The sequence below is a fragment of the Roseateles cavernae genome, from assembly GCF_040187885.1.
GTDB lineage: Bacteria > Pseudomonadota > Gammaproteobacteria > Burkholderiales > Burkholderiaceae_C > Roseateles_E > Roseateles_E cavernae.
Map to the genome: position 1 here is coordinate 110,159 of NZ_JBDPLH010000001.1, position 219,836 is coordinate 329,994.

The 219,836-nt window shown below is 69.3% G+C and carries 206 protein-coding genes, 2 pseudogenes and 1 riboswitch (2 of these 209 running past the window's edge); of the genes and pseudogenes, 93 read left to right on the forward strand and 115 right to left on the reverse strand.

The annotated features are described in order from the left end of the window. From ABGI63_RS00555 to ABGI63_RS00600, 10 genes are all read right to left on the reverse strand, one after another. Positions 1 to 243, reverse strand: the 5' portion of a protein-coding gene (locus ABGI63_RS00555; RefSeq protein ID WP_349740528.1) for a GFA family protein. It extends 180 nt beyond the left edge of the window; the window shows 243 of its 423 coding nt (coding positions 1-243); the start codon lies at positions 241 to 243; the stop codon falls past the left edge of the window. Positions 244 to 263: 20 nt separating this feature from the next. After that, the gene (locus ABGI63_RS00560; protein ID WP_349740529.1) at positions 264 to 611 is read right to left on the reverse strand and encodes a DUF2845 domain-containing protein; all 348 of its coding nucleotides are present in this window, start codon (positions 609 to 611) and stop codon (positions 264 to 266) included. A gap of 22 nt (positions 612 to 633) precedes the next feature. Next, complete coding sequence (locus tag ABGI63_RS00565; protein ID WP_349740530.1) at positions 634 to 981, reverse strand: DUF1801 domain-containing protein; 348 nt, start codon at positions 979 to 981, stop codon at positions 634 to 636. Positions 982 to 1,034: 53 nt separating this feature from the next. Next, positions 1,035 to 2,666, reverse strand: coding sequence for an alkaline phosphatase D family protein (locus ABGI63_RS00570; RefSeq protein WP_349740531.1), 1,632 nt, complete (start codon positions 2,664 to 2,666; stop codon positions 1,035 to 1,037). 1 nt (position 2,667) lies between these two features. Beyond that, a complete protein-coding gene (locus tag ABGI63_RS00575; protein WP_349740532.1) occupies positions 2,668 to 6,720 on the reverse strand; it encodes an alpha/beta fold hydrolase in 4,053 nt (1,350 codons plus the stop codon). Next, a complete protein-coding gene (locus ABGI63_RS00580) occupies positions 6,674 to 8,473 on the reverse strand; it encodes a hybrid sensor histidine kinase/response regulator (protein WP_349740533.1) in 1,800 nt (599 codons plus the stop codon). The genes ABGI63_RS00575 and ABGI63_RS00580 overlap by 47 nt, the downstream gene beginning before the upstream one ends. Beyond that, positions 8,463 to 9,098, reverse strand: a complete 636-nt coding sequence (locus ABGI63_RS00585) for a response regulator (protein WP_349740534.1) — start codon at positions 9,096 to 9,098, stop codon at positions 8,463 to 8,465. Before ABGI63_RS00585 ends, ABGI63_RS00580 begins: the two co-directional genes overlap by 11 nt. Before the next feature lie 100 nt (positions 9,099 to 9,198). Beyond that, positions 9,199 to 11,586 (reverse strand): two-component system response regulator, encoded by a 2,388-nt coding sequence (locus ABGI63_RS00590; protein WP_349740535.1) that lies wholly within the window; start codon positions 11,584 to 11,586, stop codon positions 9,199 to 9,201. Beyond that, positions 11,579 to 13,408: a PAS domain-containing protein gene (locus tag ABGI63_RS00595; RefSeq protein WP_349740536.1), complete on the reverse strand. Its 1,830-nt coding sequence runs from the start codon at positions 13,406 to 13,408 to the stop codon at positions 11,579 to 11,581. The genes ABGI63_RS00590 and ABGI63_RS00595 overlap by 8 nt, the downstream gene beginning before the upstream one ends. 250 nt (positions 13,409 to 13,658) lie before the next feature. After that, positions 13,659 to 14,234: an HD domain-containing protein gene (locus tag ABGI63_RS00600; protein WP_349740537.1), complete on the reverse strand. Its 576-nt coding sequence runs from the start codon at positions 14,232 to 14,234 to the stop codon at positions 13,659 to 13,661. A gap of 165 nt (positions 14,235 to 14,399) precedes the next feature. On the opposite strand from ABGI63_RS00600, the gene ABGI63_RS00605 reads away from it, so the two are divergent. From ABGI63_RS00605 to ABGI63_RS00630, 6 genes are all read left to right on the forward strand, one after another. Then, positions 14,400 to 14,957 carry a cytochrome b gene (locus ABGI63_RS00605; protein WP_349740538.1) on the forward strand — a complete coding sequence of 186 codons (558 nt, stop codon included), beginning with the start codon at positions 14,400 to 14,402 and terminating at the stop codon, positions 14,955 to 14,957. Positions 14,958 to 14,981: 24 nt separating this feature from the next. Further along, entirely contained in the window at positions 14,982 to 15,566 is a 585-nt protein-coding gene (locus ABGI63_RS00610) for a YceI family protein (protein WP_349740539.1), read from the forward strand. A gap of 37 nt (positions 15,567 to 15,603) precedes the next feature. Further along, on the forward strand, positions 15,604 to 16,173 hold the full coding sequence (locus tag ABGI63_RS00615; RefSeq protein WP_349740540.1) for a YceI family protein: 570 nt from the start codon (positions 15,604 to 15,606) through the stop codon (positions 16,171 to 16,173). 420 nt (positions 16,174 to 16,593) lie between these two features. Further along, positions 16,594 to 18,039, forward strand: a complete 1,446-nt coding sequence (locus tag ABGI63_RS00620) for a sensor histidine kinase (RefSeq protein ID WP_349740541.1) — start codon at positions 16,594 to 16,596, stop codon at positions 18,037 to 18,039. Continuing rightward, a complete protein-coding gene (locus ABGI63_RS00625) occupies positions 18,036 to 18,449 on the forward strand; it encodes a hypothetical protein (RefSeq protein WP_349740542.1) in 414 nt (137 codons plus the stop codon). Before ABGI63_RS00620 ends, ABGI63_RS00625 begins: the two co-directional genes overlap by 4 nt. Positions 18,450 to 18,459: 10 nt before the next feature. After that, positions 18,460 to 19,302 carry a LytR/AlgR family response regulator transcription factor gene (locus tag ABGI63_RS00630; protein ID WP_349740543.1) on the forward strand — a complete coding sequence of 281 codons (843 nt, stop codon included), beginning with the start codon at positions 18,460 to 18,462 and terminating at the stop codon, positions 19,300 to 19,302. On the opposite strand, the gene ABGI63_RS00635 is transcribed toward ABGI63_RS00630, so the two are convergent. From ABGI63_RS00635 to ABGI63_RS00655, 5 genes are all read right to left on the reverse strand, one after another. Then, positions 19,303 to 19,971 carry a lysoplasmalogenase gene (locus ABGI63_RS00635; RefSeq protein WP_349740544.1) on the reverse strand — a complete coding sequence of 223 codons (669 nt, stop codon included), beginning with the start codon at positions 19,969 to 19,971 and terminating at the stop codon, positions 19,303 to 19,305. 71 nt (positions 19,972 to 20,042) lie between these two features. Further along, positions 20,043 to 21,611, reverse strand: a complete 1,569-nt coding sequence (locus ABGI63_RS00640) for an ABC transporter substrate-binding protein (protein ID WP_349740545.1) — start codon at positions 21,609 to 21,611, stop codon at positions 20,043 to 20,045. Between the two features lie 94 nt (positions 21,612 to 21,705). Then, positions 21,706 to 22,917, reverse strand: coding sequence for an alanine transaminase (gene alaC, locus ABGI63_RS00645; protein WP_349740546.1), 1,212 nt, complete (start codon positions 22,915 to 22,917; stop codon positions 21,706 to 21,708). A 92-nt stretch (positions 22,918 to 23,009) separates the two neighbouring features. Beyond that, positions 23,010 to 25,070, reverse strand: a complete 2,061-nt coding sequence (locus ABGI63_RS00650; protein WP_349740547.1) for an ATP-dependent helicase — start codon at positions 25,068 to 25,070, stop codon at positions 23,010 to 23,012. A gap of 45 nt (positions 25,071 to 25,115) precedes the next feature. Further along, the gene (locus ABGI63_RS00655) at positions 25,116 to 27,596 is read right to left on the reverse strand and encodes a hypothetical protein (protein WP_349740548.1); all 2,481 of its coding nucleotides are present in this window, start codon (positions 27,594 to 27,596) and stop codon (positions 25,116 to 25,118) included. Between the two features lie 106 nt (positions 27,597 to 27,702). Between ABGI63_RS00655 and ABGI63_RS00660 the strand changes: the two genes are divergently transcribed. Together ABGI63_RS00660 and ABGI63_RS00665 are read left to right on the forward strand one after the other, a co-directional pair. After that, a complete protein-coding gene (locus ABGI63_RS00660) occupies positions 27,703 to 28,485 on the forward strand; it encodes a substrate-binding periplasmic protein (protein ID WP_349740549.1) in 783 nt (260 codons plus the stop codon). Between the two features lie 11 nt (positions 28,486 to 28,496). Further along, complete coding sequence (locus tag ABGI63_RS00665; protein WP_349740550.1) at positions 28,497 to 30,023, forward strand: alkaline phosphatase D family protein; 1,527 nt, start codon at positions 28,497 to 28,499, stop codon at positions 30,021 to 30,023. Here ABGI63_RS00665 and ABGI63_RS00670 read toward each other — a convergent pair. Beyond that, positions 29,981 to 31,111 carry a serine/threonine-protein kinase gene (locus ABGI63_RS00670; protein WP_349740551.1) on the reverse strand — a complete coding sequence of 377 codons (1,131 nt, stop codon included), beginning with the start codon at positions 31,109 to 31,111 and terminating at the stop codon, positions 29,981 to 29,983. The two genes, ABGI63_RS00665 and ABGI63_RS00670, sit on opposite strands and share 43 nt — an antisense overlap. Positions 31,112 to 31,268: 157 nt before the next feature. Here ABGI63_RS00670 and ABGI63_RS00675 point away from each other — a divergent pair, with 157 nt between their 5' ends. From ABGI63_RS00675 to ABGI63_RS00685, 3 genes are all read left to right on the forward strand, one after another. Next, complete coding sequence (locus tag ABGI63_RS00675; protein WP_349740552.1) at positions 31,269 to 32,237, forward strand: AEC family transporter; 969 nt, start codon at positions 31,269 to 31,271, stop codon at positions 32,235 to 32,237. A 33-nt stretch (positions 32,238 to 32,270) separates the two neighbouring features. After that, a complete protein-coding gene (locus tag ABGI63_RS00680) occupies positions 32,271 to 34,670 on the forward strand; it encodes an alpha/beta hydrolase family protein (RefSeq protein ID WP_349740553.1) in 2,400 nt (799 codons plus the stop codon). A 119-nt stretch (positions 34,671 to 34,789) separates the two neighbouring features. After that, complete coding sequence (locus tag ABGI63_RS00685) at positions 34,790 to 36,337, forward strand: methyl-accepting chemotaxis protein (protein WP_349740554.1); 1,548 nt, start codon at positions 34,790 to 34,792, stop codon at positions 36,335 to 36,337. Positions 36,338 to 36,361: 24 nt separating this feature from the next. Here ABGI63_RS00685 and ABGI63_RS00690 read toward each other — a convergent pair whose 3' ends face one another. Both ABGI63_RS00690 and hemE read right to left on the reverse strand, forming a co-directional pair. Next, positions 36,362 to 38,449, reverse strand: coding sequence for a primosomal protein N' (locus tag ABGI63_RS00690; protein WP_349740555.1), 2,088 nt, complete (start codon positions 38,447 to 38,449; stop codon positions 36,362 to 36,364). A gap of 299 nt (positions 38,450 to 38,748) precedes the next feature. Beyond that, entirely contained in the window at positions 38,749 to 39,834 is a 1,086-nt protein-coding gene (gene hemE, locus ABGI63_RS00695) for a uroporphyrinogen decarboxylase (protein WP_349740556.1), read from the reverse strand. A gap of 86 nt (positions 39,835 to 39,920) precedes the next feature. Here hemE and ABGI63_RS00700 point away from each other — a divergent pair, with 86 nt between their 5' ends. From ABGI63_RS00700 to ABGI63_RS00710, 3 genes are read left to right on the forward strand one after another with little or no spacing between them, the layout of a single operon-like run. Further along, the gene (locus tag ABGI63_RS00700; RefSeq protein ID WP_171018242.1) at positions 39,921 to 40,535 is read left to right on the forward strand and encodes a LemA family protein; all 615 of its coding nucleotides are present in this window, start codon (positions 39,921 to 39,923) and stop codon (positions 40,533 to 40,535) included. Positions 40,536 to 40,541: 6 nt separating this feature from the next. Continuing rightward, a complete protein-coding gene (locus ABGI63_RS00705; protein ID WP_349740557.1) occupies positions 40,542 to 41,447 on the forward strand; it encodes a TPM domain-containing protein in 906 nt (301 codons plus the stop codon). Then, positions 41,447 to 41,968 (forward strand): TPM domain-containing protein, encoded by a 522-nt coding sequence (locus ABGI63_RS00710; protein ID WP_349740558.1) that lies wholly within the window; start codon positions 41,447 to 41,449, stop codon positions 41,966 to 41,968. Before ABGI63_RS00705 ends, ABGI63_RS00710 begins: the two co-directional genes overlap by 1 nt. 7 nt (positions 41,969 to 41,975) lie before the next feature. Here the strand turns inward: ABGI63_RS00710 and ABGI63_RS00715 are convergent, their stop codons facing one another. From ABGI63_RS00715 to ABGI63_RS00775, 13 genes are all read right to left on the reverse strand, one after another. Continuing rightward, positions 41,976 to 42,845: a D-hexose-6-phosphate mutarotase gene (locus ABGI63_RS00715; RefSeq protein WP_349740559.1), complete on the reverse strand. Its 870-nt coding sequence runs from the start codon at positions 42,843 to 42,845 to the stop codon at positions 41,976 to 41,978. Positions 42,846 to 42,978: 133 nt separating this feature from the next. Further along, entirely contained in the window at positions 42,979 to 43,392 is a 414-nt protein-coding gene (locus ABGI63_RS00720) for a F0F1 ATP synthase subunit epsilon (RefSeq protein ID WP_262971724.1), read from the reverse strand. An 84-nt stretch (positions 43,393 to 43,476) separates the two neighbouring features. Continuing rightward, positions 43,477 to 44,889, reverse strand: a complete 1,413-nt coding sequence (atpD, locus tag ABGI63_RS00725; protein ID WP_266003478.1) for a F0F1 ATP synthase subunit beta — start codon at positions 44,887 to 44,889, stop codon at positions 43,477 to 43,479. Between the two features lie 44 nt (positions 44,890 to 44,933). Further along, a complete protein-coding gene (atpG, locus tag ABGI63_RS00730; RefSeq protein WP_266003477.1) occupies positions 44,934 to 45,806 on the reverse strand; it encodes a F0F1 ATP synthase subunit gamma in 873 nt (290 codons plus the stop codon). A gap of 54 nt (positions 45,807 to 45,860) precedes the next feature. Continuing rightward, positions 45,861 to 47,420: a F0F1 ATP synthase subunit alpha gene (atpA, locus tag ABGI63_RS00735; protein ID WP_349740560.1), complete on the reverse strand. Its 1,560-nt coding sequence runs from the start codon at positions 47,418 to 47,420 to the stop codon at positions 45,861 to 45,863. A 109-nt stretch (positions 47,421 to 47,529) separates the two neighbouring features. After that, positions 47,530 to 48,063 (reverse strand): F0F1 ATP synthase subunit delta, encoded by a 534-nt coding sequence (locus ABGI63_RS00740; RefSeq protein WP_349740561.1) that lies wholly within the window; start codon positions 48,061 to 48,063, stop codon positions 47,530 to 47,532. 2 nt (positions 48,064 to 48,065) lie between these two features. Beyond that, on the reverse strand, positions 48,066 to 48,536 hold the full coding sequence (locus ABGI63_RS00745) for a F0F1 ATP synthase subunit B (RefSeq protein WP_137942795.1): 471 nt from the start codon (positions 48,534 to 48,536) through the stop codon (positions 48,066 to 48,068). 38 nt (positions 48,537 to 48,574) lie between these two features. Next, positions 48,575 to 48,823: a F0F1 ATP synthase subunit C gene (gene atpE, locus ABGI63_RS00750; protein WP_137942794.1), complete on the reverse strand. Its 249-nt coding sequence runs from the start codon at positions 48,821 to 48,823 to the stop codon at positions 48,575 to 48,577. Positions 48,824 to 48,878: 55 nt separating this feature from the next. Next, on the reverse strand, positions 48,879 to 49,748 hold the full coding sequence (atpB, locus tag ABGI63_RS00755; RefSeq protein ID WP_137942793.1) for a F0F1 ATP synthase subunit A: 870 nt from the start codon (positions 49,746 to 49,748) through the stop codon (positions 48,879 to 48,881). Between the two features lies 1 nt (position 49,749). Further along, positions 49,750 to 50,289, reverse strand: a complete 540-nt coding sequence (locus tag ABGI63_RS00760; protein WP_349740562.1) for an ATP synthase subunit I — start codon at positions 50,287 to 50,289, stop codon at positions 49,750 to 49,752. Positions 50,290 to 50,428: 139 nt separating this feature from the next. Beyond that, complete coding sequence (locus ABGI63_RS00765) at positions 50,429 to 51,337, reverse strand: SMP-30/gluconolactonase/LRE family protein (RefSeq protein WP_349740563.1); 909 nt, start codon at positions 51,335 to 51,337, stop codon at positions 50,429 to 50,431. 32 nt (positions 51,338 to 51,369) lie between these two features. Further along, positions 51,370 to 51,861, reverse strand: coding sequence for a GNAT family N-acetyltransferase (locus ABGI63_RS00770; protein ID WP_349740564.1), 492 nt, complete (start codon positions 51,859 to 51,861; stop codon positions 51,370 to 51,372). 7 nt (positions 51,862 to 51,868) lie between these two features. Beyond that, positions 51,869 to 52,567, reverse strand: coding sequence for a cytochrome b/b6 domain-containing protein (locus ABGI63_RS00775; protein ID WP_349740565.1), 699 nt, complete (start codon positions 52,565 to 52,567; stop codon positions 51,869 to 51,871). A gap of 152 nt (positions 52,568 to 52,719) precedes the next feature. On the opposite strand from ABGI63_RS00775, the gene ABGI63_RS00780 reads away from it, so the two are divergent. Continuing rightward, the gene (locus ABGI63_RS00780) at positions 52,720 to 53,178 is read left to right on the forward strand and encodes a c-type cytochrome (protein WP_432767364.1); all 459 of its coding nucleotides are present in this window, start codon (positions 52,720 to 52,722) and stop codon (positions 53,176 to 53,178) included. 15 nt (positions 53,179 to 53,193) lie between these two features. On the opposite strand, the gene ABGI63_RS00785 is transcribed toward ABGI63_RS00780, so the two are convergent. Genes ABGI63_RS00785 through ABGI63_RS00815 form a run of 7 tightly spaced genes read right to left on the reverse strand, consistent with a single transcriptional unit; the run spans position 53,194 to position 58,791 of the window. Then, the gene (locus ABGI63_RS00785) at positions 53,194 to 53,799 is read right to left on the reverse strand and encodes a glutathione S-transferase family protein (protein ID WP_349740566.1); all 606 of its coding nucleotides are present in this window, start codon (positions 53,797 to 53,799) and stop codon (positions 53,194 to 53,196) included. After that, positions 53,796 to 54,518 (reverse strand): alanyl-tRNA editing protein, encoded by a 723-nt coding sequence (locus ABGI63_RS00790; protein ID WP_349740567.1) that lies wholly within the window; start codon positions 54,516 to 54,518, stop codon positions 53,796 to 53,798. Before ABGI63_RS00790 ends, ABGI63_RS00785 begins: the two co-directional genes overlap by 4 nt. Next, a complete protein-coding gene (locus tag ABGI63_RS00795) occupies positions 54,515 to 55,093 on the reverse strand; it encodes a VOC family protein (protein WP_349740568.1) in 579 nt (192 codons plus the stop codon). The genes ABGI63_RS00790 and ABGI63_RS00795 overlap by 4 nt, the downstream gene beginning before the upstream one ends. Before the next feature lie 5 nt (positions 55,094 to 55,098). Beyond that, a complete protein-coding gene (locus ABGI63_RS00800; RefSeq protein WP_349740569.1) occupies positions 55,099 to 55,941 on the reverse strand; it encodes a PhzF family phenazine biosynthesis protein in 843 nt (280 codons plus the stop codon). Beyond that, complete coding sequence (locus tag ABGI63_RS00805; RefSeq protein ID WP_349740570.1) at positions 55,938 to 57,146, reverse strand: aminotransferase-like domain-containing protein; 1,209 nt, start codon at positions 57,144 to 57,146, stop codon at positions 55,938 to 55,940. The genes ABGI63_RS00800 and ABGI63_RS00805 overlap by 4 nt, the downstream gene beginning before the upstream one ends. After that, positions 57,143 to 57,877: an aspartate/glutamate racemase family protein gene (locus ABGI63_RS00810; RefSeq protein WP_349740571.1), complete on the reverse strand. Its 735-nt coding sequence runs from the start codon at positions 57,875 to 57,877 to the stop codon at positions 57,143 to 57,145. The genes ABGI63_RS00805 and ABGI63_RS00810 overlap by 4 nt, the downstream gene beginning before the upstream one ends. Further along, entirely contained in the window at positions 57,874 to 58,791 is a 918-nt protein-coding gene (locus ABGI63_RS00815; RefSeq protein WP_349740572.1) for a DMT family transporter, read from the reverse strand. The genes ABGI63_RS00810 and ABGI63_RS00815 overlap by 4 nt, the downstream gene beginning before the upstream one ends. A 74-nt stretch (positions 58,792 to 58,865) precedes the next feature. On the opposite strand from ABGI63_RS00815, the gene ABGI63_RS00820 reads away from it, so the two are divergent. Further along, on the forward strand, positions 58,866 to 60,326 hold the full coding sequence (locus ABGI63_RS00820; RefSeq protein WP_349740573.1) for an aminotransferase-like domain-containing protein: 1,461 nt from the start codon (positions 58,866 to 58,868) through the stop codon (positions 60,324 to 60,326). Between the two features lie 33 nt (positions 60,327 to 60,359). Here ABGI63_RS00820 and ABGI63_RS00825 read toward each other — a convergent pair whose 3' ends face one another. Then, positions 60,360 to 60,827, reverse strand: coding sequence for an Lrp/AsnC family transcriptional regulator (locus tag ABGI63_RS00825; protein ID WP_349740574.1), 468 nt, complete (start codon positions 60,825 to 60,827; stop codon positions 60,360 to 60,362). 129 nt (positions 60,828 to 60,956) lie between these two features. On the opposite strand from ABGI63_RS00825, the gene ABGI63_RS00830 reads away from it, so the two are divergent. Further along, positions 60,957 to 61,328 carry a VOC family protein gene (locus tag ABGI63_RS00830; RefSeq protein ID WP_349740575.1) on the forward strand — a complete coding sequence of 124 codons (372 nt, stop codon included), beginning with the start codon at positions 60,957 to 60,959 and terminating at the stop codon, positions 61,326 to 61,328. A gap of 9 nt (positions 61,329 to 61,337) precedes the next feature. Here the strand turns inward: ABGI63_RS00830 and ABGI63_RS00835 are convergent, their stop codons facing one another. The 3 genes from ABGI63_RS00835 to ABGI63_RS00845 form a co-directional block, all read right to left on the reverse strand. Continuing rightward, the gene (locus ABGI63_RS00835; RefSeq protein ID WP_349740576.1) at positions 61,338 to 62,891 is read right to left on the reverse strand and encodes a GGDEF domain-containing protein; all 1,554 of its coding nucleotides are present in this window, start codon (positions 62,889 to 62,891) and stop codon (positions 61,338 to 61,340) included. Positions 62,892 to 62,893: 2 nt separating this feature from the next. Next, positions 62,894 to 64,570, reverse strand: coding sequence for an FAD-dependent oxidoreductase (locus ABGI63_RS00840; RefSeq protein ID WP_349740577.1), 1,677 nt, complete (start codon positions 64,568 to 64,570; stop codon positions 62,894 to 62,896). Between the two features lie 80 nt (positions 64,571 to 64,650). Beyond that, positions 64,651 to 66,552, reverse strand: a complete 1,902-nt coding sequence (locus ABGI63_RS00845; protein WP_349740578.1) for an ATP-binding cassette domain-containing protein — start codon at positions 66,550 to 66,552, stop codon at positions 64,651 to 64,653. A gap of 175 nt (positions 66,553 to 66,727) precedes the next feature. Here ABGI63_RS00845 and ABGI63_RS00850 point away from each other — a divergent pair, with 175 nt between their 5' ends. Further along, positions 66,728 to 67,723: an SGNH/GDSL hydrolase family protein gene (locus ABGI63_RS00850; RefSeq protein WP_349740579.1), complete on the forward strand. Its 996-nt coding sequence runs from the start codon at positions 66,728 to 66,730 to the stop codon at positions 67,721 to 67,723. On the opposite strand, the gene ABGI63_RS00855 is transcribed toward ABGI63_RS00850, so the two are convergent. Together ABGI63_RS00855 and ABGI63_RS00860 are read right to left on the reverse strand one after the other, a co-directional pair. Continuing rightward, a complete protein-coding gene (locus ABGI63_RS00855) occupies positions 67,692 to 68,663 on the reverse strand; it encodes a Bug family tripartite tricarboxylate transporter substrate binding protein (RefSeq protein WP_349740580.1) in 972 nt (323 codons plus the stop codon). The two genes, ABGI63_RS00850 and ABGI63_RS00855, sit on opposite strands and share 32 nt — an antisense overlap. Beyond that, the gene (locus ABGI63_RS00860; protein ID WP_349740581.1) at positions 68,660 to 69,208 is read right to left on the reverse strand and encodes a MarR family winged helix-turn-helix transcriptional regulator; all 549 of its coding nucleotides are present in this window, start codon (positions 69,206 to 69,208) and stop codon (positions 68,660 to 68,662) included. Before ABGI63_RS00860 ends, ABGI63_RS00855 begins: the two co-directional genes overlap by 4 nt. A gap of 81 nt (positions 69,209 to 69,289) precedes the next feature. Here ABGI63_RS00860 and ABGI63_RS00865 point away from each other — a divergent pair, with 81 nt between their 5' ends. Continuing rightward, on the forward strand, positions 69,290 to 70,543 hold the full coding sequence (locus ABGI63_RS00865; protein WP_349740582.1) for a flavin-dependent oxidoreductase: 1,254 nt from the start codon (positions 69,290 to 69,292) through the stop codon (positions 70,541 to 70,543). 10 nt (positions 70,544 to 70,553) lie between these two features. Here ABGI63_RS00865 and ABGI63_RS00870 read toward each other — a convergent pair whose 3' ends face one another. Then, the gene (locus ABGI63_RS00870; protein WP_349740583.1) at positions 70,554 to 71,306 is read right to left on the reverse strand and encodes a siderophore-interacting protein; all 753 of its coding nucleotides are present in this window, start codon (positions 71,304 to 71,306) and stop codon (positions 70,554 to 70,556) included. 38 nt (positions 71,307 to 71,344) lie between these two features. Between ABGI63_RS00870 and ABGI63_RS00875 the strand changes: the two genes are divergently transcribed. Continuing rightward, a complete protein-coding gene (locus ABGI63_RS00875; protein WP_349740584.1) occupies positions 71,345 to 71,842 on the forward strand; it encodes a MarR family winged helix-turn-helix transcriptional regulator in 498 nt (165 codons plus the stop codon). A 9-nt stretch (positions 71,843 to 71,851) separates the two neighbouring features. Here the strand turns inward: ABGI63_RS00875 and msrA are convergent, their stop codons facing one another. From msrA to ABGI63_RS00895, 4 genes are read right to left on the reverse strand one after another with little or no spacing between them, the layout of a single operon-like run. Then, on the reverse strand, positions 71,852 to 72,358 hold the full coding sequence (gene msrA / locus ABGI63_RS00880) for a peptide-methionine (S)-S-oxide reductase MsrA (protein ID WP_349740585.1): 507 nt from the start codon (positions 72,356 to 72,358) through the stop codon (positions 71,852 to 71,854). 17 nt (positions 72,359 to 72,375) lie between these two features. After that, on the reverse strand, positions 72,376 to 73,218 hold the full coding sequence (fghA, locus tag ABGI63_RS00885; RefSeq protein ID WP_349740586.1) for an S-formylglutathione hydrolase: 843 nt from the start codon (positions 73,216 to 73,218) through the stop codon (positions 72,376 to 72,378). After that, positions 73,218 to 74,324, reverse strand: coding sequence for an S-(hydroxymethyl)glutathione dehydrogenase/class III alcohol dehydrogenase (locus ABGI63_RS00890; protein ID WP_137942930.1), 1,107 nt, complete (start codon positions 74,322 to 74,324; stop codon positions 73,218 to 73,220). The genes fghA and ABGI63_RS00890 overlap by 1 nt, the downstream gene beginning before the upstream one ends. Before the next feature lie 34 nt (positions 74,325 to 74,358). Further along, positions 74,359 to 75,282: a LysR substrate-binding domain-containing protein gene (locus ABGI63_RS00895; protein ID WP_349740587.1), complete on the reverse strand. Its 924-nt coding sequence runs from the start codon at positions 75,280 to 75,282 to the stop codon at positions 74,359 to 74,361. A gap of 130 nt (positions 75,283 to 75,412) precedes the next feature. Here ABGI63_RS00895 and glyA point away from each other — a divergent pair, with 130 nt between their 5' ends. Then, complete coding sequence (gene glyA / locus ABGI63_RS00900; protein ID WP_349740588.1) at positions 75,413 to 76,759, forward strand: serine hydroxymethyltransferase; 1,347 nt, start codon at positions 75,413 to 75,415, stop codon at positions 76,757 to 76,759. Here glyA and ABGI63_RS00905 read toward each other — a convergent pair. From ABGI63_RS00905 to ABGI63_RS00915, 3 genes are read right to left on the reverse strand one after another with little or no spacing between them, the layout of a single operon-like run. Next, positions 76,704 to 78,860: an FUSC family protein gene (locus tag ABGI63_RS00905; protein WP_349740589.1), complete on the reverse strand. Its 2,157-nt coding sequence runs from the start codon at positions 78,858 to 78,860 to the stop codon at positions 76,704 to 76,706. The two genes, glyA and ABGI63_RS00905, sit on opposite strands and share 56 nt — an antisense overlap. A 2-nt stretch (positions 78,861 to 78,862) precedes the next feature. Next, on the reverse strand, positions 78,863 to 79,321 hold the full coding sequence (locus ABGI63_RS00910) for a GNAT family N-acetyltransferase (protein WP_349740590.1): 459 nt from the start codon (positions 79,319 to 79,321) through the stop codon (positions 78,863 to 78,865). A gap of 23 nt (positions 79,322 to 79,344) precedes the next feature. Continuing rightward, positions 79,345 to 80,199 (reverse strand): helix-turn-helix domain-containing protein, encoded by an 855-nt coding sequence (locus tag ABGI63_RS00915; protein WP_349740591.1) that lies wholly within the window; start codon positions 80,197 to 80,199, stop codon positions 79,345 to 79,347. 63 nt (positions 80,200 to 80,262) lie between these two features. Between ABGI63_RS00915 and ABGI63_RS00920 the strand changes: the two genes are divergently transcribed. Then, the gene (locus ABGI63_RS00920) at positions 80,263 to 81,627 is read left to right on the forward strand and encodes a cytochrome P450 (protein ID WP_349740592.1); all 1,365 of its coding nucleotides are present in this window, start codon (positions 80,263 to 80,265) and stop codon (positions 81,625 to 81,627) included. On the opposite strand, the gene ABGI63_RS00925 is transcribed toward ABGI63_RS00920, so the two are convergent. From ABGI63_RS00925 to ABGI63_RS00945, 5 genes are all read right to left on the reverse strand, one after another. Further along, positions 81,575 to 82,087, reverse strand: a complete 513-nt coding sequence (locus ABGI63_RS00925) for an OsmC family protein (protein ID WP_349740593.1) — start codon at positions 82,085 to 82,087, stop codon at positions 81,575 to 81,577. The two genes, ABGI63_RS00920 and ABGI63_RS00925, sit on opposite strands and share 53 nt — an antisense overlap. 30 nt (positions 82,088 to 82,117) lie before the next feature. After that, complete coding sequence (locus tag ABGI63_RS00930; protein WP_349740594.1) at positions 82,118 to 82,711, reverse strand: RNA polymerase sigma factor; 594 nt, start codon at positions 82,709 to 82,711, stop codon at positions 82,118 to 82,120. Positions 82,712 to 82,800: 89 nt separating this feature from the next. Continuing rightward, positions 82,801 to 83,751, reverse strand: a complete 951-nt coding sequence (gene gshB / locus ABGI63_RS00935; RefSeq protein ID WP_349740595.1) for a glutathione synthase — start codon at positions 83,749 to 83,751, stop codon at positions 82,801 to 82,803. An 84-nt stretch (positions 83,752 to 83,835) separates the two neighbouring features. Next, positions 83,836 to 84,156, reverse strand: a complete 321-nt coding sequence (locus ABGI63_RS00940) for a DUF6172 family protein (RefSeq protein WP_349740596.1) — start codon at positions 84,154 to 84,156, stop codon at positions 83,836 to 83,838. Positions 84,157 to 84,292: 136 nt separating this feature from the next. Continuing rightward, positions 84,293 to 85,468, reverse strand: coding sequence for a benzoate/H(+) symporter BenE family transporter (locus ABGI63_RS00945; protein WP_349740597.1), 1,176 nt, complete (start codon positions 85,466 to 85,468; stop codon positions 84,293 to 84,295). Between the two features lie 62 nt (positions 85,469 to 85,530). Here ABGI63_RS00945 and ABGI63_RS00950 point away from each other — a divergent pair, with 62 nt between their 5' ends. Beyond that, positions 85,531 to 86,520: a helix-turn-helix transcriptional regulator gene (locus ABGI63_RS00950; protein WP_349740598.1), complete on the forward strand. Its 990-nt coding sequence runs from the start codon at positions 85,531 to 85,533 to the stop codon at positions 86,518 to 86,520. A gap of 77 nt (positions 86,521 to 86,597) precedes the next feature. Then, the gene (locus ABGI63_RS00955) at positions 86,598 to 87,089 is read left to right on the forward strand and encodes a hypothetical protein (protein ID WP_349740599.1); all 492 of its coding nucleotides are present in this window, start codon (positions 86,598 to 86,600) and stop codon (positions 87,087 to 87,089) included. 19 nt (positions 87,090 to 87,108) lie between these two features. Here the strand turns inward: ABGI63_RS00955 and ABGI63_RS00960 are convergent, their stop codons facing one another. Both ABGI63_RS00960 and ABGI63_RS00965 read right to left on the reverse strand, forming a co-directional pair. Beyond that, complete coding sequence (locus tag ABGI63_RS00960) at positions 87,109 to 87,918, reverse strand: isocitrate lyase/PEP mutase family protein (protein WP_349740600.1); 810 nt, start codon at positions 87,916 to 87,918, stop codon at positions 87,109 to 87,111. 98 nt (positions 87,919 to 88,016) lie between these two features. Then, complete coding sequence (locus tag ABGI63_RS00965; RefSeq protein WP_349740601.1) at positions 88,017 to 88,883, reverse strand: AraC family transcriptional regulator; 867 nt, start codon at positions 88,881 to 88,883, stop codon at positions 88,017 to 88,019. Between the two features lie 126 nt (positions 88,884 to 89,009). On the opposite strand from ABGI63_RS00965, the gene ABGI63_RS00970 reads away from it, so the two are divergent. Next, entirely contained in the window at positions 89,010 to 89,561 is a 552-nt protein-coding gene (locus ABGI63_RS00970) for a carboxymuconolactone decarboxylase family protein (protein WP_349740602.1), read from the forward strand. A 13-nt stretch (positions 89,562 to 89,574) separates the two neighbouring features. Beyond that, complete coding sequence (locus ABGI63_RS00975; protein ID WP_349740603.1) at positions 89,575 to 90,150, forward strand: peroxiredoxin family protein; 576 nt, start codon at positions 89,575 to 89,577, stop codon at positions 90,148 to 90,150. 33 nt (positions 90,151 to 90,183) lie between these two features. On the opposite strand, the gene ABGI63_RS00980 is transcribed toward ABGI63_RS00975, so the two are convergent. From ABGI63_RS00980 to gshA, 7 genes are all read right to left on the reverse strand, one after another. After that, positions 90,184 to 91,086: a ChaN family lipoprotein gene (locus tag ABGI63_RS00980; RefSeq protein ID WP_349740604.1), complete on the reverse strand. Its 903-nt coding sequence runs from the start codon at positions 91,084 to 91,086 to the stop codon at positions 90,184 to 90,186. Further along, a complete protein-coding gene (locus ABGI63_RS00985; RefSeq protein ID WP_137942929.1) occupies positions 91,083 to 91,403 on the reverse strand; it encodes a DUF2149 domain-containing protein in 321 nt (106 codons plus the stop codon). Before ABGI63_RS00985 ends, ABGI63_RS00980 begins: the two co-directional genes overlap by 4 nt. Before the next feature lie 7 nt (positions 91,404 to 91,410). Continuing rightward, entirely contained in the window at positions 91,411 to 91,983 is a 573-nt protein-coding gene (locus ABGI63_RS00990; protein ID WP_349740605.1) for a MotA/TolQ/ExbB proton channel family protein, read from the reverse strand. A gap of 32 nt (positions 91,984 to 92,015) precedes the next feature. Beyond that, positions 92,016 to 96,041, reverse strand: a complete 4,026-nt coding sequence (gene cobN / locus ABGI63_RS00995) for a cobaltochelatase subunit CobN (RefSeq protein WP_349740606.1) — start codon at positions 96,039 to 96,041, stop codon at positions 92,016 to 92,018. A 15-nt stretch (positions 96,042 to 96,056) separates the two neighbouring features. Then, positions 96,057 to 98,333 (reverse strand): TonB-dependent hemoglobin/transferrin/lactoferrin family receptor, encoded by a 2,277-nt coding sequence (locus tag ABGI63_RS01000; protein WP_349740607.1) that lies wholly within the window; start codon positions 98,331 to 98,333, stop codon positions 96,057 to 96,059. Positions 98,334 to 98,654: 321 nt separating this feature from the next. Continuing rightward, the gene (locus ABGI63_RS01005; protein ID WP_349740608.1) at positions 98,655 to 100,538 is read right to left on the reverse strand and encodes a potassium transporter Kup; all 1,884 of its coding nucleotides are present in this window, start codon (positions 100,536 to 100,538) and stop codon (positions 98,655 to 98,657) included. Between the two features lie 117 nt (positions 100,539 to 100,655). Continuing rightward, positions 100,656 to 101,942: a glutamate--cysteine ligase gene (gshA, locus tag ABGI63_RS01010; RefSeq protein ID WP_137942746.1), complete on the reverse strand. Its 1,287-nt coding sequence runs from the start codon at positions 101,940 to 101,942 to the stop codon at positions 100,656 to 100,658. Positions 101,943 to 102,052: 110 nt separating this feature from the next. On the opposite strand from gshA, the gene ABGI63_RS01015 reads away from it, so the two are divergent. Both ABGI63_RS01015 and ABGI63_RS01020 read left to right on the forward strand, forming a co-directional pair. Beyond that, a complete protein-coding gene (locus ABGI63_RS01015; RefSeq protein WP_349740609.1) occupies positions 102,053 to 102,976 on the forward strand; it encodes a TraB/GumN family protein in 924 nt (307 codons plus the stop codon). Further along, on the forward strand, positions 102,973 to 103,344 hold the full coding sequence (locus tag ABGI63_RS01020) for a response regulator (protein ID WP_349740610.1): 372 nt from the start codon (positions 102,973 to 102,975) through the stop codon (positions 103,342 to 103,344). The genes ABGI63_RS01015 and ABGI63_RS01020 overlap by 4 nt, the downstream gene beginning before the upstream one ends. 79 nt (positions 103,345 to 103,423) lie before the next feature. On the opposite strand, the gene amt is transcribed toward ABGI63_RS01020, so the two are convergent. The 3 genes from amt to ABGI63_RS01035 are packed head-to-tail and all read right to left on the reverse strand — an operon-like array spanning position 103,424 to position 106,082. After that, complete coding sequence (gene amt / locus ABGI63_RS01025) at positions 103,424 to 104,956, reverse strand: ammonium transporter (RefSeq protein WP_349740611.1); 1,533 nt, start codon at positions 104,954 to 104,956, stop codon at positions 103,424 to 103,426. A gap of 47 nt (positions 104,957 to 105,003) precedes the next feature. Then, on the reverse strand, positions 105,004 to 105,342 hold the full coding sequence (locus ABGI63_RS01030; protein WP_137942742.1) for a P-II family nitrogen regulator: 339 nt from the start codon (positions 105,340 to 105,342) through the stop codon (positions 105,004 to 105,006). A gap of 20 nt (positions 105,343 to 105,362) precedes the next feature. Then, positions 105,363 to 106,082: a TorF family putative porin gene (locus tag ABGI63_RS01035; RefSeq protein WP_349740612.1), complete on the reverse strand. Its 720-nt coding sequence runs from the start codon at positions 106,080 to 106,082 to the stop codon at positions 105,363 to 105,365. A gap of 257 nt (positions 106,083 to 106,339) precedes the next feature. Between ABGI63_RS01035 and ABGI63_RS01040 the strand changes: the two genes are divergently transcribed. The 7 genes from ABGI63_RS01040 (at position 106,340) to ABGI63_RS01070 (ending at position 113,208) form a co-directional block, all read left to right on the forward strand. Continuing rightward, positions 106,340 to 107,860 (forward strand): YifB family Mg chelatase-like AAA ATPase, encoded by a 1,521-nt coding sequence (locus tag ABGI63_RS01040; RefSeq protein WP_349740613.1) that lies wholly within the window; start codon positions 106,340 to 106,342, stop codon positions 107,858 to 107,860. A 111-nt stretch (positions 107,861 to 107,971) separates the two neighbouring features. After that, positions 107,972 to 108,937 carry a TRAP transporter substrate-binding protein gene (locus ABGI63_RS01045; protein WP_272646212.1) on the forward strand — a complete coding sequence of 322 codons (966 nt, stop codon included), beginning with the start codon at positions 107,972 to 107,974 and terminating at the stop codon, positions 108,935 to 108,937. A gap of 9 nt (positions 108,938 to 108,946) precedes the next feature. After that, a complete protein-coding gene (locus ABGI63_RS01050) occupies positions 108,947 to 109,456 on the forward strand; it encodes a TRAP transporter small permease (protein WP_349740614.1) in 510 nt (169 codons plus the stop codon). A 15-nt stretch (positions 109,457 to 109,471) separates the two neighbouring features. After that, positions 109,472 to 110,770, forward strand: a complete 1,299-nt coding sequence (locus tag ABGI63_RS01055) for a TRAP transporter large permease (protein ID WP_349740615.1) — start codon at positions 109,472 to 109,474, stop codon at positions 110,768 to 110,770. A 7-nt stretch (positions 110,771 to 110,777) separates the two neighbouring features. After that, entirely contained in the window at positions 110,778 to 111,479 is a 702-nt protein-coding gene (gene pxpB / locus ABGI63_RS01060; protein WP_349740616.1) for a 5-oxoprolinase subunit PxpB, read from the forward strand. Next, positions 111,476 to 112,420, forward strand: a complete 945-nt coding sequence (locus tag ABGI63_RS01065; protein WP_349740617.1) for a 5-oxoprolinase subunit C family protein — start codon at positions 111,476 to 111,478, stop codon at positions 112,418 to 112,420. The genes pxpB and ABGI63_RS01065 overlap by 4 nt, the downstream gene beginning before the upstream one ends. Continuing rightward, positions 112,417 to 113,208 (forward strand): LamB/YcsF family protein, encoded by a 792-nt coding sequence (locus tag ABGI63_RS01070; RefSeq protein WP_432767365.1) that lies wholly within the window; start codon positions 112,417 to 112,419, stop codon positions 113,206 to 113,208. Before ABGI63_RS01065 ends, ABGI63_RS01070 begins: the two co-directional genes overlap by 4 nt. On the opposite strand, the gene ABGI63_RS01075 is transcribed toward ABGI63_RS01070, so the two are convergent. After that, positions 113,199 to 114,134, reverse strand: coding sequence for a LysR family transcriptional regulator (locus ABGI63_RS01075; RefSeq protein WP_349740618.1), 936 nt, complete (start codon positions 114,132 to 114,134; stop codon positions 113,199 to 113,201). The two genes, ABGI63_RS01070 and ABGI63_RS01075, sit on opposite strands and share 10 nt — an antisense overlap. Positions 114,135 to 114,225: 91 nt before the next feature. Between ABGI63_RS01075 and ABGI63_RS01080 the strand changes: the two genes are divergently transcribed. From ABGI63_RS01080 to ABGI63_RS01095, 4 genes are all read left to right on the forward strand, one after another. Beyond that, positions 114,226 to 115,098, forward strand: coding sequence for an EamA family transporter (locus ABGI63_RS01080; protein ID WP_349740619.1), 873 nt, complete (start codon positions 114,226 to 114,228; stop codon positions 115,096 to 115,098). A gap of 77 nt (positions 115,099 to 115,175) precedes the next feature. Beyond that, positions 115,176 to 115,631 carry a (2Fe-2S)-binding protein gene (locus tag ABGI63_RS01085; protein WP_349741690.1) on the forward strand — a complete coding sequence of 152 codons (456 nt, stop codon included), beginning with the start codon at positions 115,176 to 115,178 and terminating at the stop codon, positions 115,629 to 115,631. Next, positions 115,628 to 117,682: a xanthine dehydrogenase family protein molybdopterin-binding subunit gene (locus tag ABGI63_RS01090; protein WP_349740620.1), complete on the forward strand. Its 2,055-nt coding sequence runs from the start codon at positions 115,628 to 115,630 to the stop codon at positions 117,680 to 117,682. Before ABGI63_RS01085 ends, ABGI63_RS01090 begins: the two co-directional genes overlap by 4 nt. Further along, positions 117,679 to 118,602 (forward strand): helix-turn-helix transcriptional regulator, encoded by a 924-nt coding sequence (locus ABGI63_RS01095; protein ID WP_349740621.1) that lies wholly within the window; start codon positions 117,679 to 117,681, stop codon positions 118,600 to 118,602. The genes ABGI63_RS01090 and ABGI63_RS01095 overlap by 4 nt, the downstream gene beginning before the upstream one ends. 4 nt (positions 118,603 to 118,606) lie before the next feature. Here ABGI63_RS01095 and ABGI63_RS01100 read toward each other — a convergent pair whose 3' ends face one another. After that, complete coding sequence (locus ABGI63_RS01100) at positions 118,607 to 119,176, reverse strand: glycine zipper 2TM domain-containing protein (protein WP_349740622.1); 570 nt, start codon at positions 119,174 to 119,176, stop codon at positions 118,607 to 118,609. A gap of 78 nt (positions 119,177 to 119,254) precedes the next feature. Then, a pseudogene (gene metH, locus ABGI63_RS01105) lies at positions 119,255 to 122,002 on the reverse strand (methionine synthase); the annotation flags it as partial. 47 nt (positions 122,003 to 122,049) lie between these two features. Beyond that, positions 122,050 to 122,147: riboswitch (S-adenosyl-L-homocysteine riboswitch) on the reverse strand. Between the two features lie 86 nt (positions 122,148 to 122,233). Between metH and ABGI63_RS01110 the strand changes: the two are divergent. Continuing rightward, complete coding sequence (locus ABGI63_RS01110) at positions 122,234 to 123,433, forward strand: HD-GYP domain-containing protein (protein WP_349740623.1); 1,200 nt, start codon at positions 122,234 to 122,236, stop codon at positions 123,431 to 123,433. A 1-nt stretch (position 123,434) separates the two neighbouring features. On the opposite strand, the gene ABGI63_RS01115 is transcribed toward ABGI63_RS01110, so the two are convergent. After that, positions 123,435 to 124,496, reverse strand: a complete 1,062-nt coding sequence (locus ABGI63_RS01115; protein ID WP_349740624.1) for a homocysteine S-methyltransferase family protein — start codon at positions 124,494 to 124,496, stop codon at positions 123,435 to 123,437. 32 nt (positions 124,497 to 124,528) lie between these two features. Here ABGI63_RS01115 and ABGI63_RS01120 point away from each other — a divergent pair, with 32 nt between their 5' ends. Continuing rightward, positions 124,529 to 124,924, forward strand: coding sequence for a rhodanese-like domain-containing protein (locus ABGI63_RS01120; RefSeq protein WP_349740625.1), 396 nt, complete (start codon positions 124,529 to 124,531; stop codon positions 124,922 to 124,924). Positions 124,925 to 124,942: 18 nt separating this feature from the next. Here ABGI63_RS01120 and glk read toward each other — a convergent pair whose 3' ends face one another. The 14 genes from glk to ABGI63_RS01190 form a co-directional block, all read right to left on the reverse strand. Beyond that, the gene (gene glk, locus ABGI63_RS01125) at positions 124,943 to 125,908 is read right to left on the reverse strand and encodes a glucokinase (RefSeq protein WP_349740626.1); all 966 of its coding nucleotides are present in this window, start codon (positions 125,906 to 125,908) and stop codon (positions 124,943 to 124,945) included. Beyond that, the gene (locus tag ABGI63_RS01130) at positions 125,905 to 126,930 is read right to left on the reverse strand and encodes an ABC transporter ATP-binding protein (protein ID WP_349740627.1); all 1,026 of its coding nucleotides are present in this window, start codon (positions 126,928 to 126,930) and stop codon (positions 125,905 to 125,907) included. The genes glk and ABGI63_RS01130 overlap by 4 nt, the downstream gene beginning before the upstream one ends. Position 126,931: 1 nt before the next feature. Next, positions 126,932 to 128,293: a GH1 family beta-glucosidase gene (locus ABGI63_RS01135; protein WP_349740628.1), complete on the reverse strand. Its 1,362-nt coding sequence runs from the start codon at positions 128,291 to 128,293 to the stop codon at positions 126,932 to 126,934. A 39-nt stretch (positions 128,294 to 128,332) separates the two neighbouring features. Then, a complete protein-coding gene (locus tag ABGI63_RS01140) occupies positions 128,333 to 129,208 on the reverse strand; it encodes a carbohydrate ABC transporter permease (RefSeq protein WP_349740629.1) in 876 nt (291 codons plus the stop codon). Then, a complete protein-coding gene (locus ABGI63_RS01145; RefSeq protein ID WP_349740630.1) occupies positions 129,195 to 130,154 on the reverse strand; it encodes a carbohydrate ABC transporter permease in 960 nt (319 codons plus the stop codon). Before ABGI63_RS01145 ends, ABGI63_RS01140 begins: the two co-directional genes overlap by 14 nt. Then, positions 130,151 to 131,413: an ABC transporter substrate-binding protein gene (locus ABGI63_RS01150; RefSeq protein WP_349740631.1), complete on the reverse strand. Its 1,263-nt coding sequence runs from the start codon at positions 131,411 to 131,413 to the stop codon at positions 130,151 to 130,153. The genes ABGI63_RS01145 and ABGI63_RS01150 overlap by 4 nt, the downstream gene beginning before the upstream one ends. A 102-nt stretch (positions 131,414 to 131,515) precedes the next feature. Continuing rightward, the gene (locus tag ABGI63_RS01155; RefSeq protein ID WP_349740632.1) at positions 131,516 to 133,876 is read right to left on the reverse strand and encodes a TonB-dependent receptor; all 2,361 of its coding nucleotides are present in this window, start codon (positions 133,874 to 133,876) and stop codon (positions 131,516 to 131,518) included. A gap of 188 nt (positions 133,877 to 134,064) precedes the next feature. After that, complete coding sequence (locus ABGI63_RS01160; RefSeq protein WP_349740633.1) at positions 134,065 to 135,120, reverse strand: LacI family DNA-binding transcriptional regulator; 1,056 nt, start codon at positions 135,118 to 135,120, stop codon at positions 134,065 to 134,067. A 79-nt stretch (positions 135,121 to 135,199) separates the two neighbouring features. Then, on the reverse strand, positions 135,200 to 135,754 hold the full coding sequence (locus tag ABGI63_RS01165; RefSeq protein ID WP_349740634.1) for a DUF1697 domain-containing protein: 555 nt from the start codon (positions 135,752 to 135,754) through the stop codon (positions 135,200 to 135,202). Between the two features lie 66 nt (positions 135,755 to 135,820). Next, a complete protein-coding gene (locus tag ABGI63_RS01170; protein ID WP_349740635.1) occupies positions 135,821 to 136,219 on the reverse strand; it encodes a VOC family protein in 399 nt (132 codons plus the stop codon). 61 nt (positions 136,220 to 136,280) lie between these two features. After that, positions 136,281 to 136,916 carry a pyridoxamine 5'-phosphate oxidase family protein gene (locus ABGI63_RS01175; protein WP_349740636.1) on the reverse strand — a complete coding sequence of 212 codons (636 nt, stop codon included), beginning with the start codon at positions 136,914 to 136,916 and terminating at the stop codon, positions 136,281 to 136,283. After that, positions 136,916 to 137,587, reverse strand: coding sequence for a DUF4197 domain-containing protein (locus ABGI63_RS01180; RefSeq protein ID WP_432767380.1), 672 nt, complete (start codon positions 137,585 to 137,587; stop codon positions 136,916 to 136,918). The genes ABGI63_RS01175 and ABGI63_RS01180 overlap by 1 nt, the downstream gene beginning before the upstream one ends. 41 nt (positions 137,588 to 137,628) lie before the next feature. Next, positions 137,629 to 138,579, reverse strand: a complete 951-nt coding sequence (locus tag ABGI63_RS01185; RefSeq protein WP_349740637.1) for a nucleoside hydrolase — start codon at positions 138,577 to 138,579, stop codon at positions 137,629 to 137,631. Next, the gene (locus ABGI63_RS01190) at positions 138,576 to 139,442 is read right to left on the reverse strand and encodes a fumarylacetoacetate hydrolase family protein (RefSeq protein ID WP_349740638.1); all 867 of its coding nucleotides are present in this window, start codon (positions 139,440 to 139,442) and stop codon (positions 138,576 to 138,578) included. The genes ABGI63_RS01185 and ABGI63_RS01190 overlap by 4 nt, the downstream gene beginning before the upstream one ends. Positions 139,443 to 139,481: 39 nt before the next feature. Between ABGI63_RS01190 and ABGI63_RS01195 the strand changes: the two genes are divergently transcribed. The 12 genes from ABGI63_RS01195 (at position 139,482) to ABGI63_RS01250 (ending at position 151,962) form a co-directional block, all read left to right on the forward strand. Then, positions 139,482 to 140,414 (forward strand): DUF3108 domain-containing protein, encoded by a 933-nt coding sequence (locus ABGI63_RS01195; protein ID WP_349740639.1) that lies wholly within the window; start codon positions 139,482 to 139,484, stop codon positions 140,412 to 140,414. 35 nt (positions 140,415 to 140,449) lie between these two features. Continuing rightward, positions 140,450 to 141,364 (forward strand): LysR family transcriptional regulator, encoded by a 915-nt coding sequence (locus ABGI63_RS01200; protein WP_349740640.1) that lies wholly within the window; start codon positions 140,450 to 140,452, stop codon positions 141,362 to 141,364. 101 nt (positions 141,365 to 141,465) lie between these two features. Further along, positions 141,466 to 143,145, forward strand: a complete 1,680-nt coding sequence (gene mdcA, locus ABGI63_RS01205; RefSeq protein ID WP_349740641.1) for a malonate decarboxylase subunit alpha — start codon at positions 141,466 to 141,468, stop codon at positions 143,143 to 143,145. Positions 143,146 to 143,182: 37 nt separating this feature from the next. Further along, the gene (gene mdcC, locus ABGI63_RS01210; RefSeq protein ID WP_262971806.1) at positions 143,183 to 143,506 is read left to right on the forward strand and encodes a malonate decarboxylase acyl carrier protein; all 324 of its coding nucleotides are present in this window, start codon (positions 143,183 to 143,185) and stop codon (positions 143,504 to 143,506) included. Beyond that, positions 143,503 to 144,390, forward strand: coding sequence for a biotin-independent malonate decarboxylase subunit beta (locus ABGI63_RS01215; RefSeq protein ID WP_349740642.1), 888 nt, complete (start codon positions 143,503 to 143,505; stop codon positions 144,388 to 144,390). Before mdcC ends, ABGI63_RS01215 begins: the two co-directional genes overlap by 4 nt. A 9-nt stretch (positions 144,391 to 144,399) precedes the next feature. Then, positions 144,400 to 145,101, forward strand: a complete 702-nt coding sequence (locus tag ABGI63_RS01220; RefSeq protein ID WP_349740643.1) for a biotin-independent malonate decarboxylase subunit gamma — start codon at positions 144,400 to 144,402, stop codon at positions 145,099 to 145,101. A 13-nt stretch (positions 145,102 to 145,114) separates the two neighbouring features. Next, on the forward strand, positions 145,115 to 145,801 hold the full coding sequence (mdcG, locus tag ABGI63_RS01225) for a malonate decarboxylase holo-[acyl-carrier-protein] synthase (protein WP_349740644.1): 687 nt from the start codon (positions 145,115 to 145,117) through the stop codon (positions 145,799 to 145,801). Then, positions 145,798 to 146,667: a triphosphoribosyl-dephospho-CoA synthase gene (locus ABGI63_RS01230; protein ID WP_349740645.1), complete on the forward strand. Its 870-nt coding sequence runs from the start codon at positions 145,798 to 145,800 to the stop codon at positions 146,665 to 146,667. Before mdcG ends, ABGI63_RS01230 begins: the two co-directional genes overlap by 4 nt. After that, positions 146,668 to 147,576 (forward strand): ACP S-malonyltransferase, encoded by a 909-nt coding sequence (locus ABGI63_RS01235; protein WP_349740646.1) that lies wholly within the window; start codon positions 146,668 to 146,670, stop codon positions 147,574 to 147,576. It abuts the gene before it with no gap. 142 nt (positions 147,577 to 147,718) lie between these two features. Beyond that, a complete protein-coding gene (locus ABGI63_RS01240; protein WP_349740647.1) occupies positions 147,719 to 149,089 on the forward strand; it encodes an SLC13 family permease in 1,371 nt (456 codons plus the stop codon). 172 nt (positions 149,090 to 149,261) lie between these two features. Further along, on the forward strand, positions 149,262 to 149,552 hold the full coding sequence (locus tag ABGI63_RS01245) for a BTH_I0359 family protein (protein WP_349740648.1): 291 nt from the start codon (positions 149,262 to 149,264) through the stop codon (positions 149,550 to 149,552). A 112-nt stretch (positions 149,553 to 149,664) separates the two neighbouring features. Further along, complete coding sequence (locus ABGI63_RS01250; protein WP_349740649.1) at positions 149,665 to 151,962, forward strand: ATP-binding protein; 2,298 nt, start codon at positions 149,665 to 149,667, stop codon at positions 151,960 to 151,962. Here the strand turns inward: ABGI63_RS01250 and ABGI63_RS01255 are convergent. From ABGI63_RS01255 to ABGI63_RS01280, 6 genes are all read right to left on the reverse strand, one after another. After that, entirely contained in the window at positions 151,959 to 152,747 is a 789-nt protein-coding gene (locus ABGI63_RS01255; RefSeq protein ID WP_349740650.1) for a DUF899 domain-containing protein, read from the reverse strand. The two genes, ABGI63_RS01250 and ABGI63_RS01255, sit on opposite strands and share 4 nt — an antisense overlap. Positions 152,748 to 152,775: 28 nt before the next feature. Then, the gene (locus tag ABGI63_RS01260) at positions 152,776 to 153,441 is read right to left on the reverse strand and encodes an NHL repeat-containing protein (RefSeq protein WP_349740651.1); all 666 of its coding nucleotides are present in this window, start codon (positions 153,439 to 153,441) and stop codon (positions 152,776 to 152,778) included. Positions 153,442 to 153,487: 46 nt separating this feature from the next. Then, entirely contained in the window at positions 153,488 to 154,723 is a 1,236-nt protein-coding gene (locus ABGI63_RS01265; protein WP_349740652.1) for a helix-turn-helix domain-containing protein, read from the reverse strand. Positions 154,724 to 154,770: 47 nt separating this feature from the next. Next, positions 154,771 to 155,709: a M14 family metallopeptidase gene (locus ABGI63_RS01270; RefSeq protein ID WP_349740653.1), complete on the reverse strand. Its 939-nt coding sequence runs from the start codon at positions 155,707 to 155,709 to the stop codon at positions 154,771 to 154,773. Positions 155,710 to 155,922: 213 nt separating this feature from the next. Then, positions 155,923 to 157,299 carry a Gfo/Idh/MocA family protein gene (locus ABGI63_RS01275; protein ID WP_349740654.1) on the reverse strand — a complete coding sequence of 459 codons (1,377 nt, stop codon included), beginning with the start codon at positions 157,297 to 157,299 and terminating at the stop codon, positions 155,923 to 155,925. A gap of 79 nt (positions 157,300 to 157,378) precedes the next feature. Then, positions 157,379 to 157,792 (reverse strand): VOC family protein, encoded by a 414-nt coding sequence (locus ABGI63_RS01280; RefSeq protein WP_349740655.1) that lies wholly within the window; start codon positions 157,790 to 157,792, stop codon positions 157,379 to 157,381. 42 nt (positions 157,793 to 157,834) lie between these two features. Here ABGI63_RS01280 and ABGI63_RS01285 point away from each other — a divergent pair, with 42 nt between their 5' ends. From ABGI63_RS01285 to ABGI63_RS01335, 11 genes are all read left to right on the forward strand, one after another. Continuing rightward, complete coding sequence (locus ABGI63_RS01285) at positions 157,835 to 158,323, forward strand: retropepsin-like aspartic protease family protein (RefSeq protein WP_349740656.1); 489 nt, start codon at positions 157,835 to 157,837, stop codon at positions 158,321 to 158,323. 67 nt (positions 158,324 to 158,390) lie between these two features. Further along, a complete protein-coding gene (locus tag ABGI63_RS01290; RefSeq protein ID WP_349740657.1) occupies positions 158,391 to 159,017 on the forward strand; it encodes a PhaM family polyhydroxyalkanoate granule multifunctional regulatory protein in 627 nt (208 codons plus the stop codon). Between the two features lie 6 nt (positions 159,018 to 159,023). Then, entirely contained in the window at positions 159,024 to 160,190 is a 1,167-nt protein-coding gene (locus ABGI63_RS01295; RefSeq protein ID WP_349740658.1) for an FIST signal transduction protein, read from the forward strand. Beyond that, entirely contained in the window at positions 160,187 to 161,044 is an 858-nt protein-coding gene (locus tag ABGI63_RS01300) for a hypothetical protein (RefSeq protein ID WP_349740659.1), read from the forward strand. Before ABGI63_RS01295 ends, ABGI63_RS01300 begins: the two co-directional genes overlap by 4 nt. A 91-nt stretch (positions 161,045 to 161,135) precedes the next feature. Further along, a complete protein-coding gene (locus ABGI63_RS01305; protein ID WP_349740660.1) occupies positions 161,136 to 162,635 on the forward strand; it encodes an FAD-linked oxidase C-terminal domain-containing protein in 1,500 nt (499 codons plus the stop codon). A 3-nt stretch (positions 162,636 to 162,638) separates the two neighbouring features. Beyond that, complete coding sequence (gene glcE, locus ABGI63_RS01310; protein WP_349740661.1) at positions 162,639 to 163,730, forward strand: glycolate oxidase subunit GlcE; 1,092 nt, start codon at positions 162,639 to 162,641, stop codon at positions 163,728 to 163,730. A gap of 10 nt (positions 163,731 to 163,740) precedes the next feature. Then, positions 163,741 to 164,097 carry a CidA/LrgA family protein gene (locus tag ABGI63_RS01315; protein WP_349740662.1) on the forward strand — a complete coding sequence of 119 codons (357 nt, stop codon included), beginning with the start codon at positions 163,741 to 163,743 and terminating at the stop codon, positions 164,095 to 164,097. Beyond that, on the forward strand, positions 164,094 to 164,810 hold the full coding sequence (locus ABGI63_RS01320; protein WP_349740663.1) for an LrgB family protein: 717 nt from the start codon (positions 164,094 to 164,096) through the stop codon (positions 164,808 to 164,810). The genes ABGI63_RS01315 and ABGI63_RS01320 overlap by 4 nt, the downstream gene beginning before the upstream one ends. Before the next feature lie 18 nt (positions 164,811 to 164,828). Next, positions 164,829 to 166,073 (forward strand): glycolate oxidase subunit GlcF, encoded by a 1,245-nt coding sequence (gene glcF / locus ABGI63_RS01325; protein ID WP_349740664.1) that lies wholly within the window; start codon positions 164,829 to 164,831, stop codon positions 166,071 to 166,073. 394 nt (positions 166,074 to 166,467) lie between these two features. Further along, a complete protein-coding gene (locus ABGI63_RS01330) occupies positions 166,468 to 168,132 on the forward strand; it encodes an alkaline phosphatase family protein (protein ID WP_349740665.1) in 1,665 nt (554 codons plus the stop codon). 135 nt (positions 168,133 to 168,267) lie between these two features. Next, on the forward strand, positions 168,268 to 170,097 hold the full coding sequence (locus tag ABGI63_RS01335; RefSeq protein WP_349740666.1) for an ABC transporter ATP-binding protein: 1,830 nt from the start codon (positions 168,268 to 168,270) through the stop codon (positions 170,095 to 170,097). Between the two features lie 7 nt (positions 170,098 to 170,104). Here ABGI63_RS01335 and ABGI63_RS01340 read toward each other — a convergent pair whose 3' ends face one another. Further along, positions 170,105 to 171,202 (reverse strand): helix-turn-helix transcriptional regulator, encoded by a 1,098-nt coding sequence (locus tag ABGI63_RS01340; protein WP_349740667.1) that lies wholly within the window; start codon positions 171,200 to 171,202, stop codon positions 170,105 to 170,107. Positions 171,203 to 171,336: 134 nt separating this feature from the next. Here ABGI63_RS01340 and ABGI63_RS01345 point away from each other — a divergent pair, with 134 nt between their 5' ends. Further along, positions 171,337 to 173,361 carry a hypothetical protein gene (locus ABGI63_RS01345; protein WP_349740668.1) on the forward strand — a complete coding sequence of 675 codons (2,025 nt, stop codon included), beginning with the start codon at positions 171,337 to 171,339 and terminating at the stop codon, positions 173,359 to 173,361. 18 nt (positions 173,362 to 173,379) lie between these two features. On the opposite strand, the gene ABGI63_RS01350 is transcribed toward ABGI63_RS01345, so the two are convergent. Beyond that, on the reverse strand, positions 173,380 to 174,168 hold the full coding sequence (locus ABGI63_RS01350) for a substrate-binding periplasmic protein (RefSeq protein ID WP_349740669.1): 789 nt from the start codon (positions 174,166 to 174,168) through the stop codon (positions 173,380 to 173,382). A gap of 38 nt (positions 174,169 to 174,206) precedes the next feature. On the opposite strand from ABGI63_RS01350, the gene trhA reads away from it, so the two are divergent. Both trhA and ABGI63_RS01360 read left to right on the forward strand, forming a co-directional pair. Continuing rightward, positions 174,207 to 174,860 carry a PAQR family membrane homeostasis protein TrhA gene (gene trhA / locus ABGI63_RS01355; protein ID WP_349740670.1) on the forward strand — a complete coding sequence of 218 codons (654 nt, stop codon included), beginning with the start codon at positions 174,207 to 174,209 and terminating at the stop codon, positions 174,858 to 174,860. A 23-nt stretch (positions 174,861 to 174,883) separates the two neighbouring features. Then, positions 174,884 to 175,333: a hypothetical protein gene (locus tag ABGI63_RS01360; protein WP_349740672.1), complete on the forward strand. Its 450-nt coding sequence runs from the start codon at positions 174,884 to 174,886 to the stop codon at positions 175,331 to 175,333. Here ABGI63_RS01360 and ABGI63_RS01365 read toward each other — a convergent pair whose 3' ends face one another. Further along, positions 175,334 to 176,242 carry a GGDEF domain-containing protein gene (locus tag ABGI63_RS01365; protein WP_349740673.1) on the reverse strand — a complete coding sequence of 303 codons (909 nt, stop codon included), beginning with the start codon at positions 176,240 to 176,242 and terminating at the stop codon, positions 175,334 to 175,336. A 68-nt stretch (positions 176,243 to 176,310) separates the two neighbouring features. Between ABGI63_RS01365 and ypfJ the strand changes: the two genes are divergently transcribed. The 7 genes from ypfJ to pssA all read left to right on the forward strand — a co-directional run bounded on the left by ypfJ (position 176,311) and on the right by pssA (position 183,644). Next, positions 176,311 to 177,192 (forward strand): KPN_02809 family neutral zinc metallopeptidase, encoded by an 882-nt coding sequence (ypfJ, locus tag ABGI63_RS01370; RefSeq protein WP_349740674.1) that lies wholly within the window; start codon positions 176,311 to 176,313, stop codon positions 177,190 to 177,192. A gap of 65 nt (positions 177,193 to 177,257) precedes the next feature. Then, on the forward strand, positions 177,258 to 179,792 hold the full coding sequence (locus tag ABGI63_RS01375; RefSeq protein ID WP_349740675.1) for a bifunctional diguanylate cyclase/phosphodiesterase: 2,535 nt from the start codon (positions 177,258 to 177,260) through the stop codon (positions 179,790 to 179,792). A gap of 174 nt (positions 179,793 to 179,966) precedes the next feature. Beyond that, the gene (locus ABGI63_RS01380) at positions 179,967 to 180,698 is read left to right on the forward strand and encodes a hypothetical protein (protein ID WP_349740676.1); all 732 of its coding nucleotides are present in this window, start codon (positions 179,967 to 179,969) and stop codon (positions 180,696 to 180,698) included. 15 nt (positions 180,699 to 180,713) lie between these two features. After that, positions 180,714 to 181,001, forward strand: a complete 288-nt coding sequence (locus ABGI63_RS01385; protein WP_349740677.1) for an HPr-rel-A system PqqD family peptide chaperone — start codon at positions 180,714 to 180,716, stop codon at positions 180,999 to 181,001. Continuing rightward, the gene (locus tag ABGI63_RS01390; RefSeq protein WP_349740678.1) at positions 180,998 to 181,906 is read left to right on the forward strand and encodes an HprK-related kinase A; all 909 of its coding nucleotides are present in this window, start codon (positions 180,998 to 181,000) and stop codon (positions 181,904 to 181,906) included. The genes ABGI63_RS01385 and ABGI63_RS01390 overlap by 4 nt, the downstream gene beginning before the upstream one ends. 4 nt (positions 181,907 to 181,910) lie before the next feature. Continuing rightward, entirely contained in the window at positions 181,911 to 183,011 is a 1,101-nt protein-coding gene (locus tag ABGI63_RS01395) for a nucleotidyltransferase domain-containing protein (protein WP_349740679.1), read from the forward strand. 15 nt (positions 183,012 to 183,026) lie between these two features. After that, positions 183,027 to 183,644, forward strand: a complete 618-nt coding sequence (gene pssA / locus ABGI63_RS01400; RefSeq protein ID WP_349740680.1) for a CDP-diacylglycerol--serine O-phosphatidyltransferase — start codon at positions 183,027 to 183,029, stop codon at positions 183,642 to 183,644. Here pssA and ABGI63_RS01405 read toward each other — a convergent pair. After that, the gene (locus ABGI63_RS01405) at positions 183,530 to 183,871 is read right to left on the reverse strand and encodes a DUF2917 domain-containing protein (RefSeq protein ID WP_349740681.1); all 342 of its coding nucleotides are present in this window, start codon (positions 183,869 to 183,871) and stop codon (positions 183,530 to 183,532) included. The genes pssA and ABGI63_RS01405 overlap by 115 nt on opposite strands. Positions 183,872 to 184,022: 151 nt before the next feature. Between ABGI63_RS01405 and ABGI63_RS01410 the strand changes: the two genes are divergently transcribed. Then, on the forward strand, positions 184,023 to 185,456 hold the full coding sequence (locus tag ABGI63_RS01410) for an aminotransferase-like domain-containing protein (RefSeq protein WP_269839938.1): 1,434 nt from the start codon (positions 184,023 to 184,025) through the stop codon (positions 185,454 to 185,456). Positions 185,457 to 185,465: 9 nt separating this feature from the next. Here ABGI63_RS01410 and ABGI63_RS01415 read toward each other — a convergent pair whose 3' ends face one another. Both ABGI63_RS01415 and ABGI63_RS01420 read right to left on the reverse strand, forming a co-directional pair. Continuing rightward, on the reverse strand, positions 185,466 to 187,064 hold the full coding sequence (locus ABGI63_RS01415; RefSeq protein ID WP_349740682.1) for a S41 family peptidase: 1,599 nt from the start codon (positions 187,062 to 187,064) through the stop codon (positions 185,466 to 185,468). Positions 187,065 to 187,182: 118 nt separating this feature from the next. Beyond that, positions 187,183 to 188,145 (reverse strand): DMT family transporter, encoded by a 963-nt coding sequence (locus ABGI63_RS01420; protein ID WP_349740683.1) that lies wholly within the window; start codon positions 188,143 to 188,145, stop codon positions 187,183 to 187,185. 115 nt (positions 188,146 to 188,260) lie between these two features. Here ABGI63_RS01420 and ABGI63_RS01425 point away from each other — a divergent pair, with 115 nt between their 5' ends. Then, on the forward strand, positions 188,261 to 188,404 hold the full coding sequence (locus tag ABGI63_RS01425; RefSeq protein ID WP_349740684.1) for a hypothetical protein: 144 nt from the start codon (positions 188,261 to 188,263) through the stop codon (positions 188,402 to 188,404). 14 nt (positions 188,405 to 188,418) lie between these two features. On the opposite strand, the gene ABGI63_RS01430 is transcribed toward ABGI63_RS01425, so the two are convergent. Beyond that, the gene (locus ABGI63_RS01430) at positions 188,419 to 188,979 is read right to left on the reverse strand and encodes a GGDEF domain-containing protein (RefSeq protein WP_349740685.1); all 561 of its coding nucleotides are present in this window, start codon (positions 188,977 to 188,979) and stop codon (positions 188,419 to 188,421) included. 192 nt (positions 188,980 to 189,171) lie between these two features. Here ABGI63_RS01430 and ABGI63_RS01435 point away from each other — a divergent pair, with 192 nt between their 5' ends. From ABGI63_RS01435 to ABGI63_RS01450, 4 genes are all read left to right on the forward strand, one after another. After that, complete coding sequence (locus ABGI63_RS01435; protein ID WP_349740686.1) at positions 189,172 to 189,729, forward strand: ECF-type sigma factor; 558 nt, start codon at positions 189,172 to 189,174, stop codon at positions 189,727 to 189,729. A gap of 76 nt (positions 189,730 to 189,805) precedes the next feature. After that, positions 189,806 to 192,535 (forward strand): serine/threonine-protein kinase, encoded by a 2,730-nt coding sequence (locus tag ABGI63_RS01440; protein ID WP_349740687.1) that lies wholly within the window; start codon positions 189,806 to 189,808, stop codon positions 192,533 to 192,535. A 60-nt stretch (positions 192,536 to 192,595) separates the two neighbouring features. Continuing rightward, positions 192,596 to 192,943, forward strand: a complete 348-nt coding sequence (locus tag ABGI63_RS01445; RefSeq protein WP_349740688.1) for a hypothetical protein — start codon at positions 192,596 to 192,598, stop codon at positions 192,941 to 192,943. Between the two features lie 462 nt (positions 192,944 to 193,405). Next, a complete protein-coding gene (locus tag ABGI63_RS01450) occupies positions 193,406 to 193,675 on the forward strand; it encodes a type II toxin-antitoxin system ParD family antitoxin (RefSeq protein WP_349740689.1) in 270 nt (89 codons plus the stop codon). Between the two features lie 57 nt (positions 193,676 to 193,732). On the opposite strand, the gene ABGI63_RS01455 is transcribed toward ABGI63_RS01450, so the two are convergent. Beyond that, on the reverse strand, positions 193,733 to 194,263 hold the full coding sequence (locus ABGI63_RS01455; protein WP_137943915.1) for a hypothetical protein: 531 nt from the start codon (positions 194,261 to 194,263) through the stop codon (positions 193,733 to 193,735). Positions 194,264 to 194,443: 180 nt separating this feature from the next. Between ABGI63_RS01455 and ABGI63_RS01460 the strand changes: the two genes are divergently transcribed. After that, positions 194,444 to 195,427, forward strand: coding sequence for a Bug family tripartite tricarboxylate transporter substrate binding protein (locus ABGI63_RS01460; RefSeq protein WP_349740690.1), 984 nt, complete (start codon positions 194,444 to 194,446; stop codon positions 195,425 to 195,427). Between the two features lie 4 nt (positions 195,428 to 195,431). Here the strand turns inward: ABGI63_RS01460 and ABGI63_RS01465 are convergent, their stop codons facing one another. From ABGI63_RS01465 to ABGI63_RS01480, 4 genes are all read right to left on the reverse strand, one after another. Further along, positions 195,432 to 196,265: an AraC family transcriptional regulator gene (locus ABGI63_RS01465; RefSeq protein WP_349740691.1), complete on the reverse strand. Its 834-nt coding sequence runs from the start codon at positions 196,263 to 196,265 to the stop codon at positions 195,432 to 195,434. A gap of 34 nt (positions 196,266 to 196,299) precedes the next feature. Then, a complete protein-coding gene (gene feoB / locus ABGI63_RS01470; protein WP_349740692.1) occupies positions 196,300 to 198,171 on the reverse strand; it encodes a ferrous iron transporter B in 1,872 nt (623 codons plus the stop codon). Next, complete coding sequence (locus ABGI63_RS01475; protein WP_349740693.1) at positions 198,164 to 198,427, reverse strand: FeoA family protein; 264 nt, start codon at positions 198,425 to 198,427, stop codon at positions 198,164 to 198,166. The genes feoB and ABGI63_RS01475 overlap by 8 nt, the downstream gene beginning before the upstream one ends. A 154-nt stretch (positions 198,428 to 198,581) precedes the next feature. Further along, positions 198,582 to 198,959, reverse strand: coding sequence for a hypothetical protein (locus tag ABGI63_RS01480; RefSeq protein WP_349740695.1), 378 nt, complete (start codon positions 198,957 to 198,959; stop codon positions 198,582 to 198,584). Positions 198,960 to 199,055: 96 nt separating this feature from the next. On the opposite strand from ABGI63_RS01480, the gene ABGI63_RS01485 reads away from it, so the two are divergent. The 3 genes from ABGI63_RS01485 to ABGI63_RS01495 all read left to right on the forward strand — a co-directional run bounded on the left by ABGI63_RS01485 (position 199,056) and on the right by ABGI63_RS01495 (position 202,535). Beyond that, a complete protein-coding gene (locus ABGI63_RS01485) occupies positions 199,056 to 200,096 on the forward strand; it encodes a patatin-like phospholipase family protein (RefSeq protein WP_349740696.1) in 1,041 nt (346 codons plus the stop codon). A gap of 128 nt (positions 200,097 to 200,224) precedes the next feature. Further along, on the forward strand, positions 200,225 to 201,898 hold the full coding sequence (locus ABGI63_RS01490) for an alkaline phosphatase D family protein (protein ID WP_349740697.1): 1,674 nt from the start codon (positions 200,225 to 200,227) through the stop codon (positions 201,896 to 201,898). A gap of 55 nt (positions 201,899 to 201,953) precedes the next feature. Then, the gene (locus ABGI63_RS01495; protein WP_349740698.1) at positions 201,954 to 202,535 is read left to right on the forward strand and encodes a DVUA0089 family protein; all 582 of its coding nucleotides are present in this window, start codon (positions 201,954 to 201,956) and stop codon (positions 202,533 to 202,535) included. Between the two features lie 21 nt (positions 202,536 to 202,556). Here the strand turns inward: ABGI63_RS01495 and ABGI63_RS01500 are convergent, their stop codons facing one another. Then, positions 202,557 to 203,852, reverse strand: coding sequence for an acetyl-CoA hydrolase/transferase family protein (locus tag ABGI63_RS01500; protein WP_349740699.1), 1,296 nt, complete (start codon positions 203,850 to 203,852; stop codon positions 202,557 to 202,559). Positions 203,853 to 204,033: 181 nt separating this feature from the next. Here ABGI63_RS01500 and ABGI63_RS01505 point away from each other — a divergent pair, with 181 nt between their 5' ends. Next, positions 204,034 to 205,908, forward strand: a complete 1,875-nt coding sequence (locus ABGI63_RS01505) for a sensor histidine kinase (RefSeq protein WP_349740700.1) — start codon at positions 204,034 to 204,036, stop codon at positions 205,906 to 205,908. Here ABGI63_RS01505 and ABGI63_RS01510 read toward each other — a convergent pair. After that, positions 205,905 to 207,551 (reverse strand): PhoX family protein, encoded by a 1,647-nt coding sequence (locus tag ABGI63_RS01510; RefSeq protein WP_349740701.1) that lies wholly within the window; start codon positions 207,549 to 207,551, stop codon positions 205,905 to 205,907. The genes ABGI63_RS01505 and ABGI63_RS01510 overlap by 4 nt on opposite strands. A 97-nt stretch (positions 207,552 to 207,648) precedes the next feature. After that, positions 207,649 to 208,107, reverse strand: coding sequence for a DUF4149 domain-containing protein (locus ABGI63_RS01515; RefSeq protein WP_349740702.1), 459 nt, complete (start codon positions 208,105 to 208,107; stop codon positions 207,649 to 207,651). 39 nt (positions 208,108 to 208,146) lie between these two features. On the opposite strand from ABGI63_RS01515, the gene ABGI63_RS01520 reads away from it, so the two are divergent. Beyond that, positions 208,147 to 208,656, forward strand: coding sequence for an outer membrane protein assembly factor BamE (locus ABGI63_RS01520; RefSeq protein WP_349740703.1), 510 nt, complete (start codon positions 208,147 to 208,149; stop codon positions 208,654 to 208,656). 75 nt (positions 208,657 to 208,731) lie between these two features. Continuing rightward, on the forward strand, positions 208,732 to 209,481 hold the full coding sequence (locus ABGI63_RS01525) for an alpha/beta fold hydrolase (protein WP_349740704.1): 750 nt from the start codon (positions 208,732 to 208,734) through the stop codon (positions 209,479 to 209,481). Positions 209,482 to 209,492: 11 nt separating this feature from the next. Here ABGI63_RS01525 and ABGI63_RS01530 read toward each other — a convergent pair whose 3' ends face one another. Together ABGI63_RS01530 and ABGI63_RS01535 are read right to left on the reverse strand one after the other, a co-directional pair. After that, positions 209,493 to 210,473 carry a type 1 periplasmic-binding domain-containing protein gene (locus tag ABGI63_RS01530; protein ID WP_349740705.1) on the reverse strand — a complete coding sequence of 327 codons (981 nt, stop codon included), beginning with the start codon at positions 210,471 to 210,473 and terminating at the stop codon, positions 209,493 to 209,495. 157 nt (positions 210,474 to 210,630) lie between these two features. Then, the gene (locus ABGI63_RS01535; RefSeq protein ID WP_266003304.1) at positions 210,631 to 211,332 is read right to left on the reverse strand and encodes a VC0807 family protein; all 702 of its coding nucleotides are present in this window, start codon (positions 211,330 to 211,332) and stop codon (positions 210,631 to 210,633) included. 160 nt (positions 211,333 to 211,492) lie between these two features. On the opposite strand from ABGI63_RS01535, the gene ABGI63_RS01540 reads away from it, so the two are divergent. Then, entirely contained in the window at positions 211,493 to 213,562 is a 2,070-nt protein-coding gene (locus ABGI63_RS01540; protein ID WP_349740706.1) for an RDD family protein, read from the forward strand. A gap of 1 nt (position 213,563) precedes the next feature. On the opposite strand, the gene ABGI63_RS01545 is transcribed toward ABGI63_RS01540, so the two are convergent. Then, entirely contained in the window at positions 213,564 to 214,532 is a 969-nt protein-coding gene (locus ABGI63_RS01545) for a carbon-nitrogen hydrolase family protein (protein ID WP_349740707.1), read from the reverse strand. 37 nt (positions 214,533 to 214,569) lie between these two features. Then, positions 214,570 to 215,037: a tellurite resistance TerB family protein gene (locus ABGI63_RS01550; protein ID WP_349740708.1), complete on the reverse strand. Its 468-nt coding sequence runs from the start codon at positions 215,035 to 215,037 to the stop codon at positions 214,570 to 214,572. Positions 215,038 to 215,195: 158 nt separating this feature from the next. Here ABGI63_RS01550 and ABGI63_RS01555 point away from each other — a divergent pair, with 158 nt between their 5' ends. Beyond that, complete coding sequence (locus tag ABGI63_RS01555; protein ID WP_269839915.1) at positions 215,196 to 215,441, forward strand: type II toxin-antitoxin system ParD family antitoxin; 246 nt, start codon at positions 215,196 to 215,198, stop codon at positions 215,439 to 215,441. A gap of 13 nt (positions 215,442 to 215,454) precedes the next feature. Further along, positions 215,455 to 215,793 (forward strand): type II toxin-antitoxin system RelE/ParE family toxin, encoded by a 339-nt coding sequence (locus tag ABGI63_RS01560; RefSeq protein WP_349740709.1) that lies wholly within the window; start codon positions 215,455 to 215,457, stop codon positions 215,791 to 215,793. A gap of 7 nt (positions 215,794 to 215,800) precedes the next feature. Here ABGI63_RS01560 and ABGI63_RS01565 read toward each other — a convergent pair whose 3' ends face one another. After that, a complete protein-coding gene (locus tag ABGI63_RS01565; protein ID WP_349740710.1) occupies positions 215,801 to 216,280 on the reverse strand; it encodes a DUF4124 domain-containing protein in 480 nt (159 codons plus the stop codon). 130 nt (positions 216,281 to 216,410) lie between these two features. Here ABGI63_RS01565 and ABGI63_RS01570 point away from each other — a divergent pair, with 130 nt between their 5' ends. The 3 genes and pseudogenes from ABGI63_RS01570 to ABGI63_RS01580 all read left to right on the forward strand — a co-directional run bounded on the left by ABGI63_RS01570 (position 216,411) and on the right by ABGI63_RS01580 (position 218,414). After that, on the forward strand, positions 216,411 to 216,968 hold the full coding sequence (locus ABGI63_RS01570; protein WP_349740711.1) for an NUDIX hydrolase: 558 nt from the start codon (positions 216,411 to 216,413) through the stop codon (positions 216,966 to 216,968). Between the two features lie 9 nt (positions 216,969 to 216,977). Then, positions 216,978 to 218,041, forward strand: a pseudogene (locus tag ABGI63_RS01575) (2-hydroxyacid dehydrogenase). After that, complete coding sequence (locus tag ABGI63_RS01580; RefSeq protein ID WP_349740712.1) at positions 218,022 to 218,414, forward strand: DUF1801 domain-containing protein; 393 nt, start codon at positions 218,022 to 218,024, stop codon at positions 218,412 to 218,414. The pseudogene ABGI63_RS01575 and the gene ABGI63_RS01580 overlap by 20 nt, the downstream one beginning before the upstream one ends. A gap of 12 nt (positions 218,415 to 218,426) precedes the next feature. On the opposite strand, the gene ABGI63_RS01585 is transcribed toward ABGI63_RS01580, so the two are convergent. Then, complete coding sequence (locus ABGI63_RS01585) at positions 218,427 to 219,452, reverse strand: GGDEF domain-containing protein (RefSeq protein ID WP_349740713.1); 1,026 nt, start codon at positions 219,450 to 219,452, stop codon at positions 218,427 to 218,429. A 187-nt stretch (positions 219,453 to 219,639) separates the two neighbouring features. Beyond that, a protein-coding gene (locus tag ABGI63_RS01590; RefSeq protein ID WP_349740714.1) for a dienelactone hydrolase family protein crosses the window boundary here: on the reverse strand, positions 219,640 to 219,836 show its 3' end. 382 nt of this gene lie beyond the right edge of the window; the window shows 197 of its 579 coding nt (coding positions 383-579); the start codon falls outside the window, past its right edge; the stop codon is at positions 219,640 to 219,642.

A 219,836-nucleotide genomic window follows, 5' to 3' on the forward strand; every position in this document is an offset into this window, starting at 1 on the left:
GAGCGGCGTGCCGCACTCCGGACAGAAGACCTGGGCGCGACGATTACCGCTCTGCGCCAGCTTGACATAGGTCCTGGGCTGGCCGTGCAGCACAAAGCTGGCGATGGGCGCGGCCACCACGGCACGCAGCGGCGCGCCGGACAGGACCTGGCAGTCCGCGCAGTGGCAGATCATCACCCGCGAGGGGTCGATCTCGGCGCTGAAGGAGATCGCGCCGCAGTGGCAGGCACCGTTGATATGCATCGGTGATGACCTTTCTTTTGCTACTTCGGCTGCCGCCCGTAGCGTATCGACTGGACGACGCCGGCCCGGAAACGGACCGTGGCCATCAGATTGCCCGGCCCCCGGTCGTACAACCACTCCTCGATCGGCTGGCATGGCACCAGTGCCCCGGCGATCGGCGCCGGCACCGGATTGGCCGTGCCGGCGTAGTACACCGGTTCGCAATAGGCATCGGAGAGCAGGGGCCGGCCGCATTTGTGCAACACCGAGAGCTTGGAGTCGCCCTCCGCCGCGCTGGCGCCCTCGCAGCGCAGGGACTCGGCCTGTGCGTCCGGCACAGGGCCGGTTAGCGACAGCAACAGGATCAGGACGATGCGAAAAATACCCATGCTGCTGCTCCCGGACAGGTTCTCAGGCCCCGCGCTTGGCCGCCTCCAGCGCCAGCGGCAGGTAGTCGGCCAGCCGCTTGCTCTCGATATCGGACAGGGTGCGCAGCTTGATGTGCCGACGCCCCTTGCCCGCGCCTTCCAGATGACCGAAGGCATCAGCGATGCCCGCGCCCATGCCGAACTCGACCGAGACATGCGCTTGGTAGGCAAAGACGCCACAGAACTGAATACCCGATGAGAACAGGATGCCACCGTACTTGAGCTCTTCCGCAAAAGGCCGGCACTGCGCCCTCACCAGGCCACGAACCGCTTCAACGATCTGGTAGCGCTCTTCGCTGACAAGCCGGATGTCTTCCAGCAGGGTTTGCACAGATTTTTGGTTTGCCATCTCGAGATCCCTGAAAAAGTTGAGCGATAGGGCCGCTAGGCCAGGCCCGCCAGTTCGAACAGCGCGTCGGCGGCCGGCAACTCGGTGGCCTCGTGCAAGGGCCGGCCTGCCCGGTCGAACCACAGCTCCAGCCGCCCCCCGCGCTGGCGCAGCAGCGCAAAGCCGTCGCCCGGGAAATCGGCCCAGGCACTGACCGTGCAGCGCAAGACCTGGCCCCCGGGGCCGGGGAAGGTGAAACTCTCGGGCGCGGCGAAATCCTCGGGATTGGTCACCGCGAAGGGCCAGGGCGTGTAGAGCCCGGAGCTGTGGATGGAATGCAGCCGCACCGGCGCCGGCTCGTCGGCCACCGCCTCGATGCGGGCGGAGACATGGCCCGAGCGATGCTCGTCGCCGGACAGGAAGACCACATCCTGGGCCTGCTGCGCCCACAGCTCGCCGAGCAGCCAGTGCAGCGTGGCCGGATAGCCGTCCCAGGCATCGGAGCGCAGCGCGCTGGCCGGATGCTCGGCACTGCTGCGCCGGCGCGGCAGCAGCAGCGAACCGCTGAGCACAAAGCGCGGCCGGCCTTGCGTGGCCGCCAGCCAGGCGCGCAAGGCCTCGCGTTGCGGCCGCTCCAGCAGCTGGGCCTCGGCCAGCAGGTCGACCCGGCGCGGCCCGCGCTCGGTGCGCGAGTCGGCCATGAAGAAGGCCGCGCCGCGCCAGTCGAAGCTGTGCCAGAACAGGCCGTGCGGCGCACGCCGGCTTGGCGCGGCGTCCCAGCGATGGGTCCAGGCGGCCTGGGTGGCGCGCTTGAAGAAGGGGCCCGCATCGCGGCCGCCCGGCGCGGCGGGATTGGCGACCGGCTCCCAGTTGTCCTGGATCTCGTGATCGTCGGGCATGTGGACGATGCGCTCCAGGCTGGGCGGCAGATGCCGCATCAGTCCGGCCTTGAAATGCTGATAGGGCTTGCCGTGCCGCTCCACGCTGTTGACCGGGTCGAAGAAGCCGCCGCTGGCATCGGCATAGACCTGGTCGCCGGCCAGCAGCAGCAGCGAGACCTCGGCGCCGGCCGCCGGGCCGCGCGTGAAGGCGAGCAGGCGCGCCAGCGAGGCCTCGGCGGGGCTGGCCAGGCTCGGGTCTTGCTCGGCGCCGGGGCTGCGGTCCAGCAGGCCCGGCGGGTACTGGCAGGCGGCCAGCACCAGGCTCAGGCCCTCACCCGCCTGATCGCCAGCCGGCCGGCGCAGCAGGGCATGGCGCAGCTCAAGCGCCGGCACCGCCAGCGCCTCGGCCATGCTGCGCGTGATCGCCGCGTCGGCATCGACATCGTCGGGCTCCAGATGCCCCTCGTGGCTTTGCGCACGCAGATCGGCATAGACCAGCAGGCACAGCAGGCCGGCGTCGGGCGCCTCGGGCAGCCAGGCCAGCGGCAGCTCGCTGCGCAGCGGCGTGCCGGGGTCACCGGACTCGGGCCGAACAAAGGGCAGGCGATGCGCCGGCCCGAGCGCCTGGGCGCCGTGCACCTCGCTCCAGCGCACCGGCAGCCAGGCCCAGCAGCGCGGCCAGCCGAGCTCGGGGCGCAGTTGGGTCAGCACATGCAGATGGATGCCGTCATCGGCGGCCGCGCGCTCCAGGCGCGTCAGCGGCGGAAAGGCGCAGAAGGTCTTGGACTCGAAGCGGCGCAGATCCACGTCAGTCCTCCTTCAGGAACGCAATGATGTGCGGAAACACCCGGGTGCCGGCATGGCGGCCGATCAGGCAGTCCTGGTGGCCATGGTCGGCAATCATCCGGTAGCGGTACCGGCCGGGGGCCAGGTGTTGATAGAGATCGGCGGTCAGCTCGCCGCTCTCGCTCTGGCACAGGCCGTTGTCCTGGCCATGCACCGACAGCACCGGGAAGGCCTGCAGCAGGGCCAGGCTCTTGGCCATATCGTCCAGATAAAGGCTGGCGCCGGCCCAGTCGGTGATCTCGTTGCTGCGCGCGAAGTTGATGGCCTGGGCCACCGTGTCCATGTTCAGCGGGCCGAAATGGTCGTCGATGTAGTCGAACACCGGCTGGTCGACATTGGCAATCGCGAAGTCGCGTCCGTACAGCAGGTCCATGCGGTGGCGGGTCGCGGTCCAGGGCGTCTTGCGCAGGCTCGGGAACGGCGGGTTCTCGATATCGAACTCCTCGTCGGGATAGGGCAGGCTGGCCAGCAGCCGGTCGATCAGCTGGTCCATCAGGCCCTGCGGCCCCTCCGGCCTGAACGCGAAGTCCTGCAGCGGCAGATAGGGCCGCAGATACTGCATCATGAAAGCCCGCAAGGTATTGGTCGGCGAGAAGATCATCTTCGGCGTGACCTGGGAGATCACCAGCCGGCGGATGCTCTGGCGCAGGCGGCTGCGCAGCGCATAGAAGTGCTCGAAGGGCTGCTCGCGCTCCTCCAGCAGAGCCATGTGCAGCATCACCGAGCCCATGCAATGGGCCAGCACATCGAGCTGCAGCTGGCCGGTGGCGCGCAGCACATGGTCGACCGCCAGCGGGATGTCGTTGAACGCCGCCTCCTCGAAGGTCCAGGGCAGGGTCGCCGTGGGCATGCCGGCGCTGGTGCGCATGTCCAGCAGCCAGACGTCGTAACCCTGGTCCCACAGCAGCTTGGCCGGGCCGGGCTGCACCGAGTGGTGGGCGAAGGTCGTGCCGCTGGCGCTATAGCCATGCAGCATCAGCACCGGCCGCGCGCCCGGCCGGGCGGCACGGTAGCGGGTCAGGCGCAGCATGACTGGCGTCTGGTCCTGCACGGCGACCTCGCTCGTGAGGGGCTGGCGGCTCAGCCCCGCCTCGCCGCGCCGGCCGGCGGCCAGCTCCTGGATCTCGGGCAGCGGCAGGCCCGGCACCGCGCCGGGCAGGCGCTCGATCACGCGCGGCGGTGGCGCATCGGGCTTGCGGAAGCTCCAGACATGGATGCCAATCATCAGCCGCGCGACAAAGGCCAGCAACGAGCCGACATCGCGGATCGCGCTGGGCGAGTCCTGCGCCTGGGTCAGGCGCAGCAGCGGCACGCGCTGGCGCGCCAGGTAGAACAGATCCAGTTCGAGCTCGGCTTGCGGCGCGTGGCCGACCGGCAGGAACGGCCCGCTCTCCAGCCGCATCCGGCTCAGCTGCTTCCAGGGATTGCCGCGCCGCGTGTAGCTGATGCGCTTGGCGCCATGCAAGGCGAGCCCGGCCAGGCCGGCGGCCCAGGGCGGCGTGCTACCGGCCTCGCCGAGCTGCAGGCGGTACTCCATCAGCCGCACCTCGCCGCCATGGCTGGCCAGCGCGCGGGCATTGCGCCACTGCTCGCGCGCCCATTGCCACAGCGGGCGCCGCACGCGCTCGGGCGCGCGGTTCTGGCTGAGCCGCTCCAGCAGGGCCTGGCCGGCATCGCGCCAGCCGCGGTTGAGGAACCAGGCGCGCAAGGCATTGCAGCGCCGGGTGCGCGCGGCCAGCGGCAGGCGGTGGAAGATGAGCAGCTCGGCGCTGGCCAGCGGCGCCACCCACAGCGCGTCGGCATCGGCCCGCTCGGCATGCATCCACAGCTTGCCCTGGCCCGTCTGTCCATTGGCCGGGCTGCCGGCCTGGACCACCATCCAGCGGCCCGGCGAATCGGGATCGGGCTGGGCCTCGAACAGGCGCAGCCGGCTCTCGCCGCCCGGTCGGGTCCTGAGCCGCCGCCCGGGGCCGGCGCGCAGCAGCTGCTGCACGGCCACCGGCTCGAACACCAGGGTCAGCTCCATGCAGACCACGCCCGAACCCGGCGCGCCGGGCAGGCGCACAAAGCCGCTCATGCGCTCGCGGAACTCGGCCATCGTCGGCAGCTGGGGCCGGACCTTGTCGGCCGGCACCTGCCGGTAGACCGGGCGCGGCCCCGGCTTGGGCAGGGCCAGGTCTTGCCCCTGCAGCCCCCATTGCCGCATCAGCGCCTCCAGCGCACGCAGCGCCAGCGCGGTGATGGTCAGCGCCGGATTGATGCCCAGCGCGCTGGGCACGATGGCGCCGTCCAGCACCACCAGATCCTCATAGACCACGGCACCGGCCCGGCCGCGATAGACCTGACCCCATTCGTTGACCACGCCCAGCGCCGCATGGTCGGCCATCGCACAGCCGCCCAGCGGGTGCACGGTCAGCATGGGCCCGCGCGCGCCGCCCAGCAGATGCTCCAGATCGGGTGGCAGCAGCCGCCACAGCGGATTGGCCAGCAAGCGCGCGCCCTGGGTCCGCAGCCGCGCGTCCAGCCAGGCATGGCGTGCGGCCATCCGCGCATCGTCCTTCAGCTCGGGCCAGTGCACCGAGGCCAGGCCCTCGCCAAATGCGCCGGCCTCTAGCAGGCGCAGCTGGCCCTGGGCGCTGTCCAGGCCCATGATGGCCAGCGGCAGCATGCGCGCCGTGGCCTCGGGGCGGACCGTGTAGGGGTCGTCGAACTCGACATCGGCGCCATGGCGGCTGTCGTCCGGGCGGGCCAGGCCGTCCAGGCAGTCGGCCAGCGCGAAGCTCTCCTCCCAGGCCCAGCGCAGCGCGCCGGGGATGGCCAGGTCTTGCACAACGAAGTCTTGCTCCTCACGCACATCGAGCATCGCGGTGATGGTCGGGCCGACGCCGCGCGCGTTCGGCGCCTGGGTTTCATCGGCCACCGCATCCAGCACCTGCGGGGCCTGCACGGCAGCGGCCAGCACATCGCCGTTGCCGGAGAACTGATGGCCCAGCCGGTCCGACAGGGCCAGGCCAGCGGCGCGCGAGCGCAGCAGGATCTCGGTCGAGCCCAGGCTGCCGGCTGCCAGCACGACACGGCGGGCACGCAGCGCGAAGGGTTCGAGCTGGCGTCGGCGCAGGAATTCATCGGTGTGATTGACCCGCACCATCCAGCCGCCCGCCCCCTGATCCTGCGGCGCCAGCCGCTCCAGCCGCAGCACGCTGGCGCCGCTGATCAGGCGCACGCCGCGCTGCCGGGCCTGCAGCAGCAGATTGGTGTCCAGCGACGCTTTGGCGCCATGGTTGCAGCCGGTCGCGCAGTCGCCGCAGGCGATGCAGCGATTCAGGTCCAGGCCGGCCGGGCTTTGCGGCTGCGCGTCCAGCGCCACCGTGATGGCCGGCCGGCGCGTGGCCGCGCTGCCGAGCTGCTGCAGCCACAGCGCGCGCTTCGGGCGATAGCTGGCCAGCCGGTCTATCGTGTTGGGCCGCCCCGCGACGTCCAGGCTGCCCAGCAGGCGCCCGGCACGCTCGTACCAGGCCCTCATCTGCTCAGGGTCCTGGCGCAGCGCCTGCGGCCAGGGCGATTGGCTGAACACCTCGGGCCGCGCCGGCTCCATCACGCCGGCATTGATCAGCGAACCGCCTCCCAGGCCGTTGGCCAGCACGACGTTGACGTCGGGGCCCAGGCGCAGATCGAACAGCCCTTCCCAGCGTCCGGACGGCGTCGCGGCGGCCGGCGTCGCAAAGCGCACATGGCCGGGCAGATCGGCCATGCGCTCGGGGAACTGACCGGCCAGATACTCGCGGCCGCGCTCCAGCACCACGATGCGCTGGCCCGGGCAGCGCGACAGCTCGGCGGCGGCGGCCGCGCCACCATAGCCGCTGCCGACGATCAGCACATCGACGTCGAAGCCATCCTCGGCGCGCGGCTGCTGCTGCAACTCATGCAGCAGGATCTCAAGCCCTTCGGACAGCCAGCGGCGTGCGGCCTCAGGTGGCGGGGCTGGCGGCGCCCCGGGCTTGTGCTGCTGCTGCATCTCTGGCTCTCCCTCGTTCCGCCATGGCCGCCTCGATGGCGGTCACCAGTTGTTCTGCCGATACCGGCTTGTGCAATAAGGTCAGGCCCGCCTCGTGGGCCTCGCGCAGGCGCTCCGGCGCGGTGTCGCCGCTGATCAGGATGGCCGGCAGCCCCGGCACGGCCGAGCGCAGCGAGCGCGCGGCGGCAATGCCGTCGTCGCCGCCGCGCAGGCGCAGATCGGCCAGCAGCAGATCGGGCGGGTTGCTGAGGCTCTTGACCATGGCCTCGCGGGTGCTGCCGGCCAGCACCACCTCGCAGCCATAGCCGGCCAGCAGGGTCTGCATCGCCAGGCGCACCGGCTCCTCGTCGTCGATCACCAGCACGCGCAGGTTCAAGAGGCTCTGCGCCGCCGCGGTCTGCGCCGTGGCCGGCATGGCCTGCGACTCGACCGCGGCGATGCTGAGGCTGAAGCAAGACCCGACCCCCAGCTTGGAGTCGACGGCCAGATGCAGGTCCAGCAGATCGACCAGGCGGCTGACGATGGACAGGCCCAGGCCCAGGCCCTTGGCGCGGTCGCGCTCGGGATTGCCGACCTGGTAGAACTCCTCGAAGATATGCGCCATCTCGGCCTCGGCGATGCCGGCGCCGCTGTCGTGCACCGCGACGCGCCACAGCTCGCCCTGGCGCTCGGCCGTGATGCGCACGCCACCAGCCTGGGTGTACTTGATCGCGTTGTCGATCAGATTGCGCACCACCCGCTCCAAGAGCATCGGGTCGCTCTCGACATAGGCGCCGCCCGGGCAGTCCAGGCTCAGGCTCAGGCCCTTGCGGGTGGCGGCCGGTGCGAACTCCTGCTGCAGCCGCGCCAGCCAGCTCGACAGCGAGAACACCTCGTTCGTGACCTGCACCACCTGGGCATCGAGCTTGGAGATGTCCAGCAGTGCGTCCATCTGCGAGGCCAGCGAGCGCAGCGCGGTGTTCATGTGCTTGGCGATGTCGGCGCTGGCGGCGTCCAGCGGCCGCATCGTCAGCGCCGCGCCGAACAGCGACAGCGTGTGCATGGGCTGGCGCAGGTCATGGCTGGCGGAGGCGAAGAAGCGGGTCTTGGCGCGGATCGCCGACTCGGCCTGTTGCAGCGCCAGGCGCAGCTGCTGATTGCTCTTGAGCTGCTGGGCGCGGATGGTGACCGACTCGACAAAGACCCGGTAGGCGTCGCGGGCCAGGCTCACCAGAATCCAGCCAAAGCCCAGGATCAGCGCCCCCAGCACCAGCTCGATCCAGGTCACCGCATGGACGCCACCGCCGCCGCTGACCCAGGCCAGCGCATTGGCCAGCGTGACCGGGCCGATGAAGACCAGCAGCACCGGCAGGTAGCCGGCGGTGGTCGCCACCGAGCCGGCGCACAGGCCCAGCAGCACAATGGTCTGCACCATGCGCTGGTAGTCCGACAGATAGGGCGCGAAGGCCAGCGAGGCGCTGAACACCACGCCGTTGAGCGCGCTCAAGCCCACTGCCCATTGCAGGCGCCGGCGTGCCGGCACCTCGCTGAGCTGCGGCAGCCGCCCCAGCGCCCACCAGCGCAGCGCCAGCACCGCGAACACCAGGGCCACCCACAGGCCGGAGAACCAGGGCGAGACCTTGTCGCCGGCCATCAGCGCGATCACCACCGCCGACAGGCCGACCGGATAAGGCACGCGCCGGCCCTGCTGGGCCAGCAGCTGCAGCAGCGCGTCATCGACGCCGACCTGCTCGGGCGCCCGCTCAATCGCCATGGGCGAGCTCCTCGTGCCAGCGCGGCAGGCCGGGCCAGCCCTGGGCGGCCAGCAGATACAGGGCCTGGACCCGGTCGCTGACCCCCAGCCGCGCCCACAGCGCCGCAATATCGGTGCGCAGGCCGGCCAGGCTGCGGCCCAGCCGCGCCATCTGCACCGACTCGGGCAGGTCTTGCAGCAGCAGCTGCAGCAGGCGGCGCTCGGCCGGCGCCAGCTCGGGCGCGGTGGCCGGCTTGGCGCTCAGCAGCATCGGCGGCAGATAGACCCCCAGCTCCAGCACCTGCTGCAGCGCCTGCATGCTGCTGCTCGGGTCTATCGTGCCGGGCAGGTAGCCGGCGGCGCCGGCGGCCAGCGCCTCGCGCATCAGTGCCGCATCGGGCACGTCAGACAGCGCCACCAGCACCGCAGCGGCATAGCGCTGGCGCAGCAGCGGCAGCGCCGCGCAGCGCGCGGGACCGCTGCAACCCAGCTTGACCAGGATCAGGTCGGGCTCATGCTCGGAGGCGGCCGGCAACTGCTCGACGCCGGCCAGTTCCTCCAGCCGGGCGCTCGGGCGAAGCACCTGCAGCAAGACCCGCAAGCCCTGTCGGAACAGGGCTTGGTCAGCGATGATGAGGATGCGCATTCGGTTCGGTCCCTGTAAGCGATTCGGCGTGCCGCCTTGTTCTGTTTTTTTCGCACGCCGCGCACCATACCACCGGCCCGTGGCCGAGCACAGCGGGCGACTACCGGGCCGGACCGCGCAGCAGGGCTTCGAACTGATCGGCCGGCATCGCCCGATGGAACAGCCAGCCCTGCGCGTCGCCGGCGCCCAGGCCCAGCAGGATCTGGCGCTGCACCTCGTTCTCGACGCCCTCGGCCGTCAGCGCCAGCTTCAGGCTGTGGGCCAGCGTGACGATGGTCTGCACGATGGCATGGCTGTCGCTGTCGGAGGTCAGGTCGGCGACGAAGCAGCGGTCGATCTTGAGCCGGTCCAGCGGCAGGGTCTTCAGCTGCCCCAGCGAGGAGTAGCCGGTGCCGAAATCGTCCAGCGCGATATGCACGCCCAGCGCCCGCAGCTCGACCAACATATGGCGCAGCGCCAGCGTGTTGCCGAACAGGCTCTCGGTGACCTCGATCTCCAGGCAGCCGGGATCCAGCCGGTGGCGCTGCAAGGCCTCGCGCACCAGCGCCGGCACATCGTCCTGCTCGAACTGCCGCACCGACACATTGACCGCCACCCGCAGCCCCGGCCGTGCCCAGGCCGCCGCCTGTGCGCAGGCCTGGTCCAGCACCCAGGCACCGATGGGCACGATCAGGCCGGTGGTCTCGGCCACCGGGATGAAGCGGTTGGGCGCCACCGCGCCGAGCTGCGGATGCTGCCAGCGCAGCAAGGCCTCGGCGCCGAGGATGCGGCCGCTGCGCATCTCGACCACCGGCTGCCAGTGCAGCAGGAGCTCGCCGCGCTCCAGGGCCTGGCGCAGGCCCTGCTCGATGCGCAGCTGCTCGTTGGCCTCCTCGGCCTGCGAATGTTCATAGAGCGCGGCACGGTTGCGGCCGCGCGACTTGGCCTCGTACATCGCCGCATCGGCCGCCTTCAGCAAAGCCTGCGGGCTGGCGACATGCTCGGGCCACAGCGCCACACCGGCGCTGGCGGTGACGCAGACCACCTGGGACTGCAGCGACACCGGCTTGGCGATGGCCGCCAGCAGCTTGGCCGCCAGCGCCAGCGCATCGGCCGCACGGGACACATGGCTCATCAGCACGACGAACTCGTCCCCGCCCAGCCGGATCGCGACATCCTCGCGGCGCAGCAGGCTTTGCAGGCGTGCGGCCAGCGCCTTCAGCAGCTCGTCGCCGCAGTCGTGGCCCAGCGTGTCGTTGATGGTCTTGAAGCCGTCCAGGTCGATGAAGATCAGGCCCAGCGGCGCGCCGCCCGACACGATATGGGCCTGCAAGGCTTCCTGCAGGTGCAGGCGGTTGCCCAGGCCGGTCAGCGGGTCGTGCAGGGCCAGATGCTGCAGCTTGAACTGGGTGTCGCGGATCTCGCTGATGTCGGAGAAGCTCAGCACATGGTGGCTGGCCTGGCCCTGGGCGTCGAGCACCGCGCACAGATGCTCGAGCGCCGGGAAGGTGCTGCCATCGCGTCGCATGCAGGTCACCTCGCCCTGGCGCTGGCTGCGCGCCGGCCAGTCCAGGTGGTCGCCATGGCGGCGCGCATACAGAAAGCTCTCCGGGCCGCGCCCCTGCACCTCGGCCTCGGTCCAGCCCGTCATCGCGCTGAAGGCCGGGTTGCAGCTGAGCACGCGGCACTCGGCATCGAGAAAGAGAATCGCCTCGTCGGTGGCATCGAACACCACCAGGGCCTGGCGCAGCCGCGTCTCGCCCTCGATGCGCTCGGTGACATCGCGCAGCATGCCCATCACCAGCTGATCGGTCTCGAAACGGCGCGCATGGATCTCCATCCAGCGCGGCGCGCCCGGCCCGGCCTGCCAGCGACACACCATGTCCATCGGCCGGCCCTGCTGCAGCAACTCGTCCAGCGCCTGCCCCGCCGATGGGTCCAGGCGCTCGCGCAGCTCGGCGAGGCTCAGGGCCTGGCCCAGCGGCGCCAGCTCGCTGCCCAGGCCATGGCCGCTCCAGCGCAGCGCGCCGCCGCCGGCGCTCTCCAGCTCCAGCACCGACAGGCGGGCCGACTCCAGCGCCAGCAGCAGCCGGCGCTCGGCCTTCTCGGTCTTGATCTCCTCGCGGCGCCGCGCCATCGCCATGCAGACGGTGGCATTGAGCTCGCGCAGCTCGAAAGGCTTGAGCAGATAGCCATAGGGCGCGGCCAGCGCCGCGCGCTTGAGCGTCTCGGGCTCACCGTAGGCGGTCAGAAAGATCACCGGCACGGCCAGCAGCTCGCGGATCTGGCGCGCCGCGTTGATGCCGTCGCTGCCCCGGTCCAGGTGGATGTCCATCAGCACCAGGTCCGGCACGGTCGAGGTCGCCAACCTGACCGCCTCGGGCTCGTTGGCGGCAATACCCACCACCTCGAAACCCAGCTGCTCCAGGCCGCTGCGCAGGTCCAGCGCGACGATGCGCTCGTCCTCGACGATCTGCACCCGCAAGGGCCGCTCGATGGCATCAAACATCATGGACTCCCTTGACCGTGTCCTGTTCCAGATGCAGGCTGACGCAGGTGCCGGCCTCGCGCCGCACGGCCAGCCGCGCCCGCGCCTGCTCGGCCAGCAAGGGCAGCAGCTGCAGCCCCAGACCGCGCCCCTGGCCCGGCTCCAGCCCCTCGGGCAGGCCGATGCCATCGTCCAGCACCTCCAGCACCGCAAGCCCATCGTCCGGCGCCGTGCCGGCCCGCAGCCGGATGCAGACCTGGCCGGCGCGACCGTCCGGGAAGGCATGCTTGATCGCATTCGTGACCAGCTCATTGACCAGCAGCCCGCAGGGGATGGCCTGCTGCAACTCCATGCTGAAACCGCGGTCCGGCGCGTCGACCTCCAGGCGCAGCTTGCTGCCGCCACCCAGATAGGTGTCGCGCAGCAGGCTGCCGAGCCGGCGCAGATAGGGGCCCAGCTCCAGCGCGCTGAAGTCGCGCCGCTCGAACAGCAGCTGGTGCATCAAGGCCATCGAGCGCACGCGGCTCTGGCTGTCGCGCAGCGCCGCCTGCACGCCGGGCTCGGCATTGCGGGACTGCAGGTTCAGCAGGCTGGAGATGACCTGCAGATTGTTCTTGACGCGGTGGTGCACCTCATTGAGCAGCACGGTCTTCTCGGCCAGCGCGCGCTCGATCTCGGTCTGGGCGGCGCGCCGGTCGGTGACATCGCTGATGGTGGCCAGCACCTGCTGGCCCTCGCTGCCGGGCAGCGGGTTCAGGCCGATCTCGACCGCGAACTCGCTGCCGTCCTTCTTGCGCGCATACAACTCCTGGCGCTTGGCCATATAGCGCAGTGCCGGTGCGCGCATGAAACCCGCCACATGGCCGACATGGACCTCGCGCTGGCGCTCCGGCACCAGCTGATGCACGGCCAGGCCGGCCAGCTCGTAGCGGCTGTAGCCGAACATGCCGGCCATGCTCTCGTTGGCCAGCAGCACCCGGCCGCCCGAGTCGATCAGGGCCATGCCGACGGTGGCGCCCTCGAAGACGCGCCGGAAGCGGTCCTCGCTGGCCTGCAGCGCCTGCTCGCTGGCGCGCCGCGCGCTGATGTCCATGCCGGACGGCACCAGATGGGTAACGCGGCCCTGGTCGTCGAACAGCGGCGCCAGCATGAAGTCCACCGCCATGCGGCTGTCGCCGGCCATGCGGGCGATCACATCGCGGCGCACGGTTTCGCCGGCGGCGGCGCGCTTCACCGCCTCGCGCATCCAGGCCTGCAGCTCGGCATCGTGGGTCCACCAGGGCGTGTCCCAGAACGGCAGGCCGCGCACCTGCTCCAGCGCGATGCCGCCGGCCTCCAGCGGTGCGCGATTGGCCTCCAGCAAAGCGCCCTCGGGGCTGAGCACGCCGACGAAGACAAACAGGCCATCGAGCACGCGGCGCAGATGCTGCTCGCCGGCGGTCTTGACACGACGCTCCAGCGTCAGGTTCAGCGCCTGCACCAGCACGCCATGCACCGCGCCATCGCGACCGGTGATCGGCAGGTAGCTGGCCTCCCACTCGGACAGCTCACCCGGCAGGCTGGGCACCTCGGCCAGGATGCGCAAGCCCCGCTTGGCCTGCCCGGTCTCCAGCACCTCGCGCAGCAACGGCAGCAGCGTGGCGGCGGCGTCGGGCAGCACCTCGGCGACACTGCGCCCCAGATGCTGGGCCACGCTGGGGCCGTTGGCCTCGGCGAGCACGCGGTTGATGCGGTGATAGCGCAGCCCGCTGTCCAGCACCGCCAGCCCGATCGGCACCTCGCTGTCCAGCAGAACGTCCAGGGCTGACGCGCCAAGCGCGGCCGCCGACTGCTCGTCAACCATGGTGCCTCCCTAAGGCATGCTTTGCAGCCTTATAACAAGGCTGGCCGCAAATTGCACGCACAGGCACCGGGGCGCACAAATAACTATGCCGGCAAGCCAAAACCCTTGCGGGTCTTGCCATGCCGGCATAGCACTCCTCCCCTCGATCAGCACGCTGAGGTCCAGGCAGCGAGTGATCGAGACGCAGTATCTGATTCCGCCCCCGGTGCGACTATCCCCCTCAAGAGGGAGATCAGCTCACAGCCCGCACTCAGGCGATCACCAGGCGCGCCGGCCGGCGCGCCTGGCGCAGCAGATCTTCCAGCAGGCACAGGTAGTAGCCCAGCGGCGGCGTGCGTTTGCCCGGGTGCTTGGCCAGATCGTCCCAGCGCCGCAGCTGCAGCGCCGCGCTGGCATGCGGCTGGGCCAGGAAGATCAGACGCTCCTCGGGCCGCATGCGGCCGCCCTGCAGGGCCAGGCTGTGGCGCGAGGCCGGCGACAGGCCCTGCTCGTAGCGCTCGTCGGTGCTGACCAGAAAACGCTTGGCCTGCACATGCAGGCGGATCGGCTCCAGCACCTCGGGGCCGAAGCCGGTGGCCAGCAGGCCCAGCGCGCGGATCTCGTGCTGGTCATCGCACAAATCGTCGCTCGGCCCGCCGTCCAGCAACTGACCCAGATCGTGCAGCAGGGCCGCCGCGACCAGGGACTGGTCGGCATGCGCCCACTCGGCGAGCTGCGCACATTGCAAGGCATGCTCCAGCGCGCTGACACTCTCGCGTCGCTCACCGTCATAGGCACAAGCGCCCCGGCGGATGAACAAGGCTTCGATCTTGGCGATCAGGTCCATGGCGGACTCCCTGCGAAAACTACAGCAGCCACCATCTTGCGCAGCGGGCGTGACCGGCGCATGACGCAACCATTCAAAATCACTGAACCCTAGCCTCAAGAGGCATGAACCGCCCTCCCGGTCTGGGCATGCAAACTCCATCCCAAGCTCCCAGACTGAACCGCCATGCCAACAAGCTCACGCCATGCCACCCCACCGGCCCGTTACAACGGGCTGGCGATCGCCTTCCACTGGCTGCTGGCCCTGGCCATCGTCGGCGCTTTCGGGGTCGGTCTCTATATGGTCGATCAACCTTTTTCAATGAGCCGGCTCAAGCTCTACAACTGGCATAAATGGGCCGGCGTGACGATCCTGAGCCTGTCGGCGCTGCGTCTGCTGTGGCGCCTGCTGCGCCCGGCCCCGGCCGATCTGCCGGCCCCGGCCTGGCAGCGCCGCGCCTCGCACTGGGTTCACGGCCTGCTCTATGCCTTGTTCTTCGCGGTGCCATTGGCCGGCTGGGCCTACAGCTCGGCGGCCGGCTTCCCCATCGTCTGGTTCGGCCTGCTGCCGCTGCCCGACTTCGTCGCCCCCGACAAGGCCCTGGCCGAGACCCTGAAACAAACACACAAGCTGCTGGCCTATGGCCTGGCGGCCCTGGTCGTGGCCCATGTGGCGGCCGCGCTGAAGCACCAGCTCCTCGACAAGGATGGCCTGCTGCTGCGCATGCTGCCCGCTCGTTCCTGAACCCCACCAAGAATTCCCAGTCCTATGCGAACCCTCACCACCGCCCTGATTTCCGTCGCCGCCGGCCTGCTCCTGCTGCAGGCACCACTGGCCCATGCCCAGGCCAAGCCCGCCCAGCTGCAGGCCGCTCAAAGCGAGCTCAGCTTCACCAGCCGCCAGATGGGCGTGCCGGTCGAGGGGCGTTTCAAGCGTTTCGAGGCCCAGCTGAATTTCGATCCGAAGAAGCCCGAGACCGGCAAGGTCGGCTTCACGATCGATCTGGCCAGCGTCTCGCTGGGCGCGCCCGAGCTGGAGAGCGAGCTCGCCAAGGCACCCTGGTTCGACAGCAAGAAGATGCCGCAGGCCAGCTTCCAGAGCACGGCCGTCAAGGCCACCGGCGCGGGCAAGTTCGAGGTGGCCGGCAAGCTGACGCTGAAGGGCCAGACGCGCGACATCGTCGTGCCGATCACGCTGGCCCAGGCCGGCGCGCTGTCCACCGCGACCGGCGGCTTCATCCTGAAGCGCCTGGAGTTCAAGGTCGGCGACGGCGAGTGGAGCGACACCTCCATCGTCGCCAATGATGTGCAGATCAAGTTCAAGCTGGTTTTCAACGGCGTCGCGCCGCTCTGAGATCCTCAATTCCTCCACCCTTGCAACCGGAAAACCCATGAAAAAAGCCCTGTTCGCCGCCGCCGTGCTGGCCCTGTCCTCGCTGTCCCAGGCCGAGCCCGTCAAGTACGCGATCGACCCGACGCACACCTTCGCCACCTTCGAGATCGGCCATTTCGGCGTCTCGACCAACCGCGGCCGCTTCGACAAGAAGGAAGGCTCGGTCACGCTGGACCGCGCCGCCAAGACCGGCAAGGTCGAACTGACCCTGGACATCGGCTCGATCAACACCGGCACCGCGCCGTTCAACAAGCATCTGCTGAGCGACGACATCTTCGCGGCCGAGAAGTTCCCGACCGCCACCTTCGTCGGTGACAAGTTCACGTTCAACGGCGACAAGGTCAGCGAAGTCGCCGGCCAGCTGACGCTCAAGGGCAAGACCGCCCCGGTGACGCTGAAGGCCAGCAACTTCGGCTGCTACGACAGCCCGATGCTCAAGCGCGAGGTCTGCGGCGGCGATTTCGAGACCACCATCGACCGCACCCAGTGGGGCGTCGACTACGGCCTGGCCTGGGGCTTCCCGAAGAACGTCAAGCTGGTGATCCAGGTCGAGGCGATCAAGCAGTAAGCCAGGTACATCCGGCAACATCTGTTGCCGGCCGCTAGCGGCGCCCTGTGACAAGATGCCACTTCGCAAGAACTGCGGGTTCCCCCTAAGAGGGGACAGCCAAATACTGGGGAGTTCCCTAGCATGGCCGCGGTCAAAAAGCAGAGGGGGATCCAAATGTTTCAGCAACGTGGCGTTCAATTCGCGGTCATCTTGATGGTGCTGCTGCTTCTTTTCGTCCAGTCCATGTTCTAGCGCGAGGGCGCAGCCGCATCCCGTCAAGGCCCCTGGCTCACCCCAGGGGCCTTGTTCTTTGTCGGGCCGGCATCACCGGCTGTCACGGCCCGGTGCAGTTCAGCCCTTCGTCGCGGCACCGCATCGCAGCGCCATCGGCGCCTGCGCGCGGCTTGCGTACAGTGCGGAGCATCAAAAGGTCCACCGATGAACGCTCCTCCCTTCCCCCCTCCGCCGCCCGCCGTCAGCACGCCCACGCCCTACGCCCGCTGGCAGGCCCTGTCCTCGGCGCTGATGCGCGGCTTCCATGTCTATGCCAACTGGCTGGTCGGCATCAGCTGGAAGCGCTTTGCCGTGCTGGCGGTGCTGCTGCTGATCGGCACCAATGTGCTGCAAAGCCTGCCGCCGTTCACCTGGCGCATCACCGAGCACGTCGAGGAAACGGCGCCGCGCCGCGCACGAGCCAAGCCGCCCGCAGTCCCGGCGCCGCCGGCCGCACCGGTCGAACTGGCCAAGCCGGCGCCGCTGCCCGCCAGCTCGCCCGAGGGCATACGCTATGACGTGACGATAGACGAGCGCGGTGTACGGGTGATCCCGCGGGTGGCCAGCCGGCCGGCCTCCGGCGCCTCGGCGGCCGAGGCCGGTATCGACCCCAGCCTGCCCTCGATCGACATCAAGCTGCCTCAGTCGGTCAGCCGGGACGACGTGCGCGAGGCGGTGCAGGAGGCCAAGGAGACCTTGCAGCAGGCCGCCCGCGATGCCCAGCAGGCGATTCACGATGCCCAGCAGGCCAAGCAGGATGCCGCCGAGGCAGCACGGGAAGCACTGCGGATCGAGCCCGCCGAGGAGCCGCGGGTGCGCATCCGCACCGTGCGGCTGGGCGACTTCCTGCAGGAGCTGGCGGTGTTCCTGGTCGTCGCCTCGGCCATCATCAAGATCACCTACAAGGGCCGCATCCAGGCCGAGGTCAAGGCGGCGGCGGCCACCGAGACGGCCGAGGCCGAGTCGCTGAAGCGCCAGGTGGTCGAGGCCCGGATGGCGGCGATGCAGGCCCAGGTGGAGCCGCATTTCCTGTTCAACACGCTGGCCTCGATCGACCACCTGATCGAGACCGATCCGCCGCGCGCCTCGCAGATGCAGAAGAACCTGATCGCGCTGCTGCGCGCCTCGATGCCGACGATGCGCGAGGCCAATGCCAACGGCGGGCGCGACCTGGGCCGCGAGCTGGCCGTGATCCGGCCCTATCTGGAGATCCTGAAGGTGCGCATGGAAGAGCGGCTGCAGACCGAGATCGATGTGCCCGAGGGCCTGCTGTCGGCCGAATTCCCGTCGATGATGATCCAGGGCCTGGTCGAGAACGCGATCAAGCATGGGCTGGAGCCCAAGGCCGAGGGCGGCAAGCTGACCGTCAAGGCCGAGATCGTGCACGGCAAGCTGGCCGTCACGGTGGCCGACACCGGCCTGGGCTTCGGCCGCGCCGCCACCGCCGGCACCGGCGTGGGCCTGGCCAATATCCGCGAGCGCCTGATGCTGCTGCACGGCCACCGGGCCGGCGTCACCGTCAGCGAGAACCAGCCCTCGGGCACGGTCGTCACGATCACCGTGCCTTATGCCACCTCGCGCAAGCACAGCGATGAAGGAGCCACCGCATGAAGCGCTTTTTCCAATGGATGCTCTTGATGAGCCTGCTGCTGGTGCTGCTGGCCGGGGCCGGCGGCTTCTTCATCTGGCAGGAGTTTGCCGCCCACCCGGGTGTCAGCGTCAGCATCAACGGCCAGGACCTGGGACTCGACGAGCTGCATGCAGCGCATTGGGGCAGCCTGATGCTCGGCGGTCTGATCGTCACGCTGGTGCTGCTGGTCGTGCTGCCGCTGGCCCTGGTGCTGGGCCTGGGGCTGCCGCTGCTGATCGTCGCCGGCCTGCTGGGCCTGGCGCTGCTGGCCTTGCTGAGCATGGGCGGCCTGCTGCTGTCGCCGCTGCTCCTGCTGGGCCTGCTGCTGTGGCTGATACTGCGCCGCACCCCGGACAAACCCGGAGCCGGCCGCGCTCACCCCAACCCTTAGCATGGCGGCCATGAGCGAAACCCCCAACTCCCCCCGCGTGCGCGCCGTCCTGGCCGACGATGAACGACTGATGCGCGAGCAGCTGCGCAGCCGGCTGCTGGAAGTCTGGCCCGATCTGGACATCGTCGCCGAGGCCAAGAACGGCCTCGAAGCCGTCGAACTGGTGCGCGAGCACAAGCCCGATCTGGTCTTTCTGGACATCCGCATGCCGGGCCTGACCGGCGTCGACGCGGCGCGCCAGATCGCCCAGCTGCCCGATGCCGGCGACGACGACAGCTGGCTGGTGCCCGAGATCGTCTTCATCACCGCCTATGACCAGTACGCGGTCGAGGCCTTCGAGCAGGGCGTGGCCGACTATGTGCTCAAGCCCGCCGAGCGCGAACGCCTGACGGTGACGGTGCAGCGCATCAAGAAACGCCTGGCCTTGCGCGAGGACACCGAGGCCGCGCCCGACAACAAGGCCAGCGCGCCGCTGCAGCAGCTGCTGCACAAGCTCTCGGCCCAGCTGAATCCGGGCGGTGCACCCAGCTATCTGCAGTGGATACAGGCCACCGTCGGCCAGGCCATCCAGATGATCCCGGTCGAGGAGGTGTTGTTCTTCATCAGCGACGAGAAGTACACCCGGGTACAGACCGCCACACTCGAAGCCCTGATACGCAAGCCGATCAAGGAGCTGGTCGACGAGCTCGACCCGGCGCTGTTCTGGCAGATCCACCGCTCGACCCTGGTCAATGTGAAGTCCATCGCTGGCGTCACCCGCGACTTCCGCGGCCGCCAACTGGTCGGCGTCAAGGGCAATAACGAGAAGCTGGAAGTCAGCCGCAGCTACACGCATCTGTTCAAGGGCATGTAATCAGGCGGCGCGGCGCAGGCTGGACGCGATGCACCACTGCGCCGACCAGTAGGTCGACAGCACCCACAGCGCCGCCTCGGGCAGCGGACCGGCGAACTTGTTGATCGCCAGCAGCGCGTCCGAGGCCAGGAACAGGGTGCCGCCCCAGGCCGCCCAGCGCGCCAGCGGCTCGCGCGCGCCGCCGATGCTGGCGCGCCACCAGCTCCAGGCCTGGGCCGCCATTGCCGCCAGGCAGACCACATAGGCCAGCACCGGCATCTGCAGCGCGGCCGGCACGCCCGGCCACAGCCGGCTCAGCACATAGCCGGCGATCAGGCCGAACATCAGCCAGGGCCACCAGGGCCGGGCCAGCCGCGTGTGCTGGCGAAAGGCCGCGATATAGAGCAGGTGGGCGATCAGAAAGCAGACCAGGCCCGGCACAAAGCCCGGCTCGGGCCACAGCAGGGCCACATCGCCGGCCAGCGAGAACGCGAGGCCCAGGCGCAGCAGCCGCGCCTGGCGGGGCGCATCGGCACCACGCGGCCAGGCGTACAGCATGATCAGCACGGTGGTCAGCGGCTTGGCCACGAAGGCCAGTTCGCGCGGCAGGCTGGTATGACTCAGCGCGGCGATGGCGATCAGCGCGCTGATCAGGGTCAGCAGGGGCAGCAGCAGGCGTTGGAAGGGCATGCGCCCATTCTGGCCGGGCGCAAGACCTGGCCCCAATTAGCGCTTGCCCTCAGAGGCGCGACCCAGACGCATCAGTCGATGCGGACCCAGCGCACATCGATGTGGTTATTGGCGCGGTGCACCAGATTGATATTGCTGCGTGCCGCCCAGGGGATGACCTGGTGGTGCAGCGGGATCACCGCGACATCGTCCTGCACGATCTTCAGCGCGGCGATCAGCTGGCCGCGGCGCTTGGCCACATCGCCCTCGACCTTGGCGGCATCGATCAGCGCATCGAGCTTGGGGTTCACGTAGCGGCCGTAGTTCCAGCTGCCATCGCCGCCGACCGGGCTGTGCACCAGGGCCTGCAGCGAGTACAGCGCGTCGAAGGTCGCGACACCCCAGCCCAAGAGATGCAGGCTGCTTTCCTTGCGCTGCAGCTTAGGGAAATAGGTGCTGGAACCCTGGCTGTTGAGCCGCGCCTGCACGCCGATCTTGGCCCAGAAGGCGGTCAGGGCCTTGCAGATTTCCTCGTCGTTGACATAGCGGTCGTTCGGGCAGTCCAGCGGCACCTGGAAGCCCTCGGGATAGCCGGCCTCGGCCAGCAGGGCCTTGGCGCGCACCGGGTCGAAAGGCAGGCGGCGATCACCCTCGGCCGTCCAGCCATCGGCCTGCGGCGCGACCAGCGAGCCGGCCGGTTGCGCGAGACCGCGCATCGTCACCCGCTTCAGGGTCTCGATGTCGATGGCCTGGTACAGCGCCTGGCGCACCTTCAGGTCCTTGAAGGGGTTGCGACCCTTCACACTGCTGCCGACCAGTTCATCGCTGGCCTGGTCCAGGCCCAGGAAGATGGTGCGGAACTCGGCGCCTTCGATGATCTTGACGCCGGGCGTGTTGCGCAGCTTGGGCACGTCCTGCGGCGCGGGGTCGAGCACGAAGTCGATCTCGCCGGACAGCAGGGCCGCCAGCCGCGTCGCGTCGGAGCCGATAGGCGTGTAGACGATCTGGCTGACATTGCCGTTCAGCTTGCCCCACCAGTTCGGGTTCAGGCTCAGCTCGGTCTTGATGCCCGGCTGGCTGCTTTTCAGCACAAAGGGACCGGTGCCGTTGGCATTGCGCACCGCATAGGTTTCTTCCTTCTGCGCGAAGTTCTGCGGCTTCTCGATCTTGTGCTTGCTGGCCCAGTCCTTCGAGATGATCCGCACGCCGGTGATCTGGCGCAGCAGCACCGGGTTGGGTGCTGCCAGCGTGATCTCGATGCTGGATGGCGAGAGCTTCTTGACGCTGCTGACGCCCTGCAGCAGCACCTTGAAGTTCGACGTGGGGCTGAGCGCGCGCTCGAAGGAGAACACCACATCGTCGGCCGTCAGCGCCGTGCCGTCATGGAACTTGACGCCGGGGCGCAGCTCGAAGCGCCAGTGCGTCGCATCGACCTGGGTCCACTTCGAGGCCAGCGCCGGCTCGATCGTGAACTGCTGGTCATAGGCCACCAGGCCTTCGTAGACAAAGGCGTTGAACTGGTTGTTCAGCGCGCTGTTGTAGGCGTGCGGATCGAAGCTCTGCACATCGCCCTGGCTGGCCCAGCGCAGGGGTTTGGCAAGCGCCGCACCGGCAACAAGGGCCAGCACGAGCGGGGCGATCAGAAGGCGGGTGGGGCGCATGGGGTGGGGTTCTCGTCCTGGAAAACCCTGAATACTGCCCGCATCCGCCGCGTCCGGCAAATACCTATTCCCCATAAGCTTCTGTCCCGCAGGGTCAGGCCTTGATCAGCCCGTCCGCCTTGAACATGGCCTTGATGCCCCGCACCGCCTGGCGGATCCGGGCCTCGTTCTCGATCAGCGCGAAGCGCACATGGCCGTCGCCCTGGTCGCCGAAGCCTATGCCCGGAGAGACGCAGACCTTGGCCTTGTCCAGCAGCTGGCGCGCGAACTCCAAGGAGCCGAGCGCGCGGTAGGGCTCGGGGATGCGGGCCCAGATATACATGCTGGCCTTGGGCAACTCGACGGCCCAGCCGGCTTCCGTCAGGCCCTTGTGAAGCACATCGCGGCGGCGCTGGTAGCTGGCGGTGATCTCGCCGACGCAAGCCTGGTCGCCCTCCAGCGCCGCGATCGCCGCGACCTGCAGCGGCGTGAAGGTGCCGTAGTCGTGATAGCTCTTGATGCGGGCCAGCGCGGCCACCAGATCGGGGTTGCCGACCATGAAGCCGATGCGCCAGCCGGCCATGTTGTAGCTCTTGCTGAGCGTGAAGAACTCGACCGCCACATCCTTGGCCCCCGGCACCTGCATGATGGACGGCGCCTTCCAGCCATCGAACACGATGTCGGCATAGGCCAGGTCGTGCACCACCAGGATGTCATGCTTCTTGGCCAGCGCGATCACGCGCTCGAAGAACTCCAGCTCCACGCATTGCGCGGTCGGGTTCGACGGGAAGCCGAACACCATCATCTTGGGCTTGGGATAGCTGCCGCGAATCGTCTTCTCCAGCTCGGTGAAGAAGTCCAGCTCGCTGGACACCGGTATCGCGCGGATGTCGGCGCCGGCGATCACCGCGCCGTAGATATGGATGGGGTAGCTGGGGTCGGGCACCAGCACCGTGTCGCCCCGGTCCAAGGTCGCCAGCATCAGATGCGCCAGGCCTTCCTTGGAGCCTATCGTGACGATGGCTTCGGTGTCGGGATTGATGGCGACGCCATAGCGCTTGTCGTACCAATGAGAGATCGCGCGGCGCAGCCGCGGGATGCCCTTGCTGGCCGAGTAGCCGTGGGTGTCGGGCCGCTGCGCGACCTCGGTGAGCTTGGCGACGATATGGGCCGGCGTGGCCCCATCGGGGTTTCCCATGCTCATGTCGATGATGTCCTCGCCGCGCCGCCGCGCCGCGAGCTTCAGCTCGGCCGTGATGTTGAAGACGTAGGGAGGCAGGCGGTCGATGCGCGCAAAGCGGCGCTTGCCTGAAGAGGCAGTGCTCATGGGATGTGTCTCACGTAAGCGCCCGGAACCGTCCGAGCGACGTGATCGGCCGATGGGGGCCGATCCGGCAGTAATGCTAACCGAAGACTCGCTCAGTCCTTCTTGTTCTGCGCCGCCGCGCTCGCCTCACCCTTGGCCGCAAACTCCGCGCGCAGCCGCTTGAGCTTTTCGCGCGGGTCTTCCTTGACGGTGTTCTCGTGCAGCTTCATCTCCAGGATGAAGCGGCTGGGGATGCCCATCACCAGCTCGCGGTTCTTCTTGCGCCGCCGCAAGGTGCTGACGCCCAGGGTCGTGCGCGCCCGCGTGATGCCCACATACATCAGGCGGCGCTCTTCCTCCAGGCGCTGCGGGGTCATGTCCTCGTCGTCGGCCTTGAAGGGAAGCAGCCCCTCGTTGACGCCGGCCAGGAAGACATGCGGCCATTCCAGGCCCTTGGAGGCATGCAAGGTGGTCAAGGTCACCTGGTCCTGCTCGTCGCCGCGCTCGGCCAGCGACAGGATCACGCTGATGGTCTGGGCCACTTCGAGCACGGTCTGCTTGGGCTCCTCGAAGGTGATGCCGCCCTCCTGGCTGATCTGGCCGCCGCAGCGCTTGGCCACCCAGTCGACGAAGTCCAGCACATTGCCCCAACGCGCCGCGCCGACCTTCTCGTTCTCCTCCTGCTCCATCAGGTGCTGCTCGTAGGCGATGTCCTTCAGCCACTCCATCAGCAGCGCCTTGGCCTCCTTGTCTCCCGAGGTGTTGCGGGCGCGGTACTCCAGATCGTTCACATAGCGGCCGAACTCATGCAGGCCGCTGATCGCGCGGGTGCTCAGCGCGGTGGACAGGCTCTCGGCGAACAAGGCCTCGTACATGCTGGATTTCCAGCGCCCGGCGAACTGGCTCAGGCTGCCCAGGGTCTGGTGGCCGATGCCGCGCTTGGGCGTCGTGATCGCGCGCAGAAAGGCCGGGTCATCGTCCGGGTTGACCAGCAGGCGCAGCCAGCTGCACAGGTCCTTGATCTCGGCCTTGTCGAAGAAGCTCTGGCCGCCCGAGACCTTGTAGGGAATCTCGGCGCGGCGCAGCGCCTGCTCGAACACGCGGGCCTGGTGATTGGCGCGGTACAGGATGGCGAAATCCTTGAACTGCACGCCGCCGGCATTGGCGCGGATCGCCTGGATGCGAGCCACCGCCCGCTCGGCCTCGTGTTCCTCGCCGTCGCTCTCGATCAGGGCCACCGGCTCGCCGTCACCGAACTCGCTCCACAGCTTCTTCTCGAAGATCTTCGGATTGACCGCGATGACGTTGTTGGCCGCGCGCAGGATGGCGCCGGTGGAGCGGTAGTTCTGCTCCAGCGGGATCACCTTCAGTGCCGGGAAGTCGGTCGGCAATCGCTTCAGGTTCTCGATCGTCGCGCCGCGCCAGCCGTAGATGCTCTGGTCGTCGTCGCCCACGGCGGTGAAATGGGCACGCTCGCCGACCAGTTGCTTGAGCAGGTCGTACTGCACCGCATTGGTGTCCTGGTACTCGTCCACCAGCACATAGCGCAGGGTGTCCTGCCATTTGCCGCGCGCCTCGGGGAAGTCCTGCAGCAGGCGCAGCGGCAGCGAGATCAGGTCATCGAAGTCCACCGACTGGTAGGCCGCCAGCCGCTCCTGGTAGCGCTCCATCACGACGGCCGTCGCGCGCTCGTCCTCGTCCTTGGCGGCGGCCAACGCCTGCTTGGCCGTCAGGCCCTGGTTCTTCCACAGCGAGATGGTCCATTGCCAGCTGCGCGCCTGCTTGGCGTCGGTGGTGCCGCCGGCATCGCGCAGCAGGCCCAGCACATCGTCGCTGTCGAGGATGGAGAACTGCTCCTTGAGCCCGACCAGATGACCTTCGGAGCGCAGGATGCGCACGCCCAGGCTGTGGAAGGTCGAGATCACCAGGTCCTTGGCCGCGCGCGGGCCCACCAGATCGCGGGCGCGCTCGCGCATCTCCTGCGAGGCCTTGTTCGTGAAGGTGATGGCGCCGATGTTCTTGGCCGCATAGCCGGCCTGCAGCAGGCGCGCGATCTTCATCGTGATCACCCGCGTCTTGCCCGAGCCGGCCCCGGCGATCACCAGGCAGGGCCCGTTGAGGTGGTGGACGGCTTCGAGCTGGGCGGGATTGAGGGTGGAGACGGCTGAGGACATGGCGAACTGGGGCGGGGCTGCGCATGATAGCCAAGCCGCCCCGCCCTATTTCATGCTAGGCGGCAGCGGCGCCCGGGTCGAGCGCAGCCCCAGGCCCAGCAGCAGCAGCGCGTAGAACAGGAAGGCGATGCGCGGCGCATCGACCAGGCTGTCGAACAGGCCCACGATCAGGAAACCGAGCAGCGCGCCCACCAGCGCCGGCGCCAGGGCGTGAGCGCGGGCATGGCCGAAGCTGCAGCGCCACAGCACCGCCGCCACCAGGCTGACACCCAGGACCAGGCCCAGCAGCCCCTGCTCGAACAGCAGGTGCAGGCCCAGGCTCTTGATATGCCAGGGCAGGTGATGGCGGTCGCTGGAGAAGAACCAATGCGCCATGCCGCGCGAGAAGTCGCCATTGGCCAGCAGGGCGGGCTCGGCCGCGTCGCGCAGGCGCAGCTCGGCAATCTGCACCGCGCTCGCCGGCGAAGCCAGGGCCATCGAGAACACCACGAAGCGCGGCGCCCACCAGCGCCCGCCCAGGGCCGGCGCCTGACCGAGCGAGGCCTGCAGCGCCTGCCAGCCGCCGCCCTGGCTTTGCAGCGGCAGGTTCTTGACCACGCATTCCGCGTTGTAGAGCAGATGCTTCTCACACACCTCCAGATGCAGGCTCACATCGCTGGCGCTGCGCAGCTTCAGCGTCAGCAGCAGTTCGCCGCGCGGCGCGGCGATGCGCTGGCTGACCCGGAACAGCTCGCCCCAGCCCAGCGCATGCTGACCGCTGCTCAGCAGCAGATGGGGAGGCTGGGCCGATTCGACGAGCCGGTAGTCGCCGACCTGCTCGGCGGCCGGGCCGACGAACAGGAAATTGCTGGCGAAGCGGCCCACGCCCTTGCCCAGCAGCCAGTCCTGCGGCGTGGCCAGCAGGCTGCGCGCCAGCCGCCAATGCTCGAAGCGACCTTCCAGATCGCGCTGGCCGGTGGCCACACGGTCGCTGACATAGGCGCCGCCGGCCAGCGCCGCCACCACGGCGGACACCATCAGGCAGCCGGTCCACAGCAGGCTCTTGGCCCGCCAGGAGCGCGCGGGCAGCAGCCCGGCCGCCGGGCCCGGCAGCAGCTGCAGCCCGGTCCATGCCAAGGCCAGCCCGAGCACCGGCAACAAGGCCTGCTGCAGGGCCGGCTCACCGCCCCGGTTGCCGGCCACCACGACCACACAGGCCAGGCTCCAGAACCAGGCCCCCGCCATCAGGCAGACGCTCAGATGGCGCGGCAGCCCGGCACGCAGCCACCAGGCCAGCCACAGCCCGCTCAGCACGACCAGCGCATCGATCACATAGGCCGACTTCGGCACGGCCAGCGCCAGCAGCCAGCTCACCCCCCCTGCCAAGGCCGCTGCCAGCAGGGCCAGCAGCAGGGCCAGCAGCAGCTGCCCGCGCGTCTGCCGCAGCCGCAGCGGCGGCATCACCATCATCAGCAGCGCACTGCCGGCCAGCGCGAGCAAGCCCCGGTAGCCGCCGGCCTGGAACACCGGCCAGGCCGCCAGGCCGAATGCCAGCAGCACGGCCAGGGGCACCGCCCACGCGAGCCCGCGGGGCGGCCAGGCGGCCGGCCGGCCCGCCGCACGCTCCCCGCGGCGCTGGCGCGCCAGCAACAGCAGGCAGACGCCCGCCCCGAGCGGCAGGGCCAGATAGACGCCGCGCGAGAAGGTCGTCAGCGCCGCATAGCCGGCCAGCAGCAGCAGGCCGAGCGCGGCGGCAAAAGCCCAGGGCCGGCGCTCGCGCAGCACCCACAGCAGCGCAAACGGCAGGCCCAGCGCCAGGCAGCCGTCCAGCGCCGCACCGCCCACATGCATCTCCCAGAACAGTGCAGTGCTGCGGTAGTCGCTCGAAAAATTCAGCAGCCCGGTATAGGCCAGCCGCTCCCACAGCGCCGCCAGGCTGGCCCCACCCAAGGCCAGCAGCATGGCCAGGCCGAACCAGCGCTGCACGGCGGCCGGCTCGGCCGCCCCGGCCGCGCGCCACAGCGGCAGCAAGAGCAGCACCAGCCACAGGCTCTTGCCCTGGCGCAGGCTGTTCATCGGCTCGTGATAGCCCTGCCACCAGCCAAACCGCCAGCCCCCGGCCTGCTCGACGCCGCGCCAGATCGCCAGCAGCAGCGAGGCACAGAACAGCGCCAGCAGCAGCTTGGACAGGCCCGACCACGCCAGCGGCCGCTGCCAGGCCGGCGCCAGCTCGACGCTGCGCTTCGCGCCCAGGGCCAGCGCCGCATAGCCGCCGGCGGCGACGGCCAGCACCAGCAGGTCCAGCTCCTCAAACGTGATCCAACCGGTCCAGGGCGCGAATCCCAGCACCGGAACCAGGCCGGGAATCAGCAGCGGCAAGACCTGCCAGCGCACCAAGCCCAGCGCCGCCACCGCGAGCCACAGCAGGCAGGCCAGCCCGGGCTGCAAGGGGTAGTGCCAGGCCAGCCACAGCCCGGCACCGGCGCTGCCGGCGGCCAGGCCCAGGCCCAGCCAGCGCTTGGAGGAATCGGGCACGGAGAGCTTCATGCGGGCGGCCGAGTTGGGGCGCAGGCTCGCGCCGGGTCGCGCGGATGATAGCCAAGCCCATGCCGGCAGGCGCTACATTGGGAACCCCTAGTACAACAGCGGAACCATGAGCATGGCCCTTGTGTTGGCCCTCGGCCGTCGCTGGCTGCAAGCCTGGACGCTCCTGCTGCTGCTCTGGGCGTCGGCCGCGCAGGCGCGCGAGCTGCTGGTTGTGGGCACCGAGTTCCCGCGCATCTACGAGGCCGCCAAGACCGGCGGCGAGCCGAGCGGCCTGGGCGTGGACCTGCTGACCTTGGCCGCCGCCCGGCTGGGCCACAGCCTGCGTTTCGAGCACTACCCCTGGCTGCGTGCCCAGGCCATGGTGGAGCGCGGCCTGGCCGACATCCTGGTCGGCCCCTACCGCACCGCCGACCGCGAGCAGCGCTATCTGTTCTCGCCCCAGCCCTTTTACGAGGACACGCTGGTGTTCTACGCCCGCCGCGCCCAGAGCGGGCTGTGGCGCGGCGACTATGCGGCGCTGGGCCAGCGCCCGGTCGCCCAAGTGCAGGGCTGGGCCTATGGCGAGAGCTACGAGCAGGCCCGTGCCGGCCTGCGCATCAGCACCGTGCGCGATGTCAACACCGGCCTGCAGATGCTGCGCCTGGGCCGGGTCGACCTGTTCGCCAGCAATGAGCGCAATACCGAGCCGGTGCTGCAGCGCCTGGGCCTGGCCGGCGAGCTGGTGCCGGCCGGCCCGCCGATCGGCCAGCTGCGCGGCCACTTTGCCTACCCGCGCGACCACCGGGGCCAGGTCTTGCGCGACGAGCTCGAGCGCACCATGGCCGCGTTGCGCGCCAGCGGCGAACTCGACGAGCTCTCGCGTCGCTGGAAGGTCAAAATTCCCGAGTAGGCTTGCCGCCGATGAACACCGCCCTCAGTCGCCGCAGCCTGCTGCAGGCCGCCCTCGCCGCCGGCTGCGCGCCGGCTCTTGTCAGCCATGCCGCGACGCCGGCCGCCGCGCCGCTGTTCACGCTGGGCGTGGCCTCCGGCTGCCCGCGCCCCGAGGGCCTGGTGCTGTGGACCCGGCTGCTCGGCGAGGCGCTGCCGGCCCAGGTCGCGGTGCGCTGGGAGCTGGCCGAGGACGAGGGCTTCAAGACCATCGCCGCCAGCGGCACCGAGCGGGCCGAGCCCGGCAGCGCCTACAGCGTCCATGCCGAGCCGGCCGGCCTGAAGCCCGACCGCTGGTACTGGTACCGCTTCAGCGCGCTGGGCCAGCAAAGCCCGGTCGGGCGCAGCCGCACGGCGCCGGCGCCCGGCGCGGCGGTGGCGCGCCTGCGCTTCGCGATCGCCTCCTGCCAGCGCTGGGACCACGGCGAATATGCGGCCTGGCGCGATCTGGCCGGCCAGGAGTTGGACCTGCTGCTGTTCCTCGGCGACTACATCTATGAGTCGGCCACCGCAGCCGACAGCACGCCCGCGCGCCGCCACCGGGGCGGGCTGTGCCGCACGCTGGACGACTACCGCCAGCGCTATGCCCAGTACAAGAGCGACCCGCATCTGCAAGCCATGCATGCGGCCGCGCCCTGGCTGCTGACCTGGGACGACCATGAGGTCGAGAACGACTATGCCGGCGACATCTCCCAGCATCTGGAGCCCGGCTTCGCACGCCGCCGCGCGGCGGCGGCCCAGGCCTACTGGGAGCATCTGCCCTTTCCGAAGGCGGCGCGGCCGCGCGGTGCCGAGTTCCGTCTGCACGAGCGCTACGACTGGGGCGCGCTGGCCCGCATCATCACCTTGGACAACCGCCAGTGGCGCGACCCCCAGGCCTGCCCCAAGCCCGGCCGGGGCGGTTCCAACACCGTCGCGCTGCGCGATTGCCCGGCCCTGCTGGACCCGGCCCGCAGCCTGCTGGGCAAGGCCCAGGAGCAATGGCTGGCGCAGAGCTGGGACCGTGAGCGGCCCTGGAATCTGCTGGCCCAGCAGACCCTGATGGCGCCGCTGAACTGGCAGCCGCCCGAGGAAGGCAGCGGCCTGCACTGGACCGACGGCTGGGACGGCTACCCGGCCGCCCGCCAGCGCCTGCTGCGCGATCTGCAGGCGGCGCGGGTGCGCAATGCGGTGGTGCTGGGCGGCGATGTCCATGCCCACTACGTGAGCGATCTGCATGCCGGCGGCGCCGACCAGCCGGTGATCGCCACCGAGTTCTGCGGCAGCTCGATCAGCAGCAACGGCCTGGCGCAGCGCCGGCTCGACCAGATGCGCCCGCACAACCCGCACATCCGCCATGCGCGCAGCGACGAGCGCGGCTATATCCGCTTCGAGCTGAGCGCCGGCCGGCTGGAGGCGGAGCTGCGCGCGGTCGAGCAGCCCTGGGATGCCACCAGTGCGCTGCGCCGCCAGGCGCGCTATGTCGTGGAGGCTGGCCGCGCTGGCGCGCTGAGCGACTGAATCAGGTCGTCCAGGCCCAGGCCCAGGTACTGGTGGCCGGCCCAGCCGGCCACGGCCAGCAGGGCCAGGCCGCCGGCAGCCAGCAAGGTGCGCCAGCGCTTGCGCGGGGCGCGCGGCTGCAGCGGCGGGGTGTTGAGGCTACCGTCGAAGGCCGGCATGAAGCGGCTGCCCGGCGCCGGACTGGGCTCGGGCATCGGATGCAGCACCAGGGCCGAATGGTTCTGCCCGGCCAGCCAGGCACGCAAATCCTCGCCCAGCTCGCGGGCCGAGGGATGGCGGGTCACCGACATCGCGGCCATGGCCTTTTGCAGCAGGGCTTCGAGGCTGAAACGCTCGGCGGTGCTGAGGCCGCCCAGGCTGGCGGCCGAGGGCATCAGCACGCCGTTGGCATCGGGTTTGGGCGGCCGGCCATTGATCAACCAGCAGGCCAGCACGCCCAGCGCATAGGCCTCGCTGCCCAGGCTGGGCTGGGCGCCGCGCTGCAGCTCGGGCGCGACAAAAGGCGCGGCAGCGGCGCTGAACAGCGGCGGCTCGGCGTCCGGCTCGGGCGCCAGCTCGGCCAGGCCCAGGGCCATCAGCCGCAGCTCGGTACCCTTGACCAGCCACAGCAGACCGGGATCGAGCTCGCGCAGCAGCAGGCCTTGCTCATGGGCGTATTGCAGCGCGTCGCAGAGTTGCAGCAGCAGCTGCAGGCGCTGGCGCAGCGGCAGCTCGGCGGCGGCGGCCAGCAGCGGCTGGCCCTTGTCCTGCCAGGGCAGGGCCAGAAAAGGCTTGCCTTCGGCGGTCAGACCGCTGTCCAGCGGCGTGGCCAGGGCCGGATGGCTGAGCTGGTTCAGGGCCGCCGACAGCTCGGCAAAGCGCAGCAGCACCGCCGCCGCGTCCGCGCTCTGCTGATAGACCAGCAGCGCCGCGCTGACATCGCCGGCCAGCGAATGCTCGGCCCGGTACCAGCGGCCCGAATCGCCGGCGTGCAGGGCGGCGGCGACGCGCCAGACGCCCAGGCGCTCGCCGACCGACAGCGATGTCGGCAGCGGGGAGCCGGCACTGACCGGTGCGGGAAAGGAGGCGGAGAAACGGGCGGAGGACATGAGTATTCAGGGTTTGCCCGGCATCCTAGGCTCAAGCCACGCCGCAGCGGCGCCCGGCTCCCCCCTCAACACGGGGTGTCGCGCGCAATCGCTCACGCTCGGCGAGAACTTGTGCACGGGCGGCGGCCCCGCCCAAGCCTTGCGATACTCCGCCCCCATGCAAGCGATTCTGGCCGTCACCCTGCCCTTCTTCGCGCTGGTGCTGTGCGGCTACCTGGCAGCGCAGCGCGGCGTGCTGGCCGAGAGCGCGATCCCGGGGCTCAACGGCTTCGTGCTGTTCTTCGCGCTGCCCTGCATGCTGTTCCGCTTCGGCATGAACACGCCGGTGCTGGAGCTGCTGAACCCGGGCGTGCTGGGCCTCTATCTGCTCGCGGCGCTGCTGATCGTCGGGCTCACGATCGCGCTGACCCTGTCGGCACGGGTGCAGCTGAAGGATGCGGCCTTCGGCGCACTGGTCGCGGCCTTTCCCAACACCGGCTTCATGGGCGTGCCGCTGCTGGTGGCGCTGCTGGGTCCGGCCGCGGCCGGGCCGGTGATCTGCACCGTGCTGGCCGATCTCTTCGTCACCAGCTCGCTGTGCATCGCGCTGGCGCGCGCCCACGATGCCGGCGCCGGCAATGCCAGACGCGCCGTGCTGCAGGCCTTGCGCGGCGCGCTGTCGAATCCGCTGCCCTGGGCCATCGCGCTGGGGGCCGTGGCCTCGGCCACCGCGCTGCGTCTGCCCGGCCCGGTCGACAGCGTCGTCAAGATGCTGGCCGATGCGGCAACGCCGGTGGCCCTGTTCACGATAGGCGCGGTGCTGTGGCGCGCCGGCCGGCATGCCCACACGCGCACGCCGGTGGCGCTGTTCCTGCCGGTGGCGCTGATCAAGCTGATCGTCCATCCGGCCCTGGTGTTCGCGCTGGGCGCGGCGGCCCATGCGCTGGGCGTCGGCCCGACGCCCTTCCAGCTGCTGGTGCTGACCCTGGCCGCCGCGCTGCCCAGCGCCAGCAATGTCTCGCTGCTGGCCGAGCGCTACGGCGCCGACAACGGCCGCGTGGCCCGCATCATCCTGGCCTCGACCAGCCTGGCCTTCCTCAGCTTCACCGCGCTGGCCTGGCTGCTCGGCGCCCGGCCGGCGGCCTGATATCGTTGCGCGCTGTCTGATTGCACCAAGCCCATGCTCCTGCGCCACGCCCTGCTTCTGCTGCTCTGTGTTGCCCTGGGCGAACCACTCCAGGCGCAGGCCAACGGCTATCGCCAGCCCTCGACCGCGATCCGCGAGCTGCTGGACGCGCCGGCGCCGCCGCGCCTGCTGCCCTCGCCCGACAAGCAGACCCTGGCCCTGCTGGAACTCAAGCGCTTCAACAGCCTGGCCGAGCTGGCCCGCCCGGGGCTGCGCCTGGCCGGCCTACGCTTCGACGCGGCCAGCGGCACGCCGCAGCCGCTGGCCACCGTGCGGCGCCTGCGCCTGCGCAGCCTGCTGCAGCCGGACGCGCCGGAGCGAGCGGTCGAGCTGCCCGGCGAGGGCTTTCACAGCTTCAGCTGGGCGCCGGACGGCCAGCGCTTCGTGCTGGAGCGGCGCGTCGACCTGGGCAATGAGCTGTGGATGGGCGATACCGCCAGCGGCGAGCTGCGCCAGATTCCCTTTGTGCGCCTGAGCAATGCGCTGGGCCAGGGCGAGCAGGCCTGGCTGAACCCGCGCGAGCTGGTCGTGCTGACGATACCCAAGCGGCGCGGCGCGGCGCCGCGCGCCCAGCCCAGCCCGGTGGTGCAGGAGCATCAGGGCCGCGCCTCGCCCGAGCGCAGCTATCCCGACCTGCTGCAGTCGCCGCATGACGAGGCCCTGTTCGAGCACCATGCGCGCTCGCAGATGACCCTGGTCAATCTGGCCAGCGCGCAGTCCCGCGATATCGGCGAGCCGGGCCTGTTCGCCTATGTCAGCAGCGTCGGCGAGGGCCAGTACCTGCTGACCGAGCGCCTGGTGCGCCCCTTCAGCTACCGCCTGACCTGGGATGATTTTCCGCAGGTGATCGAGCTGCGCCAGCGCGACGGCCGGGTGCTGCGCGAGCTCGCCAAGCTGCCGCTGAAGGCCGGCGTCGCGATCGACGGCGTGCTGCCCGGCCCGCGCATCTTCTACCCCTCGCCGACCAAGGATGCGGCGGTCTACTGGGTCGAGGCGCTGGACGGCGGCAACCCGAACAGCCGGGTGGCCTTCCGTGACCGGGTGATGCGGCTGGACCCACCCTATGACGGCGAGCCCATCGAGGTGCAGCGCATGCCGCAGCGCTTCACGCGGCTGCGCTTTCTCGACGATGGCCAGCACGCGCTGCTGACCGAGACCGACCGGCTGCGCGCCTGGACCCGTACGTATCTGCTGCCGCTCAACGGCAGCCAGAGCAAGCCGCTGTTCGAGCACTCGCTGCGCGAACGCTACCGCCACCCCGGCGCGCCGCTGATGCGCACGCTGGCCAATGGCCACAGCGTGATCCAGAGCACGCGCGAGGGCGAGATCTTCCTGATCGGCCAGGGCGCCAACCCGCGTGGCGAGCGCCCCTTCCTGGACCGGCTGTCGATCAAGGACCTGAGCGTGCAGCGCCTGTTCCAGTCGGCCGACAGCGCCTACGAGATGCCGCTGGCGACGCTGGACGACAAGCGCCTGCTGCTGCAGCGCGAGAGCCCGGTCGAGCCGCCGAATCTGTACCTGCGCGAACTGGGCAACGGCGGCGCGACGGCGCAGGCGCTGACCCGCATCAAGGACCCGAGCCCGCAGCTGCGCAAGATCAAGCGTGAGCTGATCAGCTTCAAGCGGGCCGACGGCGTCGAGCTCTCGTTCTGGCTGCATCTGCCGCCCGACTACAAGGAGGGCGAGCGCCGGCCCACGCTGGTCTGGGCCTATCCGCTGGAGTTCAACGACGCCGCGCTGGCCGGCCAGCTGGCCGGCGCGCCGAGCCGCTATGCGACGTTCGCCGGCATCAGCCCGCAGCTGCTGGCGCTGGACGGCTTCGTCGTGCTGCACGACGCGACCATGCCGGTGGTCGGCGATGCGCGCACGATGAACGACGGCTTCATCGAGCAGATCACGATGAATGCCCGCGCCATCATCGACAAGGCCGAGGAGCTGGGCGTGGCGGACACCCGCCGCATGGCCATCGGCGGCCACAGCTACGGCGCCTTCATGGCCGCCAATCTGCTGGCCCACACCAAGCTCTTCAAGGCCGGCATCGCGCGCAGCGGCGCCTACAACCGCACGCTGACGCCGTTCGGCTTCCAGAGCGAGCGCCGCTCGCTGTGGGACGCCCGCGAAACCTATCTGAAGCTCTCGCCCTTTCTCTACGCCAACCAGATCAGGGAGCCGCTGCTGCTGATACACGGCGAGGAAGACAGCAACTCCGGCACCTATCCGATGCAGAGCGAGCGCCTCTACCAGGCCCTGGCCGGCCTGGGTGGCACGGTGCGCTATGTGGCGCTGCCGCACGAAGGCCACGGCTACACCGCGCGCGAATCGGTCGGCCAGGTGCAGTGGGAGATGAGCCAGTGGCTGCGGACCCATCTGGGAGATCCGCGCGCCAACCCTTGAGAGCCCGGCGCGGCGCGGATAAGCTGCAGTTTCACGCCCATCTCCAAACTCGGGACGGGGCGTGAGCTGTCAAGCTCAGACCTGCATCGATTCCGAACCGCACACAAGGAGTTAGCGCCATGACCGCTCTCGCTCGAATGGGGATTGCCACCCGGCTCTACGCGCTGGTCGGCATGCTGGCCGCCATGCTGGCGGGCGTGCTCTGGTTTTCGACAGAACATCTGCACGACATCGCCGAGATGGCCGATGACACCAGCCGCCACCGTGTACCCCAGCTGCAGCGCGTCGCGGCGCTCGAGATCAATGTCACGCGCAGCTCGCTGCAGTTGCGCCATGCCATCCTGGCTCGCAATCCTCAGGAGCTGGCGGCCACACTGGCCGACATCGGCGAGCGCCGCAAGCTGATCGACACCTTGATCGCGGACTATCAGCGCACCATCACCACGAACGAGGAGAAGCTGCGCTTTGAAAAGGTGCCGGCTATGGTCCAGGCCTTCTGGCAGGTGGCCGGCGACAACCTCAAGTTGATTGAGCAAGACCAGAAGGCCGAGGCCTTTGCCTTCCTGGTCGACAAGACCATCCCGGTACGCAACGCGCTGCTGGCGACCTTGCTGGACAACGTCAAGCTCCAGGAAGGCAGCTTGAACAAAGGGGTCGAGCAGATCGAGCACGAAACCGTGTCGATCTCCAAAGTGCTGGCGGGGCTGGTGCTGACCGTGGTCGCCGTGCTGTGCGCCTTTGCCTGGTACATCGGCCGGCTGCTGCGTGCGCGGGTCAGCACGGCGCTGACCGCCGCCCAGCGCGTGCGCGATGGCGACATGGCGATCGCCATCACCGACACGGGCAATGACGAGGTCTCGCCCTTGCTGAGCACGATGAACGCGATGCAGCTGTCGCTGTCGGACATCGTGCGCCAGGTGCGCAGCAATGCGGAGAACGTTGCCCATGCCAGCGGCGAGATCGCGCAGGGCAACGAGGATCTGAGCCAGCGCACCGAGGAGCAGGCCAGCGCGCTGCAGCAGACGGCGGCCACGATGGACGAGCTCTCGTCCACCGTCAGCAACAACGCGCAGAACGCCAAGCAGGCCAAGCAGCTGGCCGCCAGCGCCTCGCAGATTGCCGCCAACGGTGGCCAGGTGATGAGCGAGGTGGTGCAGACCATGCGCGGCATCGACGCCGAGTCCAAGAAGATCGCCGACATCATCGGTGTGATCGACGGCATCGCCTTTCAAACCAATATCCTGGCGCTGAATGCCGCCGTCGAAGCGGCGCGCGCCGGTGAGCAGGGTCGCGGATTCGCGGTGGTGGCTGCCGAGGTGCGTTCGCTGGCCCAGCGCAGCGCCAATGCCGCCAAGGAGATCAAGACCCTGATCACGGCCAGCGTGCAACGGGTCGAGCAAGGCACGCAGCTGGTGGATCGGGCCGGCGGCACGATGGACGAGGTCGTGACGGCCATTCAGCGCGTTGCCGACGTGGTCAGCGAGATCAGTTCGGCCAGCGAGGAGCAGAGCCGCGGCGTCAATCAGATCGGCAACGCGGTCTCGCAGATGGATCAGGTCACACAGCAGAACGCCGCCCTGGTCGAGGAAGGCGCCTCGGCCGCAGAGAGCCTGAGGCTGCAGGCGCGCCAGCTGGTCGACGCGGTGGCGGTGTTCAAGATCGCCTGAGCCGGGCAGCAAGCCACGCCACGCTCAGATCGCCAGCGGATCCACATCCACCGCCCAGCGCAGCAATCCCTTGTGCTCGCGCTTGAGCGCCTGCAGCTCGGGCATCCACAGCCACAGCAGGCGCTGCAGCGCGCCGCGGGTCGGCGACTCGACCAGCATCTGCAGGCGCTCGATATTGGCCACCCGGGCCACGCTCATCGGCACCGGCGGGTAGATCAGCAGGCCGCTGGCTTCCGGCAGGGCCTGGGCCCATTGGGCGGCGGCGCTCAGGAAGTCCCGCGCGGCCTCCACCGTGCGGCCCTCGGCGCGCAAGAGCGCCAGGTGTGAATAAGGCGGCAGGCCGGCGCTCTCGCGCTCGGCCAGCTGGCTGCGGGCGAAGGCCTCGAAATCATGGCGCTCCAGCGCCTTGTACAGCGCATGCTGCGGATGCCAGGTCTGAACCCACATCTCGCTGCGCGCGGCCTGTTCGGCATCACGGCCGGCCCGGCCGGCGGCCTGCATCAGCAGCGCGAACAATCGCTCGGGCGCGCGGAAGTCGCTGCTGAACAAGGCGCCGTCCGGGTTGACCGCCGCCACCAGCGTGATGCGGCGGAAGTCATGGCCCTTGGTGATCATCTGGGTGCCGACCAGGATGTCGACCTCGCCGGCATGCACGGCGCCGAGCTGGGCTTCCAGCGCGCCCTTGTGCTTGGTCGAATCGGCATCGATGCGGGCGACGCGGGCGCCCGGCAGGGCCTCGGCCAGTTGCTCCTCCAGCCGCTCGGTGCCGCGACCCAGCGGCGCGATGTCCTGGTTGCCGCAGTCGGGGCAGGCATGGGGCACGCGCTCGGTGAAGCCGCAGTGGTGGCAGCGCAGCGTGCGGTCGCCCTTGTGGAACACGCGGTAGGCGCTGCAGTGCGGGCATTCGCTCTTCCAGCCGCATTCGGTGCAGTGCAGCACCGGCGCATAGCCGCGCCGGTTCAGGAACACCAGGCTCTGCTCGCCGCGCTCCAGCCGGCCGCGCAGCGCCGCGATCAGCGGCGCGGTCAGCGCGGTCATCACGCCCTTGTTGCGCGGCAGGCTGTTCATATCGAAGAGGCGCACCCGCGGCAGCGCGCCGCCGCCGATGCGCTCGGGCAGGGCCAGGCGCTGATATCGCCCACTGTTGGCGTGCTGCCAGCTCTCCAGCGAAGGGGTGGCCGAGCCGAGGATGACCGGCACCTTCTCGAGCCGGGCGCGGTAGACGGCCAGGTCACGCGCCGAATAGCGGGCGCCGTCCTGCTGCTTGTACGAGGGGTCGTGCTCCTCATCGACCGCAATCAGACCCAGGCGGGGCATCGAGGCGAACACCGCCAGCCGCGTGCCCAGCACCAGCTCGGCCCGGCCCAGATGGGCGGCCAGCCAGTTGCGCAGGCGCTGGGCCGGCGTCAGCGCGCTGTGCAACGAGACGATGACACGGCCGGCAAAGCGCTCGGCAAAACGTGCCTCCAGCTGCGGCGTCAGATTGATCTCGGGCACCAGCACCAGCACCTGGCGGCCGGCGGCGAGCGCATGCTCGGCGGCGCGCAGATAGACCTCGGTCTTGCCGCTGCCGGTGACGCCGTACAGCAGCACCGGCGGCGGCACCGTCTCGGCACCGGCCGCCATCAAGGCGTCGATCTTCTCCAGCACCTCGGCCTGGGCCGGGCTCAGCGGCGGCCTGGGCACGGCGGCCTCGGGGCTGGCGGCCTGGGCCGCGGTCCATTTGTCGAGCTTCTTCAGCCGCGCCTGCAGCTGCTGGCCGTCGAGCTCGCGCAGCTGCGGCGGCAGCACCGACAAGGCCACCTCGCCGGCGCTGCGCTGGTAATAGCTGGCGGCGAAATCCACCAGCGCGCACCAGCTGGGCAGCAGCGGCGGCAGGCCGTCAAGCACGGCGCTGATCGGTCGCAGCTGGGACTCATCCAGCTGCTCGGCGGCCGGGTCGGGGGTGCCGGGCCAGACCATGCCGGTCAGCTCGCGCCGCCCCAGCGGCACCTGCACCAGGGTGCCGGGCGTGAGCGCGCGCTCGCTCAGATAGTCCAGCGCCCCGGTGATGCCGCTGTGCTGGGGGGCATCGACCACCACGCGCACGCGCTGCTGCCGGGCCTCGCTCATTCCCGCCTCAAGATCGAATCGGGCTGAGGAACAGGCTCTAAATCCATGATTTCAATACGTTTTCCACGGAAGCATGTTTTCTGTGGATAACTTTGTGGGAAATTTATTAACAGCCCGGCCGCCGCCGCCGGAGGCCGCCCGGCTGCTCTGCAAAATGCATTCCCCCGCGAATCGGTGAAAGCCCAATGAATCAATGACTTAGAAGACTCTCGGGAAAACACTGAGCTGCGCCGCAGCATGGCGAATGCGAAGTTTTCGCGTTGCGAAAAATGGGGATAAGTCAAAAGCGGAGTGCTTGCTTACCCACCGTGCGGCTGCCGCAAAAGCCGCGAATAGGCATGCACCTCATCGACCAGAGCCGTCACCGCCTCGGGCGGGGTGTGCTGGCTGATACCGTGGCCCAGATTGAAGATATGGCCGCTGTCCGGGCCGGGTGCGCCGAAGCTGTCGAGCACCGCCCTGACCTGCTCGCGCACCGCATCGGGCGGGGCGAACAGCACGTTCGGATCGAGATTGCCCTGCAGCGCGACCTTGTGGCCGAGCTGGGCACGGGCACGGGCCAGATTGACCGTCCAGTCCAGGCCGACCACATCGGCGCCGGCATCGGCGATCTCGTCCAGCCACAGGCCGCCGCCCTTGGTGAACAGGATGCGCGGGATGCGCTGGCCTTCGTGTTCGGTCTTGAGCTGGGCCAGCACGCGCCTGGAGTAGTCCAGCGAGAAGCGCTGGAACATGCCGTCGGCCAGCACACCGCCCCAGGAGTCGAACAGCATCACGGCCTGGGCGCCGGCCTCGATCTGGGCGTTCAGATACTGGGCCACCGCATCGGCATTGACCTGCAGGATGCGGTGCATCAGATCCGGGCGCGCATACATCAGGCTCTTGACCTGGCGGTAGTCGTCCGAGCCGCCGCCCTCGACCATATAGCAGGCCAGGGTCCAGGGGCTGCCGGAGAAGCCGATCAGCGGCACGCGGCCGTTCAGCGCCTTTCGGATCGAGCTCACCGCATCGAAGACGTAGCGCAGCTTGTTCATGTCCGGCACTTCGAGCGCGGCCACGGCCGCCTCGTCGCGCACGACCTTCTCGAACTTCGGCCCCTCGCCGATCGCAAACGACAGGCCCAGGCCCATCGCATCGGGCACGGTCAGGATGTCGCTGAACAGGATGGCGGCGTCCAGCGGGTAGCGCTCCAGCGGCTGCAGGGTCACCTCGGTCGCATAGTCGCGGTTGGTGGCCAGGCCCATGAAGCTGCCGGCCTTGGCCCGCGTCGCACGGTACTCGGGCAGGTAGCGGCCGGCCTGGCGCATCAGCCAGACGGGGGTGTGCTCGGTGGGCTGGCGCAGGCAGGCGCGCAGAAAGCTGTCGTTTTGCAGGGGGGCGCTCATCGCGACATTATCCGCTGCGATACTGGCTTGATTCGCGCCCGGACATCACCATCTACCCGGCGGACCGTTCCACAAGGAGGTGTTTCATGAATTGGATCAAACGCAGCGGCCTCGCCGCCCTGGTCTTGGCATCGACGCTGGGCCTGTCGGGCTGCGGCTACAACGAGTTCCAACGCCTGGACGAGCAGGTCAAGGCCCAGTGGTCCGAGGTGCTGAGCCAGTACCAGCGCCGCGCCGACCTGATTCCGAACATCGTCAACACCGTCAAGGGCGAGGCCAATTTCGAGCAGGAGACGCTGACCAAGGTGGTCGAGGCGCGCGCCAAGGCCACCAGCATCCAGGTCACGCCCGAGCTGGCCAACAATCCCGAGGCGCTGAAGAAGTGGCAGGCCGCCCAGGGTGAGCTGTCCAGTGCCTTGTCGCGCCTGCTGGTCGTGACCGAGAACTATCCCAATCTGAAGGCCAACCAGGGCTTCCAGGATCTGCGTGTACAGCTCGAAGGCACCGAGAACCGCATCACGGTGGCGCGCAACCGCTATATCAAGTCGGTGGCCGACTACAACGTGCATGCCCGCAGCTTCCCGAACAACCTGACAGCGATGGTGTTCGGCTACGACACCAAGCCCAACTTCACGGTCGAGAACGAGGCCGCGATCCAGACCGCGCCGGCGGTGAGCTTCGACAAGCCCGCGTCCAAGTAGGCAGACATGCGCGGCCCGCTTGCCCTGATCCTGGGGCTGTTCCTGGCCCTGGGCCTGCCGGCCTGGGCCCAGCAGGAACAGCCGGTGCCGGTGCTCAGCGCGCGGGTGATCGACCGCACGGCCACGCTCAGCGAGCCCCAGCGCGCCGCGCTGGAGGCCAAGCTGGCGACCTTCGAGGCCGAGGCCGGGCCGCAGATCGTCGTGCTGATCACCGCGAGCACGCTGCCGGAGGACATTGCCGCCTATGCGCAGCGCGTGGCCGACAGCTGGAAGATCGGTCGGCGCGAGGTCGGCGACGGCGTGCTGATCCTGGTCGCCAAGGAGGATCGCAAGATCCGCATCGAGGTGGCCAAGGCGCTGGAGGGCGCGGTGCCCGATCTGGCGGCGCGGCAGATCATCCAGAACGCGATCACGCCGGCCTTCAGACAAGGCGACTATGCGGGCGGCCTGAACCAGGCCGTGGACCAGTTGCAGGCCCGCATCCGCGGCGAGAACCTGCCGGCGCCGCGCCAGGGCTCCGCTGGCGGCGTCGCCAGCGGCTTTGACTTCGAGGAACTGGCGGCGGTGTTCTTCATCGGCGTGCCGGTGCTGGGCGCGCTGCTGACCGGCATCTTCGGCCGCAAGCTCGGCAGCGTCGCCACCGGGGGCGCTGCCGGTGCGCTGGGCTGGTTCTTCAGCACCAGCATGATCGTCGCAGGCCTGGCCGGCGTCGCGGCCCTGGTGCTGGTCGGCGTGCTGGGCATCGGCGCGGCCCGACGCGGCGGGCGCAGCGGCGGCCTGGGCGGCGGCGGCCCCATCATCTGGGGCGGCGGCGGCGGCGGCGGTGGCGGCTGGGGCGGGGGTGACGGCGGCGGCTTCTCGTCCGGCGGCGGGGGCGATTTTGGAGGCGGTGGCGCCTCGGGAGACTGGTGATGCCGACGCTGACCAAGAACCGCCTGCTGCGGCTGCTGCAACACCGCTGGACCGATGAGTCCGATCTCAAGCGCGCCCTGCCCGGCGCGGCCGTGCCGCATCTGGAGCAGAGGGTGCGCGACAGCGAGACCCTGCACAGCGGCGAGATCTGCGTCTGCGTGGAGGCCGGGCTGCCGCTGTCCTATCTGTGGAAGGGCCTGCGCGCCCGCGACCGCGCCCTGACCCTGTTCGGCAAGCTGCGGGTCTGGGACACCGAGGCCAATAACGGCGTGCTGATCTATCTGCTGCTGGCCGACCACGCGATCGAGATCGTCGCCGACCGCGGGCTCAATGCCAGGGTGTCGGTGGACGAATGGGCCACGGTGATCGAGGGGCTGCGCGCCGACCTGCGCGCCGGCCGCTTCGAGCCGGGCCTGATCGCGGCGGTCGATGCGGTCGACCGGCTGCTGCGCCAGCACTATCCGCTGGCCCACGGCCAGAAGAACCCGAACGAGCTGCCGGACGCGGTGGTGCTGCTCTGAATGAGCGCTAGAGCAGGGTCAGGCTTTGCATGCCGGCCCAGCTCTCGCCTGGGGCCAGCGTGATCGGATGCTCGATCGCCGCCGCCTCGATGCACAACATCTGCCGCCAGCCCTCGGCCGGCATATCGGCCAGCGCCGCGCATTTCTCGGCGCCGGGGTTCCAGACCACCGCGTCCTCGAAGCCCTGCTGGCGGATCAGCAGCTCGCGCTTGTCGGCGCCGCGCTGCTCGACCAGGGTCAGGTCTTGCTTGACCTGGTGGTAGATGCGGTCGAGGTCCTGCGCGCCGGGGCTGCCCGGCAGCAGCAGGTCGACACGCTGGCTCTTCTCGACGTTCTCGACCGAGTCCCAGTAGTGCAGGCCCGACAGGCCCTGAACGCTGCTTTCATCCAGATCCTGAACGCGCAGATAGCTGTGCAGCGCGCCGGTGAAGCTGAAGGCCGTGTCGCCCCGGTTCTCGCAGGCGAGTTCGATCTCCAGGCTGCGACCGGCCACGCGCACGCTCAGTTCGGCCTCGAAGGCATGCGGCCAGAACATGCGCGAGGCCGCGTCGTCGGCCAGGCGCAAGACTGCCAGCGCGTCATCCTCGCCCTGCTCGGCCAAGACCAGCTGCCAGGGCTTGCTGCGCGCGAAACCATGCTTTTGCAGCGGGCCGCGCGCGGCGAACTGCGGAAAGCACACCGGCACGCCGCCGCGTATCGCCTGGCCGGTGGCGAAGACCGACTGCGGCGACAGGTAGAGCTGCTCGTCGGCACCGGCCGGCACCCAGGAGACGATATGGGCGCCGTGCAGCAGCAGCGTGGCGCGGGCGCCGTCGGGAGCGAGCAGTTCCAGGGCATCCATGCCTTGGTAGCGGGACAGGGCGATAGCGGTGGGCATAGGGTGGCAGTGTATGAAAAACGCCCGCCCGACTTGCGTCGGCGGGCGTTGCAAAGAGCGCGGGCTCCGGTCAGCGGCGGACAGAGCGGGCGTGCACGCTGTGCGTGCGTCGCCAGGTCCGTCCCGCAAGACTTTATTTCTTGCGGAACTTCCGCAGCGCAGCGATCTGGGCGGCCATCGCGGCGAACTCGCTTTGCGCGGCGGCAAAGTCGATATCGCTCTTGGCGTTCTTCATCGCTTCCTCGGCCAGCTTCTTGGCTTCAGAGGCCTTGGCTTCGTCCAGGTCCTTGCCGCGGATCGCGGTGTCGGCCAGCACGGTGACCGTGCCGGGCTGCACTTCCAGAATGCCGCCGGCCACGAAGACAAACTCTTCGCCGCCATCGGCTTTCTCGATGCGCACGGCACCCGGCTTGATGCGGGTGATCAGCGGCGTGTGCTGGGGCAGGATGCCCAGCTCACCACCTTCGCCCGGCAGCGCGACGAACTTGGCCTCGCCCGAGAAGATCAGCTCTTCGGCGGAAACCACATCTACGTGGATAGTTGCCATCTCAATCTTCCTTAGCGTTAAGAAACTTCAGCAGCGGATCAGCGGCGCACGGCCCCGTCGAGCCGCTTGCCGCTGGTGTCGCGATTACTGCAGCTTCTTCGCCTTCTCGAAGGCTTCGTCGATGGTGCCGACCATGTAGAAGGCCTGCTCGGGCAGGTGATCGCACTCGCCGGCCACGATCATCTTGAAGCCACGGATGGTTTCCTTCAGCGGCACGTACTTGCCGGGCGAGCCGGTGAACACTTCGGCCACATGGAAAGGCTGCGACAGGAAGCGCTGGATCTTGCGGGCGCGCGACACGGCCAGCTTGTCTTCCGGCGACAGTTCGTCCATGCCCAGAATGGCGATGATGTCGCGCAGTTCCTTGTAGCGCTGCAGCACTTGCTGGACGGCACGGGCCGTCGTGTAGTGCTCGTCGCCGACCACGTTCGGGTCCAGCTGACGCGAGGTCGAGTCCAGCGGGTCCACGGCGGGGTAGATACCCAGCGAGGCGATGTCACGCGACAGCACCACGGTGGAGTCCAAGTGGGCGAAGGTCGTGGCAGGCGAGGGGTCGGTCAAGTCATCCGCAGGGACGTAGACGGCCTGGATCGAGGTGATCGAGCCGACCTTGGTCGACGTGATCCGCTCTTGCAGACGGCCCATTTCCTCGGCCAGCGTCGGCTGGTAACCCACGGCGGAGGGCATACGACCCAGCAGCGCGGACACTTCGGTACCGGCCAGCGTGTAGCGGTAGATGTTGTCCACGAAGAACAGCACGTCGCGGCCTTCGTCACGGAAGGACTCGGCGATCGTCAGACCGGTCAGGGCCACGCGCAGACGGTTGCCCGGAGGCTCGTTCATCTGGCCATAGACCATGGCGACCTTGGAGTCTTCGAGCTTCTCGAGGTTCACGACGCCCGAATCGGCCATCTCGTGATAGAAGTCGTTGCCCTCGCGGGTACGCTCACCGACACCAGCGAACACCGACAGACCCGAGTGAGCCTTGGCGATGTTGTTGATCAGCTCCATCATGTTGACGGTCTTGCCGACGCCGGCGCCACCGAACAGACCCACCTTGCCGCCCTTGGCGAACGGGCAGATCAGGTCAATCACCTTGATGCCGGTTTCCAGCAGCTCTTGCGAGGGGCTCAGCTCGTCGTAGGCCGGAGCCTTGCGGTGGATCGGCATGACCAGGGTCTGGTCAACCGGGCCACGCTCGTCGATGGGCGCGCCGAGCACGTCCATGATGCGGCCCAGCGTTGCCTTGCCCACGGGAACCTTGATGTTCTCGCCGGTGTTGAAGACTTCGGTGCCGCGGCGCAGGCCGTCGGACGAGCCCAGAGCAATCGTGCGCACCACGCCGTCGCCCAGCTGCTGCTGGACTTCGAGGGTCAGCGACGAGCCTTGCATCTTCAGTGCGTCGTAGACCTTCGGCATCTGGTTGCGCGGGAACTCCACGTCCACCACGGCGCCGATGCACTGAACGATCTTGCCCACTTGTTGAGTGTTAGCCATTTTTTCGTTCCTTCAATTCCAAAACTATTAGCGTTCGATCGCGATCAGCCCACGGCGGCCGCGCCACTGACAATCTCGCTGAGCTCCTTGGTGATCGCGGCCTGGCGGGTCTTGTTGTAGACCAGCTTCAGCTCACCGATCAGGGTGCCTGCGTTGTCGGTGGCAGCCTTCATGGCCACCATGCGTGCCGATTGCTCGGACGCCATGTTTTCGGCCACTGCCTGATAGACCAGGGCCTCGGTATAGCGCAACAGCAACTCGTCGATCACGGTCGCGGCATCGGGCTCGTAGATGTAGTCCCATGCGTGCGAGCCGCCATCGGTCTTCATGCCCTCGGTCGTCAGCGGCAGCAGTTGCTGCACGACGGCCTCCTGCTTCATCGTGTTGATGAAGCGGGTGTAGCAGAGGTAGACGGCGCTGAGCTTGCCTTCGGCGTATGCGTCCAGCAGCACCTTGACCGGGCCGATCATCTTCTCGATGTGCGGCTGGTCGCCCAGCTGCGTGACCTGCGAGACCACCTTGGCGCCGATGCGGTTCATGAAGGACAGGCCCTTGTTGCCGATGGCAACGACCTCGGCCTTCTGGCCGGCTGTTTCCAGCTCCTTGAGCTTGGCCGTGGCCGCGCGCAAGAGGTTGGTATTGAGGCCACCGCAAAGACCCTTGTCGGTCGTGACCACGACGAAACCGGCCGTCTTGGCCTGTTCGTTCTTGACCAGGAAGGGGTGCTTGTACTCGGGGTTGGCCGTGGCCAGATTGGCGGCGATATTGCCGATCTTCTGGCTGTAGGGCCGGGCCGAACGCATCCGCTCCTGCGCCTTGCGCATCTTCGAAGCGGCCACCATTTCCATGGCCTTGGTGATCTTCTTGGTGTTCTCGACCGACTTGATCTTGCCGCGAATTTCCTTGCTTGATGCCATGATTTCTCCTGTTAGGTCCGGGCCGCTTTTTGCATCACAGCCCGGTCATGGTCATTAGGCGAAGGACTTCTTGAAGGAAGTGATCGCAGCGTTCAGTTCAGCTTCAGACGTGCCGGCCTTGTCGAAGGCCTGCTCGGCCTCGAGCTTGGCCAGCAACGCAGCGTGGCTGGTCTTCAGGAACTGGTGCAGGCCGTGCTCGAAGGCCAGCACCTGCTTGACCTCGATGCTGTCCATGAAGCCCTTGTTCACCGCGTACAGCGTGGCAGCCATCAGGCTGATCGGCTGGGGCGAATACTGGGCCTGCTTCAGCAGCTCGGTCACGCGGGCACCGCGGTCCAGCTGCTTGCGGGTGGACTCGTCCAGATCGGAAGCGAACTGCGCGAACGCGGCCAGCTCACGGTACTGCGCCAGGTCGGTACGGATACCGCCGGACAGGCCCTTGATCAGCTTGGTCTGGGCGGCACCACCGACGCGCGACACCGAGATACCGGCGTTGATGGCGGGGCGGATACCGGCGTTGAACAGGCTGGTTTCCAGGAAGATCTGGCCGTCGGTGATCGAGATCACATTGGTCGGCACGAAGGCAGACACGTCGCCGGCTTGCGTTTCGATGATGGGCAGCGCCGTCAGCGAGCCGGTCTTGCCCTTGACTTCACCCTTGGTGAAGGCTTCGACATAGTCGGCGTTGACGCGAGCGGCACGCTCCAGCAGACGGCTGTGCAGATAGAACACGTCGCCGGGGTAGGCTTCGCGGCCCGGCGGGCGGCGCAGCAGCAGCGAGACCTGGCGGTAAGCCACGGCCTGCTTGGACAGATCGTCATAAACGATCAGCGCGTCTTCGCCGCGGTCGCGGAAGTACTCGCCCATCGTGCAGCCCGAGTAGGCCGACACATACTGCATCGCGGCCGATTCGGAGGCCGAGGCGGCCACGACGATGGTGTAGTCCATCGCGCCGGCGGCTTCGAGGGAGCGCACCACGTTCTTGATCGACGAGGCCTTCTGGCCGATCGCGACGTAGACGCAGGTCACGCCCTGGCCCTTCTGGCTGATGATGGCGTCGATGGCCACGGCGGTCTTGCCGGTCTGGCGGTCGCCAATGATCAGCTCGCGCTGGCCACGGCCGACGGGCACCATCGCGTCGATGGACTTCAGACCGGTCTGCAGCGGCTGGTCGACCGACTTACGGGCGATCACGCCCGGAGCGACCTTCTCGATCACGTCGGTCATCTTGGCGTTGATCGGACCCTTGCCGTCGATCGGCTGGCCCAGCGCGTTGACGACACGGCCGATCAGCTCGGGGCCGACCGGCACTTCCAGGATGCGGCCCGTGCACTTGACGGTGTCGCCTTCGGAGATGTGCTCGTAGGCGCCCAGAATCACGGCGCCGACGGAGTCGCGCTCGAGGTTCAGGGCCAGGCCGAACGAGGGCTGGCCACTGGCGTCGGCCGGGAACTCCAGCATTTCGCCTTGCATCACGTCGGACAGACCATGGATGCGGCAGATGCCGTCGGACACGGACACCACGGTGCCCTGGTTACGGACGTCCGTCGATGCACCGAGACCCTCGATACGGGACTTGATGAGTTCGGAAATTTCAGCAGGATTCAGTTGCATTGCTTGCTCCCATCTGCTCGGCCCTGCCGTGCGCTGCGCTTGTGGCAGCCACACGGGCGGGCTAAGGGGGTGATTCGGTCTCGGTGTTCGTCGCGCTTGATCGGATCGATCAGGCGGTCAGGGCCACCTTCATGCGTTCCAGGCGGGCCTTGACCGAGGTGTCCAGCACCTCGTCGCCAACCACCACGCGGATACCGCCAATCAGCGAGGGCTCCAGCGATACATGGGCTTCGAGCTTGCGACCGAAGCGCTTCTCCAGCGTGGCCACCACATCGCTCAGCTGGGCTGGCTCAATGGGGTAGGCACTGAAGATCTGTGCATCAGCCACGCCGTCAGCCGCGTTGGCCAGGACATGGAACTGTCCGACCACCGCAGGCAGAGCCGCCAGGCGCGAGTTCTCGATCACCGCGCGCAGAAAGTTCTGCAGCTCCGGGGCCAGGTCTTGCTTGGCCGCAGCGGCAACAACCGCGTAGACCTGCTCGGACGTGACCTTGGGGTTGTCGGCGAACTGGCGCAGATCGGCATCCTGTGCGACCAGGGACAGCGCATCGAGCGCCGCAGCCCAGGTTTTCACATCGTGCTTCTTGGCGACCTGGTAGAGCGCTTCAGCGTAAGGGCGTGCAATGGTTGCGAGCTCAGCCATGATTACAGCTCCGTCTTCAGACGGCCCAGCAATTCGGCATGCACCGAGGCGTTGACCTCGCGCTGCAGAATTTGCTCGGCACCCTTGACGGCCAGCGCAGCGACCTGCTCGCGCAGGGCCTCGCGGGCACGGGTGGCTTGCTGGTCGGCTTCGGACTTGGCGGCGGCCACGATCTTGGCGCCCTCGTCCTCGGCACGCTTCTTGGCTTCGTCCACGATGGCAGCGGCACGCTTTTCGGCGTCGGCCAGCAGCTTGGTGGTTTCGTTGCGCGTTTGTGCGAGCTGCTCGTCGACCTTCTTGTTGGCGGTTGCCAACTCGGCCTTGGCCTTGTCCGCAGCGGCCAGGCCGTCACGGATCTTCTCTGCACGTTCATCCAGCGCCTTGGTGATAGGCGGCCAGACGAAACGCATCGTGAACCACACCAGGATCGCGAAGACGATCGCCTGGATAAATAGGGTTGCGTTGATATTCACGGCACGATCCTTTCAAGTCGTGAAAGGTTCGGGAGTTATCAGGCCAGCACGAAGGGGTTGGCGAACGCGAACAGCAGAGCGATAGCCACGCCGATCAGGAAAGCAGCGTCGATCAGACCGGCCAAGATGAACATCTTGGTTTGCAGTTCGTTCATCAGCTCAGGCTGGCGAGCCGAGGACTCCAGGAACTTGCCACCCATCAGCGCGATGCCGATGGAAGCGCCGATAGCGCCCAGACCAACGATGATGCCGCAAGCCAGTGCCACGAGGCCGAGGATGTTTTCCATTATTTGCTCCTAGAGAGATGAAAGAAAGAAAGGGAGAGAAAAGAGAAACTCGTGATCAGTGCGCGTCGTGCGCCTGACCGATGTAGATCAGCGTCAGCATCATGAAGATGAAGGCCTGCAGCGTGATCACAAGAATGTGGAACAAGGTCCACACCGTACCGGCAATGACATGGCCAATGGCCAGGCCGATGCCCGTAGCCGACAGCGTGAACGCACCACCCATCAGTGCGATCAGCATGAAGACCAGTTCGCCGGCAAACATATTGCCGAACAACCGCATGCCGTGCGAGACCGTCTTGGCGACGAACTCGATGACCTGCATCAGGAAGTTGAAGGGCCACAGCGCCCAGTGCGCGCCGAACGGTGCCGAGATCAGCTCATGACCCCAGCCGCCCAGGCCCTTGATCTTGATGTTGTAGAAGAAGCACATCAGCAGCACGCTGCTCGACAGGCCCAGCGTGGTGGACAGATCGGCGGTCGGCACGACGCGCATGTAGTCCTTGAAGCCCAGGGCCGGACCGGCGCTGTGCCAGATCGCCGGGATCAGGTCGACCGGCAGCATGTCCATCGCATTCATCAGGAAGATCCAGACGAACACGGTCAGCGCCAGCGGCGAGACCAGTTTGCGGCTCTTGGCGTTGTGGATCACGCCCTTGGCCTGGTTCTCGACCATCTCGGACAGGATCTCGACGGCAGCCTGGAAGCGGCCCGGCACGCCCGAGGTGGCCTTGCGCGCGGCGCGCCACAGCACGAAGCAGCCGATCACGCCCAGCAGCAGCGAGAACGCCACCGAGTCCAGATTGAAGACGCTGAAGTCGACGATGCTGGTCTGCTTGACGCTCTCGAACGAGAAATTCTTCTGCAGATGTTGCAGGTGGTGAGTGATGTACTCACCAGCGCTGGGCCCATGTCCTTCGGCTGCCATATCAGTTTCCGTCGCTAATTTTCTTGAATCGGCCCCGCGCGAGCAGGACCAGCCAATTAACCTTGAGGCACACAATCATGGTCAGCAGCAGTGCCGGCCAACTCAGATTGCCTACCATCTTGACCACCGCCACCAAAATGGCAATGACCAGAAAGATCTTGATCAACTCCCAGATCATCAGCGAGACCAGGGCGGCTCCCGCATGATTCACCGGTCGTCGGGTCGTGCCCCATGCCATCAAGGCATTCGGCAGCACCACCGCGATCGCGCCCAACAGCGCCGACCACGCCTTGCCGGCCTCGAACGTGAACGCCCCCCACAGCAGGACGCACAACAATCCCGCCAGCGCCTGGGCCGCCACGATCTGCCAGGGCGACAGCAGAGGACTCCGTGCCTTCAAGGCCTGCGCTTGTTCTCGCGTCAGGGGCTTGAAAGCCGCGTCATCGTCCGCATCTCCTCCCTCATCACCCCAGCGGCTGTCCTGCCCCTCATCAGCGCTGGGCACGGCTTTCGGTCGTGCGCGCAGAGGGTTTGGATTCACGGCAACTCGGGGCTGGTCGGCAAAACCCAAAGATTATATGTGGAAACCCGCACATCGCCGCCAAGGCGGGTGGCGGGGTCTCCCTACAAGTCGGTCAGGCGTACTTGCCGACGGTCATGACTTCTGGCAGGGCGCAGCCTCAGAGCCGTGCGGCATCCGCCATCAGCGCCGGCAAGCCCGGCACCTCGACCCGCACTTTCAGCACGCGACCGGCCCAGGGCTGGGCCGCCAGCTCCTCGGCCGGCCGCTTCTCGCAGGCCGTCGTGATGTAGAGCGTGCGCAGATCGGCATCACCAAAAGCGGGCATGGTTGGGCAGCGCACCGGCAGGCGCAGCTCCCGCAGCACCTGGCCCTCGGGCGAGAGCCGCAGCAGGCGCTGGCCCTCGAACATCGCCACCCAGTAGCAACCCTCGACATCGACCGCCGCACCATCGGGCCGGCCACCATACCCATCCAGTGACGCGCCGGCAGCACGCGGCGCAAAGCCGGCGAACAGGCGCTTGTTGCTGACCGCGCCGCTGGCCGCATCGAAATCCAGCTGATAGATCTCATGCGCCTTGGTGTCCGACCAGTAGAGCCGGCGCTGATCCGGGCTCCAGGCCAGGCCGTTGGAGGTGACGATGCCGCCCGCCATCTGCTCGAACGCACCGCCGGCAAAGCGGAACAGCGCCGAGTCAGGGGCGCGCGCATCGTCTATCGTGCCGACCCAGAAGCGCCCCTGCGCGTCGGGCTTGCCGTCGTTGAAGCGCTGACGCGCCGCGTCATAGGGTGCGGGAGCGATCTGCGCCTGCGCGCCGGTTTCGGTGTCGAGCCGCCACAAGCCGTCGCGCCGGGCTACCAGCAGGCCGCCGCCCGCCAGCAGCGCGATGCAGCCGGGCTCGCTGTCCAGTTGCCAGGACTTGAGCGCGCCGCTGGCGGGGTCCAGGCGCAAGACCTGGCGCTCGGCGATGTCCACGTAGTAGAGGGCTTGCTCCTGCGCGTGCCAGAGCGGCGATTCGCCCAGCGTGGCCCGGTGCGGGCCGGCCAATTCGATCAGTTCATCGGTCATGCCGCGATGCTAAGGCGGTAATGCCCTGTAACTCAGCCCAGCTCGACTTTCAGATAGTGCGCGCCCGGCACCGGATTGAAATAAAACGGCGGCACCTCGACAAAACCCAGGCTTTCATAAAGCCCGCGCGCCGCCTCCATATCGTCCAGCGTGTCCAGCAACATGGACGAGTAGCCGGCCTCGGTGGCGCGGTCGATCAAGGCCTGGGCCAGCGTGCGGCCCAGGCCGAAACGGCGAAACGCCGGCCGCACATAGAGCCGCTTCATCTCGCAGGCATTCGGATAGTCGGAGTCGGGCAGATTGCGGAAGGCCCCGCAGCCGGCCAGCGCGCCATCGACCAGGGCCAGCAGCATCAGGCCGCCCGGCCGCTCGTACTGCCCCGGCAGCTGCTGCAACTCGGCCTCGAAGTTCTGGAAGCTGAGGTCGACCGCCAGGCTCTGGCTGTACTCGCGCAGGATCTCGCGGACGGCCTGCCAGCCTTCGGCGCCGTCGGGAGCTATCAGGGTGATGTCGGGACTGCTCATGAACGCGTCAAAGTGTACCCAGGCTCACCAGCCAGGCCACAGCCGCCGCGCTCGCCGCCAACAGCAGCAGGGCCAGCCAGCGGGTGGCGGCGCTGTCGCGCGAGGCCGGCACCTCCGGCGGCAGCGCCTTGTCACCGCTGATCATCGGCCCGACCAGACGGCGCTTCTTGACGACGCGGTAGAACACGATGGCCAGCACATGCAGCGCGACCAAGGCATAGATCAGCCATTGCCCCCAGCTCTTGTGATGCCCGGTCCAGGCCAGGCTGGTGTCCATCGAGACGAAGCGCACCAGCGGCCCGGTGATCGCGATCTCGTCATCGGCGATCAGACCCGAGCCCACCTGCACCACGAGCCAGCCCAGCATCGCCAGCACCGCCAAGGCGCCCAGCGGGCTGTGCCCGACCTCGAACCAGTCGCCGGGCTGCGGACGGCCACGCAGATAGCGCAGCCAGGCGGCCGGGCTGTAGACGAAGCGGGCAAAGCGCGACCAACGCCCGCCCACCAGGCCCCACAGCAGGCGAAACAGCAGCAGGGTCAGCACCGCATAGCCCAGCCGCATATGCCAGACCATCGCATTGCCGCCGATCTTGGCGCTGAGCACCGAGCCCAGCACGCACAGCGCCAGCACCCAGTGGAACAGCCGCGTCGGTAAATCCCATACCCGCACCAGGCTCGTCGCCCCGCTTGTCGAAGCCTCAGCCATTGTTGTCACTCCGCCTTTGCATGGTGGCAAAGATAACGCAAGAACTGGCCCCGGCCCAGCGCTGCAAACAAGGCCAAGCCTTCGTACACTGTACGAGCCCGTGGCGAGCCGCCACTCGCGCCTGATCAACCCGTCTGCAAGGAATCCCCAGCATGATGAAGCACACCCTGATCACCTTGGCCGCCCTGGCCGGTCTGGCCAGCGCCCTGCCCGCCGCCGCGCAGTTCCAGAAGCCCGAGGATGCCGTCAAGTACCGCAAGGCCGCCTTCACCGTGATGGCCACCCACTTCGGCCGCATCGGCGCGATGGCCCAGGGCCGCGTGCCCTTCGATGCGGCGGCCGCAGCGGCGAACGCCGACATCGTCGTCGCGATGTCCAAGCTGCCCTATGCCGGCTTTGTCGAAGGCACGGCGGGCACCGAGAAGGGCCAGCCCAATACCAAGGTGTGGACCGAGCGGGCCAAGTTCGACGAGGGCGCGAAGAAGATGCAGGACGAGGTCATCAAGCTGGCGGCGGCCGCCAAGGCCAACAACCTCGACCAGTTGAAGGCCGCCTTCGGCAGCGCCGCCGGCAGTTGCAAGTCCTGCCACGACAACTTCCGCAACGACTGAGCGGCTGAGCCCTGTTCAGGGCAGACCGTTGCGGCCATGGGCCATGAAGCCCGGCCGCTCGCTCAGGCGCTCGTAATAGGCCTGGACGGCCGGCAGTGCCGGCTTGTCCATCGCCGTCATCATCCAGCGCTGCACCGACAGGCCCAGCACCACATCGGCCAGCGTGAACTCGGCGCCGCAGACATAGGCGCCGCTGCCCGCCAGCCGCTCGTCCAGCATCCCCATATGCCGGTTCCAGCCGGCCACGCCGGCCTGCAGCAGGCCCGCGTCCTGATGCGCAGGGCTGCGCCGCACCAGGCTCATGAAGGCATAGCGCCAGGCGTTGTTCAGCTCGCCGGCCTGCCAATCCATCCATTGCTCGACCAGCGCCCGCGCGCGCGGCGCGGCCGGCAACAGGTCGACGCGCTGCTCGCGGCCGGCCAGGTAGCGACAGATGCTGTTGCTCTCCCAGAGCACGAAGTCGCCGTCCAGCAGCACCGGCACCATCGCATTCGGATTGAGCCGGCGCAGCGCCGGCGCCGCCATATCAGGCTCCTCGCGCTCGGGGTCCAGGCCCAGTTCGGCACAGGTCCACAAGACCTTGCGCACATTGATAGAGGCAGCACGTCCCAATAGCTTCATGTCGAAAACCCCAGCACGACCCTGCGGGTCTTGGCACTCTTCTTCTCAATCTTCGTCACGACGACCGCGCCGATCTCGGCGGTGTTTGACACATGCGTGCCGCCGCAGGGCTGCAGATCTATGCCCTCGATGCTCAGCAGCCGCACCCGACCCGAACCGCGCGGTGGCTGCACGCTCATGCTGCGCACCAGGCCCGGATTGGCGTCCAGCTCCTCGTCGCTGATCCAGCGCTGGCTGACCGCATGGGCGCCGGCCACCAGCCGCGCGATGCCGGCCGTCAACTCGTCCTTGTCCAGCGCCTCGGTCATATGGAAGTCCAGCCGCGCATAGCCGGCCGTGATCGAGCAGCCATCGACCGGATGCGGCACCAGCGCGCACAGCAGATGCGTGGCGGTATGAAAGCGCATATGGGCATGGCGGCGCGACCAGTCGATGCGGGCCCGCACGATGGCGCCCGGGCTCAGGTCATCGAGCGGCTGATCGCCGGCGGGCAGGTGCAGGATCTCGCCCCCCTCCCCCTTGCGGGTGTCGGCGATCACGATCAGCCGGCCATCGGGCAGCTCGAACACGCCGGCATCGCCGGCCTGGCCGCCGCCCATCGGATAGAACACCGTGCGGTCCAGCAGCAGGCCGCGCTCGTCGGCGCGCAGCAGGCGCGCCGTGCATTCGCGCAGCGTCGCGTCCTCGCGAAACAGATCCAGCGTGGCGGCCGGCGTCATCCGACCAAGCCCAGCTCGACCTCGCCCTGCGGCGTCTGCAGCCTGGCCTTCAGACCATCGCGCGAGTCGAAGCCCAGCAGCTGCACACCGCTGGCCGGCAAGGTATCGGTCGGATGGGCCTCGCCCCACTGGATCAGCGTCGGCAGCGCCTCGCGCCGCAGCCGGCGCCCGTCCTCGCGCAGCGCGATCTGCCAGCTCAGTGCGCCGCGCGAGGCCGCCACCGGCTCGCCGGCATCGACACCCTCGCCACGCCAGTAGGCCAGCGCCGCCTCCAGATTCGGCACCCGCGCCACCCAGTGGATCAGGCCCGGCCCTTGCCTCAGGGCCGCCTGCAGGCCCGGCTGATCCAGATCGAACCAGCGCGCGCGGCCCGGGGCCGGCGCCTCGGGGTCGATCGCGATGATCTCCAGATAGCTGCGCGGGTGATTCAGGCCACTGATGTTCAGCAGGCGGTTGTGCGTGCCCATCAGCGCATGCTTGCCGCCGGGCGCGGGCGTGACGCCCAGCACCCGCTCGCACCAGGCCACGCCGGCCTCCAGCGTGCCAGCCCCCACCACCAGATGATCGAGTTCCATGCTGCTCAAAGCCTCACTTGCCCATGGATCAGCGGCGTCACATCGCCACCTATCCAGGTGTGCTCACCGTCGCGCGCCACATGCACCTTGCCGGCCCGCCCCAGCGCCGCGCCCTGCGAGGCAATATAGCGCTCGGGTGCAAGACCTGCCCCCTGCAGCCACAAGGCCAGGCCGGCATTGAGGCTGCCGGTGACCGGATCCTCGGGCACACCGAGGTCGGGCACGAAGGCGCGCACCTCGAAGGCCTCGGCCGCCCCGGCAGGATAGGCGCCGACCACGCCCAGCTTGAGCCCCTGCATCGCGACGAAATCCGGCCGCAGCGCCAGCACCGCCGCCGCATGCTTGAGCCGCGCCGCCATCCAGCCCGGGCCGTTGTCGACCCAGACCACATCGAGCAGCTCGGCCTCGGTAAGCCGCAGCGAACGCGCCACCTGGGCCCGCAGCGCTGGCTCCTCGACCGGCCCGCTGCGCCGCAGCGGCGGCGCGGCAAAGGCCAGCCGTGCGCCCTCGCGCTTGAGCCTCACCAGGCCGATCGCGCACTGCTGCACCAGCTCGCCGGGCTTCCTCGGGTCGCCGCCGGAAGCCAGCCAGGCATGGGCCGAACCCAGGGTCGGATGACCGGCAAAAGGCAGTTCGCCGCCGGGTGTGAAGATGCGCAGGCGGTAATCCGCCGCCGGGTCGGTGGGCGGCAGCAGGAAGGTGGTCTCGGACAGATTGGTCCAGCGTGCGAACGCGGCCATCTGTGCCTCGTCCAGGCCCTCGCCGTCGATCACGACGGCCAGCGCATTGCCCCGCAGGGGCTCGGCCGTGAACACATCGACCTGGGCAAACCTTCTGAGCTGGCTCATGGCGTCGTCTCGGCCGTCTCGACCAGGGCCTCGCGCAAGACCCGGCCCAGGATGGCCACGCCCTCGGTGATCAGGTCCGGCGTCAGCGTCACGAAGGACAGGCGCAGGCTGCGCGGGTCGGGCTTGTGGGCATAGAAGGCCGCGCCGGGCACATAGGCGATGCCGGCCTCGACGGCCAGCGGCAGCAAGGCCATCGCATCAAAGCCCTCGGGCAGGCGGATCCAGAAGAACATACCGCCGGCCGGGCTCTGCCATTCGCAGCCGGCGGGCAGATGCTCTTGCAGTGCCGCGGCCATCGCATCGCGATTGGCCTTGTAGCGGGCGCGGATCTTGGGCACATGCTGGTCGAGGAAGCCGTTCTTGATGACCTCGTGGACCACGCGCTGGTTGAAGCCCGGCGTGTGCAGATCGGCCGCCTGCTTGGCCTGCAAGAGCTTGGGGTAGAGCTCGTCGGGTGCGACGATGTAGCCCAGACGGAAGCCCGGCGTCAGCACCTTGGAGAAGGAGCCCAGATAAATCGAACCCTCGGGCCACAGCGAGCTCAGCGAGGCCGGCGGCGGCTCGTCGAACCACAGATCGCCATAGGGGTTGTCCTCGACGATGGGCACGCGCGCGGCCTGGGCGGCGGCCACCACGGCCTCGCGGCGGGCCAGGCTCATCACCCGGCCGGTCGGGTTCTGGTAGTTGGGCAGCAGATAGGAGAAGCGCGTGCCCGGCGCGTCGTGGGGCAGCTGGCGAATAGCCTCGGGGCGCACGCCCTGCTCGTCGCTGGCCAGGCTGGTGAAGATCGGCTCATAGGGCGTGAAGGCCTGCAGCGCGCCCAGATAGGTGGGCGTCTCGACGGCCACCGGCGCGCCGGCATCGCAGAGGATCTTGCCGACCAGATCCAGGCCCTGCTGCGAACCGCTGGTGATCAGCACCTGGTCGGGTCGCGCGTTCAGGCCCAAGCTGCCGACCTTGGCCGCCACCCATTCGCGCAGCGGCGCAAAGCCCTCGCTGGAGGCATATTGCAGCGCCTCCTTGGCGTTCTTGCTCAGCACCTGGTCACAGGCGGCCTTCAGCGCGTCGACCGGAAAGGTGTCGGCCGAGGGCAGGCCGCCGGCCATCGACAGGATGCCGGGCTTCTCGGTGACCTTCAGGATCTCGCGGATGATCGACGGGTTCATGCGCGCGGCACGGCGCGCTTGGGTCCAGGGGCTGCTCATGGTTTCAGGTCTCCAACAGGTTTATTCGATTGTGGCGCAGCCAATATCCAGTCCAGTGCGGCCTGCGCATGGAGCGATGTGCTGTCAAAAAGGGGCACGGGGGTGGACGCCGTGGCCGGGTCCAGCAGGAGGCAGACCTCGGTGCAGCCCAGTATCACCGCCTGCGCGCCGGCAGCGGCCAACGCAGCGACCTGCTGCTCATAGAAGCGGCGCGAGTCGGCGACGATGCGGCCCCGGCACAGCTCCTCATAGATGATGCGGTGGACCTCGGCACGGCCCGGCGCATCGGGCGTCAGCAACTCGATGCCGTGGCGCGCCATGCGGCTGCGGTAGAAATCCTGCTCCATCGTGTAGGCGGTCGCCAGCAGGCCGGCACGCTCGATGCCGGCGGCGCGCAGCGCGGTGGCCGTGCCGTCGACGATGTGGATCAGCGGCAGGCCACTCAAGGCCTCGATCTCGTCGGCCACCTTGTGCATGGTGTTGGTCGCGATCAGCAGGCCTTCGGCGCCGGCCGCCTTCAGCCCGGCGCCGGCACGGCCCAGCAGGGCGGCCGCAGCGGCCCAGTCAGCGCTGCGCTGCAGCGCCTCGATCTCGGCAAAGTCGACGCTGTGCAAGATCAGCCGAGCGCTGTGCAGACCGCCCAGCCTGGCGGCCATGCCCTGGTTCAAGAGCTTGTAGAGATGGGCGCTGGACTCCCAGCTCATGCCACCCAGGATTCCCAGCGTTCTCATGGGCGCGTCTCCACCGGCATTTTCTTGCCCAGCCACACCATCGCGATCACCGCGAGCGCGAACACCAGGGTCATCGCATCGAGCCGCTCGCCCAGCACCGGCACGGCCAGCAGCATCGACAAAAAGGGCTGGATCACCTGCACCTGGCTGACCCGCACCGTGCCGCCTATCGCCAGCGCCCGGTACCAGGCGAAGAAGCCCAACCACATCGAGAACAGCGAGACATACAGAAAACCACCCCAGGCCGACCAGGCCACCGGCTGGGCCGGCCAGGTCAGCGCCGCCACCGGCAGCGTGATCGGCAGGCTCAGCACCAGCACCCAGCAGATCACCTGCTGCGGCGGCATCTGCGCGCTCAGCCGCGCGCCGCCCACGTAGCCGGCCGAGGCGCTCAGCACCGCGCCCAGCAGCAGGCCATCGGCCCACTGGAAGCCGGCCGCGCCGCGCCACCAGGCAAACGCGATCACCAGGCCCAGACCGGCCAGCGCGCAGGCCCAGAAACCCAGCGACGGCCGCTGGCGCAGCACCAGGGCGGCCATCGCGGCGGTGGCCAGCGGCAGCACGCCCGAGATCACCGAGGCATGGACCGCATCGACATGGCGCACCGCATAACCCAGCAGCAGCGGCCAGCCGAACACCACACCGGCCGCGGTCCAGGCCAGCGGCGCCCATTGCTCGCGCCGGGGCCGGGATGCGCCGCTCAGCCACAGATAGGCGGCCGACAGCAGGCCGGCCAGCGCCGCCCGGCCCAGCGCGACGAACACCGGATCGAGCTGCGGCGCCGCCGCCGTGCCGCCGGCCAGCCGCGTCATCGGGATGCTCAGCGCGAAGATGAACACGCCCAGGGCCCCCAGCAACAACCCGCGACTGGCGTCGTCGAGACGGGCGGGCGGCGGGCTGGCGAGGGCTGTCATGCGTTCCAGTCTAGTCTCGACAACCAATACAGAACCAGTACACTTTGCCAGACATCACAAACGACTGTATTGGCATGGATACCAGCACAAGCAGTAGCGGCAACAACGCGGCCATCCTGTCACGCGCCTCCAGCGTGCCGCTGGCCGAACAGCTGGCACAGCGCTTTTCCGAGCGCATCGCCCAGCGCCTGCTGCTGCCGGGCTCGCGCCTGCCCTCGGTGCGCGAATGCGCACGCCACCATGGCGTCAGCCCCTACACCGTGGTCGCCGCCTACGACCAGCTGCTGGCCCAGGGCCTGCTGGAGGCGCGCAAGCAGCGCGGCTTCTTTGTCCGGGAGTCCGGTGGGCGGGCTGGGCGCACAGCCGCGCCCGAGCCGCGCCCCGTGCGCCTGCCGAGCCAGGCGCCGTTTGATGCCACCGCCTTGATACGCGGCATGTTCCAGGCCGATGCGCGCAGCGCGCCGGGCCTGGGCACCCTGCCGGCCGAGTGGCTGGACCTGCCGATGCTGCAGAGCGCGATGCGCAAGGTGCTGGCCCAGAGCGAGGGGCCAGACCAGCTGGCCCTGCAGTACGGAGAGCCCGGCGGCGATGCGCGGCTGCGCACGGCGCTGGCCCAGCGGCTGGCCGATCTGGGCATCGCGGCCCAGCCGGCGCAGATCATGTCGACGGTGGGCGCCACCCATGGGCTGGACCTGATCACCCGCAGCCTGCTGAACCCCGGCGACGCGGTGCTGGTCGACGACCCCGGCTGGGCCATCGAATACGCCCGGCTGAGCCAGGCCGGCATGCGGCTGCTGCCGGTGCCGCGAGGTGCCGACGGGCCGGATCTGGCCATCATGCAGCGCCTGATCGAGCAGCACCGGCCGCGCATGTATGTCACCGTCTCGGTGCTGCACAACCCGACCGGCCACACGCTGTCCTTGGCCGCCGCCCACCAGATCCTGAAGCTGGCCGAGGCCGGTGACTTGCTGATCGTCGAGGACGATACCTATGCCTGGCTGGCGCCCAACCATGCGCCGCGGCTGTCGGCGCTGGACGGTCTGCGGCGCACGCTCTATGTCTCCGGCTTCTCGAAGATCCTGACCCCGGCCTGGCGGGTCGGCTATCTGGCGGCCAGCCCGGAGCGCATTGCCAAGCTGACCGAGCTGAAGCTGCTGTCGACCCTGACCACCAGCCCGCTGCTGGACCGCGCCGTCGCGATCTGCCTGGAACAGGGCCAGCTGCGCCGCCATGCCGAGCGTGTGCTGACCCGGCTCGACGCCGCGCGCAGCCGTTCGGTGCGGCTGGCGCTGGAGGCCGGCTGCCGCTTCGTCACGCCGCCGCAAGGCCTGTTCGGCTGGGTCGATGTCGGCGTCGACACCGAGCGGCTGGCCCAGCGCCTGCTCGACGAAGGCTGGCTGATCGCGCCGGGCCTGCTGTTCAGCGCGACCCGCCGCGCCGGCACGCTGATGCGCATCAACTTCGCAACCGCGCAGGACGCCAAGTTCTGGGCCCGGCTGCGGCTGCTGCGCAGCGAGTGGCTGGGCAAGGCCTGACCCTATGGCCGGGCCGCCAGGCCGACCCGGCTCTCAATCAGGGATCGCCAGCGGCCCGGCGCGCCGCACGGCGTCCAGCACGATCTGCGTCTTGAAGCTGCGTACATTGGCGTCGTGCAGCAGGCAGGCCGCGCAGAAGGCTTCGTAGGCGGGCAGATCGGCCACGACGATGACCAGCACATAGTCGGCCTCACCGGTCACGCCATAGCATTGCTGCACCTCGGGCCGCGCCAGCAGGCGCTGGCAGAAGGCGCCGGCGGCCAGCGCCGACTCGTCCACCAGATCCACATGCACCAGGGCCGTCAGGTGCAGGCCCAGCGCGCGCGGATCCAGCCGCGCCACCTCGGCCAGGATCACGCCCTGCTCGCGCAAGCGCTTGAGACGGCGTTGCACCGCCGCCGCAGACAGCCCGACCCGGGCACCGAGCCATTCTCCCGAGCGGGTGGTGTCTTCTTGGTAGAGCGCGACGATGCGTTTGTCCAGGGCGTCCAGGGTCATCATGCAAAAACGGCCGAAAAGATGCGGCCAGGCCGCAAACCGGCCCGGCCCTATGCGCCGCAGCGGCGCCGTCGGGCCGCCACACTTAGGGCTGCGCATTATTCATCGACATTCACCGACAAGCGACGCCTCATGATCGACCATGTCTCCATCGGCTCCCGGCACTACGCCGAAGCCTCCGCCTTCTATGCCCGGGTGCTGGCCCCGCTGGACCTGGGCCTGCTGCGCGATACCGGCAAGGAAGCCGCCTTCGGCAGCGCCCAGCACTGGTGCTTCTTCATCTACCCGGCCGACGCCCCGGTGACCGCGCCCGGCGCCCACATCGCCTGGCGCGCCGCCTCGCGCGCGCAGGTCGCGCAGGTCCATGCGGCCGCGCTGGCGGCCGGCGGCCAGGACCTGTTCACACCACGGCTGCGGCCCGATATCAGCGACAGCTATTTCGGCGCGATGTTCAGCGATCTGGACGGCCACCGCGTCGAGGTCAAGACCGACGCGGCCGACTAGCCCCGCTCACTACTCCATCAGCCGGTCGCGCCCCGCCGCCTTGGCGCGGTACAGGGCCGCATCGGCGCGCTGGTAGAACTCGTCCGAGCTCTCGCCGGGCACGGCCAGGGCCAGGCCCATGCTGAGGGTCAGCAAGCCGCCCGGGCCGCAGGCCTCGTGGGCGATGCCCCGGGCCGCCAGCGCGGTGCGCAGCTCGGTCGCGCAGTGCTGGGCACCGCTGCGGTCGGCCGTCAGCAAGAGCGCAAACTCCTCGCCACCCAGGCGCGCCGCCAGATCCTCGGGCCGGCGCGCCACCTGGGCCAGGCAGGCCGCCAGCGCCTGCAGCGCCAGATCGCCCTGGTGATGGCCGTAGCGGTCGTTATAGGCCTTGAAATGATCGACATCGATCAGCAGCAAGCTCAGCGTGGCATCGCTGCGGCGCTGGCGCTGGCGCATCGCCAACTCCAGGCGCTCGCCGAAGCAGCGCCGGTTGGCCAGCCCGGTCAGCGCATCGGTCTGCGACAGCCGCTCCAGCACATGGACCTGGGACGCGATCACGCCCAGCAGATGGTTGGCCCCGCCGGCCAGCTCGGTGATCTCGTCCTGACCCTGCACCGTGACCTGGCGGCCCCACTGGCGCTGCTCGCGGATATCGGCCAGCTCGCGGCGCAGCCGCACCAGCCGCGCCACCACCAGCCGGTCGGCCAGCAGCAGCAGGCCCAGGGTCAGCGCGACCGCCAGGCCCAGCAGCACCCACTGCACCCGCCCCAGCAGTTCCTGGCCACGCTGCTGGATATGGCGCGGCCAGCGCGTCTCCAGCACCGCCACCGGTGTGCCGGCCAGGTCCTGCACCGGCCAGCTGATCAGCAGCCAGTCGGGCGCCTCGTCCAGCCAGACCGGGCCGTCGCCGGTCAGCGCCTGGAAGTCCAAGCTCGCCGGCCGGCCCGGCAAGACCTCGCCCTCGCGCAGCAGGCGCATCTTGCTGTCCAGCCCGCTGCGCCGCACCACCGCCAGCATCACCGCCGGGCTCAGCCATTCGGCAATCGCCACCGTGCCGCGCGCGGGCGCGCCGCTGAGTCCGTCCAGCAGCGGCCGGCGGCACACCATCATCAGGTCCTGGCGCAGCAGCGCCAGCCCGCAAGGCAGGCGCGTATCGATGGCCGGCCGGCTCAGCTGGGCCTGCACCGCAGCGCTGAAGTCCTGCGGCAGCCGCAGCTCGACCGCCTGGCCGGGCGCGCCGATGCTGTGCAGCAGCCGGCCCTGCAGATCGTAGAAGCCCAGCCAGTTGAGGCTGGAGTTGGCGATGCTTTGCGCGCTCAGATTGCGTTCGGCGAACTGGCGGTTGCCGTCCTCGGCGAACTGATAGAAATCGGGCCAGATGCTCCACTCCCGCAGCACCCGGTCGCGCAGCGCCAGCTCGTCGTCCAGCGTCTGCAGCAGGCGCACAAAGTGTTCGCGGGCGGCGCGCTGCTCGAGCTCCAGATGGCTGGCGGCCACGCTGGCGCGCAGCATCCACAGGCCCAGGCCGCCCAACAAGCTGGAGAGCAGCAGCACACCGCACACCACCTTGAGGCGCAGCCGCATGTTCAGCCTCCGGCCAGATAGCTATGGATCTGGGCCACCGCCGCAGCGCCCTCGCCGATCGCGCCGCCGACCCGCTTGACCGAGCCGGCCCGCACATCGCCGACCGCGAACACCCCCGGCACGCTGGCCTCCAGCGCGGCCGGCAGATAGGCGCCGGCCGCCTCGGCCGCAGCAGATCCGGTCAGCACAAAGCCCCGCGCATCGACCGCCACGCCGCAGCCCTCCAGCCAGCCCGTCTCGGGCTCGGCGCCGACGAACAGGAACAGATTGCGGGACTCGCAGTCGTGCTCCGCGCCGCTGCGCCGGTCGCGCCAGCGCAGGCCGTTCAGGCTGCCGCCGCGCTCGCCGCGCAGCCCGCTGAGCTCGGTATGGGTGCACAGCTCGATATTGGGCGTGTGGCTGATGCGATCGATCAGATAGCGCGACATGCTGGCCGACAGGTCGGGGCCGCGCACCAGCATATGCACCTTGGCCGCATGCCCGGCCAGGAAGACGGCGGCCTGGCCGGCCGAATTGCCGCCGCCGACCAGGGCTACCTCGGCCTGGGCGCACAGCCTGGCTTCGACCGCCGAGGCCCAGTACCAGACCCCGCGGCCCTCGAACTCGGCCAGCCGCGGCACCTCGGGCCGGCGGTAGCGCGCACCGCTGGCGACCACCACCGTGCGGCTGCGCAACCAACGGCCGTCGCTGAGCTGCAGGCGCAGCTCGCCCTCGGGCCCGGCGCGGCTGCAGTCCAGCGCCAGCGCCTCGGACGGGATCATCAGGTCGGCGCCGAACTTCTGCGCCTGTACAAAGGCGCGCCCGGCCAGCGCCATGCCGGAGATGCCGGTCGGAAAGCCCAGATAGTTCTCGATGCGGGCGCTGGCACCGGCCTGGCCGCCGAAATGCCGGCAGTCCAGCACGCCGACCGACAGCCCCTCCGAGGCCGCATAGACCGCCGCCGCCAGCCCGGCCGGGCCGGCGCCGATGATCAGCACATCGAACAGCTCCTCGCGCACGCGCATGTCCAGCATGCCGATGCAGCGCGCCAGCTGGGCTTCGCTGGGGTTGACCAGCACCGCGCCGTTCGGGCACACCACCATCGCGTCATCGGCCGCCACCCCGTACTGCTCCAGCAGCGCGGCGGTGGCCGAGCATTCGCTGGCCTGCATCTGCTGGTGCGGCTGGCCGTTGCGGCGCAGAAAGCCCTGCAGGCGCACGATGGCCGGCGAGTCCGGCGCCCCCACCAACACCGGCCCGCTGATGCCGGCCTCGATCAGGCCGACGCGGCGCAGTATCAACGCGCGGGTGATGCGCTCGCCCAGATCGGCCTCGCCGATGATCAGCGCGCGCAGCTGCTCGGTCGGGATCACCAGGGCCTCGGTATCGTCCAGCACCTCGGCGTCAACCAGCGCGGCGGCACCGGACAGCTGGCCCACCTCGGCCAGGAACTGGCCAGGCCCGTTGTCGATGATGGGAACGACCTCGCCCAGGCCGTTGCGCTGGCTGATGCGCACCCGGCCGGCGAGCACCACCACCATGCCCGGACCGCGCTGGCCGGCCTTGGCCAGCATGCTGCCGCGCGGGAATTGCTGCAGCGTGCCAAAGCGGCTGATGCGCGCGATCTCCTCGGGCTTGAGGGTCGGAAACATCTGTTCGTGCCGTTCGGCACGCTGGGGGTCGGCGGGTTCCTGGCTCATCGGGTGCTCACTCCTGGCGTGCACCCATTGTTGAGCCTGCGGCGCCGTTTGCCGAGCCCCCAAAGGGTCAAAGCGCCGGCTTATTTCGCGTCAAGAAGTTCCCAGCGCTCCATCAGGCCCAGCAACTCCTCGTCGATCTGGCCGGCGCGCTCGGTCACCTCGGCGATGCGGGCCGCCCCCTGCGTGTAGAGCTCGGTGCCATTGAGCAAGGCATTGAGCTGCTTCTGCTCGGCCTCCAGCGCCGCCACCTTGGCCGGCAGCTCGTCGAGCTCGCGCTGCTCCTTGTAGCTGAGCTTCTTCTTGGTGGCAACCACGGGCGCTGGCGCGGGGGCAGGTGTTGCCGCCAGCGCCGCGGCCGGTGCAGTGGCGAGAACAGTGGCGGCCTGCTTGGCACGCTGCTCGTTGATCGCCGCCGCACGCTTGGACTGGATCAGCCAGTCCTGCACGCCGCCTTCGTACTCGCGCCAGCGGCCGTCGCCCTCGTTGACGATGGTGGAGGTGACGACGTTGTCGAGAAAGCGCCGGTCATGGCTGACCAGGAAGACCGTGCCGTCGTAATCGGCCAGCAGCTCCTCCAGCAGTTCCAGCGTCTCGATGTCCAGGTCGTTGGTCGGCTCGTCCAGCACCAGCACATTGGCGGGGCGGGCGAACAGCCGGGCCAGCAGCAATCGGTTGCGCTCGCCGCCGGACAGGCTCTTGACCGGCGAGTTGGCACGGGCCGGCGAGAACAGGAAGTCGCCCAGATAGCTCTTCACATGCTTCTTCTGCGTGCCGATCTCGATCCACTCGCTGCCGGGGCTGATGGTGTCGGCCAGCGTCGCATCGAGGTTCAGCGTGTCGCGCATCTGGTCGAAGTAGGCGACCGTCAGGCGCGAGCCCTGGCGCACCTCGCCGCTGTCCGGCGCCAGCTCGCCCAGGATCATCTTCAGCAAGGTGGTCTTGCCGGCGCCATTGGCACCGACCAGGCCGACCTTGTCGCCGCGCAGAATCGTCGCGGTGAAGTCGCGCACGATGACGCGCTCGCCATAGCTCTTCGAGACGTTCTCCAGCTCGGCGACGATCTTGCCGCTGGCGCCGCCGGTGTCGATGTCCAGCTTGACCTTGCCCTGCACATCGCGGCGCGCCTGGTGGGCCAGGCGCATCTGTTCGAGGCGCTGGATGCGCGCGACGCTGCGGGTGCGGCGAGCCTCGACGCCCTTGCGTATCCAGATCTCCTCCTGCGCCAGCAGCTTGTCGAAGCGCGCATTGAACAACGCCTCGTTCTCCAGCTCATAGGCCTTGGCGGCGGTGAAGGCGGCGAAATTGCCCGGGTAGCCGCGCAGCTGGCCGCGATCCAGCTCGACGATGCGATTCGCGACGTTGTCCAGAAAGGCGCGGTCGTGGGTGATCAGCAGCAGCGAGCCCTGGAAGTTGTTCAGCAGCTCTTCCAGCCAGGTGATCGCGTCCAGGTCCAGGTGGTTGGTCGGCTCGTCCAGCAGCAGCACATCGGGCTGGGCCACCAGCGCCCGGCCCAGCGCCACGCGCTTCTTCAGCCCGCCCGACAGCGAACCCACCAGGCGCTCGCCATCCAGGCCCAGGCGCTGCAGCGTCTCCTCGACCCGCTGCTCCCAGTTCCAGGCGCCGATATGCTCGATGCGTTCCTGCACCCAGGCCAGGTCGTCGTTCTCGTCGTGGATCTCGTAGCGCTCACGCAAGGCCTTGGCCTCGGCCACGCCCTCGCTGATCACATCGAAGATCGTTGCGTCGGCCCTCAGCTCGGGTTCCTGCGGCACATAGACGCTGGTCAGGCCCTGCTGCAGCTGCAGCAGGCCGTCATCGAGCTTCTCGATGCCGGCCAGGATTTTCAGCAGCGAGGACTTGCCCGTGCCGTTACGGCCGATCAGGCCGACGCGCTCGCCGATTTCGAGCGAGAAATTGGCACCATCGAGCAGGGCCACGTGGCCGAAAGCGAGATGGGCATTGGAGATGGAAAGGACTGCCATAGGCAGCCATTGTCGCCGAGTGCACCGCAAGCACGGCGCGGGCGCAATCCCTCATCGGTCCAATTGACAAGCAGCCGAGGGATAACGGATGCTGACGCCACCGGCAATCTCGCCGCAACAAGAGTCCTGCCCCAAGGCGGTGCGCCGGGCTCACAAACACCAGGGAGTGATCACGATGAAATCCAAGGGATGGGTGCGCCTGCTTGCCGGGCTGAGCCTGGCACTGGCCGGGGCAGCACAGGCCGGCAGTTACTCGGGCCTCTATGTGTTCGGCGACAGCCTGTCCGACAGCGGCAACAACGCGCTGGCCATTGGTGCCGATCCGGCTCAGGTCGTGAGTGGCAACCAGTACATCGCCAGTCAACCGTTCGCCTCCGGCACTTATAGCAACGGCGCCGTCTGGAGCCAGCAGTTCGCGACGCGGCTGGGCCTGAGCGCCACGCCCTCGCTGGCCAAGGGCAGCAACTATGCGTTTGGCGGCGCCAAGATCGACGGCGCATGGCAGCCGGGCGAACCGCCCAGCATGACTGCGCAACTGGGCATGTTCCTCGCCAACGTGAACGGTCAGGCCCATGCCGACGGGCTCTATGTCGTGGCCGGCGGTGGCCCCAATATCAGCGCCGCGCTGATGCAAGTGATGGCCGGTGCCGACCCGGTCGCCACCACCCAGGCGCTGGCGACCCAGTACGCGATCACCATGGGCACCATCGTCGATGGCCTGCAGGCCGCCGGTGCGCAGCACATCGTCGTCTGGAACGCCCCCAATTTCGGCCTGACACCGCTGGCCCAGAGCTATGGTGCCGCCGGCACCGGCCTGGCCACCGCAATCAGCGCCGCGATGAACGCGGCGCTGCAGACACGACTGTCCTTCGAGGGCGTCGGCGTGCAGAGCTTCGATGTCTACGGCCTGTTGAACGACGTGGTTGCCAACCCGAGCAGCTACGGCTTCGAGAACGTCGGCGCGGCCTGTGGCGCGGCGGTGCTGGGCTGCAACCCGGCCAGCGCGCTGTTCTACGACGGCATTCACCCGACCACGCTGGCGCACCAGGTCTTGAGCAACTCGATGTACGCGCTGGCCGTGCCGGAGCCCGCCACCACGGCGCTGTGGATGCTGGGCCTTGCCGGTGTGGCCGCCGGCGTCAATCGTCGGAAGAAAACCCCGACGCCTTGACGACAGGCCCCCATTGCTCGCGCTCGCGCGCCAGGCGGCGCGCGTAGTCGGCCGGCGCGGCCGACGCGGGCTCGAAGCCCAGCTTGGCCAGGCCTTCGGTGACGGCGCTCTCGCGCAGCGCCAGCTTGGCCAGGTCGTAGACCCGCTCGACGATGGCGGCCGGCGTGCGGGCCGGCAGGAACAGGCCATAGCTCTCCACCCCCTCGATGCCCTTGAAGCCCTGCTCCTCGAAGGTCGGCACCTCGGGCACGAAGCGCGAGCGGCGTGCATCGGTGATGCCCAGGATGCGCACCCGGCCGCTGGCCAGATGCGGCAGATAGTCGCCGACGATGAAGCAGCCGGCGGCGATCTGCCCGCCCATCAGGTCCTGCATGCCCGGCGCCGCACCGCGGTAGGGCACATGGGTCAGCTTGATGCCGGCCGCACGCTCGAACTGGTTGCCCAGGAAGTGCGGCATCGCGCCGGCCGCCGGCGAGGCGAAGGCGGCGCTCTGCGGATTGGCCTTGGCCCAGTCGACGAACTGGCCCAGGGTCTTGACCGCCGCCGGCACCATGGGCCCGACGCCAAAGCCGCAGGTCGCATTGGCCACCGGCGAGACGGGGATCGCATCGGCCTCGGCACGGTAGGCCAGCTTGCGGTAGACATGCGGGTAGATCGTGAACATCGACGAAGGGCTCAGGAGCAGGGTCTGGCCGTCGGGCGCCGCGTCCTTCAGCGCCATCACCGCCAGGCGCCCGCCGGCGCCGACTTTCTGCTCCACCAGCACGGTCTCGGCCATGCGGCCGCGCCAGGCCTCGGCCAGGCGGCGCGCGCTGACATCGACCGAGCCACCGGCCGGGAAGCCGACCAGGATGCGCGGCGGCGCCGCACCCTGGGCGCGTGCGCCCGCTCCGCTCAGCAGTGCGCCCAGGCCCAGCATCCAATCACGGCGTTGCATCATCGCTGTCTCCTAGTGGTCGTCTTTGGGGATGAATTCGAGGGCAGGGGCTGGGCCGCCGCCGTGGCCACCCAGGCCAGGCGCTCCAGCGCGGCCTTCAGCACCGCGCCCTGCTCGCCCAGGCCGCGCTGCAGGGCGGCATCATGCTCGCGCACCGCCCGCTCCAGCCGGGCCATGCGGCGGCGGCCGGCGGCGCTCAGATGCAGGCCCCAGGAACGGGCGTCGGCCGGGTCGTCGCGCCGTTCGACCCAGCCCTGGTCGGTCAGCCAGTCGGTCAGGCGCAATGCACCGCTGCGGTGCAAACCCATGGCCTGGGCCAGCAGGCCCTGGCGCATGCCGGGGTTCTCGGCCACCAGCACCAGCGCGGCAAAGCGCTGCGGGCTGATGTCCTCGCCCTGGGTGGCGCGGTAGAAGTCCAGGTAGAGCGCGTTCTGTGCTCGCCGTAAGGCATAGCCCAGCAAGTCGTCGAGCACGCCGTAACGCAGGCCCGGCACCGGCATCAGCAGGCCTTCGGGCGGCTGGGCTTCAAAAGAGGGCAGCTTGCTCATGGTTTCCCTAGCTTAGATATCGTTGCACTGCGCAACAATCTCGCTTACCCTGATCTGCATCAAGACCACAAGGAGAACACCATGGCGCTGGACATCCTGATCGCCGGCGGCGGCATCGGCGGGCTGACGACCGCACTGGCGCTGCAGGCACGCGGCCACCGGGTCAGGGTCTGCGAGGCTACGGCGGCGTTGAAGCCGCTGGGCGTGGGCATCAATCTGCTGCCGCATGCGGTGGCGGTGCTCGACGGTTTGGGCCTGCTGCCGGCGCTGCGCGAGATGGCCGTCGAGACCTCGGCCCTGGTATTCGCGAACCGCCATGGCCAGGAGATCTACCGCGATGCGCGCGGCCTGGCCGGCGGCTACAGCCATCCGCAGCTGAGCATCCATCGCGGCGAGCTGCAGCTCAAGCTCTGGGCCGAGGCCCAGGCGCGGCTGGGCGCCGAGCGGGTGCGCAGCGGCCAGCGCATCACCGGCGCGCGCACCGAGGGTGATCGTGTCGTGGCCCAGGTCCAGCTCGCCGACGGCGGCACGGCCGAGCTGCACGCCGACCTGCTGATCGCGGCCGACGGCATCCACTCGGCGCTGCGCCGCCAGTGCTATCCGGACGAAGGCGCGCCGCGCTGGAACGGCATGATGATGTGGCGCGGCACCAGCCTCGCCCCACCCTTTCTCGACGGCCGCACCATGGTGCAGGCCGGCCACCGGCGCGCCAAGTTCGTCGTCTATCCGATCGCGCCGCCTCAGGCCGACGGCACGCAGCTGATCAACTGGATCTGCGACCGCCGGCTGCGCGAGGACGGCATCGGCGGCGGCCTGACGGCGCCCGGCCGCGAGGACTGGAGCAAGCCCGGCTCGCTGGACGACTTGCTGCCCACCTTTGGCGGCTGGCATTTCGACTGGCTCGATGTGCCGGCGATGATCAAGGGCGCCACCCAGCTGCTGGAGTACCCGATGGTGGACCGCGACCCGCTGCCGCGCTGGCGCCAGGGCCGCATCACCTTGCTGGGCGACGCCGCTCACCCGATGTATCCGATAGGCTCGAACGGTGCGACCCAGGCCATCATGGATGCGCAGTGCATTGCCGAGGCGCTGAGCGGTACGGTCGAGGTCGAGGCAGCACTGGACGCCTACGAGGCGCAACGCCGGCCACTGTGCGCCGGCATTGTCGAGATGAATCGCCAGGAGGGGCTGGATGCCATCCTCGATCTGGTCGAGGATCGCGCACCGGATGGCTTTGCGCGGCTGGCCGATGTGATCGACCCGGCCGAGGTCGATGCCTTCGTCAAGCGCTACAAGGCCGCCGCCGGCCATCAGCAGCGGCCGATCGCCGGCTGAGGCGGGACCCTCAGGCCGGGTCCTCGAGGTTCTCGTGATGGGCGATGGCGCCACGCTTCCAGTAGGCGGCGGCGCGGATCGCGTGGCGGTCATGGCCCTTCTCATCGACCAGGATCTTGCGCAGCGCGGCCATCGTGCCGGCCTCACCGGCGCACCAGGCATAGCCCTCGCCGACCGGCAGCGCCAGCGCACGCAGCGCAGCGATCAGCTCGGCGTCGCCATCCAGCCATTGCAAGCGCACATCGGCCGCGCTGGCGAGCTCGCGGCGGTCGGCCGCATCGGGCACGCTCAGCAGCACCAGGGCCGGCACGCCGGCGGGCAACTCCTCCAGGCGGCGCGCGATCGCCGGCAGCGCGCTCGCGTCGCCGGCCAGCAGATGCCAGTCATAGTCCAGCGGGATGACAAAGGAGCCGCGCGGGCCGGCGATCGTCAGCCGCTGGCCGGGCTGTGCCTGGGCGGCCCAGCCGGCCGCCGGGCCGTCACCATGCAGCGCAAACTCCAGCACCAGCTCGCCGGCGGCCGCGTCGTGGCGGCGCGGCGTGTAGTCGCGCCGCGCCGGCTCCGCGCCGGCCGGATCGAAGATCAGCTTGATATGGTCGTCGAACGAGGGGCTGTGGAAACCGGCCAGCTCGGGGCCGGCCAGCGTGATGCGCCGCATGTGCGGGCTCAGCGCCTCGACCTGCCGCACCTCCAGCTCGCGGCGAACGATCTCGTGGCGCAGGCGCTGCACGCGGCGCTCCGATGGGACTTGGGCTGCACTCATGGCGGGCTCCCTGGATATGGTTGACAATATCACCCATCATGCGCAAATCATTGGACATTGTCAACCATTCACCCCGCACGGCGGTGGCCCATGGACGGCCGGGCGACGCGCAAGACGATGTGCTGGAGCTGGTGCATCGCGTGATGCATCAGTACCGCGCGCAGCAGTACCAGGTCTTGCGCGACGGACCGCATCAGATCACCCATATGGAAAGCAAGGTGCTGGGCTATTTCGGCCGCCACCCGGGCGCCACGCAGAGCGATCTGGCCGGCGACACCGGCCGCGACAAGGCTCAGCTGGCCCGGCTGGTCAAGGGCTTGCGCGAGCGCGGCCTGCTGGACGGCACGCCCGACCCGGCCGACCGCCGCAACACGCGCCTGACGCTGACCACCGAGGGCCAGGCCTTGCTGGGCACGCTGAAGCAGCAGGCCCGGCGCCTGGCCGGCAAGGCGGTTGTCGGCATGAGTCCGCAAGAGCAGGCACAGCTGCTGGCCCTGCTTCAAAAGCTCAGGAGCAATCTGGACGCGGCGGACTGACCCCGGAGTTCAGCTCGCGCTGCGCTTGGGCAGCACCCAGCCGGGGCGCGGGAAGTGGCAGGTATAGCCGTTCGGCCGCAGCTGCAGATAGTCCTGGTGCTCGGCCTCGGCGGCCCAGAACTGCGGCGCAGGCACCAGCTCGGTCACCGCCTTGCCGGGCCACAGGCCGGAGGCATCGACATCCTTGAGGGTGTCGATGGCCACCGCTTTCTGTGCGTCGCTGGTGTAGAAGATGGCCGAGCGGTAGCTGCTGCCGACATCATTGCCCTGGCGGTTCAGGGTGCTGGGATCGTGGATCTGGAAGAAGAACTCGAGCAGGCGGCGGAAGTCGGTGGCCTCGTTGTCGAACACGATCTCTATCGCCTCGGCATGGCCAGGGTGGTGGCGGTAGGTCGGGGATTCATTGCTGCCGCCGGTGTAGCCGACCCGGGTCTGCAGCACGCCGGGCAGCTTGCGTATCAACTCCTGCATGCCCCAGAAACAGCCACCGGCCAGTACCGCAGTTTCCTTTGCCATCACGGCACTCCTTGTGTTCAAGACTTGGGCAGCAGCTGCGCCGCATGGTGGCGCAGATGATCGTCGACAAAGCTCGCGATGAAGTAATAGCCATGGTCGTAGCCGGCCTGGCGCCGCAGGGTCAGCGGCTGAGCGGCGGCAGCGCAGGCGCGCTCGAAGGCCTCGGGCTGCAGCTGCTCGGTCAGGAATTTGTCGGCCAGGCCCTGGTCGATCAGGATGCCTCCCGGGAAAGGCGCGCTGGGCCGTGCCTGCATCAGCGCGCTGGCATCGTGCGCGGCCCAGTCGCTGCGCTCATCGCCGAGGTAGCCGCTGAAGGCCTTCTCGCCCCAGGGGCACTGGGTCGGCGCAGCAATCGGGGCGAAGGCCGAGACCGAGGCGAACAGGTCCGGATGGCGCAGCGCCAGGGTCAGTGCGCCATGGCCGCCCATCGAGTGGCCGAAGATGCCGGTGCGCCCTGCCGTGTCAAGGCCGAGCTCGCGCTGCACCAGCGGCACCAGCTCCCTGGTCAGATAGCTCTCCATGCGCCAGTGCCGGGCCCAGGGCTGCTGGGTCGCGTCCAGGTAGAAACCGGCACCGACGCCGAAGTCCCAGGCCGCACTCTCGCCGGCCACATGGGCGCCGCGCGGGCTGGTGTCCGGCATCAAGAGCGCCAGGCCCAGCTCGGCCGCAAGACGCTGGGCGCCGGCCTTCATCGTGAAGGTCTCCTCGCTGCAGGTCAGGCCGGCGAGGAAGACCAGCAGCGCCTTCGGCTCGGGCGGCAGATACAGCGCAAAGCGCATGGGCAGGCCGATCTCGGCCGACTCGTGCTTGTAGAAGCGCTGGGCCCCGCCAAACGAGGCGTGCTCGGACAGCAGCTCCATCAGAATTCCACCACCGAGCGGATCGACTCGCCGCGCTTCATCAGATCAAAACCTTCGTTGATCTGCTCCAGCTTGAGCTTGTGCGTGATCAGCGAGTCGATATTGAGCTTGCCGTCCATATACCAGTCGACGATCTTGGGCACATCGGTGCGGCCACGCGCGCCGCCGAAGGCGCTGCCCTCCCATTTGCGGCCGGTCACCAGCTGGAACGGGCGCGTGCTGATCTCGGCGCCGGCCTCGGCCACGCCGATGATGATGGAGCGGCCCCAGCCCTTGTGCGTGCACTCCAGCGCGTCGCGCATCACCTTGGTATTGCCGATGCACTCGAAGCTGTAGTCGGCACCGCCATCGGTCAGCTGCACGATGTGGTCGACCAGATTGGGCACCTCCTTCGGGTTGACGAAGTGGGTCATGCCGAACTCGCGCGCCATCTTCTCGCGCGCCGGGTTCAGGTCCACGCCGATGATCTTGTCGGCCCCCACCATCTTGGCACCCTGGATCACGTTCAGGCCGATGCCGCCGAGGCCGAACACGACCACGTTCGCGCCCGCCTCCACCTTGGCGGTGAACAGCACCGCGCCGACGCCGGTGGTGACGCCGCAGCCGATGTAGCAGACCTTGTCGAAGGGCGCGTCCTCGCGGATCTTGGCCAGGGCAATACCTGGCACCACGATGTGATTCGAGAAGGTCGACGTGCCCATGTAATGGAAGATGGGTTTGCCGTCGATCGAGAAGCGGGCACTGCCGTCGGGCATCAGGCCCTTGCCCTGGGTGCTGCGGATCGCCTGGCAGAGATTGGTCTTGCGCGACAGGCAGAACTTGCACTGCCGGCACTCGGGCGTGTAGAGCGGGATCACATGGTCGCCGGGTTTCAGCCAGGTCACGCCCTCGCCCACCTCCAGCACGATGCCGGCCCCCTCATGGCCCAGGATGGCCGGGAAGATGCCTTCCGGGTCGGCACCGGACAGCGTGTAGTAGTCGGTATGGCAGATGCCGGTGGCCTTGATCTCCACCAGCACCTCGCCGGCGCGCGGGCCGTCGAGCTGGACTTCTTCGATGCTCAGCGGGGCACCGGCCTTCCAGGCGACGGCGGCACGGGTCTTGATCATGGCGGGACATCCTTGCAAAAAAACAGTGCTCTCATCTTCGCATAGCGCCCGTGCCACCGAGGCGCTGCAAGGCGCCGACCAGACGCAGCGTCAGGTCTTGCCCGGCGCGCGGCGAGGGCATCAGCAGGGTGATGGTCTCGGCCAGCGGCACGACCGCGCCCCAGGGCGCGACCAGACGGCCCTCGGCCAGCGCGGCAGCCACCAGGCGCTGCCGCCCCATCAGCACACCCTGGCCGGCCAGCGCCGCCTGCAGCGCCATGCTGTAGAGCGAGAAGCGCGGGCCGTCCGTCATTGCGATGGCGCCGCGACCGGTGGCCTTGAGCCAGCGCGCCCAGTCCTGCGACCAGACGATGTCATGCAGCAAGGTCTGCTCGGCCAGCTCGGGCGCCCGGCCGCGCGGGCCCAGCAGGCTGGGGCTGCAGACCGGCAGCAAGGCATCCTCGGCCAGCACCAGGCGCTGGCAACCCTTGGGTGGCGGCTTGCGCGGCAGCGCCGGCGCATAGAAAAAGCCCAGGTCATAGGCCTCGCGCTGGAAATTCGGCGGCGCCTCCAGCGCGCTCAGCGAGAGCTGCAGCCCCGGCAGCTCGCGCTGCAGGGCCGGCAGCAGCGGCGTGAGCCAGAGCTGGGCCAGGGCCGGCAGGGCCGCGATATGCAGCCGCGCCGCGCCGGCCTCGCTGCGCAGGGTCTGCGCCGCCTGGCCCAGTTGGTCCATCGCGGCGGCCAGCGCCGGCAGGGCCGTGGCCGCCTGGGCACGCAGGCTCAGGCCCTGGCTGTGGCGCTCGAACAGCGGCGCGCCCAGCCACTGCTCCAGCGCCTTGACCTGGGCCGCGACGGCCGCCGGCGTCACGCACAACTCCTCGGCGGCGCGCGCAAAGCTCTGGTGCCGCGCCGCCGCCTCGAAGGCGCGCAGCGCGAGAAAAGGCGGCAGACGGGGGCTGGGTGGTTGGACGGCCATGGCTCGATTCAGGCCTAGATCTTCTAGGCCTGGACCCAAGAATAACTTGCTTGAAGCCGTCGCCACTTCGCCCCAGCATCGGCTCGTCGCCACCAGCCGCGCGATGTTCAGAGAGAAAGCGAAGCCTCAGATGAGCACAGCCCAATTGCAAGCCCGGCCCTGGGTGCCGGCCGCTATCGAACGCCATGTGCAGGCGATTGCCGGCGCGGCCGGCGCACTGGACAACCCTGCACTGGACGACGAGCTGGCCCGCCTGGTGGCCGAGAACCACCGCATCCACGATGTCGAGGGTCTCAATCTCAACCCGGCCACCAATGTGATGAACCCGCGCGCCGAAGCCCTGCTGGCCGCCGGCCTGGGCACGCGGCCCTCGCTGGGCTATCCCGGCGACAAGTACGAGATGGGCTTGGAGGCGATCGAGCGCATCGAGGTGATCGCGGCCGAGCTGGCGGCCCAGGTCTTCAAGGCCCGCTATGCCGAGATTCGCGTCGGCTCGGGCGCGCTGGCCAATCTCTATGTCTTCATGGCCTGCTGCAAGCCCGGCGACACCATCATCGCGCCGCCGGCCGAGATCGGCGGTCATGTGACCCATCACGCGGCCGGCGCCGCCGGGCTCTACGGCCTGCGCAGCGTGCCGGCCCCGGTGCGGGCCGATGGCTATAGCGTCGATGTGCCGGCCCTGGTGCGCCTGGCCGCCGAGGTCCGCCCCAAGCTGATCACCTTGGGCGGCAGCTTGAACCTGTTCGCCCACCCGGTGGCGGCGGTGCGCGAGATCGCCGACAAGGTGGGCGCGCTGCTGATGTTCGACGCCGCCCATCTGAGCGGCATGATTGCCGGCGGCACCTGGGCCAACCCGCTCGATCTGGGCGCCCATGTGATGACGATGAGCACCTACAAAAGCCTGGGCGGCCCGCCGGGCGGCCTGATCGTCGGCAACGACGCGGGACTGGCCGAGCGGCTCGACGCGATCGCCTACCCGGGGCTGACCGCCAATTTCGATGCCGGCAAGACCGCCGCGCTGGCACAGGGCCTGCTGGACTGGAAGGAACACGGCCACGACTACGGCCTGGCGATGCAGGCCAGCGCGCGGGCGCTGGCCGCCGGCCTGATCGCACAGGGCCTGCCGGTGTTCGCCCGCGAGCGCGGCGGCACCGACTCGCACCAGTTCGCCGTCGAGGCGGCCGCCTGGGGCGGAGGCCAGGCCGCCGCCAAGCGCCTGGCACGGGCTCGCTTGCTGAGCTGCGGCATCGGCCTGCCGCTGGCCCGCGTGCCGGCCGTGGCCGGCGATGTCAACGGCCTGCGCCTGGGCGTGCCGGAGATCGTGCGCCTGGGCCTGGGGCCGGCTCAGATGGCCGAGCTGGCGGCGCTGATCGCCGGTGCGCTCGAATCGGATGCGGCCGCCGCCGCGCTGGCGCCCGAGGTCACGGCCTTTCGCCGGCGCCACTGCGCGAGCGGCCTGCGCTATCTGCGCGGCTGATCGCCGCCAGCAGCCGCGACTCGGCAGCGACCAGGTCTGCCGCTTCGCGCCGCGCCAGGCGCAGCCGACGCAGCAGCCAGGGGGTCAGGTCTTGCTGGCCGGCATGTTCGGGCCAGTCGACCTCAGCGGGCGCCATCACCGGCAGCTCGGCGCCCTGCCCTTGCCTCAACCATGCTGCGCAGTCCTGCCGGGCCAGCGCCAGCTCGGGGCCGGCCAGCTCGGCGGCGAGCCGGTCGGTGCGCCGATTCAGCATCTGCTGCACCGTGCCCAGCAGGGCCATGAAGCGGTAGCCATGGCTCAGCACCGCCTCGATCTCCGGCTCGGGCAGACGCACCTGGCGCGGCTCGACCCGGCTGCGCTGGGCGGCGGCGGCCAGCGCAGCCAGGGCCGTGTAGGCCTGCTGGCGGCTCAGGCGCTGGGCCAGCTGCTGCTCGGGCGTCGGCGCCCAGACCAGCAGATTGCCGGCATGGCGGGCCAGCGCCGCGCGCAGCTGGCCGCTCAGGCGCTGCAGCGAACGGCGCTCCCACGAGGGCAGCACGAAGCAGAAGGCCCAGGCCAGCAGCGCGCCAATCACGGTGTCGGCCAGGCGCTCGGCAATCGCCGGGCTGCTGCCGGGCAGCAGCAGCAGCGGCTGCACCAGGGCCATCAGCGTGGCGGCGGTGGCAGCGACGCGGTAGCGCTGGTTGACATAGGCATGGGCCACGCCCACCGCGATGATGAAGGCCAGCGCCAGCAGGCGCGGCTGCTGCAGCTGTGCCAGCGCGAGCACCAGCAGGCAGCCGATCACGGTGCCGATGATGCGCTCGTTGCGGCGCGACAGGGTCTGCTCCAGATTGCCGCGCAAGACCACCGCGACGCTCAGCACCAGCCAGTAGGGATGGGCGTTCCAGGGCAGGAACTGGCCCAGCACATAGGCCAGCGACAAGGCCAGGCCGGCACGCAAGGCATGGCGCATCACGCCGGACTGCAGGCTCAGATGCGGCCTCAGCGCGGCCAGCGGCCAGCCCTCGGGCGAGACGAAGAGCTGCAGCTTCTCGGGCGGCCAGGCACTGTCCCGGTCCGGGCCCGCCTGGCGCTCGGCCATCGCCGCGACATCGTCCAGCATGTGGCCGAGCCGGCTTTGCAGCGCGTCGACCAGGTGGTGGCGCGCGTCGTCGGCGGCGGCCGGCGCACCGGCCAGACGCGCTGCCAGCGCCTCGCGCCAGCCTTGCGCCGACACGGCGGGCATGCGCTGACCCTGGCCGATGGCAGCGGCGAGGGTCTCCAGGGCCTCGGCCAGATGGATCAGCGTGGTGGCCAGTGCGCCGCGCCAATGCAGGCCGGCGGCGTCGCTGCCCAGCAGCTCGATGTCGAGCCGGATCGACAGCATCAGATCGCGCAATTCGATCAGGCCCAGCACCAGATCGGTCTGGCGCCGGCTCACGGCCGAGGGTCGCGCGGCAAAGACCTGGTCGCGCGCGGCCTGCAGCGCGTCGGCCAGCAGGACGTCGTCGGCAATCGAGGCGCGGATGCTGGCATCGGCCGGCGGCAGCGCGCCGGCGATGCGTTGCGCCCGCGAGCGCAGCCGCGCCACGCAGGCCCGCATCGCCGCTGCCACGGCCAGCTCGCGGTAGCGCCGCCGCAGCAGCCAGGCGCCGGCACGCGCCCACTGGGTGTAGACCAGCGCACCGGCCAGCACCCAGCCGGCATGGGCGAGGGCCGCCGTGGCCGACGGCGGTGCATGCCAGGCCATCGCAAACACCAGTGCCAGCACGCCGGTGAAGGACAGCGGCCCGGCGCGCGGGCCCCAGGCCATCATCATCAGCGTGCCAAAAGCGATCAGCGCGATCAGGCCCGCCATCGCCACCGGCGAATGCCGCAGCAGGCCGACGGACAGGGTCACCAGCGCAGCCAGCAGCGCAGCCGGGAAGAGCCGGCGCCAGACCCGCTGCGGCGGGTTCGGCAGGTCCGGCAGGCTGGTGCAGACCGCACCACCGGCGGCGGCCAGGCCGGCATCGAGCCCGAACAAGGCGGTGAACAGGGCCTGTATCAGCGCCACGCCCAGCGCGACACTGATGCCGTTCAGCTGGGCGGCGGAGAGGCGGCGCCAGGGGACTGGCATGTTCAGAGCTTCAGGCTCATCACGAGCTCGCCATCATCGATCTCGCCGGTCGGCGTGAAGCCCAGCGAGCGGTAGAAGCGCTCGGCCGCCGTCGCATTCGCGCTGTCCTGCACATAGCTCAGATACAGCGTCTCGGCGCCGGGCCGCGTGCGCACATGGGCGATCAGCGCCTGCACCGCCGCCGCGCCATAACCCCTGCCCTGCTGCCCCTTGTCGATCATCAGCCGCCACAGCGCGAACTTGGGCTCCTCGGGCGCGGGCGTCAGGCTGGGGTCGTACAGCATCAGAAAGCCGACCAGCACGCCGTCCACCGCAATGCCGCGCGGCCAGGCCTCGGCATAGACGGCGGCCTGGGCCATCGATCTGACATTGGGCGCCACCTGTTTGCCGCCGTCGCCGGCGTCCAGTTTCAGCAGCTCGGCCAGGTTGTGGCGGGTGATTGCGACGAGTTCCAGTGGCATGCGTTTCCCTTTTTCCCTGCTGTTCAAACCCAGACCCGGTAGGCCCAGAAGCTCTCTTCACTATCGACGCGGCGGCGCAGTTCCTCGGGGCTGAAACCGGTGACGCGGCGCGTCTCGCGGCACAGATGGGCCTGGTCGGCATAGCCCATGTCCAGGGCCAGTGCGCTCCAGACGAGCTCGCCGTCAGCCATCTCGCGCCTCACCTGCAGGAAGGTAGCCTCGGCACGGCTGATCATGCGCAGCGCGCGCAGGCTCTGGCCGCTCCATTGCTTGATGCGGCGCTCGATCTGGCGCAGGCTGCGGCCATGGCCGCCGGCCACCGCACGCAGGCTCAGGTTCTGCATCCAGCCACGATAGCCGGCGCCGGCCAGGCCCTGCCGGGTCTGCCAGCGCGGGCGCAGAAAGTCCTCCAGCAAGCGCTGGCATTCCTGTTCGTCCGCCGCAGCCAGCATGGGCCGGTTCAGGGCCAGCCAGTCAGCCGGCAGGCCTGCCTGCGCCATCGTCAAGGTCCGGTCGGTCAACGCCGCCGGGTCCAGCCCGGTCAGCGCATGCAGCGCGTCCGGCGTGATCGCGCTCATGAAGCAGCGCATGCCGCCGCGCGAGCGGTACTGGGCCGGGCGGCTGCGCGGGCCGGTGATCAGGCAGGGGCCGGGCAGCGGCTGCGGCCGGCCCTGCGTGTCGATCTGCTCGCCCTCGCCGGCCAGGGTCCAGCTCAGGCCACACAGCGGCGAGGCCGGAAACCAGCTGCTGCGCTGGGCCTCGCTGAGCCCGGCCGCCGCCGAGGTGTCGCGCCACAGATGGGCATGCAGACAGCCGCTCAACGCAAGACCTGACACCAGCAGGCGGGCGATGGCATCGGGGTGGAGGGAGGCGTCCATGCCCGCAGTCTAGTGTCGCAACCGTTCAATACCGAAAAACAGGGTGCCGGCAAGATCGCCGCCATGACGACCGACACCTTGACCCGCCCCACCCTGCCTCCCGGCCCGCCCTGCCGCTGGCTGGGCCTGCCCGAGCTGGGCGCGCTGCGGCGCGACTATCTGGGCTTTCTGAGCGGCCTGCAGCGCCGCCATGGCGACATCGTGCATCTGCGCCTGATGCACTACCGCGACTACAACTTCTTCCATCCCGAACAGGTGCGTGAGCTGCTTGTGGCCGCCCACGACGGGCTGATCCGCTGGGAGCGCGGCACCGAGGTGTTTGCCTCGGCCCATGGCCAGAGCGTGCTGGTGGCCGAGGGGCAGGCCTGGAAGCGCCAGCGCCAGATGCTGCAGCCGGGCTTTGCGCCGAAGCGGGTCGAGGCCTTCGCGCCGCTGATGGTGGCGGCCACCGAGCAGGCGCTGGCGGGCTGGCAGAGCGGCCCCGAGTTCGGTTTCGAGGCCGCGATGACCCAGCTGACGATGGAGGTGATCCTGCGCAGCCTGTTCTCGCGCAGCGACACGGCCCAGGGCCGGCGCGCCGCCGATGCCGTCCATGCCATCAGCCTGATCGGCATGCAGGAGATGTTCTGGCCGGCCAGCGCCCCGCTGTGGGCGCCCTGGAAAGCGGGTAAGCGCCGGGCGCTGCAGACCCTGGATGGGCTGATCCGCAGCGAGCTGGCGCGGCGCCGCGCCATGCCCGACTTCCAGGGCGAGGACCTGCTGCAGATGCTGCTGCAGCTGCGCGACCCGCAGGGCCGGCCGCTCGGCGAGCAGGCGCTGCGCGACGAGTGCATGACCATCTTTCTGGCCGGCCACGAGACCAGCGCCGCCGCGCTGACCTGGTGGGGCTGGTGCATGGCCGCCCATCCCGAGGCACAGCGCCGCGCCGCCGACGAGCTGCAGCAGGTGCTGGGCGGGCGGGCACCGAGCGCCGCCGACCTGCCGCGTCTGCCCTGGCTGCAGGCCTGCATCAAGGAGGTGCTGCGCCTGTACCCGCCGGCCCCGGCCCTGTTGTCGCGCACCAGCACCGCGCCGCTGCAGATCGGCGGCTACACCCTGCCGGCGGGCTCGATGATCCGACTGACCCCGGGCATCATCCAGCGCGATGCGCGCTGGTTCGAGGAGCCCGAGGCCTTCCGCCCCGAGCGTTTCGATCCGGCCAGCGGCCATGCCGAGATCCCGCGCGGCGCCTGGCTGCCCTTCGGCGCCGGACCGCGGGTCTGCCTGGGCAGCCATTTCGCGCTGACCGAGATCGGGCTGATCGCGGCCCTGCTGCTGCAGCGTTACGAGCTGGCGCCCGCGCCCGGCCGGCCGGCGCCGATACCGGCGCTGCGGATCACGCTGCGGCCGACGGAACCCCTGCGGCTGGCGCTGCGGCCGCGCGGCTGAGCTGCGGCTCGCACAGCACCTCGCAGGCCACCGAGCTGGCGATATAGCAGGCCTCGTGGGCGGTGTGGTGCAGGGCCTCGTGCGCCGCCGCATCGGGCGCGGCACCGGCGAACTGCACGACCGGCCGCAGGGTCACGCGCGTCATCGCCAGCTTGCCGCGCGCATTGCGCGCCATCACACCGAGCGCGTCGTCGCGATAGCTCTCGACCACCCAGCCGGCCTTGGCTGCCAGGCTCAGAAACCACAACATATGGCAGCTGGACAGCGAAGCCACAAAAGCCTCCTCGGGGTCCACCGCCGCCGGGTCCGAGTAAGGCAGGGGCACCGAATGCGGGGATGAGGAGGCCGGCACCTGGGCGCCGCCATCGAAGCCCCAGGCATGCCGGCGGCTGTAGCGCTGGTCGGTGAAGACTTCATCGGCCCGGCGCGCCCAGGTCACGGATGCGGAGAACTCGGCCATCACAGATGCTCCTATCGATTGAACGCAGCCTCACATCCTAGCGGTGCCGGCCCGAGCAGCAGCGCGGCCGCCGGTCTGCGGCGCGCCGTCCTTGAGCCAGTAGCCGCTGGCCAGCAGCTGCTCGCGCACCCGGGCGCGCGCCCGGTGCAGCCGGCTCTTGACCGCCTCCAGGCTCAAGCCCAGCTGGGCCGCGACCTCGGGTGCGGTCAGCTCATGCACATCGCGCAGCAGCAGCACCTCGCGATAAGGCGGGCTCAGCCGCTCGATCGCCTGGGCCAGATCGCGGCGCAGATCCAGCGGCAGCACCGCCGCCTGGGGCTCCAGCGCCTCGGGCAGGTCCTCCAGCGAGTCGCTGCCCTTGCGCAGGCGCAGCAGCCGGTAGCACTCGCGCTCGACGATGCGGAACAGCCAGCCGGCCAGCGCCGCCGCCGTGCGCAGCGCGCCGACGCGGCGATACAGCTGCCACAGCGCCAGCTGCACCGCGTCCTCGGCATCCTCGCTGCTGCTGCAGCTGCGGCGCGCAAAGCGCTTCAGATCGGGCTGGCACAGGCTCAGCAACTGCAGCACCGCGCCCTTGTCGCCACGGCGCGCGGACTCCACCAGTTCAATCGGGGCTTGCAACATTCTTCAGCACTCCTGCAGAGGGTTCACACCAGTTTCTGCAGCAAGGAGGGCCCGAACGGCCCAAAGGGTTCAGCGCCCGAAGAAAAAGCTCAGGCTCCGGCGGCCCGCTCCAGCGCATCGACGAACAGCTTCGCGACATCGAAACCGGTCTGCTTCGTGATTTCCTGGAAGCCGGTCGGGCTGGTGACATTGATCTCGGTGACGCAGTCGCCGATCACATCCAGGCCCACCAGCAGCAGGCCGCGCGCGGCCAGCACCGGCGCCAGCTGCTCGGCGATCTCGCGGTCGCGCGGGCTCAGCGCTTTAGCCACCCCCTTGCCGCCGGCGGCCAGATTGCCGCGGATCTCCGTGCCCTGCGGGATGCGGGCCAGGCAGAAAGGCACGACCTCGCCGCCGATCAGCAGCACGCGCTTGTCGCCCTGGACGATCTCCGGCAGATAGCGCTGCACCATCACCGTCTCGGCGCCACCCTGGTTGAGCGTCTCGATGATGGAGCCGAGGTTCAGCCCGTCGGGGCCGACGCGGAAGATGCCCATGCCGCCCATGCCGTCCAGCGGCTTCAGGATGATGTCGCGGTGCTCGGCGTGGAAGGCCTTGATGGCCGCCGCGCTGCGCGTCACCAGGGTCGGGCCGATCAGCTCGGGAAACTCCAGGATGGCCAGCTTCTCGGGATGGTCGCGCAGCGCCGCCGGCTTGTTGAAGACTTTCGCCCCCTCGCGCTCGGCCTGGCTCAGCAGATGAGTGGCGTAGAAGAACTCGCTGTCGAACGGCGGGTCCTTGCGCATCACGATGGCATCCGTCTCGGCCAGCACCAGCTCCGTCGTCTGCTCGACCTTGAACCAGTCATGCTCGTCGCCGGTCAGCGTGATCTGGCGGGCACCGTGGGCGCTGACCTTGCCACCACGAATCCAGACCAGATCGGCCGGATGGCAGGCCCACAGCACATGACCGCGCTTGGCGGCCTCGCGCATCATCGAAAAAGTCGTGTCCTTGTAGGTCTTGAAGGACTCCAGCGGGTCGGCGACGAATAAGAGGATCATGACGGGCGCACTTTCACAAGGGGAGGTACTCGGCGGTGCGCAGTGTTGCACGACTGGCGCCGAGGCGCAGGGCTCAGCCCTTCATCAATCTTCGTCGCCGTCGTCGAGCGCCGATGCGCGCGGCACGAAGTTGCGCTGCGCCGGCTTGGCCAGCAGTTCCAGATAGAAGGCCGGGGCCTGGGCGGCAGCGGCCTCGTTGATGCGGTCCATGAAGGCGCCGACATGGATCACCTCGGCCGCCGCCTCGCTGAGGCCGAAGCGGCAGTCGAAGTCCCAGAAGTCCGCTTGCGCCGGCAGGGGCTTGCGGCGCTCGCGCTTCAGGTACTGGCGGATCTCGTGCTTGATGGCTTCGAGCAGGCGCTCGGGGTTCTTGCCTTCGACGTGGAGTTGGAAAGTCTTCTTCATGGCTTCTTGCGCTTTCAATATTGATCGCCGGGGAGCTTCGGCATACGCCCGCTGTGCAGCGCTTCGGGGGAACGCGCAAGAAGCCTAATCATGGCAAGTCTCTGGGACAGCGCGCGTTCGGGGCAGGAATTATCCGTCAGGCCCGCCAACGCGCCACCAGCAGCGCCGCGCTGCCGGCCACCACGCCCCAGAAGGCCGAGCCTATGCCCAGCAGCGAGACCCCGGACAGCGTGACCAGAAAGGTCAGGATGGCGGCGTCGCGGTGTTTTTCGTCCTTCAGCGCGGCCGAGAGGCCGCCGGCAATCGTGCCCAGCAGGGCCAGGCCGGCCACCGCCGCGACCAGCTCGCGCGGAAACGCCACCAGCAGGCCGACGACCGCGCCGCCGGCCAGGCCCACGGCGATGTAGAACAGGCCGGCCATCACGGCGGCGGTGTAGCGCCGAGCAGGGTTCTCATGCGCCTCGGGGCCCATGCAGATGGCGGCGGTGATCGCGGCCAGGTTGAAGGCATAGCCACCGAACGGCGCCAGCAGCAGCGAGGCAAGACCTGTCACCGTGATGCTGGCCGACACCGGGGTCCGGTAGCCCGAGGCGCGCTGGGCGGCGACGCCGGGCAGGTTCTGCGAGGCCATCGTGACCAGGAACAGCGGCAGGGCCACGCCGACCAGGGCCGCCAGGCTGAAGACCGGCGTGGTCCAGACCGGCTGGGCCCAGGCCCAGTCGACCGCGCCCAGGCGCAGCCGGCCCTGCGCCGCCGCGACCGCCACGCCGGCCAGCAGCACGCCGGGCACCGCATAGCGCGGCAGGAAGCGCTTGCCGAGCAGATAGGCTCCGGCCATCACCAGCACCATCAGCGGCGCACTCTGGACCGTCAGCACCGCATCGAGCCCGAAACGGGCCAGCACGCCGGCCAGCAGGGCCGAGGCCACGGCCAGCGGGATGCGGTCCATCACCCGCTCGAACCAGCGCGTCACACCGAACAGCATGATCAGCGCCGCGCAGACGATGAAGGCGCCGATCGCCTCGGGCATCGAGAGCCCGGCCGAGCCGGCCAGCAAGGCCGCGCCGGGCGTGCTCCAGGCGGTCAGCACCGGCTGGCGGGTCCACAGCGACAAGCCCAGGCTGGTGATGCCCATGCCCAGTCCCAGCGCCCACATCCAGGAGCTGGTCTGGGCGGGCGTGGCGCCCAGCGCCTGGGCGGCCTGGAACACGATGGCCACCGAACTGGTGAAACCCACCAGCACGGCGACAAAGCCGGCCACGGCGGCGGAGAGGGTCAGGTCTTGAAGCCAGAGGCGATGCTGCGTCGTCATGGCGCAAGCATAGCGGCGAGGCTGCTGACAAGCCTGGGCCGGCGGGCGGGCAAGATCGGGCCATGCGATCCAGCCGGCTGCTCTCCATCCTGCTGCGCCTGCAGGCGCAGGGGCGGGTGTCGGCCGCGGCGCTGGCCGAGGCGCTGGAAGTCTCGGTGCGCACCATCTACCGCGACATCGACGCGCTCAGCGCCGCCGGCGTGCCGGTCTATGCCGAGCACGGCCGGCTGGGCGGCTTTGTGCTGCGCGAGGGCTACCGCACCGCGCTGACCGGCCTGGACAGACCCGAGGCCGAGAGCCTGTTCCTGGCCGGCGTGCCCTTCGCGGCGGCCCAGCTGGGCATGGGCGCCAGCCTGGAGAGCACGCGGCTGAAGCTGATGGCCGCCCTGCCCGAAGCCCTGCGCCAGGACGCCTTGCGCGTGGCGGCCCGCTTTCACCTCGACCCGGTCGCCTGGTTCCAGGGCCCCGAGGCACAGCTGCTGCTGCCGGCGCTGGCCGAGGCGGTCTGGTCCAGTCGCCTGCTGAGCCTGGAGTACCAGAGCTGGCGGGGCCGGGTGGCGCGCCAGGTGGCGCCGCTGGGCCTGGTGCTGAAGGGCGGGCTCTGGTATCTGGTGGCGGCCGTCGGCCCGCAAGTGCGCACCTACCGGGTCAGCGCGATCCAGCGCCTGGAAATCGAGCAACAACGCGCCGATGTATCGAGCAGTTTGCCGGCCGACTTCGATCTCGGCCGCTACTGGGAGGCCTTCGCGCGCGACTATGAGGCCCGCATGCAGGCCGGCCGCGCCCGGGTGCGCGCGCGGCCGCAGGCCTTGCGGCGGCTGGCCGAGGCCAGCCATGCGATGGCGCAGGCGGTAGCCGCGGCCGGCCCCTGCGATGCGGATGGCTGGCATCGGCTGGAGATCCCGATCGAGTCGATCGAGGCGGCGGTGGGCGAGCTGCTGCGCCTGGGGCCGGACGTCGAGGCCCTGGCGCCGGCCGAGCTGCGCGCGGCGCTGCGCGAGGCGGTCGCGGCCCTGCATCGCGTCTATCGCCGGGCGCCCGCGAAAAGCTGACATTCGATGTCAGCCAAAGCCTTGCACAGTGGCTGGGCAGGCGCGCAATTCCGCAGCGCCGCACCGGAGACGACACCATGAACACCACTACAAGCAGCGGCATCGCTCTGCAGCAGCCGGCCACCGGCAAGCCCGGCGACTTCGACTTCCTCAGCGGCGAATGGACGATCAAGCACCGCCAGCTGAACCATGGCGAATGGGCGCAGTTCGACGGCGAGGCCACGGTGCACGGCATCCTGGCCGGCGTCGGCAGCGTCGAGGAGCTGCGCATCCCGGCGCGCGGCTTCAAAGGCATGGGGCTACGGCTGCTGGATGTGGAGCGCGGGCTCTGGGCCGACCATTGGGTCAATGCCAAGAGCGGGGTGCTGACGCCGCCGCCGGCCTGGGGCAGCTTCGTCGCCGGCGTCGGAACCTGGGACTCCGAGGAGGAGGACGACGACACGACCGTGATCTGTCGCGGCGTCTGGGACCAGATCACGCCCAGGTCCTGCCGCTGGTATCAGGCCCTGTCGCGCGACGGCGGCGAGAGCTGGGCCGAGAACTGGGTGATGCTGTGGACGCGGCGCTGAGGCCGCGTCGCCGGCCCGCTCAGGGCTGGGCCATCAGGGCGTTCAGCTCGCCATAGGCCATCGCCCGCTCGCCCAGCGCCTGGCCGTCAGCGCTGCGCAAAAAGCCCTGGGTCAGCTCGGCGATGCGGGCATAGACCGATTCGGCGATGCCAGAACCGGCGCTGATGCGGCGCACGCCCAGCCGGCCCAGCTCGGCCGCTGCGGGCACGCCCGGCAGCGCCAGGATATTGACCGGCAGGCGGCTGCCGGCGCAGATCGCAGCGATCTCTTCGGGCACACGCGCGCCGGCCGCGAACAGGCCATCGGCACCGGCTGCGGCATAGCGCTCGGCACGGGCCAGCAGCTCGTCGACACGCTGCTCGGGGGGCACCAGGCCCTTCAGATAGACATCGCAGCGGGCATTGATGAAGAGGCGCCTGCCGGCACGCTCGGCCGCCTCGCGCACCGCCGCGATCTTGCGCACCAGCAACTCGGGCGCGGCGCGGCCATCCTCGATATTGATGCCGGCGGCGCCGGCGGCGATCAGCGCGGCGGCGCTGGCACCGACGCTCTGCGGATCGTCCGAATAGCCGCCCTCGAAGTCCACCGTCAGCGGCACCGCCAGGCGCGCGGCCAACGCCTCGGTCAGCGCGATCAGTTTCGCGACCGGCAGCCGGTCGCCGTCGCCATAGCCCATGGCCCAGGCCACGGCGGCGCTGCTGGTGGCCACCGCCGCGGCGCCCAGGCTTTGCATCAGCAAGGCGCTGCCCGGATCCCAGGCATTGGGCAAGAGCAGCGGCGTGGCGGCGTGGTGCAGCGCATGGAAGGCGGCGGCGTGGTCGGCGGGCATGGTGTCGGCTCCCTGGTGATTGGGTGAAGGCCGCCATCCTCCCATGAGCGCGCGCCGGCTGCTGGAAGTTATCGGACCTCTGCCTCCTTCCTGCAGACTCAGACTTCGGCCTGGCCGTCCAGCCATTGACGTGGCGAGCGCCCCAGGCGCTGGCTGAACAGGCGCGACAGCGCCGAGGCGCTGGCGTAGCCCAGCTCGTCGGCGATCTGCTTGACCGGCCGGCCCTGGCGCAGCCGGGACTGGGCCAGGGTCAGGCGCCAGTCGGCCAGGTAGTGGGCCGGCGTCTGCGCCAGCACCGCCTTGAAATGGGCGGCGAAGGCGCTGCGCGACATGCCGGCCCGCCCGGCCATCGCCGCCAGGCTCCAGGCCTCGCCGGGCGCCTCATGCAGCGCCACCAGCGCGCGCGCCAGCCGTGGGTCCGCCAGGCCGGTGATCAGGCCCGGCTGCACACCGGCCTCGGCCGGATGGTCGATCAGCCAGCGCAGCAGCTGGATCAACACCACCTCGAACAGCCGGTCCGCCAGCAGGCGCTGGCCGCAGCGCAGCCGCTCGGTCTCGCTGAACAAGAGCTGCAAAGACAGCCCCAGCCCCTCGACCCGTGCCAGCGGCAGCACCACCAGCGGCGGCAGCGCGCGCACCAGCGGATTCAGCGCACCGCCGTCGAACTCCAGCTCGGCGCAGACAAAGTCCGAGCCGTCCTCGGGCGGGTTGCGGAACTGGTGCGCCAAGGGCCTTGGATAGAACAGCAGGGTCGGCTCGGTGACCAGCAGGCGGCGCGGCAGCTCGCTGTGCTTCGCCCCATGGCGCAACTCCAGCTCGCCGCGCCGCATCACATGCAGGAACCCGCGCCCGGGCTCGGCCGGGAAGCGGCTGATGCCGCACAGCGGGCCCTGGTGGAACAGGCGTGCCCGCACCTTGAAGCGCTCCAGCAGGCTGGACAGGCGGTCGATGCTCGGCTGGCTCATGATCTGGACGATTTGGTATGCAGCTTGGACGATAGGTGGCCAATGGTACGACCCGGCGGCACACACTGAGATCCAGCAGCTGCCCTAACCCTCTCGACAAGCTTCTACAGCAAAGGAAGAACCCTCATGTCCCGCCTTCATCTGATCGATCCCGCCCAGGCCACCGGCACCCGCAAGGAGCTGCTCCAGCAGATCCACGGCGCCTTCGGCGCCACCCCCGCGATGTTCCGCGCGGTCGCCAACTCCACGGCGGCCCTGCAAAGCATGTGGGGTGCATTCGGCGCCCTGGGTTCCGGCGTGATCCGGGCCAAGCTGGGCGAGCAGATCGCCGTCGCCGTCGCCGACCGCAACGATTGCGAATACTGCCTGGCCGCCCACACGATGCTGGGCCGCAAGGCCGGTGCCAGCACCGCCGAGATGGCCGCCGCCCAGCAGGGCGAATCGACCGACCCGCAGACCGCCGCCGCGCTGCGCTTCGCGCTGCAGCTGGTCGACAACCGTGGCCAGGTCGGCGATGCCGATGTGCAGGCGCTGCGCGAGGCCGGGTTCAACGACGAGCAGATCGTCGAGATCCTGGCCCATGTGGCGCTGAACCTGTTCACCAACTATGTGAACCTGGCCTTGCAGGTGCCGCTCGACTTCCCGGCCGTCAAGCGGCGCGGGACCCAGCCCCTCTGAAACGGAGACCACGATGTCCTTCGAGATCCCCGCCGTCCAGGCCGATCCGGCGCCGCCGCTGCAGATCGCGCAATGGTTCAATACCGGCGGCCAGCCCATCGCGCTGCCGCAGCTGCGCGGCCGCGTGGTCGCGCTGCATGCCTTCCAGATGCTGTGTCCCGGCTGCGTCGCCCATGGTCTGCCGCAGACCGCCAGGCTGCACGAGCTGTTCCCGCCCGAACAGCTGGCCGTGATCGGGCTGCACAGCGTGTTCGAACACCACGAGGTGATGGGCAGCGCCGCCGCGCTGCAGGCCTTCATCGATGAGTACCGGCTCGGCTTCGCCATCGGGCTGGACCGGCCCGACCCGCGCGGCGGTCCGGTGCCGCTGACGATGCAGGCCCTAGGCCTGCGCGGCACGCCCAGCCTGATCCTGCTGGACAAGCGGGGCCGCATCCGGCTGCACCAGTTCGGTCGCGTCGACGACCTGCGCCTGGGCGCACTGATCGGCCGCCTGCTCGCCGAGCCCGACGAGGACGCAGCCGCCGCGCCGCTCTGCGACGATCAGGGCTGCCGCCTGCCCGAATCTGCGGCCCAGCACTCCCGCTGAGGCATCGATCTCGGCCGGGAAGCCCTCGGGCCGCTATGGCTTGGCGGCCTCCCTGGTCTTCATCTTGTCCATCATCTCCCGCATGCCCGCGCAGGGGTCCTCGCGCTTGGGTGCGGCGGTGATCCAGACGTAGTGGTAGGGCGCGCCCTGGATCTGGGCCCCGGTCTCGACAAAGCCGACGCTGGCCACCCGTGCCGCCGGCTGCTGGGCCGCGATCAGCTGGGCCACGCCGTAGTCGCGGCGCACGTGGCCATTTCCTGCCAATAGCACGGCGAGCAGCACCGCCGGCTTGCCCTGGGCCTGCGCCGCGGCCTGCAGGCTCAGCCACATCGCCGCATCGCGGGCCCGCTGGGCCCATCCCATGCCGACCAGGCGCTCGCCGGCCAGCATGCCGCAATGGCCTTGCACCAGGTCGGCATCCAGCGCCTTGGTGCCGGCCTCGTCCAGCGGCGCGGCCCGGGTCACGGCCTGCAGATCCTCGGGCAGGGCTGCCTCGCCCTTGCGCGCCAGCTCGCGCGCGAGATCACGCGGCGCATTGCCGCCGACCAGCATGCGGCCCGGCGCCGCCGCGGCCGCGAACAGCGGCTCGTGCAACGGCCAGCGCCAGCCCTTCTCGTCAAAGCCGGCCACCTGCAGGCGCGGCAGGAGCTCGGGGCCGTTCAGCACCGCCTGGCCGCGCGTCAGGTGCTCGGCCACCACCGGCACGCGCGGGCCCAGCGCGTTCAGCAGCTCGGCACGGCGCTGATGGTGGACGGCGTTGTCGTGCCGCTCGCCGAGCAGCACATAGTCGCTGGCGAGCAGCTTCTGCAGCAGCTCGTCGCGGCTGATCGCGCGGCCGCTGGCCACCTCGACGATGCGCTCGTTGCTGGGTGTCATGCCCAGCTGGGCGCAGCCGGCCAGCAGCAGGCTCAAGCTCATCAGAAGAGTCTTTTTCATTGCGTGCCGCCTTCCGGTACGTAGACGATGGAACCGTCCTTCATTTTGTAGGCCACGCCGGCCTTCTCGCCGTCGCCGCTGCCGATCGCTCCGCTGGCCTTGAAGCGTTCGACCTTCTCGCCCTTCTTGACCATGATCTCCATCGAGGGCTTGCCGGGGTCGGTGATCACGGTGACGTCCTGCTTGTTGAAGGGGTTGATCATCGGGTTCTGCGCCACCGTGATCAGCAGCGCCGCGATCACGACCAGGAAGATGTCGATCAGATTGACGACCGACAGGATCGGATCGTCGGTCTCGGCTTCGTGAAGTAGCTTGATGGCCATCTCAGGCTCCCCCGGCCAGCGAAGGGCCGCTCCCGAGCGGCCGCACCCCCTCGGGGGGCAGCGACGGCGCAGCCGTCGCCTGGGGGCTCACAGTTTTCGTGCGCAGCTTGCCGATCTCGACGATCTCCTCGGCCAGCCAGCGGCGCTGGATATTGACCACCCAGAAGGTGATGGACGCAGCGATCAGCGCCAGGATCACGGCCGAGAAGGCCACGGTCAGGTTCTGCGAGACGGCGGCCAGATTGCCGTCGGACAGCGAGCGCAGCGCCGGCCCCATCGGGATCATCGTCGCGACCAGGCCCAGCATCGGCGTGACGCGGCTGGCGATGCGCGGGCCTTCCATCAGGCGGTGCGCCTTCAGGTCCAGTTCATCCTCGCTCAAGCCCTCGGGCCCGGCCGCCCGATACGCGGCCAGCAGCGGGCGGCCCGCCCCAGAGCGGCGCCGCTGCAGGTGCACGACAAAAGCGCCCAGCACCCAGAAGGCATAGAGGAAGAGGACGGCGATCAGGGCCAGGGTGGGCAGCAGAAACCACTGCGCCACCAGATACATGCTGTTTTCGAGAATGGAAGACATAGGGTTTGAAGAGTCGGGAATCAGAGGGGTGTTCAGGCGGCGGTGGGCGCGATGTGCAGTTGCGCGCCGGCGTCCTGGCGCCAGGCGCGCCAGCCGCCGCCGACGGTGGCCAGCAACAGCAGCAACATCACGGCCAGGCTGGTGACGATCAGCTGCGGCGCGTGGGCCGGCGGCGGCTCGGCCACCTTGTCGAGCTTCATGCCTTGAATCGGCGGGGGTGGCGGCGCGGCTTCGGCAGCCGGTGTCGCAGCGGCGGCGGCCGCCGCCTTGACCAGGGCCGCCGCGCTGTCCAAGCCGAAGCCCGCTGCGCCGACAAACTTGTTGAAGGCCTGGTTGTCGGTCTTCACGTCGTAGCGCCTGGACAGCTCGCGCCAGCGTCCCTTCAGCTCGGCGACGCTTTGCGCATCGGCCTGCCACTGGCCCTGGCGCGCGGCCTCCAGCATGCGCTCTATGCTTTGCGCCAGCGCGTGCGGGTTCTGGCTCTCGAACCAGCGCTTCAGGCCCAGATTGTGTTTGTCGCGCACATAGACATCCATGAACTCCTGCCACTGGTCATGGCGCACGATCTCGCGCGCCACCGACTGCCAGCCGGCGAAGTTGTTGATGCCGTCCAGCACCTGCAGGGTGCCGGCATAGCCCTCACCCATCAGCCCGCTGATATAGCCGGGATGGAAGTTTCGCGTGGCCAGCTCCTTGGCCAGGAACTGGGCCGCGCCCTCGACCTTGCCGCCGCCGGAGCCTCGCAGATTCGAGACATAGAGCTCGGGCGCCTTGCCGTCCAGATGGCGCACCGCCAGGCCGATGCCGCCCAGATACTGGAAGGGATCGTCGGTGGTCAGCATGCCGTAGAGGTTGGAGCTGCGTGCCAGCACCGCGCCCTCGGTGCCGCGCAGGTGCTCGGCATAGAGATTCAGATTGCCGGCGCCTTGACCGGCGACGCCTGACCCCACACCTTTGGCGCCCCACTCCGCCTCATCCGGCCCGTAGGCGAACTGCATGCGCGACAGGTAGAGCTCGGCCAGCTTGCGGTCGCCCTCGGCCTGGGTCTTCCAGGTGTCGGTGGCCAGCGCCGCATCGTCCAGGCCGGTGCCGTAGCGGCCACTCTCTGACGAGAAGATGCGGGTCTGGCCGGCGCGCAGCGCGGCGGCCGCAGCTACGCCCCGGGCCTGCAGCTGCTGCGCGATGCGCCGGGCGTTGGCGGCCACCGGGTTGTCGGCCTCGTCAGCGGCTTCGGCGGCCAGCTTGGCGGCCTTGGCGAGCTGGCGCATCACATTGGGGAAATGGTCGCGGTACAGGCCGGTGGCCGACAGCACGATATCGACGCGCGGCCGGCCCAGCTGCGCGCGCGGGATCAGCTTCACATCGCTGACCCGCCCGCCGGCATCCCAGACCGGCTCGACGCCCAAGGCCCACAGCGCCTGCGCCTCCAGCAGGCCGAAATGCCGCATGGTCTCGACCGACCACAGCGTGAAGGTCAGCTTCTGCGGCGGCTTGCCACCGTTCTTGGCCTGGTGGGCCGCGATCAGCTGGTTCATCGCGTCCTTGCCAGCGGCCCAGGCCGCCGGGGTCGGCACCCGCGAGGGGTCGAAGCCATAGAGATTGCGGCCGGTCGGCAGCGAGTCGGGATTCTTGATCGGGTCGCCGCCATAGCTGGTCGCGATATAGCGGCCGGCCAGCGCGGCCAGCAGGCCGTCCATCTCGCTTTGCGCTCCCAATGCCTGGTGCCAGGCACGGGCCTGGGCCAGCTTGGGCAATAGCGCGGCGGGCAGGGTCCTGGCGACGCTGTCATCGCCGGCCAGCAGGGCCTGCAGTTTGCGGAACGGCGTGGACTCGGGCAACTTGCGCCAGTCGCCGACCAGCATCTCGTCGGCCTCCTCGCCGGGCCCGGCCGCGCCTTCCCAGAACTCCTTGCCCAGCATCATCAGCACGGTGGCGGTGCGCCAGGGCTCGCCGGCCCCCTGGCCGAAGGTGTGCAGTCCCATGGGCTGGGCCGTCAACGCCAGCTCGTGCAGATGGTCGTGCACCTCGGTGACGAAGGCCGGGAACTCGGCGGCGATGCGGGCCTCGCTCCAGCCCATGTCCTGCGGCAGCCGCTGCTTGCGCGCGGCCTCGAGGAACTCGGCGCGGATCTTGTCGCGCACGCTGCCCTCGTCCTGGGCCAGCCAGTCGTGCAGCAGGTCGTGGATCCTGGTCAGCGAGGCATGCAGGCCGGCCGGCGCGAACGGCGGGGTCTGGTGGCTGATGATGGTGGCGCGGCCGCGGCGGCGTGCCTGGGTGGCTTCGCCGATGTTGTCGACGATATAGGGGTAGACCACGGGCAGATCGCCGACCGCCAGCATCGGATAGTCGTACGTGGCAGAGAGTCCGCGCTCCTTGCCGGGCAGCCATTCCTGGCTGCCATGGGTGCCGTAGTGCACCAGCGCGTCGGCGCTCTGGCGTGCCCACAGATAGGTGGCCATGTAATGGTGCGAGGGGGCGGCGCTGCTCGAGTGGTAGAGCGACTTTTCCTTGTCGCCACCGCGCTCGCCGCGGCCCGGCTGGGGTAGCAGGGTGATGTTGCCCAGCTGCAGGCGCGGGATCACGAAGAAGCGCTGGCCGCCCTCGGCCAGCAGCATCGAAGATGCCTCGGGCTCGCCCCAGGACTGGCGCAGCTGGGCCTGCACGGTAGCCGGCAGGCTGGCGAGCCAGCGCTTGTAGTCGGCCAGCGGCAGGCGATCGGCCAGGCCCTCGCGCAGCAGGGCCTGCAGCACCTGCCTGTCCTCGGGCGGCCGGTAGGCCGGCGCCAGCAGGCGCTGCAGCTGCAGGGTCAGCGGCGTCTCGTCCATGGTCTCGGTCCGGTAGCCGGCGCCCTGCAGCGCGGCCAGGGTGGCCGACAGACTCTTGGGCAGATTCATGAAGGAGGCGCTGAGATTTTTCTCGCCGCCCGGATAGTTCCAGAAGAACACCGCCACCCTGCGCTCGCCCGCGCTCTTGCGCTGCAGCCGCGCCAGGTTCAGCGCCTTGCCCACCACCGCCGCGCTCTGCGCCGCGATGGGCTCGACCTGCTCGTCGCCCTTGCGTGTCGCGGCGGCGATCTGGATGTCGGTGATGCCGGTGTACTCGGCCTGGGCCAGGTAGAAGGGCACATCCATCAGCTGCACGCCCTGCGGGTCGGCAGCCCAGGCGGCGGCGTCGCCGCGCCGGTAGGCCATGGCCTGGATCACCGGCAGGCCCAGGGCCTCGAACTCCTTGCGCCGCTGCTCGGGGCTCAGTGTGATCTGGGTGTTGATCAGCACATCGACCAGGGGCTTGCCATCGGCGCCGGTCACCATCTTGCGGATGTTGTCGTCGCCCATCACCGGGCTGTAGAAGGGCCAGGCCACGGCGCCGCCCTTTTCCTCGATGCGGGCGATCAGGTCGTCGATGAAACCGGTCTGCTCGGCCGAGATGCTTTGCTGGTGGAAGGCGATGCCGATGATGGGCGGGCGCTTGCTCGCATCCAGGCCGCGCCACTGCAGATAGGCCGCCGGCGTCGGCAGCACGACCTGGCCATCGGCCAGCTTCGGGTGATAGAGGGCGGACGGCGGGAACACGATGGGCGCGGGCAGCCGGGCCCAGTCCTGGCCGCCCTTCAAGTGCGCCGCGAGGCTGCGCAGAAATGCATCCATATTCGAGCGCCCGCCATTGACGTAATAGGCATGCAGGCGCTGGGCCAGCGCCTCGGGCAGGCCCGAGGACTTGGGCGCGGCGGTGGGCAGCCAGACATGGGGCTTGCCCGCCAGCGCCGGCAGCGCGGCGCCCAGGCGCTGCCTTACATAGTCCTCGATATGCTGGCGCGGCGCGTCGATCAAGACCAGGTCGGCGCCGGCCCAGAACTTCGCATCCAGATCAGGACCCAGCTTCTCGGCAAAGCGCGCCTCGATGCGCAGGCCCAGCGGCTCGGCCGCCTTGGCCAGCGCGACGAACTTGCCCGGCGCGACCGGGCTGGCCGAGACGAAGAGCACGGTGGCGGCCTGGGCCAGGCCGGGCAAGAGGGCGGCTGCGGCCAGCAGCAGCCACAAGGTCAGGAAACGTCGCATACGGGACTGGCGGCCTCAGAACTGGTAGCGAACGCTGGCGCTGAGATTGCGGCCGGGCTGGGTGTAGGCATCCAGCGCGACGGCGGTCGGCGCGATGGATCGCGTGTCCGACCACAGTGCGTACTTGACGTCACCGATATTGCTGACGCCGACATTGAACGACCACTGTTTGCCGATCTCATACCAAGCCGACAGATCTGCGACGACAAAGCCCTTGGGCGCGTAGTGGACGACCGGGTTCGGATTGCGGCGCTGGCTCTTCATGCCCGTGACGTTGAGCTCCGCGCCCCAGACGCCCGCCTGTTCGTAGCGCAGGCCCAGCACGCCCTTGTCGGGGTCGATGCTCTCCAGCGGGCTCCGGGTCCCGCCCGGCGCCTCGCTGTCGCCCTTGGTGTGGGCGTAGCTGGCGTTGATCGTCCAGTTGGGAAGGAAGTTCCATGCGCCACTCAGCTCAAAGCCGCGGATCGTGGTCTTGTTCAGATTGATCGACTGGAGCGTCTGGGTGTTGCTGGGCATACCCTGTTCCAGCGGCACTGTGGTGGTGGCGCTCACATCGATGCTGGAGGCAATGAAGTCCTTGTAACGGCCCTTGAATAGCGCCGCGCTGTAGCGCAGCGTCTCGCTGCGGCCACGCAGGCCCAGCTCGATGGAATCGCTGGTCTCTGGCTTCAGGTCGGGATTACCGATCGAGCGGTAAGGCCTCGGCAAGGTCGGGTTCAGGTTGGTCACACCACCGTTGACCTGGCTGGGAGTCGGCGCGCGGAAGCCATGCGAGTACTGACCGAACACCCGCAGCATCGGCGTGTAGGTCCACACCACGCCCAGCTTGGGCGACAGCTCCTGGTCGCTGAGCTTGGCCGGCTCGGTCTTGTTGTTGACGGTGTAAAGCGGGTCGTTCTTGCGCGGATCCAGTTCGAAGCGATCCAGGCGCAGGCCCGGCGTCACGGTGAAGCTGCCCAGCGTGATCTCATCCTGAATGAAGGCGCCGAACAAGCGGTAGTCGGTGTCAGGGAAGCTCTTGTTGACGATAAAGGCATTGCTGCCAGTCGTGACCAGGTTGCCGTTCAGGTAGTTGGCGCCATCTTTGAGCGAATGCACCAGCGAGCTGGAGGCATCGACGCCGTAGACGATGCGCTGATTGCTCAGATAGCTCTCGAACTGGGCCGAGCCACCAACCGTGCGCTCGCCGTAATAGGCATCGCGCGAGCGGCTGTTCCAGGCCGTCGTGTTGCTGCGCTCCTCGTAGCCGAGCTGGCGGTTCTTGGCATCCTGCCAATAGAAATTGGCCTGCGCACGCTGGAAGAAGGGGTTGCTGCTGTCGACGAACTCATAGTCGAGCTTGGCCAGCGAGCGCTTGATGCGCTCCTGTGCATCGACCCGGGTCGTGGTCAGGTAGGACGGATCCTTGAACAGCGTGTAGACATCGGTGTCGACGTCGCGGTCCATATGCTCCAGCGAGAGCTTGAAGCGCTGACGGGCGTCAAGCCTGTAGACCAGCTTGCCCAGCAGGTAGTTGGACGTGATGTCCTGCGGATTGCCGACGGTGCGGCTGCGGTCCTTGGCATGGTTGTCGCCGCGCGTGTCGGTCTCATGGCCGCGCCGCAGGCTGGCCAGCAGCATGCCTTCAAACTGCTCGGCACGGAAGGCATAGCTGGGCACGACGGTGGTGGACTTGTCGACCGAGGAGTAACCCAGCTTCAGCGCAGCCTGCGCGGTCTTGCCTGCGGGCACCAGATCGCTTGGATCCTTGGTCTGGAAGCTGACCGCGCCGGCCAGGCCGTCGCTGCCGTAGGAGGTGGAGGCCGAGCCGCGCAGGATTTCCACCTGCTTGAAGGCCTCGACATCGATGTAGTCGCCGCGCCCTGCCACCACCGGCCCGCTGGCGTAAATCATCGGCAGGCGCACGCCGTCGGTCTGCAACAGCACCTGGTTGCCCTCAAGACCCCGAATATTGATGCCCTCGTTGCCGCCCCGCCCCGTGGGGGAGAACGCCGCCGAGCTGCGATTCGGCTGCGAACGCACCGAAATGCCCACCTCCTGGCGCAGCAAGTCCTTGATATCACCGGCCTGCTTGCGCGCGATGTCCTTGTCCGTCAGCGTCGTGACCGTGGCCGCGACCTCGTCTTCTGGGGTGGCCAGCCGCGTGGCCGAAGTCACCACCTTGGGCAGATCGGGCGCCGTCAGCGGCTGGGCCTGGGCCAGGCCCGCCAGCGAGGCGGCGGCCAGCGCCAGCGGATGAAGGCGCGGCAGAGCGCGGGCGAGAACGGACGAAGAAGTAGAGCAGCGTGCCATGGACGGACCTTGGATTCGTTCGCTGCAGGCGCGGCCGCCGCCCGGGCGCGGCCCGCCATCGCTTGAGGCCCCGGAGGCCGTCGCCGCTGGCAAAGCCTGGCCCGAAGCGGCAGGCGAGAAGCGTCGGGCCTGCGGCTGGGTTGGGGACTTTGTGCTGGTCGAGCGGCGGGCTAAAGAAAGAAAGGCGGCTGGCTGGCTCTGTCGGCGAGTTCGCAGCCGATGGCCGCAGAACTCGCGATGCGCAGATTCTACTTAATAACGATTCTCATTAACAGATTGATGCAAACACGCCACAGCCGTCCGTGCGGCTGGCGTGCAAGCTCAGATCTCGACCTTGGAGCCCAGCTCGACGATGCGGTTGGTCGGCAGGTGCAGGAAGTCGGCCGCGGCGGCGGCATTGCGGTGCATGCTGGCGAACAGCTTCTCGCGCCACAGGGCCATGCCGCCACCGGTGGTCGGAATCACGATGTCGCGCGACAGGAAGTAGCTGGTCTCCATCTCGTCCAGATGCACGCCGCGCTGCTCCAGCAGCTTCAGCGCCTCGGGCACATCGGGCTCGTTCTTGAAGCCGAAGTTCAGGCTGACGGCCCAGCAGTCTTTGCCCAGGCTCTCGACCTGCACCCGCTTGTCGAAGCTGACCCAGGGCACCTCATGGTGCTTGACGCTGACGAACAGGTTCTGCTCGTGCAGCACCTTGTTGTGCTTGAGGTTGTGCAAGAGGGCGTTGGGCGTCACGCCCTGCTCGGCGGCCAGGAACACCGCCGTGCCGGACACCCGGGTCGGCGGGTTGATGAAGACGGCTTCCAGAAAACTCTTCAGGTCGATCGCGTCCTCGCGCAGCTTGTTGCTGAGCTGGCGCCGGCCCTGCTTCCAGGTCAGCATCAGGGTGAACATGCCGATGCCGATCAGCAGCGGGAACCAGCCGCCATGGGCCAGCTTCAGCAGATTGGAGGCCAGGAAGGTGATGTCGATCAGGAAGAACACACCGGTGGCGGCCACGCACAGCGCCAGCGGATAGCGCCAGCCATAGCGGATCACGAAGAAGGTCATCACCGTGGTGATGGTCATGTCTATCGTCACCGCCACGCCATAGGCGCCGGCCAGCTTGCTGCTGGAGCCGAACAGCACCACCGCCAGCACGACGAAGACGAACAGCCCCCAGTTGACGAAGGGCACATAGATCTGGCCAGTGTCGCGCACCGAGGTGTGCAGGATGCGCATGCGCGGCAGGATGCCCAGTTGCACCGCCTGCTTGGTGACCGAGAAGGCCGCGGTGATCAAAGCCTGCGAGGCCACGCTGGCCGCCACGGCGGACAGCAGGAACAGCGGGATCTCGGCCCACACCGGGGCCAGCAGGAAGAAGGGGTTCTTGATCGCCTCGGGTTGCTGCAGCAGCAGCGCGCCCTGGCCGAAGTAGTTGATCACCAGCGCCGGCATCACGACGGCGTACCAGGCGTAGCGGATCGGCTTCTTGCCGAAATGCCCGAGGTCGGCATAGAGCGCCTCGCCGCCGGTCACCACCAGCACCACCGCGCCCAGCGCGACGAAGGCCACCCAGCGGTACTCCAGGCAGAAAGCCAGGGCCCAGGCCGGGTTCAGCGCCTGCAGCACATGGGGGTTGTCCAGCACCTTGGGCAGGCCCAGCAGCGCCAAGCTGACGAACCAGCACAGCATCACCGGCCCGAAGGCGCGGCCGATGCCACCGGTGCCGAAGCGCTGCACCGCGAACAGGCCGGCCAGCACCAGCAGGGCCACCGGCACGATGGCATCGTGGAACTGCGGCGCGTAGACATCGATGCCCTCGACCGCGCTGAGCACCGTCATCGCCGGCGTGATCACCGCATCGCCATAGAAGATCGCGGTGCCGAACAGGCCCACCAGCATCAGGCGGCGGCGCAGCCTGGGCTTGTCATTGACCGCATTGGTGGCCAGCGCCAGCATCGCGATCAGCCCCCCCTCGCCGTTGTTGTCGGCACGCAGTATCAGCAGCACGTACTTCAGCGAGACCACGACCGTCATGGTCCAGAACAGCAGCGAGAGCACGCCCAGGATATTGTCGTGGGTCAGCGGCACATGGCCGCCGTGGAACACCTCTTTGAGCGCATACAGCGGGCTGGTGCCGATGTCGCCATAGACGACGCCCAGGGCGCCGAGAGTCAGGCCCGCTTGGGCCAAGGGGCTGCGGGTCGCGGTGGATGAACTCACAAAGGGGCTGCGGCAGGCCGCAGATTGCCAAAAGCGCTATTGTGCGCCCGCCATTGTGCGGTGCGTCAATCCGGATATCGGGGGGACGCCGAGCTTGACGCCGCCGCTGCCCGGCGCTTACTCGTAGACCTCGGCATCCGGATCGGTGACCTCCAGCTCATAGCTGGCCGCCAGCATCGCCAGGCGGGCGATCACGCCGTACATATAGAAGCGGTTCGGCGCGCTGGCGCCGGGCTTGGCACCGGGGCGCGGCAGCTGCGAGGACTCGGCGAAGGCCAGCGGCACGAAGCGCGAGCCCGGCGCGTTCAGGTTCTCGTCGAAGCCGCGCTCGGCATGGACGCGGTAGAAGCCGCCGACCACATAGCGGTCCATCATATAGACCACCGGCTCGGCCACCGCCTCATTGACACGCTCGTGGGTGGGCACGCCCTCCTGGATGATCAGTGCGCTGACTTCCTGGCCATCCTTGATGACGCTGCCGGGCAGGCGCTCCAGCGCCGCCAGGTCCTTGGCGTCGCGCACCGTCAGCAGCCCGGCGCCATAGGTGCTGGCATCGGGCTTGATGATCACGAAGGGCTTTTCCGGGATGCCGTATTCCTTGTACTTGCGGCGCACCTTGCCCAGCAGCGCATCGGCCTGGGTCTGCAGGGCCTCAAGATCCTGGGCCGGGCTGGCGGCGGACGCATCAAAGCGGGCGAACATCGGATTGATCAGCCAGGGATCCATGCCCAGCAGCTTGGCGAACTTCTTCGCCACCTCCTCATAGGCGCGCAGATGGTTGTGCTTGCGGCGCAGCGCCCAGCCGGCATGCAGCGGCGGCAGCAGATACTGCTCGTGCAGGCCTTCGAGCACGCCGGGCACACCGGCCGACAGATCGTTGTTCAGCAGGATGGTGCAGGGATCGAAGTCCTTCAGGCCGAGGCGGCCCCGGGTACGCAGCAGCGGCTCCAGGGTCAGGCTGCTGCCGTCGGCCAGGTTCAGCTCGGTGGGCTGCTTGATGTCCTCGTCCAGGCTGCCCAGGCGCACATTCAGGCCGGCCTGGGTGAAGATGCGCACCAGGGTCGCAACATTGGCCAGGTAGAAGGTGTTGCGGATATTGGCCTCGGGCACCAGCAGCAGGTTCTTGGCCTCGGGACAGATCTTCTCGATCGCCGCCATCGCCGCCTGCACCGCCAGCGGCAGCATCTCGGGGGTCAGGTTGTTGAAGCCGCCGGGGAAGAGATTGGTGTCGACCGGGGCCAGCTTGAAGCCGGCATTGCGTACATCGACCGAGCTGTAGAACGGCGGCGTGTGCTCCATCCACTCGAGCCGGAACCAGCGCTCGATGGCCGGCATCGACTCCAGGATGCGCTGCTCCAGCTCGTTGATGGGGCCGTTCAGTGCGGTGATCAGATGGGGGACCATGGGTCGTGCCTGTCGGTGACCCGCAAGGGGTCTGGGGAAGAGGGGGCAAAGCAATTCTAGGAGCAAGACATGGGGGCGATTCGGCCGGCCTCAAGGGTAGAGTGCGGACCATGATGCGTCCTCTGCTGCTCAGCCTGCTGCTCCTGCTGGTCCCGGCCCGGGCCACGCTGGCCGACCCGGCCTGCCCGCCGCCCCCCGCCGCCCAGACACAGCCGGGTCCCGAGCGCGACCGCGGCCTGCTGTGGCGCATCAGCAAGGACGGGCGCAGCGCCTGGCTGTTCGGCAGCATCCATCTGGGCCGGCCGGACTGGGCCCAACCCGGTCCGCAGCTGCGCGCCGCGCTGCAGGACAGCGACACGCTGGCGCTCGAACTCGACCCCGCCGACCCGGCCATCCAGCGCCAGCTGGCCGCCGGCCTGAGCCGCCCGCTGAGCCTGGACGCCGCGCTGCGCCAGCGCCTGGCCGGGCGGATCGCGGCGGCCTGCCTGCCTGAGGGCGCGCTGGCCACGCTGCACCCGCTGATGCAGGCCGTCACGCTGACCATGCTGGAGGCCCGCTGGGAAGGGCTGGAGGCGGGCTATGGGCAGGAGGCGCTGCTGTCGGGCGAGGCGCGCTCGCGCGGCCTGGCCATCGTCTCGCTGGAAACCGTGCGCCAGCAGCTCGACGCGCTGCTGCCCGCCGATGCCAGGGAAGCGCGCCGCCTGACCGCCGACACTCTCGAACAGCTGGAGCAGGGCAAGGTCCGGCCCATGCTCAGGCGCCTGGTGCGGGCCTGGGAACAGGGCGATCTGCAGACACTGGCCGACTACGAACGCTGGTGCGACTGCGCCGACACGCCGGCCGACCGCGCCTTCCTGCGGCGCCTGATCGAAGGCCGCAATCCGGCGCTGGCCGCGCGCATAGCAGCGCTGCACGCCGAGGGCCGCCAGCTTTTTGCCGCCGTCGGTGCGCTGCACATGACGGGCCCGCGAGGCCTGCCGGCCCTGCTGGCGCAGCGCGGCTACCGGATCGAACGAATGGAACTGAAGCCATGAACGCGAGAATTCTGATCGTCGAGGACCAGGCCGACATCCGCCGCCTGATCCGCTGGGCGCTGGAAGACAGCGGCCACCGCCTGCACGAGGCTGCCAACGGGGCGCTGGCGCTGCAGATCGTGCAGGCGATGCGACCCGACCTGATGCTGATCGATGTGGTGATGCCCGGCGAGATCAGCGGCCTCGATGTCTGCAAGCAGATCAGGCAAGACCCGACCCTGGCCGAGATCCGTATCGTGGTACTGAGCGCCAGCGCCGCCCCGCACGAGCGGCGCGCGGCACTGGACGCCGGCGCCGACGCCTTTCTGGCCAAGCCCTTCAGCCCCGGCCGGCTGAGCGAGCTGGTCGAGGAGCTGCTGCGGCATTGAGGCCCTGCACCCGGGCCGCCAAAGCAAAGAAGCCGCCCGAGGGCGGCTTCTTGCAGAGACGGGAAGCCCGTCCTGTGACTTACTTGTGGTACGCCGTCTCGCCGTGCGAGGTGATGTCCAGGCCTTCGCGTTCGGCTTCTTCCGGCACGCGCAGACCGATCACCAGGTCGACGATCTTGAAGGCGATCACCGAGACCACACCCGACCAGACGATGGTCAGCAGCACGCCCTTGAGCTGGATCCAGACCTGGCTGGCGATCGAGTAGGCATCCGGTGCCACCATGGCCACCGTGACCCAGTCGCCGACGGCGCTAGGGCCGCCGAGGTTGGGCGAGTTGAACACGCCGGTCAGCAGCGCGCCGACGATGCCGCCGACGCCGTGGACGCCGAACACGTCGAGCGAGTCATCCGCACCCAGCATCTTCTTCAGGCCCGACACGCCCCACAGGCAGGCGAAGCCGGCGATGAAGCCGATCACGATGCCGCCGCCGATGCCGACATTGCCGGCCGCCGGGGTGATGGCCACCAGGCCGGCCACCGCGCCGGAGGCTGCGCCCAGCATCGAGGCCTTGCCCTTCAGCAGCGCCTCACCGATGCACCAAGCCAGCACGGCGGCAGCGGTGGCAGCCAGCGTGTTGATGAAGCCCAGCGCGGCGAAGCCATTGGCTTCCAGTGCGGAACCGGCGTTGAAACCGAACCAGCCCACCCACAGCAGCGAGGCGCCGACCATGGTCAGGGTCAGGCTGTGCGGGGTGAACGATTCCTTGCCGTAGCCGACGCGTTTGCCGACCATATAGGCACCGACCAGGCCGGCCACGGCCGCATTGATGTGCACCACGGTGCCGCCGGCGAAGTCCAGCGCGCCCCATTGCCAGATCAGGCCGGCCTTGCCGGTCATCTCGGCGGCCACCTCGGCCGAGGCATAGGCATCCGGGCCCATCCAGAACCAGACCATATGCGCCATCGGCAGATAGCTGAAGGTGAACCAGATCGCCATGAACAGCAGCACGGCGCCGAACTTGATGCGCTCGGCGAAGGCGCCGACGATCAGGCAGGCGGTGATGCCGGCAAAGGTGGCCTGGAAGGCGGCGAACACGATCTCGGGGATGTAGACGCCCTTGCTGAAGGTGGCCGCGTTGGCAAAGGTGCCGGCCGTGTTGTCCCAGATGCCCTTCATGAAGAGGCGATCAAAGCCGCCGATGAAGGCATTGCCCTCGGTGAAGGCCAGGCTGTAGCCGTAGATGACCCACAGCACGACGATCATCGAGAAGGTGACCATCACCTGCATCAGCACCGACAGCATGTTCTTGCTGCGCACCAGGCCGCCGTAGAACAGCGCCAGGCCCGGCACCGTCATCATAATGACGAGCAGGGTGCAGACCATCATCCAGGCGGTGTCGCCCTTGTTGGGCACGGGGGCGGGAGCAGCGGCGGCTGCGGAGGCGGCGTCGGCCGCCGGGGCGGCCACGGCGGCCACCGCTTCGGAGGCCGCTGCGACGACCGCCGAGGCGGCCTCGGCGAGGGCGGGCGCGGAAGCAGCCGCGTCTTGGGCCCAGGCTGCAGGGGCGAACACCGCCGCAGCCAGCGCCAGGCTGGCAAGTAGTTTCTTCATGAAGAATCTCCGGGGATTTGTCTGTCTAGTCTTGTGATCGGTGAAGCTCAGAGCGCGTCGGCCCCGGTCTCGCCGGTGCGGATGCGCACCACCTGGTCCAGCGGCGAGACAAAGATCTTGCCGTCGCCGATCTTGCCAGTGCGGGCCGAAGCCTCGATGGCCTCGATGACCTGCTCGACCACCGCATCGTCGACCGCCGCCTCGACCTTGACCTTGGGCAGGAAGTCGACGACGTACTCGGCGCCGCGATACAGCTCGGTGTGGCCCTTCTGGCGGCCGAAGCCCTTGACCTCGGTGACGGTCAGCCCCTGCACGCCGATGGCGCTCAGCGCCTCGCGCACTTCGTCAAGCTTGAAGGGCTTGATGATGGCGGTGATCAGTTTCATTGCGTTCTCCTCACACGGTTTCAGAAGTTGTACTTGACGCTGACCACGACCGCGTTCTTGCCCAGGAACTTGTCCTTGACGGTGTAGAAGCCCTTGTCAGCGTCGGTGCCGACCAGCGCGATGCTGGGCACCAGGCCGCTGAAGTCCTTGGACAGCGCCAGCGAATAGTCGGTGTAGGAGGCCTGGCCGCGCAAGGGGCCGTCGATGCGCTGGTAGCCGACATGGGGCGCCAGCATCCAGCCGTCCATCACCTCGAAGCTGGCCGACAGATCGGCATACCAGCTGTTCTTGCTGTCAGGGTTGCCGAAGGTGTCGGTGACCGCATGCGAATACTTGGCCGTGAACGGGCCGTAGCTCAGCGCGCCATAGATCTCGGTGGTGTTGGCGCTGGTCGGCAGTTTGTTGCTCGGGTAGATATAGGTCAGCAGGCCGACATCGAGAGTGACGCCCTTGCTGATCTCGGTCTTGTAGCCGCCGTAGAGGTCGACCTCGACCTTGGCGTCGCCGCCAACGTCCTTGACCCATTTGATCGTCGAGCCCCAGGCGCCCACATAGAAGCCGCTCGGGTGCGCATAGTCCAGCCCGCCTTGCAGGGCCGGCTTCAGCCGGGTCTGCGAGATGCCGCGGTAGCGGTAGTCGCTGGTCAGGCTCGCGTTGAAGGCGACCGATGCGTCCTGGGCCTGGGCCGGCAGCGCACCAAGGGTCATGGCGGCGGCAAGCGTGGCAAGAATCAACTTCATGCGGGACTCCTAGCTGTTTGGATGGGGAGGAAGCAGGTTCGATCCGGGGATTGCAGCTTCCGTGCCAGGCTCGGCGCCCCAGGCGAAACCGGGAAAGAGGCCCGGATCGGGCAGCGATGCACCAAAAGAGGATGGCCGCGCTCGATGCCCGCACTTGGTGCAGGCACTCCCTTGGTGCGCCGACAGCGGCCCGCCCGGCGCGGCAAACGTGCAGAATCCACCCAGGATCGGTACGCACCGGTCCCGGGGAGGAGGCTATGTCTCTGGCCGTCGTACACAGCCGGGCGCTGGACGGGCTGGCCGCCGCGCCGGTCAGCGTCGAGGTGCATCTGGCCAATGGGCTGCCGATGTTCACGCTGGTGGGCCTGGCCGAGACCGAGGTCAAGGAGTCGCGCGAGCGGGTGCGCGCCGCGCTGCTCAACAGCGGCCTGAGCTTCCCGCACAACCGCCGCATCACGGTCAACCTGGCCCCGGCCGACCTGCCCAAGGAGGGCGGCCGCTTCGATCTGCCGATCGCGCTGGGCATCCTGGCCGCCAGCGAGCAGATTGATGGCGAGCGCCTGGCCGCATTGGAGTGCGCCGGCGAACTGTCGCTGGCCGGCGAGCTGCGGCCGGTGCGCGGCGCGCTGGCGATGAGCCTGGCGCTGCGCCAGTCGGGCCTGGCCCGCGATCTGGTGCTGCCCGAGGCGAACGCCGCCGAGGCAGCCCTGGTCGGCGGCGTGGCGGTGTTCGGCGCCGCCCATCTGCTGGACCTGGTGGCCGCGCTGAGCCCGGGCGGCGAGGGGGCGGCGCTGCAGCGCGCCCGCCCCGCCACCGTCTCGCTGGCCCCGGATGTGGCCCCCGATCTGCGCGATATCAAGGGCCAGGCCGGCCCGAAGCGGGCGCTGGAGATCGCCGCCGCCGGCGCGCTGAACCTCCTGCTGATCGGCCCGCCGGGCACCGGCAAATCGATGCTGGCCCAGCGCCTGCTGGGCCTCTTGCCGCCGCTGGACGAGGAGCAGGCGCTGGAGTCGGCCGCGGTGCTGAGCCTGGCCGGCCAGTTCGAGCCGGCCCTGTGGGGGCGGCGCGTGCTGCGTGCGCCGCATCACAGCGCCTCCAGCGTGGCCCTGGTCGGTGGCGGCTCGCCGCCGAGGCCGGGCGAGATCACGCTGGCCCAGCACGGCGTGCTCTTTCTCGATGAGCTGCCCGAGTACCCCCGGGCCGCGCTGGAGGCCTTGCGCGAGCCGATGGAGAACGGCCGCATCCTGATCGCCCGTGCCGCCCGGCATGCCGAGTTCCCGGCTCGCTTTCAGCTCGTCGCGGCCATGAACCCCTGCCCCTGCGGCCAGCTGGGCAATCCGCTGGGCGAATGCCGCTGCTCGCCGGACCAGGTCTCGCGCTACCAGCGCCGGCTCAGCGGCCCCTTTCTGGACCGGCTCGACCTGCTGGTCGAGGTGCCGGTGCTGCCGCCCCAGGTGCTGGCGGCCGCGCCGGACGGCGAGCCCTCGGCCGTGGTCGCCGCCCGCGTCGCGGCCGCCCGCGAGCTGGCCCTGGCCCGCCAGGGCTGCTGCAATGCGCTGCTGAGCCCCGCCCTGCTGGAGGCTCATGCCCAGGCCGAACCGGCCGCCGGTGCCCTGCTGCAGAAAGCCGCCACCCGGCTGGGCTGGTCGGGCCGCGGCTACCACCGGGTGCTGCGGGTCGCGCGCACGATTGCCGATCTGGCCGGCAGCGCCGCCATCACGCCGGCCCATATGGCCGAGGCTGTGCAGCTGCGCCGGGGTCTGCAGACCAAGGGTTAACACCAGCCATCAGCAAATCTAGCCACGGCCCATAAAGATTTCTCGGTCGACCTCGGTGCCGGATTGGTAGACATTCGCGCCACTACCCCATTCCACACAAGGAAGCCCGAGATGAAACGCCTGTTGCTCAGCGCCACCGCCGCCGTCCTGCTCTCCAGCACCGCCCAGGCCGCCACCTGGAATATGTCGGCCGAACAGCCCGACGCCAACTACCTGACCGTCAATGTGCGCCAGTTCGCCGAGGACGTGAAGGCGGCCACCGCCGGCCAGCTGGAGTTCAAGGTGCAGAGCAATAGCGTGCTGCTGAAGCGCCCCGAGGTGAAGCGCGGCGTGCAGCAAGGCATCGTGCCGATCGGCGAGGTGCTGATGTCGGCGCTGGGCAACGAGGACGCGATGTTCGAGATCGACAGCGTGCCCTTCCTGGCCAGCTCCTTCGACGCCTCCGAGAAGCTCTGGAAGGCCGCCCGCGAGCAGATCGCCGCCCGCCTGGACAAGCAGGGCCTGGTGCTGGTCTACGGCTCGCCATGGCCGCCCCAAGGCATCTACACCAAGAAGCCGGTGGCCGCGATCGGCGACTTCAAGGGCGCGCGCTTTCGCGCCTACAGCGCCTCGACCAGCCGCATGGTCACGCTGATGGGCGCGGTGCCCACGACGATACAGACCGCCGAGGTGCCGCAGGCCTTCTCGACCGGCGTGATCGACATGATGATCACCTCGCCCGCCACCGGCGTGGACACCCAGGCCTGGGACTATGTGAAGCACTACTACGATGCCCAGGCCTTCATCCCGCAGGCCATCGTCATCGCCAACAAGCGTTCGCTGATGGCCCTGCCCGAGGCGCAGCGCCAGGCCGTGATGGCCGCCGGTGCCAAGGCCGAGGCGCGCGGCTGGGCCCAGGCCCGCGAGCTGACCGCCAAGCTGACCCAGACCCTGGCCGCCAAGGGCATCACGGTGCAGCCGGTGCCGGCAGCCATCGCCGCCGAGCTGAACAAGGTCGGCGCAACGATGGCCGAGGAGTGGACCAAGAAGGCCGGCCCGGACGGCGCCAAGGTGCTCGACGCCTTCAACAAGAAGTAAGCGAACACCATGGCCGTCCTTGACCGTCTCTCCAAGGCCTCCGGGGCGGCCTCGGCCGTCGCGCTGGCCGCCATCGCGCTGGTGATCGCCGCGCAAATCGTCGCGCGCCTGCTGGGCCATCAGGTTCCGGCCGCCGATGATTTCGCCGCCTGGGCCATGGCGGCCTCGGCCTTCCTGGCCCTGCCCTATGCGATGCGTCATGGCGACCACATCCGCGTCACGCTGGTGCTGCAGTTCCTGCCCAAGCGCTGGGAGCGCGGCTACGAGTTGCTGGCCTCGGCGCTGGGTGTGGCGCTGGCGGTCTGGGCCGCCTGGCACACACTGCAGTTCGTGCACGGCTCCTGGCAGTACGAGGAGGTCGCACAGGGCATGTTGCGGGTGCCGCTGTGGATCCCGCAGCTGGCCATGGCCATCGGCATGCTGCTGCTGGCCCTGATGCTGATCGACCGCCTCTGGCGCGGCCTGCGCGGCCGGCCGCTGAGCGATGCGCCGGACGGCGAGACCGCCCGCACCGAATAGAAAAGGACACCTCCGATGAGCGATCTTGCACAAGCGGGCGTCCTGATGGCCCTGCTCTTCCTCTTGCTGGGCCTGGGCGTCTGGGTGGCGCTGGCCCTGATCGGTTGCGGCCTGGTGGGCCTGCTGCTGTTCACCGACGCGCCGGCCGGCGTGATCTTCGCCACCACCGCCTGGGGCTCGACAGCCAGCTGGTCGCTGACCGCGCTGCCGCTGTTCATCTGGATGGGAGAAATCCTCTACCGCACCCGTCTGGCCGAGGACATGTTCTCGGGCCTGGGGCCCTGGGTCAACGGCCTGCCGGGCCGGCTGGTGCATGTCAACGTGCTGGGCTGCGGCATCTTCGCGGCGGTCAGCGGCAGCTCGGCGGCCACCGCCGCCACCATCGGCAAGATCTCGCTGCCCGAGCTGAAGGCGCGCGGCTATGACGAGAGCATCAGCATCGGCTCGCTGGCCGGCGCCGGCACGCTGGGCCTCTTGATCCCGCCGTCCATCGTGATGATCGTCTACGGCGTCGCGGCCCAGGTCTCCATCGTCAAGCTGTTCACCGCCGGCATCCTGCCCGGCCTGATGATGATGCTGCTGTTCTCGGGCTATATCGCGATCTGGTCGCTGCGCAACCCGGCCAAGGTGCCGCGCGACGAGGAGCGCGTCGGCTGGGCCGAGCGCTTCAAGCGCCTGCGCCTGCTGCTCCCGGTGGTGCTGCTGATCGCCGGCGTGATCGGCTCGATCTATGCCGGCATCGCCACCGCCACCGAGGCCGCCACCATCGGCGTGATTGGCTCGCTGATCATCGCCGGCCTGGGCGGCTCGCTGGGCCGCGGCGCCTTCGTCGCCAGCCTGATGGGCGCGGCGCGCACCTCCTGCATGATCACCTTCATCCTGCTGGGCGCGGCCTACCTGACCAGCGCGATGAGCTTCACCGGTCTGCCGGCCAATGTCGCGCAGTGGATCGCTTCGATGAATCTGTCGGCCTATGGACTGCTGACCGTGCTGACGCTGTTCTTCATCCTGCTGGGCTGCTTCCTCGACGGCATCTCCATCGTCGTGCTGACCACGGCCGTGCTCCTGCCCGCGGTGCAGGCCGCCGGCATCGACCCGCTGTGGTTCGGCATCTACCTGATCCTGGTGGTCGAGATGGCCCAGATCACGCCGCCGGTGGGCTTCAATCTGTTCGTGATCCAGGGCATCACCGGCAAGGGCCTTTTCACCCTGGCGCGCATGGCCTTCCCCTTCTTCCTGCTGCTGGTGCTGGCGACGGTGCTGATCACGGTGTTCCCGGACATCGTGATGGTGCTGCCGCGAGCGATGGGTTGAGTCGGTCATGAACGAAGTATTTCGAATCGACGCGGTCGGCGACCGCTGCCTGCTGGTGGGGCTCGGCACGACCGTGGACCCCGAGACCAGCACCCGGGTGCATGCCTTCGTGCAGCGCCTGCGCGCCCAGCCGATCGAGGGCCTGCGCGACATCGTGCCGGCCTTCAGCACCGTGGCCCTGCACTACCGCCCCGAGTGTTTCGGACCGACCCCGTTCGCAACGCTGAAGGCCCTGCTGCTGGAGCGGCTGGCCCAGCCGCTCGACGCCCAGCAGACCGCAGCGCGCGTGATCGAGATCCCGGTCTGCTATGGCGGCGACTACGGGCCCGATCTGGAGGACGTGGCGCAGCGCTGCGGCCTGAGCAGCGAGCGCGTGATCGCGCTGCATCTGGAGTCGGCCCACCGTGTCTATATGCTGGGCTTCGCGCCGGGCTTTCCCTTCATCGGCGGCCTGAACCCGCAGCTCGCGATGCCGCGCCGCACGACGCCGCGCACCCATATCCCGCCCGGTTCGGTGGCCATCGCACGCGAGCAGACCTGCATCTACCCGCTGGAAACCCCCGGTGGCTGGAACATCCTGGGCCGCACGCCGGTGCGCCTGTTCGAGGCCGGCGCCGAGCCGCCCTGCCTGCTGGGCCCAAGCGATGCGATCCGCTTCGTGCGCATCGACGCCAACACCTATGAGGCCATGCTGGAGGCGCGGCAATGAGCATCGCTATCGAAGTCATCAAGCCGGGCGCGCAATCGCAGCTGCAGGACCTGGGCCGCTACGGCTATCAGCACCTGGGCGTGCCGGTCTGCGGCGCGATGGACGAGGTGTCGCACCGACGGGCCAATCTGCTGGTGGGCAATGCGCGCGACGAGGCCACGCTGGAGATCGTGCTGATGGGGCCCAGCCTGCGCTTCGCGGCCACGACCCAGATCGCGATCTGCGGCGCCGATCTGTCGGCCACGCTGGACGGCCAGCCAGTGGCGCTGAACGAGCGCATCGACGTGCCGGCCGGCGCCGTGCTGGCCTTCGGCCAGCGCATCAACGGCCTGCGCAGCTATCTGGCGGTGCGCGGCGGCTTCTCCGTGGCAGCGCTGATGGGCAGCCGCAGCACCTTTGTGCGCGGCGGCTTCGGCGGCCATCTGGGTCGGGCGCTGCGCAAGGGCGATCAGCTGCAGGCGGCCGACTTCAAGCCGGCCGGCGCGCCGCCGGACTTGCCCGTAGAAAGCACGCTGCCCAGCGCCGAGATCACACCGCTGCGTGTCGTGCTCGGCGAGCACTGGGCCGGCTTCACACCCGAGGCGCAGGCGCTGTTCGCCGAGGCCAGCTACCGCATCAGCCCGCAGTCCGACCGCATGGGCTACCGGCTCGAGGGCCCGGCGCTGACGCGCAGCCAGCCCGGCGAGCTGATCTCGGAGGCGGTCAACTTCGGCAGCGTCCAGGTGCCGCCCGATGGGAAACCCATCGTGCTGATGGCCGAGCGCCAGAGCACCGGCGGTTATCCGAAGATAGGCCATGTGATCAGCGTGGACCTGCCGCTGCTGGCACAGCTGGCGCCGCAGCAGGCGCTGCGCTTCGTGCCGGTCTCGCTGGAGACCGCGCAGACCCTGTATCTGCAACGTGAGCAGCAATTCGCCGCTGCACTGGGAGCCGCCTCATGACGAGCAAGACCCTGGACCTGAACCGCCTGGATCTCAACTGCGATATGGGCGAAGGCTTCGGCGCCTACACCATGGGCGACGACATCGCCATCCTCGACCATGTGACTTCGGCCAATATCGCCTGCGGCTTCCATGCCGGCGACCCGGGCACGATGCGCCGCATTGTCGGCGCGGCGGTCGCCAAGGGCGTCGCGGTCGGCGCCCATCCGGGCCTGCCCGATCTGCAGGGTTTCGGCCGCCGCGAGATGAAGATCTCGCCGGCCGAGGCCTATGCGATGGTGCTCTACCAGATCGGCGCGCTGGCCGGCTTTGCCCGCGCCGCCGGCGGCCGCCTGAACCATGTGAAGCCGCATGGCGCGCTCTACAACATGGCGGTCAAGGACCGCCAGCTCTCCGACGCGATCGCGCAGGCGGTGCGCGACTTCGATCCCGGCCTGGTCTTCTTCGGCCTGGCCGGCAGCGAGATGATCAAGGCCGCCGAAGCCCTGGGCCTGCGCGCGGCCAACGAGGTCTTCGCCGACCGCAGCTACCAGGACGACGGCTCGCTGTCGCCGCGCGGCCTGCCCGGCGCGATGATCGAAGACCCTGAGCAATCGCTGGCCCAGGTGCGCCAGATGCTGGCCGGCAGCGTCACCGCGCTGAGCGGCAAAGTCGTGCCGGTGCGCGCCGACACGCTATGCCTGCACGGCGACCAAGCCGGCGCGCTGGAGTTCGCGCGCCATATCCGCGCCGCGCTGACGACCGATGGCGTCGCGCTGCACGCACCGGGAGCCCCCGTTCAGCCCTGATCCGGCCCCAGTGGCCGCACCCAGTCGGCCCCGACCCGCTCGCAAAACCCCGCCACCACCTCGCGCACCAGGCCGACGGTCTCGCGCACCGCCGTGCTGACCCGGCCTTCGGTGATCACGCTGATCGCCATCGAGGGCAGCGGCGGCCCCTCGCACTGCCATAGCGAACCCCGCTCCAGCTGCGCGCGCACAAACACCGGCGGGATCGCCGCGATGCCATAGCCGTCGCCGGCCAGCTGGATGATGGACTCGACCGAGGGGAAGCTGCAGACCCGCGGCTCAATGTCGCGGTCGACGAAGAGCGCGCGCACATGGGCCTGCGGGCTCGATGTCTTCGAGAAGGTCAGCAGCGGCACCCGCTCCAGATCCTCCATCGTCAGCCGCCCGCTGGCCGGCAGCAGCTCGGGCCTGGCGACCCAGCGCAGCGGAAACTCGCACAGCGGCGTGACCCGGTAGTCCAGCGTGCCTATGGCCTCGGCAAAGGGGTCGTTCTGGATCATCAGGTCCAGCTTGCGCAGGCGGAACTGGTCCTGCAGATGGCGCGCGGTATCGACCGTGATGTCCGGGTTGATCTGCGGATAGCGCTCGGCCAGCTGGCGTATCAGCGGCGACAGCCAGGTGTGCACCACCGACTCGATCGCGCCGATGCGGACCCGGCCGGCCGCCGGCGCATCGGGTCGGGTCGAGAGCTTGAGCTCGCGCTCCAGCGCCAGCATGCGCTCGGCCTGGCGCAGCACCTGCTCGCCGACCTGGGTCAGGCCCAGCCGGCGTGCGCTGCGGTCCACCAGCTCGGCGCCCAGCTCGTCCTCCAGCGCGGCGATGCGCTGCGAGATCGCTGCCTGCGTGGTGTTCATCACCTGGGCGGTCTCGCGGAAGCTGCCGACCCGGGCCAGCACCACCAGGGTTTCAAGGAATTTGGTGTTCACGGCGCCCAGTGTAGGCCGTGCTCGGCCCGGGGTATTTATCTCTATATCAAGATTAATGCTACAGTTATTTATCTTGATGTAGAGGTATTAAATGGGCAATGCGTCGCAACAATCCGCCGGAGCCGACGCCTGGCTGACGGCGCTGGCGCCCGTCATCTGGGGCAGCACCTATATCGTCACGACCGAGCTGCTGCCGCCCGACCGGCCCTTCACGGCGGCGCTGATACGCTCGCTGCCGGCCGGGCTGCTGCTGGTGCTCTATGCCCGGCATCTGCCGGCGCGCGGCGACTGGGGCCGCCTGCTGGTGCTGGCGGCGCTGAACCTGGGCTTTTTCCAGGCCATGCTCTTCATCGCCGCCTACCGCCTGCCCGGCGGGCTGGCCGCCGTGGTCGGCGCCATCCAGCCCCTGCTGGTGATAGCCATGAGCTGGGCGGTGGACCGGCGCCGGCCGCCCTCGCTGGCGATAGGCGCCGGCGTCACCGGCGTGCTGGGCATGGCCGCGCTGCTGCTGTCGCCGGGCGCCGTCTGGGACCCGGTCGGCGTGGCGGCGGCGCTGGCCGGCGCCATCAGCATGGCCGCCGGCACCTATCTGGCCCGGCGCTGGCAGACCGGCATGCCGGTGCTGGCCCTGACCGGCTGGCAGCTGCTGATCGCCGGGCTGATGCTGCTGCCGCTGGCCTGGAGCGTCGATGCGCCGCTGCCCGCACTGGGCACGGGCCAAGTCCTCGGCTACGCCTATCTGTCCCTGGCCGGCGCCCTGCTCGCCTATGCGCTGTGGTTCCGCGGCATCGCCCGGCTGTCGCCGGTGGCCGTGTCCTCGCTGGGTCTGCTGAGCCCGCTGACCGCCGTGCTGCTGGGCTGGCTGCTGCTGGACCAGGCCATGGGCGGCCTGTCCCTGCTGGGCCTGCTGGTCGTGCTCGGCAGCGTGCTGGCGATGCAGCTGGCGATGAACGCCAGGCGCTGAATCTGGCGTGATTGTTCAAGACCGGGAGTGCCCGCACGCCCAAGATCGCAGCTCATCTCAAGCAGGGAGTGGCGATGATGGAAGTGATGGTCAATGGCCGGACCCGGGTCGTGCCCGAGGGCTGGCGGGACGAGCAGCTGCTGTGGGTGTTGCGCGAGGCCTGGGGCCTGGTGGGCGCCAAATTCGGTTGCGGCCTGGGCCAGTGCGGCGCCTGCACCGTGCTGCTGGATGGAGCGCCGCAGCGCAGCTGCCTGCTGCCGGTGGCGGCGGTGCAGGGCCGCACGGTGACCACGGTCGAGGGCCTGGCCGATGGCGAGCGGCTGCACCCGCTGCAACAGGCCTGGCTGGACGAGGCCGTGCCGCAATGCGGCTATTGCCAGAGCGGCCACCTGATCGCCGCTGCGGCCCTGCTGCGGCAGACACCGCAGCCCAGCGAGACCCAGATCAAGACCGCGCTGGCCGGCCATCTGTGCCGCTGCGGCAGCCAGCCCCGCATGTGCCGCGCGATCCAGCGCGCCGCCCGCGCATCATGAGGCGCCGCCAGCTGCTGGGCGCGCTGCTGAGCGTGCCCCTCCTGGCCGGCTGCTCGATGCTGCCCGTGATCCCGCGTCGCCCCGAGCCCACACGGGCCGACGCGATGGGCTGGATCAGCCATCTGGGCGCGGGCCGTTTCGAGCTGCGGCTGCCGCGCGCCGAGATCGGCCAGCACATCGGCACCGCGCTGCGCCGCATCGCGGCCGACGAGCTGGGCGTGGCCATCGGCGCGATCAGCCTGGCGCTGCCCGACAGCCGGAGCATGGCGCCGGTGCGCGCCACCGTCGGCAGCGACTCGGTCAAGGACTTCGCGCTGCCGCTGACCCAGGCCTGCGCCGCGCTGCGCGAGGCCCTGGCCGGTCGCCCGCCGCGCGAGTGGCCGGCCAGCGCGCTGCGCAGCCTGAACGGAGCGCCACGCCGACAGTCCGACGCCCTGGGCTTCGGCCACGAGATCGTGACCGGCGCGCCGCTGTTTGCGGCCGATGTGCGGCTGCCGGGCCTGCTTTACGGCCGCGTGCTGCGTGCGCCCGTGTCGCCCGAGCTGGCCTCGCGGCCCGCCGGCTTCAACGCCGCAGCGGCCCGCGCGCTGCCCGGCTTCGTGGCCCTGGTCGAGCACCCGGGGCTGACACGCGCCAACAGCCAGGGCCTTGGCCTGCTGGCCCGCACGCCGGGCGCGCTGGACCGCATCGAGGCGGCGCTGGCCCTGCAGTGGCAGGTCGAGGATGGCGACGCCGCCGATATCGAGCGCCTGCTGCAGCTGCCCGCGCAGGGCCGGCTGCGCCACCAGCTGCGCGCGGACGAGGTGGCCGAGGCCGGGGCCTGGGATGTGGACCTGGTCTTCGAGACCCCGCTGGCGGCGCACAACGGCATCGAGCCGCGCTGCGCCGTCGCCGACTACCGGGCGGCCGACCAGAGCCTGCGGCTGTGGACCGGCACGCAGGACCTGTTCTATGTGCGCGACACGCTGGTGCGGCGGCTGGCGCTGGATGCGGCCAAGGTCCAGGTGCAGGCCTGCCGCGCCGGCGGGGCTTTCGGCGCCCGCACTTTGGTGCTGGTGGAGCCGGAGGCGGCCCTGCTGTCGCGCGCGGCCGGCGCGCCGGTCAAGGTGCAGTGGACCCGCGCCCAGGAGCTGCAGCAGGGCTTCCACCGCCCGCCCTCGCGCCACCAGCTGCGGGCACGGCTGCAGGACGGCCGGGTGAGCGACTGGTGGCACCGGCTGATCAGCAGCCACATCCTGTTCACGCCGGCGGCGATGCCGCGCTGGATGCAGGGCCTGGCAGACTTCGCCGGCGACGGCGGGGTCTCGCGCGGCGCACTGCCGCCCTATGCGCTGCCGCGCCAGCGCATCGAGTTCGACGCCCGCAGGCTGCCGGTGCACACCGGCCCCTGGCGTGGCCTGGGCGCGGGGCCGAACTGCTGGGTGATCGAGAGCGCGATCGACGAATGCGCCCATCGGGCCGGCATTGATCCGCTGGCCTTCCGGCTCGCCCACCTGGACAACCCGCGCCTGCGCCGCGTGCTGCAGCGCGTGGCGCTGGCCGCCGACTGGCCGCGCCCTGCGCTCAGCGACGCACAAACCCTGCGCGGCCGCGGCCTGGCCTGCGGCATCTACAAGGGCAGTGCGTATGCGGCGGTGATCGCCGAAGTCGAGGTCGAACGGGCCAGCGGCGCCGCCCGGGTGAGCGCGATGCACTGCGCCCACGACTGCGGCCGCCTGATCCAGCCCGACGGCGTGCGCGCCCAGATCGAAGGCAATCTGGTCTGGTGTCTGGGCATGGTGCTGATCGAGGTGCTGCCGGTGGACAAGCAGGCGGGCATCACGGCCAGCGGCTTCGCCGAGGCGCCGATCCCGCGCATCCACGATCTGCCAGCCCTGCATATCGAGCTGATCGATACCGGCGAGCCCAGCGGCGGCGCCGGCGAGACCGCGATGGTGGCCGGCGCCGGGGCCATCGCCAACGCGCTGCGGGCCGCCACCGGCCGGCGCTTCACGCGGCTGCCGGTGGGTGCCGACGTTTTGAGAGCAGCAGCGGGCACACTGGCGGGATGAACACCGCCGACTTCGCCAGCGCAACGATGCTGCGCCTGCTGCTGCGCGGCATGGCTGCGCAAGGCCTGAGCCCGCCGCTGCCGCTGCCCGAGGGCGCGCGGGTGGCGCATCAGGACAAGCGGCGTGTCGTCGCGGCCATCGTCGAGCAGGGCGGCCTGGCCACGCTGCTGGCGCTGGCGCGCGAGGTCAGTCATATCGAGGGCGAGCCACTGCACCAGGTGCTGGTGGCCGCGCGCGAGCCGCTGGACTTCATGCGGCGCTGGCAGCGGCTGGAGCGCTATATCCACGCCGAGCACCGCGTGCTGCTCGAGGACGCGCCGGCCGAGGGCCGGATCAGGCTCAGGCACAGCGGCCCCGCGCCGCAGCCGGCCGAGAGCCTGGCGGTGCTGGGCGTGCTGATCGGCAGCTTCGAGGCCCTGGGCACGCAAGCGCTGCGGGTAGAGATTGCCGGCCATACGGTGCATCCACAGGCCGACGAGACCACGCTGCGCCAGCTGGCCGCCGATGATGCGATGCGGGCCTGGCAGTTCCGCTGGCGGGCGCTCAGCCCTTTGCCAAGCAGACCTTGCGCACCGGCCGATCTGCTGGCGCCGCTGCGCTGGCCACCGCTGGCGCTGGCATTGGCGCAGCGCCAGCTGGCCGACCCAGCCGCCGCGCTGCGGCTGGCCGAGGTCGCCGATGGCCTGGGCCTGTCGGGCCGCAGCCTGCAGCGCCAGCTGGCCGCCCATGGCCTGAGCTTCAGCGGCGTGATCGCCGAGACCCGCTCAAGGCTGGCGGCCTGGTGCCTGGGCAGCGGCACGCATGGCATCGCCGAGATCGGCTTTCTGTGCGGCTTTGCCGACCAGGCCCACTTCACCCGCGAGTTCACCCGCCGGGTCGGGGTGCCGCCGGCACGCTACCGGCAGGCCGGCGCTCATTGATCCCTCAGTGACGGCGCAACTCGCCGTCGCGCAGCTCGACGATGTCGCCGGCCTTCAGGCCCGGATCGCTGGCGCGCTCCAAGGTGCGGCTGCTGCCGTCCTTGTGCTCAAGGCGGACGATCCAGACGCGCTTGCTCTTCTGGCGCTTCTCGATCTCGTTGCCGGCATAGCCACCGGCCACCGCGCCGCCGACCGTGGCGATCTTCTTGCCGCTGCCGCCACCGACCTGGTTGCCCAGGATGCCGCCGATCACCGCGCCACCGATCGCACCGAGGCCGCTGCCCTCACCCTCGCGCTCCTCGCTGCGCACCGAGACGACGCGTGAGCAGTCATTGCAAAGCCGGGCTTCGGCCGCAGGCTTGGGCTCGGCGGCGGGCTTGGGTACCGGCTTGGGCACCTCGGCCTGGGCCAGCTTGGCCGGCACGGGCTTGCTGTCCTCGACCACGGCGGCCACCGGCGCTGGCGCGGCGGCCGGGTCTTGCGAAGAACGGCCCAGCGCGTAGGCGCCGGCCACCAGAGCGGCCGCTACCGCCACGATGGCAATGGTCTGGCTGGAATTCAAGGGCATGCTCATAGGGTCAACTCCGGAAACAGGGATGACACCTTAACGCAGACCGCCGGGCCGGCGCCGACCGGCAGATGTAAGCGCATGTCAGCCCAGCAACGGCGCCAGCGCGCGTTTCGCGTCAAGCTCGTCCAGCGCCATCCGCGCGGCCCAATCCTGCATCTGGTCCTCGCCGATGGTGCCGACATTGAAGTAGCTGGCCTCGGGGTGCGAGAAGTAGAAGCCGCTGACGCTGGCGGCCGGCGTCATCGCCATGCTGTCGGTCAGGCCCATCTGGATGTCCTCGGGCGCCAGCACCTTGAACAGATCGCGCTTGGACAGATGGTCCGGGCAGGCCGGGTAGCCGGGCGCCGGGCGGATGCCGCGGTACTGCTCGGCGATCATCTGCTCGTTGCTCAGCGCTTCGCCCTCCGCATAGGCCCAGAACTCCTGGCGCACGCGCTGGTGCAGGCGCTCGGCAAAGGCCTCGGCCAGGCGGTCGGCCAGGGCCTTCAGCATGATGGCCGAGTAGTCATCGTGGTCGGCCAGGAACTGCGCTTCCTTCTTGTCGACGCCCAGGCCGGCGGTGACCGCGAACAGGCCGATGTAATCCGGCACGCCGCCCTTGGCCGCGATGTAGTCGGCCAGGCAGCGATTCGGCCGCATCACGCCGTCGACCACCGGGCGCTCCGACTGCATGCGCAGGCCACGCCAGGTCATCAGCACCTCGGCGCGACTCTCGTCGCTGTAGATCTCGATATCGTCGTCGTTGACCTGGGCGGCGGGGTAGAGGCCGAACACGCCGTTGGCCGTCAGCCAGCGGCCGTCGATCAGGCGTTGCAGCATGCGCTTGCCGTCGCTGAAGACGCGCTGCGCCTCGTGGCCGACGATCTCGTCCTTCAGGATGGCCGGGAAGGGGCCGGCCAGATCCCAGGTCTGGAAGAACGGCGCCCAGTCGATGTGCTGGGCCAACTCGGCCAGGTCGTAGTTGCGGAAGACACGGCGACCGATGAACTTTGGCACCGGCGGCCGGTAGCCGGCCCAGTCCAGCGGCGTCTTGTTGGCGCGCGCCTGGGCCAGCGTCACCAGCGGGGTCTTCTTCTTGTTGGCATGCTGCTGGCGCACCTTGTCGTAGTCGGCCTTCAGCTCGTCGATATAGGCGGCCGCGCGGTCGTCGCTGAGCAGCTCGGTGCAGACGCCCACCGAGCGCGACGCATCGGGCACATAGACCACCGGACCCTCGTAATGCGGCGAGATCTTGACGGCGGTGTGGACGCGGCTGCAGGTGGCGCCGCCGATCAGCAGCGGAATCTTCTTGATGCGGAAGTAGTCGTCGCGCTGCATCTCGGCGGCCACATGCTGCATCTCCTCCAGGCTGGGCGTGATCAGGCCCGAGAGGCCGATGATGTCGGCCCCCTCGACCTTGGCGCGGGCCAGGATGTCCTGGCATGGCACCATCACGCCCATGTTCACGACCTCGTAGTTATTGCACTGCAGGACCACGGTGACGATGTTCTTGCCGATGTCATGCACATCGCCCTTCACGGTCGCGATGACGATCTTGCCCTTGGGCTTGACGTCGCCGCCGGCGGCCTCCAGCTGGCGCTTTTCTTCCTCGATATAGGGGATCAGATGGGCCACGGCGGACTTCATCACCCGCGCGCTCTTGACCACCTGGGGCAGGAACATCTTGCCCTGGCCGAACAGGTCGCCGACGATATTCATGCCGGCCATCAGCGGGCCTTCGATGACATGCAGCGGCCGGCCGCCGCCGGCCTGGATCGCGACCCAGGCCTCCTCGGTGTCTTCGACGATGAAGTCGGTGATGCCGTGCACCAGCGCATGCGAGAGCCGCGCGTTGACATCGCCGGCGCGCCAGGCCAGCCGGGCCGTGTCGTCCTTGGCCAGGCCCTTGGCGCTCTCGGCCACCTCGATCAGGCGTTCGCCGGCATCGGGGCGACGGTTCAGCACCACGTCCTCGACCCGCTCGCGCAGCGTCGCTTCCAGATCGTCGTAGACCCCCACCATGCCGGCGTTGACGATGCCCATGTCCATGCCGGCCTGGATCGCGTGGTACAGGAACACGGTGTGGATGGCCTCGCGCACCGGGTCGTTGCCGCGGAAGCTGAAGCTGACGTTCGAGACCCCGCCGCTGACCTTGGCGCCGGGCAGGTGTTGCTTGATCCAGCGGGTCGCGTTGATGAAGTCGACCGCGTAGTTGTCGTGCTCCTCGATGCCGGTGGCGATCGCGAAGATATTGGGGTCGAAGATGATGTCCTCAGCCGGGAAACCGACCTCGTCGACCAGGATCTTGTAGGCCCGCTCGCAGATCTCGATCTTGCGCTCGAAGGTGTCGGCCTGGCCCTTCTCGTCGAAGGCCATCACGACGGCGGCCGCGCCATAGCGGCGCACCAGATTGGCCTGGCGGCGGAACTCGGCCTCGCCCTCCTTCATCGAGATCGAGTTGACGATGCCCTTGCCCTGGATGCATTTCAGGCCGGCCTCGATCACCTCCCATTTGGAGCTGTCGATCATGATGGGCACGCGGGCGATCTCGGGCTCGGAGGCGATCAGGTTCAGGAAACGCACCATCGCCGCCTTGCTGTCCAGCATGGCCTCGTCCATATTGATGTCGATCACCTGGGCGCCGTTCTCGACCTGCTGGCGCGCCACCGCCAGCGCCTGCTCGAACTGCCCGGCCAGGATCATGCGGGCAAAGGCCTTGGAGCCGGTGACATTGGTGCGCTCGCCGATATTGACGAACAGCGTGCCGGCGCCGATCTGCACCGGCTCCAGCCCCGAGAGCTTCATCGGTGGCGGCGTGGTCTGGGGGGTAGCGGTGTTCATGGCGGCCTCGGCGAAAGATCGGACCGCAGGCTCACCGCGGCCACGACGAAATCATGGATCGGTGAGCGTCGTTGAAAAGGCTGGTGCCCTTGCAGATCCAAGCCTGGCGGGCTGCTGCTTGATCGCAGACCCCGTCGCAACGCTCCTCGGACCGTGGCGCATTTTACGCTGCGTCCCGGCCGCCGACTCAAGCCGGCCTCCGGCACGCCGACAATCCGTACAGAGCTCTAGCGAACCACTGTGGATCTGATACCCCTGCCCCCTCACAGCCTGCGCATCGGCCAGGTCCTGGATTTCTCCTTGCGCGACGCCGAGGGCAAGCTGCTGATCGCGCGCGGCCAGGTGCTCAGCGACAGCCCCCTGGTCCAGGCGCTGATACAGCGCGGTGCCTGGGTGCTGGCCCATGAGACCAAGGACTACCAGCGCGCGCTGGCCCACAAGGTCGACACGATGATGCACCAGGGCGCCACACTGGGCGCCATCGCCCGGGCCCAGACCAGCTACCGGCCCGATCGGGGCGGCGCCGCCGTGCCCCAGGTCAGCGACCAGGCCGCCTGGGCCGATCTGCAGCTGCGCGGCCATGCGCTGCTGCGCGAGCCCAGGGCCGAGGACTTTCTGCCGCGCTTTCAGGCGTTGCAGCAGGAGATGCTGGCGCGGGTCCAGCAGCAGACCGATGCGGCGCTGATGCTGCTGATTTTCGAGTCCAGCCAGGATTTCCAGCACTACAGCGCCCGTCACGCGTTGCTGAGCCTGCTGCTGTGCGAACTCTGCGCGCGCCAGCTGGGCTGGGCCGAGGATCTGCGCCTGGTGCTGGGGCAGGCGGCGCTGTCGATGAATATCAGCATCAGCGCGCTGCAGGACCGGCTCGCCGGCCAGGACGAACGCCCCAGCGAGGCCCATCGAGCCACGCTGGTCGGCCATGGCGACCGCAGCGCCGAGCTGCTGCGCACGCTGGGCGTGCACGACTCGCTATGGCTGCAGATCGTGCGCCTGCATCACGAGGCCGGCCCCGGGCCCTTGGCCGCGCGCTCGGTGCCGGAGCAGATGGCGCGGGTGCTGCGCCGCGTCGATCTCTACGGCGCGCGGCTGAGCCCGCGGCGCTCGCGCAAGGCCCTGTCGGGAGCCCAGGCGGCGCGTGCCGTCTATCTGGATGAGCTGCAGCAGCCCGACGAGGCCGGCGCCGCGCTGATCAAGGCCGTCGGCCTCTACCCGCCCGGCTCGCTGGTGCGCCTGGCCAATGGCGAGGTCGGCGTCGTCGCGAAGCGCGGCCACAGCGCCAACGAACCCCTGGTCGCCGCGCTGCTGGGCAAGAGCGGCGCGCCGCTGAGCGAGCCGGTGCCGCGCGACACCCGCCTGGCCAGCCAGGCCATTGCCGCCAGCCTGGCGCCGCATGAGCTCAAGCTGCTGGTCAATATGGAGCGGCTGCTGAAGCTCTACTGATTCACGCCTGCTCGGCCACCAGCTCGCTGAAGAAGCGCTGGCCACAGGCGCGCGGCTTGTAGGCCGAGACCTTTTGCGCGATGGCCGCGATATGGGCCGGGGTCGTGCCGCAGCAGCCGCCGGCGATGTTCAGGAAACCGGCGGCGGCAAACTCGCCGACCAGGCGGCCAGTCACATCGGGCGTCTCGTCGAAGCCGGTGTCGCTCATCGGGTTGGGCAGGCCGGCGTTCGGGTAACAGCTGATCGCGGTGTCGCCGGCCGCCTTGGCCAGTTCCTCGATATAGGGCCGCATCAGCGTCGCGCCCAGCGCGCAGTTCAGGCCTATGGCCAGCGGCTTGGCATGGCGCACCGAATGCCAGAAGGCGGTGACGGTCTGGCCCGAGAGAATGCGGCCCGAGGCATCGGTGACGGTGCCAGAGATGATGACGGGCAGGCGCTCGCCCGTGTCTTCCATCAGCTCGTCGAGCGCGAAGATCGCCGCCTTGGCGTTCAGCGTGTCGAAGATGGTCTCGACCAGGAACAGGTCCACCCCGCCGTCCAGCAAGCCCTTGGCCTGCTCGTAGTAGGCGGTCTTCAGCGTGTCGAAGTCGACATTGCGGGCGCCGGGGTCATTGACATCGGGGCTGATGCTGGCGGTGCGCGGCGTCGGGCCGAGCGCGCCGGCAGCGAAGCGCGGCTTGTCCGGCGTGCTGTACTTGGCGCAGGCGGTGCGGGCCAGCCGGGCGGCGGCCACATTCATCTCGAAGGCATGCTCGCCCAGCTCGTAATCCTCCTGGGCCACCGAGGTGGTGCCGAAGGTATTGGTCTCGATGATGTCGGCGCCGGCGGCCAGGTACTGCTCGTGGATCTCGCTGATGACCTCGGGCTTGGTCAGCACCAGCAGGTCGTTATTGCCCTTCAGGTCCTTGCCATGGCCGGCAAAGCGCTCGCCCCGATAATCGGCCTCGTTCAGCTTGTAGCGCTGGATCATCGTGCCCATCGCGCCGTCGAGGATGACGATGCGTTGTTGCAGAATCTCGGGCAGCTGCGCGCCGCGCGTGTAGGGTCGGGTGGAAGCGTTCATCCGACCATTTTAGAGAGCGCGTCAATACCCCCATGAAACATCTGCTCCCCGTCGAGGCCCAGGCCTATCTGCAAGAACACCCCGAGTCCCTGTTCCTCGATGTGCGCATGGAGCTGGAATACCTCTATGTCGGCCATCCGCCCGGCATCGTCCATGTGGCCTGGTACGAGTATCCGGAGATGCAACCCGATGTGGAGCGCTTCGTGGCCCAGGTCAAGCGCGAGGCCGGCGGCGACCTGGCCAAGCCGCTGGTGCTCCTGTGCCGCTCCGGCACTCGCACGGTCGCGGCCGGCCAGGCGCTGGAGGCGGCCGGCTTTGCCGAGGTCGTCAACATCGTCCATGGCTTCGAGGGCGACCCGGACGAGCACTTCCAGCGCGGCCGGCTCAATGGCTGGCGCCATGACGGTCTGCCCTGGGAGCAGATGTAGCGCGGCGCTGGCTCGGCCTCAATGCATCGCCGCATCCAGCGCCCGGCAGGCGCCGAGCAGTGCCGCCTCGTCGCTGGCGCTGACGACATAGGCCGGGATTGCGGCCAGATAGTCGCGAAAGCGACCCTTGGCCTCGAAGCGCTCGCGAAAGCGCGAGCGGTCGAAGCGGGCGCCCAGGCGCGGCACAATGCCGCCGCCGATATAGAGGCCGCCGCGGGCGCCCAGCGTCAGTGCCACATTGCCGGCCACATTGCCCAGCAGGCTGCAGAACAGCTCCACCGTGTCGCGCGCCAACTGGTCCTCGCCGGCGGTGATGGACTGGGCCGCCCGCTCGGGCACGACCTGACCCCGCACGCCGGCCAGGGCCTGGTACAGGTTCTCCAGCCCAGGCCCGGACAGCGCGCGCTCGGCCGAGGCATGGCCGAAACGGCGCTGCAGCACGCGCAACACCGCGTCCTCCTCGGGCTCGAAGGAGGACAGCGTCACATGCCCGCCCTCGCCGCCGATCGGGGCCAAGCCGGCGCCGCCGACGCCGGGCAGCAGGCCCGAGACGCCCAGGCCGGTGCCGGGGCCGACCAGGCCGATCGGCGCGCCGTCCACCGCCGCGCCGCCGCCGACCTGGCGGCGTGACGCCGGGGCCAGCGCCGGCAGGGCCAGGGCCAGCGCGGTGAAGTCGTTGATGACCACGAGGCGCTCGGCGCCCAGCGCCTGGCGCAGCGCCTCGATCGAGAAAGACCAGTGGTGGTTGGTCATCTGCACCTGGTCGCCGGTGATCGCGGTGGCGATGCCGATGGCGCAGCAGCGCGGCCGCTCCAGGCCCTGGATGCGCAGATGGTGCTGCATCGCGTCCCACAGGCTGGCGTGATCGGCGCAGGCATAGCTGGCCATGCCCAGCAGCGGGCCTTGCGGCAGGTACTGGCTGGCGAAGCGCACATTGGTGCCGCCGACGTCGGCCACCAGGCGCGGAAACGACGCCCCGCTCATGCGCGCGGCTCCAGGCGCAACCCCTGGGCATCGAAGGCCAGCAGATGCTCGGGCCGCCACTGCAGGCCGACGCGCTGATGGCGCTGCCAGTCCTGACCGGCCACCAGCTTGACGGCCAGGGCCTGCTCGACACCGGCGATGCGCACATAGGCAATGCTGGTGTCGCCCAGATGCTCGATCAGCGCCAGCTCGCCGTCCAGGCCGGTGCCGGCCGCGACCAGCTTCAGGTGCTCGGGCCGCAGACCGACCGTTTCGGTGCCAGCCGGCAAGGCCGTATGGATCAGGCCGGCCGGCAGAAAATTGATGCGCGGCGAGCCGAGGAAAGCGGCGACGAAACGGTTCACCGGCCGCTCATAAACCTCCATCGGTGCGCCGACCTGCTCGATGCGGCCCTCGTTGAAGACCGCGATGCGGTCGCCCAGGGTCATGGCCTCGACCTGGTCGTGGGTCACATAGACGATGGTGGCGCCCAGTTCCTCATGCAGGCGGGCCAGCTCCAGCCGGGTCTCGTGGCGCAGCGCGGCGTCCAGATTGGACAGCGGCTCGTCGAACAGAAAGACTTCGGGCTGGCGCACGATGGCGCGGCCGATGGCCACGCGCTGGCGCTGGCCGCCCGAGAGCTCGCGCGGCTTGCGCCCCAGCAAGGCCTCCAGCTGCAGGCTGCGCGCCGCCTTCAGCACCGCGGCCGCGACCTCGGCCTTGGGCCGGCCGGCCATCTTCAAGGCGAAGCCCATGTTCTCGGCCACGCTCATATGCGGATACAGCGCGTAGCTCTGGAACACCATGGCCACGCCGCGCTCGGCCGGCGGCACGGTCGTGACCTCGCGGGCGCCGATGAAGATCTGGCCGGCGCTGACCTCCTCCAGCCCGGCGAGCATGCGCAGCGAGGTGCTCTTGCCGCAGCCCGAGGGGCCGACCAGCACCATGAACTCGCCGTCCTGCACCTCCAGGTCCAGCGCGCGCACGACCGGGGCCTTGTCGCCATAGCGTTTGGCCACACCCTTGAAGCTGAGGCCCGCCATCTCAGCCGCCCGCCTTGGCCGTCGCGATGAAGCCGCGGTACCAGTGCGCGCTGTCCTTGGCCAGGCGCTCTTGCGTCGCGTAATCGACATGGAAGAGGCCGAAGCGCTTGGTGTAGCCGGAGTTCCACTCGAAGTTGTCGAGCAGGCTCCAGTAGAAATAGCCGCGCACATCGACCCCCAGTTCCACCGCGCTGGCCAGGGCCTGCAGATGGCTGCGCAGATAGGCGATGCGCTCGACATCGGGCACCTTGCCGTCGACCACCGTGTCGGCATTGGCCATGCCGTTCTCGGTGATGAAGATCGGTGGCGGCGAGTATTCGCGGGTGATGCGCACCAGGTGCTGGGTCAGCGCCTTCGGGTAGATCTCCCAGCCCATATCGGTGAAGCCCTGCTTGCCGGGGGCCGGCAGGGCCGGGCTTTGCGTGGAGATGAAGCTGCGGGTGTAGAAGTTGACGCCCAGGAAGTCCAGCGGCTGCTGGATCGCGGCCAGGTCGCCCTCCTCGATCACCGGCGCGTCCTCGCCCAGGTGTTCGATGATGTCGGCCGGGTACTGGCCGCGGAACACCGGGTCCATATACCAGCGCACGTTCAGGCCATCGTCGATGCGGGCGGCGCGGCGGTCCTCCTCGCGCAGATTGTCGGCCGGGAAGGCGGGCGTGTGGTTCAACACGATGCCCAGCTTGCAGCTCGTCACGGCTCGCATCGCCTTGATCGCCTCGCCATGCGCCAGCAGCAGATGGTGCGAAACCTGGGCGGCGGTCGCGCGGCTGGTCTGGCCGGGGGCGAACTGCGCGGTCTCATAGCCCAGGGTCGCGACGCACCAGGGCTCGTTCAAGGTGGAGATGCTCTCCAAGCGGTCGCCGAAGCGGCGCGCGACCTCCGCCGCATAGTCGACGAACAGCGGCACGATCTGGCGCGAGGGCCAGCCGCCGAACTCGTCATGCAGCGCGGCCGGCAGGTCCCAGTGGTACAGCGTCGCATGGGGCTTGATGCCGCTGTCCAGCAGCTCGTCGATCAGCCGGTCGTAGAAGGCGAAGCCGGCCTCGTTCCAGGCGCCGCGGCCCAGCGGCTGCACGCGCGGCCAGGCGATCGAGAAGCGGTAGGCCTGCAGCCCCATCCACTTCATCAGCGCGACATCGTTCTTGTAGCGGTGGTAGTGGTCGCAGGCGACGTCGATGTCGGAGGCGTCGTTGATGCGGCCCGGCTCGGCGCAGAAGCGGTCCCAGATCGACGGGCCCTTGCCATCCTCGGCGGCGGCGCCCTCGATCTGTGCGGCGCTGGTGGCCGAGCCCCATTGGAAGTCTGTGCGGAAGACGCGGCTCAGATCGCTGAGGGCAGAGGGATTGGGATCGATGGCGTTCATGGGCGGTTTCAAGTCATGCAGGAGAAAAAACAGCAGGGGTCAGCCGCGCACGGCGCCCGAGGTCAGGCCGGCCACCAGCCGCCGGGCGCTGAAGAAGTAGGCGATCAGGAGGGGCAGCATCGCGATGGCACTGCCCATCATCAAAGCGCCCCACTCGGTGTTGTTGGGCGCCTGCATCGAGCGCAAGGCCAGCGGCAAGGTGTAGTTCTCGGCCGAGCGCATCACGACCAGCGGCGCGACGAAGTTGTTCCAGGAGGCGATGAAGGTGATCAGGCCCAGCGTGCCCATCGCCGGCTTCAGCAGCGGCAGCACCACGCTCCAGAAGATGCGCAGCTCGCCGCAGCCGTCCATGCGCGCGGCGTCCAGCAGGTCCTTGGGGATCGCCGATCCTATGTACTGGCGCATCAGGAAGATGCCCAGGGCGCTGGCCGCCGCCGGCACATAGAGCGCGCGCGGCGTGTCGATCCAGCCCAGGAAGTCCATCACCATGAAGCTCGGGATCATGTTGAGGAAGCTGGGCAGCATCATCGAGCCGAGCACGATGGCGAACAGCGTCTTCTTGAAGCGGAACTCGTAGACCGCGAAGCCATAGCCGGCCAGCGAGCACAGCAAGAGGTTCAGCGCCGTCGTCAGGCTGGCCACATACAGGCTCATGCCCAGATTGCGCCAGAAGGGCAGGCGCTGCTCCAGCAGTTCCAGATTCGACAGCGAGGACAGGCCGAACCACAGCGGCGGCGGCGAGTTGAAGATCTCGCTGCGGCCGTGGCTGGCGAACACAAAGGTGAAGTACAGCGGCGCGACCAGCAGCACGGCGCCGAGGCCGACCAGCAGCCAGGCGAGCCAGGGCCGGTCTTTCCAGGTGGAAGCGCTGTTGCGCATGGGCCTGACGAGCAGGGCGGGATCAGCGTGCTGCATGCTCACCTCGCGCGTCGCTGCCGAACAATTTCGCGTTGAGCCAGGTCAGCGCAGCGATCAGGAAAAACAGCAGCCAGGAGACGGCCGAGGCGGTGCCGAAGTCGCCGTCCGAGAAGGCCAGCCGGTACATGAAGATCGCGCTGGTCATCACCGACTGGCTGGCGCCGCGCTCGCTGTCCACCAGGATGAAGGGCTCCTCGAAGAGCTGCAGGCTGCCGATGATGGTCAGGCTCACCGCGAAGAACATCATCGGGCGCAGCAGGGGCAAGGTGATGTAGCGGAACTGCTGCCAGGGCTTGGCGCCGTCCAGCGTGGCGGCCTCGTAGAGGTCCTTGTCGATGACCTGCAGGGCCGACAGATAGAGCACCAGGTTCCAGCCCAGATAGCGCCAGAACACGACAAAGGCCACGGCCGGCTTGGTGGTGTCGGCATCGCCCAGCCAGTCGATCGCGCCGCCCCGGCTGTGCAGCACCGCCTCCAGCGGGCTGCCGAGCAGCGGGATGCGGGTCAGCTCGGCCAGCACCGCGTTGACCAGGCCGTAGTCCTTGGAGAGCAGGGTCGTGAAGATCAGCGCGATCGCGACGCTGGAGGTGATGTAGGGCACGAAGTAGGCGCCGACCAGCAGATTGCGGCCGCGCTTGACGCGCTGGTGGATGAAGAAGGCCAGCGGCAGCGCCACCAGATGCTGCGGGAGGCCGGCGACCAGCGCGAACCAGACGGTGTTGTAGAGCGAGTCGTGGAACCAGGGGTCGGTGACGGCGTACCAATAGTTCTCCAAGCCGACCCAGTGCATGGTGTGCAGGCCCTCGGCCGGGTTCCACTGGTGCAGCGACAGATAGATGGAGAACAGCAGCGGGAACAGACCGAACACCGCAAACAGCAGGAAGAAGGGCGCGATGAAGAGATAGGGCGCCCAGCGGCGCGACAGCAGGGGCCGGGCCATCATGCCTCCCTCCCCGGGCGGCGGCGCGTGCGGCGCTCGATCAGCTCGCGTGCATCCTTCAGCGCGGTGGCGATGTCCTTGCCGCGTGTGATGACCTTCTCGAACTCGTCGCGGATGATGGTGGTGGCCAGCACATCGAAGGGGCTGACCGGCGTGGCCGGCACGCGGGCCGCCGTCTCGCGCCACATCTGGCGCGCCACCTGGCCGCCGAGAAAGGCGATCGGCTCGTCCATCAACGGGTCCTGGTGGGCGGCCAGCAGGGCGGGATAGCTGTCGAGCACGCGCAGCGAGTTGATCTGCACCGCCTTGTCGGCCGTCATCAGGCGGATGAAGTCCCAGGCGGCGTCCTTGTGCTGGGCCTTCTTGGGGATCGCATAGAAGGAGCCGCCATAGGCCGCCTGCACACCGCCGGGCAAGGGGGCGGAGCGCCACAGCCCGGCGGTGTCCGGCGCCAGCCAGTTCTTCAGATGGCCGACCAGCCAGGCTCCCATCATCTGGGTCGCGATGCGGCCCTGCTTGAAGCCGGCCGCCCAGTCATTGCTCCAGGCCGAGGCATGGGCATCGAGCCCGGCGGCGCGCGCCGCACGGCCCAGCTCGAAGGCCCGGCGAAAGCGCTCGCTCTCGACCAGCACCTTGCCGTCGGCATCGAAGTAGATGCCCTCCCCGTCCTTCAGGCCCTGGCGCAAGGCGATATCGCGCAGGTCGGCGGCGTCGGCCATCAGCAAGGCGCCGGTGGCCGCCTTGATCTTCTTGCCGGCGGCCAGATAGGAGGCCCAGTCCCTGGTGATCTCGGCCTCGCTGACGCCGGCCTTGTCGAGGATGTCCTTGCGGTAGAGCAAGGTGCCGGGGCCGATGTCGGCCGGCATCGCCAGCTGCGCGCCCTTGCGGCTCTGGCCCTGGATCAGCGCATAGCGCACATAGTCGCCAGCCATGGCGCCGGCGTTGTAGGGCGCCTGGTTCAGATCGACGAAGCCGCCCGAGGCCGCGAACTTGCCGATGAAGCGCAGATCGATGGCCATCACATCGGGCAGGCCGGAGCCGGTGGCCAGGGCCGTGGTCATCGCCATATGGTGGTCGGCGTACTGCATCGAGACGATCTTCAGCTCGATGCCGGGGTGGCGCTGGGCCCAGATCGCGGCCGCGGCCTTGGCGGCGCGGTCGAGATCGGGGAAGGTGGCCACCCGAAGCTGCGGCGGCTGGGCCAGGGCGAGGCTGCCGAGCATCAGCAGGGTCAGCGCGATGAGGCTGGTCTTGAGTTTCACCGGTATCTCCGTGAGCGGCTTGTGCGGTGGTTCAGCCTAAGGGCTTTGCCGACTCACGGGAATGCAGACTTGCCGCCATCACGCTGCTCTCGCTCAGCCGCCTCAGAAGCGGTAAGCCGCCTTGACGCCGTAGGTGCGCGGCGGGTTGTAGAAGCTCACCCAGGTGCTGGTGTCGCCGATCCAGGAGGCATCGGTCTTGACCATCTTGTCGGTGGCGTTGTTGACAAAGGCCTCCAGCTCCCAGCGGCCCTTGCCGTCCTCGTAGCGCAGGCTCAGGTCCACCTTGCTGTAGGCTTTTTGCGTGCGCGCCTCGGCGAAGGAACCGGGCTTCACCGCAGCGGTGGGCGCGGTGTTGAAGTTGCTCAGATAGCTGCGGGCCTGGTAGTGCACGCCGATGCGCGGTGTCAGCCGGCCGCTGCCCAGCGCGAAGTCATGCTCGAAGGCCAGGGTGGTGCTGAACTTGGGCGCATGCGGCAGCTTCGAGCCCTTCAGATTGACGAAGTTGGCGGTGTTGTTGCAGTCCAGGAGGGCCGAATCGCAGGTCAGGAAGTCGTCGTACTGCGCGTTCAGCACCGAGGCATTGCCCATCAGCCGCGCATCGCGCGTCAGGCGCCAGCTCAGCTCGGCCTCGACGCCCTTGATCGTCGCCTTCGCGGCATTGCTGGTGACGAGCTGCTGCTGGCCATTGGGCTGGTACTCGATGGCCGAGACCTGCATGTCCTTGTACTTCATCCAGAAGGCCGCGAGGTTCAGCGCCAGGCTGCGCTGGAAGAACTCGGCCTTGGCACCCAGCTCCACATTGGTCAGCTTTTCCGGCAGATGGCGCCGGCCGCCGTCCGACAGGCCGCCGGACTTGAAGCCGGTGGACAGGGTCGCGTAGGTCAGCAGATCGGGGCTGGCCTTGAACTCGCCGCGCAGCAGATAGGTGGAGGCGTCGTCGCTGGTGCGGCCATCATTGGCACCGCCGCCGGGCCAGGTGCCGGGCGCATGGACGCTGCCGCAGCTGGCCACATCGACCGGCCCGCCGGGGCCGATCAGGCGGCCGCCGTTGGCGATGGTGGCGCCGAAGTCGGGGCAGACCCAGTTGCGGCCGCCGACGTCCTGCTTCTTCTCGTCGGTGTAGCGGGCGCCGGCAGTCAGCTTCAGGTCCTTGGTGAAGGCGAAGGTCCCCTGGCCGAACACCGCCTTGGAATCCAGGGTGCGCTTGGGCTGGATGAAGGACATGGCCCAGGCCACATCGGTCGGCAGCACCGGATTGATCACGATGGGACCGGCGCCGGCCGCGACCGCCGTCTTCGAGATGTCGATGTCGAAGCGGATCTTGTTGTCTTCCTTGATCATGAAGGCGCCGGCGATCCACTGGAAGGGCCCGCTGCCGGTGCTCTTCAGATTGACTTCATGGGTGTAGTTGTCGAACTGCGACCACTCGGTGCGGTGCTCCTGCTTGAAGCCGGGCTGGGTGCCGGCATCGTTGTCGCTGGCGTTCTGGCGCTTGAGCCGGCTCCAGCTGCCGATATAGCTGACCTCGATCGCATCGCTGGGCCGCCAGTCGACACGGCCGCGGTAGGTGATGATGTCCTGGTCCAGATGTCCGGGCGTGTCGATCAGTGCCGAGCGCAGCTTCTGGCCGGGGCGCGGCTGCTGCATCAGCGAGACCTGGCCGGTGCCCTGGTCGCGGTAGTACTCGGCCGCAACGGTGGCGGTCAGCGCGGGGCTGGGCTCCCACAGCAGGGTGCTGCGCACGCCGGCCTGGTCGGAAGCGCCGTATTTGCGCGCGCCGGGCTGCACATTGGAGCGGGCCTGGAAGTCCACCCAGCCGTCCTGCTTTTCCTGGATCGCGGCGACCCGCAGCGCCAGCGTCTCGCCCAGCGGCACGTTGAGCGCGCCCTGCAGCGTCGTGCGGTTGCGGTCGCCCAGCAGCATGCTGCCCGAGCCGCCGAACTGGCCCAGCTTGGGCTTGGCGGTGTTCAGATTGACCGAGCCGGCCGTCGCATTGCGGCCGAACAGCGTGCCTTGCGGGCCGCGCGCCACCTCGACGCTCTCCAGGTCATACATCAGCACCGTCGCGCCCTGCGGCCGCGGCGAGTAGACGCCGTCCACATGGAAGGCCACGGCCGGGTCACCCAGCTCGGTATGGTTGGTCGAGCCGATGCCGCGCAGGAAGACGTGGACGCCGCCCGAGTCGCCGTGCTGCTCGATGCTCAGGTTAGGCACCAGGGCCTGCATCGTCAACAGATCCTTGACGCCGGCGCGATCCAGCTCCTTTTGCGTCAGCGCGGTCACGGCCAGCGGCGTGTCCTGCACAAAGGTCAGGCGCTTGGTGGCCGACACCGTGACGCGCTCCAGCGCGGTCGGCGCCTCGGTGCTGGACTGGGCCATGGCTTGGCCCGAAGCGCCGAATCCGGCCAGGATCGCGGCGGGCACCAGGGCCAGCCGCAGGCATGCGGTCTTGTTTGCGATCATCTTTGTCTCCATCCATCGGTGTGGTCGGAACGCCGTCGGGTGGGCCCGGCGACGCGGTGGAATCCGGCCCGGTCTGATGCCGCGCCTGTTGTCTTCCTACGCAATTGACAACGTTGTCTTTATTGCTTGGGCGGATTCTGACAACGTTGTCATTGTCGGTCAACAAAGGGTCTTCCCGTAGTTTTGCTTCAGGCTTTCTGGGCCGCCGCACGACGGCGGCCGGCCGGGGCATGCGGCAGGGCCGAGGTCGAATCGCGCACCACCAACTCATGCGCAATCACCCGGGGGCCGGGCTCGCCATCGGGCGCGATCAGCAGGTCCACCGCCGCCCGCGCCATCGCCGCCACCGGCTGGCGCACCGTGGTCAGCGGCGGCCAGACCAGGCTGGCCGCCGGCGAATCATCGAAACCGGCGATCGACAGATCGGCCGGCACCGCCAGGCCCAGGCGCTGCGCCGCCGCCAGCACACCCAGCGCCATATCGTCATTGCTGGCGAACACCGCCGTGGGCCGCTGGCGCCGGCTCAGCAAGGCGTGCGCGCCCTCGACGCCGGAGGGATAGGTGAAGTCGCCCTGGTAGACCAGCTCGGGCTCGACCGCCAGCCCATGGGCCTGCATCGCCTGGGCAAAGCCCTGGTAGCGCAGCGCAGAGGCGGCCTGGTCGGTGGCGCCGCGGATGAAGCCGATATGGCGATGACCCAGGCTCAGCAGCAGATTCGTCACCTCCTCGGCCGCCTGCACATCGTCCATGCGCACGACCGCGCTGCGCTCGTCCGGCAGCCCCGGCGACATCTGCACGCAGGGCGTGTTGCTGTCGCGCAGCGCCTTCAGCACCTTGGGGTTGTCGCAGATCGGCGGCGCCAGAATCATGCCGTCCGGCCGCAGCGCCGACAGCATGCGCTCGACCTGGCTCTCGATGTCCGGCGCATCGTTGTCCAGCGACTCCACCACCAGGTGATAGCCGGCCTCGCGGCAGCGCAGGGTCGCGCCCTGCTGCACGCCGCCGACAAAGGCCGCGCTGGGGTCGTAGTACAGCAGCCCGATCAGGAAGGAGCGCGCCCCGGCCAGGCTGCGCGCCGACAGCTTGGGCCGGTACTTCAGCTCGGCCACCACCTTCAGCACCTGCTCGCGCGTCTCCTCATGCACGCCGGCCTCATGGTTCAAGACCCGCGAGACGGTCTTGATGGACACGCCGGCCTGCGCGGCGACATCGACGATGGTAGGGGCGCGGGGGCTGGGGCTCATGGGCCGGGACTGTGCCATAGCTGGTGGCTTTCGGCAGATCGCGCGGATCGTGACGCCGACCAGCCCTCGAATCTCAGCGTCACGAAAGAGTCTCTTGATCCTTCACCGCCAGGGCCTGCAGCTTCAGCACGGTCGCCCAGTTTCTTGTGGTGATCGCTTTTCCCGCTTTGCCGTGCAAGGCTTCCCCGGCTGGGCTTTCCAGGAGACCGCTTGCACAGTGCAGATACGCAGCGCTCTTGCCGACCACGAACTCCTCGGGCGGCACGACCAAGGCCTCAACCGCAGCAAGCTCAGAGAGCGTGGCCGTGCTTTGAGCAAAGACTACCAAGAGTCGGGAATGATGGGCCGCGTTCTCGGCCAAGGGGTTCTCGCCGACGATGGCCTCCAGCTCTTTGGCCGACTTGACGACGACAGGCACTTCCATCTTCAGCGCTCTCAGTATGGCTGCGGCGATGTCTTGCGCATGCTGTGCGGGCGTGCCCGTGGCGGCGCGAAACACGGCGTTGCCGCTGTTCAGCAGCGTGGCTATGTCGGTGTATCCCAACTCAGCCAGCAGGCCTCTTAAATCGGCCATCGGAATCCGCTTGGCCTTGCCAACATTGATGCCGCGCAACAGAGCTACGAACTGGGGCATAGAGGACGCCTTTGCGTGGGTGGGGATTGATGGCGCTCGCAAGCACCCGGTCCCCGTGAAGGATGGCTACGCCACCGTGTTGATGACGGCCTCGATGCGCCAACCTTCCGGATCGACAACATAGGCAGCGTAGTAGTCGGGGCCGTAGTCGGGCCGAAGACCGGGGGCGCCATTGTCTTGCCCACCGCTGCGCATGGCGGCCTCGTGGAAGCTGTCGACCGCCGCCCGGCTTGGCGCCGAGAAGGCGAGATGAAACCCCGGGCCAGGTGCGACGGCCCCGTTCGGACACTGCTTCAGCGCCAGCTTGTCGCCGCCGCCGGGTTCGCCGTAGCCCACCGCTTGCGTGTCTTCATCGCCCTCGAAATCCGTCCACACACGCACATAGCCGAGAGGTTGCAGGACCGCGTCATAGAAGTCGGCGGCCCGCCGCAGGTTTCGGACTCCGAACGAGAGGTGATGGAGCATAGGCACGGCCTTGAGTAACTGTATGAAAAATCAGTATACTGAGGCAGCCGGCCTGCTCCACTCAATACATCGTCAGCCGCTGCCGTTCCTCCAGCGCCGCGTCATAGGCAGCGCCATCGACCCGCGCGCTCAGGGCCTGCAGGATGCTGCCGGTCGACGGCAGCTCGCTGCGGGCGATCTGGGCAGCCGGCTCCCACAGTCCCGAGCGCTTGATCGCGCGGGCGCACTGGAAGAACACCAGCTTCACCTCGATGACCAGCACCGAGCGGGGCAGCTTGCCCTCGAACTCGAAGCGCTGCAGCAGGGCCGGCGCCGCGCTGATGCGGGCCCTGCCGTTGACGCGCAAGGCTTCGCCGATGCCGGGGATCAGGAAGAGCAGCGCGACCTCGGGGTCGTGCAGCACATTGCGCAGGCTGTCGATGCGGTTGTTGCCGCGCCGGTCGGGCAGCAGCAGGGTCTTCTGGTCGGCCACCGTGACGAAGCCCGGCGCATCGCCGCGCGGCGAGCAGTCCAGCCCGCGCGGGCCGCGCGTGGCCAGCACCGCGAAAGGCGCGGCCTCGATGAAGGGCCGGTACAGCGGATGGATGTGGTCGCACTCCTTGTCCAGCGTGGCCGGCGCCTCGGGCGGCGGATAGAGGCCGCGCAGCTTGTCCAGGCTGTCGAGGTCGTGGCTGCGGTCCTGCCAGGCTGAGCTCATCACAGCGCTCCGAAGACCTTCTTCAGGATCGCGCTGCCGGTGCCGACCGGGTCCTTGCGGATCTTCTTTTCCTCCTCGCCGATCATCAGGAACAGGCCGTCCAGCGCCTTGCCCGTCACATACTGCTGGATATTGGCGTCCTCGCTGCGGATCAGGCCCATGCCGGCCGCCTTGCCGGCCACCGCGTTGTACTTGTCGGCCAGCTTCACCTTCTGGGTCGCCCGGCTGACGATGGGCAGGAACTTCTGGCCCAGCGGCTCGCGGGTCTTGCCGGCAAAGAACTGGGTGGCGGCATCGTCGCCGCCGCGCAGAATCTTCAGGCCGTCCTCGACGCTCATGCTCTTCACCGCCGCCACCAGCAGGCTCTTGGCCTCCGGCACCGCCGCCTCGGCCGCGCGGTTCATCGCGGTCAGCAGCTCGTCGACGCGCTTGCCCTGGCCGGTGGCCTTCAGCAGCTTGGCGCCATCCTTCAGATAGCCAGGCAGCTCGATGCGCACCAGCGGGTTGCCCAGGAAGCCATCGGGCTTGCCGAGCAAACCCACCGCCGCCACCGCGCCGCGCTCCAGCGCCGTGCGGATACCGGACGCGGCATCGGTCTCGTTGAGCGCGGCCCGCGCGCCAAAGGCCGGCAGCAGCAGGCCAGCGGAACAGACAAAGTGACGACGATGCAGCATGACGCGAAGCTCCCTTGAATCGAGGGCCTATCTTGCCATCAGCCGAGCCGGGCCAGCCGCTCGGTGATCAGCGCATAGAAGCCATCGGCATCCAGCCCGCCCAGCACATGGGCGTTGGCCGGCTTGCCGGTCACGCCCCACCAGTCGATCACGGTCATGCCCTGGGTCAGCGGGCTGGCGGTCTCGATCGCGACATGGCAGTCGCGGCCGGTGAACAGCTCGGGGCGCAGCAGCCAGGCGATCACGCAGGGGTCGTGCAGCGGCCCGCCCTCCTGACCATACTTCTGCTCGTCGAAGCGCTCGAAGAACTCCAGCCATAGCGCGACGGCCTCGCCCAGCGGCGTGCCCAGCGCCCGGATCGCGGCGACGCGCGCGCGCGTGGTCAGCGCCTGGTGCGTGACATCCAGCGGCGCCATCGTGATCGGCACGCCGGCGCGGAACACCAGATCGGCGGCATGCGGGTCCACATAGATATTGAACTCGGCCGCCGGCGTGATGTTGCCGCCCTCGAAGCCGCCGCCGCCCATCAGCACGATGCGCTCGATACGGGCCGCGATGCGCGGCTCGCGCGCCAGCGCCAGCGCGATATTGGTCAGCGGTCCTAGCGGGCACAGGGTCACGCTGCCGACCGGCTCACGCATCAGCGTGTCGATGAGGAAATCCACCGCATGCCCCTCGGCCAGTGCCAGCATCGGCTCCGGCAGCGTCGGGCCATCGAGCCCGGTCTTGCCATGGACGAACTCGGCCGTCACCAGCGGTTTGAGCAGCGGCCGGTCGGCACCGGCGTAGACCGGGATGTCGCGTCGTCCGGCCAGCTCGCAGATCATCAGCGCATTGCGGCTGGTCAGCGCCAGCGGCACATTGCCGGCCACCGTCGTCAGGCCCAGCACCTCCAGCTCCGGGCTGGCCAGCGCCAGCAGGATCGCGACCGCATCGTCCTGACCCGGGTCGGTGTCGATGATGATCTTCTTGCGTGGGTTCGTCGTCATGCCAAGGCCTCCACATCCTGATCGATCGCGCCGAAGGGGCTCAGCCCGTCCGGGCTCTTGAGTTCGAGGCGCAGCGAGTCGCCGAATTTCAGTGCTGGCAAGGCCTGCAGATCCAGCGGCCCGCTGCCGACGATGCTGCCGGCACGCAGCCGGCGCGTCCGGGTCGCATGGGCGATCAGCTGCCCCAGATGCCAGCGCGCCCCCGTCTCGCTGCCGGCGCCGCCACTCTTGCGTCCATTCACCATGGCCTGCAGCGTCAGCCGGGCGCGCCCGCCCTGCCAGGCCTCGCCGAGCTCGTCGGGCGTCAGCGCCACCGGCGCGAAAGCGGTGGCGGGCCGGCTCTGCAGCAGGCCGGCCCCGCGCGCGCGCTCGGCCGGCTCCAGCTGCCGCAGCAGCCAGCTGCCGGCCAGCGCCAGCAGGCGCACCCCCTCGAGCGCCTGCTCGGGGCCGGCGCCCTGGGCCACATCGCCGCAGACCGCCGCCAGCCGCGGCTCGCAGCCCAGGCCCATCGCCTCGGCGCCGAAGCGCAGCGTCTCGCAAGCGCCGATGAAGTCGTCGCTGCCGACCTGCTGCATCAGCGGCTCGGCCGCCTCCTCGTCAGGGCTCAGGGCCTCGATGCACTGGTAGGCGCGCGGCAGCGGCGCCATGCAAAGCTTGGGATCGAAGGCAAAGGCGTGGCGCAGCTTGCCGTGGTTGAGCTGGGTGTAGAGCTCGTCGAGCTGGGGCGACAGGAAGTTCCAGTCGTCGAGCACCTGCTGCAGCCGCGTGGCGATGCCATTGGCATAGTGGGCGGAGCTGAGGTCACGCGAGACCACGATCAGCTGGCCGTCGCGGGAACCGTCGTTATAGCTGGCAAGTTTCATGGGATAGGTCGGCTGCAAGGCAAGAAGCAGCATTGTCCGATGTCTCGCCCTGCCCTCCCGTCATCGCTGCTGTGGGCCGCCGCCGGCGCGCTGGCCCTGCACTGGGCGCTGCTGAACGGGCTCGGCGACGGGCGCCCGCAGCCCCGCCAGGCCAGCCAAGTCGGCGCTAGTGCCGCGATGCTGACGCGGCAGATCGTCATCGCGACACCGCGGCCCGAGATCGTCATGCCGGCTGAGACTAAAGCTCCTGCGCCGCGCCAACGACTGCGGCCAGCGCCACAGCCACAACAAGCCGCTGTGCCGAGCGCCCCGGCCGAGCCGCTGATCACTGCGACGCCGGCTGCCGCTTTCCTCTGGCACTACGAGCTGCGCCAGGGCGAGGCCGGCGGGATCGCCCGACTGAGCTGGCAGCCCGATGGCCTGCACTACCGGGCCCGGCTGGAGCGCGAGCTGCCGGACCGCACCCTGCCCGGCTGGCGCAGCGAGGGCGGCTTCGATGCGCAAGGCCTGGCCCCCGAGCGATTCGCCCAGCAGCGCCGCGGCCGTGACAGCCAGGCCATCAACTTCCGCCGCGCGCAGGGGCTGATCAGCTTCTCGGCCAGCCCCGCGCTGCTGCCGCTGCCGGCCGGTGTGCAGGACCGGCTGACGTGGATGATTCAACTGGCCGCGCTGACCGCCGCCACCCCCGCGCTGTGCCGGCCCGGCACCGAGCTGAGCCTGCCGGTGGCCGGACTGCGCGGCGATCTCGCGAACTGGCGCTTTGTCGTGCAGCGCAGCGAGGACCTGGAGCTGCCGGTCGGCAGAGTCGAGAACGCGCTGCATCTGCAGCGCGAGGCACTGGGGCCTTACGACGCCGCGCTCGATGTCTGGCTCGACCCCGCCCGCCAGCACCTGCCGGTGCAGCTGCGCCAGGCCGGCGCGGACGGCCGGACCTGGCTGCTGAGGCTGTGTTCCGAGGGCCTGGCCTGCTGAAGCGGCGCCGCCACGGCCCATGCGATCATCGCCCCATGCTGCCTCGCATCCATGAAGACATCACGTTTCGCAAGCTCGAGATCCTGATCAGCTTTCTTGAAAGCGGCAGCCTCGCGCGGGCCGCCGAGCGGCTGGGCATCAGCGCGGTCAGCGTCCATCGCGCACTGCATTCGCTGGAGTCCGGCACCCGCTGCGCGCTGTTCCGGCTCGAAGGCCGCAATCTGCAGCCGACCGAAGCCGCCCACGCGCTGGCCGAGGTGGCGCGCGACATTCTCCAGCGCATGGACGAGGGCGTGCGCGCCACCCGGGCGCTGGCCGGCTATGGCTCGGAGCGCATCCGCATCGGCTCGCTGTACTCGCTGACCAGCGGCACCGTGCCGGCCCTGATCATGGCGCTGAAGCTGCGCAAGCCCGATGTGCAGGCGGAGCTGATCCTGGGTTCCAACAACGATCTGCTGCAGAAGCTGCGCGACGGCAGCATCGACGCGGCCGTGATCGGCCAGCCCGAGGGCTGCGCGGACCTCGAAAGCCAGGCCTTGTTCGACGACAACATCTACTTTGCGGCCCCGGAGGGATCGGCCTACGCCGGCCGCGCCAGCATCGCGCTGGAGGACTGCGCGGACGAGCGCTTCGTCAGCCTGCAGGAGGGCTTCGTGACCTACAGCCGCTTCATGGACGCCTTCCGGCTGGCCGGCTTCGAGCCGCAGGTGGTGATGAAGACCAATGACATCTTCTCGCTGATGAATCTGGTCGGTGGCGGCATCGGCTGCACGCTGCTGCCCGGTCGCGTGCGCAGCGTGCTGCCGCCCAATGTCCGGTTGATCCCGCTGGACCCGCGCTATGCGATGCGCCAATCCATCGCGCTGTGCTTTCTGCGCAGCCGCGAGCGCGATCCCACCCTGCTGGCCCTGCTGGCCGCCAGCCGCACGCTGCGCATCCCGGCGAGCTGAACCCAAGGCCATGGCCGGCCGGTCGACCATTCCGCTGGCCGTAAGCGTTCGCCACCCGGGTTGATTGACCGCCGGCGGCACAGCCCGTACCGTCCGTGACCATGGACCGCATCAACCGAGACACGAAAGCCCGTAACCGCAGCGCCCGCCTCGCGCGCGCCGGCGTGGCGCTGGGAACCGAGCTGACGGGCAAGCGAGTGGTGAGCGCGGCCATCGGCAGGCTGCTGGAGGCGGTGCTCGAACCGGGCGACCGCGTCTGCCTGGAGGGCAACAACCAGAAGCAGGCCGACTTCCTGGCCAAGGCCCTGGTTCAACTGGACCCGCAGCGGGTGCACGATCTGCACATGGTGCAGTCGGTGCTGGCCCTGCCCGAGCATCTGGACATCTTCGAGAACGGCATCGCCAGCACGCTGGACTTCAGTTTCTCCGGCCCGCAGGGCGCGCGCCTGGCCAAGCTGGTCAGCGCCGGGCGCATCAATATCGGCGCGATCCACACCTATCTGGAGCTGTTCGCCCGCTACTTCATCGACCTGACCCCCAAGGTCTCGCTGATCGCCGCGCAGGCCGCCGACGCCCAGGGCAATCTCTACACCGGGCCCAACACCGAGGACACGCCGGCCATCGTCGAGGCCACGGCCTTCTCCGGCGGCCTCGTGATCGCCCAGGTCAACGAGATCATGCCCGCCGGCCAGCCGCTGCCGCGCGTCGATGTGCCGGCCGACTGGGTGGATTTCGTCGTGCTGGCCCCGACGCCCAATTTCATCGAGCCGCTGTTCACCCGCGACCCGGCCCAGATCAGCGAGATCCAGGTGCTGATGGCCATGATGGCGATCAAGGGCATCTATGCCGAATACGGCGTGCAGCGGCTCAACCACGGCATCGGCTTCGACACCGCGGCCATCGAGCTGTTGCTGCCGACCTATGGCGAGTCGCTGGGACTAAAGGGCAAGATCTGCCAGCACTGGGCGCTCAACCCGCATCCGGCGCTGATCCCGGCCATCGAGGCCGGCTGGGTCGAGTCCATCCACTCCTTCGGCTCCGAGCTGGGCATGGAGAACTACATCCGTGCCCGCTCCGATGTCTTCTTCACCGGCGCCGATGGCAGCCTGCGCAGCAACCGCGCCTTCTGCCAGGCCGCCGGCCACTACGCCTGCGACCTCTTCATCGGCTCCACGCTGCAGATCGATCTGCAGGGCAATAGCTCGACCGCGACGCTGGGGCGGATCGCCGGCTTCGGCGGCGCGCCCAATATGGGCGCCGATGCCCGCGGCCGGCGCCATGCCAGCCCGGCCTGGCTGAAGGCCGGGCGCGAGGCGCGCGGCCACCTGAGCGGCGCCGCCGCCACGCCGCGCGGCCAGAAGCTGGTGGTGCAGATGGTCGAGACCTTCCGCGAGCATATGCAACCCGCCTTCGTCGAGCGGCTCGACGCCTGGGAGCTGCAGCAGCAGGCCGGCATGGCGCTGCCGCCCATCATGATTTACGGCGAGGATGTCAGCCACATCCTGACCGAGGAAGGCATCGCCAACCTGCTGCTGTGCCGCAATGACGAGGAGCGCGAGCAGGCGATACGCGGCGTCGCCGGCTACACCGCCGTCGGCCTGGGGCGCGACCAGCGTGCCGTCGAGAACCTGCGCGACCGCGGCGTGATCCGGCGCCCGCAGGACCTCGGCATCGACCCGCGCCAGGCCACCCGCAATCTGCTGGCCGCCCGCAGCATGCGCGAGATCGTCAAGGCCTCGGGCGGGCTCTACAACCCGCCCAAGCGCTTCCGCAACTGGTGAGCGGGCAGCACGGCCAAGCCATTCAGGAGAGACAGCGATGAGCCCCACCCCACCCGGTCTGGAGACCCTGAACTTCCGCTTCAGCGGCAGCCGCAGCGTGCCGGCCTTCGCCTCGGTGCTGGTCGGCGTGGTCGGCTCCGGCAATCTCGAGGTGATGCTGGAACCGGTCGCCGGGCCGGACTGCGTGATCCAGGTGCAGACCTCGGCACGCGGCTTCGGCACGATCTGGGCGGCGGTGCTGGACGATTTCCAGCGCCGCCATCAGCTCGCCGGCCTGCGGGTCTCGATCAACGATATGGGCGCGACGCCCGCCGTGGTCGGCCTGCGGCTCGACCAGGCCGTGCAGGAGCTGTTGCCATGAGCCCGACGCTCTCCTATGCCGAGTGCTCGGCGCGCGAGCGCCTGGCCCAGCTGCTCGACGCCGGCAGCTTCCATGAATGGCTGCCGCCAACCGAGCGGCTCAGCAGCCCGCATCTGGCGCAGCTGGGGGTGCCCTCGGCCTTCGACGATGGCGTGGCGATAGGCCGGGCGCTGCTGGCCGGGCGCTGCGTCTTCGTCGCGGCCCAGGAAGGCGGCTTCATGGGCGGCGGCGTCGGCGAGGTGCATGGCGCCAAGCTGGTCGGCCTGCTGCAGCGCGCGCTGCGGGACCGGCCGGACGCGGTGCTGGTGCTGGCCGAGTCCGGCGGCGTGCGACTGCATGAGGCCAATGCCGGCCTGATCGCGGTGTCGGAGCTGATGCGCGCGGTGCTCGATGTGCGGGCGGCCGGCATCCCCGTCATCATGCTGATCGGCGGCGCCAACGGCTGCTTTGGCGGCATGGGCATCGTGGCCCGCTGCGCCGACCGTGTGGTGATGAGCGACAGGGGCCGGCTCGCGATGTCGGGGCCCGAGGTCATCGAGGCCTCGCACGGGGTCGAGGAATTCGATGCCCGCGACCGCGCGCTGGTCTGGCGCACCACCGGCGGCAAGCACCGCTGGCTGAGCGGCGACTGCGACGCGCTGGTCGACGACGATGTCGCCGAATTCCGCGCCGCCGCCATCGTCGCGCTAGACACGCCCAGCCCGGTGAGCCTGGCCAGCCTGGAGGCCGAACATGGGCTGCTGGCCGCCCGGCTGGCCCTGCTCGAAGACAAGGCCGCTGACGCTGACGAGGCCACCACGCTGTGGACCCGCCTGGGCGTCGGCGCCGCCGCCCAAGTTCCCGATCTCGACGTGGCCGCCGTGCGCGGCCTGCGCACCCTCTAAGGAATCGCGATGGATTGGCAACTCTTGGCCGGCCAGCTGTTCGGCACCGAGCACGGCATCGAACGGGAGGGCGACTTCCTGCACGGCACGGTGAGCTTTGACGGCGAACCGATCACCATCGCCGGCACGACGGCCCATGCCCCGATCGGCGTGCGCCTGGCGCTGGCACAGGCGCGCGTGATCCTCGACACGATCACCCGCCACCCCGGCCGCAGCATCCTGCTGCTGATCGACACGCAGGGCCAGCAGCTGCGCCGGCGCGACGAGCTGCTGGGCATCAACCGGGCGATGGCCCATCTGGGCACGGCCATCGATTTCGCGCGCCGCCGCGGCCACCGGGTGCTGGGCCTGGTCTACGACCAGGCGCTGTCCGGCGGTTTCATCACCTCGGGCCTGATCGCCGATGCCTGCGATGCCCTGCCCGAGGCCGAGATCCGCGTGATGCGCATCCCGGCGATGGCGCGCGTCACCAAGCTGCCGGAGGCGCTGCTGGAGCGGCTGTCCGTCGCCAACCCGGTGTTCGCGCCGGGCGTCGAGAACTATGTCGCGATGGGCGGCGTGCGCCGGCTCTGGACCGGCGATCTCGCGCAGGCGCTGCGCCAGTCGCTGCAGGACGCGCCGACCGAGGACCAGCGGGCCGCAGACGGTGCCGCGCGCGGCGGACGGCGGATGGCGGCTGCGGTGATCCAGCGCGTGCTGGACGCGGCCTGAGCGGGAGCTACCGATGCTGCGTCTGCATCGACATCAGCTCGCACGCCTGACGCCGGGCGGCTGGACGGCCGTGCGCGCCCAGGCCCGCGACGCGCTGGAACAGGCCTGCCTCGCCCATTGGGCCGACGCCGGCCTGCCGCTGGTGATCACGCAGCAGCGCTGCGGCAAGGGCACCAACGCGCCGGTGATCGCAATGGGCCTGTCGGCCCCGCTGCGCTGGGAGCGGCGCCGGATCGGCCTGCAGGTGCCGCGCGCCGAGGTGCTGTACTTCGACGAGTTCCCGACCGGCGCGCAGATCGCGCCCCTGCTGCCGGCCCGCGCACGCGCCGCCTGGGAGCGGCTCTGCGCCGCGCTGCGCACGGCGGGCGCGACCCCGCGTGTCTACGGCAGCTACGGCTGGCAGTTCCTGAGCGGCGCCGGCCATCTGCACAGCCGCTCCGACCTCGACCTGTGGCTGCCGGCCGCCGAGCCGCAGCAGGCCGACGAGATCGCCGCGCTGTTGAACGACTTCGCGGCCGAGGGCCTGCGCCTGGACGGCGAGCTGCTGTTCAACGGCGACAGCGCGGTCTCCTGGCGCGAGTGGGCGGCCTGGCGGTCCGGGCGCAGCAGCGCCCTCCTGGTGAAGACCCTGGGCGGCAGCCGGCTGCTGCGAACGCTCGACGAGCTGCTCGGGCAGGCGCCGGCGGAGGCCGCGTTGTGAGCCCCTTGGCGTGCGCCTGCCTCGATGTAGAGCCGCGGCTCACGCCCGCGCAGATCGGCCGGGCCGCGACACTGGCGCTGCGCGATGAGCTGCTGCTGTCGCCCAAGCCGGGCCTGGTCACGCTGAGCAGCACCGGCAGCCACAGCGATATGGACGCCCGCACCTTTATGCGCAGCCTGCTGGCGCTGCGCGGCTATTTCGTCGAGATCGCGCAGCTGGGCGGCGAGCTCGCGCCCTTTGCCGCGCTGGAGCGCTGCGGCATCGCGGCCGAGGCGCAGATGCTGGCGGCGACCGGCGGCGTCAACACCCATCGCGGCGCGGTCTTCCAGCTCGGCCTGCTGTGCGCGGCGGCCGGCGCCGCTGGGGCCGCCTCAGGCGCCGGCGTGCCGATCACGGCCGCGCGGATTCGCGCCGCGCTGATCGAACACTGGGGTGCCGCGCTGCGCGCGCGCGCCGCGCGGCCCTCGACCCTGCCCGGCGGCATCGCGGCACGCCGGCTCGGGCTGCGCAGCGCCTCGGAAGAAGCGGCCGCGGGTTTCCCGGTGGTCTTCGAGCTCGCGCTGCCGGCCCTGCGCACGGCGCTGGCGCTCGGCCTGAGGCCGCCGCTGGCCCAGCTCGATGCCCTGTTCCACATCATCGCGGTGCTGGACGACAGCAATCTGGCCCACCGTGGCGGTGCCGAGGGGCTCGCGTTCGCGCAGCGGGCGGCGCGCGGCTTCCTCGCGCAAGGCGGCGCCGCAGCGCCCTACGGGCTGGCGCGGGCGCAGCGGATCGGCGCGGCCTTCGTCGCACGACGGCTCTCGCCCGGCGGCGCGGCCGATATGCTGGCGAGCAGTTGCTGGCTGATGCGCCTGGGCGCGGCCTGAATGAGCCTGGCCCTGATCTTCAGCGGCCAGGGGCATCAGCATGCCGGCATGCTGCCCTGGCTGGCGCCCGACGCGCTGACCCAGGCACTGTGCGAGCGCCTGGGCGTCGCCGACTGGCGCGCGGCGCTGGCCGACCCGGCCTGGGCACGCCGCAACCGCAACGCCCAGCTGCTGATCACCGCAACGGCGCTGGCCGCCTGGCGGCAGCTGGCGGACGAGCTGCCCGAGCCGCTGGGCATCGCCGGCTACAGCGTCGGCGAGCTGGCGGCCTTCGGCGCCGCCGGCGTGCTGACTCCCACCGATGCCCTCGCGCTGGCCGCCCAGCGGGCCGAGCTGATGGATGAGGCCAGCCGTGCCACGCCCGGCGGGCTGATGGGCGTGACCGGCCTCGCGCGCGACGCCCTTTTGTCGCTGCTGCGCGATACACCGCTGGCCATCGCGATCTCGAATGGCGCGGACCGCGTGGTGCTGGGCGGACCGCAGCGCGCGCTCGATGACTTCGAGCCGCTGGCCGGTCGCCACGGCGCCCGCTGCACCCGGCTGGCGGTCGATGTAGCCTCGCACACCGCGGCGATGCAGCCGGCCGCAGACGGCTTCGCCGAGCGGCTCGGCCTCGTGCGCTTCGAGGCGCCGCGCTGGCCGCTGTTCAGCAACACGGCACAGCGGATCTGGCGTGCCGATGCGGCGCGCGAGGCGCTGGCCCGGCAGATTGCCAGCACGGTGCATTGGGACGACTGCATGGACCAGCTGGCGATGCGCGCACCGCGCTGCGTGCTGGAAATCGGCGGCGGCCAGGCCCTCGCCTCACTATGGAACCAGCGGCATCCGGACATCCCGGCCCGCTGCGCCGACGAGTTCAGGACCCGGCAGGGCCTGAGCCGCTGGGTCGCGCAGTGCTGCAGCGCCTGAGCCGGGCGCGCGCGTCTGCGGCTTTGCTCCCGACCTTTCCTGAAGCCGTAACGGTCCGTCGCCCGGCTTGATTGAAGCGGCCGGGCGCCCCCGATACCGTGCGATACCAAAGCGGCCCAGCCGCAGCCACAGGAGACAAACCATGAACATCCACTGGATGTCGATTCTTCCGCTCGCGGCCATGTTCGTCATCGCCACCGTGCTGCCGATCAATATGGGGGTGCTGGCCTTTGTCGGCGCCTTTCTCGTCGGCACCTTGGTGGCGGGCATGAGTGCCAAGGCCATCATCGCCGGCTTCCCCGCCGACCTCTTTCTGACGCTGGCCGGCATCACCTATCTGTTCGCGATCGCGCAGAACAACGGCACCATCGACTGGCTGGTCAGGATCGCGGTGCGCGCGGTGCGCGGCCGGATCGCGGCGATTCCGTGGATCATGTTCTTCATCGCGGCGGTGCTGACCTCGGTCGGCGCCGTCAGCCCGGCCGCGGTGGCCATCATCGCGCCGATTGCGCTGGGCTTCGCAGCCAAGCACGGCATCAACCCGCTGATGATGGGCTTGATGGTGATCCATGGCGCGCAGGCGGGCGGCTTCTCGCCGATCAGCATCTACGGCGGCATCACCAACAAGATCGTCGCCCGCGCCGGCCTGCCGCTGAGCGAGCTGACGACGATGCTGGCCAGCTTCGGCGTCAACTTCGTCGTCGCGCTGGGCCTGTTCGTGATGCTGGGCGGCATGAAGCTGATGCGCCGCCACGCCGACGGGCCCGACAGCGAGCTGGCGCCGATTCCCCCGGTGGCGCGGGCCCAAGGCGGCCCGCAGGTCTTCGGCGGCGCCGAGGCCGAGTCCTTCGGCGAGGGGCGCCGGGTCGCGAACAGCCGCTCCTCGATGCTTGGCCAGGTCAACACCCAGACCTTCCAGAGCACCAATGTCCATCAGCTCATCACCGCGCTGGGGCTGTTGTCGCTGGCCGTGCTGACCCTGGTCTACAAGCTCGACATCGGCTTTGTGTCGATCAGCATCGGCCTGGCGCTGAGCCTGCTGCAGCCGCGGCTGCAGAAGAGCGCGCTCGGCCAGGTCTCCTGGCCCGAGATCATGCTGATCGTCGGTGTCAGCACCTATATCGGCGTGATGGACAAGATGGGCACGATCTCCTACGTCGGCAACAGCGTGGCCCAGCTGACCTCGCCGCTGATGGCGGCCCTGCTGCTGTGCTTTGTCGGCGCGGTGATTTCGGCGTTCGCATCGTCGACCGCAGTGCTGGGTTCGCTGATACCGCTGGGCGTGCCCTTTTTGCAGGGCGACAACAGCGGCATGGCGATAGGCTTCATCGCCGCGATGGCGGTCTCGTCGACCATCGTCGATGTCAGCCCCTTCTCGACCAATGGGGCCCTGGTGCTGGCGAATGCCAAGGGCGTGGACCGGGAGCGCTTCTTCCGCACGCTGCTGCTCTATGGCGGCGCCGTCACGGTGCTGGCGCCGGTGCTGGTGTGGCTGCTCTTCGTGGTGCTCTGAGGGAGGGTTTGAGCGGGCCGCCCATCCGTGATCTTGTGACGCTTCCACCACAAAGCGCGAAGACCCCATCCCCCGAGTCGCGGGACTTTCTGAGACTATTTGTGCGTGGTCGGTCTGAAAGTCGCTTGAAAGGGCTTAGTCTGGCCACAGCTAACGGGCACAGGAGTACTTCATGCACATGCTTTACAACTCCCCCAGCTTCATCGTCGTGCAGTTCGACGTGCCGGTCGCGGCCGGCCTGCGCGCTGCCGATGAGATCGAGCCCGAGTTCCAGCTCAGCCGCGGCGGTTTCGAGATTGTCGACAAGTTCGCCCGCAAGGAGATCTTCATCGAGGGCGCGCTGGCCGAGCAGTTCCAGCAAGGGGTCGAGATCCTGATGGGGCAAGACCCGTCCGAAGAGGACCTCGATGACTTCATCGAGACCTATGCCAGCCTGGGCCACCAGCCGGTCGTGATGCATTAACTAATTCCTGCCAAGCGCCCGGCAATCGCCCGCCGGGCCTTGTTCTCGGCGCGGCTGTGCGCCAAGATGGGGCTCAACACGCCGACTGGCGTGGGTTGGTGAGGAGTACCCCATGGTCAAGCGTCTGTCGGACACGCGCGTATTGCCCTCCCCCGGACTGGCCAAGGCCCCGGTGCTGGATCGCATGTGTTCGCAGTTCGTGCTGACCCTGACCGTCAAGCATGCCGGCCGCTTCAATCTGCGGCGCGACTTCAACGGCCTGCTGTCCTTCACCGGCCGCCACCTGGTCTGGCCGGTGCGCGTGCTGACCCGGCTGCGCGCCTATCTGACCAGGCGCTGCCAGGGCAATGAACTCTGGACCGGCCACGAGGCGCTCAGTGACGAGATGTTTCTGGAGCACCACGGCGTCTGGAACGGCCCCTTCGCCGAAGCCACGCTGTTCTTCTACCTCGACGAATACATCAAGGACGCGCCCAAGGACATGCTGGCCCTGCTGGCCACCACCTGCGAGCTGCTGGACCGGCAGCTGAAGCAGGAGTCGACCCTGGTCGAGAAGAACATCGCCGCTTTAGGCAATCTGCTACAACTCAATCCGGCCGAGCGCGCCATCCTGCTCTACGGCACCCTGGCCCGCTACCAGCGCGAGCTGCGCGGCGCGCTGGTCGAGTTCAAGGTCAACACCGCGCAAGAAGCCTTCGCGGCGATTGCGGCGGTGGCCGATGTCAACGCCCAGGAGGTGGCCGAGGCCTTGCGCGCCGGCTCGCGGCTGGAACGCATCGGCATGGTCGAGAACCTGATCTCGGAGCACAACATCACCGATCTGGCCGATCTGATGAAGGTCAGCGACCAGCTGCCGCCGGTGCTGATGCGCGAGTACCCGGCCCCCGGCGATCTGATGGCGGTGTTCACCCGCCCGGCCACCAAGAGCGAGCTGACGCCGAGCGACTTCCAGTTCGTCGCCGAGGATCTGGGCGTGCTGGGCACGCTGCTGCGCCAGGCGGTCGCGCGCCAGCAGGCCGGCGTCAATGTCTTGCTCTACGGCCCGCCGGGCACCGGCAAGACCGAGTTGGCCAAGGTCGCGGCGCAGGCCGCCGGCCTCGATCTGTATGAGGTCGAGTATGCCGACCGCGACGGCAACTCGCTGTCCGGCCGCGACCGCTACCGCTCCTTGCAGATCAGCCAGCAGTTCCTGAAGGCCAGCCAGAACGTGGCCCTGCTGTTCGACGAGGTCGAGGACGTGTTCCCGCCGCTGTCCACCGACACGGTGCAGCTGATGGCCCGGCTCGATGCCGCGCTCGATGCGCCGGCCTCGGGCTCGGTGTCGGGCAAGGCCTGGGTCAACCAGATCCTCGAGACCAATCCGGTACCGGTGATCTGGGTGACCAACCGCATCGAGCAGATCGACCCGGCCTTCAGGCGCCGCTTCCAGTACCACCTCGAACTGAAATCGCCGCCGCCCGGCGCCCGCCTGGGCCTGGTGCAGCGGGCGCTGTCCGATGTCGCGGTCAGCGCCGAGTTCGCGGCCCGACTGGCCGAGCGGCGCGGCCTGACCCCGGCGCAGATCCGCACCGCAGTGCGCTTCGCGCAGCTGGCCGGCGCAGCGAACGAGGCCGAAGGCCTGATCGCGCGCCAGTTGCAGAACGCCGACAAGGCGCTGGGCCACCAGTCGCGTGAGCGGGGTCCGCGCGAGGTCGTGACCCGCTATGCGCTGGACCTGCTGAATGTCGAATCGCGCTTCGAGATCCCGCGCATCGTCGAGGCCTTGCAGCGGCGCGGCCGTGGCAATCTGTGCTTCTACGGCCCGCCCGGCAGCGGCAAGACCGCGCTGGCCGAGCACATCGCCCAGGCCTTGGGCCGGCCGCTGATGGTGCGCCTGGCCAGCGATCTGGCCAGCAAATTCGTCGGCGAGACCGAGCAGAACATGGCCCGCATGTTCGAGGCCGCAACGCAGGAAGACGCGGTGCTGCTGCTCGACGAGGCCGACAGCTTTCTGCGCAGCCGGCGCATGGCCGAGCGCAATTACGAGGTCAGCGAGGTCAACGAGATGCTGGCCGGCATGGAGCGCTTCGCCGGCATCTTCATCTGCACGACCAATCTGTTCGAGGAGCTCGATGAGGCCGCGCTGCGCCGCTTCGCCTTCAAGATCCGCTTCAAGGCCCTGCGCGCCGAGCAGCGCGAGACCATGTTCGCGCATGAAGCGGGTTTGGCCGGCGTGGCCGAACTCGACACCGAGCAGCGCGAGCGCCTCGCCGCGCTGGACCAGCTGACCCCGGGCGATTTCGCCGCGGTGCGCCAGCAGGTCGAGATCCTCGGCGAAGCCTTCACGCCCGATGAGTTCCTGTCACAGCTGGAAGGCGAGCACCGGGTCAAGCCGGAGGTCAGGCAGCGGCGCGGGATCGGGTTCCGCTAGCCTGCCGCGCCGCAGCAGGTACCGGCCACCGACCGGGGCTGCTGCGCCAGCGGGTCCGGCTCGTAGCGGTCGTGGTGGCGCAGCCATTCCATGCCGTAGCTGAGCCCGTCTTCGCCGCGACCCAGCGGGGTCAGGTCGAGCAATTGGTAGGTACCCATCATCACCTCGACGCCACGGCCGTAGCGCGAGTAGGTATGGAAGACATCGCCGACATCGTCCATATAGAACAGGCTGATGCCGGGCGCCTCCTCGTGCGGGAAGGGCTGCAGCGTGTAGTTGTAGGGGACCGCGCCGGCGGCCTGCTGCTGCGGGGTGAAGCTGACGCCGAAGTCTTGGTTGAAATCGCTGCCCTGCGAGGATACCCACATGAACTGCCAGGCCATGCGCCGGCGAAAGCGCTCGATCTCGGCCAGCGATGCGCGCGAGACGACCAGCAGGCTGACATCGCGCTGGGCCAGGTGCGCGCTCATGCCGTCGTGGTGGTCGGCCATGAAGGAGCAGCTCTTGCAGCCCTGCTCCCAGCCGGGGGCGAACATGAAGTGCTGCACCAGCAGCTGGCGACGGCCCTGGAACAGCTCGGCGAGCGTGCGCCGGCCCCGGTCGGGTGTGTCGAAGCGGTAGTCCTTGTCCACCCTGACCCAGGGCAGCGCGCGGCGCTCGCGGGCCAGCTGGTCCTGCAGGCGGGTCAGCTCCTTCTCGCGGGCCAGCAGCTTGAGACGCTCGGCCAGCCAGCGCTCGCGGGATACGACGGGATGGGTGCCGGTATCGGCCATCACAGTGCTCATGGGATGCTCCTTGCTGCGAAGAAATGGATCAGGACCGAGCGGGCTTGGGGCGGCGCACCGCGCGCACCTTGCCGCTCTCGCCGCCGCCGGCGTAGAAAAGCTCGGCTCCGTCGGATTCGAGTCCGCTGACGCCGGTGCCCTGCGGCATCTGCAGGCGCTCCAGCACCGTGCCGCTGGCCGCGTCGATGCGGCGGATCTCGCTCTCCTCGCCCTCCCAGACGCCGTGCCACAGCTCGCCGTCGACCCAGCTCACACCGGTGACAAAGCGGTCGGACTCGATAGTGCGCAGCAGCGCGCCGGTCTCGGGGTTGATCTGATGGATCTTGCGGTCGCGGTACTGCCCCACCCACAGACTGCCCTCGGCCCAGGCCAGGCCTGAGTCGCCGCCCTGGCCGGGCGCCGGGATCGAGGCCAGCACCCGGCCGCTGGCGGGATCGATCTTGTCGATGCGCGACTCGGCGATCTGATAGAGATGGGTGCCGTCGAAGGCGGTGCCGGCATCGCAGGGGCAGTCCAGGCGGCGCACGGAGTCGCCGCTGGCGGGGTCGAAGGCCAGCAGCGCCGCGCCGGTGGCGGCCCAGACGTGCTGGCCGTCGTGGGTGACGCCGGCGATCTTGTCGGCACCGGCAAACGGGCCGTACTCGCGCACGATCTCGGCGGCCTGCATGCGGGCTTCACGGGTCTTGAGGGTCATGGGGCTCTCCTGATGGCGCGCTGGGATTCGGCGCCTGGCAGCCACTCTATGCAATCGGCAGCGCGGCAGGGAGTAACAAGATCGTCGTGAATCCGGCCAGCGACGGCGCCAGCCAGCGCTGCGCCCGCGCCCGCCCGATGGCGCGCACCCGGCTCTGCGCCTGAAGCTCGGCCAGCGCCCGCTGCACCGTGCGCTGGCTGGCGTCCAGCGCCAGCGCCAGCGCCGAGGTCGACCAGGCCGCGCCATCGGCCAGCAGGGCCAGCAGCGCGGCCTGCTCGCCGACGATCGGCGGCTCCAGCAGCACCAGCGCGCGGCCGTCGCTGGGCTTGAGCGCATAGCCGCGCGCCGTGGCGTCGATGCCGGCCAGCGGCGCGAGCAGCCCGCGCAGCCGGCCGATCTCGACCCGCAGCCGGGCCCGGTGCGTGTCGTCGGGATCGCGGCTGCGAAACACCGTCTCGATCAAGCCCTCGCGATCGACATCGCCCGGCCAGGCCGCTGCCAGCGCCCGCGCCAGTGCGAACAACACCGGCCGGCGCGCCAGCGGCCGCCACAAGGCGCCTTCGGCTGAGGCCAGCTGCAGGCCCCGGCGGCAGGCATCCACCACCAGCACCGGCGAGCTCAGCAGCGCCTCGACCTCGGCCAGGCGCAGCATCCGCGGCGCGGTACCCGCCGACAAGCACCGGGCCGCAGGCCTGTGCAGCGCGGCCCTGGCCTCGGCCACCTCGGCCTGCAGCGCCGGCACCCGCGCCTGCTCGGCCGCAGCCTGCGCACGATCGAGGGCCGCCTCGGCCGCGCCGGTGCGCAGCCGGCGCAGCGCCAGCTCCGCTTCGCTGAGCGCGGCCACCGCCGCCAGCGCCGGCGGCAGGCCGCGCGCATCGAGTGGCGCCAGGGCCTGGTCCGCCGCATCGAGACGCCCCAGCAGCAGCAGCCGGCGCACCCCGATCAGGCGCGCATGCAGCGCGTTGGCGCGGTCCCCATGGGCCTCGAGCGTCAGCACCGCCTGCGTCAGCAGGTGCGGCGAGCCACCGAGCTCGCGCATCGCCAGCGCGACCTCGGCCTGCGCGACGCGGCAGCGCGCCCGCGCCAGCACCTCATGGCTGCCAAAGCCGCGGGCCGCACGGCCCAGCAGCTCGCGCGCGCGCAGGTGCTCGCCGAGCTGGGCCATTGCGATGCCGCGCAGCGCCAGCGCCGGCGGATCCTCGCGCAAGGCCACGCGCTTGAGCGCGCCGAGCGGGTCACCGGCGGCGAGCGCCCGCGCGGAAGCGGCGATCAGCGAGTCCATCGATGCAGCCTAGGGGCGTGCGGGACGTCCAGCCAGCGCTGCCGCGCTCAAGCGCGCCGCAAATAGTCGATCGCCGCCGTGATCGTCACCGCCTGTGCCTCATTGCACTGGGCCGCGCTGGCCAGCGGGCTGTCCGGGTAGACCTCGGTGGTGCTGACGAAGCGCGCGCCGGTGATGCCACCGCACAGCCCCAGCGATCGCTTGGCATAGTTGATCACGCCCGGCTGCTGCAGCGGCTCGCCGATGATGCAACCCTGTTCGTCGGCCTCGGCGATGTGCGTGACTTGGCGCACGGCCTCGATCAGCGCACGCTGGAACTCGGGCACCGGCCGCTCGACATCGCCGACCAGGTAGAAGCCATCGGGGATCGCATGCCAGTCGAAGTCCTTGCCGTCGCGCGCGGCCTTGGCGGGGCCGAAATCGCTGTTGTCGCTGTCGGTGGTCTCGTGCAGGTCGATGTGCAGATCGACGCGGCTGCAGGTGGCCGCGATGCAGGCCATCGCCAGCGCCGACTCGGCGGCCGGGCTGTCCGGCTTGAACTGCCGGTTCGGGTCCAGCGCGTCGGGGTTCCAACGATTGATGGTCTCGTAGCCCCAGGGGCTGATGCAGGGCAGGACCAACAGATTGACGGCCTCGGCATGGCGGCCGAACTCGTGCTTCAGCCACTGCAGGCAACCCTGCACGCCGCTGGTCTCGTAGCCATGGACCCCGCCGGTGACCAGCACCACCGGGCGATCCGCATGCCAGGCGCGGCTGCGCAGCGCATAGAGCGGGTAGCCGCCCAGCCCCAGGCGGGCATAGTCGAGCGAACCGTACTGGAACAGCTCGGCCTGCGCCGGCAAGCCGGCCTTCAGCGGCTCGACCACCTCCGCGGCATAGCTGCGCTGCAGCCGCTGGCGGGCCAGCCAGGCAGCCTTCTCGGCAGCGCCCCAGGGCGTGCCCGGCGTGCCGATCGGATAGGGCGGGGTCAAGGGTGGTGTGCTCACAGAGGTTGTCCGTGCTGGGGTGGAGCTGCGGACGATACACCGGGAGGCGGGAGCTCACACCTCGGGGAAACGGTTCGAAATGCGAGGACCACGAAACGCTGTCAGCCGCGAAGGGTCAATCGAAGGACTACTACCGACGTTCCTCTAGAACATCCACAAGGAGATGCCTCGATAACGATATCGCCGATGGGTCGTGGGCTGCCTCACGCCCCCTCAAACCCTCACATCCTCAATCGTCTTGTTCAGCCGGCTGCGCTCGGCCGCGAAGGCCATCAGATGGCTCTCGACCGAGGCTTCGATCGATGAGCTCAACAGGGTCGGGTCTTGCTGGCCGACGGCCTGGACCCAGTCGCGCACCATCGGGTGGTCGCCGCCGCCGTGGGCGTCGGTCTTCATGCTCCAGCTGGTGCGCTTGCCGGTCTTGAAGCTGGTCAGCGTGAAGCTCTCCATATCGCCGCTGATATCGCCCAGCGATCCCATGATGCGGGTGCGCCGGCCCTCGTAGGAGACAAAGGCCTCCATCGAGAAGGCCGCCGTGACGCCCTGCTTGAACAGGATGTTGACGGTCAGGTGGTCGGGCTGGTCGTTGTCCATGCGGTAGACGCAGCGGCCGTAGTCGCTGGTCAGCAGGCCTTGCATGATGACGCCGTCCCATTTGGACTTGTCCTCGGGCAGGTCGAAGACATAGAGGCGCTTGCGGTCGCGGTAGTAGATCTGCAGCGCCGAGTACGGGCACTCATGCTCGACCGCGCAGCCGCCGGTGCAGCGCTCGGTGCTGCCGGCCGGGGCATTGGATTCCTTGAACCATTTGAGATTGCCGAAGCAGTGGACGTTGTCGGCCGAGTCGCCGATCAGCCATTGCAGGATGTCGGTGTCGTGGCAGGACTTGGCCAGGATGATGGGGGTGGCGGTCTTGCTGCTGCGCCAGTTGCCGCGCACATAGCTGTGGCTCATGTGCACATGCTCGATAGGCTCCAGATGCTGGACGCTGATCAGCTCGCCGATCATCTTGGCGTCCAGCAGCTCCTTGAGCTCGCGGAAGTAAGGCGTGTAGCGCAGCACATGGCAGACCCCGACGATGCGGCCCGCCTGCTGCGCCTTGGCGAGGATCAGCCGGCACTCGGCCTCGGTGGGTGCGATCGGCTTTTCCAGCAGCACGTCATAACCCATCTCCAGCGCCGCCAGGCAGGGCTCGGTGTGCAGCTGGTCGGGCGTGGCGATGATGACGGCGTCGGCCATCTTGGGCTGGGCGAAGACCTGCTCCCAGCTGGAAAAGCAGTGCTGCAGCGGCAGCTCGTGCAGGCGCCGCAGCTTATGCATGCGCTGCGAGTTCGGGTCGGCCACGCCGACTAGGCGCATCTCCTCGGGATACTTGGCCGCGAAGTCGGCGTAGATCGAGCCGCGATGGCCGGCGCCGATCAGCACCGCGGTGACCGGCCGCGCCAAGGGCTTGTGGCGCGGGTGGGCGTACAGGTCTTCATGCAGGCCCAGCGTGCGGGCGATCTCGCCCCAGCCGTAGACGACGGAATTGCGCATCGCACCGAGGCCACGGGCCAGGGGTCGGGAGGCCATGAACTGGCGCAGGGACATGCAGTCACTCCTTCATCGGGGCGGCGCCTCCGCGGTACAGCGATGGCATCACCACGGCCCCACCATAACGCAGCCCGGCTCAGTGGGCGTAGACCGACTCCAGCGAGGCGAAGCCCTTGACCTCGATCGGATTGCCCGAGGGGTCGAGAAAGAACATCGTCCATTGCTCGCCCGGCTGGCCCGCAAAGCGGACCTGGGGCTTGAGCACGAACTCGCAGCCGGCCGCCTCCAGCCGCGCGGCCAGCGCCTGCCAGTCGGGCAGGGCCAGGATCAGGCCCAGGTGCGGCATCGGCACCAGATGCTCGCCGACCTGGCCGGTGCGGGTGGTCGCGAAGGGCTCGCCCAGATGCAGCGAGATCTGGTGGCCGAAGAAATCGAAGTCCACCCAGGTCGCGGTGCTGCGGCCTTCGCGGCAGCCCAGCAAGCCGCCGTAGAAGGCGCGCGCCTGGTCCAGATCACGCACATGAAAAGCCAGATGGAAGATGCTGCGCATCGCTTGCCTCGTCGAGTCCGAAAATCGTGGCATCGTAGCGGCATGAGCAATAGCAACAAGGACCTGCCACACAGCCTCAAGCTGGTCACCATCTGGCTGCTGGTGATGCTGGCGGTCTTTCTGGGCATCAAGGGCCTCGAACACAGCCGCCAGCAAAGCAGCATCGAGCTGCATCAGGGCCGCATCCTGCTCAAGCGCGCACCCGACGGTCACTTCCACTGGCGCGGCCAGGTCAACGGCGTGACGGTGGACTTCCTGGTCGACACCGGCGCCACCTCGACCGCCCTGCCCCAGGCCCTGGCCGAGCGTGCCGGCCTGACGGCCGAGAGCCAGGTGCGCTCGCACACGGCCGGCGGCGTCGTGCAGGGCTACCGGGCGCGCGCCGATATCGCGCTGCAGGGCGGCGTCTCGGCCCAGCGCCTGCCGGTCACCGTGCTGCCCGATCTGGGCGCGCCGCTGCTGGGCATGGACCTGCTGTCGCGGCTGCGCTTCGTCCAGCAGGACGGCGTGCTGAGCATCGAGGCGCCCTGATAAACCAGCAGGCACAGCGGACGCGCTGCGGCGTACCATGGGCCGGACAACACCGACAGGAGACTCCATGGCCGACAACAGCTTCACCAAGTTCGTCCCCGGTTTCGATTTTCTGCAGGGCCTGGTCAAGAACGCCGGCGCCGCGCTGCCCGGCATGGGCCAGTGGGTGGCGCCGACCCTGAACCCCGAGGAGCTGGAGAAACGCATCGAGGAGCTGCGCACCGTGCAGTTCTGGCTGGAGCAGAACGCCCGCATGCTGGGCGCGACCATCCAGGCCCTGGAGGTGCAGCGCATGACCTTGTCGACCCTGAAGTCGATGAATGTGCCGCTGACCGAGCTGCGCGACAGCCTGAAGGTCGCCACCCCGAAGGCCCAGGCCGAGCCGGAACCCGAACCCGAGGAGCAGCCCGCCGCCGCGCCGGCGGCCGTGGACCCGATGCAGTGGTGGTCGGCGCTGAGCCAGCAATTCACCCAGCTGGCCACCACCGCGATGAAGGACAGCGCCACCGACGCCGCCAAGAACCTGGCCGGCACCCTGGTCAAGCAGAGCTTCGAGGCCGCCGGCGAGACCCTGCGCAAGACCGCCGCGATGCCGGGAGCCCTGGCCAGGAAGGCCGCCACCCAAGCCGCCACCCGCCCGGCCGCGAAGAAAAAGGCCGCCGCCAAGCCTGCCGCCCGCCCGCGCAAACCCTGAGCCCCGATGAAACCCTTTGCCCACGCCCACGCCACCCACCCCGACGCCCATATGGCGCTGGCGCTGGCGGCGGCGCAGATCGAAGCCCAGCGCCAGGCCAGCGGTCTGCAGCCGACCCTGGGCTGGCTGTATTTCTGCGACGGCTTCGCGCCGCAGGCCGAGGCCTTGCTGGCCGAGCTGCGGCAGCGCTGGCCCGGCGTGGCCTGGGTCGGCGCCGCCGGGCCGGGCATCTGCGCCAGCGGGGTCGAGTATTTCGATGAACCGGCGCTGGCCCTGATGCTGGCCGAGCTGCCCGCCGATCAGTTCCGCGTCTTCTCCGGCACCCGGCCGCTGGCCGGCTGGCCGGCCGAGCTGCTGCAGGTGCATGCCGACCCGGCGACGCTGGATCTGCAGGAGCTGATCGCCGAGCTGGCCGCGCAGACCGACAGCGCCTATGCCTTTGGCGGCCTGGCGCTCGGGCGGCATGGCGGCGTGCAGCTGGCCGACGGCGTCTGGCGCGGCGGGCTCTCGGGCGTGGCTTTCGGGCGCGGCCTGCGGGTGCTTTCCCGGGTCAGCCAGGGTTGCCAGCCGCTGGGCGTGGAGCGCCGCATCAGTGCCTGCGACGGCAATCTGCTGCTGGAGCTGGACGGCCAGCCGGCGCTGGACTGCCTGCTGCAAGACCTGGCCCTGCCGGTGCTGAGCCAGCCCGGCGAGCTGCGCGAGGCCTTGCCGCGCTTTCGCAAGACCCTGGCCGGCATCAGCCCGGTCGGCAAGACACAACAGTCCGCCGGGCGCGGCTACGGCGCCGAGGTGCTGGTGCGCCATCTGGTGGGCATCGACCCCGGCCGGCGCGGCGTGGCCATCGGCGACCAGCTGCAGCTCGGCCAGCGCCTGAGCTTTTGCGAACGCAACCCCGAGGCGGCGCGGCGCGATCTGCTGCGCATCTGCACCGAGCTGCGCGCCGAGGGCGAGGAGCAGCCGCCGGCCGATGGCGGCTCGGCCATCGCCGGCGCGCTCTACATCAGCTGTGCCGGCCGCGGCGGCCCGCACTTTGGCGCGCCCTCGGCCGAGGCGCAATGGGTGCAGCACGGCCTGGGCGACGTGCCCCTGGTCGGCTTCTTCGCCGGCGGCGAGATCGCGCATGCCAATCTCTACGGCTACACCGGCGTGCTGACGGTGTTCATGCGCTCATGAAACGGCGGCAGGCTCTGCTGGCCGGCATGGGCCTGCTGAGCGGGGCGGCCGCCGCCGAAGACCTGCGCATCCTCTATCCGCAGCACGAGCCCCTGCAAGGACCGCAGGTCAGCTATGTGCTGGCCCTGCTGCGGCTGGCGCTGGAGCGCTGCGAGCGCCGCTACCGGCTGCAGGCGAGCGACCGGCCCATGGTGCAAAGCCGCTCGCTGCTGGAGCTGGCCCGGCCCGAGCCCGGCATCGATCTGTTCTGGACCATGACCACCGCCGAGCGCGAGCGCCGCCTGCTGCCGATCCGCATCCCGCTGGAGAGGGGTCTGATCGGCTGGCGTCTGGCCCTGGTGCGCGCCGCCGACCGCGAGCGCTTCGCCGCGCTGCAGGACCTGGCGGACCTGGCGCCCCATGTCGCGGGCCAGCTGCACGACTGGCCCGACACCGCCATCCTGCGCGCCAACGGCTTGCGGGTGCGCACGCACAGCCATTTCCAGAGCCTGTTCGCGCAGCTGGCCGAGGGCGCGGTCGACTACCTGCCGCGTTCCATCATCGAGATCGATGGCGAAGCCCAGGCCTATGCGGACCGCGGCCTGGTGATCGAGCCGCATCTGCTGCTGCGCTACCCCACCGCGCTGTATTTCTTCGTCAGCCCGCGCCGGCCGCAGCTGCATGCCGACCTGAGCCAGGGGCTGGAGGCGGCCCAGGCCGACGGCAGCTTCGAGCGCGCATTCCAGCAGCAGTTCGGCGCGCTGGCCGCGCGGCACCAGCTGGCCCAGCGCCGCCAGCTGCAGCTGGCCAATCCGGCACTGCCGGCGGCCACGCCGCTGCAGCGCAAGGAGCTGTGGTTCCAGCTGCCCCGCTGAAGCCTGCGCTGCGGTCAAAGCAGTACGAACTTCCACGCAAGCTGCGGCCGGCACCGCAAGCTACAGTTGACGGCCGCCAAGGAGACCCCAGTTGAACGCCGCCGCCCGCTCCGCAACATCTGCCACCTCACGCGCCCAGAGTCAGACCGAGCTGGTGGCCGCCTTGGCCGAGGTGCTGCCGCCCCATGCCCTGCTGTGGCAGGGCGAGGACACCGTGCCTTATGAATGCGACGGCCTGACCGCCTACCGCGAGCGCCCGCTGGCGGTGGCCCTGCCGGAAACCGAGGCCCAGGTGGCCGCGGTGCTCAAGACCTGTCACCGCCTGGGTGTGCCGGTGGTGGCGCGCGGCGCCGGCACCGGCCTGTCCGGCGGCGCCCTGCCCCATGCACTGGGCCTGACCCTGGCGCTGGCCAAGTTCAACCGCATCCTCGATCTGAGCCCCAGCGCGCGCACCGCCCGGGTGCAATGCGGCGTGCGCAACCTGGCCATCTCCGAGGCGGCCGCGCCCCACGGCCTCTATTACGCGCCCGATCCGAGCAGCCAGATCGCCTGCACCATCGGCGGCAATGTGGCCGAAAACTCGGGCGGCGTGCACTGCCTGAAATACGGCCTGACCCTGCACAACGTGCTGCGCGTGCGCGGCTTCACGGTGGAGGGCGAGGCGGTCGAGTTCGGCTCGGAGGCGCTGGACGCCGCCGGTCTGGACCTGCTGAGCCTGATCGTCGGCAGCGAGGGCATGCTGGCCGTGATCACCGAGGTGACGGTCAAACTGGTGCCCAGGCCGCAGCTGGCGCGCTGCATCATGGCCAGCTTCGACGACATCCGCAAGGCCGGCGACGCGGTGGCCCATATCATCGCGGCCGGCATCATCCCGGCCGGCCTGGAGATGATGGACAAGCCGATGACGGCCGCTGTCGAGGACTTCGTCCACGCCGGCTACGACCTGGGGGCCGAGGCGATCTTGCTGTGCGAGAGCGACGGCACGCCGGAGGAGGTCGAGGAAGAGATTGGCCGCATGGAAGCGGTGCTGTGGGCCAGCGGCGCGACCCGCTGCGAGGTCAGCGCCAGCGAGGCCCAGCGCCTGAAGTTCTGGAGCGGCCGCAAGAACGCCTTCCCGGCCTCGGGCCGCATCAGCCCGGACTATATGTGCATGGACTCGACCATCCCGCGCAAGAAGCTGGCCGACATCCTGCTGGCGATCCAGCAGATGGAAACAAAGTACGGCCTGCGCTGCGCCAATGTCTTCCATGCCGGCGACGGCAATCTGCACCCGCTGATCCTGTTCGATGCCAATGACCCCGACCAATTGCACCGCTGCGAGCTGTTCGGCGCCGAGATCCTCGAGTACAGCGTCGCGCTGGGCGGCACCGTGACCGGCGAGCATGGCGTGGGCATCGAGAAGCTCGGCTCGATGTGCGTGCAGTTCTCGACCGAGGAGCGCGAGCAGATGCTCTCGCTCAAGCGCGCCTTCGATCCGCACTCGCTGCTGAATCCCGGCAAGGTGATCCCCACCTTGCAGCGCTGCGCCGAGTACGGCCGCATGCATGTCAAGAAAGGCCTCCTGGCCTTCCCCGAACTGCCGAGGTTTTGATCGATGACGATCCAGCAGCTGCAAGAACGCATCAGGGACGCCGCCGCGCGCGGCGCCACCCTGGAGATCCACGGCCACCGCAGCAAGGCCTTCTACGGCCAGCCACCCGGCGGCGAGGCGCTGGACATCAGCGACTTCTCGGGCGTCACCAGCTATGAGCCCAGCGAGCTGGTCGTCACGGCCAAGGCCGGCACCGCGATCACCGAGCTGGAGGCCCTGCTGGCCGAGCAGGGCCAGCATCTGGCCTTCGAGCCGCCGCGATTTCGGGGCAGCGCACATGGTCAGGGGACCGTCGGCGGCATGGTGGCCGCCGGGCTGTCGGGTCCGGCACGCGCCACGGCCGGCTCGGTGCGCGACCATATCCTCGGCCTGACCCTGATCAACGGCCGCGCCGAGGCGATGAGCTTCGGCGGCACGGTGATGAAGAATGTCGCCGGCTACGACGTCTCGCGCCTGATGGCCGGCTCGCTGGGCGTGCTGGGCCTGATCGCCGAGGTCTCGATCAAGGTGCTGCCGCGTCCGGTGGCCAGCACCACGCTGCGCTTCGAGATGGACCAGGCCCGGGCCCTGCGCGAACTGAACCGCTGGGGCGGCCAGCCCCTGCCCATCCAGGCCAGCGCCTGCTGGGACGGGGCACTGATCCTGCGCCTGGCCGGCGCACAGGCGGCGGTGACGGCGGCCGTCCGGAGCCTGGGCGGCGAGACCATCCCGCAAGACCTGGCCCTGCCCTTCTGGGAAGGGCTGCGCGACCAGAGCGACGAGTTCTTCCAGGGCGCCGAGCGCGCGGTGCAGGGCGGCGCGCGGCTGTGGCGGCTGTCGCTGCCGCAGACCGCGCCGGTGCTGCATCTGTCCGGCGAGCAACTGGTCGAATGGGGCGGTGCGCAGCGCTGGGTCACCAGCGCGCAGCCGCCGGCCCAGGTGCGCGAGGCCGCGGCGGCGGCCGGCGGCCATGCGACGCTGTTCCGCGCGCTGGACAAGAGCCCCGGCGTGTTTTCGCCGCTGTCGGCGCCGCTGCTGCGCATCCATCGCGAGCTGAAGAAGTCCTTCGACCCGCAAGGCCTGTTCAACCCCGGCCGGCTTTACCCGGACCTCTGAGGCCGCCACCATGGATGCCTTGCGCGGCCTGACGATTCTGCTGCTCTGCCAATCGGCCGGCGAGTTGCTGACGCACGTGCTGGCCCTGGGCCTGCCCGGCCCGGTGCTGGGCATGCTGATCCTGATGCTGCTGCTGCGCCTTCCGATCACGCATGCGCCGGTGCAGGCGGCCGCCGAGGGCCTGCTGGCCCATCTATCGCTGCTGTTCGTGCCGGTGGGCGTCGGTGTGATCACCCATCTGGACCTGATCGCCACCCACGGCCCGCGCCTGGCACTGGCCGTGCTGGGCTCGACCCTGATCGGCCTGGCGGTCAGCGCCTCGGTGCTGCAACTGCTGCTGAGCCGCGGCCGCGAGGCTCAGCGATGAGCAACAGTTTCGTCGAGCTGTGGGTCTATCTGTCGGCCACGCCCCTGTTCGGGCTGACCCTGACGCTGAGCGCCTATCTGCTGGCGCTGGCGCTTTACCAACGCAGCGGCCATGCACCCTGGGCCAACCCGGTGCTGTGGACCGTCGTGACGCTGGCCGGCCTGCTGATGCTCAGCGGCACGCCCTATCCGCGCTATTTCTCCGGCGCGCAATTCATCCACTTCCTGCTCGGCCCGGCGGTCGTCGCGCTGGGCTGGCCCTTGTGGCAACGGCGCGCCGAGCTGCGCCGGCGCCTGGGCGTGGTGCTGATCGCGGCACTGGCCGGCGGCACCGCAGCGGCCGGCAGCGCGGTACTGATCGGCTGGGCCCTGGGCCTGCCGCCCGAGCTGCTGCGCTCGCTGGCGCCCAAATCGGTGACCGCGCCGGTGGCAATGGGCATTGCCGAGCAATTGGGCGGCATCCCGGCGCTGGCCGCCGTGCTGGCTGTGCTGACCGGGCTGACCGGCGCGCTGCTGGGCAAGTACCTGTTCGACCTGCTGGGCATTACGCTGCCGCAGGCGCGCGGCTTTGCGCTGGGCACCGCCTCGCACGGCATCGGCGCGGCCCGCGCGCTGCAGGTCCATCCCGACGCCGGCGCCTATGCCGGCCTGGCGCTGAGCCTGCAGGTGCTGCTGGCGGCCTTGCTGATGCCGCTGGCGGCACGCCTGACCTGACACCCATTCCGAGCTTTTATGCAGACCAATCTCGCCCCCGAGTTCCAGTCCACGCCCGAAGGCCGCGAGGCCGAGGAGATCCTGCGGCGCTGTGTGCACTGCGGCTTCTGCACCGCGACCTGCCCGACCTACCAGCTGCTGGGCGACGAACTTGATGGCCCGCGCGGCCGCATCTATCTGATCAAGCAGGTGCTGGAGGGCGCGACGCCCACCGCCAGCACCCAGCTGCATCTGGACCGCTGCCTGACCTGCCGCAACTGCGAGAGCACCTGTCCCTCCGGCGTGCAGTACGGCAATCTGCTCGAGATCGGCCGCAACATCGTCGAGGCCAAGGTCGAGCGGCCGCGCCGGCAGCGCGCCCTGCGCTGGCTGCTGAAGGAGGGCCTGACCTCGCCCTTGTTCAAGCCGGCGATGAAGCTGGGCCAGGCCCTGCGGCCGCTGGTGCCGGCCGCGCTGAAGGACAAGCTGCCGGCCAAGGCCCCGGCCCGTGCCCACGACTGGCCGACCCGCAGCCACAAGCGCAAGGTGCTGATGCTGCTGGGCTGCGTGCAGCCGGCGATGATGCCCAATATCAATAGCGCGACCGCCCGCGTGCTCGACGCCGCCGGCATCCAGACCCTGGTGGCCGACGGTGCCGGCTGCTGCGGCGCGATCCGCAGCCATCTGAGCGATCACGAAGGCGGCCTGGCCGATATGCGCCGCAATATCGACGCCTGGTGGCCGCTGGTCGAGGGGCTGACCGGGGCCGGCAAGGTTGAGGCCCTGGTGATGAATGCCTCCGGCTGCGGCGTCACGGTCAAGGAGTACGCCCATGCGCTGGCCCATGACCCCGATTACCGCGACAAGGCGCAGCGCATCAGCGCGCTGACCCGGGACCTCAGCGAGCTGCTGCCCGAGCTGGTGGCGCCGCTGAAGGCGCGGCTGAAGACCAAGTCCCACCCGAAGCTCGCCTACCACCCGCCCTGCACCTTGCAGCACGGCCAGCAGCTGCGCGGTGGCCTGGAGGGCGCGCTGCGCGAGCTGGGTTTCACGATCAATCTGGCGCCCAGCGACAGCCATCTGTGCTGCGGCTCGGCCGGTACCTATTCGGTCTTGCAGCCCGAGCTGTCCAAGCAGCTGCGTGATCGCAAGCTCAAGGCCCTGGCGCCGCTGCAGGCCGATACCATCGTCTCGGCCAATATCGGCTGCATCCAGCATCTGCAGGGGGGCTGCGCGACGCCGGTGCGGCACTGGGTCGAGGTGCTGGACGAGGCCCTGGGCTGAGCCGCCGGGAGCAGACCACACCCTCTCCAGTTGTGCGACAAACGCCCAAACAAGGGCAAATGTGGAGAGAACCGTAACAAGCCGTGCCCAGAATAGCGCCCATCCCTAGGAGGGGAAGACCGCGCGGCAAGGGGTCGCGCCAGCCAGCAGCCAAGAGCCCACAAGGGCCGGCCGGCAAGCCAGCCGAGATGTTCAACAAGACCCCAGCCGCAGCAGTGCGCCGACGCACTGCCAATTAGAAAGAGGCCGGGCCTGCAGTGATGCGGGTCCGGCCCACTTATTAATGGGTCGCGGGCCGCACAGCTCGGGAAACCCCGGGGCCGCGCCGGCACCGTCCGGAAGCCGCGCAGCTTAAGCTCGCGCCTCGTCCCGACACGCAACAAGAAGTACGCCCATGAACACAGCAACCCCCACCCGTCGCGCCCTGCTGCTGAGCGCGCTGGGCGCCGCTCTGCTGGCCGGCTGCGCCAGCGGCCCACCGAGCCTGGCACCCGTCGCCGGCAAGCCCAAGCTGATCGTCTTCCTGGTGGTCGACGGCCTGCCGCAGCGCCAGGTGCTGAGCTACCGCGACCAGCTGCAGCCCGATGGCTTCAAGCGTTTCCTGGATCGCGGCGCCTGGTTCGCCAACGCCCACTACGGCCATGGCCACACGGTCACCGCGGCCGGCCATGCGGTGATGCTGTCGGGCGCCTATCCGCAGAAGAGCGGCATCATCGGCAATGAATGGCGCGACCGCGAGACCGGCGAGACGGTTTACTGCACCGGCGACAGCGCCCACCAGTACATCGGCCACAAGACCGCGCCGCTGGCCGGCACCAGCCCGAAGAACTACAAGGTCGAGACGGTCGGCGATGTGCTGCGCGGCCTGCAGCCCGAGTCCAAGGTGATCGGCATCTCGGGCAAGGACCGCGGCGCCATCCTGCCGGCCGGCCACAAGGGCCAGGCCTATATGTATATGAGCGAGAGCGGCCAGTTTGCCTCCAGCACCTATTACATGGCTGCCCATCCGGCCTGGGTCAGCGGCTTCAACGCCGCCAAGCCGGCCGATGCCTTCTTCAAGAAGAGCTGGACGCCGCTCCTGCCCGAGTCCGCCTATGCCCGCTCGGTGCCCGATGGCCAGCCCTGGCAGAGCAGCGGCGGCAACGGCAACCAGCTGCCGGCCGTCATCGGCGACAAGCACGAGAAACCCGGCCCGCTGTTCTACGCCAACATCGTCCCCTCGCCCTTCGGCGACGAGATCACGCTGGCCTTCGCCCGCGCCGCGATCGAGGGCGAACAGCTGGGCGCCGACGACAAGACCGACATCCTCTCGGTCAGCCTGTCCAGCCACGACTACATCAACCATGCCTTCGGCCCCGAGTCGCGCCTCTCGCACGACCATCTGCTGCATCTGGACCGCTATCTGCAAGCCTTCTTCCAGTATCTGGATGCCAAGGTCGGCGCCGGCAACTATGTCGCGATGCTGACCGCCGACCACGGCTTCGCCGACACGCCCGAGTGGGCCAAGAGCCAGGGCAAGGATGCCGATCGCATCAACCCGGCGCTGACCCTGGGCTGGCTCAACGCCGAGCTGGCCAAGCAGTTCGGCGAGCCCAAGCTGGCGCGCGGCTACTCGGCTGCCGGCCTCCTGTTCGACGAGAGGGCGATCAAGGCCCGCGGCCTGAAGTCGGCCGATGTGTATGCCGCAGCCAAGAAGCTGCTGCTGCAGGTCGACGGCGTGGCCGATGTCTTCACGCTCGACCAGATGCAGGGCAGCGACACCCAGACCCCCTATCTGGCCGCGATGCGCAAGTCCTGGCACCCGGACATCGCCGCGCCGCTGCAGATCGTCGTCAAGCCCAACTGGCTCTACAGCTCGCGCGGCGGCGGCAGCTCGCACGGCACGCCTTATGAGTACGACACCCAGGTACCCATCCTCGCCTGGGGTCCGGCCTGGGTGGGCCGCGGCGAGGTGAAGCAGCGCGTCGAGGTGGCCGATATCGCGCCGACGCTGGCCGCCATCCTGCAGGTGCCCGCACCGGCGCAGTCGCAAGGCAGGCCGCTGCCCCTGCCGCGCTGACCCGCGCTGACGCCCACCGATCCCAGCAAGAGGCCGCCGATGCGGCCTCTTCTGCCATTCGCCGCTTGCTGACATCGCCTGGCAGCAGGGCTGCGCTACGCTTGCCGGCTGACTCCCCACCCCGCAGGTATCCCCTTGTTCAGCTGGTTTGAAAAACGCGTCGACCCCTATCCGCAGACGCCGCCACCGCAGCCGCCCGCCGGCTTCTTCCCCTTTGTCTGGGCCGCCACCCAGGGCATGCGACCGCTGATCATCGGCATGACGGCGCTGACCGCCGCCTTCGGCGCCTTCGAGGCCCTGCTGTTCGCGATGCTGGGCTCGGTGGTTGACTGGCTGGCCGCCGTGCCGCCCGAGAAGCTGTGGGAGCAGGAGAAGGCCAATCTGCTGCTGCTGGCAGCCATCCTCTTGGGCAGCCCGCTGCTGATCGCCTTGCAGGCCATCAGCAAGTACCAGGGCCTGTCGAGCAATTTCCCGATGCGGCTGCGCTGGAATTTCCACCGTCATCTGCTCGGCCAGAGCCTGTCCTTCTACCAGGACGAGTTCGCCGGCCGGGTCTCGGCCAAGCTGATGCAGACCGCGCTGGCGGTGCGCGACTGCTGGCTGATCGTCACCGACATCCTGGTCTTCATCACGATCTACTTCGTCACGATGATGGCCGTGGTCGGCGGCTTCGACGCCGTGCTGCTGCTGCCCTTCCTGGGCTGGCTGCTGCTCTACCTGATCGCGCTGTGGTACTACGTGCCGCGCCTGGGCAAGGCCGCCAGCGAGCAGGCCGATGCGCGCAGCCTGATGAGCGGCCGCATCACCGATGCCTACACGAATATCGGCACCGTCAAGCTGTTCTCGCACTCGCAGCACGAGGCCCAGTTCGCGCGCGGCGCGATGCAGGAGTTCCTGGCCACCGCCTACCGCCAGATGCGGCTGATCAGCGGCTTCGAGGTGATCAATCATGTACTGAGCATGCTCTTGATCGCCAGCACCGCCGGCGTCACCTTGTGGCTGTGGATGCAGGGCCAGGTCGGGGTCGGCGCGGTGGCGGCGGCCACCGCGATGGCGCTGCGCCTGAACGGCATCTCGCACTGGATCATGTGGGAGATGGCCGAGCTGTTCGAGAGCATCGGCACCGTGCAGGACGGCATCAGCACCCTGTCCAAGAGTGTCAGCGTGCGCGACCGGGCCGATGCGAAGCCGCTGCAGGTCAGCCGTGGCGAGATCCGCTTCGAGCGGGTCGGCTTTGCCTACGGCGGCACGAAGCCGGTGCTGAAGAACCTGGATCTGACCATCAAGCCGGGCGAGAAGATCGGCCTGGTGGGCCGCTCGGGCGCCGGCAAGTCGACCCTGGTCAACACCTTGCTGCGGCTCTATGACATCGAGCAGGGCCGCATCCTGATCGACGGCCAGGACATCGCCGGCGTCACGCAGGACAGTCTGCGCGCGCAGGTCGGCATGGTCACGCAGGACACCAGCCTCCTGCACCGCTCGGTGCGGGACAACCTGCTCTACGGCAGGCCCGAGGCCGGCGATGCGCAGATGATCGCCGCCGCCGAGCGCGCCGAGGCCCATGAGTTCATCCTGAGCCTCAGCGACCCCAAGGGCCGCAAAGGCTATGACGCCCATGTCGGCGAGCGCGGCGTCAAGCTCAGCGGTGGCCAGCGCCAGCGCGTCGCGATCGCCCGCGTGATGCTGAAGGACGCGCCCATCCTCTTGCTCGACGAGGCCACCAGCGCGCTGGACTCCGAGGTCGAGGCGGCCATCCAGACCAGCCTCTACCGGCTGATGCAGGGCAAGACCGTGGTCGCGATCGCGCACCGGCTTTCGACCATCGCCGCGATGGACCGGCTGATCGTGATGGACGGCGGCGAGATCGTCGAGCAGGGCAGCCATGCCGAGCTGCTGGCGCAGGGCGGCCTGTATGCGCGGCTGTGGGCACACCAGAGCGGCGGTTTTCTGGGCGAAGAGGAATAGCGCACCGCTACGCCGTGCCGACCAGGCGCTGGATCAGCCCGGCCAGCTCATGGACCGAATGCACATCGAGGCGGGCATAGATCTTCTTGACATGGTCGGCCACGGTGGACGGCGACACGGCCATCAGCCGGGCGATCTCCAGCTGCGAGTGGCCGGTGCGCAGCAGCAGGCAGACGTCTTTCTGCGTCGGCGTCAGCGCCAGATTGTCGAGCACGCGGCGCAGTGCGAGCCCCTGCGGCTCGTGATGCTGCACCGTGATGTGCAGCAGCGGGGCCCGATCCTGGCCCAGGGTCTGCAGCGGGCAGCTCTCGAACAGAAAACGCCCCCAGGCGTTCTCGACGCTCAAGCTGGTGCCCGGCCGGCTCAACCCGGGGCTGCGCCGGTGCTGCTCCCACAGCGCCGTCAAGCTCGGGAAGTGCTCGCGCCTGGGGCTGACGCTGGCGTTCTCGGGCGTGACCCCGCCATGCGAGAGCAGCAGCAGCTTCAAGACCTCGGGTGAGAGATGCAGCAGCTCGCCGTCGGCACCCAGACAGAGAATGCCCCGCCGGTCGCGGCGCGCTACATAGTCGATGCCACCGAGCTCGGCCGTCGGCGCCTGCAGGCCGCGCGCGACATAGGGCACGACTCGCGCCAGCAAGGCCTCCTCGGCGCGGCTGAACTTGCGCTCGCCGGGGCCGCGGTAGAGCACCAGTGAGCCCAGCGGCTCGCCCCTGACGCCACGCACCACCGCCTCGGCCCGGGTGTGCAGGCGCTGCGGCCGCCAGATCTCGTTGTAGAGCGCCGAGCGGAAGAACTCGGGCCTGTCCAGGCGCTCGGCGCTGTGCACGACGACGCCGCTGGTCACCGCCTCGTGGAAGGGCATCATCACCTCGGCCTCGCGCCGGTTGTGAAAGGCCTCGAAGTAGTGGCGGTTGATCTCGTGGTCGACATCGCCCTCGAAGTAGTAGCGCAGCAGGCGCCCGCGCGCATCGGTCCAGTCGAACAGATTGCGGTCGGACGGGATCAGGCCATGCAGCAGCTCCAGCAGGGCCGGGATGAAGGCCTCCGCGGTCAGGCCCATCGCCGCGAGCGTGCGCAGCTTGGCCATGTCGGCAGCGTGTTTCATGCGTCCCATGCTTTCATGAGGCCTGCTCGATGTCGCCCCCTATCGAGGGGGCGAGAACGCTGACCCGGCTGTCTAGTGTCTGGACGTGGCGCAAGCCCACACCCCATCGTCCACTCACGCCAAGGGAGCTCCCCATGTCCAAGCCCAGCTTCTCCTCGCCACCCGGCCTCCGCAGCCTGAGCCCGGGCCTGATCGCCGCCGCCGCGCTGATCGCCTGCGGCGGCGGCAGCGACTCCGATCCCGAACCCACCGTGGCGCAGACCACCGACATGAGCGTCCGCGTGCTGGACGGGCCGATCCAGCATGCGCTGGTCTGCCTGGATGCCAATGGCAACAGCCGCTGCGACAGCGACGAGGTCCAGGGGCGCAGCGACGCCGAGGGCCGTGTCGTGCTGAAGGTGCCCAGCGCCGAGATGAGCCGCCATGTGGTGCTGGCCCAGATCGGCACCGACGCGATCGACAAGGACCACGGCCCGGTGTCCACGGCCTTCATGATGACGGCACCGGCCGATGCCGGCAGCGTGGTCTCGCCGCTGAGCACCCTGGTGCAGATCCAGGCCGCCAGCAGCGGCAGCAGCACCGAAGCGGCCGAGCAGGCGTTGCTGCAGCAGCTCAGCATCGACACCCCGCTGCTGGGCGATTTCAGCCAGAGCAGCGATGCCGGCGCCAAGCTGGCAGCCGATCTGGCCCGCCTGCTGGTGCTCGCCAAGCAACAGCAGCTCGGCGACACGGCCGGCGCCACCGACAGCACCGGCAATGCGCTGAGCGCGGCCGACATCGAGGCCGAGATCAACAAGCGCCTGCTGGCCCTGCTGCCCGAGCTGATGGGGGCGGCCATCGCCCCGGCACTGCAGGACGCCGCCACGGCCGAGGCCCGCGCGGCGGCCATGCAGGCGGCCGCCAAGGAGCTGGCGCAGGCCGCCGGTCTCAGCAAGAACAATCTCGCCACGCTGATCGCCCAGAGCAAGGCGCCCGGCGCGCCCGAGGAGGCAGCGTCGGCGCCCAAGGCCGGCCTGTCGCTGCGCTGGTTCACCTTCAGCGATGCCGGCAACTACTACATCCGCAGCTATGAATCCACCGCCGCGCAGAACACACCCGATGCCCAGGGCCTGCGCCACTACACCGAGTACCGCGAAACCCGGACCACGGTCGATGGCGTGCTGAAGAACCATCAGGAGTTCGGCGTCAACCGCCTCGGCGAGGGCCGCAAGAACTGGCTGCGCAACCAGGTGTTCTGGACCGGCAGCGAGTGGTTCGACTGCCCGGCCGAGCATGCGCATCAGGCGACGCCCTGGGACGCCCAGGGACGCAGCGAATCCCTGTACTGCAAGGCCTTCAAGTCCAGCAACAAGCGCACGCTGCGCAGCATCGCCGGCATCGCGATGGGCGAGATCGTCACGCAGATACGCGCCCATCCACCGACCGATGGCCAGGGCAGCTTCGCCGGCTGGGGTCCGGACCCGCAGCGCTATGCCACCGCGCTGGCGGCGCCCTTCCCGGCCGGCTCGGTGCTGATCACGCAGGACAGCCGGGAGCTCAGCAACCCCGATGCCTACAGCACGGCCGCCGTCGACCGCGTCTACACCTATGTCCAGGCCCTGCGCACCGGCGAGCGCACCAGCTGCGACGGCTGGACGGCGGCCACCGCCGACAGCCTGCGCAGCCTGGCCACCGATCTGGAGAGCCTGGTCGCCGCGATGCCCGGCACGCCCTGCAGCTACACGGCCAACCCGGCCGTGCACGGCAGCCGCAACGAGGCCTGGGGCGCCACCTCGCTGAGCCTGGGCAATGTCAGCGACGCCGCCTTCACGGCACCGAGCAGCTACTACCGCAGCGGGCTACGCCGGCTGCGCGTCTCCTTCGGCCCCGGCAACGCCACGACCTACTGGAGCTGCGCGCTGCGCGCCAGCGACGACCATGCGCGCAACTGCGACAAGCTGGGCAGCGGCAGCTACAGCATCGAGGCCCTCGGCGATGCGCGTGTGCTGCGCCTGGCCAAGCTGCCGCCGCAGGCCGCCGGCCTGGGCTTCGAGCGCCTGTTCGTCGAACGCGGCGGCAAGGTCTTCTACGGCTTCCGCGACAAGCTCAAGGCCGGCCAGTCGCTGCGCCTGAATCTGGAGGCCACCGAGGCGCTAGTCCAGGCCCTGGGCATGCCCTGACGGCGCCGGCGCCCGGCCTCAGTCGGGCAGCGGCATGCCGTAGCGTGCCGCCAGCGCCGCGACCGTGCCGTCGCGGCGCATGCCCTCCCAGGCCAGCCGAAGGCGCTGGGCCAGCGCCGGGCTGCTGGGCAGGCTCAGCGCCATCGAGGGCCGCGACTCCGAGAACTTCAGCAGCGGTTCGATCAGCTGGGGGTCATGGCCATGGCGGCGCAGCAGCTCCGGCGCCAGCACCCGGTTCAGCGCGAGCAGCTGGCTGCGGCCGGCAAAGAACTTGCGCAACATGATGTCGTAGTCGGCGCTGCGATCAAGATGCTGGTCGAGCGAGAAGCCCAGCGCCACCAGCTCTCGCTCGGACACATCGTCCTTGATCACGGCGGTCAGATAGGCCTTCGCCATGTCGAGATCGCGCGGCTGCACATCGGGCCGCGAGCGCAGCCGATAGAGCCAGCCCTGGCGCACCGAGATATGTGCCACCCAGTGGAACTGCGCCTCGCGCTCGGGCAGACGCACGATGGCCGGCAGCAGCACATTGGACTGCAGCTGGGCACGGCGCGAAACGCGGGGCCAGGAGCTGAACTCGAAATCGCCCGCGATCCGCGCCCGCGTCAGCAGCTCGCGCGCCAGCTCCACCGCATAGCCGGCCGCCTGACCCCGGGCATCGGTGAAGGAGTAGGGCGCGAACTCCTCCAGCAGCACGGTGAGGCGCTCCTGCGCCCGGGCGCCGCCGAGCAGGCCGGCCAGACCCAGGCCCAGCAGCGAGCGCCGGCGCTGCTTGCCATCGCGACGAAAAGGGCTCGGGCTTGTCATCAAGGTGCCATCGGTTCGCGGCGAGCATCCACAATGAGATGAACGAACAGCCGATCAAAGCGCGGGCCCAGAGCTTCGGCGAGGAGCTCGCCAACTGCATCAGTCATGGTCTGGGCTTTTTGCTTGCCGTGGCTGCGCTGCCCATACTGACATATTTCGCCGCCCAGCAGGGCTCGGCGCGCAAGGTCGTCGCGGCCAGTGTGTTTTCGGCCACGATGATCCTGCTCTACCTGGTGTCGGCGCTCTACCATGCGCTGCCCGAGGGCCGGGCCAAGAGCTGGGTGAACCGGCTCGACCACGCGGCCATCTACCTCTTCATCGCCGGCAGCTACACGCCTCTTGCGCTCGGGGCGCTGCGGGGGCCTTGGGACTGGTCGCTGTTCGGCACCGTCTGGGCCTGCGCGGCGCTGGGGGTGGCGGCCAAGCTGATGGACCGGCTGCGCCATCCGCTGTGGTCGACCGGCCTGTATGTCGCGATGGGTTGGCTGGTGCTGGCCGCGCTGGTGCCGCTGCTGCCGCGCATGCCGGCTGCCGGCATAGGCTGGCTGGTGGCCGGCGCGCTGTCCTATACCGTCGGCGCGCTGGTCTTTCTGCTCGACCACCGCGTGCGCTATGCGCATTTTGTGTGGCATTTGTTGGTGATGGGCGGGTCCGCCTGTCACTTTTTCGCCGCGCTCTGGTACGCCATCTAGCCGGGCCGGCTACCATGCCGGCCGTGAACACCGAGCAGTCCAAACGCACCAGCACCGCCTTCGCCACCGGCATCTTCCGACCGCACGGCCAGGTCGACATCTGGGCCGAGGGCTCGATCGTGCGGCTCGAGGCCAGCGGCCCCTTCAACCGCGAAGGCGTGCTGGCGATGGGGCTGGCGATGCGGGATCTGTTCGCCAGCGTGCCGATCGGCGGCCGTTTTGGCGACATCCTGGTGATGCATCAAAGCCTGATGGCCTCGCCCGACGCGCTGGCCTGCTTCGAGGAGTTCCTGCAGGCCATGAGCCAGGCCAAGACCGCCCCCTTGGCGGTGGCCTATGTGGCCGCCCCCGAGGTCGAGGGCCGCGAGCTGATGCTGCCGATCTTTGCCAAGATCTACGCCCGCCACGGACGGCGCTTCGCCGCCTTCGAGCGCCTCGACGCTGCCGAAGCCTGGCTGCGCGCGCAGCTCTAGTCAGTCGGCCATGTCCAGGCGGTCGCGCCCGGCCGCCTTGGCCCGGTACAGGGCCGCATCGGCACGCTCCAGCAGGGCTTCGGCGGTCTCGCCCCATTGCGCCTCGGCCAGGCCGGCCGAGCAGGTGTAGCCGCGCTCGGTCGGCAACGGCCGCGCCTGCCGCACCCGGGCCAGCAGGCGCTCGACGATAGCGGCCGCCTGCCCCCGGCCGGCGTTCGGCAGCATCAGCACGAATTCCTCGCCGCCGAGCCGGCCGCAGCCGTCCTCGCGGCGAATGCTGGCCTGCAGCTGGCGGGCAAAGTCGCGTATCACCAGGTCGCCGGCCGCGTGGCCCAGCTCGTCGTTGATGCGCTTGAAATTGTCGAGGTCCAGCATCACCGCGCACAGCGGCCAGGACTCGCTCTGCGTCAGCAGCTGTTGCAGCTGCTGCAGGCTGTGGCGGCGGTTGCTCAGCCCCGTCAGCGCGTCGGTCTGCGAGGCACGCAGCGCCTTCACATGGGCCTGGCGCAGCGCCCGGCTCTCCTGCTTGAGCCCGGTGATGTCGCTGGCCACGAACAGCAGCCAGCCATTGGCATGGACGGTTTCGGTGGCCCAGACCCAGCGCCCGTCCCAGAGGTCGACCTCGAAGGCGCGCCAGGGCAGCTTGCCGCGCCGTGTCGCCGCCGAGGCCAGCCAGGCCTCGATATCGTCGGCCTCGATGATGGCGCCCTGGCTCAGCGCATGGTTGGCGCGCATGATCTCGGCCCAGACCAGGCGCCCGTCCGGCTCGGCCTTGTAGGCATGGCGGAAGGCCGTGTTGGCATGGCGCAGCACATCGCGCTCATCGAACAGCGCGAGCAGCAGCTGACTGTCCTGCTGCAAACTCAGCAAGACCTCAGCCAAGGAGTCGGGCGCTTGGCCTGCGCTCATTCATTTCCTTTTTTCCAGTGCCCAGACCGTAACATCGGCAGCCACGGCAGCAAACCTGAGGGCGCACTATGAAATGGGACGGTCGGCGCGAAAGCGACAACGTGGAAGACCAGCGCGGCGCCAGCCCCGGTCCACGCCGCCTGGGCGGCGGGCGCGGGCTGGGCCTGGGCGGCATCGTGATCGCGCTGCTGGCGTCCTGGGCCTTCGGCATCAACCCGATGACGGTGCTGGGCCTGCTGGACGGTGGTGGCGCGGGCCTGCCGCAGCCGGCCGAGAGCCGCGATGCGGTGCCGGCAGCCAAGCCGCAAGACCCGGCCGGCCGCTTCGTCGCGGTGGTGCTGGCCGACACCGAGGATGTCTGGGGCCAGTATTTCGCCCAGCGCCAGCAGCGTTATGTGCCACCCAAGCTGGTGCTGTTCAGCGGCCGCAGCGAGACCGCCTGCGGCGTCGGCGAGGCGGCGATGGGCCCGTTCTACTGCCCGGGCGACCACAAGGTCTATATCGACCTGAGCTTCAACACCACCTTGCGCGAGCGCCTCGGTGCGCCCGGCGACTTTGCCCAGGCTTATGTGATTGCCCATGAGGTCGGCCACCATCTGCAGAACATCCTGGGCATCTCGGCCAAGCTGGACCAGGCGCGCGGCCGGGTCTCGCAGCGCGAGTACAACGCGCTGAGCGTGCGGCTGGAGTTGCAGGCCGACTGCCTGGCCGGGGTCTGGGCCCACCATTCGCAGCGCGGCGCGGCCTGGCTGGAGGCCGGCGATATCGAGGAAGGGCTGAACGCCGCCTCCAAGATCGGCGACGACACCTTGCAGCGCCAGTCCCAGGGCACCGTGGTGCCGGAGAGCTTCACCCACGGCAGCAGCGCCCAGCGCGTGCGCTGGTTCAAGCGCGGGCTGGAGGCCGGCGAACTCGGCGCCTGCGACAGCTTCAAGGCACCCCAGCTCTGAGCAGGCGGGAAAACCACCCCCAGTTCCCCGCGCGGCGCCGGGCACCGGCCCGGATAATCCCGCCGATGCGTTTCCTGACCCACCGCCCCACATTGCGCACCGCGATCGCCGTGCCCTTTGTGCTGCTGTTTGCCGGCACGGTGGCTTTGCAGGCGCTGACCCAGCAGCGTCAGATCGAGCAGCTGATCCATCAGGAGAGCAGCCGGCTGCTGGATTCGCTGACGGCCAGCTCGCGCAACCGCCTGGCGCTGTTCCTGGACGAGCCCTTTCGCACCCAGCTGATGGTGGCCGACGCGATCGCGCGGCACGGGCTCTACAAGCCCGGCGACATGGACGCGATCCAGCGCTATCTGCGCGGCGTCTACGGCGAGCTGTTCGCCGACCAGCAGCAGCTCAGCGTGCTCAGCTTCGGCAGCCAGGCCGGTGATTACGCCGGGCTGCGGCGCGAGACCGGCGGCGACTTCACCCTGATGCTGAAGGACGATGCGACCGCGGACAGCCTGCGCATCTATCAGGGCGACCGTCCCGGCACGGTGGTGGCCGAGTTCCCGGGCTATGACCCGCGTGGCCGGCCCTGGTACCGGCCGGTGGCGCTGAGCGGCCGGCCCGGCTGGTCGTCGATCTATATCAACAAGGACGAGCGCGCCGAGGTCGCGATCTCGGCGATCTCGCCGGTGCTGCGCAACGGAGAGTGGCTGGGCGTGGCGGCGGCCGATGTCAAGCTCGACGGGCTGAACCGCTTTCTGCGCGACGAGCCGCTGCGCGGCAGCGGCATCGTCTTCATCACCGAGCTCGACGGTCGCCTGGTGGCCCACTCCGAACCGGGCTCGGTGCTCGCCGAGTCCGGCAGCGGCACCCGCTTGCTGATGCGCGAGAGCGCCAACCCGCTGATACGCGCGGTGGCCGCCCATATCGACGCCGCGCCGACCGAAAGCGGCGCCGGCTTCACGATCCGGCACGAGGGCGAGTTGTATTTCTGCCGCGTCACGCCCTACTCCGACACCCGCGGGCTGGACTGGCGGGTGGTGGCCCTGGTGCCCGAGGCGGCCCTGCTGGGCGAGATCCGAACGGCCCAGACCCGCAGCATGCTGATGATGGCCGGCATCGCCGTGCTGGCCATCCTGCTGGGGCTGTGGGGCATAGGACGCATCACCCGACCCATCCTGGAAACGGCGGCGGCGGCCAATCTGCTGGCGCGCGGCCGCTGGCTCAGCCATGAGGGCGGACGCAACGCCATCGAGCAGGGCAGCGCCTTGCGCGAGACCGCGCTGCTGGTGCGGGCCTTCAACGAGATGGCGGAACGGCTGCAGAGCTCGTTTGCGCGCATGCGCGAGCAGCTGATCTATGACGACCTGACCCAGTTGCTGACGCGCCGCGGCCTGCTGGAGCAGGTCGACTGGCCGCAGCCCCGGCCGGCGGTGCTGACCCTGATCGCGCTGGACTCGTTCCGCGCCATCAATGACAGCGTCGGCCACGCCACCGGCGACCGGCTGCTGCAGGTGATGGCACAACGCCTGCGCGCCCAGTTGCCCGGACCGCTGCTGCTGGCCCGCATCGGCGGCGACGAGTTCGCGGTGCTGCACCTGGGCGTGCAGCCCGCCGAGATGGAGCAGCAGGCGGCCACGCTAGGCGCCCAGGTGCTGGCCCTATTCGCGCTGCCCTTCACCTCGGGCGAGGACGAGGTCTTGATGAGCGCCTCGGTCGGCGCGGTCGGCGGCCCGTTGCCCGGCGAGGCCCTGGGCGACTGGCTGCGCAATGCCAGCATCGCCCTGGGCGAGGCCAAGCGCCGCGGCCGTGGCCATTGCGTGGTCTATGAGCTGGCGATGATGGAGCAGTCGGTGCAGAAGGCCCGCCTGGCCACCGAGCTGCGCCATGCGCTGGAGAAACAGGAGCTGCGGGTCTATTACCAGCCGGTGGTCGAGCTGGCCAGCGGCGCCGTCCATGGCGTCGAGGCCTTGCTGCGCTGGCAAAGCCCCGAGCGGGGCCTGGTCTCGCCGGGGGTGTTCATCCCGGTGGCCGAGGAATCGGACCTGATACTGGCGCTGGGCGACTGGGTGCTGCGCCAGGCGATGCGGGACATTGCCGGCCTGCTGCCGCGGCTGGCCAGCGACTTCGAGCTGCATGTCAATGTCTCGGTGCGCCAGCTGATCCAGTCCGATTTCGCGATCACACTGGAACAGGCCTTGCGCGACAACGGCCTGCCGGCCCGTCACCTGACCCTGGAGATCACCGAGTCGCTGCTGATCGGCGAGGACAGCGTCACCGAGGAGCGGCTGCGCCAGATCCGCGCGCTGGGTGTGAAGATCGCGATCGACGACTTCGGCACCGGCTATTCCTCGCTGGCCTATCTGCAACGCCTGCCCTTCGACTGCCTGAAGATCGATCAGAGCTTTATCCGCAATCTGTCCAAATCCGCCCAGGACATGGCCATCGTCACCGCCGTGCTGCGCATGGCGGAAGGCCTGGGCGTGACGGCCGTGGCCGAGGGGGTGGAAACCGAGGCCGAGGCCATGCGCTTGCGGGAGCTGGGCTGCGCCCTGGCCCAGGGATATCTGTTCGGGCGACCAGCCATGCTTGAAGATGCTCGCCTGGTCAGCTAGTGAGCGCAAACTTAAGGCAAGAGATGTGACGGTTTCTTGCCACTCGTTCAGGGGGGAAGGTCCGCTTTCCTGGCCGGGCTTTGTGTGGAACACTGCTTGTCAGTAAAAAGCAGCCGTGGTTCGCATGCCCATGGCAGGCGTAGCGCCTTCGGCGTGCATAAGAGGCCAAACGAAATGAACGACGACATCCAAGCACAAGAGCAAGCTCAAGCAGCAGCCAAGGCACTGAGTGCGGTTCGGCGCCGTCGCTTCATCAAGCTGGGTGCATCGACCGTGCCGGTCACCTTGACCCTGGCCAGCCGGCCGGTGATGGCCTGGCACTGCAACACGACCTCGGCCTGGGGTTCGCAGCAACTCGTCCCGACGGCCGCCAGCGTCAAGGCGCGCATGGACGCGGCCGTGGTGACCGGTTCCGAAACTTGGTCCAAGAGCCACTGGCGCAACAACACGGTGTACGGGACGGTGTCCTCCAAGACCCCGTTCCAGGTGCTCGCCGAATACTGCGGCTACAAGCAGACCTCGTCCGTGGTCAATGGCTACACCGTCACCAAGACTGCGGTGCAAAACTGCCAGGAACAGTGCACGATCGGCCAGCTCTTCGGTTCCGGCGGTCTGTATGGCGTCAGCAACACCCTCAAGGTCTGGGACGCGGTGCGAGGCCTCGGCGGCGCCACCGAATTCGCAACCTATATGACGGTGGCCAAGCTCAATATGCAGCTGACCCCCGGCATCTACAAGACTCGCCTGCAAGCCTGCTTCCGCGATAACAAAGGCGCTGATCAGGTCACCTGGATGGCCAAGCAGGGCCCGGACCGTTATGTGCCGACGGGCCTGCCCAACACCTCCCCGGCCTGGAGTTGGGCCAAGATGAAGCAGTACCTGGAAAGCAACTGGCTGGTCGTCTGACCGCCAGCACATCGCTTGTCCAGCAGATGGTTGCCGTCGGGCCTTGCCCAGATTCGCCGTTACTGGGACGGTGATATCGGGGGTGTGGTCTTCGACCCGGTTTCCGGTGATACCCATTTCCTCGATGCACTGGCCTTCGAGCTGCTGGAACTCGCCGATAGTCATGTCCTTGAGGTCGAAGCGCTGAGCCGGTTGCTGTTCGAAGGCACGCAGGCCTTGCAGGACGGCGAAGCCCATTCGCGAGTCCATTCCGCGCTGCGCCATCTGCAAGCACTGGGACTGCTGCACGAGCAGTTCTCGTGAAGATTGCATCCCTGACCCTGGAAGACTTGCGCGACCGTCTCGCGGGCGGGCGGTTGCGGCTTGACATCCATCCCTTCAGCGCCAGGCTGCAATCCGATGTGCCCGAGGCGGCCTCTGCATTGCGCCTTCTCTACGGCGAGTTTGCCTGTCTGCCCGACGACGGCTTCAGCGACTTTCATGTGCAGGTCCGGCGCGAGCCCGGTCTGCGTCGCTGGTACAGGCCGCAGGCCCGATTCTCCGTTGATGGCCGTGCGGCCTTCGTGCCGCTGCCCGCGCATCACGCCCCGGTGATGTTTGAATGGGGCCTGAACTGGTGCGTGGCCTCGCATGGTCATCAATTCCTGATCCTGCATGCCGCCGTGGTGGAAAAGAACGGCCTCGCGGCCTTGCTGCCGGCGCCACCCGGCTCGGGCAAGAGCACCTTGTGTGCCGGCCTGGTGAACCGGGGCTGGCGCCTGCTCAGCGATGAGCTCGCGCTCTACGATATGGACAGCGGCCTGGTCCACGGCATGGCCCGCCCGGTCAATCTGAAAAACCGCTCGATCGAGGTGATACAGCGCTTTGCGCCGGAGGCCGTGTTCACCACGCCGGTTGCCGACACCAGCAAGGGCACGGTGGCCTTGATGCGCCCGCCGGACGAAAGCGTGAGACGCCGCACCGAGCCAGCACGCCTGCGCTGGCTGGTCCTGCCCCGCTATGTTCCCGATGCACCGGCCACGCTGGAGCCGCACAGCAAGGCACAGACCTTTCTGCTGGTGGCCGAACAGTCCTACAACTACGACATCCATGGCCAGCGCGCCTTCCGGGCTGTCGAGAGCATCATCGACAGCTGCGACTGCTATCAGTTCAGCTATAGCGCGCTCGAAGACGCCATCCGGACCTTTGATGCGCTGGCCGGCGCCTGAACCGATGCGTACCCGTCCCCTCGTCTTCGACATCCTGCTGGCGCCGCAACAAGTGCGCAGTCTGGGCGCGCTGCAGTGGGACCTGCTGATCCGCCAGAGCCGCCGCGCCAATCTGCTGGCCAAGCTGGCCTGCGAACTCGAGTCGGCCGGCATGCTGGACGCCGTGCCTGCGGCGGTCTTGCCGCACCTGCGTGCGGCCCAGCAGATTGCCGCCCGCCAGAAGCTCTCCATTCATTGGGAGGCAGTCTGCATTGGCAAGGCCATGGCCGAGTTGCAAGCGCCGGTCGTGCTGCTCAAGGGCGCGGCCTATCTGCTCGGCGAGCTGCCGATGGCACAGGGCCGACTGTTCTCGGATGTGGACATCCTGGTGCCCAAGGCCTTTCTCGATCAGGCCGAGGCGGCCTGCCTGCGGGCCGGCTGGCGGGCCCAGGAGGTCTCGGACTACGACCAGCGCTACTACCGGCGCTGGATGCATGAGATCCCGCCGCTGTACCACGAGCGGCGCGGCAGCAGCCTGGATCTTCACCACGCCATCCTGCCCGAGACCGCCCGCCTGAAAGTGAACACGGCAGCGCTGTTCGACCAGCTGCAGGCGCTGCCGGCCTACCCCGGCCTGTTCACCTTGGCGCCGGCGGACATGCTGCTGCACAGCGCCACCCACCTCTTCCATGAGGGCGAGTTCGAGCACGGTGCCCGCGACCTGTTCGATCTGCGCGGCCTGATGCTGGACTTCGGTCAGCGCGCCGGTTTCTGGGAGCGCTTGCTGGCCCGTGCCGCCACGCTGGGCCTGCAGCGGCCCTTGTTCTATGCCCTGCGCTATGCCCACCGCCTGCTCGACACGCCGGTGCCGGCCGAGGTGCTGGACGCCAGCCGCGCCGGGGCGCCTCCGCAAGCCCTGCTGCCGCTGATGGACGCCTGCTACGCCCGGGCCCTGCTGCCGCTGCATGCCAGCTGCGATTCGGCCGGAGCCCAGCTGGCGCGCCAGGCGCTGTACCTGCGCTCCCACTGGCTGCGCATGCCGCCCCATCTGCTGGCCTACCATCTGGCGCACAAGGCCCTGTGGCCGAGCCACGAACCGGCGGTCGAGGGCGAGCAGCCGCGCTGAGCTTATGCTTGCGGCATGAATCGCCCCAAGCCTTTTTCGATGATCCGCGAGTTCCATCTCGCCGACTGGTTCACCCTGGCCAATGCCTTCTGCGGCATGGGCGCGCTGTTCGCGGTGATGACCTATCTGCAGACCCGTGAGGTGCTGCACATCTATTACGCCTGCGCGCTGATCCCGGCGGCCCTGGTGTTCGATGTGCTGGACGGCCGCATCGCGCGCTGGCGCCAGCAGAGCTCCAGCCTGGGCCGCGAGCTCGACTCGCTGGCCGACATCATCTCCTTCGGAGTCGCGCCCGCCGCCATCGCCTACGGCTGCGGCATGCAGGGCCTGTACGACCGCATCATCCTGGTCTTCTTCGTCGCCTGCGGCGTCTCGCGGCTGGCGCGCTACAACGTCACGGCCGAGGCACTCAGCGCCGGCTCGGACAAGGTCAAGTACTTCGAGGGCACGCCGATCCCGACCTCGCTGACCCTGGTGATTGTGCTGTGGGTGGCGGCCGCCCAGGGTGCGCTAGGCGATCAGCTGTGGTTCGGCAAGCTGGAGATCGCCGGCTTCTTCTTCCACCCGCTGGTGCTGCTGTTTGCACTGTCGGGTTCGCTGATGATCAGCCGCATCCGCATCCCCAAGCTCTGAACAAAGTCCGCCCCTGCGGCGTCGAAGGCGCCCAGGTGCAGGCGGGCCGGACCGAACAGGCGCAGCGCCTCGCCGACGACCAGCACCCGGTCCTCGGCCTCGCCCTCCCGGGTCAGCCAGAGCCGGCCGGCCTGCACCGTCAGCAGCAGCTGCTGCTGCTCGCCCAGCTGCAGGCAGCGCGGCGCCTGCTGGTAGTTCATGCGCTGTGGGGTGCTGATCGTGTCCATGGCCCCAGCTTAGGAAGACCGGCCCGGCCCCGCCAGCGACAGCCGGAGCCCAACACGGGCGCACAGCCAGCACAGCGACCGTCACTGTGTTGGCCGGCTTGCCCCCGATCTGTACTGGCCCGACCCGCCGACAACCATACAGAATCGGGCGATGGACCCGCTGTACCTGCAAATCGCCGAACGCCTGGCCCGCTCGATCCGCGCCGGCACTCTCAAGCGCGGTGAGCGCCTGCCCTCGGTGCGCGAGCTGGCGGCCAGCCAGGCCGTGTCGCAGTCGACCGCCGTCCAGGCCTACCGCTGGCTGGAGGACGCGCGGCTGATCGAGGCGCGGCCACGCTCCGGCTACTTCGTCTCCAGCCGGCCGCCGCGCCTGCCCGAGCCCGAGGCCTCACGGCCCGAAAGCCGCTCGCGCGCGGTCCGGCTCGACCAGCTGGGCCAGCAGGTGCTGCAGCTCTCGACCCGGGACGACATCATCTCCTTCGGCGCCGCCTGCCCCGGCCCCGAGCTGTTCGACCAGGAACGGGTGCGCCGGGCGCTGGCGCGCGCGGTGCTGCGCCATCGCGACCTGCTGTGCCGCTACCCCTCGGGCCCCGGCATGGAGGCCGCGCGCCGCGCGGTCGCCCGCCATGCGCTGGGCCTGGGCTGCGAGCTGCATGCCGACGATATCGTGATGACCAACAGCTGCATGGAGGCGATCAGCCTGTGCCTGAAGAGCGTCACCAGGCCTGGCGATGTGGTGGCGCTGGAATCGCCCTGCTACTACGGTTTCCTGGAGATCCTGCAAAGCCTGCATCTGCGCGCGCTGGAGATCCCGACCCACCCGCGCCACGGCATCTCGCTGGACGCGCTGCAGCTGGCGCTGGAGACCCAGCCGGTCAAGGCGGTGCTGGTCGTGCCCACCCTGTCCAACCCGCTGGGCGCCAGCATGCCGGTGCCGGAACGCCGCCGCCTGGCCCAGCTGGTGGCGCAGCACGATGTGGCCCTGATCGAGGACGTGCTCTACAACGAGCTGTCCGAGCAGGAAGACCGGCGCCGCGCCGTCAAGGCCTTCGACAGCAGCGGCCATGTGATGATCTGCGGCTCCTTCTCGAAGACCCTGGCCCCGGGCCTGCGCCTGGGCTGGGTCGAGGCCGGCCGCTGGGGTCAGGTCTTGCGGCAGACCAAGGCCGTGCAGTCGGGCGCGCAGACCGCCGTGCTGGAGCTGGCGCTGGCCGATCTGCTGAACCAGGCCGGCAACGGCGCCGCGCTGCGCCAGCTGCGCGCCACCGTGGCGACCCGGGTCGACGCCGCCCGCGGCCTGATCTCGGCCAGCTTCCCCAAGGGCACGCGGGTCACCGACCCGGCCGGCGGCTACATCCTGTGGGTCGAGCTGCCCGCGCAGCTGGACTCGGTGGCGCTGTACGAGGCCTGCCTGGCCGAGAACATCTGCATCGCGCCGGGCCTGATGTTCAGCGCCAGCCCGCGCTTTCGGCACTGCATCCGGCTGGGCGTCGGCGGCCACTGGGGGCCCCAGCATCCGCGCGCGCTGCGCCGCATCGGCGCACTCGCCCAGCAGCTGCTGGACGCCGCGCCGCTGGCCGCCTGAGGCCCGGACCTACTGGCCCAGCAGCCGGTTGTTGCGCAGCCAGGGCTTGTGCAGCTGTGCCGCCAGGCCGCCCTCGCCCCCCCGATGGGACTGGATCTTGGCCTGCGGCGCCGGGCACTGGCCGCTGAGGCGGTGCTGCAGTGCGGCGGCGAGCTGGCCCTCCTGCGGGTCGCCCAGCTCGCGGCCCAGATCGTCGGCCACCTCGCAGCCCTTGACGCTGGCGCCGACGCCGCTACCGCCGGGGACGAAGCCGTCGGCATAGTCGCCAAAACCCTTGGCATTGACGCCCTCGAACTCGATGGCCATATAGCGGTTGCCGCAGTTCTCGCGGCCGCTGAAGCCGTAAGGCTTGCCGCAGCTGCGCCCGCCGATCAGCACCACCTCGACATCGATGCCGCGCAGGCCGTTGATCAGCGACTCGCTGGCCGAGCAGGTGCCGGACTGGCTCAGCACATAGACACGCCGCAGATTCAGGCTGGGCAGGGCCTGCTGCTGGCTGCACTGGCCGTTCTGCGGCTGGCAGGACTGGCCGCGGAAACCCATGTCCTCGTTCTCGGCCTGGCGCCGGCTGTTGTGGCGCAGGCGCTCGAACACCCGGCCGCTGGTCGGCCCGGGGCCGGCGATCATATAGGCCAGCTGCGAGGCGATGAAGAGATAGCCGCCGCCGTTGTAGCGCAGGTCCAGCACCAGCTCGCTGACGCCCTGCTCGCCAAAGCGACGCAGCGCCGTGCTCAGCTGAGCCTCGGCCGGCAGATTGTGGTCATGGAAGACCAGATAGCCGACCCGCGCGCCGTCGGCCGCCGTCAGCACCTGGGCCTGGGGCACCGGCGTGCGGCTGATCTCCGTGCCGCCCAGCGTCAGCTGGCGCTCGGCGCCGCCGCCGCGCGGCTCGAAGCGGAACTGGTGGCTGCGCCCGCGCTCGCTCGGGTAGAGCGCGGCCTGCAGCTGGCGCCACTGCGCTTCATCATTGGTGTCGCTGCTGATGCCGTCCACCGACAGCAGCCGGTCGCCGCGCCGCAGACCGGCCCGGGCGGCCGGGCCATCGGGCTCGAGATAGGCGATGCGCAGGCCGCGCGGCGGCGTGCTGGCGGCCTGGGTCCACTCCAGCCCATAGCCCAGCGACACGCCGGCCTGCATCACGCGCTGCCATTCGCTCTCGGCCACCATGAAGCTGAAGCGGTCGCGCTCGGCGCCGCTGCTGCTCAGCTGCGGTGTCAGCAGGTCGTAGAAATAGGCGGCCAGCGCCCGCTGCACCTCGCTGCCGCTGTAGCGCGGCGCGGCCGGGTCGCGCGCCGGCACCTGCTCGCGCCACAGATAGTCCTCGTCCATATAGGAACGTATCCAGCGTTTCTCGACCTCCAGGCTACTGTTGCGCCGGCCCGAGGGCGCCAGCTCGTTGCCGGCCGCGCACTGCTGGGCCAGGGTCTCGCTGGCGGGCAGCGGGCCGGTGGGCTGGGGCGGCGTCACCACCACGCCGCCGCCGTTGTTATTGCTGCCGCCGCCCAGCAAGGGCTCGCCGGCCGATCCACCCCCGCCGCCGCAGGCCTGCAGGCCCAGGGCCGCCGCCAGCGCCCAGCCGGCCGCCCTGATCTGTCTTGTTACGCTCATTCCCGCTCCCTCGCCCGGTGCTGTCGCGCACCGGCTGTTGTGGCTCGCGGTTATACCCGCAGCCAGCAGGCCCGCTGTGGCCCGGGCGCCGCACTTCCCTCTTGAGAGGGTGGCCGAATCAGGAAGAAGTCACGACCGGCCGGACCCGCAGGGCCCAGATCACGCCGGCCACCAGCAGCACGATGCCCGCCAGGGTCAGGGCTTGCGGTGGCTCACCGCGCAGCATGAAGGCATAGGCCAGCGCCGCCAGCGTCTCGAACACGATCAACTGCCCCACCAGCGAGGTCGGCAGGCGCTGGCTGGCCTCGTTCCAGCACAGCGTGCCCAGCCAGGAGGCGCACAGGCCCACCGCCAGCATCAGGCCGACAAAAGCCCAGGGCCGTGGTCCCAGCGGCAGCGCGAAGTCGGCAGCCAGCAGGCCACTGGCCTGCAGCAGCGGCAAGAGCGCCAGCCCGGCCAGCGCCATCGGCAGGGTCACCAGCCCCTGCGCCGTGGCCCAGGCACGCGGGCTGCGGTCCTTGTGGGCGCGCAGCCAGTCGGCATTGCGGATCGGATACCAGGTCCAGCAGGCCACCGCCGCCACCGCCAGCAGCCCGCCCTCGGCATAGCGGCGCAGCTGCTCGGCCGTGCCCTGCGCCGACAACTGGGCCAGCTCCACCTGGTTGACCAGCGCGATGCCGCTGGCAATCAAGAGCAGCGAGGGCGCCAGCCGGGCCCAGGGCAGATGGCCGTCGCGCCGGTGATCGCGCAGATTCGAGCAGATCGCGATCACCACCGGCAGGGTGCCGATGATGACGGTGGGCAGCGGCCCGCCGGCGCGCTGGATCGCCGCCGACAGGCACAGGTAGTAGAGAAAGTTGCCGATGGCGCTGAGCTTGGCCGCCTCCAGCCAGTCGGCCCGTGTGAGCGCGCGCAGATCGCGCCAGTCGATCGCCGCCAGCGGCAGCGCGATCAGGCCGAAGGCGAGGTAGCGGCCGACGGTCAGCAGCGCCGCCGGATAGTCCGGCAGCATCAGCGGCGCGACAAAGACCAGGCCCCACATCAGACCGGCGGCAAGGGCAAACAAGGTTCCAGCAAACATGGCGCCACTATGACGCAGGCCCGGTGGGCGGTCTTGTACCGGCTTGCTGCGCCGGGCTTGACCCGGCCGGTCGGTCGGGTGCTCAATAACAGCCGGTCTGCACCGGGAGATTCCCATGCACATGCCACCCTGGTTCCCGCCCCTGCCGCGTCTGCAAGCTCATCTGCTGGCCGGGCTGTGGGCCTTGGCCTTGCTGGCCCTGCTGGGTCTGCTGCTGGCCGGCATGCTGCTGATGGCCGATGCCGGCATCGGTGGCTGAGCGCCCGCGCCGGCTCAGGTCTTGACGACCGCCAGCGGCGCCCGCAAGCCCCCGCCCCCCAGCACATCGGCGCTGCGCTGTGCGCCCTCGGCCGCCTGGGCCAGCTCGGCGCCGGTCATGCCGGCCTCGCGGTAGACCGCTGCGCCCATGCGCAGCGCCACATACAGCCGCTGCTCCTCCACGCCATAAGGCCCGCACAAGGCCTTGTGCAGGCGCGCCCGCACCACATCGGCCTCGGCCCGGCCGGCATCCATCAGCACCAGGCCGAAGCGCCGCTCGCCGACCTGGGTCACCACATCGCTGCCGCGCACCCGGCCCAGCAGCCGGGCGCCTATGGCCTGCAGCAGGGCTTTCAGCGTGGCCGGCGACGGCGCCTCGGCGACGCCGGCCTGCGGATCCACCGTGATCAGCAGCACGGTGGCGCGCGCGCCGTGGCGGCGGCACTGGCCCAGCTGGCGGTCCAGCAGCGCGGCGAAAGCTGGCAAGTCCTCCAGCAGCTGCAGCTGCGCGCGCTGCGTCGGCCGCTCGGCCGGGCTGCATGCGGGGTTCTTGTCGGGCAGGGTGTTGTCCTTCATGGGAGTCTGGTCGCTAAAGGGTGGGGAAACGCGGTGAGAGGGACACGACCGGCCGTGACCCGACCTCCCTGACCGGAGCCCAGCCCGCCATGCCCTCATTGCTGTAAAACGCGATCCGCAGCAGGAACCCGACAAGCCACCGGAAAAAGCGCCATCCCTAAGCCATGGGCGGCTGCTAGAGTCCGGCCCTGCATGAGCGAAATCACCACCTTGTTGCGCGCCGCCGGCCAGGGCGACCGCCTGGCCGCCGACCGGGTGGTCGCCCTGCTCTATGCCGACCTGCGTCGCCTGGCCGGCCAGCGCCTGCGTCTGGCTGGCGCCGGTCAGCCCACCGCGCTGGACGCCACCGGCCTGGTGCACGAATCCTGGCTGCGCCTGCAGCAGGCCGGCCAGCTCGACTTTGCCGACCGTCAGCACTTCATGGCCTATGCGGCGCGCACCATGCGCAGCGTCGTGATCGACCAGATCCGCAGCCGCCAGGCGCAGCGCCACGGCGGCGAGCTGCAGCAGGTGACCTTCAACACCGCCGTCGCCGAGCTGCCGCCGCAGCGCGACGAGGAGATCCTGCGCGTGCATGAGGCGCTGGCCGAGCTGGCCGCCGTCGATGCGCGCCTGGCCCAGGTGGTCGAGATGCGCTACTTCGGCGGCCTGCTCGAAGCCGAGATCGCCGACGCGCTGGGCGTGACCGAGCGCACCGTGCAGCGCGACTGGCAGAAGGCGCGGATGTTTTTGTCGCTGGCCTTGAAATGACGGCCCCCACGTTCACTCCGTTCACTCCCCCCGAGGGGGCGTTCAGTGCCCTTCGGGCGGCCGGGCGGGCACTGAAATGAATCCCCCGCCACGCGACATCAGCAAGTCCCGCTGGCCCCAGCTGAGCCCGCTGCTGGACGAGCTGCTGGACATGGAGCCGGCCGCGCGCGCCGCCCGGCTGGCGGCCTTGCGGGTGCTGGAGCCCGAGCTGGCCGCCGATCTGGAGGATCTGCTGGCGCGCGATGCCGAGCTGGCCGGCAATGATTTCCTGGCCACACCGGCCCTGCCGCCGACGCTGACCGCCGCGCCGCTGATGGCCGGCCAGGCTGTCGGTGCCTACACCCTGGTACGCGAGATCGGCCGTGGCGGCATGGGCAGCGTCTGGCTGGCGCGCCGCACCGACGGGCGCTACGAGGGCCAGGTTGCGATCAAGTTTCTCAGCACCGGCCTGCTGGGCCATGGTGATGCCGGCCGCTTCGCCCGCGAGGGCCAGATCCTGGCCCGGCTGACCCATCCGCATATCGCGCGGCTGATCGATGCCGGCGTCGCGCTGGAGGGCCAGCAACCCTATCTGGTGCTGGAGTATGTCGACGGTCTGACCCTCGACCGCTTCTGCGCCAGCCGCGAGCTGGACCTGGGCCAGCGGGTGCGGCTGTTTCTCGATGTGCTGGCGGCCGTGGCCCATGCGCACAACCGGCTGATCCTGCACCGCGACCTGAAGCCCAGCAACATCCTGGTCAACGGCGCCGGCGAGGTGAAGCTGCTGGACTTCGGCATCGCCAAGCTGCTCAACAGCGAGGCCGAGGACGGTGGCGGTGCGGCCACCGAGCTGACCCGCCAGGCTGGCCGCGCCTTCACGCCGCAGTACGCCGCGCCCGAGCAGGTGCAGGGCGGCGACGTGACCACCGCCACCGATGTCTATGCGCTGGGCGTGCTGCTGTACCAGCTGCTGGGCGGCGGCCACCCGACCAACACCGCGCCGGCCGGCCCGCCGAACCACAAGAACACCGGCACCGCGCTGGAGCAGCTGCGCACGGTCGTCGAGGTCGAGCCCCGGCGCCTGTCCGACGCGGTGCGGGCACAAGCCGACCCTGAGGTCAAGAAGCAGGCCCGCGAGCTGCGCGGCGATCTCGACACCATCGTCGCCAAGGCACTGAAAAAGGTCCCGGCCGAACGCTATGCCAATGCCGCCGCGCTGGCCGACGACCTGAAGCGCTGGCTGGCGCATGAGCCGATCGCGGCGCGGCCGGACAGCCGCAGCTATCGCCTCTTGAAGTTCCTGCGCCGCCACCGCCTGGGTGTCGCCGCAGGCAGCCTGGCCGGCCTGAGCCTGGCGGTGGGCATCGGGCTGGCCCTGTGGAAAGGCCAGGAAGCCCAGCAGCAGCGGGTGCAGGCCGAGGGCCTGATCGAGTTCATGCTGGGCGATCTGCGCAAGAAGCTGGAGCCGGTGGGCCGCCTCGATGTGCTGGACGCGGTCGGCGACAAGGCGCTGGACTACTACGCCAGGCAAGACCTGGCACGCAGCGACGCCGACTCGCTGGGCCGCCGCGCCCGCGCCCTGCACCTGATGGGCGAGATCGCCGAGAAGCGCGGCCAGATGGCCGAGGCCGAGCAACGCTTCAAACAGGCAGCCGACAGCACGGCGGAGTTGCTGGCGCGGGATCCGAAGAACACGCAGCGCCTGTTCGACCATGCGCAGAGCAGTTATTGGGTGGGGTATGCGGCGTGGCAGCAGCGTCGGCTGCCGGAGGCGGAAGCGGGGTTTCAGCGCTATCTTGCTCTGGCGGATGAGTTGGTGAGGTTGGAGCCGGGAAAGACTGAGTGGAGGATTGAGCGAGCTTATGCACAACAGAATCTTGGAGTGCTAGAGCTTCGCAGCGGCAAAGCGGAGGTTGCACAAACACGTTTCCAGGCCACTTTAGAGGTCTGGCAAGACCTGGCACCTCGACAATCCGAGCTCCACACGGATATAGCCAACACGCTAGGTTGGCTGGCAGAGGCGCAAGAACCCCTGGGCCAATTCGACGCCAGCATCGCCAACCATCAAGCCAAGTTGACAGCGCTGCAAGCAGCAGGCGGCCAAGCAAGTCACGACCGCACATATCAAGACCAACTGGCCGTCACAGAAACCGTGCAGGGCCGACTACATCTTAGTGCGGGCCGAGTCGAAACTGCACTGGCCTCAACACAACGGGCTCGAGACATTTACATTGGCTTAGCAGCATTGGATGCTGACAATCTGGACATACTGGCTCGCCTAGGTCGCTCACGTCAACAGTTGGTTGAGGTTTGGTTAGCTAAGGGAGAAATAGAACGGGCACGGATCGAGTTGAACCTCCTAGCCCCTGAATTGGACCGACTACTACGCGCAGACTCACGCTTGCCGGAACTGCACCTGACCTTGCGCGGTCGTTGGCTGGTAGCGAGCCTAGCGGTTGCTTCAACGCCCGCCGAGCACAGGGCACAACGCGTCGCGTTAGCAAAATTCTTGGAATCGACAACGGCTGATGCTGCTTCAAACGAATGGGATGCGGACACTCACAGAGTGCTGGCCACTGCCGCTTTGGCCATTGGCGACTCGCTTGCGGCTGATGAGGCTTCGGCGGCTAAGTCGCAATGGCAAGCAGTACTCGACGGTCTAGCCAGGCTGAGCGATACGCCCGACCCGCGTGTGATTTGCTTGCGCGCCCACGCATTTCTTCGCTTAGGCATGGCTCAAGAAGCGCGTGCACTGGCCGACAAACTAGAGGTTTCGGCCTATCGTCATCCGCTATATGCTGAACTCAGGCAGCGTGTACAGCGTTAAGCCGCATCAAACGCCAATCCCTCTTTCCATACACATCAAGCAAGAAAGAAGCATCACACCATGCCGCATCTAGTCCAAACCGACAATGTCTACGCCGTCAGCGTTACTGTCATCAACGACAACGAACTGCAATTTTCGCCGGACCCCGTGGTGATCACGAAAGAGAATTCCCTCATCACTTTCAATCTGCTGACCCCTGGCTACATCTTTCCGGTCGATGGTACAGCCCTGGTTGTCAACGATGACGATGAGGAAGAGTTTCCGATCGCCTGGTACATCACTCCGGTAACTATCGGTCTGGCCGACTACAACAACGATGCCGACGACTACTCGTACACGATGGCGGTGCAAAACATTGCAACCGGCGCACGCATCACTAAGGATCCAACAATCAAGAACAACAACTAAGCGGTCACCGACAGGCCAAGATGCCAGTCATTGAGGCCTGAGGAGTTTCAGGAAGGCTCGGAGAGCAAGGAAGGGGGTCAGGCCCCACACTTCTTGTTTCTAGCCCAGGGGGGTCATGTCTTGCCAAAAAAAGCAATACCTGACCCCGACCGCCGATTGCGAAGCCATAGCAAACAGCGCCACGCCCATCCAAAGATCAGTCCAGGCACCTACGCCTTGCATCCAGCACCGCCTGCCGACAAGAAAGACCAATGGCGATGGCAATCATCGCCTGGGTTGTGCTCCCTCAAAGAACGCGCTCACGACGCAAGCGTTATAGTCACTCTTGCCGGTGACATTGTCCGGGCACCAAACACTCGTGGGTGCAGAGCGTCGTTATGACAAGGCGTGTCAAGCGAGGAATGTCAATCTTTGACATCCCTTGATAGGCTTCCCTCTTTCAGTCGACAACAGGTGACGCAGATGGGGAAGAACGTGAATCTCACGCCTCTGCTCGACGAGATGGTGCGGTCCAAAGTCAGTTCCGGGCTGTATGGCTCGGCCAGCGAGGTCGTCCGCGAGGCATTGCGCTTGCTGCAAGAGCAGGACCGCCAGCGCGAGGTAAAGCTGGAAGAGCTCAGGCGCGAGGTGCATCGCGGCCTGGACAGTCGCGCCAGCGAAAGCTGGAGCGCCGCCGAGCTGAGGGCCAAGGCGCGCGCGACGCGTAGTGCATCCGAGGTGGCCACCCCCTGAATGACCCGAGTCGCTCGCCGACCCGAATGCCGACAAGGCTACCGCCGGTAGCCCCCCTCACTCACTATCCCTCCCCCACGGTATCGATACCGCCTTGCGCTCACCCCCCTTGCGGGTGCGCAGCACGGCGTCGAAGCCTTGGCGGCCGCCGTTCAGCGCGGCGGTCAGCAGGCCTTGCAGGTCTTCGGGGCTGAGCGATTCGGCGTCGCGGCGGAACTGCTTGATGGCCAGGGCCAGCAGCTCGCGCGAGACGGCCGCATGGGTCAGCTGCACGGCCAGCATCGCGCCATAGAGGTCGGGAAAGATCTCGCACAGGGTCTTGATGCGGCGCAGCGCCTCGGGCGGACTGTGGCGTTCCTGCGGGCCCATCCAGCTGACGTCGTCGTTGTCCGCGCCATCGCCCTGCTCGCCCAGGCGCGCCTGCAGCGCAGCGATGCGGGCCAGCAGCCACTCCTTGTCGTCGGCCTCGGCGGCGCGGGCATCGACGCCGGCCAGCGCCTGGGCATCGCTCAGGGCCTCGGGCGCCAGCGCATAGCGCTCGGCGGCCAGCGCGGCCAGGCGCTCGGCGGCGGTCGTGGACTCGAGCATCGCAGCGTCCCCCAAGGGCAGGATAGACCTTGCTTATCGGCCGCCGGTGGCCGTACTTGAGCCGGGTTCTGTCCATTTCGCACGGCCGATCGCGGTGCGGCCTGCGGACATCGTTGCGGCGCTACACGCGGACGGCGGGCTAAGCTGGTCACATTCGATAACAGCCCGGAGACCGACGCCATGCACATCCCCCACCCACGCCGCCGCCTCGTCGCCCTGCTGGCCGGCGCCGCGCTGACCGGCCTGCTCGGCCCGGCGCAGGCCGCCGACTTCCCGGTCAGACCGATCCGCTTCATCGTGCCCTATGCGGCCGGCGGCACCACCGATCTGGTGGCGCGCACGGTCGGCCAGAAGGTCGCGGACAAGCTGGGCCAGCCGGTGGTGATCGAGAACAAACCCGGCGCTGGCGGCAATCTGGGCATGGACGCGGTGGCGAAGGCAGCGCCCGATGGCTACACGATAGGCTTTGGCGCCATCTCGACCAATGCGCTGAACCCGCATATCTACAAAAGCGTGCCCTTCGATCCGCGCAAGGACTTCAGCGCGATCAGCATGCTGGGCTACTCGACCATCGTCGTCGAAGTGAATGCCGCCTCGCCGATCAAGAACGTCGCCGAGCTGATCGACGCGGCCAAAAAGAACAAGGGCATGAGCTATGCGACCGCCGGCTCCGGCACCTCGATGCATCTGTCGGCCGTGCTGTTCGAGCAGATGACCGGCACCGAGCTGACCCATGTGCCCTACCGCGGCAGCGCGCCCGGCATCACCGATCTGCTGGCCGGCCATGTGGGCCTGATGTTCGACAATCTGCCGGCCTCGCTGCCCCATATCCAGGCCGGCAAGCTGCGCGCGCTGGCGGTGGCCGGCAAGAGCCGCTCGCCGGCCCTGCCCCAGGTGCCGACCCTGGCCGAGGCCGGACTGGCCGGCTATGCGGTCGAGCCCTGGTTCGGCGTCTATGCGCCGGCCCAGCTGCCGGCGCCGGTGCTGAAGCTGCTGAACCAGGCCTTTGTCGAGGCCCTGGCCCTGCCCGATGTGAAGGAGAAGCTGCTGCAGGCCGGCTTCACGCCGCGCAGCTCCAGCGCCCAGGAGCTGACGGCGCTGGGCCTGGCCGAGTACGAACGCCTGGGCGCCGTGGCGCGAAAAGCCAATATGGGTCTGGACTGAGGACTCAGCGCGGCGCCAGCCGGTGGCCGACTCCCAGCTGCTGCTGGTAGCGCCCCGGCGTCAGCCCGTAGCGGCCGGCAAAGGCCCGGGTCAGATGAGCCTGGTCGGTCAGGCCCACCGCGGCGGCCACCTCGGCCGGTGCCTGACCCAGGCCCAGCAGGCGCTTGGCCTCGAACAGGCGCAGCGCCATCAGCACCTGCTGCGGCGTCGCATGGTGCTGGGCCTTGAAGCTGCGCAGAAAGTGAAAAGGGCTCAGGCCGGCGACGCCGGCCAGCTGCTCCAGGCTCAGGGTCTGATCCAGCGAGGCGCGCATGAAGTCCAGCACCGGCGCAAAGCGGGGCGCGGCCTCGGGTCGCGCCCGCCGGCCCACACAGGCGTGGCGGCGCAGGGCCTCCACCAGCAGCAGCAGCCGGCTGTCGAAGCACAGGCCATCATCGCCCGCCTGCCAGAGCCCGGCGATCAGGCCGGCCACCTCGGCGGCTGTGGCCGCGTCATGGGCCACGGCCGCATCGAACCACCAGGCCGGCTCGCCGCTGAGCTCGGCCAGCAGTTCGCGGTCCAGATAGGCCATGCGGTAGCCCCAGGCATCGGCGGTCTCGGCCTGGCCGGTGTGGATGTCCTCGGGATTCATCAGCATCAGCGTCGCGCGCGGCGCCAGATGCTCGGCCCCGCGCCAGCGGAAGCGGCCGACCCCGGCCGTGATCGCGCCGAGGCCGAAGGCCTCATGGGTGTGCGGATCGAAGCGATGGCTCAGGATGGAGGCGTGATAGAGCTCGACCCCGGCGCGGTGCGTGGGGCGGCGGTACTGCGCCTGGTCGCTGGCATGTTCGAACTGCATGGCAGCGATGATGCCTCAGTGTCGGATCGGCCGGTCAGCCCAACAGCCAGCGGCTGGCATGGAAGGTCAGCCATGACGCCGCATAGGCCAGCGCGAACAGATAGCCCAGCATGATGGCCGGCATGCGGTAGCCGCCGGTCTCGCGCTTGACGGCGGCCAGGGTCGACAGGCATTGCGGCGCAAACACGAACCAGGCCAGCAGCGAGAACGCGGTCGGCAAGCCCCAGCTTTGCGCGATCAGCGGGGTCAGGGCCTGCGCCGCATCCTCGGCGCCGGCCGACAAGGCGTAGACCGTGCCCAGCGCGCTGATCGCGATCTCGCGCGCGGCCATGCCCGGCACCAGGGCCAGGCTGATCTGCCAGTTGAAGCCGATCGGCTCGAACAGCCATGCCAGTCCCTGGCCGATCCAGCCGGCGACGCTGTAGTAGATCGGCGGCTGCGTCGCGCCCTCGGGCGCGCCGGGGAAGCTGGACAGCAGCCACAGCAACAGTGTCATCGTCAGGATCACGCCGCCGACCCGGCGAAGAAAGATCACCACGCGCTGCCACAGGCCCAGCGCGATATTGCGCGGATGGGGCCAGTGGTAGCTGGGCAGTTCCATCATCAGCGGGCGCACCTGGCGGCCGCTGGCGAAGCGCTTCAGGACCCAGGCCACCGCCATCGCCCCGACGATGCCGGCTGCATAAAGAACGAACAGCACCAGGCCCTGCAGATCGATCCAGCCGCCCCACAGCTCGCGCCGCGGCACAAAGGCGCCGATCAAGAGCGCATAGACCGGCAGCCGCGCCGAGCAGGTCATCAGCGGCGCGATCATGATGGTGACCAGACGGTCGCGCGGATTGGCGATCGAACGCGTCGCCATGATGCCGGGGATGGCGCAGGCAAAGCTGGACAGCAGCGGGATGAAGCTGCGGCCCGACAGCCCGACGCCGCCCATCAGCCGGTCCAGCAGGAAGGCCGCGCGCGGCAGGTAGCCGGACTCCTCGAGGATCAGGATGAAGAAGAACAGGATCAGGATCTGCGGCAGGAACACCAGCACCCCGCCGACGCCGGCGATCAGGCCATCGGCCACCAGGCTGCGCACCCAGCCCTCGGGCAGCAGCGCGCCGGCCCGCTCGCCCAGCCAGCCGGCGGCCGCCTCGATCTGGTTCATCGGCCACTCGGCCCAGGCGAACACCGCCTGGAACAGCAGGAACAGCAGCAGCGCCAGCAGCAGCGGCCCCAGCAGCGGATGCAGCACGAAGCGGTCGATACGGTCGCTGGGCAACTCGGGTGTCTGCGCGTCCAGGCCCAGCGTCTTCAGGATGGCATTCACGCGCTGCTGGTCGCCCGATTCCGCAGCGGGCGCGGTCGGCGACGGCATCGCCCAGGCCGCTCGCTCATCGAGCAGCGCGCGCAGCTCATCCAGGCCCTGGCCCTGGGTGGCGACGGTGCGCACCACCGGCACGCCGAGCGCTTGCGCCAGCGCTTCGGTATCGATCTGCAGGCCGCGCCGGGCGGCCAGGTCGGCCATATTCAGCGCGACCACCACCGGCACGCCCTGGCGCTGCACCGCCAGCACCAAGCGCAGATTGCGGCGCAGATTGGTCGCGTCCAGCACGCAGACCACCAGGTCCGGCCGCTTCTCGCCCCGGGCGCGGCCGGCCAGCACATCGCAGGTGACGCGCTCGTCCGGCGAACGCGGGTAGAGGCTGTAGGTGCCGGGCAGGTCCAGCAGGCGCAAGACCTTGCCGGCAGCGGTCTTGAGCCGGCCTTCCTTGCGCTCGACGGTGACGCCGGCGTAGTTGGCCACCTTCTGGCGGCTGCCGGTCAGGCGGTTGAACAGCGCGGTCTTGCCGCAATTGGGATTGCCGACCAGGGCCAGCAGCGGCCCGGCCGGATGCACATGGATCCGGGCCTCAGTCATGCCGGCCTCGCTGCAACTGCACGCAGGCAGCCTCGGCGCGGCGCAGCGCAAAGGTCGACTGGCCTATCCTCACCACCAAGGGATCGCCGCCCGGCAGGGCTCGCGCGAGCACGCTGACATGCTCACCGCCGACAAAGCCCAGCTCCTCAAGCCAGCCCTGCCATTCCGGCGCATGGGTCGGCGCCTGCAAGGCCTCGACACGGTGGGATTGGCCGATCTTGGCGTCGGCAAGCGTGGGGGCGGGAGTGAAGCTCATGCAGCAGGGGATACGGGAGCGATGCGCGCATCTGAACGATGCACAGGCTCTGCATTTTAAATGCGAAAGAATCGCATTTGCGTTGATCGCTATTGATCAGCGACAAAAGCCGGGCGGATAGACGGTCCCGACCGTCGATGCCCCGCAGCACGCCTCAGCGCTGATTCGGCCGCAGGATCTGGGTATCGGCAAATCCGTCGGACGGCGGCTCGGCGCCGCGCGCCGGCGCCGCACGCGGCAGCAGCAGGTCATCGCGCGGTGCCGGCGGCGCAGCGGCGACAGCGTGGCCATTGCCCTTGCCGTGCGCCTGGGCCGCCAGACGCAGACCGGCCAGCTCCTGCTGCAGGCCCTCGATCTGCTTGCGCGCCTGGGCCGCCTGCTGGGCCGCGAACTGGCGGGCCTTGTCGACCTTGTCGAGCCGGGCCGCCGCGGCCCGCAGCTGGCGAGTGGCCCACCACCAGACCGCGCCCAGCAGCAGCACCGTCCACGCCGCGAACGCGGCACCCGTCATCAACCATTGATTTGCTTGCATGCCGGCTCGCCTCTCTCGGGTTGTCTGCCAAGCCAATGTAGCGCCATGGCGTCACGGTGGCGATACCTCAAGCCTGGGGGGCATACTGTGGCTGCCATGCCGCGAACGAGCCCCCAGAAAGCCATCAACCTCGCCCTGCAGGGCGGCGGCTCGCATGGCGCCTTCACCTGGGGCGTGCTCGATTGCCTGCTGGCCGACGGCCGGCTGCGCCTGGAGGCGCTCAGCGCCACCAGCGCCGGCAGCCTCAATGCGGTGGCACTGGCCGATGGCCTGCGGCGCGGCGGCGCCGATGGGGCGCGTCAGGCGCTGGAGGATTTGTGGCACGCCGTCGCGGCGGCCGGGCGGGCGCCAGCGAGCTGGCAGGCGCCGTGGCTGGACGCCTTCATGCATGGCTTGCAGCAGGCCGTGCCGCCCGAGCTTTCGCCCATGCATCAATGGACGGCCGCGCTGACCCAGCTGTTCTCGCCCTACCAGCTCAACCCGCTGAACCTGAACCCGCTGCGCGACATCGTCCAGGCCCAGGTCGACTTCGAGGCGCTGCGGCGCGCATCGCCGCTGAAGCTGTTCCTGAGCGCCACCAATGTCGAGACCGGCAAGATCCGCGTCTTCAGCGGCGCGCAGATCACCCCGGACGCGGTGCTGGCCAGCGCCTGCCTGCCGACGCTGTTCCAGGCGGTCGAGATCAACGGCGAGTATTTCTGGGACGGCGGCTATATGGGCAACCCGGCGATCTTCCCGCTGATCTACGACAGCGACAGCGCCGATGTGCTGATCGTCCACGTCAACCCGGTGCTGCGCCGCGGCGTGCCGCGCAGCGCCACCGAGATCGCCAACCGCGTCAACGAGATCAGCTTCAACTCCTCGCTGATGCGCGAGATGCGCGCGATCGCCTTCGTCACCGGCCTGATCGATCGCGGCAAGCTCGCGCCCGAGGACGCCCGCCTGATGCGCATCCACTCGATCCGCTGCGACGAGCTGATGGCGGCCCAGGGCGTGGTCAGCAAGCTGGACACCGCCTGGCCCTATCTGTGCGAGCTGCGCGATGCCGGCCGCGTCCAGGCCCAGGCCTGGCTGGACGAGCACTTCGCCCAGGTGGGCAAGCGCTCGACGGTGGATATCCGGGCGGAGTTTCTGTAGCCACCCATGGGCCGAACGGCTCAGTGCGGCGGCGCCAGCCACCGGCACGCCTGTCAAACATCGACGCCAGACTGCTTGGCAGCCGAGCGGCCAGCTTCCATGGACCGCCGCCAACCAAGGACCTGTCGATGGGACGCCCGAATCAAGTCAAGCCGCCGCAGACCGGCAGCAACCGCCGCGAGTTCTTCAAGCGTTCCGGCGCGACCACGGTCGCCCTGGTGGCCACCGCCCCGCAGCTCTCCTTCGCCGCCGCGCCGGCGGTGTTCCAGCATGGCGTGGCCAGCGGCGATCCGCTCAGCGACCGCGTCATCCTGTGGACCCGCGTCAGCCCGGCCAGCGCCAAGCCCTCGGTGTCGGTCGCCTATGTCGTCGCCACCGACCCCGGCCTGCTCAACATCGTCAAGCGCGGCAGCAGCAAGACCCATCCGGGCCGCGACTACACCGTCAAGGTCGATGCCCTGGGTCTGCAGCCGGGCACGACCTACTACTACCAGTTCACGGCCGAGGGCGTGGCCAGCCCGGTGGGCCGCACCAAGACCTTGCCGGTCGGCCCGACCCAGCGCCTGCGCATGGCCGTCGTCAGCTGTTCCAACCATGCCTACGGCTATTTCAATGCCTACGCCCGCATCGCCCAGCGTGCCGACCTCGATCTGGTCATGCATCTGGGCGACTATCTCTACGAGTACGGCAACGGCCAGTACGGCTCGCTGCGCCAAACCGAGCCGGCCCACGAGATCGTCAGCCTGAGCGACTACCGCCAGCGCCACGCGCAGTACAAGCGCGATGCCGACTCCCAGGCCATGCACCGCCAGCATCCGCTGCTGGCGATCTGGGATGACCACGAGAGCGCCAACGACGCCTACAAGACCGGCGCGCAAAACCATCAAGCCGCGACCGAGGGCGACTGGGAGGCGCGTGTGGCCGCCGCGCTGCAGGCCTACTACGAATGGATGCCGGTGCGCCCGGTCGATGCCAGCAATCTGCGCAAGAACAACCGCCTGTTTGCCTACGGTGACCTGGCCGAGCTGGTGATGCTGGAGCAGCGGCTGAGCGGCCGCTCGCAGCAGCTGGCCGCCACCGTCGCAACGCCGCTGGGCCCGGGTTTTGTGCAAGCCGGTGCCTTCACCGATCCCGGCCGCAGCCTGCTGGGCAGCGAGCAGGAGCAGTGGCTGAGCGCCCGGCTGCGCAGCACGCCGGCGCGCTGGAAGCTGCTGGGCCAGGGCGTGATGTTCGCCCAGCTCAAGGGCGTCGCGGCCACCAATGCTGCCGGCGGCGGCGTGTTCCTGAACGCCGACCAGTGGGACGGCTACCAGCCGGCACGCGAGCGCATCTACGCGGTCCTCAAGGGCGATGCTCAGCACGCGCCGGTCGACAACGTCGTGGTGCTGACCGGCGACATCCACAGCTCCTGGGCCGCCGATCTGACCCAGGACCCGAACAACCCCAACCCGGCCGGCGGCGGCTACAACCCGGTCACCGGCGAGGGCTCGCGCGCGGTCGAGTTCGTCGGCACCTCGGTCAGCTCGCCGGGCATTGACACCGACGGCAACGGCGCCATTGCCGGCTTCCTGCGCTCGGTCAACCCGCACTTCAAGTACATCAATCTGCACCGGCGCGGCTATATGTTGCTCGACCTGACGCCGCAGCGCGCGGTCTGCGAATGGTGGTATGTGGACACGGTGGCCAGCCCCAGCAACAACGAAACCTTCGCCGCCGCCTTCGAGGTGCAGCAGGGCAGCAATCGCCTGAGCCCCTCGGCCCAGACCCTGCCGCCGGCCCATCCTCCGCTGCTGGCCCCCTGAGCCCTCCCACGATCACCCGAACACGCCCACCGGAGCCTCCCTGATGACCCATGCCATGCTTCGCCCCCGCCTCGCGGGCCTGCTGTTCGCCGCCGCCACCAGCCTTGGCGCCCAGGCCGCCGACTACAGCTTCTCCGGCCAGCTGCGCTACAACACCGATGTCGTGCACATCGACTTCAGCCTGGACAGCGCGGCCCAGGTGCAGCTGTGGACCGATTCCTGGCAGGACGGTCTGAACTTCGATCCGCTGCTGGCGCTGTTCGACGGCGGCCATGCGCTGCTGCAGCTGATCGACGATGGCGGCGACAGCCTTGGCGGCGGCTATTTCGATGCCGGCCTCGGCCTGCCCCAGCTGGCCGCCGGCCACTACCGGCTGACGCTGGGCGCCAGCCCCAACAACCCGCTCGGCCAGCACCTCAGCGATGGCTTCGAGTTCGATGGGCAGACGCCGATCGCGATCGCCGACTGGAACCAGCCCGGCTACGACATCAACAAGAACGACCAGAAGGGCAGCTTCTGGCAGCTGCGCCTGAACGGCGTGAGCCAGGCGGCCGTGGTGCCCGAACCCGGCAGCCTGGCCCTGATGCTGGCCGGCCTGCTGGGTCTGGGCGTCGTGGGCCGGCGCCGGGCACGCTGAGGCCGGGCCAGGACCTGCTCGTCAGAGCAGGTTCAGCCGCCTGGCCCCCTCGCGCAGCTCGGCGCGGAAGTCGGGGTGGGCGATGGCGATCATCTCCAGCGCGCGCTGCTTGCCGCTCTTGCCGCGCAGCTGGGCCACGCCGTACTCGCTGACCACATAGTTGATGTCGTTCTTGCCGGTCGTGACATGGGTGCCGGGGCTCAGGGTCGGCATGATGCGGCTGATGCTGTCGTCCTTGGCGGTGGACGGCAGCACGATGAAGGCCTTGCCGCCCTGCGAGCGGTTCGCGGCGCGCACGAAATCGACCTGGCCGCCGGTGCCCGAGTAGGGCAGATGGGCCAGGCTCTCCGAGCCGCACTGGCCCAGCAGGTCGATCTGCAGGGTCGCGTTGATGGCCACCAGCTTGTCGTTGCGGCCGGCCAGATAGGGATCGTTGGTGAAGTCCACCGGGTGCATCTCCAGGCCCGGGTTGCGGTCCATGAAGCGGTAGAGCTTTTGCGAGCCCAGCGCGAAGGTCGCGACCATCTTGCCGGGCAGATAGTTCTTGCGGCTGTTGGTGACGACGCCGGCCTCGACCAGGCTCATGATGCCGTCGCCAATCATCTCGGTGTGCACGCCCAGCTCGCGCTTGTCGGTCAGTTGCATCACCACCGCATCGGGAATGCCGCCATAGCCGATCTGCAGGGTCGAGCCGTCCTCGATCATCTCGGCCACGTATTTGCCGATCGCCTGCTGCACCGGCCCGATCTTGGGCAGGCCCACCTCCAGCACCGGCTCGCCGCTCTCGACCAGGGCGCTGACCTGGGAGATGTGCACATGGCAGGCGCCGAAGGCAAAGGGCACAAGGGGGTTGACCTCGAGCACCACCGCGCGGGCCTTGGCCAGCGCGGCCATCGTGTAGTCGGCCCCCAGGCTCAGCGCGAAATAGCCATGCGCATCCATCGGCGAGGCCAGCGCAAACACCACATCGGCCGGGATCAGGCCGCGCGCGATCAGCGCCGGCATCTCGGAGAAATAGCTGGGGATGAAGTCGATCCAGCCGGCCTGGCCGCCGGCGCGCGAGGCGGCGCCGTAGAAAAAGGCCAGATGGCGCACATGCTCGGTCGTCTCGGGATCGAAATAGCCGAACTTGCGCACCGGCAGGATCTGCGCCACCTTGATGTCGCGAAAGCGCCGGCGCTGCTCGGACAGCGCCGTCAGCAGGGCCGGCGGCTCGCCGACGCCGGTCGGCACGATGATGGAGTCGCCGTTGCGGAGCTGATCGAGCGCCTCTTCGGCGCTACGGAGCTTCTGGCGGTACAGGTCTTGAATCGGCATGGCAGGCCTTGCTGGACAGCGGAAATCCCAGTGTCGCCGCGCTGGCTGACGCCGGCTTGACCCCTGGCGCCGAATATTTCGCTGCCTGCGGCTTTAGCCGGGCCGGCATACTGTCGCCTACAACTCGATACGGGCCGCAGTGCGGCCCGACAAGACCAGCGTGGCAACACACGGGAGCGCCATGACCCTGATCGAGCCGGCGGCGCCCGTCCCGCGCAAGCGCCGCCTGTCCTATGCCCTGGTGCTGACACCGCTGCTGATCGGCAACGCGCTGATGCTGGCGCTGTGCCTGCTGGGCTTTTATGTGCTGTCGGCCACGCGCGCCTATGTGGGCGGCGAGAGCCAGTGGTCGAAGGCACGCGCCCAGGCCGTCAAGCATCTGCGCGCCTATGCCGCCAGCGGCGCGCCGGCGCAGCTGCAGCGTTTCCAGCAGGCCCTGCAAGTGCCGCTGGGCGACCGCGCCGCCCGGCTGGAGCTGGACAAGCCCGCGCCCGATCTGCGCCTGGCGACGGCGGCCTTCGAGCGCGGCGGCAATGCCGCCGACGACATTCCCGGCATGATGCGGCTGTACCGCTGGGCCGGCCGCAGCGATCTGATGCGGCCGTCGGTGCAGGCCTGGGAGCGCGGCGATGCCCATATCTTCCGGCTGCAGGCCATGAGCGAGCAGCTGCAGCAGCTGCACACCCAGCCCGGCCCGCCGGGCGAGGATCGCCTGGCGCGTATCGCGCTGCTGCTGTTCGCGATCGAGGAACTGGACAACGAGCTGCTGGGGCTGGAGCGCCAGTTCAGCCAGGCCCTCGGTGAGGCCTCGCGCAGCACCTACCTCGCCCTGGCCCTGGCCATTGGCCTGACCGCGCTGCTGCTGACCCTGACGGCCTACGCGCTGGCGCGCAGCGGGCTCCGCCGCCAGGCCCGCTACGAGACCGCGCTGGAGGCGGCCAATCAGCGCTGGTCGCTGGCGGCGCAAAGCGATGGCCTGGGCCTGTTCGAGTGGCAGCAGCGCGACGACCATGTGCTGCTGGACGCCCGTGCCTGCGCCGTCTACGGCCTGGCCTGCGGCCCGGAGGGCCTGAGCCTGGCGCGCGCGCAGCTGCGGGCCCGGGTCGAGCCGGACGACGCCTCGGCGCTGCAGCAGCTGCTGGACCAGACCCTCTGCGCGGCCGCGCCGTCTTTCCGGCACCACTTCCGCATCCGGGTCGGCCCGGAGGGCGGGGCCGGGACGCTGCGCCATGTCGAGGTCAGCGGCCTGATGCTGGCCGGCGCCGCCCGCGGCGAGCAGCGCATGGTGGGCGTGATCAAGGATGTCAGCGACCGGGTCCACCAGGCGCAGCTGGAGCTGGAGATCGCCGCCGCCGAGCGCAGCGCGGCCGCCCGCATGGAATTTCTGTCGCGGCTGAGCCATGAGCTGCGCACGCCGCTGAACGCGGTGCTGGGCTTCTCGGAGCTGATGCTGCTGGACCGGGCCGACGCGCTGAGCCCGAACCAGCAGCGCCGCGTCCAGCTGATCGGCGGCGCCGGCCGCCATCTGCTGCGCCTGGTCGACGATGTGCTGGACATCAGCAGCATCGACTCGGGCCATTTCAGCGTCGAGCGCCGGCCCACGCCGCTGGCGCCGGTGCTGGCCAGCGCCGCCGCGCTGGTCGCCAGCGAGGTGCAGGCGCATGACATCCAGCTGGCGCTGGAGGCGCCGCCGGCCTCGCTGAGCGTGCTGGCCGACGAGCAGCGGCTCGGCCAGGTGCTGGCCAATCTGCTCAGCAATGCCTGCAAATACAACCGGCGTGGCGGCCGCGTGCGGGTGCGCACCGAGGTTCGGGACGGCGAGGTGCGGATCGCGATCGAGGATCAGGGCCAGGGTCTGGACGCGGCCGAGCAGGCCCAGCTGTTCCAGCCCTTCAAGCGCCTGCCGGCCACCGCCCATCTGAGCGGCACCGGCCTGGGACTGAGCATCGTCAAGCTGCTGATCGAGCAGATGGGCGGTGCGGTCAGCGTCAGCAGCCAGCCCGGCGCGGGCTCGGTGTTCACGCTGACGCTGCCGGTCGCCCAGGCACAGGCCTAGAGATTGCCGCGCATCCAGGGGCCGGCGATCGCGACGGTCAGGCCGGGTCGCTGCAGATTGACGAAGAGCAGCCGGCCGCTGGGGTCGAAGCAGGCGCCGCAGAATTCCGAGTCCAGATAGCTGCCCGCAGCCACCTGCTTGCCGGCGGCCTGCAGCGGGCCGGCCTCCAGCAGCAGATGGTTCTTGCAGAAGATATAGGCCGCGCCGGCCGGGCTCAGGCCCAAGAGGCGCGAGCCGCTGCCATAGCCATCGGCCGAGGCGCCGCCGTCCTCGCACAGCAGGATGCCGCCGCGCGGGCTGACGGTGACGTTGTCCGGGTTGTTGCCGACGCTGGCGTCGCCGCTGACAAAGATCGCGCGCAGCCGCATCGTCGCCAGGCTCAGCTCCCAGACCGCACCCTCGCCCTGGCCGGGCCGGTTGTTGCGGTCGACGCCGGCCGCGGTATCGACGATGTAGAGCTTGCCGGCGGCATGCCAGATGCCCTCGCCGCGGCTCATGCGGGCACAGCCCTGGCTCAGCGCCTGGTGGGTCGGGCCGGCAGCAAAACCCAGGCTGACGCCGCCGGGCTGGCCCACCACCACCACCGGGTCGGCATCGGGGTCGGCGATGTCCACCCACTCCAGCTCGTACTCGTCGCCGATCTGCGGGTCCAGCAGGCCGACATCATTGGCCTGGGCCAGCGTGGCCGGCACCGCCTTGCGCAACAGCGCACGGATGCGGGCGGCCTGCAGCCGGCCGCCGCGATGCAGGCTGCCGGGCTGGCCGCTGCTGTCCTGGGGCAGGTAGCGGTAGAGCGCGCTGATATTGCGGTTGTCCTCGGTCAGATAGACATGGCCGCTGGCCGGATCGACGGCGACGGCCTCGTGCACAAAGCGCCCCATGCCGACGATGGGCTCGGCGCTGGTGCGGGCCGGCTCGCTGTGGACCTCGAACACATAGCCATGCTTCCTGCCGCCGATGGCGGAGAAGTCATAGATCGTCTCCTCGCAGCTGAGCCAGCTGCCCCAGGGCGTCGGGCCACCGGCACAGTTGCCCAGCGTGCCGCCCAGCGAGCCGCGCGCGCCCACCCACTGGTTGTCGCGCATCAGCAAGGTCGAGGTGCCGCCGGCCACATAGCCGCTGAAGGGCGTCGGCGCCGGCGCGGCCGGGTTGGTGACCACACCGCTGGCGCCTATGCGTATCGGCAGGCCGGCGTAGAAGGCGGTGATGATGCCCTGGACCGGCTTGTCGGCGTAGACATGCGGCGCGGCGATGGCCTCGGCCGGCGTGGCCACCAGGCCGCGCTCATGGTTGCGCACCAGCAGCAGCTCGCTGCTGCGGCCGACGCGGCGTGCGCCGACCACGGCCATGCCGTCATGGGCATTCGGGGTCGGCCGGCCATCGTCCATCGCATCGCCGCTCCAGCCATAGGAGCGGTAGGAAAAGCCGGCCGGCAGCTGCAGCAGCGGCAGGCCGGTGCTCAGATCATTGACCGGCGCCAGCGCGCCATAGGGCGAGGCCGCCGTCAGCAGCTGCTTGCCACCGGTGGCGGCCATGGCGTTGCGGACCTGCAGCCCGCCCAGGATGCTGGCCATGCCGCCGGCGGCCAGGGCTCCGGAGCCCTGCAGGAGTTGGCGGCGTCGGGGGGAAAACTGCTGCGGCATGGTCGGCTCCGGGTGGCGTTGGCTGCCGCCATGCTGCGCCGCCGATGTGGCAGGGCCATGACCAGCCGCCAGGCCGAACGGCCTGGGGGCGCCCTCCTCAGCCCAGCAGCCGCACAGCCGCGATCGCCAGCCAGCCCAGCACGAAGTTCAGCCACACCAGCTTGTGGATCAGCCCGGCCGCCGCTGCGGCCTGCGGCCATTGGGCGCCGGCCAGCGCGCGGCGGAACTTGCGGAAACCGGCGACATAGATGTGGCCGAAGATCGCGAACATCGCCAGGCCCAGCACCAGCATCACCTGCCAGCCCAGCGGCACGCTGCCGCCGGCGGCCTTGTACGCGGCGCTGTAGAGATGGCTGCCGGTGCCGAACAGCAGCACGATGGCCCCGATCACCAGGGCGAAGAAGCGCCGCCAGACCTGCTCCATCAGCCGCACCCGCGGCTGCGGCTCCAGCGTCGCGATGGCGGCCGGGCGCAGCGCGAACAGCATGAAGGCCATGCCGCCCATCCAGACGATGGCGGCGACCAGGTGCAATAGTTTGATGAGTTCGTAAAGCATCGGCCGATTGTGAGGGCTGCTGCCGATAATCGGGCCACCATGCCCCGTCCTTCATCGCCCACCCTCTGGCTGACCGCACTGCTGGTCGCGCTGGCCGGCTGCGCCACGCTGGCGCGCGATGCCCGCCTGCAGCCCGGCATCAGTACGGCCGAGAACGTGCAGGCCATCCATGGCCGGCCGGTGCAGGTCTGGCAGGACGCCGATGGCGGCCGCACGCTGGAGTATTCGAGCCAGCCCTTCGGCAACACCTGCTTCATGGTCAAGCTCGACGCGGCCGGCAAGCTGGTCGGCGTGCGCGACACCCTGCTTGAGGCCAGCCGCTTCAGCATCACGCCCGGCATGAGCGAGGAGCAGGTCAGCCGCCTGCTGGGCCGCGAGCGCACGCGGGTGTTCTTCCGCTTCAGCGGCGAGGATGTCTGGGACTGGAATGTGCAGCCCGAGCAGGGCGGCTATCTGCTGCGCTTCAATGTGCACTTCAAGCACGGCCGGGTGCTCCGGCTGAGCCAGAGCACGGTATTCCCGAGCGACCGTTTTCCCGATCTGGACTGAGCCGCTGCTGACACGACTTGTCAGCAGCGCCTTCGTAGCATGCAGGCACTCATCACAACAGCATCAGGAGGCCGCATGTCACCCACCACCACCGTCTTGCTGCATGGTGCCGGCACCGGCCCCTGGGTCTGGGACGACGTCATCCAGCGGATGAAGACGCCCGTGCTGGCGCTGGAAGTGCCGGGGCGGCAGCCGGGGGTCACGCCCGGCGCCTGCGCCGAGGCGCTGGTGGCCGAGCTGGACCGGCGCGGCGTCGGCGCGGTCGTGCTGGTGGTGCATTCGCTGGCCGGCGTGCTGGTGCCGGATCTGGCCGAGCGGCTCGGCACGCGGCTGCGCCACTGCGTCTATCTGGCCGCTGTCGTGCCGCCGCCGGGTGGTGCCTTCGTCGACGCGCTGGGCCTGGCGCAACGGCTGCTGCTGCGCCTGCTGTTCGCCCTCAAGCCGCGCGGCCTGAAGCCCGGCGCGGCCATGATCCGCCAGGAGCTGTGCAACGACCTGGAGCCCAGCCTGGCCGAGCTGGTGATCTCGCGCTACGCGGCCGAGTTTCCCGGCCTCTATCTGGCGCCGACCGCCGCCGCACCGGCGCCCGGCGGCGCCAGCTATATCAAGCTGCTGAAGGACCAGAGCCTGCCGCCGGCGCTGCAGGACCGCATGGTGGCCCGGCTGCGCCAGCCACGCCTGGACACGCTGGACGCCGGCCATCTGGTCATGCTGTCGGCGCCGCAGGCGCTGGCCCGCAAGCTCGACCAGCTGGTGGCACGCTTTCCGCCGCCCTGGCCGGAGCGCGGCAGCATGCCGGCGCTACGGCGCGTCATGGCCGGCTGAGCCGGCCGGCGTCAGCTGCTGCCGGCGCTGCAGGACGCCAGCACAAAAGGCAGCTCGCGCCATTTGGCCTCGCCCTCGCTGCAGCCCGGCTTGCAGGCGCAGGACTTGGCCTTCAGCATCGCGTTGAGCTGGGCGCTTTCCTTGGGCGCCAGGCGCGGCAGCTTGGCCGTCAGCAGCAGCTGCATCGCGGCGGCCGGGGTGGCCGCATCGGGCGCCGGCACCGGGCCCAGCAGGGTCTGTATGGTCTGGGCCTCGGCCAGCGCCACCGCCGGCTTGGCGCCGCTGCGCAGCTTGCGCAGATAGCTCAGGCCCACTTCCATCGCCGCATAGCCGCGCGCGGCGGCCACCGTGAAGGGCGTGCGGAAGGCGGCGGTGTAGAGGCCCTCGACCTGGGTCCAGCGCGCCTGATCGATGACCAGGGTCGGGCACAGCACGGCATCGAACTTCTCCGAGCCGGCGGCCTCGAAGTCCATCCAGCAGCTGCTGCTGGCCGAGACCCGCAGCCCGGTCTCGCGGCGCAGCGTCGCGGCCACGCTCTCGCCGACGCGCGGGCCCACCCGGCCGAGCTGCAGCACATGGGCATCGAGCAGGTAGCGCTCGGCATTGCTGGACACCAGCGGGACTCCGGCCGTCTTCAGCAAGGCCGGCACGCCACCCAGCACGCACCAGCCCCCCAGCACCACATCGACCTTGGCCTCGACCAGCTGCTTGGCCGCCGCCTCGGCGCGCCGGTAGTCGCAGCCGCTGTCCTGCACCAGCAGGGTCGGCACCGGCTGGATCGACGAGGTCTTCAGCGCCAGCAACATGCCTTTGTGGATCTCCTCGCCCTGGGCCGTGCTGGGCCAGCTCTTGGGCACGATGGCGCCGATGGTGGGCGACGCGGCCTGGGCCGCCGCACACAGCCCCCAGCCCAGCGCGGCGGCGGCCAGGCCCCGCAGGCCCTGAAAGCCCAATAGGCCGCCGACTCTTCTTTTCTCGCTCTTGTGGCTCATTCGCATCCCCCGAGCACCGGACCGCGTCATTGCGGGCCTGGCGGCTGCATCTAGACAGGTGGGCGACGGTAAGCGAGGCGCCGTATCAACAAGCCTGGGAACTTCCCGCAGTCGGGGCCCGCCACAGTGCGGTACTGCACGGAAGGGCCGTCCATGCTCACTGATGGCGCAGGCAGTCTTCCAGCTTCAGCCCGGTCATCCGGTGGATGCCCTTGGCCAGATAGAACAGCACGCCCATGGTCAGCAGCATCGAGGGGATCGCGATCATCGGCCAGCTCAGCAGATTCATGCGACCCAGCTCGGCGTTGAAGGCCTCGGTGCCGGCCGGGCTGGTGACCAGCCAGCGCGCCAGCACATAGTTCATCACGCTGGAGAAGGCGAAGCTGCCGGCCAGCATCAGCGTGCCCAGGCGCAGCCGGCGCTCGAAGGCGGCGCTCTGGCCGCGCTCGGCCAGCGCGGCCTCGATGCGCGGCACATCCATCATGCTCGGGTTGAACACCAGCAGGCGGACCAGCGGGCGCTTGCTCAGCACCGACAGCAGGATGGCCAGGCCGATCACGCCGGGCACCGCCGCCTCCTTGATGGCCAGCCAGCGCGTGTCCAGCGCCAGCAGGCCGATGCCGCCGGTCAGCAGGGTGCTGAACACGCCCAGCGCCGCCATCCAGCTGAAGCGCCGTTCGCGCAGCGCGGTCCAGGCCGCCCAGACCAGCGGAAAGGCCAGCGCCAGCACCAGCGCGCGGGCCGAGCCCAGGCGCTCGGGGCTGCTGAGCTGCATCAGCACCAGCGAGGGTGCCAGTATCGTGACCAGCAGCTCGGTCAGGGTCTGGGTGCTGGAAGGACGGGGCGAAGCATCGGACATCGAGAAGGCAGGCTCAAAACGGCAATAACGCCACGTCGAACTGTACGCGCACCGCCACTCCCCCCTTGTTCGTCGGGAATGCGTGACAAATCACGCCGTCAGCGCCGCCGTCGCGGCAAAGCGGCGCGCTAGAGTCACGGCCACACCCTGGGAGCACAGCGTGGCCACGACCACCGATCACGAGAATCCGTTCGCCTCGCCCTTGACGATGGTGCAAAAACCCGCGCAAGAGCTGCCTCCGGGGTTCAAGCCGCCGCCCAGCCGCAAGCCGCGCCCGAGCGCGCCGCCGCCGCAACCGGCCACCTTGGGCCGGCGCGCGCTGGCCCTGCTGGTCGACGCGCTGGCGCTGATGGGCCTGAGCGCGCCGCTGCTGTGGCTGGCCTACCGCGAGGGCTTTGTCGGCCGGCTCGACGATGTGCGCCCGGCCAGTCTGCTGATCAACTGGGCGCTGCCGGCGCTGTACTTCATCGGCTTCTGGGCCTGGCAGGGCACGACGCCGGGCAAGCTGCTGGCCGGATTGCTGGTGATCGATGCGCGCAGCGGCGCGCGGCCCACACCGGGCCGTTGCGCGCTGCGCTGGCTCGGCTATCTGCTGTCGGCCCTGCCGCTGGGCCTGGGTTTTGCCTGGGCCGCACTGGACGGCGAGCGCCGCTGCTGGCACGACCGCCTGGCCGGCACCCGGGTGGTGCTGCGCCGCCCGCGCAGCGAGGCCGATTCGGGCAGCGGCTATCTCGCGGCCCACTGGCAGGGCGAGCACAGCCTGGCGCGCAGCTTCTGGATCAACAATGTGCTGCTGTCGCTGCCGATCGGCTTGGCGCTGACCGGGTTGATGACCTGGATCAGCCTGAAGGGCGAGGCCTTGCAGGCCGGCAGCATCGCGATGCTGATCGGCTGGCCGCTGATCCTGGCCTTCGATACCTGGGCCATCGTCGGCGCCTGGCGCGCCGCCCATGCCTACCGTCGCATCGACGGCTCCGCCCTGTGGGCCAATCTGGCCCGGCTGAGTCTGGCGCTGAGCGCCTTGCAGATGGTGGTGTCGACGCTGTTCGGCTTCCTGCCCCAGGCCGGCGAGTACTGGCAGATGGCGCGCGGCAGCGATCCGATCGGCCAGGCCACGTTCAAGCTCTCGGCCGATGGCCGCACCTTGCGGCTGGACGGGCCCATCGGCATGGGCGACGCGACCCGGCTGCAGAAGCTGCTGGCTGGCACGGCCCAGCCGGTGCGGCTGTTCGAGCTGGCCTCGCCGGGCGGGCGCGTCTACGAGGCCGAGCGCATGGTCGAGCAGGTGCGCAAGACCGGTGCGGCCACCCGCGCGGTGGGTGGCTGCGAAAGCGCCTGCACCCTGGTCTTTCTGGCCGGCCAGCAGCGCCAGCTGATGCCCGGCGCGCGCCTGGGTTTTCACCGTGCCTCCAGTGGCAGCTACAACCCGGTGTTCGATGAGGTGGCCAACCAGGAGCTGGCCGCCACCTACCGCGAGATGGGCCTGCCCGAGCCGCTGATCCAGCGCACGCTGCGCACGCCGGCCGACAGCATGTGGTATCCGGCCAGCGAGGAGCTGATCCTGCATGCGCTGATCGAGGCGCCGCCGCAGACCCTGGATGTGGTGCTGCCCTCGGACCCGGCCGCCAGCACCGAGCAGGACTATCGGGACGCACTGGGCGCCAACCCGGCCTGGCATCTGCTGGGCGCGCGCTACCCCGAGCTGCTGCCGGCCGCGGCAGCCCGCATGCGCGCCGCCCATCTGGCCCAGCCGGGCGATGCCGACGCGCCGCAGAATGCCGCGCTGCGGGTGCTGGCCGAGCGCTTGCCGGGGCTGCTGCTGGAGGTGTCGCCCGAGCTGCGGCGCCGCTATCTGGCCGTGTTGAAGGCCCAGCTGCGCACCGCCCGCGCGGCCGGCCCGGCCATCTGCCAGGCCCTGCTGGGCGGCCAGCTGGAGCTGCGCCGCGCGATGCCCGCCGAGCTGCGGGCCCAGGAGACCCGCTGGCTGGGCGCGGCCGCCGAGGCAGCGGCGCCGCGCTGGCTGCCCAAGGCCCCCAGCGCGCTGGAGCTGGAGGTGGTGCGTCGCACCTTGGGCGGCCATGCACCGGGCCTGCTCAGCCGGGTCTGGGTCGAGGATGGCGGCGCTCGCACCCCGTCCTGCGACGCGGTGCTGCGCACGCTGGACCAGGCTGCGGCGCTGCCAGTGGCGCAGCGCGAGCTAGCCGAGCGGCTGCTGCTGCAGCGGCTCTGATTCAGTCCTCGAAGCGCACCGTGTGCTGGCGGGCCCGGTTGACGCTCAGCCGGGTCACATCGGGCCGGCTGTAATGGCCGGCCAGATCGAGGTTCTGGCGCTCCTCGCGCACCCGGCCATGATCGATCTCGGCGCAGAACAGGCCCTCGACACCGATCTGCGGCGCTATCACCCAGCTGCCGTCCGGCGCGGCCAGCGCCGAGCCGCCGTTGGCGAAGAAGGGCTTGTCGGCCGCCAGCATCTGGTCGCGGAATTGCGTGCCCTCGGGAATGTCCTGGGGCCGCATCAGACCTGATACCGCGATCACATAGGAGCGGCTTTCCTGGGCGATGAAGCGGGTCAGGTCCTGGGTGTTGTGCAAGCCGCCGGGCCAGACCGAGACATGCAGATCCTCGCCCTGGCCGTACAGCGCCGAGCGCGCCAGCGGCAGCCAGTTCTCGTAGCAGTTCAGGCCGCCCACCTTGAAGGCGCCCAGATCGTGCACCACCAGGCCATGGCCGTCGCCGGCCGCCCAGACCAGGCGCTCCTCATAGGTCGGCTGCAGCTTGCGGTGTACCGAGCGGATCGCGCCGCCCTGGTCGATATAGACCAGCGTGCAGTAGAGGCTGTGGCCGCCGCGATCGGGTGCGCGCTCCATCACGCCCAGATAGCAGGCCATGCGGTGCTGGCGGCACAGGCCGGCGACGCTGTCGAGGTCGCCGCGCTCGATCACGACGCCCTGGTCCAGGTAATGGCTGTACATGGTCTTCTGCGCGGCGCTGTTGAAGCGCGCGCCGTCGGTCAGCTCGACCCAGAAGGGATAGCCCGGCACCAGGGCCTCGCCGAACGCCACCAGCTGGCATTGCTGCGCGGCGGCCTCGGCCAGCCAGGCGGCCACCTTGTCCAGGGTTCCGGCCCGGTCCAGCCAGACCGGCGCCATCTGCACCAGGCCGACCTTGAGCAGGTCGGCGGATCTTGTTGCGCTGTTCATGCTCTGCGTAGCTCCCGGTTTCGTTATTGGTTGACGATCATGGCGACTCGGACTCGGCCTGCACCCGCAGCCGCGCGTTGACGTAAGCGCCCTGCGGCACATGCAGCAGATCGGCGATGCGCCACAGCACATGGCGCTCGTGCGCGCTCAGATGGCCGTCGGCATAGGCGACGCGCCACATATGCTCGACCATGCGCAGCTTCTGCGGCATCTCGAAGCGCTCGTTGATGCGCGAGGTGAAGCCGAACAGATCGGTGGCGTCCTTGGCCGTGGCCTCGGCCAGCTCGGCCAGCCGGGCCGCCTCGTCGGCATCGAGCGCGAACTTGTCGCGCAGCGCCGCCAGCACCGCCGCGCGCTCGCCGGCATGAAAGCTCGGGTCGGCACGCATCACCTCGACCAGCATCACCGCGGTGGCCAGCTGCAGCGCATGCTCCGTGGCGGCCGGATCTGCATTGGCTGTCGGCGGCAGCAGGCTGTCGAACAGGTCTTTGAGGGTTTTCAGCATGGGCCGGATCATGGCATGGCGGCAGCTGGCAGTGCTGAGCGCCGCCAGCTGCCTGGTGATCGGCCAGCCTGGCGCCTGCCCCCTGAACAGGACGCAAGGCGGCCCCGGAATGCTGGCGGCAGTTTGCCAAAATTTGCCAAGCTGACTATGCTCCGGTCATGAGCACGATGAACATCTCCCTGCCCGACCCGCTCAAGTCCTTTGTGGACGAGCAGGTCAGCGAGCGCGGCTATGGCAGCAGCAGCGAGTACGTGCGTGAGCTGATCCGCAAGGATCAGGACCGCTTGCAATTGCGGGCGCTGCTGCTGGAGGGCGCCAGCTCGGCGCCATCCGACACTGCCGCGGACGGCGCCTACTTTGATCGGCTGCGGGAGCGGGCACGCCAGGCAGCCAAGCCCCGTTAGCCCGCCCGGCCGCATGACAGCCAAGCCCATCATCGCGCGCGCAGCGGCCGAGCGCGATGTCGACGAGGCTTTGAGCCACTATCTGAACGAAGGCGCGGAGTCCGCCGCGCTCGGTTTTGTCGACGCGCTTGAGCAGGCCTATCGCCACATCGCACGCCACCCGGCCACCGGCTCGCCGCGCTATGCCCATGAGCTGAACCTGCCCGGGCTGCGCTCATGGCCGCTGACCCGCTATCCCTATCTGGTCTTCTACCTTGAGCGCGCCGACTACATCGATGTGTGGCGGGTGCTGCATGGCAAACGGGATGTGCCTGCGTGGATGCAGCCGGCCGATGGCGACGACATCGCCTGACTCGCGACTAGCAGCGCAGATCCTTGAAGGCCTTGCGGGCGCGGAACAAATTCACTTCGGCCTGTGCTTTCGCGGACCCGGTGGCGGCGCTCGCCTCGGCGGCCTTGAGCTGCGGCAGTTGCTGATCAAGCTGGCGGCAGGCGCGCTGGGCCTCGGGGCTGAGCGGCTGACGATGAACCAGCTGATCAAAGCGCTTCTCGTCCATGCGCCCATCCAGCGGCTTGAGCGCCTGCACCAGCTGGCGCCGATGCTCGTCGCGCCGCACCTCGGCACCCTTGCGGCTGGCGCCGCTGGACTTGTCCAGGCCCTGGGTCGGCGTGACATCAACCTCCTTGGCACCGACGCAGGGCTCGTCGGCATAAGTGATCTTGCCCTGATGCTCGCAGCGGTAGACGATGCGGGACTTGTCGAGCGTCTGGGCTTCGACGGTGCAGGCCGCGAATGCCAAGGCGGGAAGGCAGTACCGAAGCGTCTTGATGGGGAACATGGGCGAAGGCCTCCTTGGGTCCGTGTAGAGACGGCTCTTGTTTGCGTGCTTCAACGGATTCTGCCCGGCCTATATCGAGATGCAATTGCGCCAGAAACGGCAGCACCGGGATGTGTAGCATCCTGTCTCGATGACGAACAACGCCATGATTTCCTTCGACACCGGCCCCTGGCGCTTTCACCTGCGCGCGGCTGCCATCATCCGCGACGGTGAACGCGTGCTGCTTCATCGCGTCGGCGACGATCCGTTCTGGGCCTTGCCAGGCGGCCGGGTCGAGATCGGCGAGACGGCGGAGGCAGCGGTGCGGCGCGAGATGCAGGAAGAACTCGGCAACGAGGTTCGGGTGGAGCGACTGGAGTCGGTGGTCGAGAACCTCTTCACCTATCGCGGGCGGCAACAGCATGGGCTGGAGCTGCATTTCGCGGTCGCCCTGCCGGACGGGTCGGCACTGCTGAGCATGCCCTCGTTCGAGCGCCAGGACATCAGCGGCGGCCTCAACGGCGGCCCCGCCACTACGGTCCGCCTGAGCTTCCGCTGGTTTCAGCGCCATGAGCTGGCCGGCCTGGATCTGCGCCCCGCCTTCCTGGCCAGCCAGCTCAGCGAGCCTGGCAGCGCCGCCGCCATTCGACACATCGTGCACGACGATCACTCGCTCGCCGCACCGACTTCGCTCCAAGCTCCGTGCTAGGGTCGCCGCATGAACCTCACCATCTTCAGCACCCGCCCCTACGACCGCGAGTTCCTTGAACGGGCGCGACTGGCTGCCGATCCGGGGGGGCGCAGTACCAGTTCAACTATCTCGAAGCGGGCCTGGACCTGAACACCGTGGCGGCGGCGGCCGGGGCGCAGGCGGTGTGCGCCTTCGTCAATGACAGGCTGGACGCGCCGGTGCTGGAGCGGCTGCAGCAGCTGGGTGTGCGGCTGATCGTGCTGCGCTGCGCCGGCTTCAACCAGGTGGACCTGGCGGCGGCCGCGCGGCTCGGGCTGCCGGTGGGGCGGGTGCCGGAGTACTCGCCGCATGCGGTGGCCGAGCACACGGTGGCCCTGCTGCTGACGCTGAACCGCAAGATCCATCGGGCGCACGCCCGGGTGCGCGAGGGCAATTTCGCACTCGACGGCCTGCTGGGCTTCGATCTGCACGGGCGCACGGTGGGCGTGGTGGGCACAGGCAAGATCGGCGAGTGCTTTGCGCGCATCCTGGGGCCGGGCTTCGGCTGCCGGCTGCTGGGCCTGGATCCGCAGCCGAATCCGGCCTGCGAGGCCATGGGCATGCGCTATGTGGCCTCGCTGGCCGAACTGCTGGCGGCCAGCGATGTGGTCAGCCTGCACTGCCCGCTGACGCCGCAGACGCGCCACCTGATCGACGCGGCCGCGCTGGCCGGCATGAAGCGCGGCGCGCTGCTGCTGAACACCAGCCGGGGCGCGGTGGTCGATGCCGGCGCGGCGATCGCGGCGCTGAAGACCGGACAGCTGGGCGGGCTGGGCCTGGACGTCTATGAGGAAGAAGGCTCGCTGTTCTTCCGCGACCTCTCGGCCGAGGCCTTGCAGGACGATGTGTTCGCGCGCCTGCTGACCTTCCCGAATGTGCTGATCACCGGCCACCAGGGCTTCTTCACCGCCGACGCGCTGAGCGCGATCGCCGCGACGACGCTGGCCAATCTGCAGAGCTTCGAGCGCACGGGCCGGCCGCTGCATCCGGTCCCTGTGGTGCAATCGGCTCTTGTGCCTGAGCTGCCCCGCGATGAATCCCGAACCCGTTGACGATTTCCTGAACGAGCTGCGCCGTGTCGATGCACAGCGCTATGACCTGGTCGAGCGGGTGCGCAAGCTGATTCACACCGCCGGCCCACGGCTGCGCGAGGAGGTGCGCTACGGCGGCCTGCTGTTCTCGGCGGGCGCGCCGGTCTGTGCGCTGTTCTCCTACGAGCGCCATCTGGCGCTGGAGTTCAGCCAGGGCGCGGCGCTGGCCGATCGGCACCAGGTGCTGGAGGGCGAGGGCAAGCACCGGCGCCACATCAAGCTGGAGAAGATCGGCGATCTGTTCAAGAAGAATGTGCGCGAGTACCTGGAGCTGGCCTTCGCGGCGGCCGAGGCCGGCCAGGCGGCAAAGGCCGCTGCCAAATTGCGACGCTGAGCCGCCGCCCGCTCAGAACAGATCGACGCTGCCCGGGCTGACCTCTTTCAGCGCGCCCTGCTGGATCAGGCTCTCGTAGTGGCAGATGCGGTTGCGGCCGCCCCGCTTGGCCTCGTAGAGCGCGCTGTCGGCGCGGTTGATGACCTCCTGCGGCAGCACCACCGGATCGGCGCCGCTGAAGCCGCCGCTGATCGTGACCTGGCCGACGCGCGGGAACTTGAAGCTCTCGATCTTCTTGCGCGCGCGCTCGAAGGCCAGGGTCGCCGACTCCAGATCATTGGCCGCGATGATGGCGATGAACTCCTCGCCGCCATAGCGGTAGATCAGATCGGAGCGCCGGAACGCCGCCTTCAGCAGCCGGGCCACCACGATCAGCACCTCGTCGCCGATCATGTGGCCGTAGCCGTCGTTGATCTTCTTGAAGTGGTCCACGTCCATCACGCCCAGCCAGTAGCGCTGCGGCAGCGGCTCGCGCCGCGCCACGCCGGGCTCGGGCGGCGCCGGCTCGTGCAGGCGGGCGTAGAGCAGGTTCCAGAGGCGGTCGAGATTGAGCTCCAGCGAGTAGCGGTTCAGCAGGCCGGTCAGGCGGTCGCGCTGGCTGGTGTCGAGCAGGGCGTAGAAGTTGGTGAACACCTCCAGCACGCCCAGCACGATGGCGTCCTCCATCGGCGTGATCTCGCGCTCGCGCCGCAGCACGAAGTAGCCGCAGATCTCGTCGCCGCCATGGATGGGGTAGCAGACGATGAAGCCCTCGCCGCCGTCGCTGCGGCTGCAGGACTTGTCCAGCATGCGGACGTTCTCGAACAGGGTCTGCACCTCCTCGGGCAGGCGCTGCTCATTGGTGACCTCTTCCACCTGCTCGGCGACACGCTGCACACCGTCCTGCTGCGCCTCGATGCGGCGCGAGTGATGCAGTGCCCGCAGCACCTCGCCATGCTCGTCGACCCGGTACAGCGAGGTCTCGCTGACCCCCAGCAAAGGCCCCAAGGTGCGCAGCAGGCTTTGCTCGACCAGATAGGTGTCGCGGATCGCCGTCATCTTCCCCAGCTGTTTGAGCACGCTGGGGAGGCCTGCGGATGTTCGTGTATTGCTCGTCATAGACATCCCAAGGCAGTTCTCTTCTTGCCAGCCCAGTATGACCCAAGGCGCTGCGTCGGCAAGCCGCGCTGTTGCCTTTGCTCATGGGAGCTTGCCAAAAAGGAATGGCTGAGGCAGGGGTGCCGCCCTAGAGGCCGAACTGGGTCTTGAAGAACGCCGTCGTGGCGGCACGCGCCTGCGCGGCGGCCGCCGGGTTGGGCGCCATCTGCACCGGGCCGCCACGGCCCAGATGGGCGAAGGGGTCGTTGATCGTGGCCGGGTCTTCCGTGCGGTCGAAACCGTGGGTGGCGTCGGCATACATCTTGACGCTCAGCAGCCCGGCCG

What these genes read in the sequence shown, in the direction of transcription:
- ABGI63_RS00620 (WP_349740541.1), top strand. Translation starts at nt 16,594, where the DNA reads ATGAACGCTCCTCCCTTCCCCCCTCCGCCGCCCGCCGTCAGCACGCCC.
- ABGI63_RS01140 (WP_349740629.1), bottom strand. Translation starts at nt 129,208, where the DNA reads ATGCAGCACGCTGATCCCGCCCTGCTCGTCAGGCCCATGCGCAACAGC.
- ABGI63_RS00665 (WP_349740550.1), top strand. Translation starts at nt 28,497, where the DNA reads ATGAACACCGCCCTCAGTCGCCGCAGCCTGCTGCAGGCCGCCCTCGCC.
- ABGI63_RS00580 (WP_349740533.1), bottom strand. Translation starts at nt 8,473, where the DNA reads ATGGCGATTGAGCGGGCGCCCGAGCAGGTCGGCGTCGATGACGCGCTG.
- ABGI63_RS00670 (WP_349740551.1), bottom strand. Translation starts at nt 31,111, where the DNA reads ATGTCCTCCGCCCGTTTCTCCGCCTCCTTTCCCGCACCGGTCAGTGCC.
- ABGI63_RS01095 (WP_349740621.1), top strand. Translation starts at nt 117,679, where the DNA reads ATGAACACCGCCGACTTCGCCAGCGCAACGATGCTGCGCCTGCTGCTG.
- ABGI63_RS00980 (WP_349740604.1), bottom strand. Translation starts at nt 91,086, where the DNA reads ATGAAAAAGACTCTTCTGATGAGCTTGAGCCTGCTGCTGGCCGGCTGC.
- ABGI63_RS00790 (WP_349740567.1), bottom strand. Translation starts at nt 54,518, where the DNA reads ATGACGCCGGCCGCCACGCTGGATCTGTTTCGCGAGGACGCGACGCTG.
- ABGI63_RS01035 (WP_349740612.1), bottom strand. Translation starts at nt 106,082, where the DNA reads ATGAAGTTGATTCTTGCCACGCTTGCCGCCGCCATGACCCTTGGTGCG.
- ABGI63_RS00855 (WP_349740580.1), bottom strand. Translation starts at nt 68,663, where the DNA reads ATGATGCAACGCCGTGATTGGATGCTGGGCCTGGGCGCACTGCTGAGC.
- ABGI63_RS01515 (WP_349740702.1), bottom strand. Translation starts at nt 208,107, where the DNA reads ATGCTTTACGAACTCATCAAACTATTGCACCTGGTCGCCGCCATCGTC.
- ABGI63_RS01475 (WP_349740693.1), bottom strand. Translation starts at nt 198,427, where the DNA reads ATGAGCTTCACTCCCGCCCCCACGCTTGCCGACGCCAAGATCGGCCAA.
- ABGI63_RS01350 (WP_349740669.1), bottom strand. Translation starts at nt 174,168, where the DNA reads ATGACAAGCCCGAGCCCTTTTCGTCGCGATGGCAAGCAGCGCCGGCGC.
- fghA (WP_349740586.1), bottom strand. Translation starts at nt 73,218, where the DNA reads ATGGAGCTGCTGTCCGAGCACGCCTCGTTTGGCGGGGCCCAGCGCTTC.
- ABGI63_RS01480 (WP_349740695.1), bottom strand. Translation starts at nt 198,959, where the DNA reads ATGCAAGCAAATCAATGGTTGATGACGGGTGCCGCGTTCGCGGCGTGG.
- ABGI63_RS01500 (WP_349740699.1), bottom strand. Translation starts at nt 203,852, where the DNA reads ATGCCGATTCAAGACCTGTACCGCCAGAAGCTCCGTAGCGCCGAAGAG.
- ABGI63_RS01320 (WP_349740663.1), top strand. Translation starts at nt 164,094, where the DNA reads ATGAGCAACAGTTTCGTCGAGCTGTGGGTCTATCTGTCGGCCACGCCC.
- ABGI63_RS01165 (WP_349740634.1), bottom strand. Translation starts at nt 135,754, where the DNA reads ATGCCCCAGTTCGTAGCTCTGTTGCGCGGCATCAATGTTGGCAAGGCC.
- ABGI63_RS01330 (WP_349740665.1), top strand. Translation starts at nt 166,468, where the DNA reads ATGAACACAGCAACCCCCACCCGTCGCGCCCTGCTGCTGAGCGCGCTG.
- ABGI63_RS00785 (WP_349740566.1), bottom strand. Translation starts at nt 53,799, where the DNA reads ATGAAGCTATTGGGACGTGCTGCCTCTATCAATGTGCGCAAGGTCTTG.
- ABGI63_RS01100 (WP_349740622.1), bottom strand. Translation starts at nt 119,176, where the DNA reads ATGAGCATGCCCTTGAATTCCAGCCAGACCATTGCCATCGTGGCGGTA.
- ABGI63_RS01555 (WP_269839915.1), top strand. Translation starts at nt 215,196, where the DNA reads ATGAGCACGATGAACATCTCCCTGCCCGACCCGCTCAAGTCCTTTGTG.
- ABGI63_RS01090 (WP_349740620.1), top strand. Translation starts at nt 115,628, where the DNA reads ATGAGGCGCCGCCAGCTGCTGGGCGCGCTGCTGAGCGTGCCCCTCCTG.
- trhA (WP_349740670.1), top strand. Translation starts at nt 174,207, where the DNA reads ATGAACGAACAGCCGATCAAAGCGCGGGCCCAGAGCTTCGGCGAGGAG.
- ABGI63_RS01135 (WP_349740628.1), bottom strand. Translation starts at nt 128,293, where the DNA reads ATGAACGCCATCGATCCCAATCCCTCTGCCCTCAGCGATCTGAGCCGC.
- ABGI63_RS00685 (WP_349740554.1), top strand. Translation starts at nt 34,790, where the DNA reads ATGACCGCTCTCGCTCGAATGGGGATTGCCACCCGGCTCTACGCGCTG.
- ABGI63_RS00740 (WP_349740561.1), bottom strand. Translation starts at nt 48,063, where the DNA reads ATGGCTGAGCTCGCAACCATTGCACGCCCTTACGCTGAAGCGCTCTAC.
- ABGI63_RS01380 (WP_349740676.1), top strand. Translation starts at nt 179,967, where the DNA reads ATGAACGACGACATCCAAGCACAAGAGCAAGCTCAAGCAGCAGCCAAG.
- ABGI63_RS00875 (WP_349740584.1), top strand. Translation starts at nt 71,345, where the DNA reads ATGCGCAAATCATTGGACATTGTCAACCATTCACCCCGCACGGCGGTG.
- ABGI63_RS01200 (WP_349740640.1), top strand. Translation starts at nt 140,450, where the DNA reads ATGCTGCCTCGCATCCATGAAGACATCACGTTTCGCAAGCTCGAGATC.
- ABGI63_RS00975 (WP_349740603.1), top strand. Translation starts at nt 89,575, where the DNA reads ATGTCCTTCGAGATCCCCGCCGTCCAGGCCGATCCGGCGCCGCCGCTG.
- ABGI63_RS01115 (WP_349740624.1), bottom strand. Translation starts at nt 124,496, where the DNA reads ATGAACGCTTCCACCCGACCCTACACGCGCGGCGCGCAGCTGCCCGAG.
- ABGI63_RS01405 (WP_349740681.1), bottom strand. Translation starts at nt 183,871, where the DNA reads ATGGACACGATCAGCACCCCACAGCGCATGAACTACCAGCAGGCGCCG.
- ABGI63_RS01245 (WP_349740648.1), top strand. Translation starts at nt 149,262, where the DNA reads ATGCACATGCTTTACAACTCCCCCAGCTTCATCGTCGTGCAGTTCGAC.
- glk (WP_349740626.1), bottom strand. Translation starts at nt 125,908, where the DNA reads ATGAGCGGGGCGTCGTTTCCGCGCCTGGTGGCCGACGTCGGCGGCACC.
- ABGI63_RS01520 (WP_349740703.1), top strand. Translation starts at nt 208,147, where the DNA reads ATGCCCCGTCCTTCATCGCCCACCCTCTGGCTGACCGCACTGCTGGTC.
- ABGI63_RS01425 (WP_349740684.1), top strand. Translation starts at nt 188,261, where the DNA reads ATGCACATGCCACCCTGGTTCCCGCCCCTGCCGCGTCTGCAAGCTCAT.
- ABGI63_RS01215 (WP_349740642.1), top strand. Translation starts at nt 143,503, where the DNA reads ATGAGCCCGACGCTCTCCTATGCCGAGTGCTCGGCGCGCGAGCGCCTG.
- ABGI63_RS00595 (WP_349740536.1), bottom strand. Translation starts at nt 13,408, where the DNA reads ATGGTTGACGAGCAGTCGGCGGCCGCGCTTGGCGCGTCAGCCCTGGAC.
- ABGI63_RS01070 (WP_432767365.1), top strand. Translation starts at nt 112,417, where the DNA reads ATGACGAGCAAGACCCTGGACCTGAACCGCCTGGATCTCAACTGCGAT.
- ABGI63_RS00600 (WP_349740537.1), bottom strand. Translation starts at nt 14,234, where the DNA reads ATGGACCTGATCGCCAAGATCGAAGCCTTGTTCATCCGCCGGGGCGCT.
- ABGI63_RS01545 (WP_349740707.1), bottom strand. Translation starts at nt 214,532, where the DNA reads ATGAACAGCGCAACAAGATCCGCCGACCTGCTCAAGGTCGGCCTGGTG.
- ABGI63_RS01250 (WP_349740649.1), top strand. Translation starts at nt 149,665, where the DNA reads ATGGTCAAGCGTCTGTCGGACACGCGCGTATTGCCCTCCCCCGGACTG.
- ABGI63_RS01505 (WP_349740700.1), top strand. Translation starts at nt 204,034, where the DNA reads ATGACCCTGATCGAGCCGGCGGCGCCCGTCCCGCGCAAGCGCCGCCTG.
- ABGI63_RS01040 (WP_349740613.1), top strand. Translation starts at nt 106,340, where the DNA reads ATGTCTCTGGCCGTCGTACACAGCCGGGCGCTGGACGGGCTGGCCGCC.
- ABGI63_RS01285 (WP_349740656.1), top strand. Translation starts at nt 157,835, where the DNA reads ATGAGCAATAGCAACAAGGACCTGCCACACAGCCTCAAGCTGGTCACC.
- ABGI63_RS01175 (WP_349740636.1), bottom strand. Translation starts at nt 136,916, where the DNA reads ATGAGCTCAGCCTGGCAGGACCGCAGCCACGACCTCGACAGCCTGGAC.
- atpG (WP_266003477.1), bottom strand. Translation starts at nt 45,806, where the DNA reads ATGGCATCAAGCAAGGAAATTCGCGGCAAGATCAAGTCGGTCGAGAAC.
- ABGI63_RS00720 (WP_262971724.1), bottom strand. Translation starts at nt 43,392, where the DNA reads ATGGCAACTATCCACGTAGATGTGGTTTCCGCCGAAGAGCTGATCTTC.
- ABGI63_RS00915 (WP_349740591.1), bottom strand. Translation starts at nt 80,199, where the DNA reads ATGGACGCCTCCCTCCACCCCGATGCCATCGCCCGCCTGCTGGTGTCA.
- ABGI63_RS01145 (WP_349740630.1), bottom strand. Translation starts at nt 130,154, where the DNA reads ATGATGGCCCGGCCCCTGCTGTCGCGCCGCTGGGCGCCCTATCTCTTC.
- msrA (WP_349740585.1), bottom strand. Translation starts at nt 72,358, where the DNA reads ATGGCAAAGGAAACTGCGGTACTGGCCGGTGGCTGTTTCTGGGGCATG.
- ABGI63_RS00835 (WP_349740576.1), bottom strand. Translation starts at nt 62,891, where the DNA reads ATGCGGCTGCGCCTCAAGGTGGTGTGCGGTGTGCTGCTGCTCTCCAGC.
- ABGI63_RS01460 (WP_349740690.1), top strand. Translation starts at nt 194,444, where the DNA reads ATGCACATCCCCCACCCACGCCGCCGCCTCGTCGCCCTGCTGGCCGGC.
- ABGI63_RS00950 (WP_349740598.1), top strand. Translation starts at nt 85,531, where the DNA reads ATGCGATCCAGCCGGCTGCTCTCCATCCTGCTGCGCCTGCAGGCGCAG.
- ABGI63_RS01080 (WP_349740619.1), top strand. Translation starts at nt 114,226, where the DNA reads ATGGGCAATGCGTCGCAACAATCCGCCGGAGCCGACGCCTGGCTGACG.
- ABGI63_RS01050 (WP_349740614.1), top strand. Translation starts at nt 108,947, where the DNA reads ATGGCCGTCCTTGACCGTCTCTCCAAGGCCTCCGGGGCGGCCTCGGCC.
- ABGI63_RS00610 (WP_349740539.1), top strand. Translation starts at nt 14,982, where the DNA reads ATGCGAACCCTCACCACCGCCCTGATTTCCGTCGCCGCCGGCCTGCTC.
- ABGI63_RS01240 (WP_349740647.1), top strand. Translation starts at nt 147,719, where the DNA reads ATGAACATCCACTGGATGTCGATTCTTCCGCTCGCGGCCATGTTCGTC.
- ABGI63_RS00860 (WP_349740581.1), bottom strand. Translation starts at nt 69,208, where the DNA reads ATGAGCAAGCTGCCCTCTTTTGAAGCCCAGCCGCCCGAAGGCCTGCTG.
- ABGI63_RS01030 (WP_137942742.1), bottom strand. Translation starts at nt 105,342, where the DNA reads ATGAAACTGATCACCGCCATCATCAAGCCCTTCAAGCTTGACGAAGTG.
- ABGI63_RS00795 (WP_349740568.1), bottom strand. Translation starts at nt 55,093, where the DNA reads ATGGAACTCGATCATCTGGTGGTGGGGGCTGGCACGCTGGAGGCCGGC.
- feoB (WP_349740692.1), bottom strand. Translation starts at nt 198,171, where the DNA reads ATGACTGAGGCCCGGATCCATGTGCATCCGGCCGGGCCGCTGCTGGCC.
- ABGI63_RS01160 (WP_349740633.1), bottom strand. Translation starts at nt 135,120, where the DNA reads ATGAGCCCCAGCCCCCGCGCCCCTACCATCGTCGATGTCGCCGCGCAG.
- ABGI63_RS00680 (WP_349740553.1), top strand. Translation starts at nt 32,271, where the DNA reads ATGCTCCTGCGCCACGCCCTGCTTCTGCTGCTCTGTGTTGCCCTGGGC.
- ABGI63_RS01265 (WP_349740652.1), bottom strand. Translation starts at nt 154,723, where the DNA reads ATGGACTCGCTGATCGCCGCTTCCGCGCGGGCGCTCGCCGCCGGTGAC.
- hemE (WP_349740556.1), bottom strand. Translation starts at nt 39,834, where the DNA reads ATGAGCGCCCCCCTGCAAAACGACAGCTTTCTGCGCGCCTGCCTGCGC.
- ABGI63_RS00845 (WP_349740578.1), bottom strand. Translation starts at nt 66,552, where the DNA reads ATGGCAGTCCTTTCCATCTCCAATGCCCATCTCGCTTTCGGCCACGTG.
- ABGI63_RS01280 (WP_349740655.1), bottom strand. Translation starts at nt 157,792, where the DNA reads ATGCGCAGCATCTTCCATCTGGCTTTTCATGTGCGTGATCTGGACCAG.
- ABGI63_RS01045 (WP_272646212.1), top strand. Translation starts at nt 107,972, where the DNA reads ATGAAACGCCTGTTGCTCAGCGCCACCGCCGCCGTCCTGCTCTCCAGC.
- glcE (WP_349740661.1), top strand. Translation starts at nt 162,639, where the DNA reads ATGACGATCCAGCAGCTGCAAGAACGCATCAGGGACGCCGCCGCGCGC.
- ABGI63_RS01365 (WP_349740673.1), bottom strand. Translation starts at nt 176,242, where the DNA reads ATGAGCGCAGGCCAAGCGCCCGACTCCTTGGCTGAGGTCTTGCTGAGT.
- ABGI63_RS01415 (WP_349740682.1), bottom strand. Translation starts at nt 187,064, where the DNA reads ATGAGCGTAACAAGACAGATCAGGGCGGCCGGCTGGGCGCTGGCGGCG.
- ABGI63_RS00970 (WP_349740602.1), top strand. Translation starts at nt 89,010, where the DNA reads ATGTCCCGCCTTCATCTGATCGATCCCGCCCAGGCCACCGGCACCCGC.
- ABGI63_RS01170 (WP_349740635.1), bottom strand. Translation starts at nt 136,219, where the DNA reads ATGCTCCATCACCTCTCGTTCGGAGTCCGAAACCTGCGGCGGGCCGCC.
- ABGI63_RS01445 (WP_349740688.1), top strand. Translation starts at nt 192,596, where the DNA reads ATGCCGCATCTAGTCCAAACCGACAATGTCTACGCCGTCAGCGTTACT.
- ABGI63_RS00800 (WP_349740569.1), bottom strand. Translation starts at nt 55,941, where the DNA reads ATGAGCCAGCTCAGAAGGTTTGCCCAGGTCGATGTGTTCACGGCCGAG.
- ABGI63_RS01255 (WP_349740650.1), bottom strand. Translation starts at nt 152,747, where the DNA reads ATGAGCACTGTGATGGCCGATACCGGCACCCATCCCGTCGTATCCCGC.
- atpA (WP_349740560.1), bottom strand. Translation starts at nt 47,420, where the DNA reads ATGCAACTGAATCCTGCTGAAATTTCCGAACTCATCAAGTCCCGTATC.
- ABGI63_RS00960 (WP_349740600.1), bottom strand. Translation starts at nt 87,918, where the DNA reads ATGCCCGCCGACCACGCCGCCGCCTTCCATGCGCTGCACCACGCCGCC.
- ABGI63_RS00940 (WP_349740596.1), bottom strand. Translation starts at nt 84,156, where the DNA reads ATGAAGAAGACTTTCCAACTCCACGTCGAAGGCAAGAACCCCGAGCGC.
- ABGI63_RS01015 (WP_349740609.1), top strand. Translation starts at nt 102,053, where the DNA reads ATGATGCGTCCTCTGCTGCTCAGCCTGCTGCTCCTGCTGGTCCCGGCC.
- ABGI63_RS00830 (WP_349740575.1), top strand. Translation starts at nt 60,957, where the DNA reads ATGATCGACCATGTCTCCATCGGCTCCCGGCACTACGCCGAAGCCTCC.
- ABGI63_RS00630 (WP_349740543.1), top strand. Translation starts at nt 18,460, where the DNA reads ATGAGCGAAACCCCCAACTCCCCCCGCGTGCGCGCCGTCCTGGCCGAC.
- ABGI63_RS01290 (WP_349740657.1), top strand. Translation starts at nt 158,391, where the DNA reads ATGGCCGACAACAGCTTCACCAAGTTCGTCCCCGGTTTCGATTTTCTG.
- ABGI63_RS00810 (WP_349740571.1), bottom strand. Translation starts at nt 57,877, where the DNA reads ATGAGAACGCTGGGAATCCTGGGTGGCATGAGCTGGGAGTCCAGCGCC.
- atpD (WP_266003478.1), bottom strand. Translation starts at nt 44,889, where the DNA reads ATGGCTAACACTCAACAAGTGGGCAAGATCGTTCAGTGCATCGGCGCC.
- mdcC (WP_262971806.1), top strand. Translation starts at nt 143,183, where the DNA reads ATGAGCCCCACCCCACCCGGTCTGGAGACCCTGAACTTCCGCTTCAGC.
- ABGI63_RS01065 (WP_349740617.1), top strand. Translation starts at nt 111,476, where the DNA reads ATGAGCATCGCTATCGAAGTCATCAAGCCGGGCGCGCAATCGCAGCTG.
- cobN (WP_349740606.1), bottom strand. Translation starts at nt 96,041, where the DNA reads ATGCGACGTTTCCTGACCTTGTGGCTGCTGCTGGCCGCAGCCGCCCTC.
- pssA (WP_349740680.1), top strand. Translation starts at nt 183,027, where the DNA reads ATGAATCGCCCCAAGCCTTTTTCGATGATCCGCGAGTTCCATCTCGCC.
- ABGI63_RS01375 (WP_349740675.1), top strand. Translation starts at nt 177,258, where the DNA reads ATGCGTTTCCTGACCCACCGCCCCACATTGCGCACCGCGATCGCCGTG.
- ABGI63_RS01235 (WP_349740646.1), top strand. Translation starts at nt 146,668, where the DNA reads ATGAGCCTGGCCCTGATCTTCAGCGGCCAGGGGCATCAGCATGCCGGC.
- ABGI63_RS01260 (WP_349740651.1), bottom strand. Translation starts at nt 153,441, where the DNA reads ATGACCCTCAAGACCCGTGAAGCCCGCATGCAGGCCGCCGAGATCGTG.
- ABGI63_RS01410 (WP_269839938.1), top strand. Translation starts at nt 184,023, where the DNA reads ATGGACCCGCTGTACCTGCAAATCGCCGAACGCCTGGCCCGCTCGATC.
- ABGI63_RS01055 (WP_349740615.1), top strand. Translation starts at nt 109,472, where the DNA reads ATGAGCGATCTTGCACAAGCGGGCGTCCTGATGGCCCTGCTCTTCCTC.
- ABGI63_RS01340 (WP_349740667.1), bottom strand. Translation starts at nt 171,202, where the DNA reads ATGAAACACGCTGCCGACATGGCCAAGCTGCGCACGCTCGCGGCGATG.
- ABGI63_RS01560 (WP_349740709.1), top strand. Translation starts at nt 215,455, where the DNA reads ATGACAGCCAAGCCCATCATCGCGCGCGCAGCGGCCGAGCGCGATGTC.
- ABGI63_RS01450 (WP_349740689.1), top strand. Translation starts at nt 193,406, where the DNA reads ATGGGGAAGAACGTGAATCTCACGCCTCTGCTCGACGAGATGGTGCGG.
- pxpB (WP_349740616.1), top strand. Translation starts at nt 110,778, where the DNA reads ATGAACGAAGTATTTCGAATCGACGCGGTCGGCGACCGCTGCCTGCTG.
- ABGI63_RS00650 (WP_349740547.1), bottom strand. Translation starts at nt 25,070, where the DNA reads ATGTCCTCAGCCGTCTCCACCCTCAATCCCGCCCAGCTCGAAGCCGTC.
- ABGI63_RS01485 (WP_349740696.1), top strand. Translation starts at nt 199,056, where the DNA reads ATGCCGCGAACGAGCCCCCAGAAAGCCATCAACCTCGCCCTGCAGGGC.
- ABGI63_RS01020 (WP_349740610.1), top strand. Translation starts at nt 102,973, where the DNA reads ATGAACGCGAGAATTCTGATCGTCGAGGACCAGGCCGACATCCGCCGC.
- ABGI63_RS00920 (WP_349740592.1), top strand. Translation starts at nt 80,263, where the DNA reads ATGACGACCGACACCTTGACCCGCCCCACCCTGCCTCCCGGCCCGCCC.
- ABGI63_RS00815 (WP_349740572.1), bottom strand. Translation starts at nt 58,791, where the DNA reads ATGACAGCCCTCGCCAGCCCGCCGCCCGCCCGTCTCGACGACGCCAGT.
- ABGI63_RS00820 (WP_349740573.1), top strand. Translation starts at nt 58,866, where the DNA reads ATGGATACCAGCACAAGCAGTAGCGGCAACAACGCGGCCATCCTGTCA.
- ABGI63_RS00990 (WP_349740605.1), bottom strand. Translation starts at nt 91,983, where the DNA reads ATGTCTTCCATTCTCGAAAACAGCATGTATCTGGTGGCGCAGTGGTTT.
- ABGI63_RS01220 (WP_349740643.1), top strand. Translation starts at nt 144,400, where the DNA reads ATGGATTGGCAACTCTTGGCCGGCCAGCTGTTCGGCACCGAGCACGGC.
- ABGI63_RS01490 (WP_349740697.1), top strand. Translation starts at nt 200,225, where the DNA reads ATGGGACGCCCGAATCAAGTCAAGCCGCCGCAGACCGGCAGCAACCGC.
- ABGI63_RS01345 (WP_349740668.1), top strand. Translation starts at nt 171,337, where the DNA reads ATGTCCAAGCCCAGCTTCTCCTCGCCACCCGGCCTCCGCAGCCTGAGC.
- ABGI63_RS00690 (WP_349740555.1), bottom strand. Translation starts at nt 38,449, where the DNA reads ATGAGCGAGGCCCGGCAGCAGCGCGTGCGCGTGGTGGTCGATGCCCCC.
- ABGI63_RS00635 (WP_349740544.1), bottom strand. Translation starts at nt 19,971, where the DNA reads ATGCCCTTCCAACGCCTGCTGCTGCCCCTGCTGACCCTGATCAGCGCG.
- ABGI63_RS01580 (WP_349740712.1), top strand. Translation starts at nt 218,022, where the DNA reads ATGAATCCCGAACCCGTTGACGATTTCCTGAACGAGCTGCGCCGTGTC.
- ABGI63_RS01435 (WP_349740686.1), top strand. Translation starts at nt 189,172, where the DNA reads ATGAGCGAAATCACCACCTTGTTGCGCGCCGCCGGCCAGGGCGACCGC.
- ypfJ (WP_349740674.1), top strand. Translation starts at nt 176,311, where the DNA reads ATGAAATGGGACGGTCGGCGCGAAAGCGACAACGTGGAAGACCAGCGC.
- ABGI63_RS00765 (WP_349740563.1), bottom strand. Translation starts at nt 51,337, where the DNA reads ATGACCGATGAACTGATCGAATTGGCCGGCCCGCACCGGGCCACGCTG.
- ABGI63_RS01535 (WP_266003304.1), bottom strand. Translation starts at nt 211,332, where the DNA reads ATGTCCGATGCTTCGCCCCGTCCTTCCAGCACCCAGACCCTGACCGAG.
- ABGI63_RS00710 (WP_349740558.1), top strand. Translation starts at nt 41,447, where the DNA reads ATGCCGACGCTGACCAAGAACCGCCTGCTGCGGCTGCTGCAACACCGC.
- ABGI63_RS01495 (WP_349740698.1), top strand. Translation starts at nt 201,954, where the DNA reads ATGCTTCGCCCCCGCCTCGCGGGCCTGCTGTTCGCCGCCGCCACCAGC.
- ABGI63_RS01440 (WP_349740687.1), top strand. Translation starts at nt 189,806, where the DNA reads ATGAATCCCCCGCCACGCGACATCAGCAAGTCCCGCTGGCCCCAGCTG.
- ABGI63_RS00655 (WP_349740548.1), bottom strand. Translation starts at nt 27,596, where the DNA reads ATGAAGCTCTCCGTGCCCGATTCCTCCAAGCGCTGGCTGGGCCTGGGC.
- ABGI63_RS01565 (WP_349740710.1), bottom strand. Translation starts at nt 216,280, where the DNA reads ATGTTCCCCATCAAGACGCTTCGGTACTGCCTTCCCGCCTTGGCATTC.
- ABGI63_RS01510 (WP_349740701.1), bottom strand. Translation starts at nt 207,551, where the DNA reads ATGCCGCAGCAGTTTTCCCCCCGACGCCGCCAACTCCTGCAGGGCTCC.
- ABGI63_RS00640 (WP_349740545.1), bottom strand. Translation starts at nt 21,611, where the DNA reads ATGCGCCCCACCCGCCTTCTGATCGCCCCGCTCGTGCTGGCCCTTGTT.
- ABGI63_RS01395 (WP_349740679.1), top strand. Translation starts at nt 181,911, where the DNA reads ATGCGTACCCGTCCCCTCGTCTTCGACATCCTGCTGGCGCCGCAACAA.
- ABGI63_RS01120 (WP_349740625.1), top strand. Translation starts at nt 124,529, where the DNA reads ATGAAACATCTGCTCCCCGTCGAGGCCCAGGCCTATCTGCAAGAACAC.
- ABGI63_RS00700 (WP_171018242.1), top strand. Translation starts at nt 39,921, where the DNA reads ATGAATTGGATCAAACGCAGCGGCCTCGCCGCCCTGGTCTTGGCATCG.
- ABGI63_RS00945 (WP_349740597.1), bottom strand. Translation starts at nt 85,468, where the DNA reads ATGACGACGCAGCATCGCCTCTGGCTTCAAGACCTGACCCTCTCCGCC.
- ABGI63_RS01085 (WP_349741690.1), top strand. Translation starts at nt 115,176, where the DNA reads ATGGAAGTGATGGTCAATGGCCGGACCCGGGTCGTGCCCGAGGGCTGG.
- mdcA (WP_349740641.1), top strand. Translation starts at nt 141,466, where the DNA reads ATGGACCGCATCAACCGAGACACGAAAGCCCGTAACCGCAGCGCCCGC.
- ABGI63_RS01570 (WP_349740711.1), top strand. Translation starts at nt 216,411, where the DNA reads ATGACGAACAACGCCATGATTTCCTTCGACACCGGCCCCTGGCGCTTT.
- ABGI63_RS00575 (WP_349740532.1), bottom strand. Translation starts at nt 6,720, where the DNA reads ATGCAGCAGCAGCACAAGCCCGGGGCGCCGCCAGCCCCGCCACCTGAG.
- ABGI63_RS00675 (WP_349740552.1), top strand. Translation starts at nt 31,269, where the DNA reads ATGCAAGCGATTCTGGCCGTCACCCTGCCCTTCTTCGCGCTGGTGCTG.
- ABGI63_RS00965 (WP_349740601.1), bottom strand. Translation starts at nt 88,883, where the DNA reads ATGAGCCAGCCGAGCATCGACCGCCTGTCCAGCCTGCTGGAGCGCTTC.
- ABGI63_RS00660 (WP_349740549.1), top strand. Translation starts at nt 27,703, where the DNA reads ATGAGCATGGCCCTTGTGTTGGCCCTCGGCCGTCGCTGGCTGCAAGCC.
- ABGI63_RS00615 (WP_349740540.1), top strand. Translation starts at nt 15,604, where the DNA reads ATGAAAAAAGCCCTGTTCGCCGCCGCCGTGCTGGCCCTGTCCTCGCTG.
- ABGI63_RS01525 (WP_349740704.1), top strand. Translation starts at nt 208,732, where the DNA reads ATGTCACCCACCACCACCGTCTTGCTGCATGGTGCCGGCACCGGCCCC.
- ABGI63_RS00590 (WP_349740535.1), bottom strand. Translation starts at nt 11,586, where the DNA reads ATGTTTGATGCCATCGAGCGGCCCTTGCGGGTGCAGATCGTCGAGGAC.
- ABGI63_RS00850 (WP_349740579.1), top strand. Translation starts at nt 66,728, where the DNA reads ATGAAATCCAAGGGATGGGTGCGCCTGCTTGCCGGGCTGAGCCTGGCA.
- ABGI63_RS00870 (WP_349740583.1), bottom strand. Translation starts at nt 71,306, where the DNA reads ATGAGTGCAGCCCAAGTCCCATCGGAGCGCCGCGTGCAGCGCCTGCGC.
- amt (WP_349740611.1), bottom strand. Translation starts at nt 104,956, where the DNA reads ATGAAGAAACTACTTGCCAGCCTGGCGCTGGCTGCGGCGGTGTTCGCC.
- ABGI63_RS01550 (WP_349740708.1), bottom strand. Translation starts at nt 215,037, where the DNA reads ATGCTGAAAACCCTCAAAGACCTGTTCGACAGCCTGCTGCCGCCGACA.
- ABGI63_RS01430 (WP_349740685.1), bottom strand. Translation starts at nt 188,979, where the DNA reads ATGAAGGACAACACCCTGCCCGACAAGAACCCCGCATGCAGCCCGGCC.
- ABGI63_RS01585 (WP_349740713.1), bottom strand. Translation starts at nt 219,452, where the DNA reads ATGACGGCGATCCGCGACACCTATCTGGTCGAGCAAAGCCTGCTGCGC.
- ABGI63_RS00780 (WP_432767364.1), top strand. Translation starts at nt 52,720, where the DNA reads ATGATGAAGCACACCCTGATCACCTTGGCCGCCCTGGCCGGTCTGGCC.
- ABGI63_RS00770 (WP_349740564.1), bottom strand. Translation starts at nt 51,861, where the DNA reads ATGAGCAGTCCCGACATCACCCTGATAGCTCCCGACGGCGCCGAAGGC.
- ABGI63_RS00705 (WP_349740557.1), top strand. Translation starts at nt 40,542, where the DNA reads ATGCGCGGCCCGCTTGCCCTGATCCTGGGGCTGTTCCTGGCCCTGGGC.
- alaC (WP_349740546.1), bottom strand. Translation starts at nt 22,917, where the DNA reads ATGAGCACTGCCTCTTCAGGCAAGCGCCGCTTTGCGCGCATCGACCGC.
- ABGI63_RS00715 (WP_349740559.1), bottom strand. Translation starts at nt 42,845, where the DNA reads ATGCCCACCGCTATCGCCCTGTCCCGCTACCAAGGCATGGATGCCCTG.
- ABGI63_RS00840 (WP_349740577.1), bottom strand. Translation starts at nt 64,570, where the DNA reads ATGAGCCAGGAACCCGCCGACCCCCAGCGTGCCGAACGGCACGAACAG.
- ABGI63_RS01190 (WP_349740638.1), bottom strand. Translation starts at nt 139,442, where the DNA reads ATGAAACTTGCCAGCTATAACGACGGTTCCCGCGACGGCCAGCTGATC.
- atpB (WP_137942793.1), bottom strand. Translation starts at nt 49,748, where the DNA reads ATGGCAGCCGAAGGACATGGGCCCAGCGCTGGTGAGTACATCACTCAC.
- ABGI63_RS00625 (WP_349740542.1), top strand. Translation starts at nt 18,036, where the DNA reads ATGAAGCGCTTTTTCCAATGGATGCTCTTGATGAGCCTGCTGCTGGTG.
- mdcG (WP_349740644.1), top strand. Translation starts at nt 145,115, where the DNA reads ATGCTGCGTCTGCATCGACATCAGCTCGCACGCCTGACGCCGGGCGGC.
- ABGI63_RS00560 (WP_349740529.1), bottom strand. Translation starts at nt 611, where the DNA reads ATGGGTATTTTTCGCATCGTCCTGATCCTGTTGCTGTCGCTAACCGGC.
- ABGI63_RS01275 (WP_349740654.1), bottom strand. Translation starts at nt 157,299, where the DNA reads ATGTCCCTGCGCCAGTTCATGGCCTCCCGACCCCTGGCCCGTGGCCTC.
- ABGI63_RS00865 (WP_349740582.1), top strand. Translation starts at nt 69,290, where the DNA reads ATGGCGCTGGACATCCTGATCGCCGGCGGCGGCATCGGCGGGCTGACG.
- ABGI63_RS01530 (WP_349740705.1), bottom strand. Translation starts at nt 210,473, where the DNA reads ATGAGCCACAAGAGCGAGAAAAGAAGAGTCGGCGGCCTATTGGGCTTT.
- ABGI63_RS00585 (WP_349740534.1), bottom strand. Translation starts at nt 9,098, where the DNA reads ATGCGCATCCTCATCATCGCTGACCAAGCCCTGTTCCGACAGGGCTTG.
- ABGI63_RS01420 (WP_349740683.1), bottom strand. Translation starts at nt 188,145, where the DNA reads ATGTTTGCTGGAACCTTGTTTGCCCTTGCCGCCGGTCTGATGTGGGGC.
- ABGI63_RS00825 (WP_349740574.1), bottom strand. Translation starts at nt 60,827, where the DNA reads ATGATGACCCTGGACGCCCTGGACAAACGCATCGTCGCGCTCTACCAA.
- ABGI63_RS00895 (WP_349740587.1), bottom strand. Translation starts at nt 75,282, where the DNA reads ATGGCCGTCCAACCACCCAGCCCCCGTCTGCCGCCTTTTCTCGCGCTG.
- glyA (WP_349740588.1), top strand. Translation starts at nt 75,413, where the DNA reads ATGAGCACAGCCCAATTGCAAGCCCGGCCCTGGGTGCCGGCCGCTATC.
- ABGI63_RS01315 (WP_349740662.1), top strand. Translation starts at nt 163,741, where the DNA reads ATGGATGCCTTGCGCGGCCTGACGATTCTGCTGCTCTGCCAATCGGCC.
- gshB (WP_349740595.1), bottom strand. Translation starts at nt 83,751, where the DNA reads ATGATCCTCTTATTCGTCGCCGACCCGCTGGAGTCCTTCAAGACCTAC.
- atpE (WP_137942794.1), bottom strand. Translation starts at nt 48,823, where the DNA reads ATGGAAAACATCCTCGGCCTCGTGGCACTGGCTTGCGGCATCATCGTT.
- ABGI63_RS00955 (WP_349740599.1), top strand. Translation starts at nt 86,598, where the DNA reads ATGAACACCACTACAAGCAGCGGCATCGCTCTGCAGCAGCCGGCCACC.
- ABGI63_RS00905 (WP_349740589.1), bottom strand. Translation starts at nt 78,860, where the DNA reads ATGCCAGTCCCCTGGCGCCGCCTCTCCGCCGCCCAGCTGAACGGCATC.
- glcF (WP_349740664.1), top strand. Translation starts at nt 164,829, where the DNA reads ATGCAGACCAATCTCGCCCCCGAGTTCCAGTCCACGCCCGAAGGCCGC.
- ABGI63_RS01130 (WP_349740627.1), bottom strand. Translation starts at nt 126,930, where the DNA reads ATGGCGGGCCTCAGCTTCAAGGGTGTGGCCAAACGCTATGGCGACAAG.
- ABGI63_RS01465 (WP_349740691.1), bottom strand. Translation starts at nt 196,265, where the DNA reads ATGCAGTTCGAACATGCCAGCGACCAGGCGCAGTACCGCCGCCCCACG.
- ABGI63_RS00910 (WP_349740590.1), bottom strand. Translation starts at nt 79,321, where the DNA reads ATGCCACTGGAACTCGTCGCAATCACCCGCCACAACCTGGCCGAGCTG.
- gshA (WP_137942746.1), bottom strand. Translation starts at nt 101,942, where the DNA reads ATGGTCCCCCATCTGATCACCGCACTGAACGGCCCCATCAACGAGCTG.
- ABGI63_RS01295 (WP_349740658.1), top strand. Translation starts at nt 159,024, where the DNA reads ATGAAACCCTTTGCCCACGCCCACGCCACCCACCCCGACGCCCATATG.
- ABGI63_RS00930 (WP_349740594.1), bottom strand. Translation starts at nt 82,711, where the DNA reads ATGTTGCAAGCCCCGATTGAACTGGTGGAGTCCGCGCGCCGTGGCGAC.
- ABGI63_RS01455 (WP_137943915.1), bottom strand. Translation starts at nt 194,263, where the DNA reads ATGCTCGAGTCCACGACCGCCGCCGAGCGCCTGGCCGCGCTGGCCGCC.
- ABGI63_RS00775 (WP_349740565.1), bottom strand. Translation starts at nt 52,567, where the DNA reads ATGGCTGAGGCTTCGACAAGCGGGGCGACGAGCCTGGTGCGGGTATGG.
- ABGI63_RS01195 (WP_349740639.1), top strand. Translation starts at nt 139,482, where the DNA reads ATGTCTCGCCCTGCCCTCCCGTCATCGCTGCTGTGGGCCGCCGCCGGC.
- ABGI63_RS01155 (WP_349740632.1), bottom strand. Translation starts at nt 133,876, where the DNA reads ATGATCGCAAACAAGACCGCATGCCTGCGGCTGGCCCTGGTGCCCGCC.
- ABGI63_RS01000 (WP_349740607.1), bottom strand. Translation starts at nt 98,333, where the DNA reads ATGGCACGCTGCTCTACTTCTTCGTCCGTTCTCGCCCGCGCTCTGCCG.
- ABGI63_RS01300 (WP_349740659.1), top strand. Translation starts at nt 160,187, where the DNA reads ATGAAACGGCGGCAGGCTCTGCTGGCCGGCATGGGCCTGCTGAGCGGG.
- ABGI63_RS00925 (WP_349740593.1), bottom strand. Translation starts at nt 82,087, where the DNA reads ATGGCCGAGTTCTCCGCATCCGTGACCTGGGCGCGCCGGGCCGATGAA.
- ABGI63_RS01185 (WP_349740637.1), bottom strand. Translation starts at nt 138,579, where the DNA reads ATGACGACGAACCCACGCAAGAAGATCATCATCGACACCGACCCGGGT.
- ABGI63_RS00805 (WP_349740570.1), bottom strand. Translation starts at nt 57,146, where the DNA reads ATGAGCAGCCCCTGGACCCAAGCGCGCCGTGCCGCGCGCATGAACCCG.
- ABGI63_RS00605 (WP_349740538.1), top strand. Translation starts at nt 14,400, where the DNA reads ATGCCAACAAGCTCACGCCATGCCACCCCACCGGCCCGTTACAACGGG.